The sequence below is a fragment of the Brevibacillus gelatini genome (assembly GCF_050920745.1).
GTDB classification, from domain to species: Bacteria; Bacillota; Bacilli; order Brevibacillales; family Brevibacillaceae; genus Brevibacillus; species Brevibacillus gelatini.
In genome coordinates this window covers 1,002,843-1,233,528 of sequence record NZ_CP154342.1, presented here as the reverse complement: position 1 = coordinate 1,233,528, position 230,686 = coordinate 1,002,843, and the positions used below count along the sequence as shown (strand labels likewise).

The window sequence follows — 230,686 nt, the reverse complement described above, 5'->3', positions numbered from 1 at the left end:
TCAGATTATTACGCTTGCTTTTCTCGGGTTTCCAGGCAGCACAGAAACCGAGCTGGAGCTGATTCACGGCTACAACGACGCGCTGCCGGAGGAAGGCAAGGTGCATCATCTCGCGTTTGCGGTAGATAACCTCGAAGCCGAGATCGAGCGGCTGAAACAGCTTGACGTCTCCTTCATCGACGAAGCGATCACGACGCTGCCCAACGGCTCCCGCTACATGTTTTTCCGCGGTCCGGACGGCGAATGGCTGGAACTGTTTGAGAGTACGCGCTAAAGCAAAACGAAGACCATCCGGCTGATTTTCGGCCCGGATGGTCTTCGTTGCTGTCGTTACTGGTTTCCGACGTTGATGAACGGAGTCGCGCCGCCTGTAACGTTCGGCAGCTTGCCGTCCCACTTGCGAATCGCTTCCAGTTGCGCTTCGATCTGTCTGAGCTGAATCAGCTCCGGTGTGACCTCCTGCTTTTGCAGGCGCAGCGCTTCGGCCTGTGCCTGTGCGCGCGTGATCTCCTGTTCCTTTTCGATCTTGATCCGCTCCAGGTCGAGCTTCGATTTGAGCGCCTGCTGCTCCGCTATTTGCTTCGACTCGATTGCGCGGTTAAACTCATCGCTGAACGTAAACTCGCGAATGTTGATCTCATCGAGAATGATGTGGTAGGCAGACAGCTTTTGCCGCAGCGCTTCCTTGACTTTGCTGCTCACCTCGGAGCGCTTGGAGATCAATTCTTCTGCCGTGTACTGCGCCGTGACCGCTTTCAGCGCTTCGGCGATCGCCGGGTCGACAATGCGGCTGTTGTATTCAAGCCCTACCTGCTGGTACAGCTTGTTGACGTTTTCGCTGTCCAGATGGTGGTTGACCGCGATAGTCGTCGAGACGGTTTGCAGGTCACGCGAAGCAGACGTTTGACTCGACTCGGATTTTTGTACCCGTACCTCCATCGGAATGACGGTTTGGATAAAAGGAATTTTAAAGTGCATGCCTTCCTGCAATACTTTTGGCTGTACCGCACCCAACTGCAGCACAACACCGCTATGCCCCGCAGATATGATCGTGAACGATTGGGTCCCGAGCAAGACCAATACGGCAAGGACGAGAATGGTTGTGAGCAGCTTTCCCCCGGCTTGGAACGGATTCATTTTCACTACGTTGTTGTCGTTCATGTTCCGCCTCCCCTTTTTATCTGTTCGTTTATACATACGGGTCAGCAGACGCCAAGTTTCAACTACTTTCTGTCTTTGCTGCCGCAAGCAGCACCTTCCCCATGCGCTCAGCCTCGATTTTGCACAGTTCAAACTCGACCTCGCCGGATACGTGGGAAATCAGTTGGATGACTTCCTCGCAGCCGTGGCTGCAGATGAGAAACTGCTCCCACTTCACTTCCGAGCGCGGCACTTTTCTGGCCGAAAAGCCGCTTTGAAAACCGCCAATGGTCATCGAATCATCTCTACTCCTTTCGTTCCTTGCACATACATGAGGCTGAACGAGAGCGTGGCCGTACAACGCGGGGGCTGAATCAGGATGATGCGGCGTACAAGTTTTTGAACTGGTTGTAAAACAACTGGTAGTACACTCCTTTTTGCGCGAGCAGATCGTCGTGGCTGCCTTTTTCCACGATCTCCCCGCGATCCACGACCATGATCGTATCGGCGTCGCGGATCGTGCTGAGCCTGTGTGCGATCACAAAGCTCGTGCGTCCTTCCATGATCTTTGCAAGCGCATCCTGGATCATCAGCTCTGTCCGCGTGTCGATGCTGCTCGTCGCCTCGTCGAGAATCAGCATCGCCGGGCGGGCGAGAATCACGCGGGCAATCGCTAAAAGCTGACGCTGCCCCTGGCTCAAATTGCCGCCGTTTTCCGTCAGCTGCGTATCGTAGCCCTTGGGCAGCCGATGGATGAACACATCGGCATGCGCCATTTTCGCCGCAGCCTCGACCTCGGCGTCTGTCGCGTCAGGCTTGCCGTACATGATATTTTCCTTGATCGTCCCGGAAAACAGATACGTGTCCTGCAAAACGAAGCCAAAGCTCCTGCGCAGGCTGTCCCGCGTGTATTCGCGGATGTCTTTGCCGTCGAGGTAGATCGTTCCTTCTGTCACATCGTAAAAACGCGTCAGCAAATTGACGATGGTCGTTTTGCCCGCACCCGTCGGACCGACCAGAGCCGTCATGCTTCCCGCCTGCGCCTCGAAGCTGACGTTTTGCAAAATCGGCTGGTCGGGGCGATAGCCGAAGCTCACCCGGTCGAATACGACGTGTCCCTTTGGCTGCGCGAGCACAGCGGCGTCAGGGGCATCGAGCGTTTCCTCCCGCTCATCCAGCACCTCGAACACCCGCTCCGCGCCCGCAACGCCGGATTGCAGCACGTTGAAAATGTTGGCAAGATCGTTCAGTGGGCGGACAAACTGCCGAGAATAGCTGAGAAAGCTGGCGATCACCCCGACGGTAATCATCCCTTTGACTGCCAGTATCCCTCCGACAATCGCCACGACTGCAAAGCCAAGGTTGTTAATCACGTTCATAATCGGCATCAAAAAGCCCGACCAGATTTGCGCCTTCATTCCGACCTTGCACAGCCTGTCGTTGATCGCGGCAAAGTCGGCAATCGCCTTTTCCTCGTGGTTGAACGCCTTGACGACCTGAATCCCGGAAATCGTCTCTTCAATGTGACCGTTCAGCTTGCCCAGCTCGCTTTGCTGATGTTTGAACAGCACACTGGTTCGCTTCGCAATCGTACGGGTGAGCAAAAAGACGAGCGGCACCGTAATCAGGCAGGCGAGCGTGAGGATCGGTGATAGCACGAGCATCATCACCAGTGATCCGGCGATTGCGATGACCCCGGACATCAACTGTGTCGTCGACTGCGAGATCGAGTTGCTGACGTTGTCAATATCGTTGGTCAGGCGGCTCATCAGCTCGCCGTGCGTGCGCGAGTCGAAAAAGGCAATCGGCAGCTTTTGCAGCTTTTCAAACAAAGCTTGCCGCATGTTGGTCACGATCCGCTGCGTGATGCCCGCGATCAGCCAGCCCTGCAAAAACGTCAAGGCTCCGTCTGCGATGTACGAGCCGAGCAACGCGAGAATGATGATCGACAAAAAGCTGAACGACTGTTCTATGCCTGTCATTGCGTCGATTGCCTTTCCGATCAGGTACGGGGCCGAAAGCATCAGCAAACCGTCTACGCAGACGATGGCGAACACGAGCGGCAGCCATCTTTTTTCCCGTCCGAACGCTTGCCAGAGTCTTTTTAACGTAGCGGAAAAGTTTTTCGGCTTGCTCACCGGCCCCCGCGCTCCGCCATGTCTGAAGCCGCGGCCCGGACCGGGAGCAAAAACCGGAAGTTCTTTTTGCTGCTTGCTCATCCTAGCTCACCTCCTTGCCGATTTGCGACGTAAAGATTTCCTGGTAAACCCTGCACGTCGCGAGCAGCGTTTCATGCGTGCCAATTCCGGCGACCTCTCCGTCGTCGAGCACGATGATCTTGTCGGCATCCATCACTGAGGTGATCCGCTGCGCGATCAGGATGCAGGTCAGGTCTTTTGCATAGGTTTGCAACGCTTCCTTGATCTTGCTTTCCGTCGCGACGTCGACCGCGCTCGTGCTGTCGTCGAGAATGAGAATCTCCGGCTTTTTCACCAACGCCCTGGCGATGGAGATGCGCTGTTTCTGCCCGCCGGAAAAATTGACCCCGCCTTGGCCGACACGCGTCTGGTAGCCTTCCGGTGTCGCTGCAATAAACTCATGGGCTTGCGCCATCCGGGCCGCTGCTTCCACTTCCTCCTCCGTGGCATCCTCCTTGCCCCAGCGAATGTTTTCCAGCACGGTTCCCGTAAACAGCGTCGTCTTTTGCGGAACGATCGCTATTTTTTCCCGCAGCCTGGCCGGATCAACCTCGCGGACATCCCGGCCGTTTACGCGAACCGTCCCTGCCGTCACATCGTAGAAGCGCGGAATCAGGTTGACCAGGCTGCTTTTCCCCGATCCGGTCGAGCCGATGATTCCCACTGTCTCTTTCGGCAGGCACGAAAACGAAATACGCTTCAACACAGGCTGTCCATCCTCGCCCTCGTACGAAAAGCTGACCTCATCGAAGTCGATCCGGCCTTTTTCTTCCCCCGGCTCCTGGCCAAGTGCTGCGTCCTCTTTCCAGTTCATCCGGTTTTCCTCGGCAAAAACTTCGGCGATCCGCCCTGCCGACGCTCTGGCCCGCACGAACATGTTGAATACCATGGAGATCATCATCAGGGAAAACAAGATTTGTGTCATGTAGTTGATGAACGCGATAATGTGGCCGACCTGGATATTTCCTTGCTCCACGCCAAGGCCGCCCAGCCAGAGCACGGCGACAATCCCCAGGTTGACCACAAGCATGATCGCCGGACTGAACACGGACATGACGCGGGTTGCAGACAGCGACTTCATTTGCAGCTCTTCGTTGGCCCGCGTGAACTTGCCAACCTCGAAATCAAAGCGGTTGAACGCCTTGACGACCCGCACCCCCGCCAAATATTCGCGCATCGCTCCGTTTACCCGGTCCAATGCTTGCTGCACCTTGAGAAACAGCGGAAAGCCGATTTTCAGATTCAAAAAGATCAGCAAGCCGACAATCGGCACGACGACAGCGAGCACGACCGCCAAATCCGGGTTCAGCTGCGTCGCCATGAACAGTCCCCCGATGCACACCAGCGGCGCCTTGACGAAAATGCGCATCATCCCGTTGGCAAACATCTGGATCTGATTGACGTCATTGGTCAGGCGGGTGACAAGCGATGCCCGGTCGAACTTGTTGAGACTGTCAAACGACAAGGACTGCACCTTGGCAAACAAATCAAACCGCAACTGCGACCCGAAGTTTTGCGACACATAACTGGCAAACACGTTGCGCATGGAGGCGGCGACAGCGCCAACGGCCGTAATCAGGAGCATCAGTCCCCCGGTTTTCAGCACGTAATCCATGTCGCGCTGCGCCACGCCGATGTCGATAATCCGCGACATGATCGTCGGCATAAACAGATCGCACAGCGCCTCCACCATCAAAAAGATAATGGTGATGCTCGCCAGCACGCCGTATTTCTTTATGTATTTTCGATAAAACCGCATGTGTTCACCTCACCTCTACGTTCCACGATACCTGCTGGCATGAAAAAAGTCACGCGGGGAGTTGCGGCAAAAAGCAGTCGCCGTCTTGTTGCCTCTTGCTTTTTTCTTCCAATCCGTTATATTAGGTATTAGCTAAAAATGTTAGGCAGTGCCTAATTTTCTTGCCGACTGGCAAAAGGAGAGGGGGAACGGGAAGGCATGCTTGTCTGGATGTTACGGAAAGTAATGGCTGACAGAGGCATCTGGTCCGGGGCAGCGCTCGCACGTCTCTTGAAGGAGAAGGCGGGCTATGAGATTTCGGCTCCGTCGATCAGCGCGCTGCTCAACGGCCAGCCGAAGCAAATGAAGGCCGACACGCTGGATGCGCTATGCACGGCGTTGGAATGCACGCCGAACGATCTGTGGGTGCACACCCCACCCTCACAAAAGAAAGAGACGTAACTTGCATACTTTGGAGGTAGAAAGCAGATGGCAGTAAAAACAATCCTCCCTTTTGGAGATCCGATTTTACGCAAAACGGCAAAGCCCGTCACCGAGTTTAATGACAGGCTGGGCAAGCTGTTGGATGATATGGCGGAGACACTCTACGCCAAGGAAGGGCGGGCAGGGCTGGCCGCGCCGCAAGTCGGCTTTTTGAAGCGCGTGATCGTCATGGATTGCGGAGACGGGCTAATCGAACTGGTTAACCCGGAAATTTTGGAGATGGACGGGGAGCAGATCGGGCCGGAAGCATGCCTGTCTTTTCCCGGGTACTCGGGCATTGTGAAACGCGCCCAGTACGTGAAAATCCAGAGCGCAAACCGTGCGGGCGAAACGTTCACGCTGGAGGGCGAAGGCTTTTTGGCCCGCTGTATCCAGCATGAGATCGACCATTTGAACGGCGTGCTGTTCGTGGACCGGATCGAGGGGGACAAGCTGTACAACGACCAGACGAAGCGCAAAGTGAATCTCATGGACGTTTGGCAGTTGACGAAAAAGCAATTGTAAACGGCACGAAGGAGCAAAACGCCAAAAAATCCACCTGACGATGCAAGGTGGATTTTTTGGCGTCTTTCGGCGTGTGAAAGCTACGCAAACACAATCGTCTTGTTCCCGTACACAATCACTTTGTCCTCGACGTGCCAGGAGATCGCCTGGGCCAGGACGTTGCGCTCGACGTGGCGGCCGGCCACTTTCAAATCTTCCTCGGTATAGCGATGGTTGACGCGAATGACGTCCTGCTCGATAATCGGCCCTTCGTCCAGATCGTTGGTGACGTAGTGGGCAGTCGCCCCGATCAGCTTTACGCCGCGCATGAAGGCGCGTTTGTACGGATTGGCCCCGATGAACGCGGGCAAAAACGAATGATGGATGTTGATAATCTGGTTCGGGTAATGCGCGATGAAGCGCGGGGACAAAATTTGCATGTACCTGGCCAGGACGATGAAGTCGACGTTGCCCTGCAACAGCTCCAGCGCCTTGCGCTCCGCCTCTTCCTTGCTCTGGGTAGTGAGCGGAATGTGGTAAAAAGGAATTCCGTACGCTTCCACCGTCTCTTTTGCGTCCGGATGATTGCTGATGACCATGGGTATATCCACGCGGATTTCCTGCGACTTGACGCGCCAGAGCAATTCGACGAGACAGTGGTCCATTTTCGAGACGAAAATCGCCATGCGCTTTTTCTGGCTTTCTTTGCTGAGCCGCCAGTCCATCGGGTAATCCTTGGCCATTTTCGCCAGGTCCTGCTCAAGTTGTCCGAACGATTCGGACAGCGTCTCCAGATCAAACAAAATGCGCATGAAAAACATGCCGTCGCGCGGGTCTGTCGTATGCTGGTCGAACTGCACAATGTTCGCTTTGTAGCTGAATAGCAGGTTGGAGACGGCCGAGATGATGCCCAGCCGCTCCGGGCACGAAATGAGCAGGATCGCCCGATTTTCGTTTTTTGCAGGCTCTTGGTTCATATAGGTTCCTCCCGTTTTGGATGCTTTTCCCTTTCCCATAGACTGCCCAATCCGTCGGGAGCATTTACGCTCATTCCTCCAAGGCAAATTCGGCGTACTGTTCGGCAGTAAGCAGTTCGGACAGCTCACTCGGGTCGCTGATTTCCACGACAATCATCCAGCCTTTTTGGTACGCATCCGTGTTGATGATCTCCGGGCTGTCTTCCAGCTCGCTGTTTACTTCCACGACTTTGCCGCTGACTGGCGAAAACAGGTCCGATACGGCCTTGACCGACTCTACCGTGCCCATGGTTTGATTGGCGACCACTTCGGTACCCACCTGCGGAAGCTCGACAAACACGAGGTCCCCCAGTTGACTTTGGGCAAAATCGGTAATCCCTACGCGCACGCGCGTCTCGCTGAGCACCTCTACCCACTCGTGCTCCTTGCTGTACAGCCAGTTTTCTACAACTTTACTCATGTCTACTCTCCTCCGTATCGTTTTATTTCATGATTCTCTCTTTGACGGCTGAGCCTGTCGGCGTGACGGCCAGGCCGCCCAGCGCGGTTTCGCGGTAAGCACGCGGCATTTTTTTCCCAATCTCGTACATCGCCCCGATCACTTCATCGCACGGAATCTGGCTCTCGATCCCGGCCAGGGCAATATCGGCGGCGGAAAAGGCGAGCGAGGAACCGAGCACATTGCGCTTGATGCACGGAACCTCTACCAGTCCGGCAACCGGGTCACAGACGAGGCCGAGCATGGACTTCAAGGCGATGGCCGCAGCATGCACGGCCTGGCGCGGCGTTCCCTGCTTTGTCTCGACGATGGCCGCAGCAGCCATGGCCGTCGCCGAGCCGACTTCCGCCTGGCATCCCCCTGCCGCTCCCGAGATAAAGGCGCGGTTGGCGATCACATAGCCGATGGCGCTCGCCGTGAACAGCGCCATCACCAGATGCTCGAACGTGTACTTTTGATTTTCATGCAACGAAAACAGGCAGCCGGGCAAAATCCCTGCCGAGCCTGCTGTCGGCGTCGCAACGATGATTCCCATTCGCGCGTTCATTTCCGAGGTGGCGAAGGCAAACTTCATCGCGTCCCCGACAATCTGCCCCGTGAGTTGCTCGCCTTTTTCCAGATAGCGCTCCAGTTTGTAGGCATCCCCGCCAGATATGCCGCTTGGCGCCAGCGTGCGATCCGCTACCCCCTGGTCAATCGCCTCTTTCATCCTGACCAGCCGCTGCTTCATCCCTTCGACAATCTCCTGCTCCGGCCGGCCGCTTTTTGCGCTCTCGCGGGCCACCATCACTTCCGCTATGCTTTTGTTCGTCGCTTCACAAAGAGCCAACAGCTCTTCCATGGAGGCAAAGTCCATCTTATGCACCTCCTGCCACAGCTTCACAGCGTGTTTTTTGCCAAAGCTTGTTTCGCAGCTCATTCAGGTCGTACGGCGCGTTCAGCGGGATGTCGACGGCGAACTCGTTGACGTAAAAAATTTTCGAGATGCCCCCGCCAAGCGAAACACCGCCGATGACCGCCGTAACGCGGGCTGTTTTCGCCCGGACCAGCAGCGTGTTGGGATGGTCGTAATACGGGCACTCGCCCCGGCATTCGAACGCGAGGCGAACACCTCTTTTTGCCGCCAGCTCAAGCGCCACGCGGATGCGGCTGTCATCCGTGTCCAGCCCGAGCAGTCCGCCGACGATCGCTTTGTCTGTCCCGTGCCCCTTGTGCGTTTCCGAAAAGGAGTCGTAAAACACGATCTCGGCTGACTCGATGCCGCCGCCGAGAAAGTCGTGGACGAACTTCCCAATCGTCACGACCCCCGCCGTATGCGAACTGGACGGGCCAACCATGATCGGCCCGATAATGTCAAAGCAGCTGTTGTATACCATCGTCGCCCCTCCTGACTGCTTCACTGCGAGCTTCTGGTCCAGCAGACTGGTTGCGCTCCTGCAAGCTCATGACATCGCCCCCTGGAAACGTGTGGAAAAACATCGACCGCTACCTTTCCATCCTTTTGCACAGAAAAAAAGGACAGGGGAAAGATAGAGTGACGATACCCTACCTTTCCTCTGTCCTTTTTACCTGAGAGTTTAACTCCTGAAGCGATCCAGGAGTATTCCCCTTGGGTGGCTTTGTCAGCGCTCTCCAGAGGTGCGTCCGCTTGTAGTATCTGGTACCTGAGAGATTGATCCCAAGGCTTTTATGGGACTTGCTCCTTCGGTGCTAAACCGTTCGTTTAGTCTCTCCTACAACCATCATCCGCTACTATTCACTTCTTGCATATCATTGATTTTAGTAAAGCATACTCACTCTGCCAATGTCAATTCTGAAAAAAACCATTATTCAGTCTGTTATACCTGCTGACGCCGCCCCCTTTTCCATTCATGTATTTATAAGGAGGCCCGACATCATAATGTCTGAAAAAGTTCAGGAATGAAGGAGTCCCTCCCGATCCGGGTACCCTATAATTTACTGGGAAGACCTCTCATGCCACTAACAGACCAAGGTACGATCGGAGTGACGAAGGATGTATAAAAAGCTACTGGCCATCCCTGTAACGGCTGTTTTATTGTTGCTTTCAGCATGCGGTGCGAACGGGCCAGGAGGACAAGCCGCAGGCGATCCTGCCGCAAAGCCGACACGTTCTATCCAGTATTTGGGCAACACCTATACAATCCCCGCACGAACCAAACAAATCGCCTTTATTGAATCGCGCAGCAGCTTTGAAGATGCGCTTTTGACAGGCATCCCGCCGTTTGCCGCCACGGTCGAAAAAAACGGGGCGTTTCCGCAGGAATACGCGGCGATTACGCAAAATACGCAGAAGCTCCCTGCGGACATTATCGACCACGTCGGCGATCTTGCCGCCTTGGGGCCGGACACCATCCTGACTTCCGACAAGACGTCCGCAGAAAAACGCAGCAAGCTGGAAACAGCGGCAACGGTGATCCCTGTCTCCTCGAACGGGGCGCACTGGGAAGACAATCTGCGGCTGCTTGCCGAGGTGCGCGGCAAAGACGCCAACGTCGATGCGATTGTGAGCAAGGTGCGGACGAATATAGAAAAGACGCGTGAAAAGCTGGCTTCGCTCAAGGACAAAATCGTTTTGACCGCATGGTTTCACGAAGGCGCTTTTCTCGTCTATCCGAAAAACGAGCGGTACAACTACTTGCTGTACACCGATCTCGGACTGGCGACACCAGGCGTCGTCGAGCAAGCAAAAGAGCCCGTACCGCTTTCCCTTGCAGAGCTGGCACAGGCAGACCCGGATTATTTGTTTGTCATGGTCGACAAAAGCAGCGATCCCGCCGCCGCCAAAGCTTTCGAGCAGTTGAAACAGCAAAGCGAATGGAGCAATCTGCGCGCGGTTCAAAACCGCCAGGTCTACGAAAATGCAGTCAACCCGGGATTGGCGGGAGGCACCGCCTACAGCAACCAGTCGTTTTTGAACGCGCTGTCCGCGCGGTTGTTGAAATAAGCATCTTGCTCTTTACAGTTGAAGCATTTCGCGTGTATAAAAGCGGTCAATCAGATCATACTATACTCATCGAGCTCGGTGGTGTGTTTTCAAACAAGGCTGTAGTCTTCTACGGAGGCGATGCGCCATGGATGATTTACACGATCACCTAGTGAACAGAGGAAAACCGCAACAGTGCTAACAGCTTCTAACTTCATACTGGAGGTAGATGCGTCGCACGCAGTGATCGGTAACACCTCAAAGCTAGCGAGCTCGATGTATGCCGTCTCCTTTTCGGAGGCGGTTTTCTTTTTGCCATTTTGCCATAGGAAAAAGACCTTCGCCACCGAAGCAGCAAAGGTCTTGCAACACTGAATTATTCTCCAAGATCGACGTTGTGGTACACCTGCTGCACATCATCCAGGTCTTCGAGAGCGTCGATCATTTTTTCAAACTGGGCTTGCGCTTCTGCGGAAAGCGTCACTTCGTTTTGCGGGAGCATGGTCAGCTCGGCGACAGTAAATTCGCTGATGCCCGCTTTTTTCAGCGCTTCCTGCACGGCATGGAACTGCTCCGGCTCAGCGTAGACGATGACGGCCCCGTCTTCTTCCAAAATGTCGCGGACGTCTACGTCGGCTTCCATCAAAATTTCGAGCACTTCCTCGGCTGTTTTGCCTTCGAGGCCAAATACTGCCGTCGGGTCGAACATGTAGGCTACAGAGCCAGTCACACCCATGTTGCCGCCGTTTTTGTTGAAGGCGGCGCGCACTTCAGACGCCGTGCGGTTTACGTTGTTGGTCAAGGCGTCCACGATGACCATGGAGCCGTTTGGTCCGAAGCCTTCGTAGCGCAGCTCGCTGTAGTTTTCTTCAAATCCGCCCTTGGCTTTTTCGATTGCGCGGTCGATGATCGCCTTCGGTACGCTGTATGTTTTGGCGCGCTCCAGGACGACTTTCAGCGCACGGTTCGACTCTGGATCAGGCTCGCCCTGCTTGGCCGCTACATAAATTTCCTTGCCGAACTTGGCATATATACGACTGATGCTGGCATCTTTCGAAGCTTTTTTCTCCTTGATATTGTTCCACTTACGACCCATAAATTCCCACTCTCTTTCAACGTCACAGATTGAATGCTAACAAGACTCCGCAGTCCAAAATTACACGCAACTATTATACCTCAATCTTGGGTTTTTTTACGAGAAAATCCTTGTGAAAAACGTATAGCTTTCTTTTTGTGCTTAATCGGTACTGTCGTTGTTTGGCAGTTGCGTTTGGTGTTGCTCGATTCTCTTGTTCTTGGCTTCATCGCGGCTTTTGCGGAGGCGAGGAAAGAGGAGAAATCGCGGGAGCTTCTTGGAATTCCTGCTGGGAGATTCACTGCCCGGCTGGAATTCCAAAGAGCTGTCGCGGATTTCTCCTCTTTCCTCGTCAGCGGCTTGCGGTGGTCTATCGAAAAAAATTTTTTGATTGTGTTCTCACACGTAGCTTTCACCTCGACAAAGAGGACAACAGTTATGTTCACTCTACTTATCTGTATTGACGGAATAATGGAATGAAAATCTATCGCAAAAGGTGTCTCCTCTTGTTTGTCCCTGAATCACTGTTTCTACTTGTATGAAAAATGGGCGGCTAGACATACATTCTGCCTATCCGCCCCATTTCCTTGCTTGCTCAGCCAATCTCCAACAGGAGAACCGTCCAAGCTTGTCATCTATTTTTTCGTCAACCCTTCATAAATCGTCTTGATGTTCCACTCCATCATCTTGATGTACGAATCGCCGTCTTCGCCTGGTTTGCCGAGCGAGTCGGTGAACACTTTGCCGACGATTGGCACGCCGGTTTCGGCCGAGACCATTTCCATGCTGCGCGGGTCGATGCTTGTTTCGACGAACAGCGCCGGGATTTTTTTCTCACGGATCAGGTCGACTACCTGGCTGACCTGCTCAGGCGTTCCCTGGTTTTCCGAGTTGATTTCCCAGATGTAGGCGGCGTCGAAATCGTACGCTTCGCAAAAATATTTAAACGCTCCTTCGCTCGTTACGAGGACGCGCTGCTCGCGCGGGATTTGGCTGAACTGCTTGACGGCTTCGTCGTGCAGGGCGCGCAGCTTTTCGATGTACGCCGCTGCGTTTTGCTCGTACGTTTCCTTGTGCGCCGGGTCGATTTTGCCGAGGGCGTCGCGGGCGTTTTCTGCGTACTTGATGCCGTTGCGCACGTCCAGCCAGGCGTGCGGGTCTTCTTCGCTTTCCTTGCCTTTGCTGGTCAAATGCTTGGCGGCTACGCCTTCGCTCAGGCGGAACACGGGTGCATCCGGGCCGGACTTGCCTGCTGTGTGCATCAGCTTTTCAAACCACGCGTTTCCTGCTTCCAGATTCAGGCCGTTGTAGAACACGGCATCAGCATCCGTTGTTTTCTGGACGTCTGCTGGCAGCGGATCGTATTCGTGCGGGTTGGAGCCGACGGGAGCCAGGCTGTGAATCTCGACGCGATCTCCCCCTACGTTTTTCACGATGTCGTACAAAATCGAGTACGTCGTCACGACTTGCAGCTTGTCGCTTCCCGATTTTCCGGGCTCGGCCGATTTGTCTTGCGGAGTACCGCACGCAGCGAGCAAGACAGTTGCGATGAGAAAGACGAGAAACGAATTCCATTTGTTCATGCGAATCCTCCTTCACTTTGAAAGCTCGACTCTTTTTTGCCGGGCGCGAGTGGACTTCCAGACAACCCCGTGCTTGCGGGAGAACAGAAAGGCTAGCAAAAACAGCGCCGTTGCCACGAGCACAATCGTCGCGCCCGATGCCAGATTGTAGGTAAAGCTGAAGTACAAGCCGATGATGGCAGAGATGACCCCGAAGCCGGCAGCGAGAAAAATCATCACCGACAGGCGATCCGTCAGCAAATACGCCGTAGCGGCCGGAGTAATCAGCATGGCGACTACGAGCACGATGCCGACCGTTTGCAGAGACGCCACTGTCACCATCGTCAGCAAGGTCATCAGCAGATAGTGGATGAGATTGTTGCGCAGACCGTAGGCGGCGGCAATCGTCGGGTCGAACGATGTCAGCAGCAGTTCCTTGAAAAAGGCGTAGACGGCCACGAGTACAATCACGCCAATGCCGACAGTGACCCACATGTCAGACGGCCGGACGGCCAGCACGTTCCCGAACAGGATATGGTACAGGTCTGTACTGCTTTTTTGCAGTGTAATCAAAATGATCCCCAGGGCAAAAGCCGAGGTGAACAAAATCCCGATGGCCGTATCATTCTTGATCCGGCTGTTCTGGCTGACGTAGCCGATTCCGATCGCCGTCAGGACGCCAGTGGCGACTGCTCCCAGAAAAAAATTGATTCCGAACGCATAAGAGAGAGCAACCCCCGGCAAAACCGCGTGCGAGATCGCATCCCCCATCAGCGACATGCCGCGCAAAATAATGAAGCTGCCGATGACCCCGCAGATGATGCCGACTACAACCGATGTAAACAAAGCTTTTTGCAAAAATCCGTACTGTCCGATTGCTTGTAAAAAATCCATTACGCCGTTACCTCTACCTTCTCCAGAAATTGAAGCTGATGGGCGTACGCTTTCGCCATGACCTCGCGATTCAGGACTTCATCGACAGCACCGAACTTGATAAGCTCCTTGTTCAAAAGCAGCAGCTGATCGAAGTAAGCATTCGCCTTGCTCAAATCGTGATGGACGACCGCAATTGTTTTGCCCTGAAACTGCAGCTCCTTCAAAATCCGGATGATCGTCTCCTCGCTGGCGACGTCAATCCCGACAAACGGCTCGTCCAGAAGGAGCATCTCCGGTTTTTGCGCCAGTGCCCGCGCCAAAAAAACGCGCTGCTGCTGCCCACCGGACAACTCGCCAATCTGCCGCTTCGCGAAGTCCGCAAGCCCGACTTCCTGCAGGCATTCCATCGCCCACGCCTTTTCCTTCTTTTTCGGAAATCGGAACAAGCCGACGCTCGGGTACGTTCCAATGAGAACGGTATCGAGCACGGTGATCGGAAACGTCCAGTCGATCTGGCTGCGCTGCGGCACGTAGGCGACCTGCTTTCTGACTTCCTTCACGTCCTTGCCGTAAAACAGGACGTCTCCCCGGTCTTTTCCGATCAATCCGAGCATGGCCTTAATCATGGTCGACTTTCCCGCGCCATTGGGCCCAATGATGCCCACCATGCTTCCCTGCTCGATGTCAAACGTCACATCCCGCACTGCCTCGACTCCAAAGTAGGAGACGAAAAGCTCCCTGACTGACACCGCATGATTCATGAGATTCCCTCCAAATTCACCAGTCGTTGGTGCTCGTTCTTGCTGCTAGCAGACCGTTGCGTTCACGGGACAATCGCTCTGACCGGCTCATATATGCTTATACACAAAATTGTAGTTGTTGCCCAATAATATTCACCTTAGCAAAATAATATGCTTGTGTATAAAAATGTTTCCTTGATGCAAAATTTAAAGGATATTTATCCTGCTGTCAATGCTCATTTTCATTCTTCGCCCGGGAAACCGGACTTCGCACCGCCGTTTTCCCGCAGCGGAGCCGCTACAAAAACCGCGCGCGCCATCATCCAAAAACAGAAAAAACACAGCCCATATTTATCGAGCTGTGCTTCTTATTATTCACTTCGCTTTTGCTACACCAGTTGCAGCGAAATATACTTCACTTCCAAATACTCCTCGATGCCGTGGTGACTGCCTTCCCGGCCAAGCCCGCTTTCCTTCATGCCGCCAAACGGCGCTTGCGCGACAGATGGCGCCCCGTCGTTTACCCCGACGATGCCGTACTCCAGCTTTTCCGAAAATGTGAACGCCCGCGCCAGCGACTGTGTGAAAACGTATGCTGCCAAGCCGTACGGCGTCGCATTCGCCCGCCGGATGACTTCCTCATCGTCGGAAAACGTGCTGACAGGCGCGATCGGCCCAAACGTCTCTTCCTGCATGCACACCATCTCATCGGTTACATCCGAAAGCACGACTGGTTTCATGAAGTAGCCAGTGGCTCCCGCGAGAACCGGATTGCCGTGGAGCTTCGCCCCTTTGCTGACCGCGTCGTCAATTTGCTGCCGGACTTTTTGCACGGCGCGCTCGTCAATCAACGGCCCGATCTCGACGTTGTCATCAGTTCCCTGACCTACGCGCAGTGCGGACACCGCCGCCGTCAGCTTTTGCAAAAACGGCTCCTTCACCGCTTCGTGCACGTAGATGCGGTTTGCGCAGATGCACGTTTGCCCGGCGTTGCGGAATTTGGACTGCATCAGCCCTTTGACCGCTGCGTCGAGATTCGCGTCCTCTGCCACGATAAACGGCGCCAGGCCGCCAAGCTCCAGAGAAAGCTTTTTCACGGTATCGGCCGCTTTGCGCATCAGCAGCTTGCCTACCGGGGTCGATCCGGTAAACGTGAGCTTTTTCACGCGCGTATCATCCATCCAGACATCGACGACTTCCGCTGCCTGTGAGGTGGTGACGATGTTGATGACGCCCGGCGGAATCCCGGCCTCGTGGGCACACTCCGCCAAAAGCAAGGCGGTCAGCGGCGTCTGTTCGGCTGGCTTTGCCACTGTCGTACAGCCTGCCGCAAGCGCCGGGGCGATTTTTCGCGCGATCATCGCCGCAGGAAAATTCCACGGAGTAACAGCCGCCACGACACCGACTGGTTGCTTCTGCACGAGAATCCGTTTGGAAATGGCGGATGCCGGAATCGTCTCGCCGTAAATCCGCTTTGCTTCCTCGGCGTACCATTTGATATAGCTGTTCGCGTACTGGACCTCGCCTCTTGCTTCTGCGAGCGGCTTGCCCTGCTCCAGCGTCATGACGTAGGCGATCTCGTCCAGACGAGCTTCGATTGCCTGGTGCCAGCGCTCCAGAAGAGCCGCGCGCTCATAGGCAGTCGTGTTCGACCAGCTATGAAAAGCGGCTTGCGCGGCATCTACCGCCTGTCTCGCTTCTTTCGTCGAAGCGTCCGGCACGCTGCCGATGATAGCCAAGGTCGCCGGGTTTTGCACCGGGATGCGTGCGGCAAGCGTCACCCACTCTCCATTTATATACATGCCTTTGTTCCATGCCTGTTGTTTCACGCCGCCTTTTCCTCCTTCTCGTTTTCATTGGCCGTGAACAATTTCTCCTTTTCACCGCTTAGCCATTCTTTTCCGTACAGCAGGACGCACAGCAAAATTCCTGCACCAAACGCCATGGCTGCTCCTTTGATAACGAGAATCGCCCCTACGACACCGGCGATGCCCAGATCGCGCTGGCTGCGCGCCTGCATCACGCCAATCCGCACGCTGACGTAGCCTTGGACGAGCAAGGTCAGGGCGACGGCGACACCGAGAATCGGCTGGACCAGGCTGACGATTGGCAAAAGCAATAAGCCTGTATTTGTGCCCCAGCGAAACGATCCTGCTCCTCCGAAGAACGAATCCATTGCTTTTTTCCCTTTTTTGAACCGCTCCACCACCACGACCTGCATCGCTGCCCACATCGGCCCGCACATCGTAATGTCTGGCCCGATCAGGCTCATCAGCATGTTCCGTCCGCCAAAAATCATGTGCGCGCGATCCGGATTGTAGTCGACTTTTTCATCGAGCCGCACTTGGTCTGACTCGGACAAAAGCGCTTTCGTCTTCAACACGTCGCCAAAGACGACGAGATACGTGGCGAACACAGCCGGAATCGCTGTAATGAAAAAGGACAGCGACGGCAAGCCCAGACCGAAGACGGTGTACTGTGACCAGAGCGTGGCGAAGTCCGGCTGGCTAAAGCCCCATTGAATGTCCGGCCACTTCGCCTCCCCGAAAATCGGCGCGACGAACACCGCCAGCAAGATCGCAGGCAAAATCCCCAGGTTGCCGAGTAAGGCCCACCCTTTTCCTTTTTGTTTTAATCCTTCAAAATGTTTGGAAAAAACGAGATAAAAGCAAAAACCGATACAAATCGCAATCGTGTACGGGAACAAGTCGAACTTCCCGCCCGTTTCAAAGATCGAGGTAATCGCGCCAATCCCCGCGCCGAGAATAATCCCCGACTTGATCGCATTCGGCACAAAGTTGACGACCCGCTTCGCCAGTCCCGTAATCCCGAGCAAAATCGATAACAGCCCAAGCGTCAACTGGAAGGCAATCAGCGCGTGCACCCGGTCCGGACCTTCCGGGAACTGCTCGACGAACAGCACAATCAGCGGAATCGCCGGGGTAATCCAGCCGGGAATGACCGGATCGCCCAGAAGATGGTGCAGCAAATACAAGAAGCCATTCAAAATAACAACCGCAAGCCCCACCTCAAACGGCATGCCCAGATGGTCGGCAAGCAGCGTGATCGCGCCAAGGTCGACGGCACACATCAACAGCCCTTGCAAATAATCGGGCCATTCAAAGCGATAGTGTACAAATGGCAGCCGGATCTTGAACGGTCCGGCCGGAATATACGGGCTTTCTTCACCCGCTTTGCGTTGCTTCCACTTCATACCGATTTCCCCCTTTTAGTAAGCTGCTCGTTTTAGTAAGCTGCTCGATAGATGTCTTCAATATCTTTTTTCCGCAAAGTGCGTGGATTGTTTTTCAACAGGCGGGTTTGCTTCATCGCCTCTTCGGCCATCTCCGCAATCGCCGATTCCGGAATGTTGAACTCGCGCAGCGACTGCGGAATTTCCACGTAACGGCACAGGCGCGTCATCGCAGCAATCGCTTTTTCCGCCGCTTCGTCCAGGTTCAGTCCGTCGACGTTTTCCCCGAGCGCCTGCGCGATCTCCCCGAGCTTTTCCAGGCAGGCGATCTTGTTCGCCCGCATGACGTACGGCAGCAACAGCGAATTGCTGACGCCATGCGCCATGTGGAACCGTCCGCCGAGCGGGTAGGCCAACGCATGAACAGCGCCTACGCCTGCGTTGCCAAAAGCAAGTCCGGCCATCAGCGACGCGGTAATCATCGCTTCTCGCGCCTCGATGTTGTCCGGGCAAGCGTATGCTTTCGGCAAGTGAACGGCAATCAGCTTCATCGCACCAATCGCCAGCGCATCCGTCACCGGGGAGGCAAACTTGGAAATGTAGGCTTCCACCGCATGCACCAATGCGTCCACGCCGCTCGCAGCAGTCACACTCGGCGGGCAAGTAAGCGTCATGACAGGCGAGACAATCGCGACGTCCGGCAGCAGGTAAGGGCTTACAATTCCCTTTTTCACCTGTTCTTTTGTATCCGACAAAATCGAGATGTTCGTCACTTCTGAACCTGTCCCCGCCGTGGTCGGAATCGCGATCAGCGGCAAGCCCGGCTTTTTCAGCAGGTTCGTGCCAAAATACTGCTCGATGCTGCCTTCATTCGTCACCATGACGGAAGCAGCCTTGGCGATGTCGATTGCACTGCCGCCGCCGACTGCGATCAAGCCGTCGTGGCCCCTTTCGCGAATCATCTGCACACACAAGTCGACGATCTCGATTTCCGGCTCGGGATTTACATCAGAGAAGACACCCGCCTCCATCGGCAAAAGTGCTTCCACCTGGGCAACTACCCCGGCCTGGGTAAGAATTTTGTCCGTCACAATCAGCGGACGCGTCACTTTCAGACGGACAACTTCCTCTGGCAAAAGTGCCAGCGAATCCCGGCCTGTGACCAGTTTGTTCGCAGCAGCAAATGTAGAAATGTTCATGTTCTCATTCTCTCCTTTCTCTATGCCGCCAGCTAAGTAGCAACTCCTGTGCCAAGCGAGCAAAATCAGGCGCCATTTGCGCCGGGTGCCTCCCCGCAAAAACGAATATCCCCCAACTGCCGCAAGCGTTTGCTCACTTTTTGGACACATTTTCAGAATCGCGGTTTGTTTCAGTCAAAAGGAACCGTTTCCATTTTCGCCGTGATTACAAAACGAATCAAAAAGCATCGTTTGATTCGTTTTGTAATCACCCTTCTCCCGCTCCCCCATATCCTTCCATCAATCAAAAATGTTTTATGATTAAAATAATCTGTTTATTAGGAATTTTTGTTTGACAAACTTTTCAGATTAAATTACTATCAGAAACGTGCTTGCGAATATGTAACGCCATTAATAGTGCGGGAGAGAGTAAACTCGTCGTCTGGCACCACAGGAATCAGCTTCTCAGAGAAAAGGATAGAGAAAAATAGGAACCCGCCTGTTTTTCCCGTTCCTTTTTTTGTTGCTTTCAACGGGAATGACGCCAGGCGCCCGTGCATTCGCAGTTGACAAGCCGTTCACATTCGCGCCGAAAAAGGAGGAAACACTGCCGACAAATACGCAAAATTTCTGCTTAACGTAAAAATGTAAGCGTTTTTTTCGTTGGAAGTAACTTTGTGATTTATTTAGGCAAGTCCACTATGTTAAGATAAGAAATATAAAGTTTCATAAACTTTTCAAATTGTCGGCTGTTGGCTTTTTGCCATCATTCGCAAACGAATCAAACGCATGAGAAATGAGGGAGATCACATGCAACAGCAAAAATTGGCGAGGGGCCTGAAAAACAGGCACGTTCAGCTCATCGCGATCGGCGGGGCCATCGGGACAGGACTGTTCCTTGGTGCCGGGAAATCCATTCACCTTGCCGGCCCGTCCATCCTGTTTGCGTACTTGATAACGGGGGTTATTTGCTTCCTGATTATGCGCTCGCTCGGCGAACTTCTCCTTAGCAACCTGAACTATCATTCTTTTGTGGACTTTGTAAAAGACTACCTTGGCAACATGGCAGCGTTCATCACAGGCTGGACGTACTGGTTTTGCTGGATCTCGATTGCCATGGCAGACTTGACGGCTGTCGGACTGTATACGCAATACTGGTTCCCTGAAATTCCGCAATGGATGCCGGGACTGATTGCGCTCGTGGTTCTGCTCATCATGAACCTGGCAACAGTCAAGCTTTTCGGGGAAATGGAATTCTGGTTCGCGCTCATCAAAGTCATCGCGATTCTCGCTCTGATCTTCGTCGGAATCTTCATGATTATCAAAGGGTTCTCGACAAACGCCGGCGCATCCAGCTTCGCTAATATTTGGAGCCACGGCGGCATGTTCCCGAACGGCATCAACGGCTTTTTGCTTTCCTTCCAGATGGTCGTGTTCGCCTTTGTCGGAATTGAGCTTGTCGGGCTGACCGCCGGTGAGACGGCAGACCCTGAGCGCGTCATTCCAAAAGCGATCAACAACATCCCGATTCGCGTGCTGCTCTTCTACGTCGGCGCTCTCATCGTCATCATGAGCATCTACCCATGGAACGCCATCATCCCGACCGAGAGCCCATTTGTTCAAGTGTTTGCCGCGATCGGTATCGCAACAGCCGCAGGTATTGTCAACTTCGTCGTGCTGACCTCCGCTGCGTCGGCATGTAACAGCGCGATTTTCAGTACAAGCCGGATGCTCTACTCGCTCGGCAAGGAAAAAAATGCGCCTGAGTCCATGACAAAGCTCACCCAACGCAAGGTGCCTGCCAATGCCCTGTTCTTCTCGACGGTTGTCATTCTCATTGCCGTTGTCCTGAACTACGTCATGCCAGAAGGTGTCTTCACCCTGATTACGAGTGTCTCGACCGTTTGCTTCCTGTTCATCTGGGGCATTACCGTCATCTGCCACTTGAAGTACCGCAAGACAAGACCTGATCTGGCACAGGCAAGCAAGTTCAAGATGCCGCTGTTTCCGTTCGCCAATTACCTGATTCTCGCTTTTTTGGCGTTCATTCTCGTCGTGCTTGCGCTTGCCGAAGATACGCGTGTTGCCCTGTTCATCACTCCAGTCTGGTTCATCATGCTCGTCGTGATTTACAAGCTGCGCAAAGCCAAAGTCGAACAGGTCAAGGCAGTGGAAAACTAACAGGCGACCAAACCAAAAAACACATCCGGCTTCCGATGTGTTTCATGACAAGGACAAGCATCCCGCGACTGCATCAGGCGTTCGCGGGATGCTTTTTATTTGCTCGCTTCCGGCTCGTTCTCTACGCGAAGCTGCAGCTTCTTCATTTTTTGCACGAGCGCGCTTTGGCTGATTCCCAGCGCTTCTGCCGCCGCTCTGGTCGTCTGGTGCGTCCGGATGGCTTTGCCGATCATGTTCCGCTCCAGACGGGCAACCGCTTCGCGCAAGGACGTCGGCTCTGACTGGGGAAACACCTGCTGCAGAAAGCCCGGCAAATCACCGACGTCAATCGTGTCGTGAAAAGTCGTGACCACCAGCCGCTCTACGAGATTGGCCAGCTCCCTGATATTTCCCGGCCAACTGTAGTTGGTGAGCCACTCGAAGCATTCCAGTGTCATCGTCTTTTCTTCGTTGTATTTCTCGTTGAATTTTTCCAGATACCTCTCCAAAAGCGGGACGATCTCTTCCCTGCGCTCCCGCAGCGGAGGGACCTCGAAGGTGACGATGTTCAGCCGATAGTACAAATCCTCGCGGAACAGGCCCTCGCGCACGAGTGTAGCCAGATCGCGATGAGTAGCCGCAATGATCCGTACGTCCACATGGCGTACTTCGGTAGAGCCGACGCGCATGAATTTGTTTTCCTCTACCACCTTTAAAAGCTTCACCTGCAGCTCCAACGGCAAATCGCCGATCTCGTCCAAAAACAGCGTGCCGCGATGAGCGCTCTCCAGAATGCCGATTTTCCCCTGCCTGAGCGCTCCTGTAAACGATCCCGGCTCGTAGCCGAACAGTTCGGCCTCTACCAGATGTCCCGGAATCGCTGCACAATTCAGCTCCATGAAAATCTCGTTTGCGCGGTTGCTGCGTGCGTGGATGTACTTGGCGATCATGCTCTTGCCCACACCGGTCTCGCCTTGCAGCAAAATTTTCGCGTCTGTTTTGGCGACCTTGTCGGCCAGCCGGAACAGCGAGCGGGTAGCAGGGCCGAGCACAACATCCTCCAGCCCTATCTGGTCCGGGTGCGGCAGATCACTGTGCAGAAGCTTCTGGCTGTCCAGCTCGTGCTTCATGCGAATCAGTTCGGTAATATCCCGGACGCTACTGATGACGTACAAAACTTCGCCTGCGGGCGACATCACAGGGGTAGCCGAGACGATGATCTTGCGGCTGTTGCGGATCGTCTGGATCAGCGTCACCGGCCTTCGCGTGCGTATCGTTTCCAACGAGGCGGACACCGAAATCATGCCTTGCTTGATGAGATAGCCCATGTGCTTGCCGATGACCTCTTCCTCGCGAATGCCCGTAATGCGCTGATACGCCTGGTTGACAAACATCGTGATCCCCGCCCCGTCCGTAATATAGACGCCGTCGTACAGGGCATTGAAAACAATCTGGCAGACCGGGCTTTCAAAAAAAGAGCGAAGCTGCGCCTGCGAGCTGGCCTGCCTCTGGCGGTCCGGCAGGTTCACCTTGGGCACGAGGTACTCGGCAATCGGGCGGGTCAGCTCTCCGCGATGAATCGCGTGGGCGATTGCTTCCACCGTCAAATAGCCGAGAAACTCTCCCTCTTCGCTGTACACTTCCTGTACTTCATTTTGATCTGGCGAAAAAAACGCAACTGCTTCCTCAACCGTCATTGTCGGACGCAATGAATACATGGGCGATTCTCTCCTGAATGTTATGACCTGCTTAAATGAACGAAACGCTTTTTTTCTATTTTACACGCTCCGTCCCTGAATCAAAGATCCCTTCAATCGCGATGCCATTTTTACGTTTGAGCAGAAACATAAACGGAAAATAAGAAATAAGGCTAAAAAACAACGCCCCTAACGTGTATGCTGAAACTGTTCCCACGAGTCGAAGCAGACTGCCCAGGATACTTGTCGCTTCCGCTGTTCCGGTATGATCCACTGCACGCATCAAAAGCAGGACAACCAGTTGGAAAAGCCCGATCAGCAGGCCGAGAGAAAAGCCTGCTCCTACACAGAGCTTGATATAAGAAGAAATTTTCAAATATTTCACAGTCAACGACGTGTACATGCACGCAGCCCCTCCTTTGCCATCATCCAATATTTTACACAAAAATCCGAATGGAGTATCGTCTTTTCCCGATTCCATCCAAATAGCGAGGTCGTACATGAAAATTTTTCACGTCAGCCATGCCCGAAAATTGACCATCCTCATTCTGTTAATCATCGTCGTCGCCTTCTCTCTGTCCAGCTACATCGTGCGCTCTCAAACCAATCGGATCATGATAAACGAGATCGAGACGAAGCTGACATTACAAAGCCAGGCGCTTGCGGAACGAATGAACGCTTTTTTCTCCCAGAAAAGCTTTCTCCTCAAGCAAATGAGCACCAACCCGGCAGTTCGTCGCTACCTGCAAACCGTGCAAACGCGGGACGATGCGTTTTCCAATCCTGATTACCCGGATCTTGTAGCCGCATTGTCCGGCGTTCAGAAGCTGGATCAAAGTCTGCAACTTGTCTGGGTTTCCAGTCAAGCGGGCAACTTCATGCTTGGCAACGCAAACGAGTTTACGAGTGAGGACCTATCCATCCAGCAACGGCCTTGGTACCATGACGCCATTCGCTCGGACGGAGTGGTTTTTTCTGAGCCGTACGAAGATTTCCTGACCAAAAAAATGGTCACCAGCGGCACCATGAAGCTGAAAGAGAACGGAAAGCTGTTGGGCTTCGTCGCCATTGATATTTTACTCGATGACATCCCGCAGATGCTCGGCAGCTATCCCATTGGCAAATCCGGCTATGCCATTCTGCTCTCCAGGGACGGGACGATCATGTATCACCCCGATTCCGAGCTTGTCAGTCGGCAAAAGCTGACCGAGTTTTCTGGAGACATGGGACAAATCGCCCAGAACATGATCGCTGGTCGAAAAGGGCTGCAGCTCGCCTCCATCGACGGCAGCAGCTACTACATCGGCTATGCGCCTGTCGCATCTACAGGCTGGTCCATCGCGGCCGTTTTGCCCACGAGTGAAGCTCTCGACCAGTTGAACTCCGTGCAGCGGCTGTCCAGCGTGATTACCGGGCTGTCGATTTGTATTCTGGTCGGTCTGCTCGCCCATCTGCTGCACATCATGCTCAAAGAGCAGCAACGCATCCAGGCGGAGTTGTTGACTGCAAAGGAAGAAGCGGAAGAAGCGAGCAAGGCCAAAACCGATTTTCTGGCACGGATGAGCCACGAAATCCGTACTCCGCTAAACGGAATCATCGGCCTGTCACAGCTGATGCAAAAAACCGTCATGACCGTGATGCAAAAAGATTACCTGGACAAAATTCTTTCTTCCTCCCAGGTTCTGCTGCGGCTCATCAACGAGATTCTCGACTTTTCCAAGATCGAAGCCGGCAAGCTGGTGCTGGAAAAAGCCAGCTTTGACCTCGACGACTTTGTCCGGCGGCTCTCGCACATGCTGAGCATTTACCTTGGGAGGAAGCAAATCGAGATCATCGTCGAAATGCCGCCGAAATTGCTGCCCAAGCTGATCGGGGACCAGCATCGGCTGGAGCAGATTTTGCTCAATTTGTGCCACAACGCGATCAAGTTTACGGAGCACGGACACGTCGCCTTGCGCATCTCGCTCGTGCAGGAAAACGAAAAGAGCCTGAAGTTGCACTTTGCTGTGGAAGATACGGGCATTGGCATGACAGCGGAGCAGTTGAGCAAGCTGTTTGAGCCGTTTACCCAAGCGGACGGCACGACGAGCAGAAAATACGGCGGTACTGGACTGGGCCTCGTCATCTCGCGCAGTCTCGTGGAAATGATGGGCGGGACCCTCGAAGTTACGAGCGCGATTGGCTCGGGAAGCCGCTTCGCTTTTACCCTTTCGTTCGAGCATGCGCCATGGCAGGACAGCGAAAGCCCCGGCTCCCTGCTTCCGGCAGGCTACGCAAACCAGCGCGTCCTGATCGTGGAGGATCATGACCAAATGCGCAGCAGTCTGGCGGAGATGCTGTCCGGCTTGCACTTTGTCCCAATCTGCACAGCCTCGTGGAAAGAGGCGTTTGCGCTGCTGGAGCAGGCTGACGAATCCGCTCCGATTCGCTTTGTTTTCGTCGACATGGAGGCGGAAGACATGTACGGAGTCGAGTCGCTCTGGCGCCTGCACACGCTCGCCAAAGCCTGCAACGCGGCGACCATCGCCATGACGACCGAGTACGGACGCGACGAGCTTGCCTCACTGGAAGAAGCTGTCCAGCCCGACGCCGTGCTCATCAAGCCGATTACGCGCATGGATGTGGCGCGTGCCCTGCGGGGAGCGCAGGAGCACAAGGACATGCACAGCGCCCACATCCCGGCTTCCGCGCAGAACGCTCCTGCCGAGAACGTCCTGTTTCCCGGGCATCGCGGCAAAATCATGCTGGCGGAAGACAACGAGATCAACCGGCTGGTCTCTATTGACTTTCTGCGTCGGGAAGGCTATGCCGTTACGGTCGCCAAAAACGGGCGGGAAGTGCTGGAGCTTCTTCCTACGAAAAAATGGGATCTGATTCTGATGGACGTCCACATGCCGGAGGTGGACGGCTGTGAAGCGACGCAGCGCATTCGACAGCACAAGCAATACGCGAGCCTGCCGATCATCGCCATGACGGCGAGCGTCATCCAGGCTGAGCACGACAATTGCTACCGCTCGGGCATGAACGGCGTCATCACCAAGCCGATTCATCTGGGCGAGATGAAGGAAACGTTAAAGCAGCTCATCCCTGTGCCTTGTCTGGATGTGTCTCTCGCACTAGATCGTCTGGACGGAAAAATACCGATCTACACGCAAATTCTCCGGACGTTTACCCGCGAGTATGCAGATTTTTTCCAGCGGCTGCAAAAGACGCTCCGCGAGGGCAATACACAGGAAGCGCAGCGCATGGTCCACACCTTAAGCGGCGTGGCGGGCAATTTGTCAGCCCAACGATTGCTGCTCGTATCAAGAAAGGTGGAGGACCTGCTTTCTCAGGGGGCAAGCCTAAGCGATTGTGAAGAATGTATGAGCGAGCTGGAATGGCAGTTGAACGAAGTGTTAGCACTGACCAGCGAATGGCTGGAAACTCTAGCATTATCCTAATAAGTTTTTCGCATTTTTCGTGAAAGCAGGTCCATTTTCCCCGTTTTTTTGCTAAAATATGAGAAAAGTATTAGGAAAATATGAATCATATACTAGCTCTTTCCCATCTTTATGTATAACTTTCTCGCAGAAAGAGTGAAGAATCTGATGTACAAACTATTAATAATCGAAGACGATCAGATTATGGGCGAAATGCTGGCCATGTATTTAACCGAGGAAGGCTATTCTGTGAAAATAGCAGATCATGGACAAAAAGGTCTGGAACTGGCGAAGTCTTTTTCTCCGGATGTCTTCCTTGTGGACATGATTTTGCCGGATATGAACGGTACCCGGTTGTGCAGCGAACTGCGCAGTTTTTCGTTCGCGCCTATCCTGATCGTCTCGATGAAAACAGACGTATCAGATCGTGTAGAAGCCTTGCAAGCAGGAGCGGACGATTACATTTGCAAGCCCTTTTCACTCAGAGAAATTTCAGCAAAAATTGGAGCCATGATTCGCCGAACTCACCAATACCAGCAGCCCACCTCGATAGAAAATACAGAGCAGACTGATACGACAATCCCTTGCTCGGAAAACACCTTTCTGATTGACCTGGAGCGCAGGGCGATCTACGTCAACCAGTTTCACGTCGAGACGACGTTTTCCGAATTTGAGATCATGCGCCTGTTCATTACAAACGAAGGCAAGGTGTTCAGTCGAGAGGAACTGCTCTATGAGCTTCGCGGGTTCGATTCCTTTGTCACAGACCGGGCGATTGACGTCCATATCGCCAACCTGCGCAAAAAAATCGAGGACAATCCGAAAGAGCCGAAATACATTCGAACCGTCTGGGGTGTCGGGTATAAATTCATTTCCGGAAACTAGCAGACAAACAGCATCATCTCGCATGGGATGGTGCTGTTTTTTTGAGATTATTTCACACTCTCCTAATACCTAGCCAGAAACTTATCTAATATTTCAGGTGCATAATCAATCCCAGAAGGCATGGACTGTATATGGAGGGTAAAAAATGGAGTATACATCGCTCGCAACAGACGAGGACATGGAGCACAAGCTGAGACTGGCCAATGATTTGCAGGAGGCGTTGCGACAGCAGCAGCTTTCCTTGCACTACCAGCCCCTATTTGAGACCGTCTCCGGCAACGTGCGCGGCTTCGAGGCATTGCTCAGATGGCATCATCCGATCTACGGACCGATTTCCCCCGGAGAATTTATCCCGCTCGCCGAGGAAACAGGCCTGATTTATTCCATCGGAGACTGGGTAATCCAGACTGCTTGTGAACAGAACAAGCACATTCAGGAAAAGTACATGCCCAATTCCGTCATGTCTGTCAATTTGTCGGGCCTGCAATTGCAAGACTCCCTTTTTTTCGATCGCGTGTGCCGCATATTGCGTAAAACCGCGCTCTCTCCCCAATCGCTGGAGCTGGAGCTGACGGAACGGGACCGCATCTCGCTCAAGGACAGACGGATCGACTCCCTGAAAAAATTTGCCCACCACGGCATCAAAATTGTTCTGGATGATTTCGGGACGGAATACTCCACGCTTGAATACATCACGACACTCCCCCTCTCCACGATCAAAATCGACCGCTCGTTTGTGTCACACATCAACAATCATTTCGAAGGGACCGTGCTCGTCGAATGGATCATTTCTCTGGCGCGAAAGCTGGGGTTCACGGTCGTCGCAGAAGGCATCGAAACGTACGAGCAACTCCATACCTTGCAAAAATGGAAGTGCGATTTTGTCCAAGGCTATTTGCTGAGCAAGCCACTGCATGAACAGGAGCTGCCGCTGTTTTTTCGCAAGTTAAAATGGAAGCAGGAAAACATATTTTAGCATCCCGGTTGCCAGACTTCGTCTGCCCAGGAATCTCCCCCCTTATTCAACCAGCTTCAGCACACGACACAGGTCGTACAGCGCATGGACGCCGCTCATTTGCCAGCAATTGACCTGATGCAAATAATGCAAGGTTTCCATGGCAATTTTTCGCGCCTCCTGCACATCTTCTTCCTTCATCTCGGCAATGGCGTTTTTCAGCTCTACGACGGAGAGCGAGTACACCTGCGCACGCAACGTTCGCAGCAGCATGATTTTGTGAATGTGCGAACGGTTGAACAGCCGATAGCCGTTTTTCGGATCGCGCACGGTCGTAATCAGCCCGGTTTTTTCCCAATGGCGAATCGTAGAGCTGGGAAGTCCTGTCACGCTGGCGGCATCCTTGATCGTCAGCCACTTCCCGGCCACGCCATGTTCCGCTTGTTTCCCTGCTGCTTCTTCGAGCATTTGCACATTGCGCTCTGCCAGCTTTTTGTCCTGCTGCAATTGTGCTTGCACCTCATTCACCCGCCAAAACGCCGCATCGAGCTGTCCGGCCTGTACGTGCCGCAGCACTTCGGCGGTCACTTCCATCCCGAACCCCGGCGACATCGCCTTAATACAGGCAAAATAGGCCGCATGCACGTCCGTATACAGACGATAGCCGCTTTCAGACCGCTCCGCCGGAGGAACGAGTCCTTGCGCTTCGTAGTTTCGCAGGGCGCTTGTGCTCAGTTTCAGCTTTCTGGCTATGTCAATCGGCCGCATCTGTCAGCGACTCCCCTCTGCTATTTCCTTTTCCCAAGATTAAAGCATACTTATAAAGTTTTTGCGAGAGACTGCATGTTTTTCAGAAGCAAATTCATTCTAACATTGGAATTAGCGCCAATGTTGTAAGCTTAGAAAGGATAGAGCAACTACCCTTTTGCTCAAAGTTGAAGGAGGAGATTCGCTGCATGTTTGAAACGGAGTTCGATCGTCAAGTTGCTACCCTCGTGGCAAAAGGCTATCCTGACATGCTCAATCTGACAGAGACAGACTTCCGGAAGTACGTGGAGCCGCTAAAGGAAAAGGCTGCCGCTCTTGCAACGGGCGGGCGGGAAGCGACAGAAGGCTACGCCCCGTTTGTTCTCGTCGTGAAAAGCGAATGGGTCGACTGCGGCCGCGCCATTCAGCTCGTTGAACGGCAACAAAAGGCGGGCTTTAGCGTCATGGATGACGAAGATTTGCGCCGCTTCCAGCCGATTGCCGGCATCGAACTGCCTGCCGGAATGGTCTATCTGCTGTTCGACATTGATACAGGGCGACAGACGCTCAATGTTACGCCGAACGACGCCCTGCCCCGGCTGCTGGAGCAAGGACGCTCGCCGCTGACCGTGGAGGAAGGGATTGCCCTGATTACCCATTTTCCCGACCTGCTGCGAAAAAACAACGGCTTTTCGCTGCTCGGCTCCCGCTGTGGCGATCGCCGCGTAACCGCCCTGTGGATCAGCCAGGGCAAGCCGAAGCTCGGCTGGTGCTGGGCGGGCAATCCGCATACGTGGCTTGGCTCTGCCTCCTGCCAGGGACGCATCGGGATCGGCTAGGCACGCAAATGAAAAGGGATGCTGCTTGTGCATCCCTTTTCGTGCGTGCTTTCCGCGCATGATCTGTTGCTCGCTTGCGCGGTTACACCATAATTTTGCAAATGTCGTTTGTAAACTGGACCGGGTCTTCAATCGGCAAGCCTTCGATCAGCAATGCCTGATTGTAGAGCAGGGCGGTGTACAGGTTTACTTTTTCCTTGTCCTCGGCAAAAGCAGTCTTGAGCGACTGGAACACGTTGTGGTTGACGTTGATTTCCAGCACCTTCTGCGCTTTGACGCCCTGGCTGTTCGGCATGGCGTTCAGCACTTTTTCCATCTCAATGGTGACATCGCCTTCGCTGGACAGGCAAACCGGATGGGATTTCAGCCGCTTGGACGCTTTTACGCTGGTGACTTTTCCTTCGAGCAGGCTTTTCATGTACGCGAACAGTTCCTGGTTCTCCGCGTTTTCTGCGTCTGCCGACTTGTCCGAATCGTCCGCTTCGATACCCAAATCCGCACTGGAGACGGAACGGAACTCTTTTTCTTTGTAGGTGCGCATCATTTTGATCGCAAACTCGTCAATGTCTTCCGTGAAGTACAAAATTTCGTAGCCTTTGTCGGCAACAAGCTCGGTCTGCGGCAGCTTTTCGATGCGCTCGTTGGATTCTCCGGTTGCGTAGTAAATGTATTTTTGGTCATCCGGCATTCTCTCCACGTACTCGGCGAGCGTCACCAGCTTTTTCTCCTTCGAGGAGTAGAACATCAACAGGTCTTGCAGCGTCTCCTTATGCGTGCCGAAGTCGCTGTACACACCGTACTTGAGCTGGCGGCCAAACGCCTGATAAAACTTCTCGTACTTCTCCCGCTCGTTCTTTTGCATGCTTTGCAGTTGGCCCTTGATTTTGCTGGCGATGTTTTTTGCGATCAGCTTCAACTGGCGGTCGTGCTGCAGCATCTCGCGGGAAATGTTGAGGGACAGGCTCTCCGAATCGACCATCCCTTTGACGAAGCTGAAGTAGTCTGGCAGCAGGTCTGCGCATTTGTTCATGATGAGGACACCATTGGCATACAGCTCCAGCCCTTTTTCGTACTCTTTGGTGTAGTAGTCAAACGGAATGCTCTCCGGGATGTACAAAATCGCCTGATAGACGACGGCTCCGTCTGCGCTGACGTGGATGTGCGAAAGCGGCTTGTCAAAGCCGTAGTGCTTGCTTGCGTAAAACTGCTCGTAATCTTCATCCGTCAGCTCGCTTTTGTTTTTGCGCCAGATCGGTACCATGCTGTTGATGACCTGTTCTTCGCGCACTTCCTCAAATTCTTTGTCGCTACCCTCTTTTGGCTTGTGGGTGGTGACGTCCATTTTGATCGGGTAGCGGATGAAGTCCGAGTATTTTTTGATGATCGCTCTTAAGCGATACTCTTCCAGAAACTCATCGTAGCGCTCTTCTTCGGTGTTTTCCTTGATTTTGAGAATGATCGTGGTACCGACCGTCTCTTTGTCATACGGCTCGATGGTATAGCCGTCTGCGCCGCTGGACTGCCATTTGTAGCCTTGCTCTGCCCCGAGAGCCTTGCTGATAACGGTCACGACATCGGCGACCATGAAAGCGGAGTAGAAGCCCACCCCGAATTGCCCGATGATGTTGTAGCCATCCTGCGCTTCGATTTCTTTTTTGAAGGCGAGCGAGCCGCTTTTCGCGATCACGCCCAGATTGGTTTCCAGCTCTTCGGCGGTCATACCGATCCCTGTATCGGTAATCGTCAGCTCGCGGGCATCTTTGTCGATGGTAATTTTAATGAAGTAATTGTCTTTATCGAAAACGAGCTGAGGATCGGTCAGCGATTTGTAGTAGATTTTATCAATCGCGTCGCTCGCATTGGAAATCAGCTCACGCAGAAAAATTTCTTTTTGCGTGTAAATGGAATGGATCATCATTTCCAACAGTCGCGTGGATTCTGCCTGGAACTGCTTTTTTTCCATCGAACATTCTCCCTTCTTGTTTTGCACGGTCCACTTGTTAGCACTCTAGCAAGGTGAGTGCTATCCACTATTTTTTATAGCAGTCCTAGATTTTTCTGTCAATATAACGTCCTTGTTTTTCCAGATTCAACCGAATGTTGGAAGCTTTTTTTCGATAAAACAAGATTTGTTGCAGGCGCTCCAGCTCTTTTGTGCCGTACAGCCGATAACCCGCTTCGCTGATCTCGCACGGCGCAAGCAAGCCGATCTTGTGGTAATGGTGCAACGTTTTGATCGTCACCCCGGAAAGCTCCGATACTTCCTTGAGCGTGTACAGCACGTGTCAGCCCTCCTTTCCCCTTTAGTGTAAAGACTCCCCCAAGCGGAGAGTCCAGCGTTTTTGCAAAAAAAATCCCTCGCTGGCATGGGCGAGGGTTGAAAAAGATGGTTAACAGTGTATGAAACTCAGTGTGTCCTGCTTTTCTACTTTTATACCTTTTTTGCCAATGACGCCAAGGTCGGGTTGTGCCGCGCCCTGCTGCGGTTTTAGCGCGGGAATGCGTCCGTGCCGTCTGCAAACAGCCATTTCAGCGCATTCATGAAGCGAGCCGCGAAGAAAAAGGAATCGTGCGTCCCGAGCGGGTCTGTCTCGAATTTCAGCTGTTCCTGTGGAAAGCCTTTGGCGAGCAGGATGCGGTGCGCTTCTTTTGTTCGCGCGACCATCCCCGACTGAATCGTCTGTTTGTAGATGCCTTCCAGCTCTCCCACGTACATGTAGAGGCGGTGCTTCTCAGCAGGCAAAGGCGTCTCCTGCATGTAGGCGATGAAGCCTTCGTACCAGAACGAAGCGGAAATCCAGGCGCTTTTGCCAAACGTCTCCGGGCGGTTGAAGTACGCGTAGGCACTGACCAGTCCGCCGAGCGAGCAGCCGGCAATCGCGGTGTTTTCCCGCTCCGGCATGGTCAAATAGTGGCGGTCGATGTACGGTTTGATCTCGTCTGCAAGTAGTTGCACATAGCGGCCCGCTCCGCCGCCAAATGACGAACTGCCCGTCACAAGCGCCCCTGCAGGCCACGGCGTGTAATCGTGATTGCGGTCGTGCGGCTTGACCCCGACGAGAATCAGCTCGGGAAGCTGCTTGCTGTTGAACAAATGCTGGAGGTAATTGAACGCATCCATGGCGACGTTGCCTGCGTCCTGCAAGTAGATGACGGGATAGCGTTTGTTTTCTTCTTGATAACTGCTTGGCAAATGGATGGACAGTTCAAAGCCCGCCACAAATTCTGTAATGAATCTCATGCTTGGCCTCTTTTCCTCGGGTTTGATGAAGTCTCTCAAAAATTATAAGGAGAGTTTGCACGAGGAGCCATGCACAAAATCCAGATTTGCCGATGAAGCTTTTCCTTCTGTGTCTTTTCCCGGAATTCTCGTCACGAAAGAGAAACGAACACGTTCATGGGCACTCGGCAGCTGCCTTTACGCAAAGCAGGTCGCCACTGTTAACGTTTTCGGATAACGTTTTCGCCTCGAAGCCGCCCGCTACACTGCGCCGCCGCCCTCCTGCGTATGCTGCACGATTGCGCCGATAATCACATCCCAGTCGCCTTGCGGAAGCTCATGTCCGGTTCCTTCCAGCGTCACCAGCGCGGCGCCGGGAATCGTCCGCGCCAGCGCGACACCGTGCGGATACGGAATGATCGGGTCTTCTGTGCCGTGAATGACCAGGGCAGGGACCGCGATTTCTGCCGTCCGGGCCAGGTACGGTTCGCTGCCGGGAATCAGCGCGTGATTGTTGATGTTTGCCATCTTGCGGCTGCGTTTTACTTCCGCTGTCGCCAGCTCACGCATCCGCTGCTCGTCAACCGGGTACCGGGAGCCTGCGAGCACTTTCCACTTCGCGACGGAAAAGTCGATCACAGCCTGCTCATCTTCCCAATCGATGTCTCCTGCACTGGTGAAAAATTGCACGATCTTTTCTTCCATCGGCGGCAAATCCGGGGCGAAATTGGACGTTGCCAGCAAGCTGATCGTCCGCACTCTTTCCGGATGCCGCAAAGCGATGATCTGCGTGATGATCCCGTCCATCGATATGCCGACGATGTGCGCCCGCTCGATGTCGTAGGCATCGAGTATGTGAATGGCGTCGTCTGCCATGTCCTCAAACGTATAGCCCGGATTGCCCAGCTCAAAAATGGTAGAGCGGCCGACATCTCGATTGTCGTAGCGAATGACGAAGCGGCCCGCGTCCGCCAGTCGCTGGCAAAATGGTTCTTCCCACCAGACGAGCGACGCCTGCGCCCCCATAATCAATAAAACAGCCGGATCGGCCGGATTGCCGAAGCTTTCCGTGCAAAACTCCACGCCATTTCGATTCACCATGCGTTCTTTCATTTGTTTCTCCTCCTTCATGCTGTCTTTTCATCAACAGCCGGACTTTTGCCAGGCCGTTTGCGCGACGGGCAGTCTTAGGCTGCTCGCGTGTTTCCGCACCTGCGTCAAGCTATGGGTGCAACCTTCGTTGCTCTTGTACGGATAAAAAAACACAGGCTGGCTGCCTGTGCTGGTGTAATCGAAAAAGCAAAGAGAATGAACCGCGCCAAACACTGCAAACTTGCTGCGTGAAAAGCACGCCGCTTATAAAAGCAGAGCCGCTTTTGCAACGCGCGGAATCGTGATAAGAACCGTTCCGTTCGCTTCCTTCTCTTCTTTTGTTTTTTCAGGGCAAGCGGGGGCGTCGCTTGACAAACTCCCCACCTGTCCTGCAAACCGGTTACCTTGCAGGCAAACCATTCTTCGATTACCGTCCGCACACGACCTAGCCTTTTTCGTGCTATTTCCAATCATTGTGCTAAAAATGAAACCGAAAAATTAGTTTGCCACACGTAATCCTCCGTTCCTCTCAATTTCGTCCATCCTACCACGAGCCGCTATCAACTGTAAATGAATGGATAATCATCCAGCACGCGCGCCCGTTTTCACTCATGGCACTCAGATAGCGGCTGGGCCGTAATTTTCCACCCGCTCGTCCTGCGCTGTAGCTCCCACAGCCGGGCGTACAGCCCGCCTTTTTCCAACAGCTCCTGGTGCCTGCCCTGCTCCACAACCTTGCCTTTTTCCAGCACGATGATGTTGTCTGCGGTCACAACGGTTTTCAGCCGATGGGCGATCATGATGACCGTCCGGCCTCTGACCAGCCGCCCGATCGCTTGCTGCATGTCGGCTTCATTTTCCGGGTCGAGCGAGGAAGTCGCTTCGTCCAGGAGCAGCACCGGAGCGTTTTTCAAAATCGCCCTCGCGATGGAAATGCGCTGCTTTTCGCCGCCGGACAAAGTGGAGCCGCCCTCGCCGACCATCGTGTCGTAGCCGTTCGGCAGCTTCATGATGAAGTCGTGGCAACGCGCTTCTTTGGCTGCGGCCTCAATCTCTTCCTGTGTCGCATCCTCCCGCCCGTAGCGAATATTGTTGCGAATCGTATCCTGGAACAAGTACACATCCTGGAATACCATCGAAATTTTTTGCATGAGCTTTTCCGGGTCGATCTCGCGTTCATCTTTTCCACCGAACAGCACCCGTCCTCCGACCGGATCGTAAAAACGTGCGATCAGCCGCAGCAACGTGCTTTTTCCGCTGCCGGACGGCCCGACGATCGCGGTCAGCGTGCCTTTTTTCATCTCGACAGACACGCCGTCCAGTACGAGCGTATCATCGTGATAGCCAAAGCTGACCTCCTCGAAGCGGATGTCGTGTTCCTCCGGCGCTTCCTGTTCGCCTTGCATGCTCGGCTGGGCCAGCAGATTGACGATGCGCTCCCCCGCCATCGCATCGTACTTGAACGCGGGCAGGCGCATGATTGCCACAGACAGCGGATCGAAAATACGCGCCCCGACCAGCACAAACATCGCAAACAGCGGAACGGTCAACTCGCCGCCGAGTACAAGATAAACGCCAACTATCGTCAACAGCGAGACGCCCATTTGCATAAATGCCATGGCGACGAGAAAAAACGGGCCGAGCACGCCCTCCAGCCTGATGCTCTCCTGCATGTAGCGGTAAAACGACTGTTTCAGCCTTTGAAAGTTGTCGATGCGCAAATTGTACGCCTTGATGACCTTCATGCCGTACAAATATTCCTGCAGACAGTTTGCGAGGGCGACTTTGGCCCGGGAATGACTCGTGCCAAGCCTGCGCTCCAGTCGGGAGACGCCCCACAAAATGAGGATCGTGACCGGAAATCCGGCCAGCATCGCCACAGCCATGCGCCAGTCCCAGAACAACAGGCCGAAAAACGCAAGAAACGGAATCAGCACACCGCTCACTAACTGCGGCAAAATCGACGTACCAGCATTTTCAATCTGGGTAAAATCGTTCATGATCGCGTGGCCCAGTTCGCCTGCGTCCTTGCGCATGAGAAAACCAAGCGGCAGCTTGCGCAAGTGCTCGGCCAGATTCGTCCGGCCCTCGGCAGACGCTTCGTACGCTCCGCGATAGATTGCGCGATACGCTTTGCGCTCACAGTAGAACACGACGAGCAGAAATACAGCCATGCCGCCCCACGCCAGCCATAAGCTTTGCGTATCGAGGGTGGCCTGCTCTTTGGCATAGTAGGCGTATATCAGGCTTACCGCCCAGGCCAGGCAAGCAAACGGCAGCATGTTGGCGAGATTCGCAAGTACAGCCCAGAAGATCGGCTTCCCCATTTTCCTGGGGTTGCCGGCTGTAATGTCATACAGCAGCTTGCGCATCAGCCGTGCACCTCCTTTTCCTGCCTGAGATCAATCGTCCAGTCGGCCGAATTCGTATAGGCGGCCCACATGTTTTTGTACAGTCCGCCGCGCGCGAGCAGTTCGCGATGCGTACCCCTGTCCTTGATTTTGCCGTCTTTCAGTACGATGATCTGATCGGCGTCGCAAATCGTCGTCAGCCGATGGGCGATCATCAGCACGGTCTTGCCGCGAACCAACTCTCCCAAGGCGAGCTGCATCTCGTATTCGTTTTCCGGGTCGGCGTACGCCGTCGCCTCGTCGAGAATCAATATCGGCGCGTTTTTCAAAATCGCGCGAGCAATCGACACTCGCTGCTGCTCCCCGCCCGACAGGTGCACGCCGCCTTCGCCGATCAGCGTGTCGTAGCCATTGGGCAAGCGCTCAATGAATCCGTGACATTGCGCCGCCCTTGCCGCAGCGTACACTTCCTCTCTCGTCGCGCTCGGACGCCCGGATAAAATATTGTTGTAGAGCGTATCCGTAAACAAAAAGCTGTCCTGAAAGACGAAGGACATCGCGTCCATCAGCTCCGTCGTCTTCATCTTGCGGATGTCTACACCGCCAATGGTAATCGCCCCTTTTTGCACATCCCAAAAGCGGGGAATCAGTTGCGCAATGGTCGATTTGCCCGAGCCTGACGGGCCGACGAGCGCCGTAATTTTGCCTTGCGGCGCCACAAAGCTGATTCCCTGGAGCACCTCCTTGCCGCCCTCGCCCTCGTAGGAAAAGGAAACGTCACGAAACATGATGTCATAGCCCGTTGGCTTCGCCCCTTGCTCCGGCTCGGGGATCGCCTTTTCTTGCAGCATCTCGTCAATACGATTGACCCCCTCCGCAATCGTCGTCATTGCCGAGGCGAAATTGTTCAACTTGAAAATCGGCGTAGCGATACCTGGGGCGAGTACGAGAAACAGCATCAGCGTTGCGGCAAAAGCGACGTGATCCGGGTCCTGGCTGATGAAAAACAGGCCGACCGGAAAGAAAAACGTCGCCAGCGAGACCATAACCACCTTGAAAGACACGTAGCCCCGCTCGAAGTTGTCCGTGTAGCGCAGGCTAAAATCGCGGTAGTGCAGGATGTCCTGGTAAAACTTGCGGAACGAATGCACCGTCTGACCGAAAATTTTAATGGCAGGCATCCCGCGCACATATTGAACCGAGGACGAACTGATTGCCTCCAGCGCGTCAAAATACTCCTTGAGTCCGGCCTTCGCTTTTTTGCCGGCCATCATCGAGTATTGGGCAAAGAAGCCGAGCACCATCGGGATGATGCAGGCCAGAGCGAGCCACATATCAAGCGAAAACATCGCGACCACGATGACAACAAGCATCACCGCCGTATTAATCAGGTCAGGCAGCTGGTGGGCGATGAACAGCTCGATTCGCTCCACGTCCAGCTCCACGACTTTTTTGATCCTGCCTGTGGCATTTTTGCTGAAATAGCCGAGTGGCAGTGAACCGATGTGGTCCGCAAGCCGCACGCGGATGCCGTACAAAATGCGAAAGGCGGCAATGTGCGAGCACATCCCGCCGACGTACATAAACAAATAGCCGAGCAGAAGCCCTGCCACGCCCCAAACCGCCCACTCAATGACATAGCCCGCATCAACGGCCGAAATATCGGCGGCGTGCCGCAAAAGCTCAGCCAGAACATAGTAAATCGACAAGTACGGGACAAGCAGCAAAAAAACGCTTACGGTAGACAAAACTGCCGAAAAGACCATCAGCGTCTTTTTTTCGCCAGCCAGCTCCAGCAATCGCGCCATTCCTGTTTTTGCCTTAGGTTTCAACCGTTCTCACTCCTTGTTCTGTGAAAATCGTCTCCACATCGTGTACCGCTTTCAATTCCACAATCTGATCGCTGGCCAGCGCGGACAAAATCTGGTCGTGTGTAATGATGACGACCGTTTTGCCTGCCTGGGCGAGCTTTCTCACCCATACTGCCACCTTGAGCACACCATCCCCATCCAGCCCGCTCGTCGGTTCGTCGAGAATGATCCACTCTGCATCCGAGCAGTAGGCGGCCGCCATCGTGACCCGCTGTTTTTCTCCCCCCGACAAGGACGCCGGATGCCTGTCGCGCAAATGCTCGATGCCAAACGCCTCCATCGCCGCATAGGCGCGCTGGCGCAGCTTTTCGTCCACCCGTCTGCCCAGCACAATCTCGTTGCCCACGCTGTCGGCGTAGAGCTGATAATCGGCGTCCTGCATGACCAGGTAGCTCACAGCGCGCCTTTTGCTCGCGGAATAGCGTGTGGAGCCGTAGTGGACCGTGCCCTTTTGTTCGCGCAGCAGCCCGCATAAAATTTTGCTGAGAGTCGACTTTCCGGCCCCGTTTTCACCTGTTAGCGCTGTAACCGTTCCTTTTGGCAGCGTAATGTCGATCTCCGAGACTCCGTCGCCTTTTCTGCGGTAAAAATACGAAAGCCCTCGCGCTTCCAGTGCGATTTCGCACGGTTGAGTCTTACTTGCCTGCTCCTCCGCGGTGCTTGCACGAGCCATGTCCGGGTGCCGCAGTCCGTATGGCCGCACCGCTTCCAGCGGCAATTGGGCGAATTCATCTCTCGTCCACGTCTGCGCGATTTTGCCGTTTTCCATGCACACATACCGATCTGCAACAGGCAAAAACGGCGTCAACCGATGCTCGCAAATGAGCAGTGTCGTGCCGTTTTGCTTGAGCCTGTGCATAATCTCGATCAGATTTCGCGTTGAGGACTGGTCCAGATTGGCCGTAGGCTCGTCTAGCAACAAAAGCGGCGGGTTCAGGACCGATGCAGCCGCAATCGCTACGCGCTGCTTCTGGCCGCTGGACAGCCTGTGCAGCGAACGATCGAGCAGATGGTACACACCAAGCTGCTTCGCTACTTTGTCGATCCGCTCCCTGATTTCTTGCGGGTCCATCCCGATGTTTTCCGCAGAAAAAGCCAGCTCGTCGCGGACGTTTTCCATAAAGAACTGGCTTCGGGGGTCTTGAAACACGACGCCCATCAGCCGCGTTCTCTCCTGCGGCAAAAGCTCCGAGGGACTTTTCCCGCCGACTCTGACCGTGCCGCTGAGCTTGCCTGCGTAAAAGCCGGGGGCAAGACCGTTGACAAGCCGCATCATCGTGCTTTTGCCGCTGCCCGAACGCCCGCACAGCACGACACACTGTCCGGCTTTTACCGACAGGTTGATCTGGTTGACCCCCGTGTCGCTGCCAAGCGTGCCGTCTTCACTCTCATAATGGAAGGTGACATCTTTCAGCTCGATCATGCTATCATCCCTCCCGCTCCGTAAATTGCTGCCGCCGCTACGATGTAGATGACCAGCGCCACTGCGTCCGCTGTCCGGAAATGAAACGCATGGATCGACGTCCGCGCGCAGTCGCTCTCGATCCCGCGCAGTTCAGCCGACGAAGCGAGTTCTGCGGAGAGCTTCAGACAGCGCACGACCAGCGGCATGAAAAAGCATTCGTAAGCCATGGCCGGATGAAGCAGCGCGCTGTACCAGTGCGGAAAAATCCCCCTCGCCCGAATGCCGTCGCGAATCGCCTTCATCTCCAGGAGCACCACCGGGAAAAAGCGGATCAGAATGCAAATCATCACGGTAATCGGCCGCGGGACTGACATCCGCTCCAGAACGCACATGATGCTGCCTGGGGGCGAGTACATCAGCGTCGCCCCGATCATGACCAGCGGCATCATTCTGGCAAACGAATAAAAGACAAGCTTCATCGTCCCGAGCGTCTCTGGCATGGCAAAGGAAACAGCCAGAGACAGCACATAGACGAGAAGAAAGGGAAGCACTTTTCTGGACAGCCGATTTAAGACCAAGTACACTACACTTAAAGCAAGCATCATATGTACCTGCAGGTCGTCCTTGATGAGTATGGTCAGGATGCTCGCCAGAAGGAGCACCAGCAGGTGTGTCTTTGGACCTGGCTGTCTCATGCCAGCTTGGCCTTTTTCACATGCTTTTTGAACAGCATGTTTCCGATCATGACACCGACAAGTCCGCCCGCTGCCGAGATCAGGCACATCGTGATCGCCATGCTCGGAGTCCCGTAGTAGTACAGCATTTCATCCAGAGCCACTTTGGAGTAGCTTTTGGACAGAATCGCAATGTACTCGTCGCGGAAGAACATGAGCGGAACCATCCCGCACATCGAGTAGCCGACATAGAACAGCGCATAGGCGATGGCACTGCGCAAAGTGCTTTTATAGCCTTCCTGCCCCCACAAAACCAGCTCGCAAATGATGCCCATAACGCCGAGCACCAGCAGGAAATACGCGTATCCGTAAGCAACAAAATACAGGCCCGTAATGATAGAGGATAAGAACAGTACGCCCCGTTTGTTGATTTTGTTCGCCATGACCACATAGAGCGGGCCGTTGAGCAGAGCGGTAATCCCGCCGACAATCAGGTAAGAGGCGAAGGTAAACATCGGGCAAAACGTAATGATGATGAGCATGACCACATTGAAGATGGCAAGTGTGATGAAGTCCCGCAACGTCCATCTGTTTTGCAGGGGTGAGAGTTGAGCTTCCATGATCGTTCCTCCTTATGTCCAATGGGAAACATGTTGAGAACTGCAAATGAGATTAATTTTCATTCGCAGTGACATGCTTTCATTTTATTTTTATCCAACCGGGAGGGTCAATGAGTTGGACGCAGGTGCGTCTTTTCGTGGCATGTTTTCGTCCGATCACGGTATTGGGAGGTGAAAGCAGATGAAGGATCTTGTGAGAGAACTGCATGTGCCTTGCTTGATGCAATGCGGTTTTTTCCGGGATGACAGCAAGACGCCCTACAGTCAGGCAGGTACGTGCTTTTCCGTCTCGCCCGACAAAGGCTCCGGGCATTACTGGACGTATTCCAGAGAAAACCTGTTTGCCATCTCGATTCTCGATTTCGTCTTCTATGAAGATTTGTTCCTGGAATTCCAGCAGCCGAAATATTTGAGCCTGAACTACTACGATTCCGTCTCGGGCGAAGAACTGCACCCGTACAAGCGCTTGTCCTCGGGGTGCATCCGGGTGCATTTTGGCTGCAACAATGTGTATCGGGCGCGCTACCATAAAAATATCCCGATCCGCTCGACGGGGATCGAGATTACACCGGAATACTACGAGGATTATTTGAAAGCAAAGTACCCGGACGAGTATACGGACCCGCGCTCGTCTTTTCTCAGCGTGGACGGACTGACGAATTTTCCCGAGCTCGTCTTCTTGTTCCGGCAGATCAGACAGTTTCGCGGCACCGGCATCGCAGCCAGGCTGTACTACGAGGGCAAGGTTGCAGAGGCTGTCTCGCTCATCGTCGAAAAAGCCCGGCAGCAAAAAAAGACCTATCCGAGCAAATACGTATCTAAGGCGGATTTGGACAGTCTGCAAGCTGTGACTGCCTATATCGACGACCACTTTGCCGAGGAAATCCACCTGGAGACCCTGGCCCGGATTGCCTGCATGGGGACGACCAAGCTCAAAGGCACGTTCAAGCTCGTCTACAAATGCACGATTACCGAATATATTCAGAACAAGCGGATGAGCCGGGCGGAGCAGTTGCTCAGCAGCACGGACATGCCGATCAACCAGATCGCGCAGCTTGTCGGCTATCACAACCCCAGTCGGTTCTCCGAGCTGTTTCGCAAAATTACCGGGATGCTGCCGAACGAATACCGGAGATACAGCCATACGCTCTTGTAAGCCAGCGTTTTGGGATACTCCATGCCGACAGGGACAAAAAAGCTGTAGCCGCTCACACGTCGACTACAGCTTTTTTTGTTTAATTCAGGCGCTGAATGTCGTAGCCTTTTTCTTTCAACTGGTCGAGAACCATGCCTTCGAGCGCATAATGGGCAGAGCCAATCACGATAAAAGAAGTGTGCTCTCCTTCCTGCTCCAGAAGCTGGACCAGCTTGCTTGCCATGTTGCGGTCCCGTTCTCCTAGCAGGCGCTGGTTCACTTCGCCGGCCCCGAACTGACCGTAGGCTGTCAAGGTGTTGGTCAGCCCTTCCAGATCGCCTTCCACCCAGTCGCGCTGCATGTCTCGCAAAATTTTTCCCTGGTCCGCCAGCGGTTGTTCGCCGGAGAGGATGCTGTCCAGCATCGTGTTCAGTTCTTTTTCCTGCTGCTCAGCTGGTACGTTGGAAAGCAAGTCCGTTTGCAGCTTGATGCCTTCCAGTTCATGGATTGGCTTGTCTATCAGCATCGCTTTGGTCAGGAAGTAGCTGTCAATGCCCGTAATCAGACTAACCTCCCTGTCTTCGGCTGAATCGGAGACGTAGCCGAATGTCGGCAGCGACAGCGTAACGGCAAACGGCTTCATCGTATCAAAGGAATTCTCCGGCAGCCCCAGGCTTGCCAGCACCTTTTGCAGCTTGCTGTACGTCTCGGCAGATACGTGGTCCTTCAATGACGTTCCGTCGCTGTACATCATTTTTTCAGTCATGTAGTCCATGTCGCCGCCAACGATGTCCGCCTCGACCCACAGGTCGTCCGATGCCTCGAAGGCGTCGCGGATGCTTTTTTTCAGCGGGTACATGTCCGTAGTCCCGATGTGAACGGAGCCGAGCAAGTACAGCGTGTTTTTGCCGTTCGTCACCTTCCACATCAGACCTGCAGCACCACTGCCCGCTGTATCGTAGGCAAACTCGACAACCCGGCTTGCGAGCACCACAGCCTGTTCAACCGTCGCGGGCTGCTGCAGGGCCAGACCTGCACCCGTTCCTTGCACCAAACCTTTTTTCTGCAAGTAGGTCAAAGGGTCTTGTCCCGTCAGTTCAAATGCGGCAGGCAGCTCGTACTGGGCCAAAAGCTTGTACAAAGTGGTCATGACCGTTTCACGGGTAATGACTTTCTCTTGAGGAATCGACACAGCCGCTGCTTTTTTTTGCAAGCCAAGCGAGTCGAGCTTTTTTTCCGTCGCCTTCATCAACTCGGCAAACCGATCAGCAGAGATCGGCTGCAAAAACGCTTCGTCCTGGTACCATTTCAACGGGAAAATCCCGTATTTCTCGCCTTCGTTCAAGGTCGACACAGCCCATGGGCTGACGCTTGGAGTGGACAGAGGCGTATTGGCATAAACCGGATAGACTTGTCCCAACAAAATGGACAAGCTCAACACTCCTGCTCCGGCCCAACGGAAAAACTTGCTCCATCGCTTCTTTTTGTTCATCAAAAGGACTCCTCTCATGCTGCCAAGCAGACTCGCTCGTTATTTTCTACCAATGGTAGATTATACCACAACGAAAAATGGCAAGTAACCAAATGTTAGATTCGGTTGACTTCATTTGCGTAATCCTTTCCCTTTTGCCTAGCGATTGCGGTTTCGGTAAAGCAAGTAGATGAAAAAAGGGGCGCCTACGCCCGCTGTAAAGACACCTGCCGGAATGTCGAGCGGTTGAAAAGGGTCCCGCTTCCTTATCCGCCTTGCAATGCGCATAAAAAAACACAGCCTTTGCAATAGCTGTGCGGTGGAGCCAAAACTTATTTGCTCTCGACAAACGTAATTTTGTTCATCAGCCGGCGAATTGCTTTTGGCAGCAAGTAAGCGGCGGGAAACGCCAGCGAAAAAGCCATCGGCCATGCCTTGAGCCAGCGTTCAAGCAACATGGAGTTGAAGCCGAAATTAATCAGCATCATGAAGAACGACAAAATACAGGACATGCCCAATGCCATCAAAAATGTAAAGAGAATGGCTTCGTATTTTTTCGGGATTTTCACACACAACACCTCGTTGAAATTTCTTGTTCTGCACAATGATTGCCCAGCTAATTATCGTAGCTTAAAGCAAAATAACGAAGCCGTCAACGCTGCAAGTGTCGAAATGGACAAGAAAAAACCTTTGCTGTGTCGCAAAGGCTTTTCCATAGCACTGCGCTTGTCATTCTCTCATTCGGCTGGCGACAGCTTCCGCCAAATCTGTCGTCAATTGCGGGACATGTGACTTCAGGATCGAGTTCACCATAGGGGCCTTCAAACCTTTTGCCGTAATGTCGAGAAACCCGGTCATTTTCGTGCGCGCTTCCCCCAACGCCTCGGCCTGGAAGTAGCCTTCTCCCGAAAAATTCTCGTTGATTCCGGTCAGGGTAAACTTCACTTCCGTCGGCTCGTTCCACTCGGTAATGTCCACCTGCAGGTTGATTTCTTTTTTCATAATCCCGATGTCTCCGGTAAACGTCCAGGTCACGCGCCGCTCATCGATCACTTCGTGGCTGATGTAGCCTGGCACGAGAGGAACCCAGTTCTCCAGTACGCTGACAAATTTCCAGACCGTCCCGATCGGCAGCGGCAGCTCAATATCGTGGATGCCTTGAGGCATGGTTGCTCATTCCTTTCCCCTGGTTGTTTCGGATGTCTCGTAATATGTATGGCTTTTGGGGGCAGGATATTTCGGGAAAATGTGTCGTTGTTTTTACACAAGCTGCTTCCGGTCGGGCTTGCCAAGGTCGGTGGTGTCGGTGATGCTGTTAATGAAATCTGGCGAGTTGCGGATGCAGTCATGTGGGGATCATTTGTGTTTGTATTGGTATCCTTCGGGTTTGAGCGATGCATGTACAGGCACAATTTTTCCGTCTATATCGGCATAAAAGTATCTGACATCAGGTTCGTCAGCAAAAATAACTTCTACACTAAAATTCGGAAGCTTTCCAAAAACGCCATTTAGACTAACGATTGCTTTCTCATCGATGTTTTCCTCCGTAATGAGGTAGTGGCGTACTTGATTTTCCAATCTTAACAATGTTCCTTGAACATATATGACTGGAGCAGAAATAAGGAGTAAGACCAGGAAAAGCATAATCATCGTTTTTTTGTTCATTTTCGTTATCACCCGTTGTAAAATGAAGCTTTTTTCCGAAACCGTTGCTCATTCCTTTCCCCTGCTTGTTTCGAAAATGTGTCGTCGTCTTAACACACGCTGCTTCCGATCGGGCTTGCCAAGGTCGGTAAGGTCGGTGTAGGCGATTCTGTTAATGAAATCTGGCGGAGGCTTGGGGGCGCAGCCATTTGGGGACTCATTTGTGTTTGTATTGGTATCCTTCGGGTTTAAGCGATACACCAATTGGTACTATTTTTCCGTTATTTTCGGTATAAAAGTATCTGACATCCGGCTCGTCAGCAAAAACAACTTCTACACTGAAATTCGGAAGCTTTCCAAAAACGCCATCTATACTCGCTATTGTTTGCTCATCGATGTTTTTCTCCGTAATGAGATAGTGGCGTACTTGATTTTCCAAGTTTAACAAAGTCACTTGAACATATATCACTGGAGCAGAAATAAGGAGTAAGCCCAGGAAAAGCATAATCATCGTTTTTTTGTTCATTTTCGTTATCCCCCAAGACGGTGCACCGCGAGCTGCCGAATTTGGTTGTAAAATGATGCTTCTAATCTCCTTAAAGAGTGAAGGCGATAATGGGCGCCCTACTATCGCTAGTCAACTTTATAGGAGGAATTTTTTATGGCATCTGATCGACCAAAATATCCTGGTACTAACACAGATATGAAGCCAGGAGACGTTTTGTACTCGAAAAAAAGCATTTCAACTTTTTTTGTTGGACACGTGGCAATTGTCGGACCAGACTACGATGTTATTCACGTTCATCCAAAAGGACCTGGGTTCATCGACAATATCGATTACTATGTAAGTCGGTTTGATGACGGTGATAAGATCCAAGTTCTTCGCCCTGGGAGAGGAGCTTCTAAAGCTGCTAATTGGGCAAAAAACCATATTCGTGATGTGAAGAAATATTACTTCAATATGGACTTGGATAATATCGAGCTTAGTTATTGTTCTAAGTTCATCTGGCACGCTTTTTACTATGGTTATGAGCTCGATATAACCGGTATGGGTCTTACCGATGGAAGTCGGGCAACCCATATTTATCCAAGTGATGTAAGAGATTCTGAGGAATTTGTATCAGTAGAAACTATTAAAGTTAATAAGTAATAAAGTCGAATAAAACCTCGCATTTGCGGGGTTTTTCCTCACTTTCAGCTTATCCAACTCAGTTATTTAGACAGACTATATCCGGTTCAGCCGTAATATAACTCTATATTTAAATTATACTCCAGACAAAGAAAAAATCCTCTTTTTACCACATAACACAAAAATATATTGATTTGTTAAAATGAGTTGCTTTTTCCCCCGAACATTTACCTAGAAGGTAGGATGGTGAGAAGAATGAATGACGAACTGCGAAAAGAAGAGTGCAGGAGACTAATAAAAAGGATTGCCTGGCGGTTGCAGTATCAAACAAAGAAGATTTCCACCCGAGAGCTTCCCATCATAGAAAATATATGTGGGCAAAATCAAATCTCATCTGTAGATTCTAAACTGTATGTAGAAGAAATGCTGATTTCCCTTCCAGCGAAAGCAAGATTCATTATCGAACAAGTCGTTATCAACGGGGTTCCCGAAAAAATCGTAGCGAATCATTTAGGAATATCCCAGCAAGGCGTAAACAAATACAAACGCAAATATTTAGGGCTGCTTCGGCGAAAATGGGAATCTACCTCGTAAGATTGCAGACCTCTTCCGAAATGGAGGCAGCCAGGCAAACACAAAACAAAAAGAAAACGCTTGGAGTGGAACGGTTCCCCAAGCGTTTTCGTATTTTCAGCACGCCTCTTTTAGCCTGCCTGTATGTTTTAGAAGCGGCTATTGCTTCCCAAGAAAGCCTTCCTTGAAAATGTTGAGCAAATAGTCCAGCGTAATCGGATCACTGTAGGTAGCAGCTTCTGTGTCAATGACGATCACATGGTTGTTTTTCACAGCCGGGATATTTTTCCACGTCTCTGAGTTCAGGAACGCATTTTCAGCACCCTTTCGCTGGCTGAGTACGATGTAGTCTCCGGCATACTCCGGGATCACTTCCAGGGAAAGCATGTAGTAGCCGGGGCCGAGTGCGTCTTTCTTCACTTTTTCCGGCATGGCGAGGCCCATTGCCTGGTACAGAATCTCGGTTCCGCGCGCCCAGTTGTTTCCGAATACGTAGAAGTCTTTGGCGTCGTGCTCGAAGACGGAGACGGTCTTCTCCTTGCCGATTTTTGCCTTGATCTCTTCTCCGGCAGCTTGCGCCCGCTTCGTGAAATCGTCGATCCACGCTTGCGCTTCCGCTTCCTTGTTCAGCAGCTTGCCGATCTCGCGCTGCTGCGCCAAATAGTCCAGCTTGCCCCACGTGTAGACAACGGTTGGCGCGATCTCCTTCAATTTATCCAGGTTTTTCATCCAGGACCCGGCAATAATCAGGTCGGGCTGGAGCGCAAGAATTTTTTCCAGCGTCTCATCGGATACCGTCTCTACATCTTTTACTTTGTCGGTGAAAAGCGGGTTCTTTTTCGTCCACTCATCGACTCCGACCAGTGTTCCGCCCAACGAAAGAACGTTCGGCGCATTTGTCAAACCGACGATTCGCTTCGGATTGGCCGGAGCCTCGACAGGTCCGTTTTCAGACTGGTATGTAATCGTTTCAGGCTTTGCTTCCTGCGTTGCACCGTTGTTCCCGGCAGCGTTCTCCGTTGGCACTGTAGCATTGCCACAGGCGCTCAGCAGCAGCACGAGTGACATCATAATGGAAGGGAGCCACTTTTTCATATTGCATTCTCCTTTTGACAGAGTGAAAAACAACAAGTGATAATGATAATCATTTCTAAACAATTACATACTATAAACCGTTCTCTATTTCCTGTCAATACGGGCAAGACAACAAGCGGATCGCCTTCCTCGATTTTGTGTTCCCCCGTGGCTGAGCAAGCTGGAAATAGCAAAAAGCTTCCCACGCATCAGGAGGGAAGCTTTTTTGCCACGCTATTGTTTTACGACAGCTTTACAAGGCTGTAGTTTTTCTTGCCTTTGCGGATAATGATGAAACGTCCGCCAATCGCCAGATCAGGCGTTACTACCAGATCCAGCTCGCTCACACGCTCGCCGTTCATGGAAATCGCGCCTTTGGTAATGTCCTCGCGCGCCTGGCGCTTGGACGGCTCGATGCCCAGCTCGACGAGCCAGTCCACGATGTTTTTCGCTTCTTTTGTCGCTTCGTAGGTCGGCATTTCCTTGAAGCCTTGCTCGATCTCATCGGCGGTAAGCGATTTGATGTCGCCCGTGAAGAGAGCGGCTGTGATGCGCTTGGCCTGCTCCAGCAGCTCTTCGCCGTGCACGAATCGGGTCATTTCCTCTGCGAGCGTTTTTTGCGCTTCACGTTTATGCGGCTCCGTCTCGACTTTTACCGCGAGCTCGTCGATTTGCTCTTTGGTCAGGAACGTAAAGTATTTCAAGTATTTAATGACGTCGCGGTCGTCGGTGTTCGCCCAGAACTGGTAAAATTCGAACGGCGTCGTTTTGTTCGGATCGAGCCAGACGGCACCGCCTGCTGTTTTCCCAAACTTCGTTCCGTCTGCCTTCAGCATGAGCGGAATCGTCAGGCCAAACGCTTTTGCCTCGGGACCCTCTTTTTTGCGAATCAGATCAAGACCGCTTGTAATGTTGCCCCATTGGTCGGAGCCGCCAATTTGCAGCTGGACGTCCTCGTGTCTGTACAGATGCAGGAAGTCGAGCGCCTGCAGGATTTGGTAGGAAAACTCGGTGAAGGAAATGCCGCTCTCCAGTCTGCTTGCCACGACATCCTTGGCGAGCATCGCGTTGATGCTGAAGTTTTTCCCGTAATCGCGCAAAAATTCGATCACGTTGATTTTATGTGTCCAGTCGTAGTTGTTGACCAATCGGATCTGGTTGTCGCCTTCTGTGATGAACAGCTTTTTCATTTGCGCGGTGAGAGCCTCTACGTTGGCCTGCACCTGCTCCAGGGATTGCAGCGAACGCTCGGACTGACGGCCGCTCGGATCGCCAATCGTCCCTGTCGCGCCCCCGATCAAAATAACCGGACGATGCCCCGCAAGCTGGAAGCGTTTCAGCACGATAAAAGGGATCAGGTGCCCGATGTGCATGCTGTCTCCCGTCGGGTCGACGCCACAGTACAACGAGATCGATTTTTGCTCCGTCAATTCACGGAGCCCTTCGGCGTCTGTTTGTTGGTTAATGGCCCCGCGCCATTCGAGTTCGTCAATAATGTTCACAGCCAATTCACTCCCTTAGGTTCGTCAATCTCTCCTATACCGAATCAACGTTGCGTGTGACAACAAAAAATCGCCCCTTGTCTATTGTAGACACAGGGACGATTGTATAACCGCGTTACCACCCAGATTGCACCAATGGTCGCTCCATCTTCCGGACGCCATTCATGCCACTCTCGGCGAGATATCGTTCGCCATTCCGCTCAGCATTACCCGAGATACTCCAGAGTTGTAATTCGCGGGCTTGGTGTGTACCGGGTTCCATCCACCCCCGGCTTTCTGGGACAGGGACCAAGCTGCTACTGGGCTCTTTCAACGTATGTCGCGTATAAGATTACAGACAGTATAGTGAATTGGAGAGGCGGTGTCAACTGGCAGTTTGCCCTCGCAGCCCCTGCTGTTCTGTCGGCAGGAAAAAAATGTGGTTGCGGTTGTTTGACTCATAGATGAAATCTTTCAAGCTTTTGCTTGTGTACACGGAAAAATCGCCCGCGATAGCAAGCTTTGCCTTGTACGTGACGAACTTTTGCAGAATTTCTCCTTCGACTACCATCGCAAAATACGGCCCGGATCGTCTTGCGGCAAACAAAAAATCGCTCTCTCGCAATATTCGCAGAACGACCAAGTAATTTCCGTTCCCACTTGCAACTCTCCCCCAATAAATCGCCGGAAGCATATTTATTTCATCTTTATTTACGGGTATGATAATAGAAAAAAAGAAAGAGGCTGTTTTATGGATTCAACCTATTCATCCAGATCTGCATCCAAAACAAAAATGCTCATCATTCATGCTCTTTTTATCGCTTTTACCCTTGCAGCCACCATGTTCATCAACATCCGTCTCCCGTTCATGGGCAACGGTGGCCTGATTCACCTTGGTAACGTGCCTCTGTTCATTGCCGCTTTCGTGTACGGCAGAAAAGCAGGAGCGATTGCAGGTGCCTTCGGGATGGGCCTGTTCGATCTGATTTCCGGCTGGACGGTATGGGCACCGTTTACCTTCGTCATTGTCGGGGCCATGGGCTATGTCGCTGGTCTCATCGCGGAAAGAATGCCGGGCAAACGCGTCCTTGCCTATTCTCTCGCTATCGCTTGCGCCCTGCTGATTAAAATCGTGGGCTACTACTTCGCGGAAGTGATTCTGTACAGCAACTGGATTCTGCCGTTTGGCTCGATTCCGGGGAACTTCCTCCAGGTCGTCGTTGCTGGAATCATCGTGCTGCCGCTGGTAGGACGCCTGAAAAAAATTGTCGGGCAAGGATAAGGGAGAACCATGCTTTTTTGCACAGTTTGCGCAGAAGTGCTACGTATGACGCACTTCGGCAGGCTGTAACGATCAAAATCGCTCAGGAGATGCTGATTCCTGGGCGATTTTTTTCGCTTGCACTTTATATAGAAAAGTGTGCTATACAAGGCAGATTACAGCTGCCAGGTGGGTCAATTCCAAACTGGCGAGGGTGCGACAAAAATAAAGTCGGCGTTGACACAACTTTAGACATTTTCTCGAAGGAAAATATCCACTTGTTTAACAAATTCCGCAAGTGTATTCGCTCCCGAATCATAACTCGAATTGGAAACGAGTATACAGCTGACACTATAACCGAATTTTTCAAAACTATAATGATATGCGTTAATGGGCGGGTATATGTCTGCGTAATAAGCTTTTAGATCATTATCAGGTGAATTATATCTGGCATTACTATAATAAATACTGTGTTGCCATTGTTCATGTTGGACACCGAGTCTTTTACTTACACTCATGAGAATGATTGTTCCGTTTGATTTATTTTTATAGATATAGTTTTTCTGTCTTCCAAATATGGAGGTATCTGCATCTTCCTGCTGATCTCCTAAAATACTGTCTGGAGCAGTTAATATGTTCTCATTACCTTGTAACAACTCTTCAAATCCTATTGGCTTAAATTTTTCATCGAACTTATTAGTAATAGTAACCAAATCTTTTCTCTCATCATCTGAAAGATAAGCGCCATGTACATTCTCAGCATAAGAAAATACATTTTGAGAAAATCCACCGATCAAAAAAGCTAATAGATAACTACCGAATAGGAGTACTATTTTAGACTTCCTCATTCAAATAACCACCTCTTTGTCGTGATAAGACCCTCTGACTAAATACGCATAAAGAGAAAATATTAAGTAAATCTAATTCAAAAATCTGTTTTATACCATTAAATACATATTATTACATAGTTGGTTGAAAAATAACACACTTTCCTGTTCGATCAATAATCTAGTTGTCGCAATAGTGTTAAAAATATTCGTTACTCTGTGGTGATATACTTCCCAACTGCTTAGTAATCCGTCGACACGTCCACTTTTCCTCAACCCGCAAACGAAGTGCTTCGATTTTCACGAATTCTTGTTATGATTAAAGCTTCTGTCCTTTGGTTGCCATAAAAATGCCCCCCTAGAAGTCATCGGATTTCCCTATGGATTTCCAATCTCTATTCTAAAGGGTGCACTCAGCAGTCGAACTGGAGTTTTCGGAATACAAAAACACAAAAAACCCTTGGGAACCAAGGGTTTAAATTCTTTCATATGGTGGAGCATAGCGGGATCGAACCGCTGACCTCTACACTGCCAGTGTAGCGCTCTCCCAGCTGAGCTAATGCCCCATTATGTACTCGATAGCAAGTTACCGCCTCAGTGACTTAAGTATAGCACACCTTTCTTTTACAATGCAAGCGAAAAAAACGGAAAAAGTTTGGCTGTACTGTCCCACATTCGGCGGTGAGTGGAGTCGCCCCAGACATCCCTCCTTCATCAAAAAAGGTGCCTCCTGATCGAATAATCGACCATGGAGGCACCTTTCCTTCTATCATCGGAATAAGATGCTAGAAAATCTATTCCGTTCTTGCTTATCGCACCGTCACCACAATCGGCGTTTTCTTGCCGCCGTAGCTGACGTAAATCGTCGCTTTACCCGACCCTGTCGCCTTGATGACACCGTCTTTCACGTCTGCAACCAAGAGGCGCGAAGTGGTCCACAGGGCTGGCTTCGTGACGTCTGCCTCAGAGCCGTCTGTGTAGGTTGCGATGGCCTTGACTTGCTTCGTTTCGCCCTTGTTCATGACGATCTGGACGACATCTGTTTTCAAATACTTCAACGTATCGACATCGACAGGGATGGAGACGCTCTTGTCGTTGTATTTGGCTGTGATCGTGGACTTTCCGTAGGCAAGCCCTTTGACCAAGCCCTTGGAAACGTCCGCTACCTTGTAGTTGCTCGTCTTCCAGTCAGCAAGGCTGGTGACGTCCATGGTGCGTCCGTCTGACAAAGTGGCGGTCAGCTTGATTTGCACACTGCTGCCATTCGATTTCAGGCTGACAAAGCGCTTGTCCGCCTCCAGCTTGGTGACGATTCCCACTTCCACCGGAAGGGTCACAGACTTGCCGCCGTATTTGAAGGTGATGGTGGCGCGGCCGTTGGCAATACCTCGTACTTTGCCGTTTTCCACATCGGCTACCTTCAGGTTGGACGAGGTCCATTCGGCGGTTTGGGACACGTCAACGGTTGCGCCCGAGCTGTCTGTCGCCTTCAACTCAACGGCCACGGTATCATTGACGTTCATAATCACCAGGCGCGGATTGACGGTCAAAGTTTGCGCCTGATCGACCTCGACAGAGATCGTCACGCTTTTGCCTTCAAACGTACCTGTAATTGTGGCTTTTCCGGAACCGACAGCGGTAATTTTACCCGCGTTCACTTCGGCTACCGCACCGGAGGAAGTGGTCCATGTCGCCTGGTCATTGATGTTGTTCTTGACTGTCCCGTCCGCGTAGGTGGCGGTCAGCTTGACTTCCTGGCTGGCGCCTTTGCTCAGGACCAGCGACTTTTTGTCCACGGTCAGCGATTGCAGTACGCCGATGGATACCGGAATGTTGATCGTGCGTGTTCCATAAGTCGCTGTGATGGTTGCAGACCCGGTAGATACGCCTGTTACCAATCCCTGACGCACAGTGGCAACTGCCGGAGCGCTGGACGTCCAGGTCACTTTTTGCGTCACATCTTCGCTTGTACCGTCAGGGAAAGCAGCCGTTACGGTTACTTGCTTGACATCTCCTGCCTGGATCGCGACTTTGGCCGGGTTGGCGGTCAAGCTTTGCGGCACATCCACGTCCACGACCAGCGTAGCTGTCTTCCCGCCGTATTTGGCCGTCAAGGTCGCTGTCCCTGCTTTGTAGGCGGTAATGGTTTTCCCGCTGGCAAACACGATATCCGGGTGATCTGAGGACCATTCCAGCTTGTCGGTCAGATTCTCGCTCTGTCCGTCGGCAAAAAAGGCTTTCACAATGACGTTGTTGCCGTTTGGCGCACTTCCGATTTCCACGCTTTTGCCGCTTGCCATCGTCAGGTAGGACGGGATGATGTCCAGCGAGCGCGGCACTTCTACATCCACCAGAATTTGTACCGTCTTGTTGCTGTATTTGGCGGTGATGATGGCTTCGCCTGAAGCAACAGCATGAATTTTTCCGTTGCTGTAGTACGCAACGTCTTCGCGGTTCGAAGACCACTCTGCCTTGTCATTGACTTCTACAGGCGTAGTCGAGTTGACATAGGTGGCTTCCAGCTTCACCGGCTTGTCTTCTCCCACCTTCAAAAATACGCTCTGGGGAGTCGCTACCAGTCGTTGCGTATTGTCGACATCAACCTTGATCGTTGCCGTCTTGGTGCCGTATTTGGCGGTGATGGTAGCCGAGCCCGGACTGTATGCCGTGATCGTCCCTTTCAGCGCATCGGCTACGGCCGGATTGTCCGAAGACCATTCGGCTTTTGCTGCTACATCGTTATCCTCTGGAGTGTCATCCGGGAAGATCGCTAGCAGTTTGATTGTTTCCGAGCTTGTCGCAGCGTTTCCGAGAAGCAGGGACACTTGTGTCTTGCTCGGAATGAGACGGTGAGCGATTTCCACGCTGACCTGTACGCTCGTCGTCTGGCTGCCGTACTTGGCCGTAACGGTTGCCGTACCGGAGCTCAAGCCTCTGATCTTGCCGTTGATGACGGTCGCAACTGCCGGGTTGTCGATGGACCAGTCGGCTTTTTCTGTGACGTTTTCAGGTCCGCCTTCGCTGTAGTAAGCAGTCAATTCAACTGTTTTCTCTTCCCCGATCCGGGTGTTGACGGACTGCTGATTCAGCGACAGCGCCTTTACCTTTTTGGTGACGGTTACATTGACGATTGCGGTCTTGCCCATGTATTCCGCAGTAACTACGGCGTTTCCGACCGCCTTGGCTGTGATTTGTCCCGAGTAGACGTTAATCACCTTGCCCTGATCCGGGCTTTGCCAATTCGTCTTCACCGTAACATCTTCCGTTTTCCCGCTCTCATAGATGGCCGTCGCCCCCAGGGAGACAGTATCGCCCAACTCTAGCGTTACCTCGTTTTTGGTCAGTACCAGGCGATTGATGACTTCTGCAGCCAGTCCAATTCCTGCGCTCCCGGTTCCCACAAATAGCAGGATGGCCAGAAACAAGAGCATCGTTTTTTTCCAGAACATTGCCAGCCTCCCTCGCAAGTATGAAATTTGCTGTTTTTCGAAACCATCTCACCCTTACTATATCGGCATTTTTCAGAGATAATTTACCAGTTTTTTATGTCGGTCATGTGTCGAGACGTGTAACTTGCCACCTGCTGCAACGTCAAAATAAAGAGAATGATCGAGTATTAACTCGAAAAAGCAAGACGAGGGAGCACGGAGAGAATGAATAAGAGAAGAAAACGGATGCGGAATTTTTTTCCGCGAAAAGGGCTGCAAGCGCTCGCCGTCGTCGTTCTGCTCGGCGGACTCTGGGTGGGCTATCATTGGCAGCGAATTGAGCAAACCGCCGGACAGGCTGTCCCCCGCCACGCCGATGTCGGCATCGTGCTGGGTGCTGCCGTCTGGGGAGAAAGTCCGGGTCCCGCGCTGCGCGAGCGACTGGAGCAAGCTGTCCGGCTCTATCAGGATGGCTATGTGTCTACCTTGCTTGTTACAGGCGGGCTGGGCGAAGGAAAAACGAAAACAGAAGCAGAGGTCAGCCGGGACTATCTGGTTGCCCACGGCATCCCGGCAGAGCACATTCTCCTGGAGGACAAATCCACCAGTACATACGAAAACCTGCTGTACGGCCAGCAGGCTTTCGACGACTATCGTATGCACCATGTGTTGATTATCAGCCACGACTACCATTTGGCCCGCGCGATGACCATGGCCGAATCGCTTGGGTGGAACGCCTCTGCCGTCGGCGTCCGGTCGCAGGTCCTGTTCGGGCCGTACCACCGGGGCAGGGAGGTACTCGCGCTCACCTACTGGGAAGTCTCGCAGTTTCTCTCGCTAGCTGCCCGCTCGCTGATTCTGGCGGCGGATTTCGTAGACGTCCACGAAGTGGCGAATCCGCTCCATGATCCGCGCCGCCTTGGTCTGCTCAATCCGGTTGCCATTTGAGATGGACAGATGCTCCTGCAGTTCCTCCAGCGAGTAGTTCGAGGTAAACAGCGTCGGCAAATGGTTGTTCGCCCGCTGGTTCAAAATAACGCCCAAAATCTCGTCCCGAACCCACGGCGTCAGGTTTTCCGCCCCGATGTCGTCGAGGATGAGGACAGGGACTTCCTTGAGCAGCTCCAGCTTCCCTGCGTACGATTGGTCCGAGATCGAATCTTTCATCTCGCGGATAAAATCGGGAACATAGACTAGCAGGGAAGCGACATTGCGCTCGGACAGCTCGCGGCCGATCGCTCCCATGATGTAGCTTTTCCCGACGCCAAACGGGCCGTGAAAATACAGCCCCTTGACCCGCTCGCCCGTACCTACCTTTTCACAAAAACGGATCGCCGCCTCCACCGAGGCCATATTGTCCGCGTCGATGACCATCCGTTCAAAGCTCGCGTTCATCGTCTCTTCGGATACATAGTAGCTGCGCATCAGGCGGCGGCGACGCACCTCTTCCTCATGCGCAAGCTGCTTGGAACAGGGCGTAATCGAGCTGACGATGTTGCCGTGAGCCACCTCAAGCCGGGTGCTGTGCCCCTTGACCAGGTTCGGACACTCTGCAAGGCCGGGACAGCGCTCGCACCAATACTGCTCCTTGACTGCCGTATAAATGCTGGAGAGCGAGCGAAGGTAATCGTCTCGGGTCAATGCCGGGTGCTCCGCCTGAAAAGCTTTCAAATACGCGGACGAACGGAACATTTTATCCAGTTGCTGATCGGGTGTCAGCAGGTTGCGCGGGGTTCGCTTGGCAAGCTCCTGCATGAACGCGCTGATAGATTCCATATTTCCTCACTCCCCTTACTTCCGTTTTCGCAGTGCTTCCAGCCGCTTGTGCAATTCCGGAAAATCGTGAATGGACTGTCCCTTGGAAACGCCCGTCGCAGACTTTTCCTGCGACAACTGCCATTCCACCGAAGCAGGCAGCTTGTCCTGCAAAATCGCCCGGCCGTTTCGTCTTGCCGGAGTCGCTTCCTTCTTCGCTGTTTTTGCTTTTTCAGCCGATGGCGCCCGCTGCTCGGAACGCTCCACAATTTGCTTCACGGCTTCATCCACGGTGGCAATCCGCTTCGCCTTCCAACTGTCGCGAATTGTCTCCATGTACGCTTTCGGCAGCTCCATCTGCTTGCTCGCGAGCGTGTGCAAAAGCAGCGCATTCACGACTTCCGGCGGCAAGCCGTCTGCAAACACCAATGTCTCCGCACGCTCCAGATACACCTTGCTCACGCGGCCGCCCACGACCTTTTCCAATAGCGCCAGTGGAGAAAGCAATCGGCAGGCGCGCACAAACGCTTCGCTGCCCGGTTCAGGCAGTCTGCCCGGTCCCCAGTCGTCATCCAGCGCGGTTGGAGCAGAATCGCTTCGATACAGCTTCCCTTCCGTGTAGCGCTGCATGAGCCGTTTGCGAAGCACCTCTCCGTCCAGACTGCGGTCCGCCTTGTACAGTGTCCAGTCGCGCAGTTCCTGGCCCATCCCCCAGCTGTCCAACTGATAAAAATGGCAGAGCGAAAACAACAGCTCCATGCTTTTGCCTTCCAGCACTTTGGCGGCATCCGCGTTGTCCGGCAAGTACAGCCGCAAAGACGACACGCTCAGCGAGTGAGTCACCTGTGCTTCGAAGCTGGACTTCAGCGCGGCCTGCGGCAAGCTTGTCTCCATCTCGCTCAAAAAGCGCTCGCGCTCCGAGCCTTTTTTCACTTCCAGCTCGGACGGTTTCAACGATTGGAAAACTTCATGAAAATCTTTGGTGATATTTTCCACCACCGAATATTCCTCTGCCAGCTTGCTGCCCAGGACATCTGCATACTGCTGCCGCAGTTGGGCGTAGCGAACGTTTTCGATTTTGTTGAGCAGCATCAGCGAGAGGACGTAGTCAGCAAAAAACTCTCCGGGCGCAAGCGGAGGTTTCAGCAAATACTCGTAGTAGTAATCGCGCTGCTGGTTTTCCCGACGGCGCACTTCGACAAGTCCGATGGCCTCCAGACGTTCACGCGCATCCAGCAAACGATCCAGGGACAGCGAAGACGCGAGCATAAGACTGCGATGGGTTCCTTCCGCTGAGGCTCCGCTCGCTTCCTGCACGCTGTGGACAAGCATTTGGTAGAGGGCGTACGATTCGACGCCAATGATCGGCAAGTACAACTGCGTGACAAAGCCCATTTCCGAAAAGCTGAGAGGTCTTGCCAGCCGCACCAGATAGCGATCTTTTGGCAACAATTCGTTCCAGACTAAACGGCGCATCAGACTCTTTCCTTCCTGACAAAATTCGATTCTATTATTATAGCATGGCAAACGGATGGGCGTAGAAAAATAACTGGAAAGCAAAATAGCCCCGGCGAAATTCGCAAGAGCGTGAGGAAAGTCCCTATGTAATTTTTCTCTTACTCGTTTGACACCGAAGACTGGCTGCCCCTCGCTTGCGCCAGAAGCTCCTCCAGCTCTTTCATGAATACATTAATATCTTTGAATTGGCGATAAACGGAGGCAAAACGGACATAAGCGACTTCATCGACGTGATACAAACGCTCCATGACCTTTTCTCCAACATCGTTGCTCTGAATCTCCGCCTGGCCGCAGCTGCGCAGCTCTTTTTCAATGTCGTTCACCACGTTTTCCAGCACTTCCAAAGGAACAGGCCGCTTCTCACAGGCGCGCACCAGACCGCGCATCACCTTTTCCCGGCTGAACTCCTCGCGGGTGCCGTCTTTTTTCACGATCAAAAGCGGCGTTTCCTCGACCACTTCAAATGTAGTAAAACGTCGTTCGCACGATTCGCATTCCCGGCGGCGACGGATCGATTTATTATTGTTAAACGGACGCGAATCCAGGACTTTAGTCCCATTATATTCACAAAATGGACAGCGCATTTCAGCTTCAACTCCAATATTGACAATACATGTCTACAGTGTCCCTCATATTCCGGTCAGAAGTCAAGTCAATCCTTGTACCTATTTAAAGCATCCGTCGATTGGAGTACAATATGGATACTGTTGGAGGGATTGTAATGCGCTTAGTTTCTTTACGACAAGTCCAGCCGGGAATGAAGCTCGGCCGTACCGTTTTCACTGAAGACGGCAAAGTGCTGCTTGGCACCGGTATGCAACTGACCGAGCGTTTGATTTCCGGTCTTCAACGATCCGGTATCGACGCCATTTATATTGACGATCCGCGTACGGAAGACATTGTGGTGGAGGACGTCATTCGCCCGCAGACCAGACAGGTTGCCGTGGAAGTCATTGAAAAGACGATCAAACAGATCACCAATTCGAACAAGCTCGCCCGCAAAATCTCCTTGAAAGAAATGGGCCTGCATTTTCAGCAAGCTTTCAGCTCCATTTTGGATGACCTGATGCAAAACGAGCAGATGGTCGGGCACCTGACTACGATCTCTTCCCACTCCCCATCCCTGTACCATCATTCAGTCAACGTGTCGGTACTCGCAACGGCAGTCGGCATGTCGCTCGGCTACAACCGAACCCAACTGATGAACCTTGGCATCGGGGCGATGCTGCACGATATTGGCAAGGTCAGTTTGCCGGAAGAGCTTTTGCAGAAAAAAGAGCGCTGGAATGCCGAAGAGCAAGAGCTGGCAAAACAGCATACAACGCTTGGTTTCAACCTGCTTCGCAAGCAGCCGGACATTTCCCTGTTGTCTGCACACATCTGTCTGCAGCACCACGAACGGCTGAACGGGAGCGGCTATCCACAGGGCCTGGTCGGGAAGCAGATTCATGAGTTCGCCCAGATCGTCGGCCTTTGCGATATTTATGACTCATTGACCTCTCCGCGTCCGTGGCGCAAGCGCTACATGCCACAGGATGCTGTCGAATACTTGCTCGGTTCCGGGGGCCACCTCTTCGAACTGCATCTGGTGAACGCCTTTATCAAGCACATCGCGATTTTTCCAATCGGAAGCAGCGTTGTCCTCAATACGGGCGAGACAGGGGTAGTCAGTCGCGTTGACCCGGACTATACCCATCGGCCGACGGTTCGCATCTTGAAGGACGGTCGTGGCAACGATGTCGTCACTCCGTACGATCTCAACCTGAAGGAAAACATCAAGCTGTTTATCGTCGGCTTTGAAGACGATCAATTGTTCAACTTAAATACCTTGTCTGAAGCTTCTTCCTGAATGAACAAGACAGTGTGAAAAATCCGGCTTCGCCTTTTCGACGGCGAAGCTTTTTTTTGCGGAAAGAAGGTCAACACGACAAAAACCCCTTTGCCTTTTGGAGCGGGCAAAGGGGTTTGATTCATCCGGTTTAGTTGACGCCAGCCGCAGTTGCTTCTTTTGCCTTTGGCTGGTTGTACATTTCCGATACGTGGCGAACCAGGTCGACGACGCGGCAGGAGTAGCCCCACTCGTTGTCGTACCAAGCGATGACTTTCACCTGGTTGGTTCCCATGACCATCGTGGACAGACCGTCGACGATGGAGGAGTTGTCGTTGCCGTTGAAGTCGCTGGATACGAGCGGCTCATCGCAAAATTCGAGGTAGCCTTTCATGCTGCCTTCGCTCGCTTCGCGCAGCACGCGGTTTACTTCTTCGACGGTTACAGGCTTTTTCGTGTTGATAACGAGGTCCACAACCGATACATTCGGTGTCGGAACACGTAGCGAAAAGCCGTTCAGCTTGCCGTTCAGCTCAGGCAATACTTTGCCTACCGCACGGGCAGCACCAGTAGTAGTCGGGATGATGGACTCACCAGCGGCACGCGCGCGACGCAGGTCTTTGTGCGGGTTGTCGATGTTTACCTGATCGTTCGTGATCGAGTGAATGGTTGTCATCAAGCCTTGCTCGATGCCGAACGCATCGTTGAGCACTTTTGCCACCGGAGCCAGGCAGTTCGTGGTGCAGGAAGCGTTGGACACGATATGGTGATTCGCATGGTCGTAGATGGAATCGTTTACACCCATGACGATGGTAACATCTTCTTCCTTGGCTGGAGCCGTGATGACCACTTTTTTCGCTCCGCTTTGCAGGTGCTTGCCAGCGCCTTCGCGATCCTTGAATTTGCCAGTCGCTTCCACGACGATTTCCACACCCAATTCGCCCCAAGGCAGCTTGAGCGGGTCACGGTCGGAAAGGACAACCGTCGCTTTGCCGTCTACGATGATTTTGTTGTCTTGCACTTCCACTTTATTTGGCAGGCGTCCATGAATCGTATCGTATTTCAGCAAGTGCGCAAGCGTCTCCGGAGGATAGCTGGCATTGATCGCTACGATTTCAATGTTGGGGTCCTGAATAGCGCGGCGGAATACCATGCGCCCAATACGGCCGAAACCATTAATACCAATTTTGATTGTCATAATTAGAAACCCCTTTCGTAATTGAGTTACGCTCATTCGTTACTTTCATTATAATAAGTATAACACAATTATCAATGTGTTTTACTAAAAAATAAATATTTGGACGATTCTCCCCTCCTATTGATTGTTCGGCTTTTTCATTAGTGTGCCCCAATCCATGACAAAAGCCGCTCTCCCTGCATGGAAAGCGGCTTTTACCTCAATTGGAAGTCATATATGCGCTTGTAACGGTCATGATAATAGAGGACTCGCTGCACGTATTGGCGCGTCTCTCCGAACGGAATGTCTGCAATCGTCTCGCGGTGCCCGCTCCATTGTTCGTTTTTTAGCCAGTCATTCACTTTTCCGGGACCGGCGTTGTAGGCGGCGATGGTTTTGATAAGATCGCCCTCGTAGCGGTTCAGCAAAAAGTTCAGGTACCACGTCCCGATCTCGATATTCATGACCGGATCGTACAGGTATTGCTCATTTTGCGGACGGAATTTCGCCTGTTGGACGATCCACTCCGCCGTATCCGGCATGATCTGCATCAAGCCGACCGCTCCCTTTTTCGAGACGCGGTCTTTGTGAAAGCCGCTCTCGGAACGGATGACGGCCAAAATCAGATAAGGGTCTACATTGTATTTGATCGCTGCTGTCACGATTTCCTGCTGATACTTGATGGGGTACATCCATTTCCACACCATAGGCGTGCCTTGCAGCAAAAAAACGCTCAGCAATACGAGCAGAATGAATGCTGCGCGTTTGCCTGGTCTCATGATCGCTGCTCCGACCTGATTGCAGCAAGAAGCGCATCCACCTGTCGCTCCGTCTCTTCCCGGGAAAAGGAGTTGTCGATCAAAAAGTCAGCCTGCAGCTTCTTCTGTTCGATGGGAAACTGGGCGCGCAACCGCTTTTTCGCCTGCTCTTCTTCCAGTTCGTCCCGCTCGATCATCCGCGCAAGCTGCATGTCGTACGGCGCGTAGACCACGACAATTTTATCGACCATATGCTGCAGCTTGCTTTCAAACAACAGCGGAATGTCCATGAACACGATCTCAGCTCCGTTTGCCTTGGCTGCTTCCGCCTCTTCCCGCATCACGCGTCGCACCTCGGGATGGACGATGGCGTTCAGCTTTTGACGCTCGGACTCGTCTGAAAACACGATTTCCCCAAGCCCTTTTCGGTCAATGTGACCGTCTTCCAACAGGATGTCTCTTCCAAAATGACGCACAATCGCTTCATACGCCGGCTTGCCCGGCTCCACGACCTCTCTGGCAATCTGATCCGCGTCAATGACCGGAATCCCGCGCTCCCGCAGCATGCCGGTCACTGTGCTCTTGCCAGTGGCAATCCCGCCCGTCAATCCTAAGATCATGCCCAGCCTCCTCCCTTGGAAAACATTTACTTTTTCTGACATACCGGGCAAATGTGCGTTCCTCTGCCTCCCACCACAAAGCGGACAATCTCCGTTCCGCAGCGGACGCAAGGCTCATTTTTTCGCCCGTAGACCAAAAGCGATTGCTGGAACATCCCCATTTCGCCCTGCCCGTTCACATAAGACTTGATGGAGCTGCCCCCTTGCTCGACTGCCTCGGACAAGGTAGCGACAATGCTCTCATGCAGCCGGTCGACCTCTTTGCGGGTCAATTTGCCTGCCGGCTTCTCGGGGTGAATCCCTGCCTTGAACAGTGACTCGTCCACATAAATATTCCCCAGCCCTACGATACATTCCTGGTTCAACAGAAGCGGTTTGATTTTTGTTTGCCTGCCTGTAAGCAGCTTGCGCAGGACGTCAGGGGTAAAGCTGTCCTCAAGCGGCTCTACCCCCAGCTTGGCAAGTGGTCCGGCAGCGGTCTCCTGGCCTTTTGGCAAAAGATCCATCGTCCCGAACTGGCGCACGTCCCGATAGCGCAGCTCGGTCTGATCGGTGAAGTGAAACACGACATGCGTATGCTTCTCGACAGGCTCGTCTGCCTGGTACAGCCCGTATCTTCCTTCCATTCGCAGATGGGAAATCAGCACGTCCTGGTCCATGAAAAACTGGATGAACTTGGCCCGCCGCGCAATCTCCCGGATCGTCTGGCCCGCAAGCTGGGCCTTGAACGCTTCCACGTCATCCGGCTGGCGAACGATCCGCGGCAGATGGACACTGACCCGTTCGATCGTTTTTCCCAGCACCAGTTTGCGCAATGTGCGGACGACGGTTTCCACCTCTGGCAACTCCGGCATATGCCTCCTCCTCTCGCTGACTGTCGTCTCTCTTTTTCGTGTTCGGCGGCCTGCCTACTTGGCGTCGTACCAGCTTCGTCCGTCGCTCACGTCCACTTTGAGCGGAACGTCGAGGGCAAGCGCCCCTTCCATGACTTCCGGCACGAGCTGACGCATGATCGCAAGCTCGTTTTCCGGCACTTCAAACACAAGCTCATCGTGCACCTGCAAAAGCATCCGGCTGGACAGCCCTTTTTGCTCCAGGCTCTCCTGCATGCGAATCATCGCCAGCTTGATGACATCGGCAGCCGTTCCTTGAATCGGCGTGTTCATGGCCGTGCGCTCCGCAAAGGACCGCAAGTTGAAGTTGCTGCTGCGAATATCAGGCAAATAGCGGCGGCGGTGCAACAGTGTCGTCACATAGCCGTCCTGCTTCGCCTGCTGGACAATCTCGTCCATCCAGCGCTTCACGCCGGAGAAGACAGAGAAGTAGCGCTCGATAAACTCGGCGGCTTCCTTGCGGGTGATGTTCAGGTTTTGCGACAAGCCGTAGTCGCTGATGCCGTAGACGATTCCGAAGTTGACCGCTTTGGCCTGGCGGCGCATCAAGGAAGTCACTTCGTCCTCGCTCACTCCGAATACGTCCATCGCGGTGCGCGTATGAATGTCCATCCCTTTGCGGAAGGCGTCGATCAAGTTTTCGTCTCCGGAAATGTGGGCCAAAATCCGCAGCTCGATCTGCGAGTAGTCTGCTGCCAGCATGTACCAGCCGTCCTCGGACGGGATGAACGCCTCACGAATTTTGCGGCCTTCCTCCATGCGGATCGGGATGTTTTGCAGGTTTGGCTCCGTGCTGGACAGACGGCCTGTGGCAGTCGTCGCCTGATTGTACAACGTGTGCACCTTGCCCGTCTTCGAATGAATTTCTTTGGTCAGCCCTTCGATGTACGTCGAGCGCAGCTTCCCGAGCTGACGGAAGTTGAGGATCGCTTCAATAATCGGGTGGTACGGGGCCAGCTTCTCCAGCACGTCTGCACTGGTGGAAGGTCCCGTCTTCGTCTTTTTGATGACAGGCAAGGACAGCTTGTCGAACAAAATTTCCCCCAGTTGCTTAGGCGAGTTGATGTTGAACGGCGCGCCTGCCAGGTCGTAAATTTGCGTCGTCAGGTCAGCCAGCTTTTTGTCCAGCTCCTCGCCCATTTGCACGAGACGCTCGCTGTTGACCTTGACCCCTTGCTTTTCCATGCGCGCCAGCACCATGCTGAGCGGCGCTTCCAGGTCGCGCAGCAGCTCCACCATTTCGTTTTCCGCCAACTGCTCGCGAATCACCGGGACGCTCTGCCAAATCGCCGCAGCCTTGTGCGCCACATGTTCGCTGAGCACGTCCATTTCCGGCACGAGACGCTTGGCCCCTTTTCCGTAAACCTCTTCATCAGACAGCACCCGCACCTGGGCGTACTGGGAGGCGATGCTGTCGAGCGTCGGATTGCTTTCCGAAGCGTTGAGCAGGTAGGAGGCGAGATAGACGTCGAAGGTGATCCCTTGTACCTCCAGTCCATGCCATGCCAGCCCTACCGTGTCGCGTTTTCCGTCAAATGCCCACTTCTCCTTGGCAGGGTCGGCCATCCACGCACAGAACGCTTTCCACTCCCGCGCTACGTCCCACGGAACGAACAGCACCGTCTCTTCTGCTGCCAGTCCAAAGCCGAGAATCGGAGCGTGGTGGTAGTTCTCGCCGTCCATCTCAATGTACAACGCCATCGGGGAGGTCAGCTTGTCTGCGTACTTGTCCGCGTTTTCCTCTGTGACCACTTCGAATTCAAAAGGCTTCGCCGAAGTCGCCTGTCCGCTTCCTTCTGCTGGCTGCGTCACCTTGATTTTGGAGAGAAGCGACTTGAACTCCATCTTTTTGAAAAATTCGCTGACAACAGCTCCGTCGTAGCCGTTATAGGCTGTCTCATGCACGTCCAGCTCGACCGGAGCTTCGCGCAAAATCGTCGCCAGCGCCTTGCTCATGTTGGCCTTGTCCACATTTGCGCGCAAGTTTTCCTGCAGCTTCTTGCCGGAGATGCGGTCGATGTTTTCCAGCACCTTTTCCACGGAACCGTATTCGTGCAACAGCTTCAGGGCCGTCTTCTCGCCGACGCCGGGCACGCCGGGGATGTTGTCGGACGAGTCGCCCATCAAGCCTTTCAAGTCAATGATTTGCAGCGGCGCAAGGCCGTATTTTTCCTGAATTTCCTGCGGGGTGTACAGCTCGATTTCACTGACACCTTTGCGGGTCAGCGCGACCGATACGTGATCGGACACGAGCTGGAGCATATCCTTGTCCCCGGTAATGACGGTTGTTTTCCAGGCCTGTGCATCTGCCTGCCTGGTCAACGTGCCAATGATGTCGTCCGCCTCGTAGCCTTCCAGTTCAAAATGCTTGATGGAAAAGGCGTCAAGCAGCTCCCGGATGAGCGGAAACTGTTCGGACAGCTCCGGCGGCGTTTTGCTGCGCCCGCCTTTGTACTCGGCGTACTCGCTGTGGCGGAAGACGACTTTTCCCGCGTCAAACGCAACCATCATATGCGTTGGCTTCATTTCCTCCAGCACGCGAAGCAGCATCGTGGTAAACCCAAGGACTGCATTCGTGTGCAGTCCGGCTGACGTGGACAACAAAGGGAGCGCATAAAACGCCCGGTTGGCTACGCTGTTTCCGTCAATCAACACAAAATGACTCAAGGAATCCGACCCCTCTCGTGGCAAAACTACTATCTTTTATCGTAACATAGGGCGATCGCCTAAGCCAAGCCGCAGATGATGCGGGTAAACACCGATGCGGTTGAACAGACTATGACAAAAATGGACAAGGAGGCGATCCTGTGTATTTGCTGAAAAGACTTCCGCTCGTGCTTGCCGCCCTGATTTTGTGCTTCCCTGCTTCGTGGACAGCCGCTGCAGGCGACACCGCTCCCCCTGCACAGCCAAAACCGAAAAATCTGGTGGCCTTTGTCATCGACGATTTTGGCAACAACATGGCAGGAACGGAGGAGATGCTGAATTTGCCCGTGCCGCTGACTGTCGCGGTCATGCCGTTTATGCCGAGCACGAAGCAAGACGCGGAGCTTGCCCACAAAAAAGGGCACGACGTGTTCGTCCACATGCCGATGGAGCCAGTCAAGGGCAAACGCTCGTGGCTCGGGCCAGGCGCCATTACGACTGATCTGTCCGATGAAGAAATTCGCCAGCGGGTCGAAAAAGCGATCGACGACGTGCCACACGCCATCGGGATAAACAACCATATGGGCTCCAAGGTGACGGCTGACGAGCACATGATGCGAATCATCATGAGTGTGGTCAAAAAGCGCGGTCTCATATACCTGGACAGCAAGACGACAGACAAAAGCGTGGCAGGCAAAATCGCTGCGGAGATGGGCGTGCCGTACGTCGAAAATCGGGTTTTTCTCGATGACGAATACTCGGTCCCGCACATCACCAGGCAGATGGAAAAAATATGCAAGCTGATCGGCAGCCACCCGGTCTGCATCGCAATCGGGCACGTCGGGCCGCCGGGCAAAAAAACAGCCTCCGTTCTGCGCCAGTACATCCCGCGGATTCAGAAGGAGGCCGAATTTGTGACCATTTCCCAGCTTATTCGTCAAGTCGGCCATTGATCTGTTGAATCAATGGCTCTTGCCACCAGCTTTCATCTGTTGGCGTGTCCATTTTCAGATTGCCTGTCAGGATCACGTACGCGCTCACGGCCTCTTTGATGGCCTGAGCGATTTTTTCTTGTGACGCAGGATTGGTCAGCATTGCACGGTCAGAAGCGTTGCTGATAAACCCCATCTCCACGATGACCGACGGACAGTAGCTGTGACGCAGCATATAGTATGTCTTGCCCTTCACCGGCTTGGCGTTTGTATTGGCCAATCGATTCAGCGAGCTTTGCAGCAGATCGGCCAGCATAAAGCTCTGGTCATTGCTCTGGTAAATCACGACAGGTCCGCGCTGCCTTGCGTCACTCGCCCAGTTCACATGCAGGCTCAGCATCATTTGCGGCACGATTTCTTTCGCCAGATTTTTGCGCTGGGCCAGATCGCGGATATGCCGGGAGCGAATGCCCAGCCAGCGGTTGTCGTCGCTAAGCGCGATGTCTTCGTACCGATTCAGCGCTACGCTGAACCCTGCCCTGGTCAGTTGCTCGTACAGGCGCTTGGCGATTTGCAGATTGATGTCTTTTTCATACAGGTTGCCGTAAGAGGTGCCGGAGTCCACCCCGCCGTGACCGACGTCGATCAGAATGTGGATGGGGACAAGCGGGATCGCTTCTGTTCGGGCAGGCATGCACACGAGCAAGAGCAACAAAACGACGATGCGAAAAAAAGAGTGTAAGTATCTCATGCCTGTAGGATTGCCTGATCGAAAAAAAACCTTTCAGGCAGTTTGGTAAGCATAAGATTGTGAATTTTTCGGACGAACGGTACAATAGAACAAATCGTGACTTTTAGCCGACATTTTTAAGAAGGTGCTCACATGAATCAACCATTGGAAAAGCCGTTGTTTCCCCCGTATCTGGCTCTTGTCATCGGGGTAATCGCCGTCTCTACATCCGCGATTTTCGTCAAGCTGTCCAGCGCACCTGCGCCGATTGTTGCCACGTATCGGCTGATTTTTTCCGTCGTCCTGACGCTGCCGTTTTTGCTCTGGAATCGCGGCGCTCTGGCGGAGATCGGAAGCATGGGCAAAAAAGTGTGGCTACTCTGTCTATTGTCCGGGGCATTTTTGGCCAGCCATTTTCTGTTGTGGTTCGAGTCGCTGAACTACACGTCTGTCGCCAGCTCAACCGTGCTGGTAACGTTGCAGCCCTTATTTGCCTTTATCGGCGGTTACTTCTTTTTCGGGGAGCGCGTGCGGCTGCTTGCACTCACAGGCGGATTGCTCGCCATTGCAGGCAGCTTTGTCATTGGCTGGGGAGATTTTCAGGTCGGCGGCATGGCTCTGCTGGGCGACGCGCTCGCCTTGCTCGGCGCGATGACCGTCACCGGCTACTGGCTGGTCGGCCAATACATTCGCCAACACATGTCTTCCTTTACCTACACACTGGTCGTCTACACGGCGACGAGCGTGATCCTGGTCGCGTACGACCTCGTCTTGGGCTACCCGCTCGTCGGCTACCCTGCCCAGGACTGGGGCTGGTTTTTCTGCCTCGCGCTGTTTCCGACCCTGCTCGGCCACTCCATTTTTAACTGGGTCATCAAATGGTTGAATACGACCACGATTTCCATGGGTATCCTGGGAGAACCGATTGGAACGGCGATATTGGCTTACTTCATCCTGGGGGAAGTCGTAACCGTACCGCAATGGATCGGGGGACTGATAATCATTGCCGGAATTTATGTATTTATTCGCTATAACCAACCAGCAAAAGGAGTGTCTCAAGGTGAACAAGCACCCCCAACCCCGAAAAAGCTTGCGTGAATTTGTAAAAGGCTTGAACGTCTGGGCAAAGATCGGCTGGACGATTTTGCTTGGTTATATTGTTGGAAGAATTGTGTACTGGCTGTGGAAGGTTTTGTCTTAGCGGATTATCATCGGTCGAAGGTACAAGAAAATCCTCCAAACAAAACGGTTGCGGGCCTTGCTCTATGCTTTTGATGCTATCTGCTGGCCTGAACTACAAACGAAAAAGAAAGCGCGAACGCCAGAACCAGCTTCGTGGAGGAAACAGGAGAAACAAGCGAAAGGTCTTTGGGACTCCCACCACTGCAGCCACGATCCACCCATCTTTTAACCAGTCAGCACCCAAAAAAGGAAGGGTCCCTCCCGCAACCCAACACGAGGCTTGCAGAAGTGACCCTTTCCCTTTGCCGTCTAGGCAGCCGCCTTTTGCTGCTCAGGCGCCTGCGGCTTTTGCTTAGGCTTTTGATGCAAAAAGTACAAAAGCGGAATCGAAAGCGCAATCGGAATGACAGAGACGAGGAACGTATCCCCAATCCCTTGCACCAGCGCTTCCTTCGCCATCATCCCGTACAGGACTGTACTCGCCCCTCCCGAAGCGCTCGCCGCATCTACCCCCACCTGCGTATACATACCGGAAATGCCGCTGATAAACTGCGTCGCCAAATCCGTATTGAGATTGTCGGCAATGGACGCCATGTGAAAATTTTGCCGAGCCTGCATGATGACCGTCAAAATCGCAATCGCAAACGAGCTCATCACCTGACGCAGCACGTTGGAGAGAGGGGAAGCATCCCCGACACTCGTGCGCGGCACGGCGTTCATCCCGACAGTGGACAGCGTCATCATGCACAGCCCAATCCCGATCCCGCGGATGGTCAAAATCATGTTCATCCAGGAGTGCATGCTGTCTGCGGCGAGATTGTGCAGCTCATAGGTCGTAACCGTCATGATCGTCAGCCCGACCAGACCGATCGGCCCGATGCCGTACTTGTCCATCAGCTTGCCGCTGATCGGCATCATCAATGCCATCGCAATCGATTGCGGCATCAGCAAAATTCCCGACTCCATCGCCGTCATTCCCTGGATGTTTTGCAAAAAGATCGGCATCAGGAAAATCCCGCCCATCATCCCCATCATGACAAAGCCGGAAGTCACGATGCTGATGGAAAATACAGGAATTTTCAACAACCGCAAATCAAGCAGCGGCTGTTCTTTTCCCAGCTCCACCCAAACGAACAGCGCCAGGCACATGATCGCCACGAAAAACAGACTGACGATGTAAAACGACGTCCATCCCTCTGCCTGCCCTTTGCTGAAAGCGAGCAGGAGCGCACCAAAGCCGGCAATCGCCAGGATGGCCCCGGGGTAGTCGAACTTCAGCTCCGGCTTTTTCGGCGTTTCCTTGAGCAGAACCATACTCATGATTACGGCAAAAATCCCGAACGGAACCCCGATCAAAAACAAAAACTGCCAGCTCAAAAATTCGATGAGGTACCCGCCCAGAGTCGGCCCCAGCGCGGGCGCCGTCATCGAGGCAATCCCGAAAATCCCGAGCGCCATCCCGATCTTTTCGCGCGGGACGATCATGTAAATCATCGACATCCCGATCGGCATAATCATCCCGCCACTCACCCCCTGCACGACGCGGAAGGCGATCAGGGAAGCATCGCTCCAGGCGAGCGCACAGAGGACGGAAGAAATCGTAAATGCCGCAAGCGACAGAACGAATATTTTTTTCGACCCGAATTTGGCTGACAACGAGCCGCTCATCGGGATCATGACGGCATTTGCCAGCATGTAGCCCGTCAAAACCCATTGCATGGTCTCTGTCGTGGAGCCAAATATGCTGACCATGGTGGGCAGGGCAACGTTAATCAAACTGTTATTCAAAATCGCAACGAAGGTTCCCGAGAGGATCGCCATCAGGGACAGCCACATGCTGCCGCCTTTATCCTCCCGCTGTGCCACCGCTTCCGCCATGCCATCACCCCCGTTAGTTTGCGATTACCTTGGTGCCCTCGGACAATTGATCTGTCGGATTCAGCACAATCTGATCGTTGTCTTTGACACCTTGCGTGACGGTTGTCCATTCACCGCTCGCGTTGTCTACCGAAACCTCCACCTGATGGACGACATCGTTGTCCACGATGTAGATGTAATGCTTGTTATCTTTTGCGAGAACAGCCGAGCTTGGTACTTTCAGCCCTTGGCTGGCCTGACCTTGCAGCACGACCTCTGCTACCATCCCGGCGCGCAGCAGCCCTTCCTGGTTGCTCACTTTGACCTTGATCGGGAACGAACTGCTGTTGGCGTCAGAAACCGGGGAGACGAACTCCACTGTTCCTTGCAAAACCTTGCCGCCCAGACTGCCTACTTTTACGTCAACCGTAGAGCCTACTTTGACATTGTTGATCTGATCTTGCGGGACACTCGCCTCTACCTTCACGTCCGCCATATTCACCAAAACGAGAAGCGGCGCGCCTGCTGTCGCCATCTCGCCCGGATCTATCGAGCGCTTTGCGACAATCCCGCTGATGGGCGCGCGGATGATGGTGTTCTCGTAGCTGCTTTTTGCCATTTCCAGGCTGGAATTGAGACGGCTTACTTCCGCTTGCAGGGCAGCGACGGTATCTGCAGTCGGGCCCGCTTTCGCCAGATCGTACTGCGCCTGCGCCTGCTCCAGACCCGTGCGCGCCTTTTCCAATTCGAGCGAAACTTTTTCCAATTCCGCCTGGGACAGCGCTCCTGCGTCAAACAACGCTTTCATCCGGTTGTAGTTGCTCTCTGCCACTTTCAAAGCTGCCTGTGCTTGCGTCACGACACTTGCCAACTGGGTGAGCTGCTCGTCGCGCGCTCCTGCTTTTGTATCGCGCAGCTTGGCGTTTGCTCCGGCAATCGCTGCTTGCGCCTGGTTGATTTGCTGCTGGTAGTCTGCCGCTTCCAGCGTCACCAGAACATCGCCTGCCTTGACGACAGAGCCTTCCTGCGCATTGACGCTCGCTACCTTGCCAGATACTTTGGAGACGACCTGAATCTCATCCGCAGCGATAATTTTCCCGCTGGCAATGAGGCCGGATTGCGCGGTCGCGACTTTCCACGTCTTCACAACCGGGACGCTTTCTTCTTTGGACGAGGCAGAAGATGTATCACTGCAGCCTGCCGTCATGAGCGAGAGCGCCATCATTACGGCCGCAATCGATTTCCATTGTGCTGTCTTTTTCATGCCAGATTACATCTCCTTCACTCGCACTTTGATCTCGGCGTTCAAACCGGCAGCCAAATGCACACCTGCTGTGTCGTCAATGGCAATTTTAATCGGAATTCGCTGGGTGACTTTGGTGAAGTTCCCGCTTGTGTTTACGGCTGGCATCAGCGAAAAAGTGGAGTTGGTTGCTTTTCCGATCTCTGTCAGATGGCCCGTCAGCTTTTTGCCAGGGTAGGCATCCAGCGTAAATTCGACCTTTTGTCCCAGTTTCAAGCGCTGGATCTCCGTTTCTTCCATGTTGGCGGAGATGTACAGTTTGCTCTCGTCAATCACCAGCGCGACAGATTGTCCCGTAGAAACAATCTCGCCTTCCTTCGCTTGCGTTTTGATGACGGTACCGGTGATCGGGGAACGCAGCACACTGTTTTCCAATTGATTTGTCGCGACGTTGGTCGTGTCCTGCTGCCCAATGATCTGATCGGCTACGACTGTGTCGCCTTCTTTGACCGTAAGCGCAATCAGCTTGCCTGTCATTTTGGGCATGACCCGATAAATATCCCCTGCCACTCTGGCATCCTGCGTCGTCACGTAATGTTCCCCCTGATACCAGTAGTAGTAACCGATGCCCCCGCCCCCTGCGACAAACAGAAGCAGGATGACATACAATACCAGTTTTCGCTTCATGATTTCTCCTCAGCTTTCTCTCTCTTCTAGTTTCGCAATCAGCGTTTCCATGGAGTAAATAATGCCGTCCAGGTCTTCTTCCGAAAAACCGTCGAAAATACGCTTGTAAAATTCCTCTGAAAATAAGTCCACCTTGGCAAACAGTTCGGTAATCTTCTCCGTCTTTCGAATCCAGACGACGCGGCGATCCTTGTCATCGCGCACACGCTCGACCAGCTGCTCCCGCTCCAGCCGATCAATAATGCCGGAAACGGTGCTGTACGACAGATCGACAGCCTTGCTGATCTGGCCGATTGTCTTCGGATCGCAGTGGATTTGCCGGATGACCATCAGCTGGGGAACCGTCAAGCCGTACTTGCTCAGCTCCTTCGTCGCCATCGTCGTAAACGTCTTGTTCAGACGCTTCAGCAAATCCCGAATATGCAGAGGCTTGTTCATGATACACTCCTTTCCTACCTAATATTTCGGGCACGAAATTTTTATCACAGGAAACACTATACGACTTTTTTGTTTTCGTGGCAACTATTTCTTCTGCTTAAATTTTAACTAGGTAATTAGATGAACGATCACGTTAAAAAACCAACATGCCCGCTCCCTTCAAGGCAATGTTGGTTCTGTAATCGTCTCTGGACTTGCCGGCCCTTCCTCCGGCGTTTTTTGGCTCACGCTCGGCACATGGCGCGGCTCGTATTCGATCTCGGGAAAAGAGTTCACTGTCACGTACATCGTCCCGTTTCCGGCAATGGCGCGGATCATGACCGGGTACGCGTATTTGTTCTGGAAAACAAAGTCCGGTCCGTACCAGCTCACGGTCGCATCCCGGCCCGGGGGCACATAGGCGACGTTTCTGCTGTGGGAATAACGCTGCACGATATGCAGTCCCGCCTTGTCCACCGCATTAAACAAAGTCGAGGATACCTGGCAAATTCCGCCGCCGATCCCTTCGGAAAGCTCGCCCCTGACGATGATGGGCGCTGGCAAATAGCCTTTTTCCTTCGTCCTCTTGCCGACTACCTTGTTGAAAGAAAAAGTTTCCCCGGGAAATAAGACGTAGTTGTTGATCGCCTGGGCAGCGAGCTTGATATTGTGAGAGCGGTTTTTGTTTTGCGAGTTGAAATAAGTGGCGTACTGCCCGATTACTTTTTTCCGCACCTGGCTGAGCAGAGCCTTGTCCACCTTTGGATACACTTCTTTGCAGGTGACTTGCATGGTCGCTGCACCCTGGCCGTAGTAATACTGGTAAAACTGTTCCAAAAATGCAGCTTCGTCCAGCTTGCGGCCTTTTTTCTCGGGGACGATGGCTCCATGCGCATTAATGGTCGCGTTGATCGGCTCTATGTACGCCTCCTTGGCTACTTTGTCCAACAGTTGTTGCAAACGGTAGTCATCCGCGACAGGGACACCGCCAACAGGCAAGGTATAATCCGCCCGGTCCAGGATAGCTACCGTTTTGTCTCCCATCTCAACGTGCAAGAAGTTGGTTGGATCAAGTGGATTGACTAGCAAAAGCAAAGCCAGAGTCAAAGCATACCCCATCCGGCCGCTCACCTCCTTCCTGTAGTATGAACAGCCGAACGGGTTTCATGCGGTCATGCACAGTATCTTTATCTCGTCCGCGCCAGTCTGCTCATGATCGCCTGGGCGACGGCGTTTAGTCGTGTCTGGTCCGCGACTTCGGCATATATGCTGTTCAGTTGATCGCGCAGTTCCTTGGCTGCGAGCAAAGACGCCGTAGCTTCCTTGATTTTTTGCGTGTAGCGAGCCTTGATGTCGGCAAGCTCCTCCTCATACTTCTCGTCGGTGCCAGGAGCGATGGCCCGCGTGTACATGTCGATAATCTCGTCTGTCTCCTTGCTGGGGAAGTATTCGTGCGGCGCGGTGCTGTCGAAAATAGCCAGCCCTTTTTCCGGCACGATCACCATGTCGAGACTGTTCGGGTCCAGTCCGCAGTGGTACACCTCGACATCGAAGCCGCGGCTTTCCGCTTCGGCCACCAGCTTTTTCAGCATGGTCGACTTGCCTGAGCCCGGCCGCCCTTTGATGAAGTAGCGCTTCTGCATCGAGTCCGTCAGCTTCATGATGTGATCGACAGGCCCATGCGGCGTGGCGGCTCCCAGGTACATTCTGCGCACCTGCGCCTTTTTTTCACGCTTTTCCTTGCCAAAAAACAGTGCGATCACTTCTTCCGTAACGCGGTTGGCTTCTTCCCGGTTCAGGTTTTCAATGTACAGCGCTTCCCATTCATCGTGAATGCGCAGCGCGTCTCCGAACGCCTGGTAGGCTGTTTCGCTCCAGAAAAAAATATCCTCATACCACGCCGCGATCTGTTTTTTGTAACGCGCCAGTTGATCCATGGCCACCGCCGATTGCAGGTTGACCTGGATTTCCGTAACGCCCGGCGCAGCGGGTCGCCACGTACGGGGATAGCTGCCGTCCATAATGGCGACCTTCCACTCGTGAAAAACAACCCCGTCGTATTGTCCGTTTACAAAAGGAGAATGAATCCACTCCACCTGGTCCGTCTTGCCGGACATTTCCTTGCCAATCGATTCGATGAGCGGAGACGTGACTCCCTCCACTACTCCGGACAAAATGTAGACGCGCTCCATCCCTTGCAGGACCGAATCGTAAAACGTTTTGTATCCTCGCGCCGTATTGCCTGCGGCGTATATGTGGCGTACTTGTTTTGTCATGCCATTCCCTCCCGTACTTCTTTTGCTGAAATTGGAGTTGAATCGTTGTATTGTATGCAGCGAGGAAGAAATAGGCGTCTGTCATGACAGGAAAAAGCCGCTGCAGGCATCAGACGGCTCGCAGCGGCTTTTTTCGCTTATTAGCTTTGCGCCCAGGCAAACGTGTTTGCCGGGGCTTATTTGTTCAGGTCGGTCATTTTGCCCGTGGACATGTAGATGATCCACTCGCAAATGTTGGTGACGTGATCGGCAATCCGCTCCAAATATTGCGCCACCAGCAAGAGATGAGTCCCCTGGGAAATCGCGTTGCCATTTTTGGTCATGATTTCGATCAGGTCACGGAAAATCGTTGCAAACAGTTTGTCGACGATGTCGTCGCGAGCGGCAATCTCTTCTGCCGCTTCCTTGTTGCGGGCGATATAGGCGTTCAGGCAGTCTCGCACCATCGCTTTGACGTGATCCGCCATCAACGGGAGGTCAATCAGCGGTTTGATGTACGGCTCAGCCATCAGGCGGCGCGTCGTCTTGGAGATCGACACCGCGTGGTCGCCCATCCGTTCCAGGTCCGTCACCAGCTTGAGCATCGTTCCCAGCCGGCGCAGGTCGCTTCCGACCGGCTGCTGCAAGGCGATCAGGCGGAAGCAGTCGCTTTGAATCTCCTGCTCCAGCTCGTTGATGACCGGATCGCCGGCAATGACTTCTTCTGCCAACTGAACATCCCGCTCCACCAAGCTTTTGATCGATTTATGAATGGCTTCTTCCACAAACGTGCCCATGGACATGAGCTTGCGATGCAATACATCCAGCTGCTCTTCGAAAGCGTACCGCGACATGTTCCTCGTCCCCCTTCATTTGTCTGACACGACAAATCGTACAAGAGGAATGTATGGCACGGGTAAAGCTACTATTTTGTTTGTGTAAATATTTCAACTGAGCGGCAAAGTGACGGTAAACGCAGTGCCTTTTCCTTCCACACTCTCCACCCCGATCTGGCCGTGCAGGTTTTCGACGAGGTGCTTGACAATTGCAAGGCCAAGCCCTGTTCCCCCGGAGTCGCGGCTGCGCGCTTTGTCGACACGGTAAAAGCGCTCGAAAATGCGCGTGAGGTCTTTTTCCGGGATACCGATGCCCGTATCGGCTACCTGAATCGTCACGTGCTCGTCGTCTGCTTCTGCCCGGATCGTGATCTCGCCGCCTTCCGGGGTGTAGGCAATCGCGTTCGTCATCAGGTTCAGGACGATTTGCTGGAGACAATCTTTGTCCGTCATCAGCCAAATGTCCGGCTGGCTGTCCGGCAGCGTTACCTTCAGATGCTTTTTCAGCGCCTGGTCGTGCATGATCGCCGCAGCCGAGCGAATCAGCTCTTGCACATGCACGCGGCTTACTTGCAGGGGAATCCGTTTCTGCTCGATTTTGGACAAGTCCAAAATGTCACGGATCATCCGGTACAGCCGTTCGCTCTCATCCGAAATAATTTGCAGGAAATTGCGGCACGTTTCCTCGTCGTGCATCGCTCCTTCCAAAAGCGTTTCCGTAAACCCTTTGATCGAGGTGATCGGCGTCCGCAGCTCGTGCGAAACGTTGGCCACAAAGTCGCTGCGCATCTTTTCCAGACGGCGGATGTCCGTGATGTCGTGCAGGACGACGACGACGCCTCGCGATTCCCCCTTGAAATTGATGTACGGGGCAAAATTGACGTCGAGGATGCGCTCCTGCGGATAGTAAATGTGGATCTCCTGCCGGAACTTCTCGCTTTTGTCCAGGCATCTGTCAATGTATTGGGAAAGGCCGAAGCTTTTGCCCGCCTCGATGTGCAGCCTGCCTACCAGCTCGTGTCCTGCGGTTCCGAGCAGCTTTTCCACTGCGGGATTGACGAGCATGATTCTGCGCTGTTCCGAGATAAAAATGACACCGCTTGTCATATTGGTCAGCACCCCGGCAAGCCGCTGCTGATTCTCGGAGATTTCGTACATTTGCTGTTCCAGGCTGGACGCCATGAAATTGATCGCTCCGGCGAGCTGGCCGATCTCGTCCTTGGCCTTGATCCGCACCCGGCTCTCGTACTGGCGCTGCGTAATGTTGCGGGCGACGCGCGTAATTTCCTCGATGGGACGAATGATGGAAAAGGAAATGCGCGACACGACAATCGAGCCGACCACCAGTGTCACGAGCAAGCCTGTCAGCAGGCTGTACCACATGTTATGGACTGTATCTGTAATGTCTTTCATCGACATGGCCGAGCGGACGGCACCGACAATGTTCGTCCCCTGCTCGACCGGCACTGCTACGTACATCATGTCGTAGCCCAGCGTCTCGCTGAAACGGCGGGAGATGCCGATTTCCCCCTTGAGCGCCGCTTGCATTTCCGGCCTGTCGTGATGGTTTTCCATCTCATCGGCATGGGTGGAGTTGTCGTACAGCACCTGGCCTTCGCGGTTGATGATCGTCAGGCGTACTTCATCGGATGGCGCCACCTGCAGAACGCGATCTGCAAGCGACTCCTGATTGTCAAAAACGGTCGGGAAGCGGACCGCCTGGGCAACCAGCTTGGACTCGCGGGACAAAAGCTCATGCAGCGATTGCAAGTAGGAATTTTCCAGAACCTTTGCAAAGTACATCCCCATCAACAGGAGGACTAATGAGATTAATCCCAGTATGGTGAAGGTGAGTTTGATCCGAAAGCGAGTCAAGGTTGTGCCCCCCGTTTGTTATCCTTCCAGCTTGTATCCCAAGCCGCGAACGGTTTTAATGTAGCGCGGGTTTTTCGTGTCTTCTTCCAGTTTTTCCCGCAGGTGGCTCACATGTACGTCCACAATGCGGGAATCCCCGATAAAATCGTAGTTCCAGACGGCGTTCAGCAGCTGGTCGCGGGTGAGCACACGCCCCTGGTGGCTGGCGAGGTAGTTGAGCAGTTCAAATTCCTTTGGGGTCAGCTCTACTTTTGTATCCTGGCAAAAGACTTCGTACTTTTCCGGATAGATGCGGATGTCGCCAAACCGGATCACGACCTCTTCCGGCGCAACCGCAGCTTCCGGCGTGGCCTGAAAGCGCCGGAGAATGGCTTTTACGCGGGCGACTACTTCGCGCGGGCTGAACGGCTTGGTCAAGTAGTCGTCAGCACCCAGCTCCAGACCCAAAATTTTATCGAGCTCGTCATCCTTTGCCGTCAGCATGAGGATCGGCGTGTTAATGCGTTCCTGGCGCAATGTTTTACAGACGTCCATGCCGTCCATTTTCGGCAGCATCAAGTCGAGAATGATGAAATCGGGCTGCTCGCTTTTCACCATATCGAGCGCCTGTCTGCCATCAAAGGCGGTCACTACCTGGAAACCCGCCTTTTCCAGATTGAATTGCAGCAGCTTCACGATGGAAGCTTCGTCATCCACTACCAAAACTTTAATCATTTTGTCCGTTTCCCCCTACCAATGCGATGCTGCAGATTATGGTTTACAGACCTTCGTCCTCTGGTTGTTTTTTCTCTCTACACCTCTCAGTCTGCCAATGCTGAAACCGGAAGACAAGTAATTTTTTTGTAAAGGTGTTTGGAGGCTGGCTGTGGTGGGTGTGGCTTGGGCGTTCCGTTGGTTCTTTGGAGTGGTATGCCTCGAATGAGGGGTGGGCATCAGGGAGGGGATGTTAGGCTTCGGGGGGTGTTTTGAAAGGCCCCTTGGTCGTAGGGCCTTTTGCTCGTAGCTTTGGCTTCGGCTCGTCCCGGTAATTTTGAAAGCCCTTGATCGCAGCTTTAGCTTCGGTTCGTCCCGGTAAGCCCCTTGATCGTAGCTTTCGTGGCGGCGTGGAAAGAGGAGAAATCGCTGGAGCTTCTTGGGATCCCCGCTGGAAGCACTACTGCCCGGTTCCAGGGAAAAAATGAAACCACGTCCAAAGTGGTTTATTCAGGATGTGTCTCAGAGTCGACTCTTAAAAGCGTGTTTCGTTTTTTCCCTTCCACCTCGGTCGGGATCCCAAAGAGCTTTCGCGTATTCCTCCTCTTTCCTCGTCAGGGGCTAATGATGTTGATGGGGGTTTTAAAAATCTTACAAGCCTTTCGGGGCAACCCATAGAGGTAGTTGCAGAGCCCGGGCTTAAAAGATTATAACAGCCAAATGTTTGTACACCCCTAATAATGAAGATTTGACCATATAAGAAAATTATGGTATTATATGTAAAATTCAAAGGCCGGGGAGTTGATTAATTGAGAAGTATATTTTTACATATCATTTTAGCCTGCCTGTTGCTTACTGCCGGATGTGTAAATGATAACTCCTTTGCAGGCAATAACGAGCAGAATCTAAAAATTGGAGTGATCGGGCAGCCTCCTGTGGTCAACGAAAATATTGATTTCATCGAAACAACTCTTGAATCACTAATTAATGCATCGGATACAGAGTTTCACGCATTATTTATCATGCCAGAGTGCCTAGAGGAAGCTTCCAAACCTCAATTTGCCAGGCTTTATAAAAGTCTGAAATACCCTGTTTTCTTTATCGGATCAACCAAATCATATTACCCGTTCATAGAAGAAAGTCTAACATATTCTACTGCTCCCTCAACGAGCTCCGGTATGTTTGCAACTGGATTTATCAATGAAGACGGGCAATATAAAATATTTGAATATGGCCTGGAAAATGATGAAAAGACAGAAAAAAATCTCAAACTAATGTACACCAATATTTTTAAGACAATTTCAAACGAATTCATCTCAAAGAAAACGAACTAAACAATTTCTCCGAACAGCAAAAAGGGGCTCTCTGGTCATTCTCTTGACTTGAAGATTGCCCCTTTGAATGTATGCAGTTATTTAATTCCCAGTAACAGAGAGATACTGATATCCGCTATAGAAGTATCGGTAATGATTTGATGCATTTGCAACACTAAAAGTAGCTTTAAATACCGGGGTGTCTATGCCGGTTTGAAAATTTAGAGTAGTTGATCCATTATCATAAAAATCACCGTTTACAAGATACTCAATACCTTGTTGATTATTTTTTACCCACGCTTGTACATCACCTGAAAATTGCTTGCTCACCCCGTGATACCTATCTAATCCGGCATATCTAATGTCAGAAACCCAACCGAAACTACCGTCTCTGCACTTATTTACAATAGCAATAAATCTTGGTTTATATGTTCCTGAAACTGATAATCGCTGAGACACTTCACTGTATGAGCATGTTGCACTTAAAGCTTTTAAGCTCTTTTGTGTTTTAGGTTGTTCTTTTTTTACTTCCTCTAACGACCTACCGCTATATTTTGCAATACGTTGCATTGCTTCCTCGTAGGAAAGGTCTTCAACAACAACCTCCCCTGTTTCTACTGTTGCATTGTTGCCTTTGGCAGAAGCAACAAAATTACCAAGGCTCAATACGACTAAAAACATCGTTAATACAACAAGAAATGGCTTTTTCATGTTTCCTCCTTAATTTATTTAATTTCATCAAGTACATTATTCTGCAAATTATTGCAAAATCCTTCCATATTTGTAATAAAATTATTATTAAATCGACTTGTTCAAAAAAAATTCAACATTTTCCCTATATAAGTTTATTACCTCTTTGAAAATACCCCCCTCAAAAGAGTCGTATAGGTGCAACTCCTTTTGGTCCTGATAATAAGCAATATAGATGATTCATTAAAATCAGGCCTTCTTTGCTAAAAACATGATTCCACTCCGTATTGCCCGTAGCCGTCTTCGCTCCCTCTTCTTGAGTGGCATACATCAATTCAATATAAACTCCAGCTCCCCTCCTCACTACGCTATGAGCACCTTGTCATTTCCGAATGAACGCCTGACCGCCCGCCGCCGGACAAAGACGTCATTTGCTTCACCTCCACTGGACGTTCCCGCAAAAAAAGACGCCTTTCGCGAAGAAAGGCGTCTTTCGTTATTCATCTCAATCCAGCTATTTCAAAACAGCCAACACATTGCGCACGGAATCAGCCGATTTGTCGAGCGCTGCTTTTTCCTCTGCGGTGAGCTCCAGCTCGATCACTTTCTCGATCCCGTTAGCCCCAAGAAGGGTCGGTACGCCAAGGTAGAGATCGTGGTAGCCGTACTCGCCTTGCAAAAGCGCAATGGCAGGCAGGATACGTCGTTTGTCCTTGATGATCGCTTCCGCCATCTGCACCAGCGAGGCAGCCGGGGCGTAATAGGCGGAACCGTTACCGAGCAGGTTGACGATTTCGCCGCCGCCTTTGCGGGTGCGTTCGACGATGGCATCGAGGCGATCTTTCGGGATCAAGGTTTCCAGTGGGATGCCGCCCGCGTACGAGTAGCGCACCAAAGGAACCATGTCGTCGCCGTGTCCGCCGAGCACGAAGCCTGTCACATCTTCAACCGAGATGTTCAGTTCCATCGCCACGAAGGTACGGAAACGCGCCGTATCCAGCACGCCGGATTGCCCGATTACGCGCTCTTTCGGGAAGCCGGACGTTTTGTAGAAGGTATAAGTCATCGCATCAACAGGGTTGGAAAGAACGAGCACAATCGAGTTTGGCGCATACGTTTTCACTTGCTCCGCCACCGATTTCATGATGGCTGCGTTTGTGTTCACGAGGTCGTCGCGGGACATGCCGGGCTTGCGGGCAATCCCTGCAGTGATGATGACCAGATCGGAACCTTTGATGTCCGCGTAGTTCGCTGTCCCCGTAATGTTGGCATCAAAGCCAAGCACAGGGGAAGACTCCATCATATCCAACGCTTTTCCTTTTGTCGGGTTTTCCAGTTGCGGAATGTCAACCAGTACGACGTCACCCAGTTCTTTTTGCCCCAAAATAAATGCTGTGGTTGCACCAGTGAAGCCACTGCCGATAACAGCAATTTTTTTACGGTTGAATGCCATGACTTAACTCCCCTCCAAAATGTAAGGTAATAGTTTCCAAACTATCTCTATCTTACATGTTTTGAATCAGCGCGTCAGCAAACTCGGAGCATTTCAGTTCGGTTGCGCCTTCCATCAGGCGAGCGAAATCGTATGTGACGGTTTTCGCGGAGATGGTTTTTTCCATGGAGTTGATAATCAGGTCAGCCGCTTCGTTCCAGCCCAGGTGACGCAGCATCATTTCTCCGGACAGGATCACGGAGGATGGGTTCACTTTGTCCAGACCAGCGTATTTTGGAGCTGTACCGTGAGTTGCTTCGAAGATCGCATGGCCAGTCAGGTAGTTGATGTTTGCACCTGGAGCGATACCGATACCGCCAACTTGTGCAGCCAGCGCGTCGGAGATGTAGTCACCGTTCAGGTTGAGGGTTGCCACTACATCGTACTCGGCTGGACGAGTCAGGATTTGTTGCAGGAACGCGTCTGCGATCACGTCTTTTACGATGATTTTGCCCGCTGCTTCTGCTTCTTTTTGCGCTTTGTCAGCGTCGCCGCCTTCAGCCTTGATGCGGTCGTATTGTGCCCAGGTGAACACTTTGTCGCCAAATTCCGCTTCTGCCACTGCATAACCCCAGTTTTTGAACGCGCCTTCGGTGAACTTCATGATGTTGCCTTTGTGTACGAGGGTAACGGATTTGCGTTTGTTGTCGATCGCGTAGTTGATCGCTGCGCGAACCAGACGCTCTGTACCTTCTTTGGAAACAGGCTTGATACCGATACCAGAAGTCTCTGGGAAGCGGATTTTCTTCACGCCCATTTCGTTTTGCAGGAAGTCGATCACTTTTTTCACTTCTGGAGTACCTTCTGCCCACTCAACACCAGCGTAGATGTCTTCTGTGTTCTCGCGGAAGATAACCATGTCTGTCAATTCAGGATGTTTCACTGGGGATGGCACGCCGTCGAAGTATTGAACAGGACGCACGCAAGCGTACAGATCCAGCTCTTGGCGCAGCGCCACGTTGATGGAACGGATACCGCCGCCTACTGGTGTAGTCAGAGGACCTTTGATGGCGATCAGGTATTCGCGAATAGCGGTCAGTGTATCTTCTGGCAGCCACTCGTTGTATTTGTTAAACGCTTTTTCCCCTGCGAATACTTCGAACCAGGCGATTTTTTTCTCGCCTTTGTATGCTTTTTCTACTGCTGCATCCAGAACGCGAACGGAAGCTCTCCAGATGTCAGGGCCGGTACCGTCACCCTCGATGAAAGGAATGATCGGGTTGTTAGGAACTACCAGTTTGCCGTTGTCCACGGTGATTTTTTCGCCAGCAGTTGGTTGTGCAAGGTCTTTGAACACAAGAATCCCTCCAGTGTTGAGATAGTTAGGTGAATATGAATATTTCCAGACGTAGGAGAACTACCACTGCTTGTGGTAGTTCTCAAGCTTGCGCTTAGGGACCGGTCAGCAAAAGCTGGACCAGCTTGCCCTCCACGCTCGAAAATAGCAGGTGTTTAGCGGCGGTCAATTGGCACGTAGTGTTGGTTGACCGGACCGGTGTAATCCGCGCGTGGACGGATCAGACGATTGTTTTCGTACTGTTCCATGATGTGGGCCGTCCAGCCGGACATGCGGCTGATGGCGAAGATCGGTGTGAACAGGTCTGTCTCCAGGCCGAGAGAGATGTACACGGATGCGGAGTAGAAGTCAACATTTGGCTTCAGTCCTTTTTCCTTGGAGATCATGTCGTCGATTTTCACGGACATTTCAAACAGCTCTGGACGGCCGATTTGCGCGGTCAGCTTTTGGGACATTTGCTTCAGCCATTTCGCGCGTGGGTCACCATCTTTGTACACACGGTGTCCGAAGCCCATGACTTTCTCTTTGTTGTCCAGTTTTGAGCGGATGTAGGATTCCACGTTGTCGATGCTGCCGATTTCCACCAGCATTTTCGCAACGGCTTCATTGGCGCCACCGTGCAGAGGGCCTTTGAGCGTGCCGATTGCAGAGACGATACCGGAGTAAATATCAGTCAAGGTTGCAACGGTTACGCGAGCGGCAAAGGTAGATGCATTGAACTCATGGTCAGCATGCAGAACCAGCGCTACGTCAAACGCTTTCACAGCTGTTTCTGTTGGCTCTTCGCCAGTCAGCATGTAGAGGAAGTTTTGCGCGATGGTAAAATCTGCACGAGGAGCAACCGGTTCCAAGCCTTTGCGCATGCGCTCATAAGCAGCAATCAGAGTAGGAGTTTGGGCCACCAGACGGATGGATTTGCGATAGTTGGCTTCAGGAGACATATCTTGCGCTTCCGGGTCGTAGAGCGCTAACGAAGAGACAGCTGTGCGCAACGCCGCCATTGGGTGTACGCCTTTTGGATAGTGGCGAATGCTCTCCAGCACTTCTTTTGGCACTGCGGCATTTTCGCCCAGTTGTTTTTTCAAAGTCTCCAGCTGATCTCGCTTCGGTAACGCTCCATGCCAGAGCAAATATACAACCTCTTCAAAAGTTGCATGTTCTGCCAGCTCATCGATGTTGATCCCGCCATAGCAAAGAACACCATCGACGATCGAACAGATTGATGATTGAGCGGCAACGACGCCTTCTAGTCCACGTGTTGTTGTCATTGAACTCCCTCTCCTTTTCCACTCAAAGTAGTAGCGCTTATCCAGTCTCGCTTGTCCTTGCGACTGATAAACGACTTGATCCACAGCAAATATGAAGTTGATAGTAGCGGTTTCTTTCATCCACCACTCTTTTGTCAGGAAATAGATCCACGCAAATCCTCAGAACATGCCAAGGGGAGAGGCAGGAGAAAAGAATCCACTATAAGTCGACCCAATTATAAAAGATTATAGCGATTTTGTGAATAAGATTGGCGAAAAAATGTTTCAAAGGATGAAACGCAGTTTTGTTTTTTGCGCGAACTTGCTCCATTTATACGGCTTGCTGCATAATAGTTCCATAAGCATTTGCGCGCTGTTTTATGGCAGAAAGGAGACATTTGTTGAATCAGGAAAACTGGGTGGAGCGCCTCTTCCAAATCATTCGCTTTTTATGGGTTTGCCTGCTTGTGTATGTAGGAATTTGGCTGTTTCAGTTTGCAACACCATTACTTTACCCATTTATCATTGCTTTACTCATTGCGCTCTTGATCCACAAGCCTGTCACGTACATCACGAAAAAGTTCAAGATTCCGCGCTGGCTGTCGGTGACGCTCGCCTTGCTCGTTTTGATGCTGCTCGCCATCGGGCTTGTGACATTGGTCGTCACGGAAACCGTCGTGGAGATCGGTGAGCTGGCCAAACGTCTGCCGGGCTTTGCCCAGGAACTGTCCGATTATTTGCAGCGGACGATCTCGCAGGACTTTTTGCTCGGCATTTACAACCAGGTGCAATGGATTTACGACCAGCTTGATCCGAACTACAAGGACAAAATCAGCAACACAGTCGGCAGCGGCATCACTTCCATCACCCATGCCGGCCAAAACCTGGTTGTCAGCTTCCTGGACAGCTTGAAAAACGTGCTCGTCTCGTTGCCGAACATGGCTACCGTATCGGTGATTTCCATCATGGGGGCATTCTTTATTTCCAAAGACTTTTTCCTCTGGGAAGCGCGCTTCCGCCGACTTTTGCCAAGCGGCGTCAACAATCGGCTGGACCAGATTTTCCGCGACCTGCGCGGCGCTTTGCTCGGCTTTCTCAAGGCACAGCTGACGCTCATCTCGTTGACTGCCGCCATCGTGATCGTCGGACTCCTTATCATGCGCGTCGAATACGCCGTTACAATCGGGCTGATTACCGGCCTGGTCGATCTTTTGCCGTATCTCGGAACGGGGACCGTCTTCGTGCCCTGGATCATCTACCTGTTTTTCAAGGGCAACTACACGATGGTCATCGGACTGTCCATCCTGTACGCTGTCGTCCTTATCTTCCGCCAGATCATCGAGCCAAAGGTCGTAGCGGAAAGCGTCGGTCTCGACCCGCTGCTCACACTGGTCGCGCTGTTCGTCGGCCTGCAGTTGTTCGGCTTTCTGGGACTGATTATCGGCCCTGTTTCGCTCGTGCTGATTAACGCGCTGGTCAAGGCCAACGTGTTCGTGGACATCTGGAGCTACATTCGCGGAAAACGCACCTAACAAAAGAACCGCTTTCGGGCCGGCCGTGTGAAGGGAGGCCATCGCCCGAAGCGGTTCTTTTTGCCATCTGCTCTTTTATCTGCGGAAAAAGAAGCGGATGCGCCCCGACGAGATCAAATACCACAGCCATTGTTTCAGCAGGTGGCGCAAAATCATGCGGGTGTACGGAATGAGAAAAATCAGGCCGATCACGTCAGAGACGAAGCCCGGCAACAAGAGCAAAATGCCGCCGATCAGGATCAGCACGCCGTCGATGATCGCCTCTGTCGGCATTTGTCCACGCGCCAACTGGAATTGCAGCAAGCGAAACACCTGGACGCCTTGCTGCTTCGCCAGCCATGCCCCGAGCAGTCCGGTCAGGATGACCAAAAAAACTGTGTTCCAGCCGCCGATCAGCGAACCGACCGTAATCAGTCCCCACAATTCCAGGCCAAATCCGACGACAAACAGGATGATGAGAAAACGCAGCACGCTACTCCCCTCCTTTATACTGGGCCTCCAACCAGGCGTAAACCTCCGGCTCTGTTCTGGCCAGGCGAATCGGCTTCAGCTCTGCGTTCGTAAACACATGCATCGTCTCGCCTGACACGAGCAGCTCCTGGTCCGACACGCGGATAATATCGTAAGCAAACGCCAGCCGAACGGCGCTCAGCTCTTTGACCCGCGTCTGAATTTCCACCACATCGTCGTAGCGGGCCGGCTTTTTGTAAGAGATCGCAGCGTCTGTAACCGGCAATAGCACGCCTCTTTCCTCCAGCTCGCGGTAGGTAAGCCCCGCATTGCGAATCAATTCGGTTCGTCCCACCTCAAACCAGTTCAAGTAATTCGTATGGTACACCACGCCCATCTGATCCGTCTCGCCGTAGCGTACACGCAGCCGATGGGCATGAATAATCGGACTCACTCTCATCATCGCCCCTTTCTCGATACGTTTATTTTACCATAGACAATCTGATCTTGCGGCCTGACCGGAAGAACAATAGACTTTGGCAAAATACAAAGGGGGAGAGACGCGTGGTGACTGTCTCTCCCTCTTCTCTTTTTCTATCTGGCGCGCTTTGATTAACGAATCGGGCAAGCTCCGCCCTCGCAAGCTTCTGCGGTGGACAAATCCGAGTCGCCGCCCGTTTCGAATTGCTGCAAAATCGCCGGGTCGAACGGCTTCATCGATTGTTTCAGCGCCTCGTATTGCTCTTTGGTGCACTCTTCATACGGCGCGAGCTGGTAGTTTCCGCCATCCAGTTGCAGGAAGGACACGCCGACGAAATTGTCCCAGTTGGCATAGACGATTTCTTCCACTTCGTCCCATTCTTCCTTGCGAACCGTAATCGTGTTGGAAGAGTTGTGCTCGGTGTACTCCTTTTGGAAGCGGAAGTACGTCTCGAACTGGCGTCTTGCGCTCACTTCGTTTTTCGTTTCTTTGGCACCGGACGCTACCGGGAAGTCGATCACGAGCGTCCGCGCGTTTGCCATGCGCTCTTCATGCGTTTCTCCCGGTGTGCCCACCTCGGGATGAACGGTCCAGCCGAGAGCTTGTACAGCTTTTGCCAGAGGGTCCTGGGAGTTGATCCGAATGCGGCGGATGTAGTAAGGCGAATGCGACCAGTGCAAGCCGCTGGATACGCCGCCAGCCACCTGCGACAATGTTCCCTCCGGCTTGACGGTCGTAACGAGCAGCGGCGAGTTCACGCGCAGCTCATACGCATAGCGATCCGCCTCACTGCGGGCAGCCTCGCCCAGTTGACGCAGCAACTCCAGCTCCTGCTCTTCGGTGTAGCCAAGCGAAGCGAGCGCATCCTTCACGCCTGTCAGCGACGTTCCAAGCAGACGGTCGCGCTGCTGCACCGTATCCCAATGCGGCAGTTCCAAAGTAACGAGCGTCATCCGCAAGCCTGCACGGGCAGATTTGCGCTGTGCGTCCAGCAGTCCGTCCAGGTCCAAATATTTGGAGCCGTCCTCGCGCTCGCGGACAAACTGCACCAGGTTCACTGTCGTCAGGTTGCAGACGCCGTACGAATCGAGCAAAATTTCCGCACAAGGGTTGAGCCCTTCCGCATTCGGGCGGCGGCGATTCGCTTCTTCCAGGTTGATAAAGCCCGGCTCGCCCTCCAGTTGCATCAGCGTGAAGACCAGGTGCAAAAACTCTCTGGTCGGCTGCTTGGTGAACGCAATCGAGTTGTTGGACATGCGGCGGTGGTCAAGGCCGAAGCGTCCGTCTCCCACTTTTTGAATGCTGTCAAACCAGGCTGGCTTGTGCTCTCCCAAAAGCTCTCCGACGCGGCGGTGGTGAGCAAGCTGCTCCTCCGTCCAGAAGCCGTTGATGCCGTATTTTGCCAGCATGCACTCGTAGTCATCCTGGTCAAACAGGAAAATTTCCGCAGTGCGGCGTACGCCCCCGACCACAACGTTTGCTCCGATGAGGTTGCCGATGTCGAGAATATGTACGGGGCGAATTTTGCCATACCCTTTTTCGTCGCTTTCGATTGGTGCCAGATGCTGGTCGATCTGGTTTTTCAGCACCTTGTCGATTCCTTCAAACATTTCGCGCAGCGGCTCGTGTCCGCTTGCTGTACCGCCAAAGCGTTTCAGCCGCTCGCCTTTTGGCCGCACGCTGTTGTAGGAGATTTTGACCGTATGAATATGCTCGTAGGCCGGATCGGTGAGGATTTGCAGGTACAGGCGCAGCGACTCTACCCAGCCTTCCTTGCTGTCTCCTACGTAAATTTTCGCAAAGCCGTTGTCCAGCACATTCATCTCGGAACGTTCCAGACGCTGGTGCTTCGGAAGCGGTCTGTACTCGGAAGAAAGCAGGGTGACGTTGGTGCGGATCGGCCCAAGTCCGGCTGCCATTTCCTTCGTGCATTTAAAACCTACGCCCGTTCCTACGAGCAACAGGTAGAACAAATCGCCCAGATCGTCCCAGGATCGGATGTTCAAGAACGAGCAGTTGAAGTTGGCCAGCGGGTACAAATCGGCAACGCCGTTCTCCGCGCCGCCTACCCACAGCGTCCGGCCGGACAGAAACTGGCGAAGGTTGAACATGTTGTCAAACAGCCCTTCCGCTTCTGCCTCCATCGCCTGCTCATTTGGCTGCAGGCCGATTTTTTTCATATGTTGGTACGCAAGCTTCATATTGTAATCCACCGAACGGCGGCATGTCTCTTTCCACGTTTCCCGTCTGCCTTTCTCCGGGAGAAAGCGGGAATAAGTCCGGTAGTAAACAAATTGTCCCAGAGGATTCATATGAGCAGGAAAATCAGGATATTGTGCTAAAAATTCATCCCTCAAAAAAACGGTGCGGGATACAGTTTCGGTCGCCAGCATGAATGTTCCTCCTTCGATTCTTTCCTCTCTAGTTAACTATCTTTACGAGAAAAACTCAATAGTTTAACCTATATATTGTGCGGAATAAAATTCGACAACACTACATATTGTGTTTCGCTGAAAAAAGTGCTTGACATCGACAACCCGCGAAGAGAGTGGTTTTTCGCCTTTTCGCAAGACAGATGGGATCGTTTTTTCCTGAAAAAAGCACAGGCAAACTGTAAAAAGCTGCGGGCGATCAAGACGAACACCTGATCGATTTTATCAGATTCTGCCTTGGTTTGCATCACCAAAAAAGTACCGTTATCTGGAAGGCATTAGCAAAAAATTTTTGGCTGCCAGTCGGGACAACAGAAAAAAGGGTGACGAATTGCCACCCTAAACCGATTCAATCATCATCATGGATACGAATGCGATCAGAATGCCTGTAAACACCAGGGAAATGAGAAACGTATGGATGAGTGTTTTCTTCCGATTATCATCTGCGCCCTTATATTGAATGATTGCCCTGACAGCAAAGATCAGGGTGATCGCAGAAGAAAAGATGAAAAGGATATTTGCCAACTGTTGCATAGAATTAGCCTCCTTTTCGCAGTGGTTACAAAAGAAAACCCCGTTGATTTCCATCACGGGGTGCGGCTTAAAAAAGCCCTGTCAGACAAGACGATTCTTCTTACAAAACTCGCGCATGACCCGAATAAATATGCCCGCGCTCCGAGTCTACCGTGACAACTTGCCCATCTTTCAACAAGTCTGTGGCAAACGGCACGCCTACGATCACAGGCACGCCCAGGTTCAAGCCTACGATGGCAGCGTGAGACGTCAGTCCGCCTTCCTCGCAAATGACGGCACCAGCCTGGCTGAAAGCTTCGATCATGTCCGAATCCGTTCCGATCGTCACCAAAATGACGCCTTCCTCCACTTTTTGCAGCGCTTCCTCTGCGGAACGGGCAATCACAACCCGGCCTGTCACGACTTTGCGGCCGATGCCTTGACCTTTTGCCAACACATCGCCAATCACGTGAATTTTCATCAGGTTGGTTGTCCCGACTTCGCGCACAGGCACGCCCGCAGTAATCACCACGAGATCGCCATGACGCACATAGCCGGCATCGAGCGCTTCCTGCACAGACATCTCCAGCATCTCATCGGTTGTATTCGCCAGTACGCCTTTGACCGGATAGACGCCGTTTACGAGTGCCAGGCGGCGGATGACCGCTTCATGCGGAGTGACCGCGACAATGGGCGCCTTCGGACGGAATTTGGACACCATGCGCGCCGTATGACCGCTTTCCGTTGCCGTAATGATCGCAGCAGCATCCAGATCCAACGCTGCATTGGAGACAGCCTGGCTGATCGCATCGGTAATCGTCACCTGCTTGAGCTGGGCCTGTGCGTACAAAATCTCGCGGTAATTCAACTCTTGCTCCGCTCTTACGGCAATGCGGTCCATCGTTTCCACGGATTCCACCGGGTATTTGCCCGCAGCCGTCTCGCCGGACAGCATGATCGCATCGGTGCCGTCGAAAATCGCATTGGCGACGTCGCTTGCCTCGGCACGGGTCGGACGCGGGTTGCGCTGCATGGAATCGAGCATTTGCGTAGCCGTAATGACAGGCTTGGCCAGCTCGTTACATTTTTTAATCAGCTTTTTCTGGACGAGCGGCACTTCTTCGGCCGGAATTTCCACGCCCAGGTCGCCGCGTGCCACCATAAGGCCGTCTGTTACCGCGAGAATTTCATCGACGTTGTCGACGCCCTCCTGGTTTTCGATTTTGGCGATGATGTCAATGTGTACGTTGTGCCGCTCCAAAATTTGCCGAATTTCCAAAATGTCAGAAGCCTTGCGGACGAAAGAAGCCGCGATGAAATCAACCTGCTGCTGGATGCCGAACTCGATGTCCTGCGCATCTTTTTCCGTAATGCCGGGCAGGTTGATTTTGACGCCAGGTACGTTGACGCCTTTTTTGCTTTTCAGCGTCCCGCCGTTTTTAATGAGGCAAACGATCTCGTTTCCCTGCACTTCCTGAACCGTCAATCCGATCAAGCCGTCGTCAATCAGGATTGTGTCGCCCGGCTGGACGTCTTGCGGCAAATCCGGGTACGTAATGGAAACGCGCTCGGCAGTTCCGGCCACTTCCTCTGTCGTCAGGATCAGTGTTTTGCCTTCTTCCAGTTCGACTGCATCGACGGCGAGCGTGCCTGTGCGGATTTCCGGCCCTTTTGTGTCCAGCAGGATCGCTACCGGCTTGCCCGTCTCCTCAGATGCACGGCGAATGTTGGCGATTCTCGCCGCATGCTCTTCATGACTCCCATGGGAAAAATTCAAACGAGCCACGTTCATTCCCGCGTGTATCAGCTTTTTCAACGTCTCGACAGACTCGCTTGCCGGTCCGATGGTACACACGATTTTTGCTTTCCTTAACATAGGAATTACGCCTCCCCTATCACACTGCTCTTCCAGCGCTGCTCGGCTAGATAGACAGTGTTCGCGCCAGTTGATATACGGATAAATCCAATTGATGCTTCTGTGACAAAGCTTCGTTGAAATCAACGTCAACGATCCGGTTGTTTTGGATGCCGACCATCCGATCTTTTTTGCCTTCCAACAGCAAGTCGACTGCGGCTGCCCCCATCCGGCTCGCCAGCATGCGGTCCATCGCGGTCGGTGAGCCGCCGCGCTGAATGTGGCCGAGTACGGTCACGCGCGTCTCCCAGCCAGTTTCCCTGGTGATCGCTTCGGCGTATGAAGCCGCACTGCCCACGCCTTCTGCCACGATGATGATGGAGTGCTTTTTGCCGCGGCGCTGTCCGGCGTGCAGACGTTCGATAATATCGTTCATGTCGTGGGATTCTTCCGGGATGATAATCGATTCCGCCCCTGCAGCAAGTCCGGCCCACAAAGCCAGGTCGCCCGCATCCCGTCCCATTACTTCAATAATGTAGGTACGCTCATGGGAAGTTGCCGTATCACGAATTTTGTCAATTGCTTCCACAATCGTATTGAGCGCGGTATCGAACCCGATTGTAAAGTCGGTGCATGGGATGTCGTTGTCAATCGTGCCCGGCACGCCGATTGTCGGAAAACCTTTTTCCGTCAGCTTTTGCGCCCCGCGGAACGAGCCGTCCCCGCCGATGACGATCAGCCCTTCGATCCCGAACTTGTGCAGTTGCTCCACCGCTTTTTGCTGTCCGGCTTCTGTCTTGAAGGCTTCGCTGCGGGCAGAGTAGAGGATGGTTCCTCCTCGATGGATAATGTCTCCAACGGAGCCGAGTGTCATTTCCTGGATATCGCCTTTCATCAAACCTTCGTATCCGTGATATACCCCGAACATTTGCACTCCGTGGTATGCGGCGCGGCGAACGGCCGCACGAATCGCTGCATTCATGCCTGGCGAATCTCCGCCGCTGGTCAGAACCGCAAGTTTTTGCATGGAATCCACCTCTCCAATCCATTCGTCTTTAGCATGTCATGAAACGGAAACAGTATGTACCATAACCTGTATGAAACATGCTGTATTACTCCGTCTCGTATATCTGTTATACACACAACAGAAATGTGCCATACTTTTTGAAAGCTCTGATAACTTGCTTATTCGAACTCGATTGTAGCAGATTTTCCATGCAGAAAAAAGACAAAAAACGCCCCCTGCCGCTTACAGGGAGGCGTACTCGCCGATTCGTTTGAACTTCTCGTATCTGTCCTGTACCAGTTCATCCGGGCTTAAACGGCTCAACTGTTCCAGTTGCTCGGAGATGACTGCCTTGACCGAAGCTGCCTGTGCAATCAGGTCGCGGTGCGCTCCGCCAAACGGCTCGTCGATGATCCCGTCAATCACGCCCAGTTCGAGCAGATCGGGAGCCGTAATTTTCATCGTCTCCGCTGCGCGCATGCCCAGGCTGGAATCTCTCCAGAGGATCGCAGCCGCACTCTCCGGTGCAATTACGGAGTAATAGGAATTCTCCAGCATGAAGATGCGGTTGCCTACGCTGATTGCCAGCGCGCCGCCACTGCCGCCTTCGCCGATGACGATGCAAATGATCGGCACGCGAAAAGTAGCCATCTCCCGCAGGTTGCGAGCGATCGCTTCACTCTGGCCGCGCTCTTCCGCCGCTTTTCCCGGATAAGCTCCGGATGTATTGATGAAGCAGATGATCGGCCGTCCGAATTTGTCGGCCTGCTGCATGATGCGCAATGCTTTGCGGTACCCTTCCGGATGCGCCATCCCGAAGTTGCGCTTGATGTTGTCTTTCGTGTCTTTCCCTTTTTGATGACCGATAACCGTCACCGGGCGCCCGTCAAACTTGGCAATCCCGCCCACGATCGAATGGTCGTCCCCGTACAGCCTGTCCCCGTGTACTTCCAAAAAATCAGTAAAAAGAAGTTGAATGTAGTCCAGAGTCGTTGGTCGTTCCGGATGACGGGCCAGTTGGACGCGCTGCCATGGCGTCAGGTTGCCGTAAATTTGTTCAGAAAGCTCTTTCGCTTTTTGCTCCAGACGCTTTACTTCGTCGGAAAAATCAATGCCTTTTTCTTCCGTGAATCGGCGCAATTCCTTGATTTTGTCTTGCAACTCTACTAATGGCTTTTCAAAGGGGAGTTCGCCTGCCATACTTCCACTCCTTCCCGTGACGTGTGCATCTCTACCAGCTTGGACAGTGTTTGCCGCATGTCTTTACGGTGCACGACCATGTCGAGCTGACCGTTTTTCAGCAAAAACTCCGCTGTCTGGAAATCTTTTGGCAGCTCCTGACGAATGGTTTGCTCAATGACGCGGCGTCCCGCAAAGCCGATCATGGCACCCGGTTCTGCGATGTTGTAGTCTCCAAGCGAAGAAAAGCTCGCCGACACGCCGCCGTATGTAGGATTCGTCATGACCGAAATGAACAGCAAACGCTCGCGGTCAAGTCTGGACAAGGCTGCGCTCGTTTTTGCCATTTGCATCAGGCTCAGTACGCCTTCCTGCATGCGCGCCCCGCCGGATGCGGAGAACAGGATGAAAGGCAGTCGCCGTTCGATCGCTTGCTCAATTGCACGCGTAATTTTTTCCCCGACAACCGAGCCCATGCTGGCCATGCGGAAGCGGGAATCCATGACGCCGATCACGATACGGTTGCCGCCCAGAAGTCCCTCGCCGGTGATGATCGCTTCGTTCAGATTGGTGTTGGCCATGTCCTGCTCCAGCTTTTCCAGATAGCCTGGAAACCCGAGCGGATTGGCGGTAATCAGATTCGCGTCAAACTCCTCCGTCAAAACCCCGTCATCCAAGATGGATTGCAACCGCTCCGGTGCGGACATGGAGTAATGGTACTGGCAGCCCTTGCATACGCGCAAATTTTTTTCCAAATCCTTCGAGTAGTGGATCGTCCCACAATGTGGGCATTTATTCATCAATCCCTCAGGGACTTCCTTCTCCTTCGTACCCGCTTCCTTGCCAACGTTGGTGGAAGCAGGGACACGTGCCAGTGTTTCAGAAGGGACCGTGGCAAATTTGCGCTTTTTCCCAAAAAGATCTTTTAGCACAGGTACACCCTACCTTTCTCATCAGTGAAGGATCGAGCCGAGTACATCCCGGACCTCATTCAGTTCGCCCTCGGGTACGAGAATCTCGTATTGCTTCGAGACCTTCGCCTCGCGAACCTTGACCAAAAACCCTTCATCTGTCAAACGTTGCTGTATCCGTTCTGCTATTTTAGCGCTAGGAGCGATGTAGATGACCGTCCACATGCTGGCTTCCTCCTTCATCGTCCAATACAGGTCTGCATCATCATATCACAGCGCCTGCGCCCCTCGCAAATAGGAGAAAAATCTAAAGTTTGCTGTTCTCCAGATGGTGCCTCATTCTCTCAACCGCGACATTGACATCGCCTGCGCGGATTGCCTCCATGATTCCGCGGTGCTCTTCCAGCGCCATGCGCGCCCTGCCTTCCCGCGACAGCGACTCCGTCCGCACGCTGTTGCTGTACTCTACCAGCGGCGTCCAGATGCGGTGTAGGATGGAATTGCGGCTGGAGCGGCAGATCACGCGATGAAACTGATAGTCTTCCTCTGTCGGAACCTCGCCTCTATCTACCCTCTCTTGGGCAATGGCGAGAATCCGTTCCATCTCTTCAAAATGCTTCGCGGTTGCCCGTCTACAGGCGAGGCGAACAGCGTCGATCTCCAGCATTTTGCGCATTTCGATCAAGTCCTTCTTGGTTTTTGTATCCCGTAGGATAAAAAAGCCAAGAATATCGATCAGACGGTTGTGCCGATAATGCCTGAGAAAGGTACCTTCCCCACGGCGTGTCTCGATGAGGCCGAGCAGTTCCAGGGCGCGGAGAGCTTCGCGCACAGAGGATCGTCCTGCTCCCAACTTCTCGGAGAGCTCTCTCTCTGACGGGAGCTTGTCACCAGGCCGCAAGTTTTGCTCCTGAATGATTTCGTGAAGTTGCAGGAGAATGCCTTCGTAAACCTTTCGATCTTGAGTGGAGTCGAGCACAATGACCCTCCTTATTGCTGCTACTGGTGAAGTGAAGCACCCTCCACATATTCACGTCCGATACAGGTGCTCGTGGAGGGTGTTTGACTGCACTTCCCTTACACTTTTTGGTAGGAAATAGCTGCCAGACTGGCTGTTTTCTCTTTTACTTCTTCCGGATCGACGGTGATGCGGGCTACGCCGCTTTCCATCGCCGCTTTGGCTACGGCTGCTGCCACGTTTGGAGCAACACGCGGATCGAACGGAGCAGGGATTACTTTTTCAGCAGAAAGTTCTTCCGGCGAGATCAGGTCCGCAATGGCATAGACGGCTGCCAGCTTCATCTCTTCGTTGATCTCGGTCGCGCGCGTATCGAGCGCTCCGCGGAAAATGCCCGGGAAGGCGAGGACGTTGTTCACCTGGTTCGGGAAGTCGGAACGGCCTGTACCGACAACCGCTGCGCCCGCCGCTTTTGCCTCTTCCGGCATGATCTCCGGAGTCGGGTTCGCCATGGCGAAGATGATCGGATCGCGGTTCATGGAGCGAACCATTTCCGGAGTGACGGCACCTGCGACAGACACGCCGATAAATACGTCTGCCCCTTTCATCGCATCTGCCAGATCACCTTGCAGCTTGCTGCGGTTTGTGATTTTCGCCATTTCTTCTTTTACCGGGTTCATTCCGTAGGTGCGGCCTTCGTACACGATGCCTTTTGTATCGACCATGATGACTTCTTTTACGCCCATGGAAATCAAAAGTTTCATGATTGCGATACCTGCCGCACCCGCACCGTTCGCTACCACGCGGATGTCCTCCAGCTTTTTGCCCACCACGCGCAGGGCGTTAATCAGACCTGCTGCCGTCACGATGGCCGTACCGTGCTGGTCGTCATGGAAGATTGGGATGTTCGTCTCACGCTTCAGGCGCTCTTCCACCTCGAAGCATGCAGGAGCTGCGATGTCTTCGAGGTTCACGCCGCCAAAAGTCGGCTCAAGCAGCTTCACTGTCTCCACGATTTTGTCCACGTCGGTTGTGTTCAGGCAGATCGGGAATGCATCCACACCTGCGAACGATTTGAACAGCACCGCTTTCCCTTCCATAACCGGCATGGCGGCTTCCGGACCGATGTTGCCGAGGCCGAGCACGGCAGTACCGTCGCTCACGACCGCAACAAGGTTGCCTTTCATCGTGTAATCGTAAACTTTGGACTTGTCGTCGAAAATGTCTTTGCAAGGTTCAGCTACGCCAGGAGAATAAGCCAAGCTCAGGTCGTGCGCATTGCGAACAGGAACCTTTGTCACCGCCTCCAGCTTCCCTTTATTTTTTCGATGAAGTTCCAGTGCTTCCTCTCTCAGATTAGACATCTTAACCCACTCCATTTCACGATAATCTTTCTATGATTGCTTGTACAGCCTCTTTAATACTTAAAAGCCCTAAGTGGTCTGACCACTTATTGAGTTATGAGTTCACTATATAGCAAAAACTATTATCCTGTAAACCTGCCGAAAACGGCGAAAAAGGGAGGACATTCCTCATCCTCCCCTGTTTATTGGCAATTCTTTCGGAATTACGCTGTCACGTCCCACAATATCTCGCGCTTGCTCCAAAAATGACTCGTCCACCTCTACCCGAATGTCGTCGGGAAGGCGAATTGTCTGTCTTTTTCCTTCGTAGAACAAAATCACAGGAATCGTTCCTTTTTTTTCGACAAACAGCCGTTGCAGGCGCGTAAGTGTCGAATCGTGCTCCTGCCGGGCCGTTATTTTGACAAACAGAACCGTTTCTGTCGTCGGTGCAGGCAGCGTCTCGGCATCCCAAAAACGCGAAGCGATCAGCTTCACCGTATCCTCCTGATGGTCTACCCGCGCTTCGACCACGACGATGCGCTCCTTGCCCAGAAGCGGTCCGTACTTCGCAAACACCTGCGGAAACACGACCAGCTCGACGGGCATCGTTTTGTCCTCCAGCGTGAGGAATGCCATCGGGTCGCCTTTTTTCGTCTGGATGCGCTTTTCCTCGGTAATCATGCCGAACACCTTGACCGTTTTGTCGCGGGCTACCTCGCCGAGAGCGGAGATGGCCGTCACTTCCGGGCGGGCAGCCACATGGGCGTACTGGTCGAGCGGATGCCCCGAGATGTAGACGCCGATCAACTCGCGCTCTTCTTTCAACTGCTGGGCGCGTGAAAGCGGCGGCACCTCCGGGTATTCCGCAGGGTCCCGTGGCGGGGCAGACTGCTCCTCTCCGGCAAACAGGTTGAGCTGGTTGGCGTCCCGCTCCACACGTTTTGCGTTGGCCTTGCCCACGGCTTCATCAAGCAAAAGCAGCAACTGGCTGCGATGGCCAGGCAGCGAGTCCAGGGCTCCGCACAAAGTCAACGACTCGACCACCCGTCTGTTCACGAGCCGCGCATCCACTCTGGCGCAAAAATCGAACACGTCCCGATACGGCCGGACGGCGCGCTCCTTGACGATGGACTCGATCGCACCGTAGCCGACGTTTTTCACGGCGGCAAGCCCAAAGCGGATCGCATCGTCTTCTACCGTAAAGTACGCGGCGCTCTTGTTGACGTCCGGGCCAAGCACGCGCAGGCCAAGACGGCGCGCTTCCTCCGTGTACTCGGCGATCCTCGTCTGCGAGCCGATGGACAGCGACAAAAGCGCGGCCATGAAGGCGAGCGGATAGGTCGCTTTCAAGTACGCCATCTGGTAGGCGATGATCGCGTAGGCGACGGAGTGGGCCTTGTTGAAGCCGTAATCGGCGAAGCGCACGATCAGGTCGTACACCTGGTTGCCCAGTTCTTCCCCGTAGCCTTGGCGGACGCAGCCTTCCACGAATTTTTCCCGCTGCTCGGCCAATAGCTCGCGTTTTTTCTTGCCGACTGCCCGGCGCAAAATATCGGCCTCGCCCAGGCTGAAGCCAGCGAGCGTGGACGAAATCTGCATGATCTGCTCCTGGTAGATCATAAAGCCGTGCGTCTCGCGCAAAATCGGTTCCAGAACCGGATGGGCGTACCGGACTTTGCTCTGGCCGTGCTTGGCGGCAATGTACTGCGGAATGATCTCCATCGGCCCCGGACGGTACAGGGCGAGCACGGCGATGATGTCATCCAGGCTGGTCGGCTTCAAGTCGCGAAGCACTTGACGCATCCCGCCCGACTCCAACTGAAATACGCCTGTCGTCTCGCCGCGCGACAGCATGCGGAACGTTTTCGTATCGTCTGTCGGAATGGTTTCCAGATCAAGCTCAATCCCTTGCTCCGCGAGGTGGCGGAGTGTCTCCTGAATGATCGTCAGGTTGCGCAGCCCGAGAAAATCCATTTTCAACAGGCCGACTTCCTCCAAAATCTCCATCGGATACTGGGTGAGCGCCAGCCCTTCGCTGCCAGTTTGCAGCGGCACGTAGCTGGTCAACGGCTCACGCGAGATGACGACTCCCGCCGCATGGGTGGAAGCGTGGCGGGGCAAGCCTTCCACGCCTTTTGCGGTCGCGATCAGAAGGTCGGCTTGCTTGTTCTCGGCACACAGCTTGCCGATTTCCGGATTGAGCTGCATGGCACGGTCAATCGTCATCCCCGGCGATTGCGGAATCATTTTGGCCACGCGGTCGACAAGCCCAAGCGACAGCCCGAGTGCCCGGCCAACGTCGCGCACCGCCGCGCGAGCCGCCATCGTCCCGAATGTGATAATCTGAGCGACGCGGTCGTGACCGTACTTTTTCGCCACGTAATGGATCACTTCATCGCGCCGCTCCACGGAAAAGTCAATATCAATGTCCGGCATCGTCACCCGCTCGGGATTGAGAAACCGTTCAAAGAGCAGGTTGAAGCGGAGCGGATCGACGTTCGTAATTTTCAGCGCGTAGGCGACAAGGCTGCCCGCAGCAGAGCCCCGGCCCGGCCCGGTCGGAATGCCGTGCTCGTGGGCGTAGCGCATGAAGTCCCACACGATCAGGAAGTAGTCGGTAAAGCCCGTTCCGGTAATGATCGACAGCTCGTGGTCGAGCCGCTCCCGGATTTGCGGCGTTATTTCCCCGTAGCGCTCGCGGCAGCCTTGCTCGCAGAGCGAACGCAAATATTGCGCCGAATCCTGTCCGGCAGGCAGGGGAAATTTCGGCAAAATGTGCGCGCCAAACGACAGCTCCACGCTGCATCTGTCGGCGATCCTGACCGTATTTTCCAGCGCCTCGGGCACGTAGGCGAAGGCTGCTGCCATCTCCTCGCCGCTTTTCAAATAGTATTGGTCCGTTTCATAGCGAAAACGGTTTTCCTCATCAATCGTTTTGCCTTCCTTGATCGCGAGCAGAATGTCGTGCTGACGATGCTCGTTTTGCATCACGTAGTGCACGTTGTTCGTCGCAACGAGCGGAATGCCTGTCTCCTGGCTGAGCTTGACCAGACGGGCATTGAGTCTGCGCTCGCTCTCCAGGCCGTGGTCGGCCAGCTCCAAAAAGTAATTCGCTTCGCCGAACACGCGCCGATGCCACAGGGCCGCTTCCCGCGCCGCCTGCGCTTCGCCCGCGAGCAAAAGCTGCGCGACTTCGCCGTGCTGACAGCCGCTTAGCGCTATCAGCCCTGCGGCGTGACGGGCGAGCACTTCTTTGTTCACGCGCGGGATGATGTAGTTTCCTTCCGTATTGGCGACTGTCGCCAGCTTGAGCAGGTTGCGGTAGCCCGTTTCGTTTTCGGCCAGTACGATCAAATGGTGCGGGGCAGGCGCATTGCGCACGCGATCCTGCAAGTTGCCTTCGATCACGTACAGCTCCATCCCGATGATCGGCTTGATCTGCGCTTCCCGGCAAGCTTTATAAAAAGGGACAGCCCCGTACAGGTTGGCGTGATCGGTAATCGCCAGCGCGCGCATGCCCAGCTCCTGCGCACGCGCCACCAGGGCCTCGATCCTCGCCGCTCCGTCCAGCAGGCTGTACTCTGTATGAACGTGCAAATGGACAAAGGAGGTCATCTGCTTCCTTCCTCTCCTGTTTTCCGATTCGATTCGTTTTCGTCGCTTTCTCTATCATTATACCGAAAGTAAGGGGAATGCGGGGAAACAAGAACAAATGTTCTTTCTTGAATTTGACCTTTCTTGCTTTGATTTGGTAGGATAATACCAGATTTGTTCGAAAGGATGAAGCCATCTATGTGGTCGGCCTTTTATTTGACCGGCGTTCTCGCTTCACTCGTAGCCAGCGTCTATTTCAGCATCCACGCGCGCAGACGCGGCATCCATCCGCTGGAATCGCGAATGACGCTTGGCAAAATGAATATTGCCCTCGGCATTCTCGTATCTCTGTTCGGCCTCAACCAGTTTACGTTTGATACGCTCGATACCATCCGCATCGTGGTCGCCATCGTCATGCTGATCGTCGGCGCGATCAACCTGTTTTTGGGAACCCGCAACTTTTTGCACTATCGCAGCGCCTGGCGGGCAGAATTGAAAAAAGGCATTTGAGCGCTAAAAAAGCATGGGAACAAACGGATTGTTCGGCATGCTTTTTTTTGCGGGAAAAGAAAAAGCAGGTGTAAAAGAGCGGCTCTTTCAACCTGCTGGAAATCGCTTTCCTGAATTGCCAATGGTTTGCCATGGCTAAATACAATCTGTTCTCGTTATAATCAGCTTGTGTGACATTCTATTGTTTCAGACAACCTGAGCGAAGTGCCGACGGTTGTCCTTTTTTATGCCCTTTTTGCATGGAAATGGTTTCCGGCTAACGCAAATCTTCTGCCTTGGCCCACATTTCCTCGGGGTTCAGCTCGTAGATGCCGTTTTCCCGATACATGTAGTGGTTCATGACAAATTCCCGGCGGATCGTCGCGTAATCTTCGTGGAACTGGCGGATGTAGTCGTTGATCTCCTGCTCCTTGTATTTGCGACCGTGCTTCAATCCCCGGACCATGTATTCGAACACGATCAGCTTTTTCTTGCGCTGGGACGGGATTTGCTTCAGCTTGCCATCCGGAGTGAAGAAGCTTTTGATTACGTGCAAATGTTCTGCTGCCATTTGGGCCCTCCTCTGATCGTTGTTTTCCTCCACTTGCGCAAACAGCGCTTCTTCGCTGCCGACCTTCGCCCGTTCGAGCACGTTCAATATGGCTTGGCTCTGCCGCTTCATGTTGGCTTCGTGCAGGTAAAAGTAGATCGTATTTTTGTCCCGCCGCTCGTAAACGATCCCTGCCTCCCGCAGCTTCGCCATATGATGCGTAATCGTGGGCGGCGTCACGCCGAGCTTGCCAGCCAACGCCTGCCCGTGCAAAGGTCCGTTCGCCAAAATCGCAAGAATGCGCACCCGCGTCGGATCGCCCAACGCTTTGTAAAAGGTGACGAGTTTATCCAGTTGCATCGGGATGCTCCTTTCTTTTTGGGACAGATATGCGCATTTAATTAGACTGTTTTCTAATTAGATGGTAATGAAATATTTTTGGTTTGTCAATGTGGGAAGACGTTCTTCGGGTTCCTCTCAGAAGCTGTTCGGGTGAACGGGGCTTTTTCCAAGTGTGAAAAAGTGCTCAGTACAGTTCTGTAGCAGTAGTCGGAAAAACGAACTAGTTTGTCTACGCCAGAACTTTTAACGACCAGGCTCTCTACCTGTCCGTGTAGCTGCTACAAAGTATTTAACCCCGGCCACACAGAGAAGAATATTTCCGGACGCCGCGACTCGCGAAGTCCCACCCAGCGGAGCAGGGATTCGCGGGAATTAGAAACGCAACCCTGCCTCAACTTCGAAGCGACACCACTTTTGCGTTTCCCCGCGAATCCCTGCGGAGCGGACAGTCCCCGCTTCCCTGCAGGACGTAGACCGGAGCATAGTCCGGAAATATTCTTCTCTCCCCCGACGGCCCCGATTTAAAAACATAAAAAGGACAGCCCCATACATAAAGGGACTGCCCCCAAAAACTCAACAGTTATCAGTTATCAGCTATCACCGATCAACAATCTGCGCCGTAATCATCGCCTGCCCAACAAGCTGCTCGCCATGGTAAACCGAAACATCCACCTTCCCGAAACGACGACTAATATCCAACAGCCGCGGCTGCACCCGAATGCTGCTCTCCATCTGCACCGGCTTCAAAAAGTAAACCGTAATATTCTCCGGCACCATATCCCCCCGACGATGCTGACGCAGCAAATTACAAGCCGCTTCCACCATCACCGTCGTCATGATTCCGCTCGCAATCGTCCCCAGATGATTTGTCATCTGCGGAGTAACGTCGCCCACATAGGCCAGCTCGTCAGCCTGACGCTCTTCGCGGAAATGAGACATAATCAGGTTTGGGAATGTTTCGCTCATTTGCGGCTGCTTCGCCGTAAACTGGAGCGCTTTCAACACGTCGTTGCGGCTCAGCACGCCCACCAGCTTACGATGATTGTCCACGACCGGCAACAGCTCGATCCCTTCCCACACCATCATGTGCGCCGAAGAGGCGACAGACACGCGCGGAGAAGTCGTGATCGGATTTTTCGTCATCACCTTGTCAATCGTCGCCGTCTGATCGTGGCCGATAATATCCTTCGAAGTCACAATCCCGATCAGCCGCATTTGCTCATCGACGACCGGAAAGCGCGTGTCCTGGTAAAGCTCCGTGTACTGATGCCATTTGGCGACCGTATCGCTCGGCAAAAGCACCGGCGTCTCTGCCAGCGGCTTCAGCACATCCTCCACCATGACGATTTCTTTTTTAATCAAGCGATCGTAAATCGCCCGGTTAATCATCGAGGCGACCGTAAACGAATCGTAGCTGGACGAAATAATCGGCAAAGCCAGCCGATCCGCGAGCTGCTTGACTTCCTCGCTCGTATCGAAGCCGCCTGTAATCAGTACGGCTGCGCCCTGCTGCAAGGCAATTTTGTGCGCCTGATAGCGGTTCCCGACGATCAGCAGGCTGCCCGCATCAATGTAGCGCATCATCGCTTCCAACTGCATCGCGCCGATCACGAATTTGTTCAAAGTCTTGTGCAGCCCTTCCCGTCCGCCCAGCACATGGCCGTCGACGATGTTGACCACCTCGGCAAACGTCAGCCGCTCTATGTTTTCCTTTTGCTTCTTCTCGATTCTCACTGTGCCGACACGTTCGATGGTGCTTACGTATCCTTGTGTTTCCGCTTCCTTGATTGCGCGGTAGGCCGTACCTTCACTCACATCCAGGTCTTTGGCGATCTGCCGCACAGAAATCTTTGAACCGATCGGAAGGCGATCAATATGCTGCAAGATTTGTTCATGCTTCGTTGCCATATTGCAACTCCCCCTCCCTGGTCTTCATCCGTTCCAATGTACGCACGCTCCTTCGACCAATATACCCGAAGGCGCGGCAAAAAAAAAGGGTAGCTTTTTTCAAGCTACCGTTCAGAAAGTATATCATTAAGGGGGTTTTCATCGTGCTTTTATCATACCCAAGGAATATTACAGGATTATTACAAGGCGGTTACAGTTTCTTTTCAGTTTTCCTATCCCAGCCAGCCTGCCAAAAGCCCCTGGACAAGCCCGATGATCCCGCCTAACACAAAGCCAAGTATCGTAATCATGCGAAACTCTTTTCCCGAGATGCCTACGACCATTTCTTCGATTCTTTCAATCGGGAAGCTCTCAACCTGTCTCGTCACAATATCGCGGATCGCCAGGCGGGAAAAAATGCGTTCCACGTTTTGCTGCAGCGATTCTACCATCCATTTTGCCAGGCGTGGGATCAGATTCACTTGCACCGTCTCCTGAATGGGCGCGGTCAGGCGCGACAGCGGCTCATCGACCAGCCGCAGGCTATGTTCCTCGATTTTGGCAAAAAGCGCCCGCGACCAGCCGTCGATCTGCTCGCGGCCAAGCCAGGCCACCAGTTCCCCGACGTTTTTGTCCAGCAGCCGCTCCGCTTCCTTGCGCAAAAACTGCTGCAAGCGTCCGGCGAGCTCCGGGCTTTGCAAAAGGTCGTCGAGTGCCGGGAGAATTTTGCCGATGATTTTGTCGTCGCCGAGAAACATGCCGACCAGCCCGCCAAACATGCCCCCGCCGCCACCGAGCATGCTCCTGACCATGCCTTGCAAGGTCTGCTGCCCTTCCGGCGAGTGCAGATAGCCGCGCAAACGGTCCATGAGCAGTTGGCTGACCGTTGCAAACGCGGCATCCAGGCGTTCTTGTCCGGCATGCGGGAGCAGTTCGCGCAGCTTTGTTTCTTCATATTGACGAAGCAGTTGTTGGACAAAAGCTTCCCATTTCTCCTGCACCGGAGCGCGCACGCCCTCCTTCCAGCCCCCGTCCTCCGTGAACAGATCGGGAACAACGGCAAGCAAAGCCTGACGCAAGGTACGCTCGTCCGCCATCCAGTTCATCGCCAGATTGTTCATCCAGCCTGCCAGCGTGTTCTCCAGGTTGCCCTGGACGAGCGCGCGCCTGACGCCCTCTGTCGTCAGCAAATGCTCTTCCACCAACCTGCCCATTTGTATCGCGATGTCATCCCGTCTTCTCGGGATCAAACCAGGGGTAAACGGCACCTTCCAACGGCCGATATACCAAGGTTTGAGCGGGCGGAAAAGCATGCGGATGGCCAGTTCATTCGTAACGCCGCCAATGACAGAACCGACGGCAATATTCACTAATACTATCCACGAATTCATAATTCCTTACAACCTTTCTTCTGTGCATGGCACCAATCGATTTGGCTGCTCATACCATAGACTAACTTTATGCCTGATGGGAAGGGGATAGCCATGTCTTACGTTCCAACCATCGTCGTCGGATACGAGCCAAAGACGGAAGTAGACCTTTACCTGCCCCAGGCGCAGATGCGCAAATGGAATCTTTCTTCACCCACAGCTACTGTCCAATTCGGAAACAAAACGGTTCGCGCCCACATCAGCGGCATAGATCGCAGCGGCCAGACACTCATCCGTCCCTCCGTAGCCGGGTCGCTTCTCCTGCCTACAGGTGTTCCTCTGCTGCTCCGCTACGACGCGGACCAACAAACGCTTGTTTTCGGGCCGTATGTAGGGATTCTCGTATCCTCTTACCATGCCCAGTTTACGCAATCCCCGTTTGGACCGCTGTCTCCTTTTTTCAACGAGGTAGCCGATATTTGCCGCAAACGCGGAGGAATCATCTGCGCATTCCGGCTTCAGGATGTCAACTGGGATGCCGGCATCGTGCGCGGTCTTGTTCGGCGAGGAGGAGTATGGCGCCAAAAAGTGCTGCCGCTGCCCCAATGTATCTACAACCGCCTCGTCTCCCGCCAGCGGGAGCGCAGCGAGCAGATGGCGAATTGGCTGCAGCGCTGCAAGGAAGCCAACATTCCCTTCTTCAACGAACGTTTTCTGAACAAGTGGCACGTGCATTCCGCTCTGCAAAATCAGGCAGGCGCCGCGGAGCATCTTCCGGCCATGGTTCGCTTTTCGGGCATGGAAGACTTGCGGATGATGCTGTCTACGTATCGCACTGTTTATGCAAAACCGGCGAATGGAAGCATGGGGCGAGGGATTATCCGGCTGCGCCGAACGCAGGAGGGGTACCATCTCGCCCGCCCAGGCGGGTTTGGCAAAACGTTTTCCAGCATAACCGGCTTGCACCAGTATTTGCACAAACAGACAAAAGGCAAACCTTATTTGCTGCAGCAAGGTTTACCGTTGATCGGCTTGCACGGCCGTCCGACTGATTTTCGCGTGCTGGTGCAAAAAAATCGCGCAGGCGAGTGGGCCGTCACGTCCATGGTTGCCCGTTTGGGATTGAATCGCATCGTTTCGAATATATCCAGAGGCGGCCAGATGATGACGCCCCTCCAGGCTCTGCGTGTATGTGGACCTTGGGCCAGTTCCGTTCGCCCTTCTCCAGCCAGGTTAAGGGAAGTGGCCCTGAAGCTGTCCGTCCTGCTTGAAGAAGCACTGCCCGGCCATTACGCAGAATTCGGCGTCGATCTCGGCGTGGATGTCCGCGGACAGGTGTGGCTTTTGGAGGTGAACAGCAAGCCTTCCAAAACGACCAATACCATTCCTTTGCCTGAAGGTGTGGAAGTCCCGCCCCGCCGCGCCCGTCCTTCCGTCGTACGCTTGCTGGAATACTCATCGTACCTCAGTGGCTTTCCCCGGACAGCCAGAGCGAAACCAAGGGCGACAGCAGGAAGATCCAAAAGCAAGAAATACAGGCGAAGGTGACCCACATGAGAGCAGGTGCGAGAAGTCTTGGCATCATGACCCGTTGCCAAGGCTCCCATTTTGTAGACAAAGGGTATTACAAAAAGCTGACGCTGTACGGACGCAAGCGCGGCATTCGCGTCTTTGTGTTCTCGCCGCGTCAGGTTGACTTTTCCTCACGAACGGTCAAAGGCTTCGAATACCGCAACGGATCCTGGCAAGCAGATGTGTTCCCGCTCCCCGCCCTGATCTATGACCGGTGTTTCGTAGGCCCGTCTTACCGCCACTATAAACCATTTGTGGAAAAGTTGCAAAACGATCGCCACATTACCTTTTTGGGGCACGGCCTGTCCGGGAAGTGGCAAGTTCACCAAATGCTGTCCAAGTCGCCGCTCCTGTCTTCCTTTTTGCCGCCGACCGAAATTCTTTCGTTTCCCACTTTTCACGACATGCTGCAAAAGTACGGAGCTGTCGTCATCAAGCCCATGGCGGGAACGCACGGAATCGGTGTCGTGCGCATCAGGGAGACGAAGAGCGGCTATGAGGCGACCGGACGGAACCGGGAAAATCGGCCGTTTCGCAAACAGATACGGGATACCGCCGGGCTGAAAACGTTTGTCGCCTCGTTCACCTCCGGGCGCAAATTCCTTGTACAGCCCTATCTCAAGCTGCATACTCCGGATGGCACCCCTTTTGACGTCAGGGTGCTCGTGCAAAAAAATGGGCAAGGTGACTGGGAGACGACAGGCAAGGCTGTTCGCCTTGGCGACAGGCGAAGCATCACCTCCAACCTGCACGGGGGAGGCAAGGCAGAGCCGCTCTCCGCGTTTTTGGCCCGGCATTTCAGACCTGCCGCCAAGTTGCGAATCGAGCAGACGATCAACCAGGTCGCACAGGAATTGCCGCGCTTTTTGGAGGAATGCCACGGCAGACTTGTCGAGCTGGGAATCGACGTCGGCATCGACACGGCAGGAAATGTCTGGATTATCGAGGTCAACAGCAGGCCAGGACGGACTGTTTTTCGCTTGATTGACGACCCGGTCGCCAAGCACCACTCCATAACCCAGCCCGTTCGATACGCCCACTATCTCATGAAAGAGCGCGTAGGAGGTTACTAAGCATGGAAACGTTCAGAATGCGGCTTCGCTTCCTTTCCAATCCCCATGTCAGCGGGATCATCCTGCCGGCTCATCTCTTCACCAAGCTGCAGCTGCGCCATCGCCAAAAAATTACAGTCATGCTGGGCAAAAAGGAAGTCGTCGCAACCGTACTGCAAGACAAGCGAAATCCTGATTCCAATATTATCAAAGTGACCACACTGCTTCAGTCCGAGCTGGGCATCCCGCACGGCGGTTTGATCCAGCTCAAGAAGGAAGATTCGGCGCTCCGAATCGGTCCGGCGATCGGCATCGTCACCACAGGCATTCGCAAGGACCCGCGGCAGCCGATTGGCCAGCGCACTTCTTTTTTCTACAAGCTGCTGCAGGCACAGGAAGGCAAAGGCGTCTTTTACTTTATTTTCTCCCCGCACGACGTGGACTGGAGCACCAATACGGTCAACGCCTGGTTTTTGCGCAAGAGCAAGGCAGGCGGCTACTTCTGGAAAAAAATCGTCACCGCCATGCCGGATGTCGTCTACGACCGGATTCCTTCCCGCTCGGCAGAAAAGCACGAAGCAGTGCGGGAATTCAAATACAGGCTCGCCAGCTATCCGAACTTGCCGATGTTCAACCAGGGCTTTTTCAACAAGTGGGGAGTCCACCAGCTTCTCTATCCGAATCCGGAGGTCAACGAGCACATCCCGGAAACGTACACGTCCCCAACGCTTGTGACTGTGCGGAATCTGCTGCGCAAATACCCGATTGTTTATTTGAAGCCGAAAAACGGCAGCCTTGGCTACGGCATCGTGAAAGTCACCAAACAGCCAGGCGGCGGCTATACCGCCTCGTATCACAACGGCAGCGGCAACGTGAAGCGGCAGTTTTCCAAGCTGTCCAGCCTGTACCAGCACGTGTTCCGCAGCCGAAGGGTAAGCAACTACCTGGCGCAGCAAGGCATCCCGCTCAAAACGTTCCACGGACGCCCGTTTGATTTCCGCGTTCATTTGCACAAAAACCAGCAAAACGAATGGGTAGTGTCCTGCACGGCCGCCAAAGTAGCCGGCTCCGGCAGTGTGACAACGCACGTCCGCACGGGCGGTACCGTCATTCCCGGAGACGAACTGCTCCTCCAGCTGTACGGAAGGCAAAAAGCGCTGATGGCTGAGCGAATCAGCGAGGCCTCCATCCGCATTGCCAAAGCAATCGAGCAGGCAAAAGGCATCGACCTTGGCGAATTGGGACTGGACATGGGCATCGACATCCACGGCCACGTCTGGATGTTCGAGGCAAACTCCAAGCCAGGCCGCTCCATCTTCAAGCACGCCCGGCTCAAGCAGGCCGATCAGGAGTCCCGCAAGCTTCTCGTCGACTACAGTTGTTATTTGGCCAATTTCTAGGCGAAAGACAGACAGCACCATTTTTCAGGAAGGAGGAACACCCATGCTTCAGCAGCGCTCCGGGTGGCTGACCATCCTCCCCAGCGGCAAATGGTTCATCCAGCTACCACGGCAAGCTCTCGGCAAACGGTCGCCAAAGAAACTGTTCGCAAGCCTTGGTCCGTTTTCGCATCACAAAAGAGTGTATGCGGGCTTGCCCACGATGCAGCCAGGGCGGTTTCGAACGCGGATTAACTGGAAAATGATGAACGACTCGCTAAAGCTTGGCCCTCTGATTGGCATCCTGACCGTTGGCGAGGGCGCAGCGTTTTTGGGAAATCGCGAGAACTTCAAGGACATCTCGCAATCCGGCAGGCGTTGGGGGGCACTTGTGTACGTCTTCACGCCCCAGGGCATCAACTGGGAGAAAAAGAAGGTTCGCGGCTATTTGTACAATCAGAAGCAAAATCTGTGGCAGGAAGTCGTTCTTCCCTTCCCGCACGTCGTCTACAACCGCATCCCCACCCGCAGGGCCGAGCAGCGTCCCGAAGTCAAAAGAACGTTGGCCCGCATCCACGAAATGCCCAACGTCACCTTGTTCAATCGCTGCTTTTTTGACAAGCAGGAGCTTTTTTCCATGCTGAAAAAGTACCCCGAGGTGCAAATGTATTTGCCGGAGACGAAAAAGCTCGATACGCTCGCCCGCTTCAAATGCTTTTGCACCGAGCATCGCTTCGTCTACCTCAAGCCGGTGCGCGGCAAAGCCGGAGAAGGGATCATGCGGGTCGAATACAAAAACAACGGCTGGCGGCTTCAACGGCTCAAGGAACAAAAGGCCGTCACGCGGCGCTTTTCCAATCTGGACGATCTGTGGAAGCACGTGAAAAGCCACATCCGGCAGCAGCAGTACATCATGCAGCAGGGGATACGCAGGGCGCGCTTCAACGGCAAGCCTTTTGACGTGCGGGTACTCGTGCAGAAAAACGGCCGCGGCGAATGGAGCGTAACCGGCGTCGGCATCAGGCGCTCCGGCTCGCAAAGCATTACCACGCACGTCCCGCGCGGCGGTTCCATCCACTCCCTGTCTTCTGTTCTCCAGACTTTGTTCAAGGCTGATCCGGAAAGGATGGAACAAAAGATTCACCAGGCAGCGCTTGCCATCGCCAGAACCTTGAACGAGGAGATCGAAGACCTGGCCGAAATGTCGATGGATCTCGGCCTTACGGAAGACGGCAGTCTGTGGTTCTTTGAAGCGAACGCCAAGCCGGAGAAGTTCGATGAGCCTTCGATCAGGCGCTTGTCTTTGTCCAATCTCATCCACTACGCCCAGTACGTGTCCAGACTGCAAAACGGGCGTGAAGCTGCAGCAGGGTAATATCCATGAAATAAACGTTGAAATACGTGATCTTGCCTCCGCAGGCATTAGCTGAATCTTTGGCCACTTTGGTGAGGTTTGCCCGTCAGGAAGGAGATCGGCGCATCACCAGACACGCGATTGACTGGTTTTCGCGTCTGACCCCTGAGCTGCTTTCCAAAAAAGATTCCAGTGTCGCTCTGGCCATGAACGGGAAACGCGTCGTTGGCTTGTTCGCCGTTTCTCGTTGTGGACTGGGTCAGTCCTTCCTGGTTGTAGATAAACGCTACCGCAACCGGGGAATCGGCAAAGCGCTGACGACCCTCATCTGTCAGCGCCTGCCCAAACTGTACGTGCGCGTAGCTCTCGATAATGAGGCAAGTCTTGCCCTTTTTCGAACCATGGGCTTTACGCCTGTCAAAGCGAGTATCGGGCCAACGGGAAAACCTACGCTCTGGCTCGCTTTCGGCCATTGGAATCCCGCCGATTTGCAGGAACATGTCGGATAATGTCCGGCATGTTTTTTGCCATATTCCCTTCGTTTTCTTTACTAATGCGAATTCTCTGGCTTCATCCAAACCGTGCATGAGTTCCCCTTCCTTGGTAAAAATACTCTGCAGGAGGTGGTCTTACCCATGACCAATACAAACAACAACAACAACAACAACAGCAACAACCAAATGCAATCCCAACCACAATTCCTTGGAGCGATGACCCCTGCCAGCGCAATGCTTCAGCCAGGCTTCGCCGGAACAAACGTTCAGGAGGTGCAGTACTGGAACCATGGCGGACATGCCCAATCCGTCGGGACTCCTACATACGGCATGACTTCCGGCGGCGGAATGAGCGGCGCCCAATCGATCTTCTCGCCGGGCTTTGCAGGCACCAACGCCCAGGAAGTGCGCCAGCAAAACCATAGCTATCAGACTGCGCAGCAGCAAGGCTACGGCCAGCAACAAGCGTATGGCCAACAGCAGCAACAACAAGCGTATATGCCAAACCAGGCGTTCAACGCGATCATGCATCAATCCAGCGGTTATGCACAGCAGCAGCCTTCCTCCACTCAAGGCTACGGAGTGGGCATAGGCTCGATCTTCTCTCCTGGCTTCGCGGGCACAAACGCGCAGGAAGTGCGTCAGCAAAATCAGCCTGGTTCCGGGGGCTATCAAGGTTTTGCAGGCCAAATGCAGCCGTATGCGCAAGCCACTTATCCGCCAGCGCTGACAGGCAGCATTTTCTCTCCTGGCTTTGCCCATACAAACGTCCAGGAAGTGCGCCAGCATAACCAAAACAGCGGCTTCGGCTCTTCGCTCCCGCAAGGCGGCTACGGCATCCCGGCGCAATATGGCCAGCAGCAACAACAGGTTCAGCAATATCAACAACCGCTCGGCCAGGGGGTCAACTCGATCTTTTCACCTGGCTTTGCGGGCACAAACGTTCAGGAAGTACGCCAACTGAACACACCAGGCCAGACAACTCCGCACACTGGCTCCATCTTCCCTGGCAGCTACTGACAAGTCGCCGGGCAACGGCTTCGCCATGCCTTTTGACTTGACTGCAGGCAAAAAAAGCGTGACCATCTGCTGACGGTCACGCTTTTTCACTTGCAGACAACTGACGCTGTTCCTCGATCGCGGCAAACAAGGCATGCAGCTCGGCCAGACTCGACTCGTCCACTGTAAAAGTGAAGCCGTCGAACGCGTAGGCATCCTGTTCGACTCCTGGACAAGACCAGCCGGAGCCGACAGCGGCAAACTGGGCAGCGACACACGCCTCTGTCTGCTCCAGCTGCCCGCGTACGGCTACATGTCGTTCCAGCTCGGCCCGAAATTTTTCCATCACGAGTGCCAGCCGCTCATCCTGCCGGGCCAGCCGATAGAGAGCCAGCTCGATTTGCAGCCAGCACGTCACGTAAAAATGAAATTCCAAAAACAACGTTGTCAGCGCTGCTCGCAGCGGTCGGTCATCCCCGCTGGCCTGCATCTGCTCCCAGCAAGCGTACGCCTCCCGCTTTTTTTCCTGGATCAGGTCGTAGTGGCTGACAGCCCCGCGGTAAAACTTGCGAACCACATTGTACAGCATCTCAGGCGTGCGAGACGGAAGACCTCTGTATCTGTTTGGCACATCGCGCATGTATCGTTCCCCTCTTTCCAAACGACCTTCGTCTTCCTATTGTACAACATTCGCGTTCCCGCGCCGGGCTTCCTTGCTGTCTTTCTAATCCTTGCCGTTTTTCCAGTAATCGTAGGCGTGAATGGCATGGCCCATGAACGAAGTGTACGGATCCAGCGCTTTTGTCACCTGTTGCAGTTGCCGATGCATCTCGCCCATTCCTTCCTCGTAAAACGTAATTTCGTCTCCTTCATGGCTCTCCTTCGTCTCGACGGCAACGACGATCTTTTTTCCGATGCTCTGCGCGTATTTCACCTGACTTTCTACCAGGCCGACGATGCGATCCGCCCGATCGCGAAAAGCCATTAGCGTCGTATGATCCAACTGCTCGATCATCCAGTGGGAAAACGGTATGTCCGGCTTGCCCGGCACAGGCGTACGGTCCAGCCAGGCGGCGAGATCGACGCTCGCTTCCAGCTGTCCGTCCTGCTTCGTCGCTTCGACAAATGCCTGGATGTTTGCCATCCACTGGCGCAATACGCTGTCTTTATTCTTGCGCCAGACCGGCATCACATACGGCTCAATATCGAGATGGATGCCCTGAAACTGTTCGCCTGTCTCCACCGCCTGATTGTACGCCTTCACCCAGTTGACGAGCTTCATGATTTTCCCTCTGCTCTCTGCCAGTGCCCAGACCGGATGGCCGCCCATGGCGTGCACCTCGATGCCTGCCGCTCTCGCCTCGCGGACAAAATCGCGGTAATAGGCGTAGGGCTGCTCCAGGTCCAGACGAACGTAGAGCAAATTGACGCTGTTTTTTTTCGCAAAGGCGAGAATTTCCTTCTTTTCCGTGCCGATCAGCTCAGCCCGCCAAATATAGGTGCCTTTGTAGCGCTCTTTTTTGACCGGATCCACGGGGGCAGCCTCCTTCCAATAGCGGTAGTCATGGATCGCGATACCGGAAAAGGACGGGTGGTCGCCCAATTTTTCGGACAAAAGCGCAAGCTGACGGTTCATCTCCTCTGCGCCTTCCTCGGCAAAGGAAGCGTGGTCATCGCTGAGCTTTTTTATGTTGACGGCAATCATGACCCGCGTTTTTAGCTTGTCCGCTTCCTTCAGTTCCTCTTCCACCAGCGCGAGGATGCCGTTTTTCCCGGACAGCGTATCGCGATAGGCCATGATGCACACCGTATCAAACTGCTCGATCATCCATTGTGACACCGATACAGACTGCTCGCCCGGAACGGGAATATCATCGAGCCAAAAGGCGAGTGCCACGCTTGCCACAAGCCCGGGCTGTTTTTTCACTTCGCTCGTAAACGCCTGCACATTGGCTTGCCACTCCCGGATCAGCCGCTCGCGATCCGTCTCCCAGAACGGCAGCAGGTATGGCTGGATGTCCAGCTGAATGCCGCGGATGCGTTCGTCTTCGGCCGCTTCGAGGTTGTAGTTTTTTACCCACTTGACGATGTTCATCAGCCGCTTCTCGTTGCTTTTAAGCGCCCAGGCAGGATGACCGGCCACGGCGTGAACCTCCACGCCCATTGCATTCGCTTCGCGGATAAAGGCGCGGTAGTAGTCAAACGGCTTGTTCATTTCGATTCGCAAGTAAATCAGGTTGATCCCGTTGTTTTTGCAAAATTCAAGAATTTCCTGTTTTTCATCTCCGACGATTTCGGATTGCCATATCCACGTGGCTTTACTCTTTTTTTCCGCCGGGGAAAAGCCGAACAGAAAGCCGAGCGTCAGACAGAGAACACTAAGGTAGATAGGCGCGGCTTTCATTGAACTAGCTACTCCTCTCGTTGGCTTCTATGCTGCGTTTCCAGCTTTCGTAGTCGTGAATGGCGCTGCCTGCGAACGCCGGGTTGCCGGACAGTTCCTCTTCCAAAATGGCCAGCTGGTTCTTCATCTCCGCCGGACCGTCAGCGAAAAAGCTCACATGCGCCCCTTCCGCCGATTCCATCATGTTGACCCCGACGATCACCGAGCCTTTTTTTTGCGAGTTGGCGTCGGCTACGATCTTTTTCACAATCTCGACAATGCCGTTGTCCCCCCTGGCGCGGTTGCGGTACGCCATCAGCGTGATGCTGTCGAGGCGCTGCACCATCCAGCTGCTGACTTTTTCCGGGCTGTCCGGGACGGGGACGGAATCAATCCAGAACGGCAAGTCTGCGCCTACCGCCAGATCGGTGTCCTTCTTCGTCTCGGCGACGAGGTACGCGACATTTTTCAGCCATTGGCGAACGACTTCCTGCTGCGACTCCTTCCAGGCGGGCAGCAAGTACGGCTCAATGTCGACGTGGATGCCCGCAAAGCGCTCGTTCGCTCTCACGCTCCTGTTGTACGCCTTCACCCAGGAGATCAGTTCGTCGATGCTTTGGCGATTCTTCGTCAGCGCCCAGTTCGGATCACCGCCGAGCGCCTCCACCTGGATGCTGGCCTGTCCCGCTTTGCGGATGAACGTCCGGTACGCCTCTGGCGACACAGCAGTCGGCTCTACGTGGAGGTAGATCAGGTTGACGCCGTTTTTTTCGGCAAACGCGATCATTTCGTCCGTCTGCGTCTCGATCTGTTTCGCGTCCCAGATCCAGGTGGCTGTCGTCAGGGCAGAACGGGAATGGTTCGAGAGCACGAGCATGAAGAGAGAGGCTGCTGCCAAAAGCGCAATCCCGGCCCACAGCGGCCCGTATTTTCGCAGCACCCGCATCAGTTTCGGCCGTAATCCTGTCCGTCTCTCGTCGCAGCCACCTCAGCTTGTCCCCTGTCTGAGTACGTGCTCCCGTCAAACGAGGAAAACGGCGGAACTCGCGTGTAATCCTCGACGACCATGTCTTTTACGTGCGCATGCGGCCCCACCTGGCAGCCTTCCCCGATCTGCGTTGTGCCAAGCAAAAACGTCCCTGGGTACAGCACCGTATCGCGCCCGATCGTCACAGTCGAATCGATATACGTAGCGGCCGGGTCGATCATGGTCACACCGCTTCTCATGTGGCGCTCGTTGATGCGCTTGCGCATGAGCCGCTCCAGATGGGCGAGCTGCACGCGGTCGTTTACGCCTGAGCCTTCCTCCGGGTCTTCGGTAACGTGCGCAGCCACCCGCTCTCCCTGCTCCTGCAAAAGCGCCAGGACGTCCGGCAAGTAATACTCGCCCTGCGCGTTTTGATTGGAAACGTTGGGAAGGGTCGCAAACAGCTTTCGATTATCGAAGCAAAAGATGCCCGTGCTGATTTCGTTCACCTTTTTTTGTCCAAGGGTCGCATCCTTTTCCTCGACGATTTTGCGGACATCGCCGTTCTCGTCGCGAATGATTCTTCCGTAGCCGGTCGGGTCTTCCACGATGGAAGTCAAAACCGTCGCTGCCGCCTGCTTCGACTGGTGGTAGTCGAGCAGCCGCCGCAGCGTTTCGCTTTGCACGAGCGGCGTGTCGCCATTGAGCACTAGCGTTACGCCGTCTTGCCCTGCGAGGATGTCTTTGCTCATCCATACGGCGTGTGCCGTGCCGAGCTGCTCCTTCTGCTGTGCGTATTGCACGCGGCTTCCCAGCTGCTGCTTCACGGCTTCGGCCCCGTGACCGACAACGACAACCAGGTTATGCAGAGACAAAGGCTCCAGTGCCCCGACGACATGCTCGATCATCGGCTTGCCGCACAGCGGATGCATGACTTTGTACAAGGTAGAGTTCATTCTCGTTCCTTTTCCGGCTGCGAGAACGACTGCGTGTATGTTCATCCTGTCGCCTCCACTCCGGCCAGTCTGCTTGCCGCAAACTGGCCTTGCTGGATTTGCTGTTCAAAGTATGGCTTCAATTCATCTGTCAACGTGTGGATCATCATGTTCAAATCTACGTCTTTCCTCTGCACGCCCAGTTGATAGGCCTGGAGCATGATCTTTAGCAAAATCTCCTGGTTCAACTCCCGCTTCGAGGTACTCATTTGCTCGTTCCTCCCCGTGATCCCGTATTGTGGTTCATAGCAAAGGACGAATCCGCTTACTCTACCGTTACACTTTTTGCCAGGTTGCGCGGGCGGTCGACATCGTTGCCCAGAGCGACAGACGTATAATAGGCGATGAGTTGCAGCGGAATGACGCCGAGCACCGGGGTAAACAGCGCGTCTGTCTTCGGAATCAGGCAGACGTCATCCACCGAGCGATGCAGGTCGATGTGCTCATCGTGGGTGATGCCGAGCACGTTGGCCCCGCGCGCCTTCACTTCTGTAATATTGCTAATCATTTTTTCGTGCAAAGCGTCCTGCGTGGACAGGGCAATCACCCTTGTCCCTTCCTCGATCAGCGCCAGCGTGCCGTGCTTCAGCTCGCCTGCGGCATACGCCTCCGAATGAATGTAGGAAATTTCCTTGAGCTTGAGCGAGCCTTCCATGGAGACGGCGTAGTCGATCCCCCGGCCGATGAAAAACAGCTGGCGCTCGTCCTTGATCGTTTCGGCAAACTGGCGAAGCTGGCTGGCATGCGCGAGAATCTCCTCCACCTGTCCAGGCAATTGCTGCAAGCTCTGAATCAGCGAAGCAATCTCGGCTTGGGCAAGTGTCTCTTTTTCCTGTGCCAGATACATGCCCCACAAGTAGAAAGCAATAAGCTGCGAGGTGTACGCTTTCGTAGAGGCGACGGCGATTTCCGGTCCGGCATTGGTCGTGATGACCTCATCCGCCTCGCGGGCAATCGAGCTGCCGACGACGTTGGTAATGGCGAGCACGACAGAGCCGTTGCGCTTCGCTTCCCGCATCGCCGCGAGCGTATCTGCCGTCTCACCGGACTGGCTGACGGCAATCGTCAATGTGTTTGGCCCAAACAGCGGGCGGCGGTAACGAAACTCGGAAGCTACGTCGACCTCGACCGGGATGCGTGCAAGACTTTCGATGACATGCTTGCCGATCAGGCCCGCATGGTAAGCTGTGCCGCAGGCGACGATGTAAATTTTCTCGATGCTGCGAATCGTATCGGTCGACAAGTGCAGATCGGGAAAAACAATCTTCTGTCCGGCTTCGTCGATCCGGCCCGTCATCGTGTTGCGGAGGGCGCGCGGCTGCTCGTGGATTTCTTTTTCCATATAATGCGCGTAGCCGTCTTTTTCCGCCTGCTCCTTGTCCCATTCAATCCGGACGAGATCGCGCTGTACCGGCTCGTCTGTCCCCAGACTCATGACCTGCACCGAATCTCTGGTCAGGACAGCCAGGTCGCCGTCCTCCAGCACATAGACGTCGCGGGTGTGCTCCAGAATGGCAGGAATATCAGAGCCGATAAAGTTCTCGTTTTTGCCAACCCCGATAATCAACGGACTTGCCACGCGGACTGCGATCAGCTTGTCCGGCTCATACTCCGACATGACGCCAAGGGCAAAGGCGCCGCGAATTTTGCCAGCCACCTTGCGCACCGCAGCGAGCAGGTCGCCGTCGTATTCGCGGGACAAAAGGTGGACGATCACCTCTGTATCGGTCTCCGAGCTGAACACGTAGCCTTGCTCGATCAGCTCCTGCTTGATCTCCAGGTAGTTTTCGATAATGCCGTTGTGCACGATGGAAAATTTTTGCGTCTGGTCCACGTGAGGGTGAGAGTTCTCATCCGACGGCCGTCCGTGTGTCGCCCAGCGCGTATGGCCGATGCCGATGGAGCCGGAAAGCCCGGACTGTTCGGTCTTCTCCACGAGGACGTCGATTCTGCCTTTTGCCTTGCGCACCGCGATTGACTCGCCGTCGCAGACCGCGATGCCAGCCGAGTCGTAGCCTCTGTATTCCAGCTTTCGCAGGCCGTTAATCAAAATGGGTTGTGCCTGTCTATACCCGATGTATCCCATAATTCCGCACATGTTTGTCCTTCCTCCTTCGGTCTTGGTTGCTTGTGTGTGACGCTCGCCCGCCGATCAGGCGAGCAAGCTCACAACTTCCTTTTCCTCCTGAATGGCAACGGACGTGCCGATGCGATAGACGTTCGGGTTGGTAATGCCGTCAAAAGCGTTGCGCGTATCAATAATCGCGACACCCAGATCGGCAAGCTCCTGGTAGCGGAAGCAAGTATGGTTGGTGATGAGCACCATGCAATCGTATGTTTTGAACAGCTCGTAGTCGTTTTCAATCGAGGTGACGACCTGTCCCTTTTTATTCACGAAGCTTTGCGCATACGGGTCGTAGTAGTCGACCTGCGCCCCGCTCTTTTTGAACAGCTCGTAGATTTCCAGTCCGGGCGATTCGCGCAAGTCGTCGACATCCGGCTTGTAGGCCATGCCCAAAATGAGAATGCGCGAGCTGTTGATCGCTTTCGCGTAAATATTGAGCACCTGTGCCGTCTTGTTCAGCACGTAATCCGGCATGTTGTCATTGATCGACTGGGCAATTTCGATGAACTGGCTGTGGAAACGGTAGCCTTTTGCTTTCCACGACAGATACATCGGATCGAGAGGTATGCAATGCCCACCGATTCCGGGTCCCGGATAAAACGGCATGAACCCGAACGGCTTGGTCGATGCGGCCTTGATTACCTCCCAAACGTTGATGCCCATTCTGTCGCACATCATCGCCATTTCGTTCATGAACGCGATGTTGACGCTGCGGAACGTATTTTCCAAAAGCTTGGACATCTCCGCCACTTTTGGCGAGGAAACCGGGACGACTGTTTTGACCAGGCTGCCGTAGAGCAGTGTCCCAAGCTCCATGCAACGCTCCGTCGTACCACCGATGATTTTCGGGGTGTTGTAGGTGTTGAACTTGCGATTGCCCGGATCGACGCGCTCAGGAGAGTAGCAGAGGAAAAAGTCGACACCCGTGGTGTAGCCGAGCTTTTCCAGCTCGCGCCCGATCAGCTCTTCGGTCGTTCCCGGATAGGTCGTGCTCTCCAGTGTGATGAGCAGCCCTTTGCGCATATGTTTTTTGATTTGCTCCACTACATTCGTGATGTAGGACGTATCCGGGTCCTGATTCGGGCTGAGCGGTGTGGGAACGCATATGCTGATCGCATCCAGCTCTTCGATGGCGCGATAGTCCGTCGTCGGGAAAAAGCGCCCCGTCGCCAGGCATTCCTGCAAGGTCTCGTTGGAGATGTCTTGTACGTAGGACTCTCCTTTTTTCAAGCTCTCAATTTTACCGGCGTGCAGGTCGATCCCGACCACGGTGTACCCGCTCTTGACCGTCTCTATCGCGAGCGGCAGCCCGACATAGCCAAGACCAATCACCCCGATTTTCGCTGTCTTATTGCCAATCAGTTGCTGGAGTTCCTCGTATCTTTTCATCCTCGTTTGTCTCCCTTTCCCTATCTGAACTTTTTATGAAATCAAGCGTTTGACTCTGGCTTCCAGCTCAACTGGCGAAAATGGCTTCGTAATGTAATCAGAGGCGCCCAGGGCGAACGATTTTTGCACATCTTCCTCCAGCCGTTTGTCTGTCAGCACCATGATTTTGCTCATCGCATGCTGACCGAGATGCCTGATTTTTTCGATCAACTGATAACCGCTGATGACAGGCAGGTTCAGGTCGGTAATCACCAGGTCGTAGGCGGCTTCGCGAAACTTTTCCATGCCGTCCATGCCGTCGTGGGCAACCGTTACCTGGTAGCCTTTGCGCTGCAAATAGATGCGCAAAAACTCGTTGACCGTCTCATCCTGATTGACGAGCAGAATGCTGGCTGGCTCCTGCTGGCGGTTCGCAGCGTGCTGCTCGTACACCTTGATGCTTCCAGGCTCGCTTACGTCCTTCATCTCCTGAATCATCCGCATCAGCATTTGCGCCGAGGAACGGGAGCTTTCCGGGAAGCTGGCGATCAGCATTCCGCCTGTCAAAAGCTTGCGGCCGAGCAAGTAGTCTTTGACTTGCAGCGCGTAAAAATGGGTATCCGCAAGCTTTTTTTGTTCCAGCAAAATGCCGAGGATATGTTTGCTTTTGTCATGCGCTGCATGTATCGTCATGGTGTCTGTCAGCTGTGCTTCCATATCCCTTTTGACCAATTCCAGCGACTCTGCGGAAAAGTTTTTGCAAGCTGCCAGGATCACCCCGCACGCCATGCGGTTCTCTTCCATCTTGCTTAGCAGCTCATAGAAAGCAGGTACGAGATTACTCATCATCATGCCTCCAGACTGGAAATGTTTTTGCTGTTTTTGGGCTGCCAGCTCGTCCGCGTCATCGTTCCCCACGAGTTGTTGTTGCGCAAATATTCAATGTGTCCCAGGAATCGCCAAATGACGCCGATTTGCCGATAGCCAAAAAACATGAGTATGGTATAGAAAAGCATTTTGACGATGTCCCGGAAGCGCGGGTATCGCCGAAACGCGATTTCCTCCAGCAAGATCGAGCCAATCCCCAACAGCACGCCATACAGCACGTTGAGCAGGCCGTAGATCAAAAGAATGTGACTGTTCGTCATGTCCAGCAACGTATATCCGATAAGCGCGAGCAGACCCGTGATGCGAAAGTACGGATTCAACGTTTCAAACAAAATGTTGAAGGGCAGTGTCAGCATCCCAAACACCTTGTATTTCGGGCGTAATACCATGTTTTTTCCGTATTCGATCATGTTTTTCAGGTTGCCGCGCCCCCATCTGCGGCGCTGGCTGCCGAGAATCTTCCATGTGTCAGGCGCTTGCGTCCAGCAGACGGCATCTGGGCAAAACGCCACCCGGTACGGCAAGTTGTTTTCCAGCATGTATTTGTGCAGCTTGATAATGATGTTCATGTCCTCGCCGGGATACCCGCCGCGATAGCCGCCGACCTTGACCACGTAGTCTTTGCGGAACACGCCGAACGCACCCGAGACGATAATCAGGCCGTTGATCGCGCTCCAGCCGATCCGTCCTCCGAGAAACGCCTTCAAGTATTCGACCGATTGCATCATCGGCAAAAACTTGTCCGGCAAACGAATGTCTTTGACGACGCCGTTTTCGATCTTGCAGCCGTTGGCAATCCGGATGTCGCCGCCGATCGCCACGGTTTCCTCCGGGTTTTCCATGTATACCTTGGCGATGCGGATGAGCGCGTCTTTTTCCAGCAAGGAATCGGCGTCTATGGAAGCGATCAGCGGGTAATGCGACAGATTGATGCCTGCATTGAGCGAATCGGCTTTTCCCCCGTTTTCTTTGTCGATCAAATACAGATTGGGGAACGCCGGATTGTGGTAAACTCCCCGCACGCGCGAAGTTTGCAGCAGCGGCTGGACAGGCATGTGCCGGGAGAGCGTAAGCGAAAATTCCTCGATCAGCACTTGCAGCGTATCGTCCTTCGATCCATCGTTGACGACGATCACTTCGTAGCGCGGATAGTTCAAGGCGAGCAGTGACCGGACATTTTCGATGATCGTCAGCTCTTCGTTGTACGCCGGCACCAGAATCGAGATCGGCGGTACGTGCTCGGAGCCGGACAATGCCTGGAACCGGGAGTAAAGGGAGTTTTTCAGAATCCCCATGATGCTCTTGAATGAAAACATCATGATGACGAAGTACAGGGAATTGATCGCGATGACGTAGTACATCGCAAACATTCCGTAATAGAGCAGAAACTCTCTCATGCTGGCCTCCTTTCTATTAGCCTTCCATCACCTGAACCGTGGAAATGTTTTTTTGGCAAGACTTGCGGTACAGATGCAGCTTTTCGTTGTACGCCAGCTTCTCTTCCGTGCTTGCCCCTTGCTCCAGGCGAAGCTTTTCTTTTTCCAGATCGTCCAGAATGATTTGGTGCGCCATGTCGACTTTGTCGCCGAAGCGCTCTTCCCGCAAAATCTCGCACAGCGCTGCAAAGCCTGCTGTGTGCAACTGGGCCAGACTGCGCGCACTGTGATAGCGCACCCACCAGTGACTGTCCCCGACCGCTTTTTTCAGCGCGGGAATGTAGTCGACGAGCTGCAAGGTTCCAATCGCTTTGGCGATCAGGGCGCGTATTTCCCAGTCTTTGTGGGACAGGAAATCCTTGACTGTCTGTTCGCTCAAATACCTGACGTCGCGGCACATGAGCTTCACAGCCTTGATGCGCACTTCCTTGTCCGGCGACATGACCAGCTTGGGCAAGGTCGGCTCCAGCCCGGTTTGCGCGTGGACGGAGTAGCCGATCAGCCCGATTTTGACGAGTTCAGGGTCGTTGTCGCGGATCAGCTCGGTGTACAGCGAATTCGTATCCAACTGCGAGTCGCTGATGATGTCGACGATCAGCTGGTGGACGTTCTTCTTCGCCCGGACGACGAACTCTGCCATCTGCCGCAGATCGCTGTTGTCCCGTGCGCATTTGGCAATCGCCCGGGCAACGATGAACAGGCTCGGATCATTGGCGCTATTCTTTTGCAAAAGCGCGAGCAAATCCGCTGCGGCCTGCCGGGAGCGCATGACGCCCAGATTGTACGCGGCGTCGACTCGCGTCCATTTCCAGCCGCTTTTCAGCCGTTCGAGATCGAGGGCGACCAGCCCCATATCCTCGCACAGCCGGATCAGCTTTTCCCGATGGACGCCCGTAAAGCGCTCCATCAGCTCAAACAGCTGTTTCTGGATCAGTTGCTTTTCTTTTTGCGTCGGTTCGCCGTAGGGGAGCTTCAGGCGCTCTTCCTCTTCGCTGTAGGCCTGCAGGTAGACGAAGTAGTCCCGGTATTTTTCCTGGCAGCGCCGCGCCTGTTTTTCTGCCGATATATTCCGCAGCTTCAGTGCGAACAACGCAAGCAACCCCAGCATGATTAATCCGCATAGTGCGTACACGAAGCCAATTGCTGTCGCCAATGGTGTCTGCACGTTTGCCACACTCCTATCCAACCTTTTACGGTTGCGATTTGTCTTTGTCTGCCACTGGGGCATCTATCTCTTTGAATGCTTGCTGGATGATGGCATAGCTCTGTTTTTTCCGCTCGTGATAGCCGACCTGCTCCCACGCTGGCCACGAATAGAGGGGGAGCTGTGTCAGCGGATAAGGAGAAGGCCACTGGCTTTTGCCGACGATGCTCTTCGTCGCGCGGTCTGTGAGAACCGGCAACAGACGAATCCCTTTTGTCGTGGTTGTCGCAAAGCGCTTGCCTTCATCCTGGTAGCTCATCACCGTAAGCGAGCTCGGGTCGGTAAAGCCAAGCAGCATCCACGGCACTCGCAGCTCGATCACATCGCCTTTTGCCTGCCAGGCTGTGCGCGAGTCGTACTGCGGGTCTGCGGCATCCGTCGTTCCTCTTAGCAGCCTGCCGACCACGACCTCTTCCAGCGGGTAGTATTTTTTGCTGTCCGGCGGCTCCATTTCCAGTCCAACCGCAAGCTTCCACGGCTTGAAAATGCCGGAGTCGTCCTGCTGCTCCTCTGCTTTCACTTCAAGCATCCCGTACCGTTTGCCGTAGAGGCGCGTGTGAAAATCGTAGTTGGCGGCAATCTGGATTTGGCTTTCCTCCGGTTTTCCCAGCTCGATCAGCGTCTCCAGCCCTTCGTCGAGCGTAAGGCCGGGGAGCTGTGCCGCGTGTTTGTTTCCGCCCGGAGTCGTGTCCACGCCCAGGTACAGCTTTTCTTTTTCCGGGTCAAACGCATGCGCCAGCTTGACGAGCACGTACACGTAGCCTTCGTCGTGCGTCATCCAGACTTCGTCAATGCCGGGAACGCGGATGTCGAGGCGCTGCTTTTCCTCCGGCTTGAGCTGATCCCAGTCGGTGCGGTCGCCGTCAATCGTGAGCACGCCTTCCTTGCCCGGATACATCCCCAACACCCCAAACAGCGACTCGTTCGTCAGCATGTTGAGCCAGAAGGAGCGGCGGTCTTCCGGAAGCTCGAAGCGCATCGTGTTCCACGTTTTTTTGAACCATTCGTCCTGCCAGACGAACAGGATGCCGCCCGCGTAGCCCTCCTGGTGAATCTCGCGCAACAGCGCTGCGTCAATCTCTCCCTGCTGCCGCTCGGAATGCCCGCCCTGATGGCGGCCGAGATTGCCGAGGTGGGCGACACCGATGGATGCCGGAACACCAAACTCCGTCACCATGATCGGCATGTTTTTGTGGTGCTCCTTCAAAAGCCGCAGGTACGCTTTGTACGAATCGACCTGTCCGGCGTCGTTTTTCACCTGCTGCAAGGCCGGATCGTAGCGGAACAAATCCGGGTAGTACGGATACACGTGGTAGGAAGCGAAGTAGCCTGCCTCCCAGTTTTTCGGCTGGATATGGGTCGGATCGACGCTGACGAGATCCTCGTGATACAGCGGTTCGCCCGGATGGGAGAGCGGATCGGTAGTCACCCAGTTGGTGAACGTCATCGGGTGCTGCCAGCCGTACTTGCTCTCTTCTGCTGCAACAGTGTCGACCATTTCCGCAAGCCACGTCTCAAAGGCGGTCGCCTCTGCCGTCGCCTGGAAATACGTGCCCTGATACGGCGGCAGCTTTTCGTGCAGGCGGTTGGTGTTTTGCACCATGACAGGGTCCCATTCTGTGCCTGTATGCCAGCCGATCAGGTACTTGCCCGCATTGGCGCGGTATGTACCGCTCGCTTTTCCTGATTTTTCAGGGAGCGTGACTTCTCCGTACACAGCGCCGACTGCATCTTTGATCTCTGCCCGAAACTGTTCGCGAATTTCGGGCAAGTAGGCATCTTTCTTTTCGATCAAAAGTTCCTCCGGGCTCCAGATGCCTTGCATCAAGTAGAGCGGGTCTCCCGGTTTTTTGCGGTTGTACTCCACAAGCGCCTCGTAAAAGACCGGAGGATGGATGGTATAAACGCGGATGACGTTCGCTCCCATCTCGTCGATCATGGCGAACCAGCGCAAGTAATCGTCTTTGGCAATGGGCAGCTCGCCAGGATAATGCCCCGGCAGGGACGCCCCCAGATTGACGCCTTTGGCAAAGAACGGCTGCCATCGCTCATTCTGGAACACTTCGATCTGCTCGCCTGACGTACGAAATTTCAGTTGCACGCCCGCCGTCGTCTCCATGCTCTCGACCCGGTCCGCGTCCCAATACCACCAGAGGACGCTTGCTCCTGCCAGCATCAAGGCAGTGAGACTCGCCCAACGCCAGCGCCATTTCTTTTTGGATTCCACTTCTCGTCAACCTCCGCTATGTTGCCGCAAGCCATCTGCCCAACACAGTCATGACCGTTTTGGCGATAGCAGGCGGTGAACGGATTTCTCTCGCCCAAACGTCATTGTCATTGTAAACATAGGGGACAATCGTTCCCATAGACGGAATTCACTAATGTCCATTTGGCGATTTTGTAAAGAAACTGTAATGGAATGGCAGATTCGCCCCCATCGTCCTACATTTTTTGGTGCGAAGTCCTGCAACCCGCTCGTCCATCCGGCCCATATTTTTCTAACCATTAGGTATATGTACTTGACGCTTGAATTTTTTTCTTCCATGGAAAAATGGTAGGTTGCTACTATTTGGAAATTGTTGAAAAATGCTACTATCCTTTTTTCTTTACACCAAAAATACAGGAGGATGGTTGGAAAGGCGGCTTCGGGACAGAAAATGGCCCACAAGCTGCGTGCAGGAGGGACTGTAGCTCTATCACGAGCGTCCGGGTTTTCGCCGCCACACGCGGGACCACAAAAAAAGACAATCCCCCGCCTCCATGAGACGGTGAGATTGCCTTTTCCCCTCTTGCTCGCTTATGCCATTTTGTTCAAGAAAATTACAAAGTTTTCATTCCTGGCTTCCAGTTTGCAGGGCACAGGCCGCCTGCCTGGAGAGCTTGCAGGACACGGAGTGTTTCGTCTACGCTTCGGCCCACGTTCATGTCTGTTACGACCTGGTAGCGCAGGATGCCGTCCGGGTCAATGATAAACAGGCCGCGATGGGCTGCGCCGGTTGCCTCGTCGAGAACACCGTAAGCGCGGGCGGTTTCTTTGGTGAAGTCGCTTGCCAGCGGGAAATTGATTTCGCCGATTCCGTTCTGGTCGCGCGGCGTTTTGATCCAGGCGCGGTGTGTGTGCACGCTGTCGGTAGACACACCCAGCACTTCGCAATCGAGGTCTGCGAATTCTTCCATATTGTCGCTGAAGGAAGTCACCTCAGTCGGGCAAACAAAGGTGAAGTCGAACGGCCAGAAGAACAGGATCAGCCATTTGCCCCTGTAGTCAGCGAGCGTCACGCGCTCATCCAACGTCTCCATGTTTTTGGTAGTGAGCATGTGAAAGTCTGGTGCCGGTTTTCCTACTTGCAGTTGTACAGTTGTTTGGGTAGTCATGATAAATCGCTCCTTTTTCACGGTTGTATGTGGTCTGTCACAAAAAATTGGCTGGGTAGCGCGACAGGCTGGTTACTGCGCCGTTTCCTCCAGGGCAGCCAGCACTTTTTTGATGCGGTTCGGGTTGAAGCCCAAAATTTTCTTTTCGCCGATGACCGTCAACGGTACAGACATCACCCCGAGACGGCTTAGCTCTTGCGCGTATTCTTCCTTTTCGTCGATGTTGCGCTCTTCAAAAGAAATGTTTTGCTCAGCCAGATACGTTTTCAGTTGCTTGCAGAAGCCGCAGTTCGTGCTGGAATAGACGATTGCTTGTACCATGTCAAACTCTCCTTTTTTTGTCGGGGATTATTTGTATTGGGGAACCAGTTTGGAACGTTTGTTGATGTACTTGTCCACAGCCATTGCCGCAATCGCGCCGTCTGCCGCAGCCACGACCGCTTGCTTGACCGGAGTTTTGCGCACCTCTCCTGCTCCGAACACGCCTGGAACAGAAGACTGCATGTATTCATCGAGTATCATGAAGCCTTCGTCATCGAGCGGAACCTGTCCGTCGAGAAAATCCGTCCCCGGCTTGCTGCCGGACAGAAAGACGAACACGCCGTCTACCAAAAGCACTTCCTCGTCGCCTGCCGCATTGCGGATGCGCAAACCTTCTACTGTATTGGCGCCGACGATCTCCAGCGGGCGGGTGCGGTACAGGAAGTCTGTTTTCGGCAACTCCGGCACTTCATCCACGCCTTGCAGATCGGCGCGCGGCACCACAAATGTAATCTTGTCCGCAAACCTGGTTAGCGCATGGGCTTCCTCCAGCGCTTCCTCCGTATCGCCGATCACGGCTACATGCTTGCCTTCATAAAAGGCTCCGTCACACGTCGCGCAAGTGCTGACACCGCGTCCGAGCAGAGCTTCCTCTCCCGGCAGCATGCGGTTGCGCCCTTTTGAGCCAGTCGCCACGATGACGGCTTTTGCTTCAAACGTGCCATGCGCGGTAAAAATGCTTTTTACCTCATCTTCTACATCGACCGCGGAAATCGTCGTCTGGATGAATTCGGCACCAAAGCCCTCCGCTTGCCTGCGCATTTTTTCGAGCAGTTCTTTTCCTGTCCATTCGCCTTCCACTCCGGGGTAGTTGGCGATTTTATGCGTCAGGGCCAGCGCCCCTGTCCCTGGTGCTTTATCGATCACAAGCGTCTTCAGATTCCCTCTGGCTGTATAAATCGCAGCGGATGTACCAGCCGGACCGCCGCCGATGATGATGACATCGTACATGAACGGCTCCCCCTTTCTCTCAGCTAAATTAAAATTATTATCATCTAGGAACGATTATCATTTTACTAGATACAAAATAAAAATCAATATCTTTTTATAATAATTTTAAATAAGTATTTTCCATGGGCTGATCTTCCACCCATTCATATGCCTCATCTGCCGGACGAAAATGTACAACTACTCCCTATTATTTTGCAATTCCGAATACAATCGGACGCGTTGACGAATCAAGCCATTCAGGATAAAGTACGCCTATCACTGGAACGCACAAAAGCAAAAAAGCCAAAAAGCGCAAAAGTGCGAAAGCGCACGTGTCTTTGCTTGCTGCACGCTTGCGTTAGCCTGATTTTGCAAGGAGTTGCCACCATGAACAAATCCATTTCTTTTTCGCAAAGCATCTGGGTTCTCTTGGCCATCTTCGGCATCCTGTTTCCTGCCTTGTTTTGGGGGAAGGTAGAGCCGCACATGCCTCTTTTTGCCGCCACGATTGCGGCAGCCACGCTCTTGCGTCTGTTCGGAGTGCCGTGGAAGCAGATGGAGGAAGGGCTGGTCAAAGGCATCCAGACCGCGATTGCGCCCATGCTGATCCTCTGTCTGATCGGGATGTTGATCGGGGTGTGGATGATGAGCGGGACCGTCCCGATGATTTTGCACCTTGGCATCTCGCTGATCTCGCCGGAGTATTTTACGATCAGCGCCCTCTTTTTGACCGTGGTCGTCTCAAGTGTCACCGGCAGCACGTTTACGACGATCAGTACAATCGGCGTCGCGATGATGGGCGTCTCGACCGCCCTGGGACTCGATCCGTTGATGACAGCCGGAGCCATTATTTGCGGGGCCTGCTTCGGGGATAAAATGTCCCCGCTGTCAGACACGACCAACTTTGCGGCAGCGATTGCCGACGTCTCGCTGATGAATCACATCAAATTCATGTCGCACACCGCGATTCCCGGCCTGCTGATTACGGCGATTTTCTTCGCCATTCAGGGACAGTCCGCCGACGTCAGCCTGGAGGCGATCCAGGAAATCCAGACAGTGCTTGAGCAGCATTTTTCCCTGGGAATCATGACGCTTTTGCCTGCTGCTGTCGTGCTCATCTGCTCTGCCCTGCGCAAGCCGATTTTGCCGACTCTCGTCTTCGGGATCTTGAGCGGGATCGCAACCGCCGCTCTTGTGCAAGGCGTTCACTCCCCCGTCGTATGGATGAACGTCATGCAAAACGGCTTCGCCAGCGAAATCGCCAACGAAGCCGTTGCTTCCATCGTCAATCGGGGCGGACTGTTGTCCATGACCTGGTCTCTCGCCCTGATTCTTATTGCCTTGTCTCTCGGTGGAATCCTGCAGTACAGCGGTGTGTTTGAAGCCCTGTTTGCAGGCTTGATCCAGCGCATCAAAAAAGCGGCAGGCATGGTCGGTCTGGCCGGTTCGTCCTCCATCCTCGTCAATCTTTTGACAGGGGAGCAATACTTGTCGATCCTGCTTCCGGGACAAATGTTCCACGATGCCTTTGTCAAGCAAGGGATCGAAGGCAGACGGCTTTCCCGCACACTCGAAGACTGCGGGACGCTCGTCAACCCGCTCATTCCCTGGGGCGTCAGCGGGGCCTTTTTCACCTCTGCCTTGCACGTGGCGACAATCGACTACTTGCCCTATGTGATCTACCTGTGGATCTCGCCGCTTTTGACCTTCCTGTTTGCGCTGCGGCAGCCAAAAGCGAAAGCACAAGCCTAGCCTGTCGCATACACGGTCGTACAATTTTTCCCTCTGCGCTTGGAGCGGTACAGCGCCTCATCTGCTGCCCGCTTCAAGCCGTCTGCCGTGTCGCTGTGGTCAGGAAAACGCGCGATGCCGACACTGACCGCAATCGGGATGCAGCAATTATCCTGCAATAACGGGTGCATCCGCAAAAAGTCGCGGATCGCCCGCACCTTTTCTTCCGCTTCCTTCATTGTGGCCTTTGGACAAAGCAGCATGAATTCGTCCCCCGCATAGCGGTAGGCTGTATTTTCCCGCCCTGCCACGACCTTCATCGCCTCGGCGATTCTTCTAATCAGCTCATCTCCTGCGTGGTGCCCGTAATGATCGTTCACCGCTTTCAAGCTGTCCGAATCCAGCATAATCAACGCCAGCGGGGAGCTTTCTTTTCCCAGCCACTTTTCCAGATCGCGATGGAACGCCCGATAGTTGGCCAGTCCCGTCAGTTCATCCTGAAACGACATCTGGTACATGCGCTTGTACAGACGCGCCGTCTCGATTGCGCTCGCCACCTGGAAGCCGATGATCTTCAACAGTTCCTCGTGCTCCTTTTTGTAGGCAAACTCGCGATAGGACTGTGCCGAAATGACGCCCTTGATCTGATTCCCCAGCATCAGCGGCACGAAAATACAAGTGTTCGTGTCGATCTCCGGGCAGCCCCAGCGAATCATTTCCGGCTCGCACGGCTCGTTCTTCAAAGTTCGGATATGGATCGTTTGCCGTGTCTCAATCACCCTGGAGACCATCGCCTGGCCGTACGGAATCGTCATCGGACCGTAATTGACGCCGTTGTCGATGCTGATCGGGATTCTGATCTCGCTGTCGCCCTCGTCATAAAAGGCGATGAAAAAGGCATCGGTGCTCATCACGCGGGAAACGAGCTCGAACGCCTTCCACAAAATCTTGTCTTCCTCAAACGTCTTCGCAAAAATATGGCTCAGGTCGTGCAAAATTTTCATGTGCTCCGCTATCCACATCATCTCGGACACCTTGTCCCGCAGTTCACTGATTTTTTTCAACAGTTCCTTGTGCCGTATCCCATCTTCTGCTGACAACACCGTGTCAATCTCGCTGGCTACCGCTTCGATCTCCCTCTGGTCCACGGCGTCAACTCGACTGAGCCAGCCGCTGTAACGCTCCAGCAGCTGTCTTGCGTACGCTTCTCTTACAGCGTTGTTATCATGCATGTACAACCCTCCGGTTATTGGGTACGCTTACACTTTTTTCTCATGATAGCGATCTACTGCTGCGCGAATGGCCTGCAAAACCGCGCCCTGGCCAGGGGCGAGAAAACGCTCCTGGATCGTCTGCGTAATCTCCTGCATCCCGCCTGCCACTGACTTGCCCACGAGCAGATTGACCAAAAACTCGCTCGTCTTGTCCATGACAAACGTAAAGCTGGCGTCGCATATGACACCGTCATCGGCGTCTATGATGAGCACACAGCCAACCATTGTGGACACCTCGTACAACGTCGTCCCTTTTGGGATTTGCGCAAATCCCGCTGTCAGCACCGTGTTTCTGTTTTTCCAATCAGCCACCTGCTTGTCCTCCCCTTTGTCCTTTGTCCCTCTCTAGCTGATGACAGGCAAACATACCTCCACTGTCGTTCCGATTCCTGGCGTGCTCATCAGTTGCAATGTTCCGCGATGGTTTTCGATGATTCGGCGGCTGACCATCAATCCGAGCCCGGTGCCCGTCTCCTTCGTGGTGAAGAAAGCCTCTCCCAGCCGGGACAACTGCTCCGCCGGTATGCCTACCCCATTGTCCTCGAAGCGAATGACGACTTTGTCCCCCTCGCACCAGAGACGGATGACGATTTCCCCGCCGCCTGATGTCGCCTCGATACCGTTTTTCAAAAAGTTGATAAACGCCTGCTTCAACTGATTTTCATCACAATGAATCTTGGGCAACGGCGACTCCAATGCGACCTGAATGGTTACTTTTTGCAAAATCGCTTCTGTCTCCAATAACGTGACAACATGGGTAATCAGGTTGGTCAGGTCGTGCACTTCAAACGCCGATGCGTGCGGCTTCGCCAGCACCAACAGCTCGCTGACGATCAGCTCGATTCGCGCCAGTTCCGAGCTCATGATGGAAAAATACTCCTGCTTTCGCATGCCGTCCTTTTCCATCAGCTGGACAAAGCCTTTCAAGGAAGTCAGCGGATTGCGTATCTCGTGGGCAATCCCCGCCGCCAGCTGCCCCACCAAGGCGAGTTTTTCCGAGTTTTGAAAATATTCATGCGTTATTTTGCGCACTGTCACATCACGTATCAATATGTAATGGCACAGCTTGTCCTGAATGAGCACAGATGTCCCGCAAACCTCCACATCCGTACGTGTTCCGTCCAGACGAATCAGCTCCGCCTCAATCGGCGAAGTTGTCTCTCCCCGCTCCAGCCGCTTTTGCATTTCTTCAATCAAAGACATGTCGCGCGGGTGGAAAAAGGAAGTGAACGGATAGTGCAAAAGCTCCTTGTACCCTCGTGCGCCCACGAGCTTGATCCCGGACTGGTTGACGTACTTCAGTTTTCCCCCTTCGTATACAAAGGCCGCTTCCAGCGAGAGATCCAGCATCTTGCACATTTTCGCCTCCCTGCTGCCGGCCACGGCTTGCGACAGCTTCTGCACCATCGCGTAGTAGCCAATCGCGGCCCCTTCCGACAGGATCGCGCCATAGGTTATTTCGACAGGGATCGGCGGACCTGCCTTGTGAGCGAAAACGGTGCAAAAGGACATTGGCTCCCCGTTTCCTGCGCTTTGTGTCTGACGGCGTACCGCCTCCTGCTCCTCTTCAATGGCCAGCTTCCAAAACGGATAGCCCTCCCACTCTTCTGCTGAATAGCCTGTCAGCGCTTCACAGGCAGCGTTGCCCCTGCAAACGCTTCCTGATCGATCCAGCAAAAAGGCGGCTTGTACCATTTGCTCGAAAAAGGAGCGATAGAGAAGGCTGCTCCTGCATTCATGATCCAACAAGTCTTTCATTTGTGCCCCTCCCCTCCTGGGACGAGAAAACGGCTACTCCGCATGGCGGAAATAGCCTTAACCGTTCTCAAATGCTATTCATACCCAATTTTACCCTATTCCGCGGGCTGTTTCCATCCCTTGGGAATGCGAAATTTATAGATAATTCTTGTTCGATGACGAAAGTCCCTTGCTCAAGCGCACCATCCGTCCAATCAGCCTGCTTGGCTTTTCCCTCTTGACTCTGCCGCCGCGTCAAGCTTTACGCTTGCAACCGAACAAAAATCCAGGGAGGATGATTTCATGAAAACGTTACTGATTAAAGGGTGCCATATTTTGACGATGGTGGAAAAAGAAAAGCCGTGGATCGGGGACATTTTGATTGAAAACGGGCGGATTGCGCAACTCGCACCGGCGATTGAAGCGTCTGCTGACAAGGTCATTTCCGCAAAAGAAATGGTCGCCATGCCCGGACTTGTCAACGCCCACAATCATGCCAGCATGTCGCTGCTGCGGGCTTTTTCCGACGACCTGAAGCTGATGGACTGGCTGGACAAAAAAATGCTGCCTGCAGAAGCGCGGATGACGCAAGAGGACATATACTGGGGAACGATGCTCGGGATCGCAGAAATGATCGCCTCCGGCACGACGGCTTTTGCCGACATGTACGTGCACATGGACGCCGTAGCGGAAGCCGTGCGCGACAGCGGAATCAGAGCTTCCCTGACGCGCGGGCTCGTCTTTTTGCAGGATGACGGCGGCCGCCGCATGACAGAAGCGCTGGATCTGGTCGACAGATGGTCTGGTGCGGCAGACGGCAGAATCACCACCATGCTCGGCCCGCACGCCCCTTATACATGCCCGCCCCAGCCGCTGAAAGAAGTCGTCGATCTCGCCAGAAGCCGCCGGATTCCGCTGCACATCCATCTGGCGGAAACCCGCGAGGAAGTGGAAAAAATTCGCGAGACGTACAACCAGACACCTGCCGAGTATTTGCATGAACTGGGAACGTTTCACGAAAATCACGTCCTGCTCGCCCACGCTGTCCACTTGAGCCGGGAGGACATCGGACGGTTGCGCGGCATGAGAGGCGGCGTCGCGCACAATCCCGTCAGCAATCTGAAGCTCGGCTGCGGCATCGCTCCTGTAACGGAGCTGCTCGCCCAAGACGTCACTGTCGGCATAGGCACCGATGGCGCAGGCAGCGCCACGACGCTTGACATGTTTGCGGAAATCAAGGCGGCATCCTGGCTGCAAAAGCTGCACTACGGCGATCCGACGGTGCTGCCTGCCGAGCAGGTGCTGCGCATGGCGACGATCGAGAGCGCGAAGCTGCTCGGGATCGAACACGAAGTAGGGACATTGGAACCAGGCAAACGAGCCGACCTCATCCTGCTCGACCTGAAAAAACCGCACCTCGCCCCGCTGCACGACCTGCATTCGCTCATCGCCTACAGTGCGACAGGCGCAGATGTCGATACCACTATCGTCAACGGCAACATTTTGATGCAAAACCGCACGCTGCAAACGATCTCCTGGGAGGACGTATATCGCCAAGCCACAGAGCGGGCAAAGCGGCTCGTCGCAGGGCTGTAGTCTGAACCCGCTCACAGGTTCAGCACACAGAACGAAACGGCAAGATAGATGGCAAAAACGCTCCACTGCAAATACGGGATCAACAGGGACGAGGCAATCTTGTCCAGCGGACGAATGACCCGGATCAGCACCCAGGTCGAGTACAAAATGAGGATCGTGTCGACGGCAGCCAAAAACGGAACGTGCAGCTTGTAGAACAACAGCGTAAACAGCTGATGAAAACTCCAGTTTATCCCGTACAGGAGCAAAAGCTCCCCATTCATTTGCTTGCGGCGAACAGCGATGACGACAGATGCGGCAATGAGCACATACAAAATAAGCCAGACGACGGCGAGCACATGGTCGGGCGGCGTGCCTTCGGGCTTGGTCAGCGAATCGTACCAGGCCCCGCCCCCCGGAAAGGCGAGGCTCGCCAATGAATACAGGACGATCACCGCAAAAAACAGCAGCGTATGGTACAAAAAGCTCATCGAGACATTCCTCTCCTTTTTGCCAGGCTCTCTTTCTTCTATTTCCATGTCTATGAGCGACGCTACCATTTTCATGCCATTTTTTCAGAGATTGCCCTGCTGCCTTCTTAGATCGAATCTGGAAAAAGGAAAACCGCTTGTCTCGTTTTTTTCGGACAAGCGGTTTTTTGGCAAAAGACTGTGCTCTTGCAGAATTTCCAGCCTACAGACGTGCGCTCTAGCAGATTCGCGCTCTTGCAGGCTACGGCAGGCGCAAAATCTCGCCCGGCTTGAGAGCCTTGCCTCGAATATCTTTTTCCGCCAGAGTCGCAACAAACGCCTCTCCATCCTGTTTGATCGGCGGGAACGTATCGTAATGAATCGGCACGACGTAGTCGGCGCCGAGCCACTCGGCGGCAATCGCAGCATCCTCCGGCCCCATTGTAAATACATCTCCAATTGGCAAAAACGCCAGGTCGATATTGTGGCGCTCTCCAATCAGCTTCATGTCGCCAAACAGCCCTGTATCCCCCGCGTGGTAGATCGTCTTGCCGCCCAACTCGATCACAAAGCCGCCTGGCATCCCCATGTAGACGATCTGCTGCTGGTCATCCAGCACGACGCCGGAGCTGTGGAAAGCCTGTGTCATTTTCACTTTGCCAAATGGCAGTGTCACGGAGCCGCCCAGGTTCATCGAAACGGTTTTTACACCTTGCCAGCCAAGGTATGTAGCCAGCTCGTGCGTCGCAACGATGGTGGCATCGTTCGCCTTTGCCAGCTCGACTGCGTCGAGAATATGGTCCTGGTGTCCGTGCGTCAGCAGGATGTACTGGACGCGGATGTCCGCAAGCGTCGTTTTTGCCAGCGGATTTCCCGAAATAAACGGGTCAATCATGATCGAATGACCTTCACTGGTCAACTGTACGGATGAATGTCCGTGAAACCGGATTTCCAACATGGTATCCCCTGCCCTCTCATCATTGGTTTGTTCCTCTACCATGTTACCATGTGCGGGGGCGGGAATAAAATCCATCTGTGCACACCGGGAAAACAAAGGAAGAGGCCGTCGATCGCTCGACAGCCTGAGGAACAACTCCTAAACTTAGCAGTTGTGGTCGTGTTCTGTAACGGCAATAATTTGCGAATCACGAATGATCGTGCGACGATTGTTATCATGCTCACGCAGAATAATGGTGCTGGATTTTACTTCGATCAGCTTGCCGAAAAAGTTGCCATTTACAGTCTCAACCTTTACGTTTTTCCCTTCAAAGCGTTTCACCTGATCTCTGAATGCCATGGTCAATCCCTCCTTCTGTAAGCATCCTATGTACATTTGGCATAGCCCTACTGAGCAAATACACAGACAAACTGAAAATGTACTTGTACCCGTCCGTCATTTGTCCAACTCGCGCGTACAACTGGGAAAAAGACGAGTTCACCAGCACATCATTCGAACGGTGCAGGAATTTGTCGCACGATTCCAAAAGGAAATTGTTGTTACGCACAGAAAGGGTAAAACAGGAAATTCATGTACGGCAGGAGGGATAAGCATGGGAGAAGTCATTGAACTTGTAGCCAGAGAGCGTACCTATAGCGGCAGGGAAGTTGCCGAGATGCTCGGGATCGGTGCGAGCACACTCCGCAAGTGGAGTATGCTGCTGGAGCAGCACGGCTATTGGTTCGTGCGGGACAATCAAAATCGGCGCGAATACCGCCAGATGGATGTGTCCTGCCTGACCCGCTTTTACGAACTGACCAAGGATCAGCTCATCCCTCAGGAAGAAGCGGCGCAAATGATCGTCAGCCAGAACGGCACAGAAGCAGCGCAACGCGAAACGGCTGTTGCTCTGGCCCCTGCTTCTCATCCCGCCGCAGTTGAAGATGCGCTGGAAGCATTGGACGTCATCGACGAAAAGCTGCACGCGCTGGCGCTGCATGTGAAGCAACAGGATGAAACCCAGCAGGCGCTGCTCGCGCGTCTGGAAAAGCAGGAGGCGTACATCCGCAGCAGCCTCAAGGAACGCGACCGCCGCCTGACCAAAGCGATGAACGACATCCTGGACGCCAAAGTGCAGTTGGCCAAGCTCAAGGACGCCGAGCGGAAGACGTCTATTTGGCATAAGTTGTTTCGGTTGAGTTAGGTGTAGCGGCAGGAAGCGGTTTCTGCGGTTTTGTTTGCTTGTTCGTGAGGTCCATGCAAAACCATGACACTCTGACTTGCCTTGGTGCGTGAGGGCGGGAGAGTGTTTTTTGTTTTGGTTCTCAGGTCAGAGCTTGTGTAGCTTCTTGCCATTGGTTTTGAAACTCATAAAAAAATAGATGGACGTTACCTGGAGGGAAACAAACATGTTAGGAAAAATTGTAATGGCTTTCACAACTTCGCTTGTAGCTGGATACGTTTACCTGGACAATCAGGTAGAAGTGAGAAACTCTCACGCTTCCGTTACTGTGTATGAGAGCGTAAAGGATTTGGAGAAAGATGCCGACCTGATTATTATTGGAGAAGCAACGAATAAGACTGAAAACTATATCAGGTATCATGAAAATGGCGAAATTGATGATTATTCCACAAAAAGAATGGTGAAGGTTCAAAAAATATTTAAAAATAATTTGGATGAAAAGCTCGCTGTCGGCGATGAAGTCGAGGTCTGGGAGCCTAGTATCATCATAAAAGACGGTGTCATCGGAAAACAGCAGCGGACGATTGAAGGTTATCGCCTGATGCAAAATGAAAAGAAGTATGTTTTATTCCTGAAGAAAAACACCTATTTTAACAACCTGGCCCCCTTGGGCGTGATCCAGGGCAAGTTTCCTCTCGATGAAGCAAGTAAAAGTCTGAATTACGCGTACAAGGACGAATTTAAACATTATAACTTTCCTCAGTTTGACAAGTTGAATGAAGAAGTTTCCATTAAGTACAAAATGGAATAGGAGTCTTTCAAGATTTTTGTGTAAACGTGAAAACGATGCTTCATATGTCGGGCTTGACATGGAGCCACTGGCGGGCATGAGTTCTTGCGATTGGGCGATGGAGAAGATCACACCATCGCAAGGCAAAGTAGCCTATCATGCCCGCCCCCTCCATGTAAAGCCCTTCATCGAATCTGTACCCGTTCTGGGAAATGTACAGTCAACTGGAGAAGGATTTGCCCCCAATTTTGGACCCGCCCTGTCCACTTCCGAATGACATCCATCGTCGCCAAATATAGCATTTTGAGTAGCGATTCATCCGTCGGAAAGATACTTTTTCCCTTTGTCACCTTCCTAAGTTGTCGATGGTAGCTTTCGATCATATTCGTTGTATAGATGAGCTTGCGCAACTCAGGGGAGTACTTGAAAAAGGTCGCCAGTTCATCCCAGTTACTCCGCCACGACCGGACAATCAGGGGATACTGTTTTCCCCAGGTCTCCTCAAATTGATCCAATTCCAGGAGAGCCGCCTCTTCCGTTGGGGCCGTATAGATCGGACGCAAGGCCGTAGTAATCTTCTTCAAATCCTTGTACGACACATATTTGATGGAATTGCGGATCTGGTGGATGATACATTTTTGAACCTCCGTTTGCGGATAGCTGGCTGCAATGGCTTCGCTGAAGCCTTTTAAATTGTCTACACAGATAATCAAAATGTCCTGAACGCCACGATTTCTCAGATCCGTCAACACATGTAGCCAGAACTTGGCTGACTCGTTTTCTCCGATCCAGATGCCAAGAACGTCCTTATAGCCTTCCAAATCAATGCCAATGACCATATAGGCGGCTTTGCTGATAATTTGCCCGTCCTGTTTTACCTTAAAATGAATGGCATCCATGAAAACAACGGAATACACACTTTGCAGCGGGCGATTTTGCCATTCCTTGATAAGAGGTAACAGTTTAGCTGTTACGTTGGAGATAAGGGTCGGGGATACCTCAAGTCCATACAGATTGTGCAAATGATCCTGAATATCCCGTGTGCTCATGCCTTTGGCGTACATAGAGACGATTTGATCTTCAATACCCGTTACATGTCTCTGGTGTTTCTTGACAATCGCAGGTTCAAATTCTCCAAGACGATCACGGGGAATCGTGAGATCCAACTCCCCATACTCAGACGTAACCGTTTTTTTGCTATAGCCGTTCCGACTGTTTTTCGTCTGCTTCTGCTTGCTGTCATGCTTGGCATAGCCCAATTCGGTATCCAATTCGGCCTCCAACATTTCTTGCAGTGTTTCTGCAAAAATGTCCTTCAGGGCTTTTTGAACATCCTCCATGGTTTGCAAGTTGTGTTCTTTGATAAGTTGGCGCAGCTGGTCTTTTGGAATGAGTCCCATGTGTTCTCTCAACCTCACTTTGTTTCATTGTAATGGAATGTGGAATGAGAGTTTACACAAAATATTTTACAGTCCCTGGAATAGCCCCAAAAGAGAGTCTGTCTGTCAAGATTTTTATGTACACGGAAGGACATCCATCGTCGCGAACCCCCTTACTGGATCGGCTACACTAAGTTGGACAGAAAAAAGGAGCGGATCTCTACAATGCCTAAAAAACAACGTCGCACGTTCACAACCGAGTTTAAAACTCAAATGGTGAAGCTGTATGAAAACGGAAAAACAAGAGCGGCAATTGTGGAGGAATATGACCTCACAGCTTCTGCCCTGGACCGCTGGATCAAGCAAGCACAGACAACCGGTTCTTTCAAGGAAAAGGACAATCGTTCATCAGAAGAAGAGGAATGGATTGCTTTGCGAAAAGAGAACCAACGTCTGAAAATGGAGGTAGATATTTTAAAGCAAGCCGCGCTGATCATGGGACGAAAGTAGCTATCATAAAGAATAATCGTGATAAATACTCGGTATCAGCAATGTGCGACGTCCTGCAAATCGCAAGAAGTACGTTCTACTATGAAGCGAAAGAACGAGCAAAGGAAGAGAAAATAACCGAAGCGATTGTGGAGATTTTCCAGAAGAATCGTAAGGCCTACGGGACACGAAAGATCAAAGTTAAGCTTCAGGAACGCGGACTCGTCGTCTCCAGACGACGGATTGGTCGGATCATGAAAGAGCAAGGACTCGTTTCCCCCTATACCGTGGCTCAATATAAGCCCCATAAAACCGCTTGTAATGAAGCAACGACGGGAAATGTTCTGGATCGAGAATTCGATCAGAAGGAGGCAAAACGCTTCGTCGTCAGCGATCTAACGTATGTGAAGGTCCAGAACCGATGGCATTACATTTGTGTGTTGGTCGATTTATTCAATCGAGAGATTATTGGGCATAGTGCAGGTCCGAACAAGGACGCTGCACTGATTTCCCGCGCTTTTGCGACGGTACAAGGTGATTTACGCCAAATTCAGTGGTTTCATACTGACCGTGGTAGCGAGTTCAACAATCAAAAGATGGATGAGCTTTTGGAGACGTTTGGAATCGGCCGATCACTAAGTATGAAGGGCTGTCCGTACGACAACGCTGTGGCAGAAGCCACCTACAAGATCATGAAAACAGAGTTTGTGAATCAGATGAACTTCCAGAGTCTTCGTCATCTGGAGCTGGAATTATCCGATTACGTGAACTGGTTTAACAAGCATCGTATTCATGGCACCTTAGGCTATATGACGCCTGTTCAGTATCACCAAGAAGCCCTTATAAAAATTGTCTGATTTAGTGTTGACAATCCAGACGCCCGCTTCAATCGGCACAGGGGGAGGATAAAAAATAGACCTTGAGGAATGTGCACTCAAGGTCAAAAAGTAAGTATGGCTAATCAAAATTAAACAAGCTTTTGTTTACAGGCTTAAGATGATTAAAATACCCATCTTCATAAAGTTGTGAAATAATTTTCAAAATATTATCTGTTGTCACTTCTGTGACTAATACTAAGTTAGGTTCAACAGAATAATAACCATAATCTTCCATTTCGCTTTCGAAATCTTGTTTTAATCGTACGATATCATAAACTCTCAAATTGTAGTAGTCCTCATCAATCTTAACAAAGACATCATTACGATAACCTTTATTTAATGCTTCAAATTCGGCTAATTCCGTATTATTAGTAAAGATAACTGTATAACCGCTCACATTTACCTCCTATTTTACCCGTGAAACAGTAATTTGATTTAATAACTTTTGAAATTGCTCTAAAGGCATTTCGTATGCAGGAACTATCTCAAAGTGTTCAGCCCTGCTTCCCCTTTGAATTATTCTTAATCCTTCAGGCAATGATTCAATACGATAAGCACCACCAAATTTTGAAACAGTGTCAGGGTTTACATCCAAAGAGACACCATGAGTTGTCTTTACCAATCCAGTTTTCGAGTCTATTTTTACTTCACCTGGCTTAATAGTAAAATCATTACCTCCTCGATAAACCGCTACTTCAGCACCTTTATAATTTACTGTTACGCCACATTTATTATGTGTCCAAATACCAAGGTTGGAAACAAAGTACGTATGGAAGTCCTTAACCTTAAAGTTGTAAACTGTAACATGTTCCTGCTTAACCTCAATCTTTTCAATTGCTAATTCTTTACCATCTGAGGTTGTAAGAACATCACCCACCGCAAGATGCTGTGCTTCCACCCATCCTATGCCGACAATCCAGAACGGATGCCCATCAGTAGTCGTGATGACTTCACCGTCAACAGTTATATTATACGTTTCCTCAACATCACGTTGAAAGAGCCATTCAACTTCCTTGTAAGCCATCTCGCCTGTTTCATCGTCTTTGGCTAGAACTTTGTCACCTACCTTGATTTCCTCAATAGGTTTCTCCCCTTCGTCAGTTAACACCTTTGTACCCGCTGTAAAGCAATTACATTCAAATAGATCATCAATCGTCTTACCAGCTTTCTTGACGATCTTTCCACCAATCTTAGTCAAACGAAGCAAAGGAACCGTAGCTGCACCAGTCTCATAGATAATAATATCTCCATTAAATAGAACCTCGGCAAACTTTCCATACTTATCCCGACCAGTCGCTCTTCCTGCGTGAATGTAATAAACTAACTGATTCGTTAGTTCCCCTTTTTCTTCAAGTACTTTTCCCCCTCCAACGTTTACGTTGAGAGAAACGTGCACACTTCTGTTCAGAATCGTTTCAAAAGCAATGACAGACAGTAAAAAGTCTTCATTGTACGAGCCTGTGATCGGGCCATTATAGAACATCATTGTCTTTAGATCTTCTTGTGCTTGACGGATCGTAGTGCTTGGAATGGTACTGTTGTAGCGAGAGATTAAATACTGAATATCCAGCTCTTCATTCAGTTTTGTATTAACGACACTTATTGGCACCTGAATTTGAAATTGTTTGGCATCGGAAGCTACAATTTTAACCATGTAGACGTCAGTTTCAGCCCGCTGTCCGGGATTGACTTTCGTGTAGATGCCATTCCAACTGAACGTATGGTATCCAGCTGATAGATTCGTTCTGACCTCTTCATAGACTGGTGTTCCTTGCTTGAGTACTTGAATCTTTACGCTCGGATGGGGATTTGAAAATCTCCATTGTATCGTTACTGATTTTTCGTAGCCTGGTGTAGTATCTACAGCAAAATTACTGGAAATTCGTTTTGGACCATGAAAACCTGCTTGATAGCTATTACCGATTTCAGAGGACCTTAGTGAAATGCCAGACCTTAATTGGGCTGTAGCCTGACTTGGCTTCCAAACTACCTTTGCATAGTAGATCCCAGCCGCTTCTGTAACAAACAGCGTGTCTTCCTCATTCGCATGGAAAGTTTTAAGCGCTGTTCCTTGCGAGTCCTCCAGAATGAGCATGTTATTTGTCACATAGAGGTTCATGTATGCCATTTCTTCAGCCGTAAGCACAAAGTAGTCAATATCATAGGGAGAGGACAATTTGTCCGTATAAATATTATCCCATTCGGCCGGAATGGCTGTTTCTCTCGTGCTGTCCAAGTCTTCTTCAAATGTAAGTCGAGACTGCAAAGAAGGGGCTGCTGCTTCAAGCTTAACGTAGTATGTTGTATTCGCTGTTGCGTCCCATTCGACTTTTGAAAATTTGGTGCCAAACGGACCATCATGATCGTCGTTGCTTGTTACTTCATTCTGCATAGTTGCATCCGAATAAATATGCAGTCTTGTGTCTTGTTCAACTCCATTATTCAAATATGGAGATGAAAAAATCCGGTGCTTACCAGAATGGACTGGCGTCACTGTGAAGAAAGCTGTTGTGGTATTATTTTTATTTACATCTACAAAGGAATTGACACCCAGATTCTCAATCTGCTGTTCATTTCCGCTGTCATTTGCGATTTGAAAATGATCGGCATAACCAAAAAAAGTGATCGGAGCCGCTGAAGTTACTTTTACTTTAATCGTTCCACCCGCTGGGACTTTAAGGGAATGATCCGTTGAGTTGAACTCGCTGGAAACCAACGAACCTACGCTATTGTAGATTTCGTAGTCATATCTTTCGACCACATTGAACGCATCGTATCTCAGCAGTTGGCTCTCAAACAAAGAGTTGTTCTTAAATGTAACTGTATGGCCTTGAACAACGGTTTCTCTGCTAATGACAGGATGTGTTCTTTCCAAGCCAGCAAAATCCGAGGTGAAAGCCTCTAGCATGAGTGGATCATTGGATTGATTTGTAAGGATGATTTTCCCACGTGGTGGAACATGCATGATAGAAGCAGTCGCATCAATATCTTGTGAACCGATAGACCCGTCCTGATTCAAAGTCACAAAATCAAACGACTTTGAACCATTGGAACGAATATCAACACTTTGTTGCTGATCGGTTCGATTCACAAACTCATATGATTGAGAGTTCTCCAAAGTCTTTTGAATAATAGAGGAAGCACTCTCTAATTTCGGTTGAAATATTTGTTCGTATCCGCTAAAGGTGACAGGCTCCTCCGATGTTACAGTAGCAAGGATAGTTGTATTCGCAGGGATGTTTCGATAGGAAACGCTGGCATTATGATGGGCAGATGTAACTGTTCCGTTTGTTATCAACTGGTAGCTAAACCTGCCTCCACTGCTAATAGTGAGCAAGTCTGCATTCGCCTTGCCGATATTCGTTACCGAGATACTACTCCCTTTACTGAGCGTCTGCGTAAATAGAGCAGGTCTCGATGTATCTTGCCCGATAAAATAAGATTTAAATGCTCGGAAGGTAACAGGCAACTCCGATGTTACAGTAACGACAATTGTTCCGCCTGCTGGGACAATTTTGGAAGATGCGCCTGAATTTACATCCTGGTATAACGGATCCCCGCTACCGCTATAGATGGCGTAGTTAAAAGTTCTTTTACCGAAAGAATTTAAAGTACCATCTGTATCTATGCTTTGGTTCGAACCTGACGTATTTACGAAAATATAAGATTGACCATTTTCCAACGTTTTCGTAATGATCGAATCCGCCGATGTAAGGTCTTGCAAGAGATCATAATAGCTTGTAAAAGTAACAGGTGTATCACTGATTGCTGTTGCAATCAGTTTACCGCCAGCAGGAATGTAAAGAGAGGTATTTCCAGAGTCATAGGACTGTTGATAAGTAGACCCATCACTTTTAAACAACTGGTAACTGTAACGTCTACTGCTGGAACCATTTACCAAAACGGGTGTGCTCTCCGTTGCCGTATTGAATAATTGAATGGTTTCCTCTTTTTTGAGAGTTTTTTTGATTAGTGCTGGATTATCGATTCTTTTACCATTGAAATAGGTTGTAAAAGCCTTGAATGTAACAGGAGTGGCTGACGTGGCAGTAACGACCATTTTCCCGCCAGCAGGGACCGTTTTGGAAGTAGCAATTGCATCGGCATCCTGGGCATGAGCGCGACCATCTGCTTTATAAATGGCTAAATCGTATGTCTTCTTTTCACGAGACGAATTTGAAGCATCTGTTTTAATGGCGTGAGTATCCGTATCATCGAGATTTTCAAAAAGATAGGATTCCCCAGCTTCCAAGGTTACAAAAATTAATGCATCGCTTACAGGTTCTTCGTCGTTAAAATCATAGTATCCAGCAAACGTAACTGGATTGTTGGCTGTCACTGTACCGATGATTTTCCCACCTGCGGGTATCGTTACGGTACTGGAAACGTAATCATAGGCTTCAGTTGATAAAGTACCATCTTCTTTATACGTTTGATAACTAAACTGTTTTGTTATACCCTCCACCTTGATGGAGTTTTTATCCGTCCCGGTATTTACAAACGAGAAGCTCTCTCCTGGCGACACTTCTTTTTTTAATAATGCTGGAGTAGTGCTTGCTTCGGAGATGACCTCACTAGTAGTAAAAGTGAAAGTAACAGGGTTTGACGAAGTAACAGTAACGACCATGTGCCCACCGGAACGAATGGACCTAGATGTAGACTTTGAATCGGTATCATAATCGTAGCCGGAGCCGTCTGGCAGGTAGATGGCGTAATCGTACGTTTTTGTACTCGTCGCGTTAGATTTTATGTACGTAGCATTCGTATGAATGTTCGTGAATTTATAAGATTCACCCTTTGATAAGGTGACGGATCCATCGTAAGCTGCCGCTAGCGCAAACTTCCCTTTTGCCGGAACCTTTTCTTCGAGAACAGCATGCTTTGCTTCGTTTGTTTTTTCTGATGCCGTGACATCAACACTCTGTTCTTCTGTCTCAGTCTGAACAGATTCTTCCGAAGGAGCGGTCACGGTTATGTGGATAGGAAGAACCTCCTTCCCGTATTTTGCCACAAGAGTTGTGGTTCCTACGCTTTTGGCATATATCTTACCCCGAGAAACGGAAACAATATGGAGATCTGCTACTTCCCACTCTATTTCTTTGGATACATCTGTTTTACTACCATCACTATAAATGGCGTTGATTTCGACTTTTTGAGAGTCTCCCATTTGCAACGTCATTTCTTTTATAGATGAATCAATAGATACCAGCTTGGTGTCCGTACTCGAATTGCTTTCATCGACGGTTGAAACAGCTTCCTGAGCAAAAACCATGTTGCTAAAAATGAGTGGCTGGCTAAAAAAATGGATGGGTTCTAACAATAGGCAAAACATTACAAAGCAGCACAAAAGTCGTTTTAAGTGAATCAATCCTTACAAACTCCTTCCTCTATTCCCAATTAATTGATATGCAAAGTCGATTATACACTGATATGTTCTGAGTGCAAGGTAATTCATACATAAACTAATTTTTTGCTGATACAAAATCCCCATCTTTATTAACAACGTATACGAATATCAAGTATTACTTGGCCAACTTGTCGTCTAGGTTTTCACACTAGGTGCTGATCCAAACTTGTATAAATGATGGGAGAGCCACCATTACTGTAGGCCGTCCGTTCAACGCAAGATAATCTTGTAAAAGTATTACTAAATGCTGGAGCGAACCTGAACATTAATCGCTCTTAAAGAAAATGAAGCAAATAAATTGTTTACTTTATTAAAGTCTCGGGAATATGACAAGGGGAACATAAACCTGCTAGCAGATGTTATGGGGAGAAGCAGTACGGAAGCATGCAAAGCAAACATACAATCCAAGAGGTGAAGAGTGCATGTTAAACAAAATATTGAGTCTGTGAATGCTAATCAAAAAGTTGACCATTTTTGGAGCAAACGCTCATCTTCGAGTTGACCACCTACGATGCTTTTTTTCACACAAAGTAGCATTTTATTTCCTGCACCAAGGATCGTCAAGGATAAAGGGTAAACCCCTTGCTACGCAAGCCCTTGACGATCCTTGGCTCAGTAAAAACATTTGCAATTAGGTGTGAAAATGATGACGTGTGCTCAAACTGTCAGGTGGGTAACTTTATGATGAGCAAAGTGGTCAACATTTTGGTGAGCGTTCACATTATCGCTCGATAGTGATATTGACTCCCACTACATGATGAAATTGATCGTACAGGAATTGCCTGATTTGATCGAAGGCTCCGCCGTTATCCGGGGGCGCGGCAACGGCGTTCTTGCGTCGAAAACACTGACGAATGACATCAAACTGCAGTTACTTCTCGAATCAACCAAAAGCAAGGAAGCGCTAGCCAACCTCAACAAGTCCCTTACCAAAATTGCGGGCTTAAACAGCTCTGCCTATGGGGAACTGCTTAAAAAAGGAGAGCAAGCTTCACAAGACATTCAGCACTTCCTTGGTTTACTCGATCAGGAAATCTTAAACAAGCAAGAGATAAGCATGGAGCCTGACGCCTTTTTTACCGAAGGAACGGCAGCGATCGAATCGGCAGCAGAGGTATTCCAGCTTGCCACCGTACAATTGGATCAAGTGCTTCAGGAGCGGCTCAATGAAGCGATTGCAACGCGTAATATAACCTTAGGGATTACAGCTGCCGTCTTGATTCTAGTCGCCATTTTTTATGTAGCCTTTTATAGAAATGTCATGGAGACGGTAAACGTGTTAAAAGAACGCGCAGAAGCTATGGCAAAGGGCGACTTCTCGCAGGATATCGTGTTGCATACGAAAGATGAGCTACAGCTTGTAGGGATAGCCTTTAATGAAATGCAAAAATCAATGAATCGCGTGCTAAGCAACAATCAAAAAATTGCGGCAACCACCTTCCAAGCCTCCCGGCAACTATCGGATATTGCCCATGAATCTACAATGACCATGCAGCAAGTTGCCGCCTCTGTACAGGGAGTATCGGAAGGGACAAATTCCCAAAAACGCGCTACATCTGAAACGGCAACGACAATGAATGAAATGTCGGTAGGCGTATTGCGAATTGCGGAAGCGGCGTCTGAAGTTGCCAATCTCGCCTTGCGCGCGAATGAGCATGCGGAACATGGGAATCAGCAACTGGTAGAAACAGTAAATCAAATGGCAAGCATTAAGAAGACACAGGTTGAGTCTTCCCAGATTGTAGCGAAGCTCGACGAACATTCAGTCAACATTGGTCGAATTATTGACGCCATTATGGAAGTTGCGAATCAGACAAAGCTGCTTGCCCTGAATGCGAATATCGAAGCAGCGCGTGCAGGAGAGCATGGCCGTGGATTTGCTGTCGTTGCCCAAGAGGTCGGAAAACTTGCCGAAGAAACATCAAAGTCTGGGGAGTCCATTTCGGAGCTGTTGAATGTTATCCGCTCCCTGATTGGAGAAACGGTATCCGCTATGGATTCGATGCAAACCGAGACGAATTTGGGTATGGAATCCATTGAGCGCTCGAAAGTTGCCATTAATCGCATTCTCCATGATATTAAACTGGTAAGTGAACAGATTCAGGAAGTATCCGCAACCTCAGAAGAAATGTCGGCTGAAATGGAGGAAATAACAGCTTCGATCGAAGAAGTATCCAACATTTCCCACAACACCTCGGATGAAGCTGAGACCATGGCTGCAGCCGCAGAAGAACAACTGGCGTCCATGGAGCAAATCCAAAGTTCTGCCAATGAGCTAAAGAATATGTCCCAGGAATTGTCGGATGACCTGAGCAAGTTTATCTTGCGCGATCTGACTTGATGGAAGTAAGCAAAAGGCTGCTGGAGGCAAACCCGATTCACCGGGTTTGCCTCCAGTTTATTGCTAATCTCAAGATGCTTCTTGCATGGCTTTTTTCCGAACAGGCCTTACGATAATAGCCAATAACACAACCATAGCTGCAATCACGACTGTTGAATAAAATAATCCTCCATAGCCCTCTTGTGCAGCCATCCATGTAATTTGATCGACACTTGATTGGATGACCTCTTTTAACGTCGGATCATGAATTTGCTCTATTAACTGAGCGTAATCCGTTTCCGACGACGGTGTGCCAGCAGTAGGCATCGCGCTGACTACCTGTTGGAATTCTTGCATCGCCTCCGGACTTAAATCAGCAGTCTTCATCTTCTCTTGCAAAATACGGCCGAAGTCACTTTGAAAAAGACTTGGAATCTGGTTAAACCCTCGGACAATAAATCCCGCATAAAGGGTGGGAGCAATTGTCATCCCGATTTGTCGGGCAAGGGAAAGCCCGGCCAGTGCCGATCCTTTATCCTTTTCCAGGTGCTCTGTCGCTAAAATATTCAACGGTGCTCCCAGAAGAATGCCCATCCCAAGACCAGCGATACAGGAAGAAATGACAAATTGCATTTTACCTTCGATCCATGCAGGGAATAATACAAAGCCAATCGCCGTGATGAAGCCAGATAAAAACACGGCAAGAATGGGTCCCTTTTTATCAACAAGCACACCGCCAAGTGCAGCGCCGAGCCCTGACGCCAATGCCAATGGTGTCATCCAATAGCCTGAGTATTCAGCAGCTACGCCTAACACCTGCTCTGTAAAAGAAGGAATGTAAATCATTCCGGCCAGTAATGCACCTGATAACGCACCAATGAGTAACGTCAGCAAGTAAACAGGGCGAACCAGCAAGCTCACCGGCAAGATCGGATCCCCATTTCGCTTTTCCAATGAGCGGTTATAGAAAAGCAAACCTGCAAACAAGACGATCCCCGCAAATAGGAATCCATAAACATCAGCGGTCGCGAGACTTTCGAGCAAAGTGGTCCCTTCAATATTTGTCAGGCCATACATGATACTGAGAACGGCTACGGATAAAAGGATCGTTCCTGCTACATCCAGTTTCCCGACTGCCGGTTCTTTTGTTTCCTGTATGTTCAGCCATCCGAAAATCATTAAAAGGACTGCGATTGGCACATTAATAAGGAAGAGGAAATGCCAATTACCTGTTACATCCAAAATCATACTGCCAAGGTTCGGACCTAAAATCGCCCCTACACCGTTCATGGCGCCCAATATTCCAAGCGCTTTCCCTTGTTTTTCAACCGGAAACGTACTCAACACATGGGAGCTGCCAATGATAAAGATTCCGCCCCCACCCATTGCCTGGATGAACCGGGCAACCAAATAAAACCAAAAGGTTGGACTTAGCGCTACCAGTAATGAGCCTAGCCCAAATAAAGCAACTTCAACGATAAACAGCTTTTTTCGGCCATATCGATCGGAAATTTTACCTACAATCGGGATACTGATTGCGAGACCCAGCGTATAAACGGTTACACCCCAAGCGCCCCAGTTCGCAGAGACGTCGAACGAACTGTTAATCGTTGTCAGTGCAGCACTAATAATTCCGTTATCAAGAGCCGCCATGAATACCCCGATGCAGAACAATGTGATCGCCCAGCTTGAACTCGACGATTTACGCCCCATTCCTCCATCTCCTTTTCCATGCTCCAATATTATAATGAGCTTCTTAGCCAATTATTATTTAAAAAATGAAAAGCCAACCACATAAGGGTTGGCAAAACAGCAGATCCAATTGGATGAACGAAAGTGAGCTTTCCGGACGTTGGCGATGCACATCATTTCATGTTTTTATTCAGGGATGGCTTTTGCTGCACGCACTGGTTTAAAAATGGATAGCAGGTATGTGACAAAGCCTGCTATACCAATTCCGAGGATCGTGTTGAAGGATTGGCCAGTGTAGAAGCCACTGCCGAAGTAGAAAATTTCGCGCAAACCATCAGCAGCAAAGCGAATCGGAATCCAGGGGCGAATGAATGTGACGAAGAAATCGGGAAGCATTTCTTTTGGCATCATGAGAACACCCATCCCCAACAGCATCACAACCATGAATAACGTAATGGCTGGTTTGCCAATCCACGCTGTAACGGCGGATACTAACAGGAAGAAACAGAATGCTGCAAACGATACAAACGAACCAACCAAGAAGTAGCCCGGAATATTGATGCCAGCAACGACACATAATGTGGCAACAGTAAAGCCGGAGAACAGGGCAATGATAACCCCAAATAAGATTTGGCTACCCATGAGGCTTGCTGTTTGTTTGCGTGTCAACGATTCTCTTTTCGAAATGTTCGACGTCGACAGGAATAATAGGAAACCGCCAATTAATGCACCTACCCAGGCAGGCACCGCCAATAAGGTCGGGGCGCTACCGTTTGCCGTAGCGGGAGTAACGGCGTTGAATACCTTCTCTTCGGCAACAATCGGATTTACCAGTACAGCTGCCTGGTCTGCATGGATTTGTTGACCATTCATTTGCGCAAGAAAGCTTGCCGAATACTGTTGGCTCAACTGTGCGACCAGGGCGTTTAGGGCCGTTTTTGCATAGTTTGCACCTGTCACGTTATAGCCTTGGTTCACATAAAGCTGCAAAGTTGCTGGCGTATGATTCGTCAGCGCGTTTTGTACGCTCTCGTTAAAGCCTTCAGGAATGACCAATGCGGCATAATACTTTTTCTCACGGAAGGCAGCTTCCATATTTTCTTCCTTTTCCTCTGTAAAAGCCAGCATCGGTTCTGCGCCATCGGTGCCTTTACTCATTTGCTCAACGGCTGCGTGTACAGCGTCTACATGCGTTCCTTCGTCACTTACTACAAGGGCAACTGGCAAATTTCTTGCTTGAGGATCTCCTTGCGCAAACAAGTTCACCGAAAAAAGAGCAATGATAAGGATAACAGCAATAGGAGCAGCCCATGCCAATTTTTCTTTAAATAATTTCAAACAAACTCACCCTTCCTCAATAATCAACATGTTGTTCAGTGGTGTATGTCTATCTTATAATTTTGCCGAGACGATAAGCAATGAACAAAATGAACAGGTTGTTCATTTTTGAAAGGAAGTTTGTTCGTGGGCATTTATGCAGATAAAAATCGAAAAACAAAACAGCTCATTCAGCGCTCCTTTATGCAAATGTTGGAGAGCAAGCCGTTTGAATCGATTACGGTAGGGGAAATTGCCAAAACAGCGCAAATGAATCGCGGGACCTTTTATTTGCACTATACGGATAAATTCGATTTGCTGGAGCAAATGGAGCAGCAGTTGTTTGAGGATCTGGGAAGTCATATTGATGAATTGCAGTCTCGCTATTCGGTGATGCATACGTTTGGAGAAGGACAAGAGGAATTAGCTGCTGCCTTATTTCGCTCTATTCAATTCCATGTGCCAGCATTGAAGATTTTTTTAGGCGATCACGGCAGAGCGGGTTTTCACATTCGCTTTCGAGATGCCCTGGCAGAAAAAGTACGTTCCCATTTGGAAAAGGACGAAAACTTCCATGCAAAAGGAAAAGTCCCGATGGACTACTTGTTATCGTTTATCACGTCTGCCTTTTTGGGATTAATTGAACAATGGGTGCGAAATGGTTTAGAGAAAACCCCGGAAGAAATGGCAGCATTGTACATGAATATCATTTCCTTTATTCAAAAAAGATAACGAGCCTTTGGAGTCGCATCCAAGGCTCGTTTCGCGTCGTTCCTTATGACATGACGATTTTTCTTGCCGCGTTGACGAACATTTTCACGCCTACCTCAAGCGCATCCTCGTCGATGGTAAAGCGCGGGTGGTGGTGGGGATACGTTATGCCCTTTTCCTTGTTGCCCGCAGCGACGAAGAAAAAGCAGCCCGGCGCTTTTTGCTGGAACGCGGAGAAATCCTCGCCGCCCATGGTCGGACGCATATGCTCCACCCACTCAGGTCCGAGCGATTCCACGACGACCTCTTCCATCAGGCGGGTCACTTCCTCGTCGTTGATGACGGGTCGGTAGCCGAATTGGTACTTGAAGTCGTAACTGGCACCATGTGCTTCCGTGATCCCTTTGATGACGCGTTCCATCAGGCCGGGAACGGATTCGCGCAGCGTTTTGTCAAAGCTGCGCACCGTCCCGCAAATTTCCACCGTGCCCGGAATGACGTTGTGTGTCGTACCGCCCACAAATTGCGTGATGGACAAGACGAGGCTATGCAGCGGGTCGGTATTGCGCGAGACGATGTGCTGCAGGTTGGTCACGACTTGCGCCGCAATGGCAATACTGTCGATCGTCTCGTGCGGAAGCGCCGCGTGTCCGCCTTTTCCAAGCACGGTAATCCAGAACGTATCCGGCGCTGCCATCATCGGACCAGGACAAATGCCCACCGTGCCGAATTCCATCGTCGACCACAAATGGGTGCCGATGACCATGTCCACACCGTCCATGACACCCGCCTGCACCATTTCCTCCGCCCCGCCCGGATAGTCCTCTTCCGCGTGCTGGAACAAAAAGCGCACCTCGCCTTTGATCTGCTCCTTCATCCCGGACAAAATTTTGGCGGCTCCAAGCAGCATGGATGTATGTCCGTCGTGTCCGCACGCGTGCATCACGCCCGGATTTTTCGAGACGAATTCAAACGTATTTTCTTCCGTAATCGCTAAAGCGTCCATGTCGGCGCGCATCGCCAGCACCTTTCCCGGCTGCGAACCGATCAGGCGGGCCATCACACTTGTTTTCGTCGGCCGGCTCACTTCCAGATTGCCAAAAGACTGAAGTGTTTCGTACACGAACTGCGCTGTTTTCTCTTCGTGAAACGACAGTTCGGGATGCTCGTGCAAATAGCGTCTCCACGCGATTACTTGCTCTTTGACCGCCTCTGCTGCCTGATTCATGGTGACTGCTGTCGCTGTCATACGGTTCTCCTCCTCGTTCGGTGTGCTTTTGGCCGTCGTCGCCAAGCTGCCGAATCCTCGTCTCTTTATGTTGTCAGTCTCTCTAAACTTGCTTCGCCAAAGCCAGCACGGTGCGGTACAGCACGTTGGCTCCGTCCGCGCAATCCTCCTTCGTCGAATACTCGGCCGGATTGTGGCTGATGCCGTCTTTGGAGCGAATGAAAATCATGCCGACCGGACAAAGGTCAACCAGTTGCATGCAGTCGTGGCCTGCGCCGCTCGGGAGCCGGAACGCTTCCAGCCCTTCCTGCGTACAAGCCTCTGCCGCCGCCTGCTGGATGCTCTCGGAGCATACGGCAGGCGCGATCCGCTGCAGCAATTCCACTTGCATCGTCACGTTTCGCTCGGCACAAATCGCTTTTGCCCGCTCGAAAATGCGCTGCTCGACCTGATCGCGAACCGCCTCGTCCACATCGCGCAAGTCGAGCGTAAACTCAACCCGGCCCGGAATGACGTTGACTCCGCCAGGGAACACCTGCACCTGTCCGACCGTCCCCACACTTGTGCCCGTCCGCGCTGCCTCTTCCTCGATGGCAAGCATTACGAGCGCTGCCGCAGCAAGTGGATCGCGGCGCAAGTTCATCGGTGTAGCTCCAGCGTGACCCGCCTCGCCCTCCAGCATGAACTTCATCCAGAGCGGTCCAGCGACACCCGTCACGATCCCCACGGACAAATTGCGGCTCTCCAGCACCTTGCCCTGCTCGATGTGCAGCTCCACGTACGCCTTGACGCTGCCGGGCGTGCGCGCCGCCTGGCCTGTCTGATCCGGGTCGAGCCCGACCTGGCGCATCGCTTCGGCAATCGTGATGCCGTCCTTATCCGCCTGCTCCAGATCGCTGCGCTGAATCCGCCCGGCGATCCCGCGGCTGCCGATCATGCCGTAACCGAAGCGCGTGCCCTCTTCATCCGTGAAAGCGACCACCTCAATCGGATGCTCTGTCTCTATTCCTTGCTCCTGCATCGTCTGCAAAATTTCTACGCCTGCCAAAACGCCGAGAGGCCCGTCAAAATCTCCCCCGTTCGGCACGGAGTCGATGTGCGAGCCTACAAGAACAACAGGTGCCGAAGGATTTTTCCCCTCTTTTCGCCCAATCAGATTGCCTACCGCATCTTCGCGAACAGTCAGTCCCGCTTCCTTCATGAAGCTGGCGACGAGGTCTTTTGCTGCCCGCTCCTCAGGAGTAAACGACAGCCTCGTCACCCCTCCGGCCTCCTGGGCGCCAATCATCCCCATTTGCCCCAGCCGCTCCCACAATCGGTCCGCATGAATCATGACGAGAGACTCCCCCTTCGTAGCACCGCCTATTAACGGTTGATTTACGGCTATGTCCCTAATTGTATAGTAGTCTGTCTATTTTGAAAAGGAAAAAAGGTTCCTGCTGATCTGCCAGTGCAAAGTCACTCACAAACGAATCCGGTACACCTTGCGCGGACGCCCCCGCGGATGCGGGTTTTCCTCCCCGACCACCTCGGCAATGCCCTTCGCTTCCAGCTCGATCAAAATGCGGCGGGCGCTGCGCGGGAGAATCTGCATGTGCGAAGCCAGCTCGTGCGCATTGATTTCCTGCTTTCCCCGCTTTTTTAAAATCGACTCCAGCTTCGACAGCGTCATGACGCTCAGCGAAGTAAGCTGGCTTAACTCCTGCAGCTTCTTCGAATCGTACCGATAGGCAATCTGCTCGTCGCGTCCGAGCGGTCCCACGACGCTTTTGTCGTCGAGAAAAACCATCCAGTTGCCTGCTCCCCGCTCTTTTGCGTGCAAGAGCGCCATCCCCCCGTGAATTTCCGCTTCGTAGGCGGTCTTGCCGATCCCGATTCCACACGTCACCAGGTCGGCGCGAATCCCGAACAGCCCCTCTACGTCCGGCACCGTCACATAGTCGCGAGTGACCTCCTGCACTTTGCCGCGCGTCGTGAAAATGACGTAGCGCCCCGGTCCTGCCGTCTTCAGCGAGCCTTGCAAATACCTGGCGTAGCGCAAAAGCTTTTCCATCGTCTTGATCTCGGCGTTTTGCCATTCGTCCGTGGAAAAATTTCCGCCTGCCAGCTCCCGGAACGGATCGATCTCCATCATCTGCACGGCGATTTGCGTATCCTTGAAATGCAGCATCTCATGCGTGCGCAAAAGCATGTGAACGACCGACAGCACACCCGCGCGCGTCGGCAGGACGCGATGCACGGGAACGCCCCTGCGCACAAGCGCAAGCTCCGCCGTCCGCAGACACGTCACCGCCGCCTTTGTCTTGCCTTCCTTCCACAATGCCTCATGAAAATCCGCCAGCTCATCGGCAGAGATCGCCCCTTCGTAATGCTTGAGCCATTTGTAGCCTTCCGCAATTCCCGCTTCCGTGAGAAATTGCCCCAGTTCCTCGCCTGAAAACGTATCGAAGCTCACCTCATCCACGCGAATCCCGAGCTGATGGGACAAATGCAGCAAGGTTCGGTACAGGCTCGCGCCAATATGCGGCACATAAGCCATCGGCACCTGGATTTTTCCCGTCTCGCATGCCATGGCATAAGGAACCTGCCCGGAGAAAAGCCACATGTCCACCTCATCCAGATGCGCCATGAGCAGATCGACGACTTCCTCTTCTCTCCAATATACGATCGGCAGGCATTCAATCTCGGGAAACTCCTGCATGACCGACTGGATAATGACAAGCGAATCATCCGCTCCGATCACGCCTAGTCGCAGCTTCAATACACGCCCACCTTTCCCAACGTTTTTTCTAAAGAAAGAATAGCAAAAATACGTCCGCACTTACAGCTACGCTCGCCTCATCAGCGACTGACCAGCCCTCCTGCCGCCTGTCCAAGCCAGTGGGCAACATACAGGATCGGCACGGCCAACAAGCAGAACGGCAGCGTACTCCAGACAAGCGACCACGTAATCACTCCGGCTTCAAACAGGCGAACGTAGGTGTAGACGCTGTACGGCAAAACAAGGATGACTGCCGTCACGACACCCGGTGTATACGCGCGCATGGCAATCGTGTGTCCGATGTGCGTGAAAACGTGCAGAAACATCACGTGCAGACAGACGAGGAAAAACGGCAGGTACGTCCCGAGCGGCAGCGTGACAGCCGCAAGCACGACGGCTGCCACGAGGACAGCGAAGATGCACGTGACGGCTACGGCAAACTGCGCGGTGTTCATCGCAAGCGACGGCTCCATCAGCTTTTGCAGCCGCCCCGGCAGCGCGTGCAAAACCTGCGCTCGCTTCTGCCCAAGCCAGCGCTCGACGGTGATGATTTCCTCCAGATCGTGAAACACAAACACGACCAGCAACAGCCAGATCAGATTCACAAACTCACTCATGCTTTGCCCCCTCCTTGTCTTTTTTCGCCAGGATCCCGTGCGCCAAAAAAGACACCGCCTCGTCAGCGAGCTGCTCGGCCGTCTTTTCCCCCGTAAGCAAAAAGCGGGACGTCAGACGATAGCAGACGGCGACCATCGCTTCTGCCGCCACCTCAGGCAACAAATCAGCGCGGACGTGTCCTGCGGCCTGGTTTTTCCGCAGGTTGGCGCAGACCATGGCGGCCAGCCTGCAGTGCAGCTCCTCTCCCGCTTCCGCCTGGTAGAGCACAATCTGCGTCAGCTCAGGACGCTCCTTAAAAAAGCGGAACAGCGCCACGAGATTTTCCCGCACCTGCCCGTACACATCCGCCTCGTCCAGCGCTGTCACCTTGCTTCCTCCGTCAGTCAGCTCCCACAGCTTGGCGAAAAACTCGTCCATAAGCTGCTGATACAGCCCTTCCTTGCTCTCGAAATATTGGTAAAAAGACGCTTGCGTCAGCCCGGCCGCCTTCACGATGTCGCTCACCCTGGCACGGTGAAAGCCTTTGGCCGCAAACTCGGAAACCGCTGCGGCCAGCAAGCGTCCACGACTTTGCTCTCCTTTGGAAACTTTGTGAGCCATTCGGTTTACCTCCCAAAAAAGTAACTCGACAGTTATATAACTCTTGAGTTACTTTTACAATCTTTGGATGAAATTGTCAATCCCCTCTTGCTTTTTCTTCCTGGACTGCGTAAAATGATTGTTCAAAGAGTATCTTTCGATGGCAATGAGGGAGAAGAGTAGTCATTTTTCGCGACGGCAGAGAGCTGATGGTTGGTGCGAATCAGTGTCAAGGAAATGGTGAATGGGCTCCCGAGCTCCAGACCGAACCCGTTTTTTAAAAGCGGCAGTAGGCTCTGGCGTGACGTCCGCACGTTACAAAGGACACCGTATCAAAACGGTACGGAGCAAAGCGATTTTGCGCATGGTTTTTTCCGTGTGCAAAATAACAAGGGTGGCACCACGGTTCATTCGTCCCTGTCCAGGACGGATGGACCTTTTTATTTTCTCAAAAACAGATTTCCCCCTATGGAAAGGAGCAGCACTCTCATGAAAACGATTTTTTCCGGTATTCAGCCGAGCGGGATTATGACCCTTGGCAACTACCTTGGTGCGATGAAGCACTTCGTTCCGCTGCAGGACGAGTACAACTGCTTCTACTGCATCGTCGACCAGCACGCGATCACCGTGCCGCAGGAGCCAGCCGTCTTGCGCGAAAACATCCGCCGTCTGGCAGCGCTCTACCTGGCAGTCGGGCTTGACCCGAACAAAATGACTTTGTTCGTCCAATCAGAAGTGCCAGCACATGCCAAGCTCGGCTGGATCATGCTGTGCACCTCGTACCTTGGCGAGCTGGAGCGCATGACCCAGTTCAAGGACAAATCGGACGGACGCGGCGAATCGATTCCGGCCGGCTTGCTGGCGTATCCGCCGCTGATGGCCGCAGACATTTTGCTCTACGGCACAGACTACGTTCCGGTCGGCGAGGACCAGAAGCAGCACCTGGAGCTGACCCGCGACCTGGCACAGCGCTTCAACAACCGTTACGGCGACATTTTCACCATTCCGGAAGTACGCCTGCCGGAAGCGGGCGCACGCATCATGTCGTTGACCGATGGCACGAAAAAGATGAGCAAGTCCGACCCGAACCAGGGCTCCTTCATCTCTATGCTCGACGATCCGGCGACGATCACGAAAAAAATCAAGCGCGCGCAGACCGACTCCGACAGCAGCGTGCGCTATGACAAGGCAGAAAAGCCTGCCGTATCGAACCTCATGACGATCTATTCGCTTTGCTCCGGCAAGTCGCTGCAAGAGATCGAAGCGATGTATGAGGGCAAAGGCTACGGCGCATTCAAAACCGACCTGGCGGAAGTCGTCGTGGAGACATTGCGTCCGATCCAGGAGCGCTACGAGCAGTTGTTCCATTCCTCCGAGCTGGACGACATCCTCTCGGCGGGCGCCAAAAAGGCAAATGCCGTAGCGAACGAAATGCTGCACAAAGTAGAAAAAGCAATGGGAATGGCACGCTAGGAAAATCGCGACGCAAAACGGGCCGGGAAGCTTCTCCCGACCCGTTTTTTTCATTGATGAGCGAGACCCGGTTCGTGGCTCGTGTCAGTAAACCGATGCCGCCCGCGATCCTCCGTGACGCCCCTTACTTTTCAGCGCTTCTCACAAAAACGTATACCTTCGCCCTTTTTCCGCCATAGTTGATGGTAATCGTCGCGCGCGTGCGCGCTTCCGCATCGTCCAGAACGACCACTCGGCCTTCCTCGTCTACCTCGACCTGCTCGGGACGATTGGACTCGTACGTGATTGATTCCGCCTTCGTCACGTCCTCCGAGCTTTTGTCGCTGAAGATCGCCAGCACCTCTAGCTGCGCTTTTTCTCCAGGCGCGAGCTTCAACGACTGCGGTTTGACTTCGAGTGCCTCCACCACAGCGTCTCCCACGACATAGGAAGCAGCTGATTTGACCGTAAAGACGCCCATTCCATCCTCTTCTGACACTTTCGGCGGCTTGCCCTTTTCTCCTGTTACAGCTCGCCACTGCTTGTTGCGGTACGTGTAAGCCTGCAGCTTTTCGCCAGCGTCAAACGCCAGCGGCAGAGCGAGGGTAAAGCCCCGCTCCCCAAAGCTGCCCATCTCTTTTCCGTTGCTCCACGCTTCCAGCGAGTATGCTTTTCCGGGATTGGAAACGCCCTTCCAGCCGTTTGCTTTTGCCTCTGCCTCTGTCAGATGGAGGGAAAATTCTCCCGCGCGTTCCCTGGCAAAATAAGCGCCCGGAACTTCCACCCATGCTCCTGCCGGAACCGTCAATCTGACGCCAACTTCTTTTTTCTTCAGCAGCTCGACCAGCTTCTTCTCCAAAGTAATCGCCTGTTCTTCGCTTCCTGCTTTTTTACTGCGGAGATGATCGTCTGTATCGGTATCTGGCTCGTATGCCCCTTCGTCGCCTTCCATGCGAATGAACAGCACCGGGGAAAAGCCGATTTTTTCCTGCACGCCCTCGATGGCCTCCATGAAATCCGTTAGCGTATCCAGCACCACTTCTATTTGCTCGTCAGATGCTTTGATCTCGTCTCCAGGCTCGACGGCAATCGTGCCGGAACGTTTCAGCAGCGTTTCTGCCAGCAGGCGAACACGCTTGGCTACGTCCTTGGAAATACCGTCTGAATCGAACGGCTCCAGTGCAGTTTTCGCAAAATTCGTCAAGGCAGTAAGTCCCAGTCGGGCCAGTTCTGTGTCCACCTTTTCCCATTTTGCGAGAGGAACAAACGCTTCGTCCAAAAAGCTTTCACTCAGCTCGTGCAGTGTCTTTTCCCGAATGATTCCACGCTCTGCCTGCTCCACGACAGCGGCCAGCACGGTTGAAACGAAATGCGAAACAGCGTCCCACTTCTCGGCTTGCGTGACCTGCTTGGCGTCGAACAGTTGTTGCAGGCTGGCAAGCACCCGCTGCACCTGTTCCTCGATGCTCTGTTCATCTGCGGCAGACAAAATGGCCTGTTCTGCCTGCCTGTGCAAGTCTTTCTGCCTGTCAGGCATCGGGGTCGTGTCTGGCGGATTGACAGGGGGCGGGGTTGTCGGTCTGGCTGGCACATGAACCGTCAGCTTTTCAGTCGTGGCAGTCGTACCGTCCGACTCCCGCGTTACCTGCAAAATCAGCTCCACGTCAGTCTGGCGGCTCGGGGGTGTGATCGTGCCATCCAGCGCGATGACGCCCGTGTTGCTGGAATGCTTGATCGCAACCGTAAAGCCTGCAGGCACTTCTGGCAACCGCAGTCTTGTCGCTCCTGCTGCCGGCTGGGCGAGACTGGTAATGCCATCTGCCACTTCCTGCGCCGTCGTCTCGTGTTCGTCCTGGGCTTGCAAACGAATCTGCACAAGCACCGGATCGTGGTCGCTCACCCGGCCTTCGTTTTCCGTGAATCCGGCATTGATATGCACAATGTCCACTTTGGTACGTTTTTCCAGATGGGGGCTGACCAAAATCTGATCGAGCACCTGTGAATTGCCCTGGTACACGTAGGTGTACTGCCTGCCCGGCGGCAGCTTTTCAACCATATTGACCAGAGCGCCATCTGCCAGTGCTTTTACCGGATTGGAAAACGGGAAATCGTTCAGGTCGCCCAATACGACCACATTGGCCTGTGGATCTTGTGCGTGGATTTGTTTCACAAAGCTGTTCACCACGCGGGCAATTTTCATCCGTTGCGCCTCACTCACCAGCTTCGGCGGCTGGTCTTTTCCAAACAGCGCTCCATCCCCGCCCTTGGAATTGAAATGGTTGGCGATGACAAACACAGGCTTGCCCTGGAAGACGAACTGCGCCGCGAGCGGCTTGCGGCTGGACGCGAACGCTTCGTTGGTCGGATCGATCCGGCCGGGATTGCGCGAGAGGTGCACGGCTCCATCGCGCGTCTCCACCTGTACGGCCTCTGTCGCCGTTCCCGCTACGCCTTCTGCCAGCTGCACGCGATCCGGGTTGTAGAAAAATCCGACGCGGATGTTGCCGCCGGGCTGGCCGCCGTCCTTGTTGTTCTCTGGAGCGATGTCGATGTAGCGGTAGGCAGGGCCGTTTGCTTGCCGGATTGCCTTTATCAGCGCTTCTGCGGATTTTGCGGCATCTGTCTCGCCGTTGTCCGTCGGTCCGTTGTTATCCTGCATTTCCACTACACCGATAATATCCGGCGATTTCATGTTCTCGACAATCGTTTCCGCGATTCGCGAAATTTTTTGGGACTCGGTTTTGGCTGAAAAATTTTCGATGTTGTAGGAAGCAATTGTCAGCTCATCGTCTTTCGGGTCGAGTGTTGTCACCGTCGGTTGGCTGCCGCCGGGCTGGACGGAAAACGTCTCGATAGGATACAGCTTGTAATTGGCAAAGCTGTAATCAATGATTCCTACAAGCGGCTCGGAAATCTTGTCGCCGACCTTTGGATGCTGCAAAATCGGCACGAGTTTGTCTGCCACCGTGATGCGCTCCGGGTGAAAATCATCGGCTGCAAGCACCACTCCGCCTGCGGGAGTACGCGGCTGTCCGCGATGCGCCTGGTCGTCAATGACCACGAACTCTACGCTCGCCGGGTTTGTAAACACTTTTGTTTCTCCGACCACGATTGGATTTTTGACTTGCACCAGCATCCCTTCGAGGCTCTCCCAGAAGTCGATGCCATCCTCTTCGGGGTCAAACGTGCCCAGGCTGTCGTTGTCAATGATCCCTTTTGGATAACGGTAGTTTCCTTCGCCCAGAACAACCGGGTCCGGGAGCGGCTGCGCATTTCTTATCACAGTGATTTTTGCCGCGTCAATCTGCGTCTGGGTGAGATCGGTTGCCGCTCTGTTTTGCGGCACGTACTCCTTCACCGTGCCGTCTACGCTCACTTCATCGCCAACTTTTACCGCCGCTTTCGGTTCGTACACGTAGATGCCCTCGGACGTGCGCGGATCGCTGTCCGGGAGCGGGTCTTGCATGTAGAAGCCATGTACCGATCCGCCATTTTTAACGACTGCCGTGACAATTCCCGTGACGCCCTTGACTGTGCCGTTCGCAAGCGGGGACTGGTGCGAGGCCCCTTGAATATCGTGGATGCGCACGGTATCTTTTTGGATGGTGTAGCGGAAGATGGCGACTTTGCTGTCCGTGTAGCCTTCCTTGACAGCAAACGCCTGAATCGTCGTATCCGCATCAAGCTGGATCGGCTCCGTATAAACCGAACTGTTTCTGGTCGGTTCCGAACCATCCGTTGTATAGTAAATTTTGGCATCCGCCATCGTCGTGGACAAGGTCACTTTGGTGCCTGCTGCCACCAGCGGGCCTTGGGGATACGCCGTCACTGCGGGAACTCTCGTCTCGTCCTCTACCAAATCTGCCAGCGTCCGAGGCACCAGCTTGTATTCGTTAAAATCGTGGTTGACCACGCCGGTGATGCTGGCGTAAGTCGTGCCCAGCTCCAGCGGGAGCGTGGCTGGAGGGCGGGAGAGGAAATTCCCCTGATCGTCTTGCAACGTATAATTGCCGCTTTGCACAGACTGGACAGTCACATTGCGGACAGTCACCAGTTGGCCTTCAATCGCTTCGCCTGCATTGGCTGCAAAATTTGCCGATGTCACCGTCTGCGGCGTGGGCACACCTGCCTGCTTCTCCAGGACGGTCACGTCGTCTGTTGCGACTTCGAGCTGTGCCAAGCCGTAGTAGTCGTTCATTTTTCCGGTCGCCTGGATTTTGTCTCCGACCGCGATGTTGGCGGCAAGCCCTGGACCGCGTACGACGAGCCCTGCCGTTTCGTCCTGCATGTAGACGTTGTTTTGGCCCCCCGCTTCAAAGATGGCCGTCACCGTTCCGGCAACACTCGCCGTGGTTCCTTTTGCCAGCGCCCTTGCCTCGGCAACTGGCAGAGTCGAACGTACCGACTTGGCAATCGGTACAGGCTCGCTCTCGAACATCTTGCCGTGTTCGGTTGCGAGCTGCTGCGTCACGTAGATGGTGTCCAACGGCTCGACTCCTTGCAGCGAATAGGAAAACGCGCCGTTCTCCCCTGCGCTGCCTGTCGGATTGCCGCCGAGCAGCAGGCTGTTGCCATTTGGCGCATCATAGGCGCGCAAAATCGCCTTGCCCGCTGCTGCCCCCGCCTGGCCTTTCAGCTCTGCTGTGCTTCCGACTTGCTGCAAGCTGATTTTTTCAGCCGCCAAGACAGGGCTTTCCGCGGCTGGCAGCAGCTCGATGCTCTCGCTCTCCTGTTTGCCGCTCTCTGTCGCGCTGAGATAGACCGCTGCCGAGGTTGGATGGGCAAAAGTCAGTTCGATCTGGCCAAAATCGTCCGACACCTGCTCGGCCAACGGCGTTTCGCTGCCGACAGGGGGGGCTGCGTACACCTTGATGGTGACATGCGGACGGACTTGACCGAAAATGACGGCTTCCGCCGGATTCGTCACGTCAAACAGCAACTCACGTCCGTTCGGCTTCTCGCTGACGTCGCTGTCTGTCGGCGGCTCTGCCGGACTTTGCGTATTTTTCGGAGTTGGCTCTCCCACCACTAAGTCGGCGCTGTTGTCGTCCGTGTCCCAGCCGTTTCCGCCGTTTGGCACGATGCCATCCGCGTTGCTTTTGCGGGAAGCGCTGGTGGAGTTCGTTGTGGCAGGAGCAGGACCCGCCCCTTCATATCCGTTGGCGGCTCCGAAGCCGACCAGATCGACGACATCAGGATGGGCAGTGACATCCGCTCCCGTAAGTTCCGTTCCGCTGCTGACGAGGGCCACTTTTCCCTGTGTTCCTGACATGGCAAGCTTGCCTTCATCATCCGGGTCAGGCAGCTCAGCCGTTCCCCCCGTCCCCGCCGCCTGTTTAATCAGGTAATACCCGTATGGTGCGATACTTCCCGTCAAATCTGTCTTGCTCCATGTCGATCCACTTGCAGAAGCGTACTGCACAGACCAGCCTGCCAGCGAAACGGTCGTGCCAGTCGGGTTGTACAGCTCGATAAAGTCGTTTTTGTAGAAGGCCCCGCTGTTTCCTCCCCCTCCGTACACCTCGCTGATGACGACATGACCTGCTTGCTGTGCCTTTGCCTGCGGCCCCCACCCGCTCGGCAAAACGGCGCTGACAACAACCACCGCAATCAGCGCCAGCTTGGAAAAACAGCGCAGTCTTCCCTTTTTGTTTTGCATTTTCTTTTTTTACCTCCTCCCAAACATACGGAATCATTGCTAGGAACATCGTAAAACATATAATCCAAACTTTATGTAAATTTGATGTAAAGAATGTATATTCCTTCCATATTCACCGAACAAAAAACGCCAAAGCTCAGACGCTTTGGCGTTTTTTGTGTCATTTTGTCGATTCATCTTCCGGCACCTTCATATTGCGTGCGATATAGAGAAACGGCGTCGAGGCAGCCGAGACGACGAACTTGATGAGATACGTGGTCAATAAAATTTGCCACCACACATCCAGCGGGTAGACGCCCCAAAAAGCAATCGTGCAAAATGTCAAGGTATCGAGCAACTGGCTGAACAGCGTGCTGCCGTTGTTGCGAATCCACAGTTGGTTGCGTCCGGGGCACTTTATCTTCAGCCAGGAATAGATTTTTACGTCCACGAACTGGCTCAGCAAGTACGCGCACAGGCTGCCCAAAGCGAGCCTTGGCATCAGGCCGAACAAATTCTCCAGCGATTCCTGGGCGATGTCTTCCGCCTGCGGCTCAAACAGCAGCACAAGCTGCATGATGATCGTCGTCGCGATCAAGGTGAAAAAGCCGAACCAGACCGCCTTTTTCGCCGCCCGCTCGCCGTACTTTTCATTCAGCAGGTCTGACACCAGGTAGATGGATGCGTAAATCGTATTGCCGAGCGTCATGACCAGCCCGAACATCTCGATGGTTTTGACCACCTGAATGTTCGCCAGCACCGTAGCCATTCCGATCCAGGCGTACAGTCCCATTTTGCCGAACAGGCGGTAGCAGAGCAGAAACAGCCCGAAATTCACCAGAGTAAAACATACTCCGAGGGCAAAATTAAACATATGATAGCCTCCTAGTTTTGATAACGCGGGAGTTTTGCGAACCGCGGCCCTTTTGGGCATTTCATCATTCTACTTGGAATCGGTTGTTTTCGCAATGCTCGCGGGAAGATGACGAGAAAGCAGGAGCTTGGTGACAACAAGCAAAGACACCTTTTCTCTTGACGGAGTAAAAGGTGTCCTTTTTTTTGCATATTCCGGCTTACCTGGCGCTTTCCCTCTTTTGCCTTACGCCAACACAGGCAGCATCAAATTCAGCAAAAACAGCCCGGCGATGACGTACAGCAAGGCAGGCACTTCCCGGCGCTTGCCCAGCGCGAGCTTCATCAGCGGGTACGCCACGAAGCCAAAAGCGATGCCGTCCACGATGCTGTAGGACAGCGGAATGATGGCGATAATCAAAAAGGCGGGGAAGCCCTCCGAAAAGTCCTTCAAATTGATGTTTTGCACATTTTGCAGCATCAACGCCCCGATAATGATGAGCACAGGGGCAACCGCGCTGTCCGGGATCATTTTCACCACCGGAATCAGGCCGAGCGAGCACAATAGAAGCGTCCCGGTGACGAGCGTGGTCAGTCCGGTCCTTCCTCCCGCAGCAATTCCCGCTGCCGTCTCTACCGTTGCCACGGTCGGGCTCGTTCCCATGATGCCGGAGATGGCCGCCGACAAGGCGTTTGCCTGCAGCGAGCGGCGGAACTTTTGCGGTTGGCCGATCATCGCCGTATGCCCGTGCAGCAGGCCGATGTTTTCAAACACGATTACCATCGCCAGCGAAAAAGTCGCAATCCAGAACGGCAAGGTCCAGATGGCGGAAAACGACATGCCGCCCAATACTTGTCCGTACTGCGCAAACGAAAACGTCTCCCCGGTAGCCGACCCGCCGATCCCGAACAAAAAGCCAAGTCCCGTACCAGCGGCAATTCCGATGAGGAAGTTGCCAGGGATATTGCGCACAAACAAGATCAGTGTGAGGACGAGCGTCACCAGCGTCACGATGACATGCGGGCTGGACAAATCGCCCAGCGCGACGAAGGTGGACGGATTGGTGACGATCAGGCCGCCTTTTTGCAGTCCGATAAAGGTCAAAAACAGGCCGATGCCCACCGTGATCGCTTCCTTGAGCGAGGCGGGAATCGCGTTGGACAAAATGACCGCCGCGCGGGTAAAGGCGATGGCGGTAAAGATCAGGCCGGATACGAATACGGCCGCCAGCGCTTCCTGCCAGGTCAGGCCCATCGACTGGCAGAGCGTATAGGTAAACAGCGCATTAATCCCCATGCCGGGGACGAGGATGATCGGAGCATTCGCCCAGAAGGCCATTACCAATGATCCGATAAAAGCGGTCAGAACAGTCGCCAAAATCCCTGCCTCCATCGGGATTCCGGCATCCTGCAATATCGAAGCGTTTACGGCAACAATGTAGACAATGGTGACAAAGCCGATCAATCCGGCGATAAGCTCCCGTTGGAACGTCGTGTCGCAAGCGCGTAAGTGAAAAAGCTTTTCCAGCCACGTACGCACGTCTATTTCCCTTCTTTCTTTCGTTGTCTTCTCCGTGTTTGCTGAAAAATATGCTATCATAGCGGCATTAATATGAAAAATATCGAGTAAATCTGATATGCATATCGAAATCATATAGTTGAACAAACGAAAGAAGGATGACACGTGGATATACGGCAATTGCGCTACTTTATCGCCATCGCGGAAGAAGGGCAGATTACGGGGGCGGCAAAACGGCTGAACATGGCCCAGCCCCCTTTGAGCCAGCAGCTCAAGCAAATGGAGGAGGAGTTGGGCGTCACACTCGTGGAGCGCTCAGGGAAGCGGATGGAGCTGACCGAAGCCGGGCTGACCCTGTACCGCCAGGCGCTCAATATCGTCCACCAGATGGAAGAAGCGCTCTCGGAAGTAAAAGAAACCGGCGAAGGCATTCGCGGCACGCTGTCCATCGGGGTGAGCGCCTTGTCCGCTTACCGTCTGCCGGAGCAGATTCGCCTGTTTCAGCAAAAATATCCGCTCATTACCTACAAAGTATGGAAGGGCGATACCCAACTGCTCAACCAGTGGCTGGAGCGGCGCACCATCGAGGTCGCAATCGTGCGCTTGCCGCACTCGCTCAGCAACTGTACGATGATTCCGCTGGAAGAAGAAGCGTTCGTCCTGATCGTCCCGGCAAGCTCGCCTTATGCTGAACGCACAGAGATTCACATGCGGGAAATCGCCCAGCTTCCGCTCATCATGCCCAGCCTGCCCGGCCTTGGCATTTACGACCTGATCCTCAAGGAGTTTTCACGCCTTGGCGTTGCGCCGCGCGTCATCTGCGAATGCCCGGACATCTCGCTGATCGTCAGCATGGTCGCCGCTTCCGTCGGCTCGTCCATCGTCCCGGTCTCCGCATGGGAGACGCACAAGAGCGAGCAAATCCACGGAATCAGGCTTGCCGGGACGTCCATTTACTCGTCTGCAGCCGTCGTCTGGCAGTCGGGTCGCCACTTGTCCAAGGCCGCCAAGCGGTTTATCGAGACGTTTTCGTGATCGCGCGGTTGGCCTGTTTTCCGGCAACGCCCATGTACACAAAAACCCGTGCGCATCGCCACGGGTTTTTGGTATAATTTGTAAAAAACTCAAAAGGCATGATCGAATTTGCAAAACACACCCATCGTACGCATACAGCCAAAAGCATACTGGCAATTGGCGGTGGTGATCGCACTCTTTTTCAGTTGGTTCATCATCTGGGAAAACGTAAAGGCACACCACCACTTTGCCACGGATGAACTGGTTTACACAAAATCGCTCTTCTCCGACGTCACGTACCAGAACGACTATGAACGGGAGCCGTCAGGAAATAAGGTCGCGTACCATACCATTTCCACCCCTGACCGCCTGCTGGAGCGGGTAATCCCTGACGAGAGCAACCATTCCACGTGGTCTATGCTGCAAAGCGAGGTTCAGCGCTTGCTTCAACAGGAACAGCAGCTGGTCTTTTTCCTCGCCCAAATCGTCTATTTCCTGCTTTGCGCTCTCATTTGCCGTCGCTACCGCTCGCTGCTTCGCTTCCGAAAAACAGCGTTTATGCTCTGCGGTGGTCTCTTTCTTTTCTTCTGTTTTTCGGCTGGGAATGCGTGGCTGAACATGGGCGAGGCGCGAGAAAACATCAGCCTGTATGTACAAATGCTGTAAGGGCGGGTTAGCACTCCCGCTCTTTTTTGTGCAGATCAGAAAGCTTTTTATCCGCTTCAAGTAAAGCTAGCTTTGCTCCGATTTCACCTCTATGCCGTGTCTGCGAAACAGCGCCGCCGTCACACCTGCCCCCGGCACCTTTTTCCCGGTAAATTGACCGTCGTACACAAACGAACTGCCGCAGGACGGGCTGTTTTCTTTCAGGATGGCAGAGGTAGCCCCGACCGTTTTTGCCAGCCTCAATGCCTGATAAGCACCCGCCAAAAATTCGGCCGTCACGTCACGGCCTGTCCGGTCGATTACTTTCGCCCGCCCGTCCAGCACGTCGTTACCGTCTCCCCCGACAATCTCCGCCGGCGGACGGGGCGTAGGCAAGCCGCCCAGCTGCTCCGGACAGACAGGAATGACCTTGCCGTCGCGCAGCAGCTGTTCAAGCCCTTCGTCCAGACAAGACCTTTGGTCATAACGACATTCGCAGCCGATCAGGCAAGCGCTAATCACTTTCACAGGCTATCCCCTCCGCCAATGTGCTTACAGCTTGCGCAGCTTGACGCTCTGCACCAGATGATCCTGGCCTTTGTTGAGAATCAACTGCGCCCGGACACGCGTCGGCAAAATATTTTGCACCAGGTTGGCTCCGTTGATTTCCGTCCAGATGCTTGTCGCTACTTCTGTCGCTTCCTCGTCAGACAGGTCTGCATAGCGCCGGAAGTACGAGTTCGGATTGGAAAAAGCCGTCTTGCGCAGCAGCTTGAAACGCTCCACGTACCATTGCAAAATATCTTTTTCCTCGGCGTGCACGTAAATCGAAAAATCGAAGAAGTCGGAGACGATCACCTCGGAGATGCGCGGCTCGTCGCCTTTTGGCGGCTGGAGCACGTTCAAGCCTTCCACGATCAGGATGTCTGGCTGGCGGACGGTCTGCCATTCCCCTGGCACGATGTCGTAGACAAGGTGGGAGTAGACCGGAGCCTTGACCTCCGGGATGCCGGACTTCACATCGGCCAAAAAGTTGATGAAGCGGCGCAGGTCGTAGCTTTCCGGAAAGCCCTTGCGCTTCATGATCCCCCGCTCCTCCAGCACGCGGTTCGGATACAAAAAGCCGTCCGTCGTCACCAGATCGACCTTGGGATGGTTCGGCCAGCGCGACAAAAGCGTCTGCAAAATGCGCGCCGTCGTGCTTTTTCCGACCGCCACGCTTCCCGCAATCCCGATGATAAACGGCACCTTGCCGTCCTGATTGCCCAAAAACGTATGCGTCGCCTGATACAACTCCTGCGTGCCGCCAACGTACAAATTCAGCAGTCGGGAAAGCGGCAAATAAATATCGGCTACCTCCGTCATGGATATATTTTCGTTCAATCCCTGCAAACAGGCGAGCTCTTCGTCTGATATGGTAAGCGGCGTGGAGGCTCGCAGCGCTCTCCACTGCTCGCGATTAAACGTAACGTATGGTGATGCCATGGGAATGTACATCCTTTCCATCATGAAAGTGCTTTCTTTGTTTCATCACAAGGTAAGTTTACACTAGCATGCTGCTCTTGGGAACAAGAGGGATGTACCAAATACAGTCTTGACACCTTCTTTTTCAGAAAAACAGAGGCGTACCAAGAATATCCCTGCCGAAGCAGACGCCGACCGCACTATAATGAAAGTAAGATTTTTCCAAATCATATTTTTTGCAAAAAAACAAGCTGACACCGACGGCATCAGCTTGCTCGTTTGCTCGTGCTTATTTTCCCAAATACGCCTGCAGCATCCACACATGCTTTTGCAGGCTTTCCATCATGCCCAAAAACATGTCGCCAGTCGCTGCGTCGTCGGCTGCCTCTGCAGCGGCGATTCCTTCCTTCAATTCGCCGATCAAGGTCGAAAAGTCGTTCACGACCGCCTGCACCATCTGCTCGGCTGTCTCGCCAGAAGCCGCTTCCTGAATGGAAGCCTGCTCCATACAGGCCTTCATGGTCGAGACAGGCTTGCCGCCGATGGCAAGCAGCCGCTCCGCCAGGTCATCCACGTACTTCGCTGCCTCGTTGTACAACTCTTCGAACTTGGCGTGGAGCGTGAAGAAGTGGGGGCCTTTTACATACCAGTGGAAATGATGCAGCTTTACATACAGCACAGACCAGTTGGCAACCTGTTTATTCAAGACATCGGTGACGGTCCGACTCATCGTAATACTCACGCAGACGCTCCTTTCTCTGATGAAAAATACAGCGTCTGTAGTGTTCCGCTGCCGCCTTGATCCTATACCCCTGTCTGGAAAAATGCTGCGCAAGAAGTTACTTTATCTGCAAGCTTGCCGCTTTTCCAGAGAAGAAGCCGCTCCTGCTGCATGATATTTCTTAACCGAAAAAATTCAGACGGTCAGACTCTCCTCCAGTGCCAGCACTCCGGCAGTCGCGTCAAGCGTAGCCTCGACGCCAAAGGGCAGCGCCATATTGCAGGAGCCGTGTCCGATCTGCACGTTCCAGATCGTTGGCTTTCCGTAAGGCACGATGATGTTTTGGCAGACGTCCCACACCGAAAAGCCTTCGCGCTTTTTCGGCTCGCAACTGGTCCACGTGCCGATGACGATGCCTGCGCAATCGTCGAACAGGCCGCCGAGCGCGAGCTGTGTCAGCATGCGATCAATACGGTACGGCTCTTCGTCAATGTCCTCCAGAAACAGGATTTTCCCGCGGGTGTCCAGTTGGTACGGCGTACCCATCAGAGCGGCGACGAGGGAGAGATTTCCGCCGACAATTGGGCCGTATGCCTGCCCTTCCACGAGACAGAGAATGTCCTCTCCCGGCGGGTTGACAATCGGTCCGAGCGGTTCCGGCCGGGTCATCGCCCGCAGCAAATACTGCCTGGACCAGTCGTCCAGTCCTTGCGCAATATCTGACGTCGCCATCGGTCCGTGCAAAGTCGCGAGCTGCGCCAGTTGTCCGAAAGCGGTATGCAGCGCGGTAATGTCGCTGTACCCGACAAACAGCTTCGGATTTTGCGCGATCAGATCGTAATCGAGCAGCGGCAAAATTTGCGGGGACCCGTAACCGCCGCGCATGCACATGATGCCGTCCACTTCGTCGTCTGCAAACATCGCGTTCAGTTCGCTTGCCCGCTGTCCCGGCGTGCCGGCCAAATACCCGCCGTACGTCTCATAGCACGCCGCTCCAACCTTGACCTTGAAGCCCATCTCCATGATGGCGTCCACTGCCTTGACCAGCACCTCTTCCGTCGCGGGACTGGAAGTAGCCACCAGCCCAATCGTATCTCCTGCCCGCAATGCTTTTCCTTTTTTCATCCGACACGTCTCCCTTTATCGTTTCTCATGCACACACGTATGCTGCCTGTGCTCCAGCCATGACTTTTCCAATATTTCAAAAACAATTCCGGCAAGCCGCTGGCTCATTGTATGTACAGCCGTTATTCACGGACGGAACATGTTTTCGCTCACTCGCACAGGAGCTGCGGTCGATTGACGTATTTTCGCCGATCACGACCGCCTGCCACCCCCTGCTTTTGGCTCGTCGACGCGCACGTAGCGGTTTGTCGGTCGGCCTACTCCGCCATAGCTGACGTCGATTCTCACCACGCCTGTCTTCTCCAAATAGTCCAGATAGCGTCTCGCCGTCACCCTGGCGATCCCTACCCGCTCCGCGACATCTTCTGCGGACAGGGCCTGTTCCTCGCCGTCCAGCTGGCGAATGATCTGCTCCAGTGTCACGGCATGCAGACCTTTTGGCAAAGGACCAGGCTTGTTGCTTGCCGGAGTTGGCCGCTCCTGCTCTTCGTCGCGCTCTGACGCCCCGCGAAACACCAACTGGTCTACCTCATCCTGTGAAGCCGTCCCGGCCTGTTCGAGCTTATGGAGAAACTCCCGGTAGTTTTCGAGCGACTTTTTCATGCGGTCAAACGCAAATGGTTTGATGATGTAGTCCATGGCTCCGCCGCGCAGCATCGCCTGAATCGTCGCCTTGTCCTTGGCTGCCGTCACGACGATGACATCGACGTCCTGGCCGGCCGCGCGCAGCTCCGTCAGCGCTTTTACCCCGTCCTGAATCGGCATGAAAATGTCCATGATGACCAAATCCGGCGCCAACTCCTGCACCATCCGGACGCCATCTGCACCGTTCGCCGCCATCCCGACGACGCAAAAGCCCGGCACGCGCTCAATGAACTGCTTGTTGATCTCCTGCACCATCGGATCGTCTTCCACTACCAGTACGCGAATGCTTTCCTCCCCCACTATTCATCCACCTCCTTCATCGGAAATGTAATCATGAAGCTCGCTCCTTCGCCCGGCCGGGAATGGCAAACCAGTTCGCCTCGTCCTTTTCGCACCAGCTGATGCACCAGATGCAGACCAAGGCCGCGGTCTGTCCGGCTTTTGGTGGAAAAACCTCTCTCCAGCATCTTCGCGCGCGTCGCTTCGTCCATGCCGATCCCGTTGTCCTCCACGAGAATCGAGCACACCTCTTCATCCTGCTCGATGCTGATCGTAATCTCCTTGTCCGCGCGCTCGCACTGCTCCAGCGAGTCAAAGGCATTTTCGATCAGGTTGCCCAAAATGAGCACGAAATCATGGTGGTCCATGTAGGGTGGAAATTTTTCCAGGTGGCTCATCCGGTCGATGACCACGCGAATGCCCAGCTCCCTGCCCCGGCTGACCTTGCCGATGAGCAGCCCGGACAAGTTTTCATCCATGATTCGCGTCGTCAGAAAAGACGTCAGTTCCTCCTGCTCCTCGTTAATCTCGAACAGGTAGGCGAGCGCCTTGTCGTATTGGTTGAGCTGCAGCAAGCCAGCGATTGTGTGCAGCTTGTTCATGTGCTCGTGGTTTTGCACGCGGAGGGCGCCGACAAACTCCTTGACCCCTGTCAGTTCCTCCGCCATCCGCGCAACCTCTGTCCTGTCCTGGAAGATGGCGAGAGCGCCGACGATTTTGTCCTCCACTTTAATCAAAAAACGGTTGGACCAGAGCAACGCATTGCCTACGTGCAGCTCGGTGTTCGTAAAATTTTGCCGCAGCTCCAGTACTTCGGGCAAGCGCGTGTCAGGCAGAACCGAGCGGATGGGTTTTCCCAGCACCTCTCCCTCAATGCCGAAAATTTGCTTGGCCCGATCGTTGAAAATCGTGATCCGCTCCTGATTGTCGATGGCAATAACCCCTTCATGCATGGCGTGAAAAGTAGCCGTCCGCTCGACCAGAATGCGCGCAATCTGCTCCGGCTCCAGATCGAGCATCTGCTTTTTGATGTGACGCGCCAGCAGGTAGCTGCCCCAGACGCCCACCAGGAGCGAGAGAAACAGGGTCAACGCGATATTGCCGCGCTCGTTTTTCATCATCTCCCACGTGCCGGGCATCACCCGGCCCACCAGCACCACCCCGACCTGCTGGTGCTGCCCGTCTACGATTGGCACGTAAGCGCGGAGCGCCGTGCCCATGTCGCCTTTTACCTTTTGCAAATAGGAGTGCTCGGAATACGCCTCTTCGACTGCCGGGTCGGCAAATACCGTGCCGATCCGCTCGTCCAGCGGGTCGGAGTAACGCACCCGCTCCATATTCAAGACGACGATGTAGGTCACGTCGTTGACGACTCTCAGCTTGTGCGCCGTCGGGTTGATCTGCCGCCAGCCGTCCGGCTCCTGAATGCTTTCCTGCACCAGCGGAATCTGGGCGACTGTGCGTGCAATCGTCATCAGCCGTTGCCCCAGCTGATTTTCCGTCACACGAATCATGCCTCCCACAATAATCAGCATGCCGATTATCAGGGAAAACAGCACGATGCCCACTGAGAGCAGCATAATCTTCCATTTGATCGTTAACCGTTTGAACAGACTAGTTCTTCCTTTCACGTGGGGATTGCTTGCTTTTCTATATTTTGGTACAGTACATCCAGCAAATCAACTGTTCGCAGGCAGGTGAAAGAAAAGATGAGATCGTTTCTGAGCATCGCGCTGTTTGGATTGATCGGACTTGTGAGCGCTGTCATCATCGGCTTCGGAACAGACCTGTCGCTGGAAAAGCTCGGCTATGACGAGGTACAGGAAGGACTGTCCGAGCGCATCATCATCAAATTCAGCCACGTAGTCGCAGAAAACACGCCAAAAGGCTTGACGGTGGAACGCTTTGCCCAACTGGTCAAAGACAAGACAAACGGGCGCGTGGAAGTGCAGGTGTTCCCCAACAGTGTGCTGCACTCCGAAAAAACCGAGATGTCTGCCTTGCAAAATGGCGATGTGCAAATGATCGCCCCCGCCTTCTCGCATCTGTCCAGCACGATCCCCCAATGGGCTGTGCTCGAATTGCCCTACCTGTTCCGGACGCAGGAGGATGTGGAAAAAGTGTTCAATGGCGAAATCGGACAGATGCTGTTTTCCACCCTGGAACAATCCAACATGAAGGGGCTTGCCTTCTGGTCCAGCGGTTTCAAGCAAATGACAGGCAACCGCCCGCTGATTGCGCCGGACGATTTTGTCGGCCAGCGTTTCCGCATCATCCCGAGCGCCGTACTGGAAGCGCAGTTTCGCTCTTTTCAGGCGATTCCGATCGGCTCGTACTTCGGCGATCTGTACAGCATGCTGGCGAACGGAGAAGTGGACGGCGAAGAAAATACGATTTCCAACGTGTACACGAAGCGGCTGTACCAGGTGCAGAAGTATATGACCATCAGCAACCACGGCTTTCTCGGCTACACGGTTATCATTAATCAATCGTTCTGGGACAAGCTGCCCCCGGATATTCAGCGAGCGATCACGGAGGCGATGCAAGAAGCAACCGCGTACAACAATCAATTGGCTGTTTCCATGAATGCGAGCCAACTGCGCCTGCTCCAGCAGCAGAATAACATCCAGATTCACGTGCAGACAGCAGAAGAGCGGGCAGCCTGGATTCAGGCTGTGCAGCCCGTTTACGACAAGTTCGCGGAAAGCATCGGCGCTGACCTGATGGAAAAAATCAGAGAGCTTCACCAGAGACAGTGAAGCTCTCACCCGTTTTCAGAAGTCTCAACCCCGCTTTGGCAGAATGAGTGTAAAGACGGAGCCTCGTTCACTGCTATGCCGCAGCATGAGGTCGCCCCCCAGCGCTTTGGCCATCATCCGCGAGTAGGACAGCCCAAGGCCGAGTCCCCGCACCTTGTCTTTTTTGTTGCTTCCGCGGAAGAACCGCTCAAAGACAAGCGGCTGCTCCTCTGCTGGAATCCCGTGGCCGTTGTCTTTTACGTCCATGCGCACGTCGCTTTCGGTTTCATACAGCACCAGTTCAATGCTGCCGTCGGCTTGCGCTTTTCCAATCGCCTGTCTCGCGTTGTTCAGCAGATTGGTCAAAATTTGCTGCACACGGACAGGGTCAACAAAAACGGTCACAGACTTCTCCGGGATGACGACCGCAAACGAGATTTCCTCCAGGTCTTGCACGATCCGCCACTGCGAGGCGATTTCCCTGACCAGCTTGCTGATGTCCTGCTCCTCCTTGTGGACGGTAATCGCCCCCACGGCAAACGAGTTGAAATCGAGCAAGTCCTCCACCATTTTTTGCAACCGCTTGGTTTCGCGCAGGCATATCTCCAGAAATTCCTTCTGCTCTGCCCCCGATACGACTTCATCGTTAATCGCCTGGACCAGTCCGCTGATTGAGGTCACTGGTGTTTTCAGCTCGTGCGTCACTCCGGCCAGAAGCTCTGTCCGCATGCTTTCCAGTTGGCGAAGACGGTCAGCCATCTCCTTGAACGTGTAGACCAGCTCGTGAATTTCCCGCTCCTGGATCGGCTGCGTAATCGCCACATCGTAGTTGCCTTCCACGATTTTGCGCGCCGACAGCACGACTTGCTGAATCGGCTCGGACAACCGCCGGGAGTGAAAGTAAATGACGGCCCAGCCGAGTATGCCAAGGCTGACGAGCATGATGACCAAATACTGCAGTTGCTCCCTGCCGATCTTGATGTCGGTTTCCGGAAACAGCAGGATGACCTTCCCGATCCGATTGTCATTATATTCCAAATTTTCCCTGATTACGTAAAGCGTGTCGCCTGATGCTTGCCTGATCGTGTCGTCCGTATCCGCCCGCTCAAGCAAACTGGGAAGCGTCTTTTCAAGCACGGGCGGCAGTATCCCCGGGCGTCTGTAGATGACCTCTCCCTCACTGTTTTTGATGAACAGAACAAGGTTGCGATCCACTCCCATGAACCTGCGCCGATTGTCCAGCACCTGATGCAGCTTGTCTCCGACCAAAATGTTGCCTTCGTCGTCTACGACCCGATCCGCCACTTCCTCGGCAAACAGCCGCGTCACCTCGATTTGCTTTTCAACCGCAGCATATTTGATCCAATAGGCAGACACCGCCCCGACGATGAGCAAGCCTACGGCAAGAGTCAGCAGGTAACGGGTCGTCCAGTAGCGCAGGAGCGAAACGGGCTCCTTTTTCTTAGTAAACACAGAACTGATAACCCACCCCTCGCAGCGTTTTAATCTCGCCTTCATGGGCGGGCCAATTTTCCAATGTTTTTCTCACGCGCTTGATGGCCAGGTCCACAGCACGGTCACTGCCTCCGTAGTCCATTCCCCACACCTGCTCAATCAACTGCTCGCGGGTAAATGTCTGGTTCGGATTTTGCGCGAGAAAAAGCAGCAGGGACAGATCGCGCGGATGAAACACCAGTTCCAGCCCGTGCAGCGTGACGTTATGGGACTGGAAATTGATTTTCAGACTGCCGAAAAAACGCGTCTCCTGATCCTTCACCAAAATAACCGACCGACGCAGCACGGCATTGACCCTCGCCACCACTTCCTCGGCGACAAACGGCTTTGTTATGTAATCGTCGGCTCCCTGATTCAGCCCTTTCAGCTTTTGATCGGTTTGCCCCAGCGCTGTCATGATAATGACCGGACAGGCGCTTTTTTCCCGAATATACTGCAGAATCTCCCAACCGCTCCGCTCGGGGAGCATGAGATCCAATAGAACGAGAGCCGGCTTTTTTTCGTCAAACAGGCGGATCGCTTCTACTCCGTCTTCAGCCTGCCAGACCTGATAGCCCGCTTTTTGCAGGTACGCTTTCAGTACACGCGAGATCACCAGTTCGTCTTCTACCAACAAAATGCTTTTCATAAGCTCCCTATTCTCCCATTTGCGATTGCTCGCATGGTTCTCTCCTTCTAGTAGGTACTACTATACTATCAGTTTACCTCGTTCTTTTTATATTTGGATTTGCGGATTATGGAAAATAGGAAAAAAGCCTTGCCCCTGTATAAGAGGCAAGGCCTTATTTGAATGCGATTAGTTGATAATGTCGTCCTCGAAGTAGATGTCGCCATCTCTTGCATCGCCTTCAAAATCGTATTTTGTCTTGTCGTTGTTGCTGCTGTCGACGATCTCGCCGACTACGTCTGCATCGTCGAATTCATCCCAGATGTCTTCGATGACGTTAATCACGAGGTCTTCAAAGTCGGAATCGTCCAATTCGTCCTCATACTCGTCGAAGTCGAGAGCGATTTCCACCTCGATCTCATCCTCGTCGCCGCTCAGGGAAATATCCCACTCAGCGCCGCGGAAATCTTCGTAGTCGTCGTTCAGTTGATCTTCCAAGTCATCCAGTTCATCGTCGAAATCGTCGTCTTTTTTCTTCTTCGCATCTTCCAGATCGTCTTCCAGGTCAGCGATTTGTTTGTTCAGCGAGTCGATCTTGCTTTGCAGGCTGCGGATTTGCGCATCGCGCGCCGCCAGTTCAGCCGCGTGCTGGGCATCAGCCTGATCTTTTACCGTGATGGTGTACGTATTGCCATCCCAGACGACTTCCTTGTTGAACACGCCAGCCATCATGCGCAGCGGAATGTAGGTGGTTCCGTTGACGATAAATGGTTCGATGGTAGTCGGAACGGCTACGCCGTTATACAAAACCTTGATATTGTTGTACTTTGCCTGCAAGTTTTTTGTTCCAGTCGCTGCCTGAGAGCCTGTCGGCAGCAAGCTTGTCGCAAGAACCACCGCTGAGAAAACTGCCAGATACTGCTTTTTGAACATCGAAAATCCTCCTTCTCCCGGTTGTCTTTTTCAAGTCATGTTGCTATGTACAACATTTACTTTACCTATTGATCGTGTCGAGAATATGTCAACGTTGCATTTTTCCCATTCCAGTTTCAGGGAACTCCATGACCAAAACGACCAAAACAACCAATATGACCGTATCATTCTCAATTTTTTGTCCATTCTATACAATGCGAAATAGACAGTTGAAGCGCTTACAAAGACATTTAGTGAAAAGGGGTCGGTTCGATGCGGATCAACTTTAAAAACCTGACCGTCCAGGTCGTGATTGCCATTATTCTCGGTATTATCGTCGGGCATTTTGCTCCCAAATTCGGCGCGGAACTGAAAGTGTTGGCGGATATTTTTGTCAAGCTGATTAAGATGGTCATTCCGCCGATTGTGTTCTTCACCGTCGTAAACGGAATCGCGAGCATGGGCGACATGAAAAAGGTCGGCAAGATCGGCGGCAAGGCGCTGATTTATTTTGAAATCGTTACCACTATTGCCCTTGCCATCGGACTGCTCGTCGTCAACATTATCAAACCGGGCGAAGGCTTCGACAAAACGGGCCTGACGAGCGGAGACGTGAGCAAGTACACAGAGGCTGCCGCGCAATCGAGCCACGGCTTCGTTGATTTTATCGTCAGCATCATCCCGGATAACGTCGTCGGTGCCATGGCAAAAGGCGAACTGCTGCCAATCCTGTTCTTCGCTGTGCTGTTCGGGCTGTCGCTCGCGGCGATGGGGCAAGCCTCCCAGCCAGTCATCAAGCTGTTTGACAAGCTGACACACGGATTTTTCGGCGTCGTCAACATGATTATGAAAGTGTCCCCGCTGGCGGCATTCGGTGCCATGGCCTACACGATCGGCAAATTCGGCATCGGCTCTCTCTCCCGTCTGGGCCTGTTGATGACAGCGGTGTACGTCACCATGTTTTTGTTCATCGTCCTGGTGCTGGGCAGTATCGCCCGCTACTACAAATTCAGCATCTTTTCGTTTATCAAATACATTCGGGAAGAAATTTTGCTCGTACTCGGCACCTCCTCTTCCGAATCCGCTCTCCCGCGGATGATGGACCGTCTGGAGAAGTACGGCTGCTCCAAATCGGTCGTCGGTCTCGTCGTTCCTACAGGCTATTCGTTCAACCTGGACGGAACCTCGATCTACCTGTCGATGGCCGCCATGTTTATCGCCCAGGCATACGGCGTCGATCTCAGCATCTGGCAGCAGGTGACGCTGCTCGGCATTTTGATGATTACGTCCAAGGGCGCGGCAGGCGTGACAGGCTCCGGCTTCATTACGCTGGCGGCTACACTGGCAGCCTTCCCGATGATTCCGGTCGAAGGTATTGCCCTGCTGCTCGGGGTTGACCGCTTCATGTCCGAGGCGCGTGCCATTACGAACCTGATCGGAAACGGCGTAGCAGCGGTTGTCATTGCCAAACAGGAGGACGAATTCCACCCTGGACGCGTCCAGCAAGCGAGTGAGGCAACAGAACCAGGCTCGGAACAGGAAGCAGAGGGCAAAGCGATATTGGCCTGACATCATGATCTCCACGGCTGATTTTGGCTAGTGCTTTCCGCTTCCAATACAAAAGGGAACCTGCTGTCGGTAGGTTCCCTTTCTTGCGTGCAAGGCTCTTTTTTTGCAAAAGGCGTTGGTTTTTGCTCAATCATGTGGCCATGTCTTGCGCAAATCCTGCTCGAACTGGCGCAAATGTTTGATTCGCTTCTGCGCAGCCTGGTATTCCTCCAGCCAGTTCTCCTTCTCCCGCTCCCGGATAATCTCTGCTTTTTTCTCCAGCTCCCGCACTTCATTGCGCAAGGCAATCACGATGTCCAATAGCTCATCCATCTCCATTGAGCGCATATCCTGAATAAAATGCCATTCGGCTTCGGTTAAACGATATTGCTTGTTGGCCACGCTTTCATCACCCTTAAAAAATGTGTCAATTCTGTCGGAGTTTGTTGCATCTATATCATTTTCTATTCCGTCCAAAAAGCAGATGCCGCTTCGTGTATAATAATGGATAATAGGTACGTATGTCGACAGTACACTCGTGCAAGCAGCGGGATGATGACTGCAGTAACTTCGGCGCAGTTATCATTCCAATAAAGGATCGGCGGCATGCAGAGTGCTCTTTCTCGTTAAAGAGTGATTACCTATACAAGCACATTGGATTTATGAAGGAGGCTGTTGCATGTTCTCTATTCGGGAAACAGATTTGCCGGGCATCGGCAGAAAATATCAGGTAGATACAAAAAGCGGCGATAAACTGGTTATCGTCATTCACGATGACGGACGCCGGGAAATGTACCATTTTGACCGCGAAGATCCGGATGACAACATCTCGATGGTCACACTCGACGATGACGAAGCAAGGCAGGTTGCCGCAATCGTCGGCGGGCTGACCTACAAGCCAACCGCTTTGGAGACAGTCGAGATCGCATTGGACAAGCTCATGATCGAGTGGTACAAGATCGAGCCGGACGCACGCGCAATCGGCAAGACCATCGGCGAGCTTGATGTGCGTCAGGAGACCGGAGCCACGATTATCGCTGTCATTGAAAAAGATCACAAGCAAACCATCAACCCTGGTCCCGAGTATGTGCTCTGTGCAGGCTCCACGCTGGTTGTAGCGGGAGAGCGAAAGCAGGTGAAGGCACTCAAGGCCATTCTCAGCAACGGAAGTAATTGAGCATGGGAGGCAGTTCGCCTCCGCAAATGGCAGCCTGGGGAAAAAGCGGACAAGCGGCACCTCGGGCCTGCACGCTATTTACTGCACTCTCCCCAGCGTTTTCTCCATCCATTCGTAGCTCATCGGGCCAATGAACTTTTCCCGGATCACGCCTTGGCTGTCAATGATGAAGCTGGTCGGAATAGAAATAGCCTTGTACACGTCAGAGACCTGTTTCTCGCCATCCAGCAGCACGGGAAAGGTCATGCCGTACGCCTGGACAAATTTCTCCACATCTTCCGGCTTCGTCTCCGTTGCCGTCAGGTTGACGCCCAAAATGACGACGCCGTTCGCCTTGTTTGCTTCGTAAAACCGCTGCATGTCCGGGATTTCCGCCCGGCACGGCGGACACCAGGTCGCCCATAAATTGACGATGACTTTTTTCCCGCGAAAATCGGACAGCTTCACTTTGTCGCCACCAAGCTGCCGCAGTTCAAAATCCGGGGCCAGATTGCCTTTTTCCAGCCCGATTGGCACGCTGCTGTTCGCTCCGTTTGTCGCCGCGTTTCCCGCTCCTTTGTCGAGCACGTATGCATCCACGACTCCCCACGCCAACAAGGCGATCAGCACGACCACAGCCGCTATCTGATTACGTTTCATCCAGCCCCTCTCCTTTCACTTGGCTTGCGCGCCTGGATAAAAAGAGCAGCAGCAGGGCACAGCCGTAACAGATGAGCTGCTCGGCGGACAGTCCAAGCAATACCGCTTGGCGCGGCTCGAAATAAAACAGCACGTAGACCTGCCCGATTGCATACCACATGAGCGGCGCAAGCCAGGCAGTCAGTTCGCTGAGTGCTTCGCGCATTCGTTGCAGCCAGACGATGAACAACAGACAGAGCATGAGCTGCTGGCCGTGGTACCACACGCCGCCTTTTTCCAGCAAAGCCGTCAGCAGATGATGTACGCCAGCCGCAGCCAAAAAGCCTGTCGCCACTGCCCAGGCCACAAGCTGGATCGGCAAAGCTTTTTTGCGCACCGTCACCACGAGATAGACCACAACCCCCACGACTGCGAGCCACGCTCCGTTTTCACCCCCGGAGAAATAGAGAATCGACGAAGGATTTTGCAACAGTTGCTCCAGATGAAACAGCGCATAGCTGAGCTTCCAGACGAAAAAAGCGAGAATAAGCGCGTTGCTCAGCAGCTCTGTGATGGCCACTCTTGTCGCTCTCTCTTTTGGAAACAGAAACGTAATCGCAAGAAAGCCGCTGGCAATGGAGACGATCACAGCCAGCGTGCTCATTTTCAACAAAAAGGGACCGATCTGAAAGGCGTCCGACAAAGCTGCTTCCTCCTTGGAAAAGATAGCTTGTACCACCTATCAACATATCAGGAAAAGGGGGATAATGGAATGCTCCGGGCAAAATAGTGTTGCAAGCGTGATGGGGCGTGTGCCTGCTGTACGAGCGCAAAAAGGAAGCTTTCCCCTATCTTCTGTTAGATACCTTTTTCACAAAAAAACAACCCAAGCCCATCTTCCAAACAGGCTCAGGTTGCTTGTGCTTACGTTTCTTCCTGTTTTCCCAGCCATCCTGCCACCAGCGCCTCTGCCTCCCGGTCCCTGCGCGCGATCTCCCCGCTTCGGGTCCAGTGCAAAAAACGGTCGTCCAGCAGCTCTGCCAAAATGGCGCGTTTGTCTGCCAGACCTAGCTCGTCCAGCGCGAGTACGCGGCGGCGCATTTTGCCCAAAAAGAGCGTGTAGTCCTCGTACTCCGGCCCGATCCACGCTTCCAGCTGACGGCGCAGTTTTTTGGCCAGACCGGGGTTGTTTCCTCCGGTGGAAATGGCGACGGTCAGATCGCCGCGTTCGACTACGGACGGAACCGTAAACGAGCACAGATCGGGACGGTCGACCACGTTGACCCATTGCTGCGGATCGCACGCCTCGTACACCGCCAGGTTGACAGCCGGATCGCTGGTCGCCGCGATGACGAGCACGGCGCCCGCGACGTCTGCGGGAGCAAACGGGCGCTGCCAGAGCGTCAGCCTGCCAGCTTGTTCCCATTCGCGAATCGCCGCTGTACAGGCCGGACTCACGACGCTGACGGCTGCACCTGCGGCAAGGAGACTGGCGATTTTCCGTTCTGCGACTTGCCCGCCGCCGACGACCACACAGCGCTTGTTTTCCAGGTTGACCATCATGGCATAAGGCCGCATCCGGCATCCCACCTCCCACAATATTTCGGACAAACAACCGGATGGCTCATCCGACCGCCTCACCCGGCCCTCGCCTCGCATGCTCTGGCTTAACCGGGAATCCCCTCGCCTGGCCCGAGCGAAGCCTCGAACCAGTTGATCTTCTCCCGCATCTTCACGACGTCCCCGACGAGAATGATCGCCGGATTGGTGATATGGCTATTTTCTGCCAAACGGTCCTCAATATCCGTGAGCGTGCCTGTCACGACTGCCTGCTGAGGCAGCGTCCCCCAGGAGATGACGGCGACGGGCGTCTGTGGATCGCGGCCGTACTTCATCAGCTGCGTGCGGATGAGCGGCAGATTGGCGACGCCCATGTAAAAGGCAACCGTATCGATCCCGCCTGCCAGCGCCCGCCACTTGTCCACCGCCAGCTCCGGTTTGTCCTCGCGCAGATGCCCTGTCACCACGGCGAACGACGAACCGTGGTCGCGATGCGTCACCGGGATGCCCGCGTACGCCGAAGCGGCGATGCCTGCCGTTACGCCCGGCACGATTTCAAACGCGACGCCGCGCGCAGCCAAATACTCCGCTTCTTCTCCCGCTCGGCCAAAGACGCACGGGTCGCCGCCTTTCAGCCGCACGACCACCTTGCCTGCCAGCGCCTTTTCGGCCAGCACCTCATTGATCGACTCCTGCCGCATCGTGTGATGATCGGGCAGCTTGCCGCAGTAGATGCGCTCCGCCGTTTCCGGGGCGAGCGCAAGCAAAGCCGGATTCGCCAGCCGGTCGTAGACGACTACGTCTGCCTTTTGCAGACATTCCTGACCTTTTACGGTAATCAGCTTCGGATCACCGGGGCCAGCGCCGACGAGATACACTTTGCCTGCACCGCTCATCGGTCACTGACTCCCGCCTGTGCAAATGTCGCCATCTCCCGAACCATCCGCGACGACGCTTCGACGATGGAAAACGCGACTGCCGCTCCGCTGCCTTCGCCAAGCCGCAGGTTCAGGTCGAGAAGCGGCTGTTTGCCGAGTACGTTCAGCACATAGGTGTGCCCCGGCTCCTGGGAGCGGTGACCGGCAATCAAATAGTCCGCTACTCCTGGCGCAAGCCGCACGGCGAGCAGTGCCGCCACAGTGGCAATAAAGCCGTCCAAAAGCACCGGAACGCGCCTTGCAGCCGCACCGATCATCGCGCCTGCCATCGCGCCGATTTCCAGTCCGCCCACTTTTGCCAAAACATCAAGCGGTCGGTCGGCATCCGGGCGATGCAGGGCGAGCGCTTCGCGAACGACCGCTTTTTTGCGCTGCCAGCCCGCGTCGTCCAGTCCTGTGCCGCGGCCGACGATCTCGTCCGGGTCTGCTCCGGTCAAGGCAGCGAGGATCGCGCTGCTCGCCGTCGTGTTGCCGATCCCGACCTCCCCGACAATCAGCACCTTGGCACCTTCGTCGATAATCTGCCCGGCCATCTCGATGCCGATTGCGAGCGCGCGCTGCGCCTCGTCAGCGGACATGGCAGCTTCCTTCAGCATGTTGCCCGAACCTGCCTTGATTCTTCGCTTGATGATACCTGGCGCTTCGACCTCTACGGCCACGCCGACATCGATGAATTTTTGAATCGCGCCGATTTGCCGCGCGAAAACGTTGATGCCTGCGCCGCCGTTCACCAGATTCAGCAGCATTTGCGCCGTCACCTCTTGCGGGTAGGCCGACACTCCTTCTGCGGCTACCCCGTGATCGGCGGCAAAAACAAGTACGCCCGGCGGCGTGACGACAGGAAACGTCTCGCCCGTCATCCCCGCCAGCTCGACAGCCAGCTCCTCCAGACGTCCCAGACTGCCGAGCGGCTTTGTCAGTTGATCCACATGCTGTCTCGTTTGCTCACTTGCTTCCTGGTTTCGCGGCGCAATCGCCGGAAACTGCACTTCCAAGCCTGCCATTATTTACGCACCTCTTTTTCCTGATAAGCTTTCATCTGTTCTTCGATCTGATCCAGCCGCACATGACGGCGTACCGTATCCGCCAAAAGATCGTAACCCTGCTCGCGAAGCGCCACGAACGACGGGCGCTCTGTGATCGGCGCAAGCCCTTTTTTCGCGCGAATCGCGTTCAGCAAAAGGCTGCGGAAGCGGTCATTGTGGAACAGTCCGTGAAAATACGTCCCGATCAGCCGGCGTTCCTCGTGACAATAGCCTTCTGCCCGATCTCCCATCTGAATAAAAGGAAATTCGCTTTTGGCATAAACGGATTGGCCCATGTGAATCTCGTAGCCTTCGAGCGTAAGCTGCTCCCCGGCAAATGCAGCTTCGCCGCGGGACAGCACCGTCGTTTTCTTCTGCTCCATCGTCGTCACCATCGGGATCAGTCCCAGCCCGTCAAGCTGCTGCAGCGGCGACTCCACCCCGGCCGGGTCCAGAATCGACTCGCCCAGCATCTGATAGCCCCCACACAAGCCTACCACGTATGCTCTGCCCTCTGCATGCCGTTTTTTCACAGCCGCCGCCAATCCCGTCTCGCGCAAAAATTGCAAGTCTTCCAACGTATTTTTGCTGCCAGGCAGCACGATCATGTCCGGATCGCCCAGCTCTTCCAGCCGGGTCACAAAGCGCAGGCGACAGTCCGGCTCCACAAAAAACGGGTCGACGTCCGTAAAATTGGAGATGCGCGGATAGCGCAAAACAGCAATATCCAGCTCGCGCGGCGTCTCCCGCTGCCCCTGGTAGCGATGCAAAATGAGCGAATCCTCCGCGTCGATCCACAGATCGGGAATAAACGGCACCACGCCAAGCACTGGCTTGCCTGTGTACTGCGTAAACCAGTCCAGACCTGGCTGTAACAGCGACAGATCGCCGCGAAAACGATTGATGATAACGCCAATCACCCGGTCGCGGTCCTCCGGTTCCAGCAGTTGCAGCGTGCCGACGAGGCTGGCAAACACGCCGCCGCGCTCAATGTCCGCCACCAAAATGACCGGAGCGTTCGTCAGGCGGGCAACCCGCATGTTCACCAGTTCGCGGTCGTTCAGGTTGATCTCCGCCGGACTGCCCGCGCCTTCGATGACAATCCGCTCGTAGTCGCAAGCAAGCCGCTGATACGACTCCTGTATGATTCGCAGTCCCTCGTCGTAAAAATCCGTCCGGTACGCCATCGCTTTCATGTTGGCGTATGGCTCGCCGTTCACCACGATCTGCGACTCCGCATCCCGCGTCGGCTTGATGAGGATCGGATTCATGTCGGTCGTCGCGAGAATCCCTGCCGCCTCCGCCTGAACGCCCTGTGCCCGCCCGATTTCTTTTCCGTCGAGCGTCACATACGAGTTGAGCGCCATGTTTTGCGACTTGAACGGAGCTGTTTTGTAGCCGTCCTGGGCAAAAATGCGGCAAAACGCTGTCGCGATCACACTTTTTCCGGCATCCGAGCTGGTTCCCTGAATCATCAGCGGGAGGGCTTTAGTCACGGGAAGCCACCTCCGCGCACAACCCGAGCCAGCGCTGCACCAGTGCCGGATTGGAACCAAAATGCAAGTGCGTGTAGCCCGCGACCAGGTTGTCTTTGGCAAAGCCCTCCGGCTTGGTGCCGCGCAAGCCTTTTGTCTCGTAGGCCGCAGGAAGCTGCTCATCGGTGGCATAGGTCGAATAGTGGAATTCGTGGCCTTTTGCCTGTTCCTCGGGGCCGATCAGGAAGTTGCCCTCCTTGCCGCGCACCTCGCGATAGCCGAGCGCCGCCAGTTTTTTTTGCATCGTCACCTTGCCGGGGATCAGTCCGACCATCGGGTAGCTCACTCCTTCTGTCGTCACAATCGCCTCCGTCAAAAACATAAATCCGCCGCACTCAGCCAACGTCGGCAAGCCTTTTGCGACTGCCTGGCGAAACGATTCCTTCACTGCCTCGTTTTGCGACAGCTCTGCGGCAAATTCCTCCGGGAAGCCTCCCCCGATGTACAGACCGTCCGCTTCTTCCGGCACGCCCTCTCCCGCAAGCGGCGAGAAAAAGGCCAGCTTCGCGCCGTATGCCTGCAGCAGCTCCAAATTTTCCGGATAGTAAAAATGGAACGCCGGGTCTTTCGCTACGGCAATCGTGACGTCGAAAGCCTCGTCACGCGGTGCGAACAGCTGCGGAGCCACTTGCAGCGGCTCGGCTTTGGCCAGTTCCCAGACCAGCTCCAGGTCTACCGTCTCCTGGATCAGGTCAGCCAGCCTGGAAAAGAGCGGCGCAAGCTCGCCGCGCTCCACTGACGGCACGAGTCCCAGATGGCGTTCCGGAATTTCCAGCTCGTTTTCCCGCTTCAGGTAGCCGGCAACCGGAATCCCGCACTCCTGCTCAATCGCTGCCTTGACGATTTTGTAGTGACCTTCGCTGCCAACCTTGTTTGCGATCACGCCGACGATTTTCGCCTGCGGGTTGAGCATCTGGAAGCCTTTTACAATTGCAGCCGCGCTGCGTGCCATGCTCTGGCAATTGACGACAAGCAATACAGGCGACTTTGTCAGAATACTAATTTCAGCCGTGCTCCCCTTGTCGCTGGTCGCTTCCTTGCCGTCGTACATGCCCATGACGCCTTCGATGATCGAAATATCCGCGCCTGCGCTGCCGCGGACAAAAATCTCCTTCACGACGTCGTGCTCCAGCATGAAGCTGTCCAGATTGCGCGACACTCTGCCCGTCACCGCTGTGTGGTAAGTCGGGTCGATGTAGTCAGGACCGCACTTGAAGCCTTGCACAATATGGCCTTTTTCGATCAAGGCGGCCATCAGCCCGATGGTTACTGTCGTTTTCCCCGCTCCGCTGCCTGTTCCGGCAATGACGATACGGCGGCTGTCCGTCATGGGCGTTCCTCCTTATGATAAGGCATCAGCGCGACGGAAATGGTCACGTTGCCTGACTTTTTCTTGGTCAAAACAAGCTCGTCGACGCCTGCATACAGCTTGGCCGCAGGCTCGCTCACTCCGTACGCTCCCGTAAACTTGAATACCGTCTCGGACGGCTCGCTGATTTCTACCTGATTCAGTTCCTCCGGCGAGTACCAGACGAACGGCCAGCCGTATTTCTCGCATACGGCAATCAATCCGGCCTCGTCTTTTTTCAGCTCAATCGTGGCCAGCGCCTTGACGCTCTTGATCGAAAATTGCAGCTCGTCCAGCGTCTCGCGGATAACCGCCTCGATCTCCTCCGCAGACGTTCCCCGGTTGCAGCCCATCCCCAGCACGATCACCTTCGGACGATACAGGACGCCGTTGTCGAGAATCGTCTGTTCCTTTGGCGTGAGCAGGCGGTGTGATACGACGAGAGCCGCCTGCGGCCTGGCAGCCTGTGCTTCGGCGATGCTCGCATACTCCTTGATGGATGGCGGCATCGGCGTGTCATGCATCCACCAGTCGCGCTCGCCGGATTCATTGACCACGGCTACGTGTTCCTCGTTGACGACCGCAGCGCTCACAGGCGTCAGCTTGTCGGCCGAATCCCACTCCCAGCCAAAACGGCGGCCGAACAAATCGACCGGAATCGTTTTCTGCACGTCAGAAGCGGTCGTGATGATCGGCCGAGCGCCCATGACCGCCGCCACTTCGCGGGCAAGCTCATTGGCCCCGCCCAGATGGCCGGACAGCACGCTGATGACGTTTTCCCCCCGGTCGTCGATGACGACAACGCCCGGATCTTTCTTTTTATCTTCGAGCAGCGGTGCGATCATGCGCACGACCGCCCCGAGCGAAATAATGACAATCAGCCCTTTGTACGCGGGCCACAGCGCAGGAAACAGCATGCGCACGCTGTTGGAAAAAAGCTGGATGCCGCGCGCTTCCTCGTCCCCGCGCGCAAACTTGCTCATGTAGTACAAATCTGTCCCGGGAAATTTTTGCGCCAGATCGCGGGCCATCTCGACCCCGTGCTTCGTGATGGCGACAATTGCGTAATCGCCCCGCTGACGGATGACGGGAATTTCTCCTTCGACCAGTTCGATTATCATTCTTTCACACCTTTTCTGTACCCGTGCGTGAAGGTTTTATCGTACAGCTTGGAACGGTATTGCTCGCTTTTTTCGTGAATGTTCGGGTCCAGAGCCCAGCCGGCCAAAATCATCGCGTGCTTGCGAATGCCGTGTTTGCCCATGTCTTCATCCAGATTTTTCAAGGTCGTGCGCACGATCAACTGATCCGGCCAGCTCGCCCGCTGCACGACGGCGACGGGCGTATCCTCGCTCCAGCCCGCTTCGATCAGCTCGCGCACCACTTTTTTCGTCAAGGTCGCGCTGAGGTACAGAGCCAGCGTGCAATGATGCTCCGCGAGCGAGCGCAGCTTTTCTTTGTCCGGCACAGGCGTGCGTCCTTCCGCGCGGGTAAGAATCAGCGTCTGGGTCAACTCGGGAATCGTCAGCTCTGCACCTACCGCCGCTGCCGCCGCAAACACAGAGCTTACGCCAGGCACGATTTCCACCTCGATGCCTTCTGCCTTCAACAAGGCAATCTGCTCCATGATCGCCCCGTACACAGACGGATCGCCCGTGTGCAGACGTACCACCGTTTTGCCTTTCCTGATCCGGTCTACCATCAGCTCGACCATTTCTTCCAGGGCCATGCCCGAGCTGTGCAGCACCTCCGCGTCAGGGTTGCCGAGCGCCACCAGCTCTTCGTTGACGAGCGAGTCGGTGTACAGGATCACGTCTGCCTTTTGCAGCAGCTTCAAGCCTTTTACCGTAATCAAATCCGGGTCGCCGGGACCCGCTCCCACTATGTACAGTTTCATCCCTTTTTCACCACCATCAGCGTAAGATAGCCAAGCTCTGCCCGCTCCAACTCGCGCATGTCCGTCCAGACCATCTCTTCCGATGAAGTGACCTTTGTCGCAACAGCGGCCTTGTCTGCGAGGCCCATTTCTTTCAGCAAACTGATTATCATCGGCAGCACTTTTGCTACCTTCAAAAACACGACGGTATCGTGGCTTTCCAGCGCTTTTCGCATCGCTTCCCGATCATCTGTCGCCGGAATAATCCCGATCTGCTCGTCGCCGTCTGCAAGCGGCAGGTTGAAGCGTGAAGCTGCTCCGAGAAAAGACGAGACGCCCGGCACGGTCACAATCGGCACTTCCGGGTGCGCCTCCTGCATGCCCCGCATCATGTGGATAAATGTGCTGTAAAACATCGGATCGCCTTCCGTCACGAAAGCAACGTCTTTTCCTTCCGCCAGACGCTCCCAGACGATTTCCACCGTTTGCTTCCATTCACGCTCCAAAATGTCTTTGTCCCGTGTCATCGGGAATACCAGTCCGAGCATTTCTTTTTCTGACTGTTGCACGTACAGCTCCGCGATTTGATGCGCGTAGCTTTTGCTGCCCATCCGCTTTTTCGGGTAGGCGATCACCGGGGATTGCTGCAGCAGGCGGAATGCCTTGACCGTAATCAATTCCGGGTCGCCGGGACCTACGCCCAATCCGTACAATGTTCCGACCTTGCTCACTTGCTGTCTCCCCCTTGTTCTTCTGCCTGCTTCGCCCAGGCTGTAATGATGTAGATCGGATTCAACGCTTCAAACCGCGTCAGAGACAAAATCGGCTTGCTGCGCGATAGCTGCGCCAATGTCACTGCGGTTTCAAAGCCTTCCTCTGCAAAGGCTTGCGTCGCTTCGTACAGTGTCTCGATTGTCGCTGCGTTGACCACGATCCGGCCGCCTGGACGCAAGCGCGTGCAGCAAATATGTAAAAGCTCGCGCAATTCTCCGCCGCTGCCACCGATGAACACCGCATCGGGGTCCGGGAACTCGTCCAGTCCTTGCGGCGCGCGCGCATGCACAACCGTCAAATCCGCGCGGAACTTCGCCATGTTCTGACGGCAGTTTTCCAGATCGTCCGCGTTTTTCTCCACGGCGTACACTGCACCTTCCCGCGCGATCCGCGCCGCTTCAATCGCAACAGAGCCTGTGCACGTGCCGATGTCCCAGACGATGCTTTTGGCGTGCAATTGCAGTTGGGCAATGCTTAAAATGCGCACTTCTTTTTTGGTAATCAGTCCTTTGTCCGGCTTGCGCTGGGAAAACTCCTCGTCTGCAATCCCGAACGGCCAGACCGGGCCTGGACGGCGTTTTTTCAAAATGACGACATTCAGATCGGAAAAGACGCCATCCGCCATTTCCTGCAACGTGTACCAGCCTGTCCGCTCGTCGGCGCTGCCCAGGTTCTCCGCCACGAACGCTTCGTATTCGGTCATCTGAAACGACAGCAAGTAGTTGGCGATCGCTGCGGGCGAGTTTTCCCGGTCGGTGAGCAGTGCGACCTTTTCCTTGCCGTCGATGCGCTGTGCCAGTCCCTTGATGCTGCGGCCGTGCACGCTGACGAGCACCGCGTCCTGCCACGCCTCGCCCATTTTGGCAAAAGCGAGCTGGATGGAGCTTAGGTGCGGGTAAATTTCCACGTTCAACTTTTTCGCCAGCAAGCTGCCGATCCCGTAAAAGAGCGGATCGCCCGAAGCGAGAATGACCGTCTTGCGCGTCTCGGAGCGCAGCTCTTCCACCATTGCGGACAAGCCGCCTTTCAACACCCGCTTTTCCCCTTTGTACTCCGGAAAAAAGCCAAGGTGCCGCTCTCCGCCGACCAGAAGCTCGCTCTCTTCAATCCAGGTCCGGTACAGCGGCAGCAGGCTTTGCTGTCCGTCATCCCCGATCCCGATTACTTTCATCGCTTGTGTCATTGATCGTCACCCTTCCCAACTGGGACCCTTTCATAGTAATGATGATGGTTTCGACCTCCATGCCGCCGCCCACTTCCGCAAGGGCCGCCCGGCAGCAGTTCGCGCACATGATCTCGAAAAAGGCAGGCGTATCTGCCATCAGGTCCCCAACCTGCGAGGCCGTGTTCGCGGTAAGTATCTCGCGGATCAGCTCTTGCGGCGCACCTGCCTCTTCCGCCATCTGGGCGAGAAAGCCGAAATCGACGGGAGCGCTTTTGGAATGGACCATCATGACGCCCTGCGCCACTTTGGAAAATTTACCCATCATCCCAACCAGAGTCACCTTGCGTATGTTTCGCCTCTTGCATTGCTTGAGGGCAAAACCGACAAAGTCTCCCATTTCCACGAACGCTTCCTCGGACAGCTCCGGGTAGGCGGCCATCCCGAACGATTCGCTCTTGCCGCCAGTGGACAGGACGATGTGGTCGCAGCCCGCCTCCCTGGCGACGTTGACCGCCTGCGCTACGCTCGCTTTGTAGGCAGCCGTGGAAAACGGCACCACGACTCCGCGCGTCCCCAAAATCGAGATGCCGCCAAGGATGCCAAGTCGTCCATTTAACGTTTTTTTGGCGATTTCCTCACCTTCCGGCACGGAAATGACAATTTTGATGCCGCGCTTTGTCCCGTACTCATCGAGCACCGCCTGGGCGGTTTCGCGAATCATTTTGCGCGGCACGGGGTTAATGGCGGCTTCACCGATTGGAACAGGCAGTCCCGGCTTGGTCACCCGACCGACACCGACGCCGCCGTCCAGAATAATCCCCGGCTGATCGGACCATTCCACGGTGGAGAGAATGAGCGCACCGTGGGTCGCATCCGGGTCGTCGCCGCCGTCCTTGATCGTGCCCGCGGTCGCTTTTTCCGGCGAAAATTCGCAGCTCTCCATCTGAAAGGTCACATCCTCGCCAATCGGCAGACGAATGGTGGCCTCTGTTTGCCGCTCCTGGGTGATGAGCGCGAGCAAAGCAGCCTTGGTCGTCGCCGTTGCGCATGATCCGGTTGTATAGCCGTGGCGGAGGGGTTTCGCCTCTTTTTCTTCCGACGCTGCTTTCGCTGCCATCTGCTTATCCCAACCGTTCCGCCATGATGGAAATGGCATTCAACGCGGCGACGGTCACCGGGCTTCCGCCTTTGCGTCCGATATTCGTAATGAACGGAATGTCAAGCTTCGCCAGCTCTTCCTTGGACTCTGCCGCAGATACGAAGCCGACTGGCATTCCGATGACAAGCCCTGGCTTCGCTTCGCCTTCCTTCACCAGGCGGATCAGCTCCAGGAGAGCCGTTGGCGCGTTGCCAATGCAGAAAATGCCGCCGTCTGCTTCCTTCACCGCTTTGCGCATGGAAATGATCGCGCGCGTCGTGTTGAGGCGCTTCGCTTCTTCCATGACATCACGGTCGGATATGTACACTTTTACCTGGCCGCCGAACTTTTCGATCCGGTTCTTGCTGATGCCGACCTGCACCATTTGCACGTCGGCAACGACGGTTTTTCCGCTGCGGATCGCCTCGATACCGGATTTCACAGCATCCGGATGGAAAACGAGGCTGCGTCCGAGGTCGAAGTCTGCGGAAGCGTGAATGACGCGCTGCACGACAGGGAATTGCTCGGCGGTAAAAGAATGCTCGCCCAGCTCTTCGGTAATGATTTGAAAACTCTTGTCCTCGATCTCTTGCGGTTGTACTGTCAAAGGCTTGAATTCCGTCTTGAAATCCATGGTTATTCCCTCCAGTCAGTTGTTTGGGTGCGTGCTCCTTCCTCAACCGGTACGGCGCGCTATTGAACAACCGCTTTGAGCTGGTCCAGCACGCTTTGGTAATCGGAAAACTTGGTCCCGTAGTCGATTTTCGGCCGTCCGATGACGATGGTCTCGATGCCCATTTCCAGCGCCGCTTCCACCTTTTCGTCAAAAGCGCCGACCTTGCCGCTCTCCTTCGTAATCATCAAGGTCACGCCGTAGTGGGCGTAGAGCGCCTTGTTCAGCTCCTTGGAAAAAGGCCCCTGCATCGCAATGATGTTTTTTTGCTCCACGCCGAGTTCCTCGCATTTTTGCATGTTGTCTAGGCGCGGCAGCATTCGGGCAACCAACGTCGTATCCGGCAGGCCCAGCAGACGGTCCGTGAACGTTTTCAGCGTCTTGCTGCCCGTCGTCAGCATGATGACCCCGCGCTTTTTCGCGGCAAGCTCAGCGGCCTGCACGTAATCCTCGACGACGATCAGCTTTTCGCTGCCTGGCGCAGCGAGGCTCTCCCGCTCGTAGCGAATGTACGGCACACCTGCGCCCTGTGCGCCCGCCATGGCGTTTTTCGAGGCTTCCTCGGCAAAAGGATGGCTTGCGTCTACTACGCACCGCACGCCCCGCTTTTGGATCAACTGCTGGATGTCGTCTGCGCTCAAGCGTCCGACCTGGACGGGCACGCCTGCTTCTTCCATGCTTTTCGCAGCGTTGTCCGTTACGACGGTAGTCAGCAGGTCGTAGCCGTTTTCCTTGATTAACAGAGCCAGTTCGCGGGCGTCGCTCGTTCCAGCCAGTACCAGAATCATGCTGTGTCTCCTCCTACTTGGTTACGTGGTCGTGCTTGTGGTTGTGAGCATGGTGGTGATGCTCGTGGTCGTGATCGTGGTGATGGCCATGGTGGTGATGATGGTGTCCATGGCTGTGCTCGTCGTCATGATGGTGGTGATGATGGTGCCCAATATGCTCCATCGCCGCCAGCCTGTACTGACATGTATCGCAGTTCAGCTTCACTTCTCCGTGCAGCGCTTCCTCGATCCGGTCTTTTATCACTTTTTTCAGGAGCGGGTGGAAGCCGAAATACTCGGCCAGCTCAAACTGGGCTTCCGGATATTGCTGGCGAAACTTTTCCAGTTGTTCGCTCATCCGCTTAATCAGCACACCTGTAAACAGGAAGTACGGCAAAAGCACGATCCGCTTCGCGCCGAGTTTCAGGCAGCGCTCCACGCCCTCGTCGTAGAGCGGATAGGTCACGCCCATGAAAGCCGTCTCTACCCACCGCGCCCTGTAGCGCTCCCAGAACAGGCGGGACATTTTGTAAATATCGCTGTTCGCGTCCGGGTCGCTGCTGCCGCGCCCGATCACGAGCACTGCCAGATCGTCATGGTCTTCCCCGGAGGCAAAGCCCGCTTCCGCCATGCGTGTAGACAAGATGTTGATAACTTCCTCGTGAATGCCGATTGGCCGGCCGTAGATGAACTGTACGTGCGGATGCAGTTCCTTCGCCTCGTCAATGGCCGCCGGAATGTGGATTTTCGCATGTCCCGCCGAAAACAGGATGATCGGGATGACCGCCACCCGCGTAGCCCCGCGAGCGACGCACGTATTCAAGCCTTGAAGCATGTCTGGTCGCGCAAACTCCAAAAAGCACGTCTCGATAATCGGCACATCGAGCTCTGGCGCAAGCGAAGCGACAAACTGCCGTACCTCTTCGTTGCCCTCCGGGTCCTTGCTGCCGTGTCCTACAAATAGTACCGCGTCCATTTCGTTTCCCCCTCGTATTTGTTCAAACTCACCGATCAGTCGCCGCAAGCGGCGTTCTCGATTTCAGGCATGGCCGGTTCGTACCAGGCGTAGCCTTCCAACTCGCCTACCCGTTGGAAAAACTTGTGGAAGCGCTCATTCGGAAATGCCTCTTTTTTGAAGCGGTTCACGATTCGCTCGACAATGGGCACGATGTCCTCCTTGTCGATGCCTTCCGCGACCGGAATGCCGGAGTGCGCATTGCGCCCGACCGTTTTCGCGCCCAGGAACAGGTCGAACTTGCCTTTGCGAAACACGATTCCAATATCTTCCTGCACCGCTCGGTAGCAAGCCATTCCGCAGCCGTTGAAGCCGATTTTCAGCTCCTTCGGCATTTCTTTTCCGCCCAGTCTCCGGTGCAGTTCTTCCGCATACGGGATGCTGTCTTTTTTCTCGCCGTCGCAAAAATCGCACGCTTTGACCTGCACCACGTCCCCAATCGGACTGAGAAGCAGACCCAGTTCGCGCAGGCGGCCCGTGATGCTGTCAGGATTGGCTGTCGGCACGCGCAAAATCATCTGGTGGTGCGGCGTGTATTCGATCTCGCCTTTTTCTCCCGCTACCTCACCAATCGCCATCATTTGCTGCGGCGTAATTTTTTTGTTGGCGATCCCTGGACTGACGGCAAATTCAAAGATCATTTCCGGCTGAAATGCCGAGGCTTGGCGCACGTTTTTTGCAGCGGCTGGCTTCGTCTCGATGCCTTTGGCTGCATGGAGCGTATCGAGCGCCTGACTCGCCCATTCAAACGGCGTACGTTCTTCCTTTGGCTTCGCTGTCCCCGCCTCTTGTTTCACTGGCGGCGCTTCCAGTACAGCCGTACTGCTCGCCGTGCCGGAAAACGCTGCTTCCGACGTCGCTTGCTCTGCAGCTTTTCCAGCCAGTACAGGGCGCTCGTTCGCAGGCTGCGCTTGCGTGGCCGCTGTTGCGTTCACCGCTTCGCCGCCTGCTTCGAGCGACCACGGCTCGTTTTCCACGCGCAGGCGCTGATGCGGCTTCAACGGCTGCTCATCCGCAGACAGCGTGTACTTGCGCTGATAGCCGCGCGGCGTAATCATTTTGCCATCGTAGACAAACGTCGAAGAGTTCCCGATAATGACCGTCGTCAGCATGCCGATGTCGTGCTCCAGCATTTGCGCAAGCGTCGTCACGACAACCGTCTCGCGCTCGCGATAGGCGCTTTTTACAATACCTACCGGGGTATCTGGAGAGCGGTATTGCAGCAGGATGCGCTGCGCTTCGACGATCTGCCGCGTCCGTCTTCCGCTGCGCGGATTGTACAGGGCAATGACAAAGTCGGCCATCCCGGCTGCGTCAATCCGTTTGGCAATCAGCTCCCACGGCGTCAGGTGGTCGCTCAAGCTGATCGTGCAGGCGTCGTGCATGATCGGTGCGCCGAGAATCGCACCACAGGAGTTGATCGCCGAGATGCCCGGCACGATTTCAACCGGAACGCCAGTCGCTTCCGTCCAGCCTTTTTCCACCAGCACCTCGTAAATCAGTCCCGCCATTCCGTAGACGCCGGAGTCGCCGCTGGAGATAACCGCTACTTTTTTGCCTTCTTCCTCCGCCTGACGCACCGCCTCGCGCGCACGCGTCACTTCCTCCGTCATTCCGGTGCTGACGATCTCCTGGTTCGTCAAAAGTCCGCGGATCAAATCCACGTAGGTCGAATAGCCGATAATCACGTCTGCCTCTTGCAGTGCCTCCCTGGCCCGCTTGGTGATGTGCTCAAAGCTTCCTGGACCAAAACCGATCACAAACAACTTGCCGCTCATACGGCCCCTCCCCTTTCCATTGCCTGCGTGTCGCACGCAGCCGTTTTTTCGTTCGTTCTCATTTCTTCCGTTGCCCTGCGCATCGTAACAGGTACCGCCCTATAGAAAAGCAACGGCAGCCGCAATTGCCAGGCATACGAGCAGGCACAGCACAGAAGTAAGGTACATCAACCGAATCGTCGCCATAATATCTGCGGCAGCCAACGGCCGATGCGCATCGCCCAGCCGCGCCCGGTTGGAAGGCACCCCCTGGTAGTAGTTGAGCCCGCCAAGCTGCACGCCCAGCGCGCCCGCCACTCCCGCTTCCGGCAGCCCGCTGTTCGGGCTTGGGTGCAAATGCGCGTCCCGGCGAATGATCTTCCAGCACTGTCGCCAGTCCAGCCGCTGCAGCCCGCTTGCGATAACCAACAGCAACGCAGTCAGACGGGCGGGTATGTAGTTCATTACGTCATCAAAACGGGCGGATGCCCAGCCGAGATTTTTGTACTTTTCGTTTTTGTAGCCGACCATCGAGTCCAGCGTGTTGGCTGCCCGATACGCCATCGCCAGCGGCGCGCCGCCAATCGCGGCATAGATCAGCGGGGAAACAATCGCATCGACGATGTTTTCCGCCACCGTCTCCACCGCCCCCCGGCAAACTTCCGGTTCGTCCAGTTGCTCCGTATCGCGGCCGACCACCATCGACAGCGAGCGTCTCGCCGCTGTCATATCCCCGGCAAGCAGATGGCGGGCAATCTCCAGTCCTGCGTCCGCGAGTCCTTTTGTGGCAATCGTCGTGGAAATGAGCCACGCGCTCAACACCCACGAAAGCAGCGGGTGAATGAGCGCCGCTCCCCATAAAAGCAGCCAGACGACCGCATAGCTGCCTGTGACGATCGACAGCGGGAACAGGACGCCAGCCAGCTTTAGCTGTGATTCCCGTTTCACTACAGCGCGAATAACCCGTTCCAGCCGCGTAATCCACCAGCCGATGATAACCACCGGATGCGGCAGGCTGCGCGGGTCGCCGACCACCCGGTCAATTGCGTATGCCGCGCACAAAATCCATACTTCCGTCATGTCGTCCCTCTCTTTACGTCTTCCAGCCGTTGTCTACGCCAGCATCGCCCGTCCCATTGCGCCAGCAGGGCCTCGCCATGCCCTACTCCTTCTACATGCCAATACCGCTTGGGGTCGTTTTCGAGCCACATCGCCTGAAACCAGCGAATTACTCCCCCGTGCGCAACACATACGATCAGTTCGTCCGCATCCGCTCGCCGCTGTACAAGAAGCTTTCGCAGCCAGCCGTCCAATCGCTGCCCCAACTCCTGCAAGCTCTCGCCATTTGGCGGACTGCAACGGAACGGGTCGTCATACCAGCGCGAAGCCCGCTCGGCATCCGCGCGCATTAGCTCTTCGTAGGTCAAAAGCTCCCAGTCGCCAAAAGACAGCTCGCGCAAAGCCGGATCGGATATGATCGACAGGCCCCACTCGTCTGCCAGTGGCTGGGCTGTTTGCGTGCAGCGGCGCAAATCGCTTGCGTACAGCCCACAAGGCCGTTCCAGTTGCTGTGACAATTGCCGCGCCAGCCCGCGCGCCTGCCGCTCTCCTTTTTCATTTAAGGGAACGTCGCTATGTCCGAGATATTTGCGCTCGCGATTGCAGTCCGTCTCCCCGTGCCGGATCCAGAGCAGCCTCATGTCCACCAGCTCCCGACCAGTACGAGCAGCATAATCGCCTCGCCGCTTTCGATAACTGCGCCGTAGCAGTCGCCGTTCAGGCCGCCGAGCTTGCGGGCGACAGAACGGGAAAACAACAGCACGAACAACAACGAGACAACCATAGCCGCAACAACCTGCAAACCTCCGACGAACCAGCCAGCCACGGCAAGCACGATGTATCCGGCTGCGATAGCCATATGCGACAGCCCTGCGCTAATGCCCTTGCCGATTCCTTTTTCCTGCGATAAATACGGCCATAGCCGAATCGACAACAGCACATGTGTCCGCGCCACAGCAGGCACAAACACAAGAAGCACTCCCCAGCCGGGATGCGCCAGTTCCGCGACGGCCCCCGCCTTGAGCAACAGCAGCAAAAGCGCAGCCAAAACGCCCATCGCCCCGACACGGCTGTCCTTCATGATCGCGAGCACCTGCTCCTTCGAGCGACTGCTTCCCAATCCGTCGGCCAAATCCATCCAGCCGTCCAGATGCAGTCCACCTGTCACGTACACCCAGCCAGCGAGTGTCAGCACGGCGGACAGCCACGGGCTAAAGAGCAATAGCCCTGCCTGGTGGACGCCCCACAGCACCATACCGATGACCAGACCTGCTGCCGGATACCAGTTGACGCTTTTTTTCCAGGCTTCCTCGGACGGGCGCAGCCAAGGAACCGGGATTCGGGTGAAAAAAGCGATTGCGTGCCAAAATGCGTTCATCCTTTGATCCTCCACGGGATTCCGGCCATAACCGCGTAGACCGTCTCTGCCTGGCACGCGGCACGCTGGTTGACGTCGCCCAGCACGTCTGCGAACCATCTGCCGAGCCGATTCATGGCGACACCGCCCAGCCCGACCTCGCTCGTGACCGCAATCACTTTTTGCGGAGAGCGCCGGACAAGTTCCAGCCACGCCTCCGCCTCTGCATGCAACGCCTCTGTGTGCGCCTCGCTTCGCCACTCTGCTTCCGCGACGCTCATCAGCCGATTGCTCACCCACGTCGACAGACAATCGATCAACACGACGTCGTAAGCAGTGCCAACTGACTCGTAATCACAAAGCCGCTCGCCGACCTCCACGCTGCCCCACTGCTGCGGACGCCGCTCCTTGTGCCGCTCGATCCGCTGCTGCATTTCCTCATCCCACGCCTGACCCGTCGCCACGTACAGAACGCGCTCTCCGGCCTGCCGGGCCAGCTCTTCTGCAAAGCGGCTTTTTCCCGAGCGCACACCGCCTGTCACCAGCACAAGACTCATCGTTGCCCGCTCCTTTCGTTCTGTACCTCGCGCAAGGCCGCGATCAGGCGCGCATTGTCTTCCCGACCGCGAACGGCGATGCGCACATCATGCGCCGTCAATCCGGGGTACATGGCGCAGCTGCGGATCAGCACACCTTTTTTGCCGAGCCGCTCCTGCAATAAGGCCGCTGGCAAGTCCTCCGGCGAGCGAAGCAGCAAAAAGTTTGCCTCCCCCGGCCAGACCTTCCAGCCCAGCTCCCCGCGAATAAACTCGATCAGACCAGCGCGCTCCCTGGCGATCAGACTGCGTGTCCGCCGCTCGTACTCCTGCTCCTGCAAGCACAGCTCCCCCGCCAAAAGGGCAAGCGCATTCACGCTCCAGCTCACCTGCTTCGCACGCATTTTCGCAATCACGTCAGGCTGGGCAATCGCGTATCCGAGCCGCAAGCCGGGGATCGCGTACATTTTCGTCATGGAACGCATCAAAATGACGCGGGGAAAACGGTCAAGCTGGCTTGCCAGCGTAAACTGACGGCTTTCCTCCACAAAATCGAGAAACGCCTCGTCCACGACCAGCCATGTATCGGTCCTGGCCGTCCAGTCCGCCATCTGCAACAGCTCCTGCGGCTCGTACAAGATGCCAGTCGGATTGTTCGGCGAGCCGACAAACACCAGGTCAGCCTGCTCGAACAGACGATACAGCTCTTTTTCGTCGGCCTTGTAGCCGTTCTCTTCTTTTCCATAGCAGCCGATGACGGTTGCCCCAAACTGCTCGGAAAGCTCTGCATATTCCGAAAAGCAAGGATAAACCACACCGACGGTCTGCGGCTTGAGCCCGAGAATTGCAAGCGCCATCGCCTCCGCCGCGCCATTGGCAGGCAAAAGCCATTCCTTTGGCAGATGCAAGCGCTGCGCCAAGGCACGGCGAAACAGCCGATGCCCTGGGTCTGGATAGCGCAACACGGCAGACAGCGAAGCGAGCAGCAACTCGCGTACCCTGTCCGGCATGCCCAGCGGATTAATATTGGCACTGAAATCAACAAACTGGTCTGGCTCCATTCCAAAGCGGTCTGCCACCGTCAGCAAATCACCGCCGTGACCGTACGCTTCCAGTACGCTCATCAAAACTCGACCCCCAGCACCGCTGGTATCCCCTCATCGTAGTAATGCTTGATCGGCTTCATCTCTGTCACCAGATCCGCCATGTCGATCAATTCCTGCTTGGCGCTTCTGCCCGTCACGACCAGATGCACATGGCTCGGCCGATTTTGAATCGTTTGCAAAACGTCCGCCAGCGGCAGCACGTCATCAACGGGAAAACTGTCGATCGCAAGCGCATTGTTCAGCTCGTCCAAAATCACGACATCGTAGGCACCCGACAAAAGCTTTTCCTTGGCAAAAGCCCACGCCTCCTTCAGCGCCGACCGATGCTCCTCCGGCGTCTTCGTCCAGGTAAAGCCTGCGCCTTTTTGCACAATCTCGATGCCCAGCTTGTCGAAGCTGATTTTCTCTCCGTACGTGCGATCAGGCGACTTGATGAACTGGATCATAATGACCTTTTTGCCTCGTCCAGCCGCCCGTACAGCCAATCCCACTGCTGCCGTTGTCTTTCCTTTGCCATCTCCGGTGTAGACCAAAAACAGACCTCGCTTGTTACTCAAGTCGCTCAACCTCCAAAATGAAGTGTAGGCCCCGTTGCCCATCCCTCAACATTTTCGGGGACACAGCGCTCCCCAAATGCAGGTAAGGCTCCGTTGCCTATTGCAAATGTTTTCCACAGCCTCGTTATTTCGCTTTCCGCGCACAAAAAAAACGCTTTGTTTCCCCAAAACTCCAAGGAAAACAAAGCGCGGATAGCCGACTGCAACAATCCTCACCTCTTCCTTTGACCCGAAGGAAATCAGTGGACACATAAAAACAGGCAGGTCTCCTGGCTCAAGGATCGTCACTCTTCTTCTTCCTTCCCGCACGCTGATCGTGCAGTGGACGGCGTCGTTGCCAGGAAGAAGAGCTCCCCTAATACAGTGGCGGGACCGCGTTGGATTTTCACCAAACTTCCCTTTTAACCTCGCATCTCACAGATTATCGCTCGTGAAACACAAGGACCTGTTTTTCTCCCATATTCACATGTCGTTCGTTTTCAGGACAATCGCTTGTTTTAATAATAGCAAATGCTGCCGGGGATTCAAGCAAAAGCTGCAATCCGGCGAGAGTCCATGCCAAAAATACAAGGTAGCGCGAAGTAGCATGAATCCGGGAACTGCCGCTCTCCCGCCATCCGGACCCGCACACTGCAGGCGGACGAGGCTCGACAAGAAAAAGCTGCACTCCAGCAAACGACTGGCAGGGCAGCTCTTTTGGCGAGTATCAGGCTTATCATCATTCGGCCTACAAAAAGTCAGCCATGATTTTTTCAAGATCGTACGGAGTAATCCCTTCGTTCATGGAAAAAATGGTGTCCGCATCCTCTGCCCGCTCAACCAGCGTCCCCCGCGCCTGCGCATGCAGCGAGAACAGCTCGTAGAGAGTCGGCTTCACCAGCGTGGTGAGCGCCCGGCCCATCCACTCCATCCCGCTGCGATTCCCTTCCACGTTGTTGACATAGAGCGGATGCGAACGCAGCGCGACGTCTGTCCAGATCACCTGGCGCTCCGCCAGGTCGAGAATGACGGGAATGCAGATCGTCGAGCGCGAGGCGAGATCGATCTTGTCCTGAACCGTCTGCGGTTCAAAGATTTCCCCGGACTCGGGCTCGCTGCGGATCATCCAGCCGGCATAGCACTCCGGCAAGTCGCAATAAGGCTGGCTGGTGAAGGAGTTGAGCGACATGACCACATAACGTCCGCCGTACTTTAGCACCGATTCGATGTCCACGTCGATGAACTCGCACGCTCCGTTCGGTGCCTGCACAATATCGCCGCTATGGCAGGCGCGGTATTTTGCCGAACGCAAATTCGTGTAGGAAATGTGCTCCATGTACTTCCAGTCCGCGTCGTACAGCACCGCAGACAAATCGACGTCGACGCGCCCGGTGGGGACGTTGTTGACCAAGCCTTCCTTCCACCAGGTGAAAAAGCGGATCGTGCTGCCATCCGGGATCGGAAGCCTGGAACCGCGCACAATCGTCCGCAGCGCCTTGCTCGCCGACCGTTGCGAAAAAGGCACAAGCTGCTCCTGCAAGCGCGGATCGAGGTAGACTTTTCCCAGGGAGGGCAGGGCAGAAAACCGCTCCAGAAGGGTTTCTCGACAGATGCTGGCAGCACTTGCGCGGATGTTTTCGGCCAGCTGTGGCAGCTCGTTTGGAATCGTCTGTACTTTTGCCACCTCTCCTTTCGGGAAAAAGGTGCGCCACTTTCCGTACGCTTCCCTTTTCGCGAAGTGGTTCAGCACTTGCAGCAGCACAGGAGTAGACACCGAAGGCGCGACCTGTGCAAACGAGCGGAGCACCTCACCGCCATCCTCTGCCAACCTGAGCAAGTGGTCGAGGCGACGGGCAAATTCCCCCGGCCGCTGCACGAGCAGGTGTGCAGCCTCGTGTACCTCCCCGCGCGTCAGCGCCAGCTCCACCTTGCTGTTGAACGTTTCCAGCCGGCGGTTGTTGCGCAAAATATCGAACGCTTCCGCCGCCTGTGGATAGCGGTCTTTGTATTCGAACGGATGCAAGATTTCCCCCAGGCGAATCCAGCGGCCTTTGTAGCGCAGCATGTCTTCCGCAAGGTTCGGGCTTGCTTCCAGCAAACGCAGCAGCAGGCGGCGCTCAGCCCGGCTGAACTTGCGGAATTTCGCAGGAGTCGCCAGACTGACATCGCCGTCAGACAAGGCAACGGCCAGACGCAGGACGTCAGTCGCCGTTTTGCAATAGGTCGCAAAAAAGCCGGGCGGCAGCTTGTCGGCACGCAGCAAGATGCTGGCTGCGACCGCTGCGTTTTCCTTGTGCGGAATCTCTTTTGGCAGCGCTTCTGCGATTCCCTCGCACTCGGTGAACAGCACAGCGAGGTCTTCCTTGTCCTGCGCCGAGAGCGAGCTTTTCGCCCGCAGCAGGTTCATGCCTATCTGCAAAAGTTCTTCTTCCGTCCCCAAATGGATTACCTTCAGGCGGGATTCCCGCAACAGCGGCAGCCGTTTTTTCACCTCGTGCACAGGAAGTTGCAACGTCAGATAGTGGATGATCGCCTGCAAATACAATTCTCCCTCGCTTGCCTCCATCACTTGTTTAGGAAAATTCGGATACATCGGCTTGTACTTGCGGGATGCGCCCACCATTTCTTTCAATACTGTCACTACCCTGGAGTAAAGCGGGAAAAACTCCGCTTCAGACAGCGTGCGGATTCGCTCCAATAGCTCCAGGGAAAACGTGTAACCGAGACACTCGATGTTGCGCAAAGCCGCAGCCAAATAAGAGACAGGCAATTCATGCTGTCCCTTTTCAACAACCAGTTTATTTTTCCGGCGAAGGTAGATTTGATTTTTCATCGGCCTCAATAAAAAAAAAATCAGGAAAGCAGTACCCCTAATGTCCATTTAGAAAATAGAAGGAAGGAGTACAATAGCCTGATTTTTTATTCCTTTTGTCATTTTTCACCATTATACGGCTCGTCGCTGACTATGTAAAGCAATTTTTGGAAAAGTAGTTGTTTCTTCACAAATTTTCCCTTCTCCCCTGCAACCTTGTCATCAGGTAAAGACAGACGGTTGTATTGTAAAATAGTACACCACATCCTATAAAAAGACGCGAGGAAAAGCACTTATGAAAAAACTGCAGCAAGTCGGCCTGCTGACCTTTCTGCTCAGCGCCGCTCCCTTCTCTTTTGCCCAGTCTGCTTCGCAAATTCAGGTAGCCGTGAACGGCGAGTACGTCACGTTTCCTGACGCCCAGCCATACGTGGACACAAGCTCCCGGCGCACCATGGTTCCCGCCCGGTTTGTCGCAGAAAAGCTCGGTCTTGCCATGCAGTGGAACCCGCAGACAAGCCAGGTGACGCTGCAAAAAGCGCCGAACACGATTCAGTTGACCATCGGCCATGACTACGCACTGGTCAACGGGAAAAAGGTCCACTTCGACGCTCCGGCCGTGCTCCGCAGCAACCGCACGATGGTGCCGCTGCGCTTTATCAGCGAGCTGTTTGACGCCCGCGTCGAGTGGCTGGCCGAGCGCCATCTGGTCGCGATCACCACGTCCGGCCATGCGGGTGCAGTCCCTCCGGCATCTGTGCCGTCTGCTCCCGACAGTGCCTGGCAGCATCGGCGCAGCACGTGGCTTTGGGATGCCAGTCTGTTGTATACCCAGCAAGAGCAAATTATCCGGTTTGCCAGCGAGCATCAACTGAGCGCGATTTACCTGCAAATCAACCGGGACATCCCGCCGACTGTCTACCAAGCGTTCATCCGCAAGGCGCAGGAGAAGCAAATCGCCGTAGAAGCGCTGGAAGGCCGTCCTCAATGGGCTTTTCCCGCAAACCATGACAATCTCAAGTCGTTTCTCAACTGGGTCCGCACTTACAACGCCTCGGTCGCCGCACACGAGCGGTTCACCGGGCTGCATTTTGACATTGAGCCGTATATTTTGCCGGAATGGAAGTCAAACCGCGACCAAATCGTGCAAAGCTGGATGGATACTGTTCGCCTGATTGAAAAAGAAAGGCGGGAGAGCGGGCTTAGACTTTCGCTAGACATCCCGTTTTGGCTCCATCAGGTCAAAGTCCCAGGCACAGATTACAGCCTGAGCGCCTGGATGCTGGAAAAGGCAGATGCCGTCGTCATCATGGACTACCGCAATGCCGCGCTTGGCAACGACGGGATTGTCGCCAACGCCCAACCGATTTTGCGGGAAGCAGCCACGTTGAAAAAGAAAGTGATCGTTGCCGTAGAGACGGCTCCCAGTGCGGAAGGGCCGCACACGAGCTTTCACGCGCTGCCGCTCCAGTCGCTGAAAACGGAGCTGCAGTTGGCGCAGGAACATCTCGGACAGTATGCGAGCTTTGCCGGCTTTGCGATTCACGACTACAACCATTGGGTCAGGCTAAAGCAGGGCGGCTCCTGATTGCCCCGTCTTCTCAAGGGCCGCTCCCTGGACACTTTGCCCGCTTTCATTTGAATAGTCGACGTGCTCCTGTTCGAAAATCGCCGGGCTCTCCAGCGCGCAGGCTGCTGCCAAACGAGATGAGGTCCATCCTGTATTCACCATGCAGACAAGCCCGAAAAATCATCCTGCGCAAACGGCTGTCCCTCCGTGTCGTTGGAATCCGGATAGCTGGAAGGCATGCTGCACTTTTAGTTTAAAATAATTTTTATTTGATATTGATTTTAAATAAGATTCGTGGTAGTTTGATACCAGAACATACTACTCGCCAAACAGAAAGAGGAGATACATAATGAGCGCACGCATTGGACTTCCCGCACCAGACTTTACGATGGACACCGTAACTTTTGACCACGGATTCCCCGTATCGAAAAGCTTGGCAGATTACCGCGGCAAATGGCTTCTGTTGTTCTTCTATCCGTTTGATTTCTCCAAAGTTTGCCCAACCGAGATTCTCAGCCTGAATCGGCGCATCGATGAGTTTGCCAAGCTGAACGTCGAGGTGCTTGGCGTGAGCGGCGACAGCATTCATACCCATAAAGCCTGGATGAAAGCGAGTGACGGCATCGGCCCGCTGTCCTTCCCGCTCGCTTCCGACTACAGCAAGGAAGCGACGATCAGCTATGGCGTGCTGGACGAAGCGACCAAAGCGCCTCTGCGGGCCAGCTTCATCATTGACCCGGAGGGCATCCTGCAGTATTCGGTCGTCTCCAACTCCAAAGTTGGCAGAAGCGTAGATGAAACTTTGCGCGTCATCGAAGCCCTGCAATCCGGCGGGCTGTGCCCGATGGACTGGAAGCCCGGACAACAAACGATTTCCTAATCCCTTCACCCCCACGAAAAAACCTTGGCCACCTCAAGCAGATGTGTGTTCCTCCATCCGCTCCGGCCAAGGTTTTTTCAAAGCAAGCGAGGGCAGCTTGCCAGAATCGTTTTTGAAACGTTTCCTCCACAGCACTCGTCAAAAAGAATGTAACGATCAATCTTCTTGTTGGGGTGAATGTGATGAACGCAAGACGTACATTCATGGTTCTGTCTGCTCTCGGCGTTTTGGCGCTGTCAATGGCGAATCCGGCTTTTGCCGCGACTGCTTCCTTTACCGACTTGAACCAGGTAACAACCAAAGATAAAATCATCTCCCTGCAGCAAAGAGGGTATTTGCACGGTGTAAATGACAAGCAATTCCAACCCGACGCTACCGTGACCGCTGCCCAAGGAATCCAGATGATCGTCAATGCGCTTTCCCTGAACATCGACCACATCCGCTTTATCCAGCCTCCAAAGGCTACGCACTACTATGCAAAGGCAGACAATGACGCCTGGTACGCTCCGGCGTTGATTATCGCCGCACACAACGGGCTGGAACTGCCAGCCGATTTTGACCCGAACCAGGCGTGGTCGCGCGAACAGTTTCTGTACCATCTCGTCACGGCCATCGAGCAGCATGAACAACTCCCCATGATTAACCTCGCTCCCGTTGCCATCAAGGACGGAGATGCGCTCACTCCGGGTTATCAGGGTGCGATCCAGCGTGCATTGCATTTTGGCATCGTCAAGCTGGATGCCAATGGGAACCTGCATCCGAAAGCCGCCATTACCCGCGAGGAAGCCGCTGAGTTTATTTACAATGCCATTGAATATTTGCAAGCCCATCCGGCCCCTGCGTCAGAGGGCGTTCAGCCGTAATTTTCGGATCGGGTGGGTGACGAACAATCGGGCAGGAGGCTACCATTCGTTTGGTAGCTGACCTTCCGCACCACCACTGCCGTTCCTTCGTTCACACAGTGGCTTTTCTATCATCCATCCTAATCGGAAAAGAACCGCAGCCGCGGCCTTTCATGGGGGCTGTCTCCAAAAGTCGCTATTTCGACTTGGAGACGCCCCTTTTGTCTGTCAGAAACGTTGAGTGCTATTGACGTTCACGCTGGACTTCAGCATCCGTTTTCCCAGGAATATTCCTGTACGGCAGATAGTCTAAAAATCGCTTGACCGCGAGTGATGAAGATTCTTTATTTTTCATGGCAAGGCCGATCCTGCGGTATGCAGGTACCTCAAGCTCTTTTGCTACAATTTGGTAGGGGATGCGCTTCAAAATGAGCTCTGGCAAAATACTGATTCCTAATCCATTTTCCACCATCGACATGATGGCATAGTCATCCCATGTCGTAAACTGTACTTTTGGTGTAACACCATATTGCTCAAATATTTCCGAAATCTCCGCTTTCGCCCCTTTTTCCAGGAGCATGAACGGGTCCTCGCTCAACGCTTTGACAGGAAAGCGTTCGCAATCGGCTCGTGGATGATCTTTCGGCAAGATCACCAGCAGCCTATCTTGATCCAGAAAAACCGTCTCCAGCTTGGGGTGTGTGGGGAGCCTAAGAAATCCGCAATCCACGCGCCCTTCTAAAATCCAGTTTTCAATCTCCGTGTAATCCCCAAGCAAAAGCTCGTAGTCAACATTGGGATAATCTTTTTGAAATGCTTTGATGATATTCGGAAGCCAATGAGTCGCTACACTTGAAAATGTGCCAATCCGAATGAACCCCGATTGCAGCCCGTGCAATTCTTCAATTTGTGTCTGCAATTTTTGATATTCGCTACAAACACTTTTTGCGTACGGAAGTATTTTAAGACCTTCTGAAGTCAGGCGTACGCCAGATCGTCCGCGCTCCAACAGAGAAATCTTCCATTCTACCTCCAAATCGTTAATCATACGGCTAATGCCCGACTGTGAGTAATTTAATGCTTCCGCCGCCTTTGTAAAGCTGCCATACTCTACGGTTTTGACTAATGCCAGGTATTTCTGGATATTCATGTCCATGCGTATATCCCTTTCTTTTTCATCCGGTTTTGTCATCTTTCTTATGATAAACATTCGAATCTGTAATGTTAAAAAGAATGATACACTGAAGCCCAATGAAAAACAATTTGGTCACTCCATCATAAGAAAGCAGGGATATTGCGTGAAAGAAAAACTGTATTTTGTCTTGTCGATGATTATCTTTGGCGCAGTTGGCGTGTTTGCAAAATATATAGACATGTCGTCCAGTACCATCGCGTTGTTCTTGAGTTTGATCGGCGCACTGTTTCTGAGTGTCGTCTTTGTTTGGACGAAACAGAAAATACAATGGGGGAAGTTGCAGAAAAATGCCGTCGCTCTCCTCATTGCAAGCGTTGCTTTGAGCGGAAACTGGATATTTCTGTTTCAGGCATACAAGGAAACAACGATAGCCAACGCGGCACTGAGCTATTATTTTGCGCCTGTTCTCGTTATTATGCTCTCGCCATTCGTTTTGAAAGAAAAGCTGTCAGTTAAAAAGGCGGTATGTGTCGTCGTTGCTTTGCTCGGCTTGTTCTTTATTTTGCAAAACGGCAGCAGGATGGACACTATCGGACATCATCTGCTTGGCATCGGCTACGGACTGGTTGCAGCCGGTTTCTATGCTGTTTTGACATTGGTCAACAAGTTTATCCGGGAACTGGATGGGCTGGAAAATACGCTTCTGCAGCTCGGCATGTCGGTTGTGATGCTGTTCCCATTTGTACTCTTTACCGATGGCTTCCATCCTTTCTCTTCGATCACCGGAAACACGGTTTTGTTGCTTCTCACTTTGGGGATCGTTCATGGCGGGGTTGGCTTTTACCTGTTCTTTGCCGGAATGAAAGGGATAAAAGGCCAGAGCATCGCTGTGTTGAGCTATATCGATCCCTTGACTTCACTGTTTATTTCGGCTTTGGTTTTAGGGGAGGAGATGACTGTGTATCAGTTGGTCGGCGCTGTCATGTTGTTGGGTTCTATATGGATCGGGGGGGCTGAAGGGGAGAAAAGGCGGAGGGAAGAGGCCTAGGGGATGGGTTTCAAGCTCCGGCAGGATAGGTTTGGCTTGGGTTGGTAAGGATTTTGTGCAAGTTTTTTTGGAGCAAGGCTAGTGTGAGTAAGGTTCTATTGGAACGGGAAAGCGGTTCAGTTTCAATAAAGCTGTAAATATAGTTATGTAACGTTAGCTTCGTTCTGCTCCTCACGCTTCATGAGCCGGGCATGCTTTCCATTTGAAATAGGAAAAGGCTTACTCCTTCTCTTGTTCGAGGTGGGATAAGCCTTTGATTGTTTAGGCAATTTTCATCAGCGTCAGCTTTTTATGGCTGGTCAGGGTAATCCCGACGTGATCGTCCAGCGTTATCTTCAACGGTTCCTTGCATCCGCTCACAATCGAAAGGACGGTAGGGGAAAGCTCCAGCTCGCTTCCGTGCTCCGTGCCGAAATACCGGATGTTCGGGTTAGCTGTCTTCGCACAACTGTCCCCGTTTTTGCGGACGCAGCCAAGCACCACCGCCCGCTTTCCTGTGGCATCGGGGAAATACAGGCTAGCGTTCGTATGATTTTGAACATGCCAAAAAAGCTCATCCCCTACTTATGAACCAAAGTAGGAATGAGCTTTTGAAAGTTAATCACGTGTTTCATTTGTTCGTTCTATTGTGCGATGTTGTTAGTTTACACAAAATATTTTACAGACTCTAGCCCCCCCTTACGAAATTACCCCAGATGTCCTCTATATTGTTCAATATTCTGCAAGACTTTCTTAATATCTTCCGCTTCTAACTCATCCTTTAATGGTATTGATGTAATATCACTAATCAAGATGTTTAATTCATCTTTTATATCATCTCTAATGTAGCCTTTGTCGAGACAAAGAAGGGCAATCGTCAGATAGATTACTAACTTTTCAACTTTACTGTTGACAATGCCACGGTGATATTCAACAAGCAATTTCTCCGTTACCTGAGATAATGATAACCCCTCGTCTAAAAATTCTTCAAAATCTTCGACAATATATTGTTCAAGTTCCTTATAACTGCTTAACATTTACTACTATACACCTCTCTAATTTTTAAATTCACCCGAATAGACATTCAATTCGATATTGGGATACTCTAGCCGGAATTTTAATATAATATCAGAACAGCTTCTACAAGCAGGTAACTCCGTAAATAAATCAATTGTACCTTTAACTTGCTTGTTATTCCCTAATTGATTTGCTATATCTTCAAGAATTTTTCGTTCTGTATCATTATCCCTAGGAAAAGCTCCCTCACCGTTAATTTCACCTTTTTGATTTACTGACTTTGCAGGGAATCGTCCCTCAGCTGGTACTATCGAAAATCCCTCAGCATTTTCCTTATGGATTCTACTGTGTGCTTTAAACTCTGTTTTAAGTCCGGGAATTTTCACATCTGCAACAGCAACATTACCGTATTTCTTATATTTATTTGGTAAGGTATCACGGATAGTCTGCGTTCTTTTTTGAAACATCTCGACTTTTTGAGCGTATGTGAAATTACCCGTCCCCTCAATCTTCGAACTCGCCCCTCGCTTCAGCGCCTCCTTAACCCGCTCAGCACCTTTCGCCAACCAGGACGTCCCTACGGAAAAAGCTCCTCCCAGCGCGGCCCCAACCGCAAACGACTCCAGCGCTTGGCCTCCATCCGGCGTCCGCCCGTCCCACAGTTCCCGCAGCGAATAATCAATATATCCCGAGGTTCCCCCCATAAACATGACCGAGCCAAGCCCTACGGTCGTTTGTCCTCCTGTCAGCGGCACAACCGCTCCTCCGCCGATCCCTGCAACGGGGCCGAAAATCGCTCCGCATACCGCGCCGATCACGGCCCCTTGGGCAGCGCTTTTGATATACGCGGACGGACTGCTCGCCTCCCCGTTGATGAGATCGGACGAGGCGGTCATGACTACGCCGCCTATTGCTCCCAAAGCTGCCCCCACTGCCGCCGCTCCAATCACCGCACCCGCACCAAACGTCGCTACCGTCAATGCCACGGCCCCGACAATCGCCACGGCTCCTAACACACAAAGAGCCAGCTTTCCCCAATCAAACGGCGGTTCCGGGGGTGGGGGCGTTCCTTGCTTCGGCTCGTCGTCAAACGCGGGAAACGTCGTCCGGTCCCGTCCTTCCACGTGAACAGCAGTTCCCAGAAAGTGATACTCGCTCTCCAACGAAAAGCCGCTTGGCGCACTCGTTTTCTTGGCGAGAATCTGGCTTTGCGCCTGAATGACGACTCGTTTTGGCGTATAGAGCGAGATTTCTTCCTTCGCGTTCAGCGTCAGCTTTTTATGGCTGGTCAGGGTAATCCCGACGTGATCGTCCAGCGTTATCTTCAACGGTTCCTTGCATCCGCTCACAATCGAAAGGACGGTAGGGGAAAGCTCCAGCTCGCTTCCGTGCTCCGTGCCGAAATACCGGATGTTCGGGTTAGCTGTCTTCGCACAACTGTCCCCGTTTTTGCGGACGCAGCCAAGCACCACCGCCCGCTTTCCTGTGGCATCGGGGAAGTACAGACTGACATTCGTATGATTTGGAGCATGCAAAAAAAGCTCATCCCCCTACTCAAGGATCAAAATAGGAATGAGCTTTAAAAGTTTATCAAGTTTTGGAATTATTTGGTGTTTGGTTTGTTGGTTGTATTGTACGGTCTTAATTCTTAAAATGTAAACTCAAAAATAGTTAGTGGTGTTTAATTCTCTCCCTTACTCAGCATCATCATCCCAAATTGCATCAAATTCTTCATCAGTCATTCCGTTACTTCCTTTTGAATGAGGACAGTAGTAATGTCCATTAGGATCTATAATGTATTCAACTTCTGCCTTTTCATCTGAAATAATTATAGTATACTCATCATCCGCTTCATACACAGTAGGAACTATACTAACTAAAACGAGCCAAGCTACTCCTTTAACGCCATCAAACCCACTGTATGCTTTAATTGTTCTGTCCTGTGTAAAATCAATAGTTCCTGATAGTTTGTATTTCTCTTTATAATCTTGAGCTATTTTAAGTACCTGGTCAGTTGATAATTTAGTTATCATTAGTTCCCCTCTCATTCTTCAAAACCTTTCCAATCTTTTGGTGGCCAGTTTCCATACCTTAATTTATAAATATATCTTTGAGAAAATAATATTTCTGCATCAGAAAATTTATCTTTGTTTCTCATAATCTCATTATAAACATACTCCTCTCTTTCAATTATTGATTGCTTCAAATAATTTTCTTTCCCTATCTGTCTCCACTGTTTCGCATGATAGGACTCATGTAATGCGCTTAAATATGTTGGTTCTCGTCTAAGGACAATTTCCCCTGTCTCAGGGTTAAAACCTGCCGCAGCGTTACTTGGTAAAATTTTATCCTTTTTATCAATAACAACATTTATATTATTTGCAGACATCTCTCTTTTAAATCTTTTTAATTCACGTACACTCATAAGTCTTTGTCCGTTTGATGCTTTTCTGATCTTACCACTTACTGGCATATCTTCCCAAGATTTGAAATCAAATTGTTTAGCTTGCTCCGTCCCCTCAATCTTCGAACTCGCCCCTCGCTTCAGCGCCTCCTTAACCCGCTCAGCACCTTTCGCCAACCAGGACGTCCCTACGGAAAAAGCTCCTCCCAGCGCGGCCCCAACCGCAAACGATTCCAGCGCCTGACCTCCATCCGGCGTCCGCCCGTCCCACAGTTCCCGCAGCGAATAATCAATATATCCCGAGGTTCCCCCCATAAACATGACCGAGCCAAGCCCTACGGTCGTTTGTCTGCCTGTCAGCGGCACAACCGCTCCTCCGCCGATCCCTGCAACGGGGCCGAAAATCGCTCCGCATACCGCGCCGATCACGGCCCCTTGGGCGGCGCTTTTGATATACGCGGACGGACTGCTCGCCTCCCCGTTGATGAGATCGTTCGAGGCGGTCATGACCACGCCGCCTATCGCTCCCAAAGCTGCCCCCACTGCCGCCGCTCCAATCACCGCACCCGCACCAAACGTCTCTACCGTCAATGCCACGGCCCCGACAATCGCCACGGCTCCTAACATACAAAGAGCCAGCTTTCCCCAATCAAACGGCGGTTCCGGGGGTGGGGGCGTTCCTTGCTTCGGCTCGTCGTCAAACGCGGGAAACGTCGTCCGGTCCCGTCCTTCCACGTGAACGGCTGTCCCCAGGAAGTGATACTCGCTCTCCAACGAAAAGCCGCTTGGCGCACTCGTTTTCTTGGCGAGAATCTGACTTTGTGCCTGGATGACAACCCGCTTTGGCGTGTAGAGCGAAATCTCTTCCTTCGCATTCAGAATCAGCTTTTTATGGCTGGTCAGCGTAATCCCCACGTGATCGTCCAGCGTTATCTTCAACGGTTCCTTGCATCCGCTCACAATCGAAAGGACGGTAGGCGCAAGCTCCAGTTCGCTTCCGTGCTCCGTGCCGAAATACCGGATGTTCGGGTTAGCTGTCTTCGCACAACTGTCCCCGTTTTTGCGGACACAGCCAAGCACCACCGCCCGCTTTTCTGTCGCATCAGGGAAATACAGACTGGCGTTTGTGCCCACCTGCGGCATACAGTACATCACATTGCCTGTAGGCGGGGCAAACGGAAACCAATACGCGGTTTCCTTGGGCTGCTGCTCATCTATCTCCAGATGAAGCTTGACCTGCTCGCCCTTGACCGCAAGCACCTTGCCTTCCAGCGAGACGCCGGAGAGCTTCGTGTTGTGGATCGGCTCCTGCCGTATGCCGTCTATCCGGGACAAACGATACGTATAAACAAACAGCCCCCGCTCCATCCGGGCCCTCACTTCGCTGACGACCATCCGCTTGTTGCGGAACCAGATTTCATCTCCGATCGTATACCGCTCGCCGGACTCGATTTCGTAGGTGAAAAAATCGGTATCGTGCAAGCCGGCTGCATCGCCGCCTGCTTTTTGGTACGCCAGCAAGTCCTTGCTCGCCGTATACGCGACATCGTCCGGCAACGTGTAGCTTTTCCCTTGCGGCAATCCAAACCAAAACCGCGGTGTTGCCTCCATAATATCACTGACGAGAACACCGTGAAAATGACTGGCCAGCCGCCTGAGCAGCTCCCAATCCGTCTCGTCGTATTGGATGATCGGTTCACCGATCTGGACGCCTTCCCCAATGCTATGTTCACGTTGTAGCCGGGATACGTCTTGATGATTTCCTGTACCAGCTTAGGATAGGTCATGTCTGCCTGCTGAAAGGAGCGGCGTTTTTTCGTTACATCAAGCTGGAAGCTTCCGGAATGCCCTTCCAGTTCAATCGCGTAAACGCCTTGCCGATGCGCGATCTGAACAGAGGTCACGACTCCCTTGAAAATCGTCGTTTCGCTTTCACCATCCCAGTCATACAAGCGGATTTCATCGTCGGAGGCGGCTTGCAGCACGGCGTTTACCGTTTCGCTGTCGTCCACGATGCCCCGCAGGTAGAGTCGGGCGTGCTCGTTCGGTTTCCACTCCATTTGGACGTCTTCGATTCGTTTGATCCGGTACGGCGCTGTTACCCGGATCCGTTCATAGCCTGTCATCCCTCATTTGCCTCCGTCTGGATCTAGTGGCTTCCCCTAACTGGTCCGGCGTAAATGTTTAGGGGAAAGCGCTCGCCTTTCTTTAGTCATTCAAATACGCCAGTCTTTTCACCCATGTGCCCTATGGTCGGTAACGCCTTCATCCCATTCCATAAATACCTTATAAAGGTATTTGTAGGATAAAAATTCCAAACCTTTCTTTGTATTTATCAGAACTTTCCCCCATCAACTTCACCTATATTTTGAAAACGACATGAAAAGCCTCCAAAAAGAGCACTTTCGCTAACGTTTACTGCCAAACAAAAAGAGGCGTCTCGAAGTCAAAAAATCAACTTTTGAGACACCCCCGCTGAGTTTGCTTGCATAAAGGCACGTTACCACGTATCTACAAAATCCAGAGTAGCGTTTTCAATGCCGAAACTCCCTTCCAATCAACCATTCCCCCCTTGTCCGAATACCAGCGCAGAAAGCGCTTTTTCCCCGCCTCTTCCAGCCATGCCCGCCTGCAGAAAACCATTCCAGTTATTATAAAATCGTTGCGATTTTTGCCACGTTTTATAGCCCGTTTGAGTCATCCGAAAATAAAAAGGGACTGCTATCCTGAATGTAGCTGGCAGCCCTTCCCTCCCAAAAGTTCGAGAGCTCTCATTACAAAGGGGGAATCTACTCTGACTCGCACAAGAAAAAACCAGATCGCGTTCCGCCTGCTGCTGGCATCCTCGTTGGCGCTTGCAGTCGTTCTGCCAACCGCCTTTGCAGCGCAAGCCGAAGAGTCGACTGGCTCCCTGCAAGCACTGATCGACCAAGCCGCACCAGGCGACACTGTCACGATACCGGAAGGCAAGTACGAAGGTCCCATCCGCATCACGAAGCCGCTCAAGCTGCTGGCACAAGGAAAGGTCAGGCTGACCAATCCGAGTGAGGAAGCTGCCCTGACAATCGCCGCAGACGACGTGACCCTGCAAGGCATCACGGTGCTGGACAGCAGAATCAACAGCGAAGATGCCTCCATTATCATAAACGGCAATCGCAACCTGCTGGAAAAAGTCACTGTGGAAACGATGGGAACCGGGATTCAGTTGCGAGGCGCGAATGCCAATACGCTGCGCAACGTTTCGGTCATCGGCAAGGTAAAGGACAGGGGCAGTACAAGTGCCGGCCACGACCATAGCGCGCATTTGTCCAAAAGCGCAAGCAAGCCGAAGGCAACAGTCCAGGCGCAAAAAGGAAACGGCATCGACCTGTACGACTCGCACGACAACCATCTGATTGACAATCTGGTCACAAACGTCTTTGACGGGATTTACCTGGAGAAAAGCACGGGGAACGAGCTCACGCAAAACCGGGTGGAAAAATCGCGCTACGGCTACCACCTGATGGGCACCACGCAAACCTCCCTGAAAAACAATACAGGCAGTGAAAACGTAACAGGTGCCATGCTGATGGAAACAGCCAATGCCACCGTTGTCGGAAACCGTTTTTTGAAACAGCAGCAAAACCCGAACTCCCAAGGCATCCTGCTCTACGACGTGAAAAACTCACTGCTGGCCGACAACCGTATCGAAGGAAACCGCGTCGGGCTATACCTGGAGCGCTCCAGCGGAATTACGGTCACAGGCAACCGCCTTTCGCTCAACTTCGTCGGCATGCAGTTGACCGCCTCCACCGGAAATACGTGGACGAACAACCAGTTCATCTCCAATGTCATTGCCGCCCAGGCCCAGGACAGCGCGACAGACAACCTGAACGGCAACTACTGGGACAATCTGCTCGGCCTGGATGTGGACGGCGATCTTAAAAGCGATCTGCCGTATGAAATGAATCCTTTTTACCTCGGCCTGACAGACGCGATTCCCGCTTATCAGCTGTTTTTCCAATCGCCGGGCTTCGTGTTTCTGGAAAATCTGTTTACGAGCGGCACAGGCAGCCCGATTCGGGACGAAACCCCACTGATGCCGACCGCCGCTGTTGTCTCTGCCGAATCCCAGACAAACAGCAACTGGGGCGCAGCCATCCTTGGCCTGATCCTTTTGGCAGGAAGCTGCACATTCATTTACGTAGGAGTGAAAAAATCATGATGAAATTGCAAAAATGGCTGACTACACTCGGAGCAATTGCAGGCATCAGTCTGCTCATCGTCGGTTGCGGCAAGGAAGAAGCACAGCCAGTCGAGATCGCGGAAGGCGTGGACAAATGCGACATTTGCCACATGCACGTCCCGAACGATCACAACGCAACCGAAATCATTTTGAAGGACGGCAAAGCGCTGAAATTCGACGACATCGGCTGCCTGCACGAATGGACAGAACAGCACGGTACCGATGAAGTCGCCGCGCAGTACGTCCGCGACTACTACACGGCGGAGTGGACAAAAGCCGAGCAGGCGACATTCGCCTATGACAAGGAATTCAAAACCCCGATGAGCTACGGCATCTACTCGTTCAAAGACAAGGCACAAGCTGAAAACTTCGTCGCGGAGCAAAAGAAAGGCGTCATCATGGATGCGGAAGGCCTGAAGACGCATACGTGGGAGCGCAGCATGAGCAAGCATATGAAAAAGGACGGGCATTCCTCGGAAGGACATTCTGAGGGCGAACATCAATCGGGCAGCATGGAAAGCACCCCTGCTCACGGCAACAGCACGACGACAACGACACACCACGAATAGAGGAAGTGGAGAGCCTTGCACATCAATCTGATCGCCAAACGGGAAGTAAAAGTAGGCTTCCGCAATCCGTGGTCCTACTCCTTCATGGCGCTGTTCTCCCTGTTCAGCCTGGGGCTTCTCATCATCCAGTCGCAATCCTACATGGAGGGCTACACGTATACGACAGGCACGATGCTCAATCTCATCCTGTACCTGCTGCCGCTGATGACCATGCTGCTCTCCTCTTTTTCCCTCACCGCAGAAAAAGAGGAAGGAAACTGGCAACTCCTCTCTACCTACGCGATGACAACCTCGTCGTTTCTCGTAGGCAAATACGTGGGACAGGCGCTGGTGCTGATCGCCATTGTCAGCTTCGGCTACGGCATCTCTGGCGTGGCTGGACTGCTGCTCGGAAAAAGCTTTGCCGTTTCTACCCTGCTGTTTTTGCTTGTCTTTTCCATCTGTCTCATCCTGCTGTTTTTGGGGATCGCGATGGTGATCGGCGCGTTGTGCCGCAACCGCTGGCAAGCTTTGACGATGGGCGTCAGCATCTGGTTTTTCTACATTTTGGCCTGGCCGACGCTTTTGATTTCCGTTCTCAGCTTCGTGCCTTATACGTGGATCAAGCCTTTGTTGCAGATTGTTACCTTTTTCAACCCGGCTGAATTTGTGCGGATTTACTCTGTGACCAGGCTGGGCGGCGGTGCGATCTTCGGCCCCGAATACTACAAGTGGATTTACTGGATGGACTCTGCGCTCGGCGACGTGTGCTTCGTCGCGCTCTGTCTGCTCTGGGTTGGCGCGACCTTGTGGATCGCTACCTGGGCATGGGAAAGGAGGTAACACAATGCAAACGTTCGGACTTACGGTCGATCAGGTAAGCAAAACGATCAACGACAAAACGATTGTCCACCCGTTCAGCCTGCGCATCGAGCCTGGCGAGGTCGTCGCCCTGTGCGGCGGAAACGGTGCGGGCAAAAGCACCATCTTGCGCATGCTGGTCGGCATCCTCCGTCCCACGACTGGCACGATCCGGCTCAATGGCCTGAGTTGGGAGGAACAGCGCGTCGAATACTTGCAGCAGATCGGTTATATGCCTGACCACTTCTCTTTCAGCGCTGGCCTGACTGCCCGCGAAACGCTGGAGTTTTACGCCGCCCTGCGCAACCGCACCGCCAAGGACGCCGACAAAATGCTGAAAGCAGTCGGCCTGCACGATGTCCGTAACAAGCGCGTGTCGCACTTTTCCAAAGGTATGCAGCAGCGGTTGCTATTCGCCCAGGCGATCCTCGCGAATCCCGCACTCGTCGTCCTGGACGAACCGACAAACGGCCTCGACCCTTACTGGATGGACGCCTTCGTCGACCTGGTGCGTGAACTGCGGTTGGCGGGACAATCCGTCATCTTCTCGACGCACCAGCTCCAGGTCGCTGATGCCGTGGCGGACCGGGCAATTTTTCTCATGAACGGGCAAATCGTCCGCGACGACAAGATTGAAGCATATCAGGAGCAGTACGGCACAACCGGATTGTACGGCGCGTTTGCTGAGCTGGTATCGCGCGCGCATGCGTAAATGAACCGTAAATCGCAGAAAGGGGCTGTCTCAAACTACCATGGCCTGACAGCCACCACATTGAATGAAAATGTACTTGGCCTGTGAACCTGCTGATTTCATAATAAAATTAGCAGGTCACAGGCCGATACTTTTTTGGTGGCAATAACCCCGAGTCTCAAACCGGCCGACTGCACCTACGAGCACCGCCGATTGTTACCATGAGTACGTGTATAAAAATACTTTGCTTCGGGTGCATGGCCTGCATCATTTTCTACAAAGGAAGTGATGGGAATGGATGCAATATTAGAACGATGTGCTGGACTCGATGTACACCAAGAGACGGTGGTAGCATGTGTTATGTATGGTCCTTTGGACAGAAAACCGAAACAAGAAACCAAGACTTTTTCTACCACTACCAAAGGACTCCTTGAACTTCACGATTGGCTCCATCAATACGAATGTACGCACATTGCAATGGAAAGCACAGGAGTATACTGGAAACCGGTATGGAACGTTCTTGAAGGGAGCTTTACATTGGTACTCGCCAACGCTAAGAGAATCAAGAATGTTCCAGGTCGAAAAACGGATGTAAAAGATGCAGCTTGGATTGCTCAATTACTCCGCTGTGGGCTGATCACTCCCAGCTTTGTTCCGCCCGAAAATATTCGAGATTTACGCGATTACACTCGTTATCGGAGAAAGCTGCTCGGTGATGCTACGGCGGAAAAAAACAGAATCCACAAGATTTTGCAGGATGCCAACATCAAGCTGACAACATATGTGAGTGATGTATTCGGTGTATCCGGAAGAGCCTTACTCGAATCGATTGTGAACGGTGAGGTGCTAAGTCCAGACCAAGTAAAAGATCTAGTCAAAACATCACTGAAAAGAAAAGTTCCGCAACTTATAGAGGCTTTGAATGGTCGAGTTCGAGCTCATCATCGAAAAATAATCGGGATGCACCTCGATCACTTGAGGTATCTCGAAGAACAAATTAGGGAAATCGAAAAAGAAATCGACAGGCTCCTCAGTCCTCATTTGGACATTGTTGAACAACTCATCACCGTTCCGGGGATTCAAAAGGATGCGGCGGCGGTCATCCTAGCAGAAATCGGATACGATATGTCTTGTTTTCCATCGGATGCCCATCTCTCATCATGGGGAGGTTTAAGTCCAGGGAACAACGAAAGTGCGGGCAAGAAAAAAAGCTCCCGAACCACGAAGGGAAACAGGAGCTTGAAAGCCGTACTTTGCCAGGCAGCTTGGGCCGCGAGTAAATCGAAAGGCACTCGGCTCGCTTCGTTTTTTTATCGCATCCAGAAACGAAGAGGCCAGAAAAAAGCTACGATGGCCACGGCTCACCTCATATTACGTATTATATATCACATGTTGAAAAATAACATAACGTATCAAGAGTTTGGATGGGATTACTTACAAGATCAGGATCGAGTTGTTGATTATTGGATCAAGAGAATTGAATCACAAGGGTTCAAGGTAATGATTGAACCAACTGAGGTCGTGTAAGTAAATACCATATTTTGGATATATCTAGCAACCAACTGTAGTCCGTCCCTTTTTTTGCTTTTTAGGGGGGGCATTTTCGTATAAAAAGTCGATATTTCGACTTCGAGATGCCCCTTTTGTCTGTGAGAAACGTTGATACCGCAATGCTTCTGATTATGAAAGCGTTAGCGAAATCACCCTTTTTGTCCAGTCGCTTTTCGCATCAAACATCAATAACCGATAAGAGTTGTGCATAGTCCTCATGAGAATACGTACTCTTATCTCCGTAATGTTTACGTTCTGCCTCCAAAAGTCTCTCTTGGGGATTATGCGCAGTAGCAGCCCAATCCCTGATATACTTCCTCACTCGATCAGAAAATTGCAGTCCTCGTGTCTTATGTATCTTCCACGCTCGGACAACATTGACTTCCGGTGTTGGATTTTTCCATACAACTTCATCATCTAGCAAAATATCCAGTACTCTATTATCTATCGCTTCCAAAAAATACGTACAGTCAAGGCTCTGCCGCTGCAAATGGAAGCTAAGGGCATCAAAATTAAAAAAGACGCCTTTTGATATATTTTCAAAGCATGGGGCTAGCAAGCGTTCGCGAAAAGCCCAGTTCGTTTGTATTCCCCATATATCAAATTCCATTCCATCTACTTTAAGCTTATAGCCCCCAAAACGATTTTGTTTGTAAGACAAGCCTGAAAAAGCTGCTGTAAAATCGGTATGTGAGCTATCGACAATAATATCGTAATCGCGTGGAGTTCTGCACTCAGCCAAGTCCCGCACCGCGCCACCAATAAAAATTAAATCGCCATAGGCACTAAGGTCATTTAGCAAGCGGTCTACTTTTGGGCTGACTGTTCTTAGCTGTTCAATCCTTTTTAGGATGACATGTGTCTGCTTATCGTCATCTTGAGCACATTTCCATGCCCCGCCCATAGATAGCCCCCCTTACAATTTAATGCCCGACAGCTTTTGATACAATTCTAGCGCATAAGTATCCGTCATGCCACAAACCGGTACTTTTCCACGCTAATCCCCAAAGAACGGCCAATGGTAGCTACCTCATGAGAGTGGGTCAGGCGTGTACGCACAAAATCATTGTTGTCAAAGGGAAAAACCTGTGCCTTATCTTGCAGCCTGCGAACAGCCGAACTGATTACCAATCGGGTAAAGTCGTCATCAAAGTCATTACGCAAATCGTATTCGTTATCCTTGGTTCGATCTTTCACCTGTCTGTCTCGCAAACGAACTCCACTCAACAACTGGTTCCATTGCATACGTGTATTTTCCATTTCCTAACCCCCCTTTTTCCATTTTACTACATCTAAGTACCATTCCGGAAATTCTGACACTTCACCCAAACAAACAACAGTACGTTTAGCCGACATAGCAAAAAAGCTGCCGATAAAATCGACAGCCAAAATTTTAATGCTCCCCCACCTCAAATCGCCTTTGCTTCCATATAAAAAACAGATAAAAACTTTTTCACACTGATCCGGCACTTCGTCGTTTTCTCGCCGGCCTCCAGCTCTTGCATTCGCTGGCGAATTTCCTGAAAATCGAACAGACGCGGAGCAAAGTGCTCGAAGGTCGGGTTGGCGTAATCGGTCAGCCCGAGCGAGGACAAATGCGTAAACGCTTGCAGCACCATGCGGCGAATGCGCTGCTCCATCGCTCGCACCTCTTTGGTCAGCGCCTGTTCGTCGAGGGTGCCATGCAGTTTGGTCAAAATTTGCGTGTACAGCTCCTTCAACTGCAAATCGCGCAGCCTGTCCACGCCCCGCTCGTTCTCGGCAAGCCAACCCATGATGGCCAAAAGATCGTGCGCTCCCGCTTCGCTGGCGATGCCAAGCTGGAGCAGCAGCTGTCTCGCTTTTTGCGAGAGGTTATCTTCGTCCAGGGATGGGTTTTTCAGCCCGCTCGTCGGCTGCTCTCTTCCTTTCACATCCAAAATTTGCAGCGACTTGCGGATGGATTGCAGCGAGGCTTCCAGTGTCAGGTAATCGGCTACCCTCCTGAGCACAGAAATGACCTCCAGGCGGTTGATCGGCTTTTGGATAAACGTATCAATCCCCTGCAAATAAGCCTCCCCGATCATCTCCTTGTTTTCCACCTGGGAAACCATGATGAATCGGCCCGTGAATCCTTCCGCTTGCAGCTTTTTGATCGTCTGGATGCCGTCCAGCCCCGGCATGAGCAAGTCGATCAGCACGACGTCCACCCCGTACAGCTGGTCGATGGAGACACGGTTGCCATCGCTGGCCTGACCCACGATCTCACCCAGACCGCTGTCTGCAATGATACGCTCCAGCATGCGGCGCACGACGGCATCATCTTCAATCAAAAAGAACCGTATCATCAGCTATACTCCCTCCCCTCTCAGCAGTTGATCTGTCGGAATCCGCACTTCGAAGTGCGTCCACAGCCCTCTGTCGTGCAAAATTTGCAGTTGTCCCTGCAAGCTCTGCACGATGCCTCTCGCATGTGTCAAGCCGATGCCAGTGGACGCGTTTCCTTTCTCATCATACTTGGTCGTATAGCCCGGTTCAAACACCCATTCCCGTTCCTCCTGCGAAATCCCCGGTCCGCTGTCCAGCACGGAAAAGACAATGTAGCGCCCGTCCAACTGGACATTCAATACAATTTTACCCGATTCGTCAATCGCTTCTACCGCATTGGCCACCACATTGTTCAGCACAGACAATAGCGCGTAAATCTGATTTGTCGACAAGCTGGCATAACAGTGCCAGGTAAACTGAATCTGTTTTCCGAGCATCTCTGCATACTTCCGGTTGGCTCGCATCACCAGATCGCACAGCTCGCTGATCGGCAGTTGGGCAGCGAGTCCTTCCTGGTTAATCAGCTTGGAGATGCCTGCGAGGATGCGCTGCGAATCTTTTTTCACCTCGTGCACATTTTCGGCAATCGCCAGCGCCGCCGGGGATTCCGCAGGATGCGAGGTCAAAAGCCGCCTGTACAGCCGATAGCTCTCACGCGTAATGTCTTCCAGTTGCGTCATCGACTTGCGCAGGTAGAACGCCTCTTCGTACAGTTCTGTGTTAATCATCCGCAGCCGCTCCAGCTCCTGCTGTCGCACCTCCCCGACCGCGCGAATTTGCCGAATCGAGACGCTGTTGTACAACCCGACGGCAAAAAAGCTGCGCAACACCCCGAAGAACAGGAGCATGAAAAAGCTCTGCCACGCAAGCGGCGAAAAGTCGGTAACATACTCGCGCACCCGCAACTCAACCAGGTTGGACAAAAAGTCGACAGACGCGCCGATCAGCCCCAGCTTCAGCGGAAACTCCAGGTAGTCTCGGGCCCGCAGCACCCGGAACAAAATCGCGAAGCTGAAGTAGTAAAAGGCGGACGGCAGGTGGACTGACACACTCTCCAGGAGCGGCCGATATGCCATCAGCAAATCCAGCCCGACGCGAAAGATGAGAATGAATGTCCCGGTCAAAAAGCCGGTCAAGATCACAGGGACAGACGAAAACCAGAGCAGGCCGAAAAAGAAAGCGGCAATCCCCAGCGAGAAACGAAACGATCCCCCGAACGGGTTGACCTTCATCTCTCCGAAAAAGGCGGTTGCCAGCATAATAATCATGAGGACCAGCAGGCGCTCGCGCATAAATGCCCCCTTTCGTACATAAAAAGATCTCCCATTCTTATTTTACAAAGAACCGGAGATCGAAAAAAGTTGCCGTTCCATCAGGCGTGTTTGTTTTCAAGGCGTTTGGAAACAATTGACAAACCGTAGTTGACCACAAAGTACATGACCGCTACCAGCAGGAAGATCGGGATCACGTAGTTGACGTTTCGCCCATTGATGATTTGCGCGTGGTTCATCAGCTCCGGCAGCGCGATCACGACTGCAAGCGAGGTGTCCTTCAAAAGCGAGATAAACTGGCTGACAATTGGCGGAACCATCCGTCTGAGCGCCTGCGGCAGCACGATGTGCCACAGCGTCTGCACGTAGGTCAGACCAGAAGAACGCGCAGCCTCAATCTGCCCTTTTTCCACTGATTTCAAACCGCTGCGCACGATTTCCGACAGCATGGCAGCCTCAAAGATGACCAGCGCCAGCACAGCTGCGTAAAACTTGTCCAGCTTGATGCCGACCTCCGGCAAGGCAAAGTACGTAAAGAAAATAATCAACAAGAGCGGCAAGTTACGAATCAGCTCGACGGCGGTCGCCAGCACCTGGGAGACGACGGGAATTTTCGCGTAGCGCAGAACCCCTACGACGATGGCAATGGCAAAGCTGAACACAATCGATAAAAAGGCAACCTGCAAGGTAATCCAGAAACCTTCTAGCAGGAAGGTCAAATGACTGGGCGCGTATGCTCCGATAAAGTCCATGATGTCCCCTCCCCTTAGCGGCTTCCAGCCAAGCGTCGCTCCAGGTGGCCTACGAGCAAGCTCAACGGAAGTGTCAGAATCAGATAAAAGCATGCGACAAAAATGTAAACGTCAAACGTCACAAACGTCTCGGCGGAAATCAGGTCGCCGAAATACATCAGGTCAAGACCGGCAATGACACCGAGCACCGAGGAGTTTTTCACCAGGTTGATAAACTGGTTGCCCATCGGCGGGATTACGACCTTGATCGCTTGCGGCAAAATGATGTAGCGCATCGCCTGGTTGTAGGTCAGACCCGAGGAGCGTGCTGCTTCCATCTGTCCTTTTGGAATCGCTTGAATCCCGGCACGAATCGTCTCCGCGATAAAAGCAGCCGTATAGACGGTCAGCCCGAGCGTCCCTGCGACAAATGGCGAAAGGACAATCCCGAGTGCCGGCAATCCGACGAAAAACAGGAAGACGACGAGAATCAGCGGGATGTTGCGCACAAACTCAACGTAAGCGGTACCGATCCAGTTGAGCGGGCGAATCGGTGAAATCCGAAAAATCGCGAAAATCGTCCCTAAGGCAAAGCTTCCGACAAGAGCGAGCAAGCTGGCTTGCACGGTGTTCCAGAAGCCTTCGAGAAACATGTCCCCGTGCTCAAACAAGATAGAAAAATCGATCATCTCTGTTGCGATCCCCCTAGTCGTAAGAAAATAAGGGAATGAGCGGCAGAGTGAACCGCTCATCCGTCATGGAGTCGAACCGCTTAATTTTTTGGTTTTTCCCCGATCCATTTTTCATAAATCTTGTCGTACTCACCGTTTTCTTTCATTTCTTTCAGCAAGTCGTTCACCACTTTTACAAACTCAGCGTCGCCTTTGTTGATCGCGATGCCGTATGGCTCTTCGGTGAAGGTTTCTTCGGTTACGCGGAAGTTTGGATCTTGTTTCGCCATACCGTACAGCAGAGCGTTATCGGTCGTCAGCGCGTCACCTTGGCCAGCTTTCAGCGCGGTGAAGGCTTCTGCGTAGTTTTCAAACTCCAGCACTTCTGCTTCCGGTGCGCTCTCGCGAATGTTTTTCGCGGAAGTCGAGCCTTTTGCGGTCAGCACTTTCATGCCTTTTTGCAAGTCTTTTACGCTGTTGATCGGGCTGTCCTTTTTCACCAGCAAGGACTGTCCTGCCATGAAGTACACATCGGAGAAGTCTACTTCTTTTTTGCGTTCCTCGGTGATGGTCATTGTCGCGATAATCGCATCAATCTCACCGTTTTTCAGCATCGGGATACGCGTTTTGGAGGTAACTTCCTTCAATTCGATTTTGTTCTCGTCACCGAGCACTTTTTTCGCAATCGCTTTGGCGATGTCGATGTCGAAGCCTTCTACGTTGCCTGTCGTCGGATCTTTCAGTCCGAACAGGTTCAGGTCGTACTTCACACCCACGACAAACTTGTCTCTTTCTTTGATTTTTGCCAATGTTCCGGCACCAGCGCTCGCACCAGTTGCAGAGCCTTCCGCGCCTCCTTCGGTTTTGCTCCCGCCACAGCCTGCCAGTGCGGTTGCGCTAAGCATCAATACAAGACCCATACCTGCAATTTTTTTCCACAAGCTTTTTTTCATCTGAATTACCCCTCTTCTCTTTTTATTTGTATGTTTAGTGATTCAAAATGCGGCTCAGGAACAGGCGTGCGCGCTCTTCACGCGGATTTTCGAAAAATTCCTTCGGCGTAGCCTCTTCGAGAATCCGGCCCTGGTCCATGAACACGATCCGGTCCGCCACTTCGCGGGCAAAGCCCATTTCGTGAGTGACCACGACCATCGTCATGCCTTCCTTCGCCAGCTTTTTCATAACATCCAATACTTCCCCGATTGTCTCGGGATCGAGCGCTGAGGTCGGTTCGTCAAACAGCATGATTTTCGGCTTCATGGCTAGTCCACGCGCAATCGCTACACGCTGCTGCTGACCGCCTGAGAGTTGGGTCGGAAACTTGTCCACCTTATCCGGAATCCCTACTTTTTCCAGGTAGTAAAGCGCCGTTTCCTCTGCTTCTTTCTGCGATACGCCCAGCACCTTGATCGGCGCCAGCGTAATGTTTTCCAGCACCGTTTTGTGCGGATACAGATTGAAATGCTGGAACACCATGCCGATGTTGCGGCGCAACTTGTTGATGTCGGTGTTTTTGTCGTTTACTTTTACCCCGTCCACCAGCAGTTCACCGCTTGTAACCGTTTCCAATCTGTTGATGCAACGAACCATCGTACTTTTACCCGACCCGGACGGGCCAATGACGACGACTACTTCTCCCTGGTTGATATGCAGGTCGATGTTTTTCAGGACGTGAAAGTTCCCGTAATGTTTGTTTACTTGATGAAAACTAATCAACCAGATCCCCCCTTGCTCTCTGTCTTAGTTGAATAGTAAGGACGAACTACCCGAATCTACTGAAAAATACAAAGTATATTATTTTTCTTTATAATTTTCTAATAATAAAGTCATCGTTTCCGCTTTTTGTCGTGGAAGAAAAACAAAAAACCCAGCCGCTTCCTGCCTGTTTGGCACAGAAAACGACCGGGTTAACTTTGCTGTCTATTGCTCTTTTTTCAATCGCGCATCCAGAACGAAGTTGCCAAATGGCAAGAGCGACGCGACAAACGCGCCAATCACCTTGAGAACAGACCATTTGTCTTTCAAGGTCACATGCGCCAGCGCCAAAATGTAGAGGACAAAAAACAACCCGTGCAGCGATCCGACGATCTTTACAGCCTCGGGAAAATTGAAATAGTACTTCAATGGCATGGCAATCAGGAGCAATACCAGATACGAAATTCCTTCGATAATGCCAATGACGCGAAAACGTCCGAGTGCGGTATTCATCATGTGCAGATACCATCCTTGCCCGTAATTATCACCATTATAAACGAAAAACTATCAAAATGATGGGATTTGCCCATTGTTCATAATAAATTCAAAACTAGCGGCCCCACGCTTCTTCGCGGATGCGCTCCATCCAGCACACTTCTGCGTGCAGATGCTCGATGGCCCCGAGCCGAAAGGTCCCTCGCTCCCCAGTCTCTTCTGCTTACCCGCGTTCAGGATTGGGTTGAGGTGCGTTTTTCGCCTTGGCGAACACTCTCTCGTTGCCCATCAGCGCAATACAGGCGACGGCGAGAATGGCAGGCACGAGTGCCCACATGAACGTCTGCGCAATCGAGGAGGCGAGAATATCCGTGATCGTCTCCAGCACTGGAGCCGGGATCGCCGCCCGCGCTTCCGGTGTCAAAATCGCTCGCGGGTCCGTGATCGCCTCGACAGCCCCTTGTCCCGAAAAAGCCGACGCCATGCCGTTTTCAAACTGGTTGCGCTGCAAAATGCCAAAAACGGTAATTCCCAGCGTCATGCCGAGCGAGCGGGCAAACGAGTTGGTCGAGCTGGCCGAGCCTCTCTGCCGCATGTCAAAGCCGTGCACCGCCGACATTCCCAACACGGAAAAAGAAAATCCGACACCAAAGCCTGTCAAAATCATGTACACTGTTACAGTGGAACGGGCCATTTCAGGCGACAATGTACCGAGCAGGAAGATCCCCGGTACGAAAAAGACAGCGGACAACAGCATGATGCTGCGAAAGCTCATCTTCGTCGTGAGAAATCCGCCCAGTTGGCTGCCGACCACAGAAGCGAGCATCATCGGTGTCAAGAGCAGCCCGGAATTGGTTGCAGACCCGCCGTACACCCCCTGGATGAAGATCGGCAAATAGACAGTCGTAATGATAAAAGCGGCGCCGTACAAGAGTGCGACCGCATTGGTCGTCGCAAACAGCCTCTGCCTGAACATCGCAAACGAAATAATCGGTTCGGACGCTCTCTTTTCCACCAACAAAAAAACAATGAACAGCAGCAAAAAGGCCGTGAACAGTCCCAGGATCTGTACGGAATCCCAGGCGTACTGGTTGCCGCCAAGCTCCAGGGCAAACATCAGGCTGACGACCGCTCCGACAAGCGTAATCGCTCCCCACCAGTCGATGCTCTGTTTGCGATGCTCCAGCGACTCGCGGTAGTACACGCTGATAAACCAGAGCGACAAAGCCCCGATCGGCACGTTGATGTAAAAAATCCAGTGCCAGCTGACATACTCCGTTATGTACGCGCCTAGCAGCGGCCCGAACACGCTGGACGTACCGAAAACCGCCCCGAACAGCCCTGTCATTTTCCCGCGTTTTTCCGGCGGAAACACATCAAAAATGATCGTAAAGGCAATCGGCATCAACGCGCCGCCGCCGATCCCCTGAATCGCGCGATAAATGCTCAGCTCGACAATACTGTTCGCCGTCCCGCACAAAATGGAACCTACCAAAA

The 230,686-nt window shown here is 53.2% G+C and carries 202 protein-coding genes, 1 tRNA gene, 3 pseudogenes, 2 riboswitches and 1 other annotated feature (2 of these 209 only partly in view); of the genes and pseudogenes, 48 read left to right on the top strand and 158 right to left on the bottom strand.

The features are described from left to right. Positions 1–274, top strand: the 3' portion of a protein-coding gene (locus AAFJ72_RS06215; protein WP_122904865.1) for a VOC family protein. The gene continues 116 nt to the left of window position 1, outside the view; only the last 274 of its 390 coding nucleotides appear in the window; its start codon lies off the left edge, out of view; the stop codon is at positions 272–274. A 56-nt stretch (positions 275–330) separates the two neighbouring features. Here the strand turns inward: AAFJ72_RS06215 and AAFJ72_RS06210 are convergent, their stop codons facing one another. The 4 genes from AAFJ72_RS06210 to AAFJ72_RS06195 form a co-directional block, all read right to left on the bottom strand. Further along, a complete protein-coding gene (locus AAFJ72_RS06210) occupies positions 331–1,161 on the bottom strand; it encodes a prohibitin family protein (RefSeq protein ID WP_432776448.1) in 831 nt (276 codons plus the stop codon). 58 nt (positions 1,162–1,219) lie between these two features. Next, positions 1,220–1,435 (bottom strand): hypothetical protein, encoded by a 216-nt coding sequence (locus tag AAFJ72_RS06205; protein WP_432776447.1) that lies wholly within the window; start codon positions 1,433–1,435, stop codon positions 1,220–1,222. A gap of 79 nt (positions 1,436–1,514) precedes the next feature. After that, positions 1,515–3,359, bottom strand: coding sequence for an ABC transporter ATP-binding protein (locus AAFJ72_RS06200; RefSeq protein ID WP_432776446.1), 1,845 nt, complete (start codon positions 3,357–3,359; stop codon positions 1,515–1,517). Between the two features lies 1 nt (position 3,360). Then, positions 3,361–5,097, bottom strand: a complete 1,737-nt coding sequence (locus tag AAFJ72_RS06195) for an ABC transporter ATP-binding protein (protein WP_432776445.1) — start codon at positions 5,095–5,097, stop codon at positions 3,361–3,363. Between the two features lie 198 nt (positions 5,098–5,295). Here AAFJ72_RS06195 and AAFJ72_RS06190 point away from each other — a divergent pair, with 198 nt between their 5' ends. Both AAFJ72_RS06190 and def read left to right on the top strand, forming a co-directional pair. Continuing rightward, the gene (locus tag AAFJ72_RS06190) at positions 5,296–5,538 is read left to right on the top strand and encodes a helix-turn-helix domain-containing protein (protein WP_432776444.1); all 243 of its coding nucleotides are present in this window, start codon (positions 5,296–5,298) and stop codon (positions 5,536–5,538) included. A 27-nt stretch (positions 5,539–5,565) separates the two neighbouring features. Beyond that, a complete protein-coding gene (gene def / locus AAFJ72_RS06185; protein ID WP_122904859.1) occupies positions 5,566–6,084 on the top strand; it encodes a peptide deformylase in 519 nt (172 codons plus the stop codon). Between the two features lie 80 nt (positions 6,085–6,164). Here the strand turns inward: def and purU are convergent, their stop codons facing one another. The 4 genes and pseudogenes from purU to AAFJ72_RS06165 all read right to left on the bottom strand — a co-directional run. Then, positions 6,165–7,040 carry a formyltetrahydrofolate deformylase gene (purU, locus tag AAFJ72_RS06180; protein ID WP_122904858.1) on the bottom strand — a complete coding sequence of 292 codons (876 nt, stop codon included), beginning with the start codon at positions 7,038–7,040 and terminating at the stop codon, positions 6,165–6,167. 70 nt (positions 7,041–7,110) lie between these two features. After that, positions 7,111–7,500 (bottom strand): glycine cleavage system protein GcvH, encoded by a 390-nt coding sequence (gcvH, locus tag AAFJ72_RS06175; RefSeq protein WP_432776443.1) that lies wholly within the window; start codon positions 7,498–7,500, stop codon positions 7,111–7,113. Positions 7,501–7,522: 22 nt separating this feature from the next. Then, positions 7,523–8,395 carry an L-serine ammonia-lyase, iron-sulfur-dependent, subunit alpha gene (gene sdaAA, locus AAFJ72_RS06170; protein WP_432776442.1) on the bottom strand — a complete coding sequence of 291 codons (873 nt, stop codon included), beginning with the start codon at positions 8,393–8,395 and terminating at the stop codon, positions 7,523–7,525. A gap of 1 nt (position 8,396) precedes the next feature. Further along, positions 8,397–8,843: pseudogene (locus AAFJ72_RS06165) on the bottom strand (serine dehydratase beta chain); the annotation flags it as partial. Between the two features lie 337 nt (positions 8,844–9,180). Beyond that, positions 9,181–9,285, bottom strand: a riboswitch (glycine riboswitch). A gap of 268 nt (positions 9,286–9,553) precedes the next feature. Between AAFJ72_RS06165 and AAFJ72_RS06160 the strand changes: the two are divergent. Continuing rightward, positions 9,554–10,504 carry an ABC transporter substrate-binding protein gene (locus AAFJ72_RS06160; RefSeq protein WP_432776441.1) on the top strand — a complete coding sequence of 317 codons (951 nt, stop codon included), beginning with the start codon at positions 9,554–9,556 and terminating at the stop codon, positions 10,502–10,504. Positions 10,505–10,859: 355 nt separating this feature from the next. Here AAFJ72_RS06160 and AAFJ72_RS06155 read toward each other — a convergent pair whose 3' ends face one another. From AAFJ72_RS06155 to AAFJ72_RS06125, 7 genes are all read right to left on the bottom strand, one after another. After that, complete coding sequence (locus AAFJ72_RS06155) at positions 10,860–11,579, bottom strand: YebC/PmpR family DNA-binding transcriptional regulator (protein ID WP_122904852.1); 720 nt, start codon at positions 11,577–11,579, stop codon at positions 10,860–10,862. A gap of 614 nt (positions 11,580–12,193) precedes the next feature. After that, positions 12,194–13,141 (bottom strand): metal ABC transporter substrate-binding protein, encoded by a 948-nt coding sequence (locus AAFJ72_RS06150; RefSeq protein WP_432776440.1) that lies wholly within the window; start codon positions 13,139–13,141, stop codon positions 12,194–12,196. A gap of 12 nt (positions 13,142–13,153) precedes the next feature. Further along, a complete protein-coding gene (locus AAFJ72_RS06145) occupies positions 13,154–14,014 on the bottom strand; it encodes a metal ABC transporter permease (protein WP_432776438.1) in 861 nt (286 codons plus the stop codon). Beyond that, complete coding sequence (locus tag AAFJ72_RS06140) at positions 14,014–14,757, bottom strand: metal ABC transporter ATP-binding protein (RefSeq protein ID WP_432776437.1); 744 nt, start codon at positions 14,755–14,757, stop codon at positions 14,014–14,016. Before AAFJ72_RS06140 ends, AAFJ72_RS06145 begins: the two co-directional genes overlap by 1 nt. A gap of 368 nt (positions 14,758–15,125) precedes the next feature. After that, entirely contained in the window at positions 15,126–16,538 is a 1,413-nt protein-coding gene (locus tag AAFJ72_RS06135) for an NAD-dependent succinate-semialdehyde dehydrogenase (protein ID WP_432777154.1), read from the bottom strand. A gap of 23 nt (positions 16,539–16,561) precedes the next feature. Further along, positions 16,562–17,950: a hypothetical protein gene (locus tag AAFJ72_RS06130; protein ID WP_432776436.1), complete on the bottom strand. Its 1,389-nt coding sequence runs from the start codon at positions 17,948–17,950 to the stop codon at positions 16,562–16,564. 32 nt (positions 17,951–17,982) lie between these two features. Beyond that, entirely contained in the window at positions 17,983–19,128 is a 1,146-nt protein-coding gene (locus tag AAFJ72_RS06125; protein ID WP_432776435.1) for an iron-containing alcohol dehydrogenase, read from the bottom strand. Positions 19,129–19,917: 789 nt separating this feature from the next. On the opposite strand from AAFJ72_RS06125, the gene AAFJ72_RS06120 reads away from it, so the two are divergent. Further along, positions 19,918–21,288, top strand: a complete 1,371-nt coding sequence (locus tag AAFJ72_RS06120; RefSeq protein WP_432776434.1) for an amino acid permease — start codon at positions 19,918–19,920, stop codon at positions 21,286–21,288. Between the two features lie 95 nt (positions 21,289–21,383). Here AAFJ72_RS06120 and AAFJ72_RS06115 read toward each other — a convergent pair whose 3' ends face one another. Further along, entirely contained in the window at positions 21,384–22,985 is a 1,602-nt protein-coding gene (locus AAFJ72_RS06115) for a sigma-54 interaction domain-containing protein (protein ID WP_432776433.1), read from the bottom strand. Between the two features lie 55 nt (positions 22,986–23,040). After that, entirely contained in the window at positions 23,041–23,367 is a 327-nt protein-coding gene (locus tag AAFJ72_RS06110) for a hypothetical protein (protein ID WP_432776432.1), read from the bottom strand. A gap of 97 nt (positions 23,368–23,464) precedes the next feature. On the opposite strand from AAFJ72_RS06110, the gene AAFJ72_RS06105 reads away from it, so the two are divergent. The 3 genes from AAFJ72_RS06105 (at position 23,465) to AAFJ72_RS06095 (ending at position 28,247) form a co-directional block, all read left to right on the top strand. Beyond that, on the top strand, positions 23,465–26,407 hold the full coding sequence (locus tag AAFJ72_RS06105) for a response regulator (protein ID WP_432776431.1): 2,943 nt from the start codon (positions 23,465–23,467) through the stop codon (positions 26,405–26,407). Between the two features lie 147 nt (positions 26,408–26,554). Then, complete coding sequence (locus AAFJ72_RS06100) at positions 26,555–27,271, top strand: response regulator transcription factor (RefSeq protein WP_122904985.1); 717 nt, start codon at positions 26,555–26,557, stop codon at positions 27,269–27,271. Between the two features lie 145 nt (positions 27,272–27,416). Then, a complete protein-coding gene (locus AAFJ72_RS06095) occupies positions 27,417–28,247 on the top strand; it encodes a putative bifunctional diguanylate cyclase/phosphodiesterase (RefSeq protein WP_432776430.1) in 831 nt (276 codons plus the stop codon). 42 nt (positions 28,248–28,289) lie between these two features. Here the strand turns inward: AAFJ72_RS06095 and AAFJ72_RS06090 are convergent, their stop codons facing one another. Then, complete coding sequence (locus AAFJ72_RS06090) at positions 28,290–28,994, bottom strand: MerR family DNA-binding transcriptional regulator (protein ID WP_432776429.1); 705 nt, start codon at positions 28,992–28,994, stop codon at positions 28,290–28,292. Positions 28,995–29,182: 188 nt separating this feature from the next. On the opposite strand from AAFJ72_RS06090, the gene AAFJ72_RS06085 reads away from it, so the two are divergent. Continuing rightward, positions 29,183–29,812, top strand: coding sequence for a DUF5701 family protein (locus tag AAFJ72_RS06085; RefSeq protein WP_432776428.1), 630 nt, complete (start codon positions 29,183–29,185; stop codon positions 29,810–29,812). Between the two features lie 82 nt (positions 29,813–29,894). Here AAFJ72_RS06085 and htpG read toward each other — a convergent pair whose 3' ends face one another. The 9 genes and pseudogenes from htpG to AAFJ72_RS06040 form a co-directional block, all read right to left on the bottom strand. Further along, complete coding sequence (gene htpG, locus AAFJ72_RS06080; protein ID WP_432776427.1) at positions 29,895–31,775, bottom strand: molecular chaperone HtpG; 1,881 nt, start codon at positions 31,773–31,775, stop codon at positions 29,895–29,897. Positions 31,776–31,923: 148 nt separating this feature from the next. Next, positions 31,924–32,094, bottom strand: a pseudogene (locus AAFJ72_RS06075) (MerR family transcriptional regulator); the annotation flags it as partial. A gap of 206 nt (positions 32,095–32,300) precedes the next feature. Then, the gene (locus AAFJ72_RS06070) at positions 32,301–33,053 is read right to left on the bottom strand and encodes an alpha/beta hydrolase (RefSeq protein ID WP_432776426.1); all 753 of its coding nucleotides are present in this window, start codon (positions 33,051–33,053) and stop codon (positions 32,301–32,303) included. Between the two features lie 240 nt (positions 33,054–33,293). Beyond that, the gene (locus AAFJ72_RS06065; RefSeq protein WP_432776425.1) at positions 33,294–34,145 is read right to left on the bottom strand and encodes an alpha/beta fold hydrolase; all 852 of its coding nucleotides are present in this window, start codon (positions 34,143–34,145) and stop codon (positions 33,294–33,296) included. Positions 34,146–34,729: 584 nt separating this feature from the next. Continuing rightward, positions 34,730–36,496 (bottom strand): ABC transporter ATP-binding protein, encoded by a 1,767-nt coding sequence (locus AAFJ72_RS06060; RefSeq protein WP_432776424.1) that lies wholly within the window; start codon positions 36,494–36,496, stop codon positions 34,730–34,732. After that, complete coding sequence (locus AAFJ72_RS06055; protein ID WP_122904837.1) at positions 36,496–38,307, bottom strand: ABC transporter ATP-binding protein; 1,812 nt, start codon at positions 38,305–38,307, stop codon at positions 36,496–36,498. Before AAFJ72_RS06055 ends, AAFJ72_RS06060 begins: the two co-directional genes overlap by 1 nt. Beyond that, positions 38,297–39,769: an ABC transporter ATP-binding protein gene (locus AAFJ72_RS06050; protein ID WP_122904836.1), complete on the bottom strand. Its 1,473-nt coding sequence runs from the start codon at positions 39,767–39,769 to the stop codon at positions 38,297–38,299. Before AAFJ72_RS06050 ends, AAFJ72_RS06055 begins: the two co-directional genes overlap by 11 nt. Next, on the bottom strand, positions 39,766–40,446 hold the full coding sequence (locus AAFJ72_RS06045; protein ID WP_122904835.1) for an energy-coupling factor transporter transmembrane component T: 681 nt from the start codon (positions 40,444–40,446) through the stop codon (positions 39,766–39,768). Before AAFJ72_RS06045 ends, AAFJ72_RS06050 begins: the two co-directional genes overlap by 4 nt. Next, a complete protein-coding gene (locus AAFJ72_RS06040) occupies positions 40,443–41,045 on the bottom strand; it encodes an MptD family putative ECF transporter S component (protein WP_122904834.1) in 603 nt (200 codons plus the stop codon). Before AAFJ72_RS06040 ends, AAFJ72_RS06045 begins: the two co-directional genes overlap by 4 nt. A 181-nt stretch (positions 41,046–41,226) precedes the next feature. Here AAFJ72_RS06040 and AAFJ72_RS06035 point away from each other — a divergent pair, with 181 nt between their 5' ends. Beyond that, the gene (locus AAFJ72_RS06035) at positions 41,227–42,201 is read left to right on the top strand and encodes a helix-turn-helix domain-containing protein (protein ID WP_122904833.1); all 975 of its coding nucleotides are present in this window, start codon (positions 41,227–41,229) and stop codon (positions 42,199–42,201) included. 79 nt (positions 42,202–42,280) lie between these two features. Here the strand turns inward: AAFJ72_RS06035 and AAFJ72_RS06030 are convergent, their stop codons facing one another. From AAFJ72_RS06030 to AAFJ72_RS06010, 5 genes are all read right to left on the bottom strand, one after another. Then, positions 42,281–43,672, bottom strand: a complete 1,392-nt coding sequence (locus AAFJ72_RS06030; protein WP_122904832.1) for a TraB/GumN family protein — start codon at positions 43,670–43,672, stop codon at positions 42,281–42,283. Between the two features lie 311 nt (positions 43,673–43,983). Next, positions 43,984–44,220: a DUF2798 domain-containing protein gene (locus AAFJ72_RS06025; RefSeq protein WP_122904831.1), complete on the bottom strand. Its 237-nt coding sequence runs from the start codon at positions 44,218–44,220 to the stop codon at positions 43,984–43,986. A gap of 160 nt (positions 44,221–44,380) precedes the next feature. Then, positions 44,381–44,818: a CoxG family protein gene (locus tag AAFJ72_RS06020; protein WP_122904830.1), complete on the bottom strand. Its 438-nt coding sequence runs from the start codon at positions 44,816–44,818 to the stop codon at positions 44,381–44,383. A 189-nt stretch (positions 44,819–45,007) separates the two neighbouring features. Continuing rightward, on the bottom strand, positions 45,008–45,316 hold the full coding sequence (locus AAFJ72_RS06015) for a DUF3139 domain-containing protein (RefSeq protein WP_122904829.1): 309 nt from the start codon (positions 45,314–45,316) through the stop codon (positions 45,008–45,010). Positions 45,317–45,512: 196 nt separating this feature from the next. Beyond that, positions 45,513–45,821 carry a DUF3139 domain-containing protein gene (locus AAFJ72_RS06010; protein ID WP_122904828.1) on the bottom strand — a complete coding sequence of 103 codons (309 nt, stop codon included), beginning with the start codon at positions 45,819–45,821 and terminating at the stop codon, positions 45,513–45,515. Between the two features lie 135 nt (positions 45,822–45,956). Between AAFJ72_RS06010 and AAFJ72_RS06005 the strand changes: the two genes are divergently transcribed. Together AAFJ72_RS06005 and AAFJ72_RS06000 are read left to right on the top strand one after the other, a co-directional pair. After that, entirely contained in the window at positions 45,957–46,445 is a 489-nt protein-coding gene (locus tag AAFJ72_RS06005; protein WP_122904827.1) for a hypothetical protein, read from the top strand. A 234-nt stretch (positions 46,446–46,679) separates the two neighbouring features. Continuing rightward, positions 46,680–47,018 carry a sigma-70 family RNA polymerase sigma factor gene (locus tag AAFJ72_RS06000; RefSeq protein WP_432776423.1) on the top strand — a complete coding sequence of 113 codons (339 nt, stop codon included), beginning with the start codon at positions 46,680–46,682 and terminating at the stop codon, positions 47,016–47,018. A 138-nt stretch (positions 47,019–47,156) separates the two neighbouring features. Here the strand turns inward: AAFJ72_RS06000 and AAFJ72_RS05995 are convergent, their stop codons facing one another. The 3 genes and pseudogenes from AAFJ72_RS05995 to AAFJ72_RS05985 all read right to left on the bottom strand — a co-directional run. Continuing rightward, positions 47,157–48,092 carry an iron-hydroxamate ABC transporter substrate-binding protein gene (locus AAFJ72_RS05995; RefSeq protein WP_122904825.1) on the bottom strand — a complete coding sequence of 312 codons (936 nt, stop codon included), beginning with the start codon at positions 48,090–48,092 and terminating at the stop codon, positions 47,157–47,159. 221 nt (positions 48,093–48,313) lie between these two features. Then, entirely contained in the window at positions 48,314–49,573 is a 1,260-nt protein-coding gene (gene tyrS, locus AAFJ72_RS05990) for a tyrosine--tRNA ligase (RefSeq protein WP_122904824.1), read from the bottom strand. A gap of 364 nt (positions 49,574–49,937) precedes the next feature. Next, a pseudogene (locus AAFJ72_RS05985) lies at positions 49,938–50,111 on the bottom strand (DUF4180 domain-containing protein); the annotation flags it as partial. 192 nt (positions 50,112–50,303) lie between these two features. On the opposite strand from AAFJ72_RS05985, the gene AAFJ72_RS05980 reads away from it, so the two are divergent. Continuing rightward, entirely contained in the window at positions 50,304–50,834 is a 531-nt protein-coding gene (locus tag AAFJ72_RS05980; RefSeq protein ID WP_122904822.1) for an ECF transporter S component, read from the top strand. Between the two features lie 227 nt (positions 50,835–51,061). On the opposite strand, the gene AAFJ72_RS05975 is transcribed toward AAFJ72_RS05980, so the two are convergent. From AAFJ72_RS05975 to AAFJ72_RS05965, 3 genes are all read right to left on the bottom strand, one after another. Continuing rightward, entirely contained in the window at positions 51,062–51,661 is a 600-nt protein-coding gene (locus AAFJ72_RS05975) for a hypothetical protein (RefSeq protein ID WP_122904821.1), read from the bottom strand. 469 nt (positions 51,662–52,130) lie between these two features. Continuing rightward, positions 52,131–52,206 (bottom strand) — tRNA-Ala (locus AAFJ72_RS05970). Between the two features lie 243 nt (positions 52,207–52,449). Next, positions 52,450–55,089: an Ig-like domain-containing protein gene (locus tag AAFJ72_RS05965; protein WP_432776422.1), complete on the bottom strand. Its 2,640-nt coding sequence runs from the start codon at positions 55,087–55,089 to the stop codon at positions 52,450–52,452. Between the two features lie 204 nt (positions 55,090–55,293). On the opposite strand from AAFJ72_RS05965, the gene AAFJ72_RS05960 reads away from it, so the two are divergent. Beyond that, positions 55,294–56,016 carry a YdcF family protein gene (locus AAFJ72_RS05960; protein ID WP_122904819.1) on the top strand — a complete coding sequence of 241 codons (723 nt, stop codon included), beginning with the start codon at positions 55,294–55,296 and terminating at the stop codon, positions 56,014–56,016. On the opposite strand, the gene dnaI is transcribed toward AAFJ72_RS05960, so the two are convergent. The 3 genes from dnaI to nrdR form a co-directional block, all read right to left on the bottom strand. Continuing rightward, positions 55,906–56,844 (bottom strand): primosomal protein DnaI, encoded by a 939-nt coding sequence (gene dnaI, locus AAFJ72_RS05955; protein WP_122904818.1) that lies wholly within the window; start codon positions 56,842–56,844, stop codon positions 55,906–55,908. The genes AAFJ72_RS05960 and dnaI overlap by 111 nt on opposite strands. A 15-nt stretch (positions 56,845–56,859) precedes the next feature. Next, entirely contained in the window at positions 56,860–58,299 is a 1,440-nt protein-coding gene (locus tag AAFJ72_RS05950; RefSeq protein WP_432776421.1) for a replication initiation and membrane attachment family protein, read from the bottom strand. 140 nt (positions 58,300–58,439) lie between these two features. After that, positions 58,440–58,925 (bottom strand): transcriptional regulator NrdR, encoded by a 486-nt coding sequence (gene nrdR / locus AAFJ72_RS05945; RefSeq protein WP_432776420.1) that lies wholly within the window; start codon positions 58,923–58,925, stop codon positions 58,440–58,442. 137 nt (positions 58,926–59,062) lie between these two features. On the opposite strand from nrdR, the gene AAFJ72_RS05940 reads away from it, so the two are divergent. Beyond that, positions 59,063–60,190 carry an HD-GYP domain-containing protein gene (locus AAFJ72_RS05940; RefSeq protein WP_432776419.1) on the top strand — a complete coding sequence of 376 codons (1,128 nt, stop codon included), beginning with the start codon at positions 59,063–59,065 and terminating at the stop codon, positions 60,188–60,190. A gap of 130 nt (positions 60,191–60,320) precedes the next feature. Here AAFJ72_RS05940 and AAFJ72_RS05935 read toward each other — a convergent pair whose 3' ends face one another. From AAFJ72_RS05935 to polA, 5 genes are all read right to left on the bottom strand, one after another. After that, positions 60,321–61,367: a glyceraldehyde-3-phosphate dehydrogenase gene (locus tag AAFJ72_RS05935; RefSeq protein ID WP_432776418.1), complete on the bottom strand. Its 1,047-nt coding sequence runs from the start codon at positions 61,365–61,367 to the stop codon at positions 60,321–60,323. A 194-nt stretch (positions 61,368–61,561) separates the two neighbouring features. Then, entirely contained in the window at positions 61,562–62,125 is a 564-nt protein-coding gene (locus AAFJ72_RS05930) for a lytic transglycosylase domain-containing protein (protein ID WP_432776417.1), read from the bottom strand. Then, positions 62,122–62,724, bottom strand: coding sequence for a dephospho-CoA kinase (gene coaE, locus AAFJ72_RS05925; protein ID WP_432776416.1), 603 nt, complete (start codon positions 62,722–62,724; stop codon positions 62,122–62,124). The genes AAFJ72_RS05930 and coaE overlap by 4 nt, the downstream gene beginning before the upstream one ends. Positions 62,725–62,750: 26 nt before the next feature. Then, complete coding sequence (mutM, locus tag AAFJ72_RS05920) at positions 62,751–63,578, bottom strand: DNA-formamidopyrimidine glycosylase (RefSeq protein WP_432776415.1); 828 nt, start codon at positions 63,576–63,578, stop codon at positions 62,751–62,753. A gap of 54 nt (positions 63,579–63,632) precedes the next feature. Then, positions 63,633–66,284, bottom strand: a complete 2,652-nt coding sequence (gene polA, locus AAFJ72_RS05915; protein ID WP_432776414.1) for a DNA polymerase I — start codon at positions 66,282–66,284, stop codon at positions 63,633–63,635. 140 nt (positions 66,285–66,424) lie between these two features. Between polA and AAFJ72_RS05910 the strand changes: the two genes are divergently transcribed. After that, complete coding sequence (locus tag AAFJ72_RS05910) at positions 66,425–67,216, top strand: divergent polysaccharide deacetylase family protein (RefSeq protein ID WP_432776413.1); 792 nt, start codon at positions 66,425–66,427, stop codon at positions 67,214–67,216. Here the strand turns inward: AAFJ72_RS05910 and AAFJ72_RS05905 are convergent. After that, a complete protein-coding gene (locus tag AAFJ72_RS05905) occupies positions 67,194–67,946 on the bottom strand; it encodes an N-acetylmuramoyl-L-alanine amidase family protein (protein ID WP_432776412.1) in 753 nt (250 codons plus the stop codon). The two genes, AAFJ72_RS05910 and AAFJ72_RS05905, sit on opposite strands and share 23 nt — an antisense overlap. Before the next feature lie 132 nt (positions 67,947–68,078). On the opposite strand from AAFJ72_RS05905, the gene AAFJ72_RS05900 reads away from it, so the two are divergent. Next, positions 68,079–69,023: a DMT family transporter gene (locus AAFJ72_RS05900; protein WP_432776411.1), complete on the top strand. Its 945-nt coding sequence runs from the start codon at positions 68,079–68,081 to the stop codon at positions 69,021–69,023. A gap of 393 nt (positions 69,024–69,416) precedes the next feature. Here the strand turns inward: AAFJ72_RS05900 and AAFJ72_RS05895 are convergent, their stop codons facing one another. The 9 genes from AAFJ72_RS05895 to AAFJ72_RS05855 all read right to left on the bottom strand — a co-directional run bounded on the left by AAFJ72_RS05895 (position 69,417) and on the right by AAFJ72_RS05855 (position 78,991). Then, a complete protein-coding gene (locus AAFJ72_RS05895) occupies positions 69,417–70,985 on the bottom strand; it encodes a DHA2 family efflux MFS transporter permease subunit (protein WP_432776410.1) in 1,569 nt (522 codons plus the stop codon). Between the two features lie 13 nt (positions 70,986–70,998). After that, complete coding sequence (locus AAFJ72_RS05890) at positions 70,999–72,228, bottom strand: efflux RND transporter periplasmic adaptor subunit (protein ID WP_432776409.1); 1,230 nt, start codon at positions 72,226–72,228, stop codon at positions 70,999–71,001. Between the two features lie 6 nt (positions 72,229–72,234). Beyond that, the gene (locus tag AAFJ72_RS05885; RefSeq protein ID WP_432776408.1) at positions 72,235–72,894 is read right to left on the bottom strand and encodes an HlyD family secretion protein; all 660 of its coding nucleotides are present in this window, start codon (positions 72,892–72,894) and stop codon (positions 72,235–72,237) included. 9 nt (positions 72,895–72,903) lie between these two features. Next, the gene (locus tag AAFJ72_RS05880) at positions 72,904–73,332 is read right to left on the bottom strand and encodes a MarR family winged helix-turn-helix transcriptional regulator (protein ID WP_122904803.1); all 429 of its coding nucleotides are present in this window, start codon (positions 73,330–73,332) and stop codon (positions 72,904–72,906) included. Positions 73,333–73,491: 159 nt separating this feature from the next. After that, complete coding sequence (locus AAFJ72_RS05875) at positions 73,492–74,430, bottom strand: VanW family protein (protein ID WP_432776407.1); 939 nt, start codon at positions 74,428–74,430, stop codon at positions 73,492–73,494. 68 nt (positions 74,431–74,498) lie between these two features. Then, positions 74,499–75,587 (bottom strand): PRK06851 family protein, encoded by a 1,089-nt coding sequence (locus AAFJ72_RS05870; protein ID WP_432776406.1) that lies wholly within the window; start codon positions 75,585–75,587, stop codon positions 74,499–74,501. A 176-nt stretch (positions 75,588–75,763) separates the two neighbouring features. Continuing rightward, complete coding sequence (gene phoU / locus AAFJ72_RS05865; protein WP_432776405.1) at positions 75,764–76,420, bottom strand: phosphate signaling complex protein PhoU; 657 nt, start codon at positions 76,418–76,420, stop codon at positions 75,764–75,766. A gap of 93 nt (positions 76,421–76,513) precedes the next feature. Further along, on the bottom strand, positions 76,514–78,277 hold the full coding sequence (pnpS, locus tag AAFJ72_RS05860; protein WP_432776404.1) for a two-component system histidine kinase PnpS: 1,764 nt from the start codon (positions 78,275–78,277) through the stop codon (positions 76,514–76,516). A gap of 18 nt (positions 78,278–78,295) precedes the next feature. Beyond that, positions 78,296–78,991, bottom strand: a complete 696-nt coding sequence (locus AAFJ72_RS05855) for a response regulator transcription factor (protein WP_122904798.1) — start codon at positions 78,989–78,991, stop codon at positions 78,296–78,298. Positions 78,992–79,779: 788 nt separating this feature from the next. Between AAFJ72_RS05855 and AAFJ72_RS05850 the strand changes: the two genes are divergently transcribed. Continuing rightward, a complete protein-coding gene (locus AAFJ72_RS05850; RefSeq protein WP_005834754.1) occupies positions 79,780–80,304 on the top strand; it encodes a hypothetical protein in 525 nt (174 codons plus the stop codon). An 81-nt stretch (positions 80,305–80,385) separates the two neighbouring features. Here AAFJ72_RS05850 and AAFJ72_RS05845 read toward each other — a convergent pair whose 3' ends face one another. The 4 genes from AAFJ72_RS05845 to citZ form a co-directional block, all read right to left on the bottom strand. Then, the gene (locus AAFJ72_RS05845; RefSeq protein WP_432776403.1) at positions 80,386–80,994 is read right to left on the bottom strand and encodes a hypothetical protein; all 609 of its coding nucleotides are present in this window, start codon (positions 80,992–80,994) and stop codon (positions 80,386–80,388) included. A gap of 493 nt (positions 80,995–81,487) precedes the next feature. Next, positions 81,488–82,426: a malate dehydrogenase gene (gene mdh, locus AAFJ72_RS05840; RefSeq protein ID WP_122904797.1), complete on the bottom strand. Its 939-nt coding sequence runs from the start codon at positions 82,424–82,426 to the stop codon at positions 81,488–81,490. Between the two features lie 52 nt (positions 82,427–82,478). Continuing rightward, complete coding sequence (gene icd, locus AAFJ72_RS05835; protein ID WP_432776402.1) at positions 82,479–83,762, bottom strand: NADP-dependent isocitrate dehydrogenase; 1,284 nt, start codon at positions 83,760–83,762, stop codon at positions 82,479–82,481. Positions 83,763–83,917: 155 nt separating this feature from the next. Continuing rightward, complete coding sequence (gene citZ, locus AAFJ72_RS05830) at positions 83,918–85,030, bottom strand: citrate synthase (protein ID WP_432776401.1); 1,113 nt, start codon at positions 85,028–85,030, stop codon at positions 83,918–83,920. Between the two features lie 380 nt (positions 85,031–85,410). On the opposite strand from citZ, the gene ytvI reads away from it, so the two are divergent. Further along, entirely contained in the window at positions 85,411–86,541 is a 1,131-nt protein-coding gene (gene ytvI, locus AAFJ72_RS05825) for a sporulation integral membrane protein YtvI (protein ID WP_432776400.1), read from the top strand. Between the two features lie 75 nt (positions 86,542–86,616). On the opposite strand, the gene AAFJ72_RS05820 is transcribed toward ytvI, so the two are convergent. The 12 genes from AAFJ72_RS05820 to AAFJ72_RS05765 all read right to left on the bottom strand — a co-directional run bounded on the left by AAFJ72_RS05820 (position 86,617) and on the right by AAFJ72_RS05765 (position 101,287). After that, positions 86,617–87,012 carry an FxsA family protein gene (locus AAFJ72_RS05820; protein ID WP_122904793.1) on the bottom strand — a complete coding sequence of 132 codons (396 nt, stop codon included), beginning with the start codon at positions 87,010–87,012 and terminating at the stop codon, positions 86,617–86,619. A 1-nt stretch (position 87,013) separates the two neighbouring features. After that, on the bottom strand, positions 87,014–87,445 hold the full coding sequence (locus AAFJ72_RS05815) for an acyl-CoA thioesterase (protein WP_122904984.1): 432 nt from the start codon (positions 87,443–87,445) through the stop codon (positions 87,014–87,016). 158 nt (positions 87,446–87,603) lie between these two features. Then, complete coding sequence (gene nrdJ / locus AAFJ72_RS05810; protein WP_122904792.1) at positions 87,604–89,865, bottom strand: ribonucleoside-triphosphate reductase, adenosylcobalamin-dependent; 2,262 nt, start codon at positions 89,863–89,865, stop codon at positions 87,604–87,606. 378 nt (positions 89,866–90,243) lie between these two features. Beyond that, on the bottom strand, positions 90,244–90,438 hold the full coding sequence (locus AAFJ72_RS05805; protein WP_432776399.1) for a hypothetical protein: 195 nt from the start codon (positions 90,436–90,438) through the stop codon (positions 90,244–90,246). 100 nt (positions 90,439–90,538) lie between these two features. After that, entirely contained in the window at positions 90,539–92,293 is a 1,755-nt protein-coding gene (pyk, locus tag AAFJ72_RS05800) for a pyruvate kinase (RefSeq protein ID WP_432776398.1), read from the bottom strand. A gap of 46 nt (positions 92,294–92,339) precedes the next feature. Further along, on the bottom strand, positions 92,340–93,299 hold the full coding sequence (gene pfkA / locus AAFJ72_RS05795) for a 6-phosphofructokinase (protein WP_122904789.1): 960 nt from the start codon (positions 93,297–93,299) through the stop codon (positions 92,340–92,342). A gap of 222 nt (positions 93,300–93,521) precedes the next feature. After that, entirely contained in the window at positions 93,522–94,478 is a 957-nt protein-coding gene (accA, locus tag AAFJ72_RS05790; protein ID WP_432776397.1) for an acetyl-CoA carboxylase carboxyl transferase subunit alpha, read from the bottom strand. Further along, positions 94,445–95,389, bottom strand: a complete 945-nt coding sequence (accD, locus tag AAFJ72_RS05785) for an acetyl-CoA carboxylase, carboxyltransferase subunit beta (protein WP_122904787.1) — start codon at positions 95,387–95,389, stop codon at positions 94,445–94,447. The genes accA and accD overlap by 34 nt, the downstream gene beginning before the upstream one ends. 21 nt (positions 95,390–95,410) lie before the next feature. Continuing rightward, on the bottom strand, positions 95,411–95,593 hold the full coding sequence (locus AAFJ72_RS05780) for a hypothetical protein (protein WP_005831394.1): 183 nt from the start codon (positions 95,591–95,593) through the stop codon (positions 95,411–95,413). 82 nt (positions 95,594–95,675) lie between these two features. Further along, entirely contained in the window at positions 95,676–96,347 is a 672-nt protein-coding gene (locus AAFJ72_RS05775; protein WP_432776396.1) for a FadR/GntR family transcriptional regulator, read from the bottom strand. A 98-nt stretch (positions 96,348–96,445) separates the two neighbouring features. Then, entirely contained in the window at positions 96,446–97,690 is a 1,245-nt protein-coding gene (locus AAFJ72_RS05770; protein WP_432776395.1) for an NAD(P)-dependent malic enzyme, read from the bottom strand. A gap of 168 nt (positions 97,691–97,858) precedes the next feature. Next, the gene (locus AAFJ72_RS05765) at positions 97,859–101,287 is read right to left on the bottom strand and encodes a DNA polymerase III subunit alpha (RefSeq protein WP_432776394.1); all 3,429 of its coding nucleotides are present in this window, start codon (positions 101,285–101,287) and stop codon (positions 97,859–97,861) included. A 177-nt stretch (positions 101,288–101,464) separates the two neighbouring features. Here AAFJ72_RS05765 and AAFJ72_RS05760 point away from each other — a divergent pair, with 177 nt between their 5' ends. Then, complete coding sequence (locus AAFJ72_RS05760; RefSeq protein ID WP_122904783.1) at positions 101,465–101,776, top strand: YtpI family protein; 312 nt, start codon at positions 101,465–101,467, stop codon at positions 101,774–101,776. Positions 101,777–102,032: 256 nt separating this feature from the next. On the opposite strand, the gene AAFJ72_RS05755 is transcribed toward AAFJ72_RS05760, so the two are convergent. The 3 genes from AAFJ72_RS05755 to AAFJ72_RS05745 all read right to left on the bottom strand — a co-directional run bounded on the left by AAFJ72_RS05755 (position 102,033) and on the right by AAFJ72_RS05745 (position 105,925). After that, positions 102,033–102,665 carry a metalloregulator ArsR/SmtB family transcription factor gene (locus AAFJ72_RS05755; RefSeq protein ID WP_432776393.1) on the bottom strand — a complete coding sequence of 211 codons (633 nt, stop codon included), beginning with the start codon at positions 102,663–102,665 and terminating at the stop codon, positions 102,033–102,035. A gap of 579 nt (positions 102,666–103,244) precedes the next feature. Then, positions 103,245–104,555: a DRTGG domain-containing protein gene (locus AAFJ72_RS05750; protein WP_432776392.1), complete on the bottom strand. Its 1,311-nt coding sequence runs from the start codon at positions 104,553–104,555 to the stop codon at positions 103,245–103,247. A gap of 212 nt (positions 104,556–104,767) precedes the next feature. Then, on the bottom strand, positions 104,768–105,925 hold the full coding sequence (locus AAFJ72_RS05745) for a DUF445 domain-containing protein (protein WP_432776391.1): 1,158 nt from the start codon (positions 105,923–105,925) through the stop codon (positions 104,768–104,770). A 93-nt stretch (positions 105,926–106,018) separates the two neighbouring features. On the opposite strand from AAFJ72_RS05745, the gene AAFJ72_RS05740 reads away from it, so the two are divergent. From AAFJ72_RS05740 to AAFJ72_RS05715, 6 genes are all read left to right on the top strand, one after another. Next, entirely contained in the window at positions 106,019–107,452 is a 1,434-nt protein-coding gene (locus AAFJ72_RS05740; RefSeq protein WP_432776390.1) for a YheC/YheD family protein, read from the top strand. A 5-nt stretch (positions 107,453–107,457) separates the two neighbouring features. Beyond that, entirely contained in the window at positions 107,458–108,549 is a 1,092-nt protein-coding gene (locus AAFJ72_RS05735; protein ID WP_432776389.1) for a YheC/YheD family protein, read from the top strand. A gap of 2 nt (positions 108,550–108,551) precedes the next feature. After that, positions 108,552–109,928 (top strand): YheC/YheD family protein, encoded by a 1,377-nt coding sequence (locus AAFJ72_RS05730; protein ID WP_122904777.1) that lies wholly within the window; start codon positions 108,552–108,554, stop codon positions 109,926–109,928. Between the two features lie 43 nt (positions 109,929–109,971). Next, positions 109,972–111,282 (top strand): YheC/YheD family protein, encoded by a 1,311-nt coding sequence (locus AAFJ72_RS05725; RefSeq protein ID WP_432776388.1) that lies wholly within the window; start codon positions 109,972–109,974, stop codon positions 111,280–111,282. A gap of 26 nt (positions 111,283–111,308) precedes the next feature. After that, positions 111,309–111,770, top strand: a complete 462-nt coding sequence (locus tag AAFJ72_RS05720; RefSeq protein ID WP_432777153.1) for an N-acetyltransferase family protein — start codon at positions 111,309–111,311, stop codon at positions 111,768–111,770. 126 nt (positions 111,771–111,896) lie between these two features. Continuing rightward, positions 111,897–112,775, top strand: coding sequence for a hypothetical protein (locus AAFJ72_RS05715; protein WP_432776387.1), 879 nt, complete (start codon positions 111,897–111,899; stop codon positions 112,773–112,775). A gap of 76 nt (positions 112,776–112,851) precedes the next feature. On the opposite strand, the gene AAFJ72_RS05710 is transcribed toward AAFJ72_RS05715, so the two are convergent. From AAFJ72_RS05710 to AAFJ72_RS05645, 14 genes are all read right to left on the bottom strand, one after another. Further along, entirely contained in the window at positions 112,852–113,394 is a 543-nt protein-coding gene (locus tag AAFJ72_RS05710) for a hypothetical protein (protein WP_432776386.1), read from the bottom strand. Positions 113,395–113,478: 84 nt separating this feature from the next. After that, positions 113,479–115,158, bottom strand: coding sequence for a hypothetical protein (locus AAFJ72_RS05705; protein WP_432776385.1), 1,680 nt, complete (start codon positions 115,156–115,158; stop codon positions 113,479–113,481). A gap of 4 nt (positions 115,159–115,162) precedes the next feature. Continuing rightward, positions 115,163–116,083, bottom strand: coding sequence for a hypothetical protein (locus tag AAFJ72_RS05700; protein ID WP_122904771.1), 921 nt, complete (start codon positions 116,081–116,083; stop codon positions 115,163–115,165). Next, positions 116,083–117,105, bottom strand: a complete 1,023-nt coding sequence (gene glmU / locus AAFJ72_RS05695; RefSeq protein ID WP_122904770.1) for a bifunctional UDP-N-acetylglucosamine diphosphorylase/glucosamine-1-phosphate N-acetyltransferase GlmU — start codon at positions 117,103–117,105, stop codon at positions 116,083–116,085. The genes AAFJ72_RS05700 and glmU overlap by 1 nt, the downstream gene beginning before the upstream one ends. Then, positions 117,102–117,308: a hypothetical protein gene (locus AAFJ72_RS05690; RefSeq protein WP_122904769.1), complete on the bottom strand. Its 207-nt coding sequence runs from the start codon at positions 117,306–117,308 to the stop codon at positions 117,102–117,104. The genes glmU and AAFJ72_RS05690 overlap by 4 nt, the downstream gene beginning before the upstream one ends. A 56-nt stretch (positions 117,309–117,364) precedes the next feature. Continuing rightward, positions 117,365–119,197, bottom strand: coding sequence for a glutamine--fructose-6-phosphate transaminase (isomerizing) (glmS, locus tag AAFJ72_RS05685; RefSeq protein ID WP_432776384.1), 1,833 nt, complete (start codon positions 119,195–119,197; stop codon positions 117,365–117,367). A gap of 54 nt (positions 119,198–119,251) precedes the next feature. Next, the gene (locus tag AAFJ72_RS05680; protein ID WP_432776383.1) at positions 119,252–120,613 is read right to left on the bottom strand and encodes a nucleotide sugar dehydrogenase; all 1,362 of its coding nucleotides are present in this window, start codon (positions 120,611–120,613) and stop codon (positions 119,252–119,254) included. A 33-nt stretch (positions 120,614–120,646) separates the two neighbouring features. Next, positions 120,647–121,438, bottom strand: a complete 792-nt coding sequence (locus AAFJ72_RS05675; RefSeq protein ID WP_432776381.1) for a response regulator transcription factor — start codon at positions 121,436–121,438, stop codon at positions 120,647–120,649. Between the two features lie 2 nt (positions 121,439–121,440). Next, positions 121,441–122,877 carry a glycosyltransferase family 2 protein gene (locus AAFJ72_RS05670; protein ID WP_432776380.1) on the bottom strand — a complete coding sequence of 479 codons (1,437 nt, stop codon included), beginning with the start codon at positions 122,875–122,877 and terminating at the stop codon, positions 121,441–121,443. A gap of 16 nt (positions 122,878–122,893) precedes the next feature. Further along, positions 122,894–124,081: a HEAT repeat domain-containing protein gene (locus AAFJ72_RS05665; protein WP_432776379.1), complete on the bottom strand. Its 1,188-nt coding sequence runs from the start codon at positions 124,079–124,081 to the stop codon at positions 122,894–122,896. Positions 124,082–124,106: 25 nt separating this feature from the next. After that, positions 124,107–126,347 carry a hypothetical protein gene (locus AAFJ72_RS05660; protein ID WP_432776378.1) on the bottom strand — a complete coding sequence of 747 codons (2,241 nt, stop codon included), beginning with the start codon at positions 126,345–126,347 and terminating at the stop codon, positions 124,107–124,109. A gap of 593 nt (positions 126,348–126,940) precedes the next feature. Next, positions 126,941–127,495, bottom strand: coding sequence for a peroxiredoxin (locus tag AAFJ72_RS05655; protein ID WP_122904763.1), 555 nt, complete (start codon positions 127,493–127,495; stop codon positions 126,941–126,943). A gap of 72 nt (positions 127,496–127,567) precedes the next feature. Next, the gene (locus tag AAFJ72_RS05650) at positions 127,568–127,816 is read right to left on the bottom strand and encodes a glutaredoxin family protein (protein WP_122904762.1); all 249 of its coding nucleotides are present in this window, start codon (positions 127,814–127,816) and stop codon (positions 127,568–127,570) included. Between the two features lie 27 nt (positions 127,817–127,843). After that, positions 127,844–128,767: an NAD(P)/FAD-dependent oxidoreductase gene (locus AAFJ72_RS05645; protein ID WP_122904761.1), complete on the bottom strand. Its 924-nt coding sequence runs from the start codon at positions 128,765–128,767 to the stop codon at positions 127,844–127,846. 366 nt (positions 128,768–129,133) lie between these two features. Here AAFJ72_RS05645 and nhaC point away from each other — a divergent pair, with 366 nt between their 5' ends. After that, complete coding sequence (nhaC, locus tag AAFJ72_RS05640; protein WP_432776377.1) at positions 129,134–130,498, top strand: Na+/H+ antiporter NhaC; 1,365 nt, start codon at positions 129,134–129,136, stop codon at positions 130,496–130,498. On the opposite strand, the gene AAFJ72_RS05635 is transcribed toward nhaC, so the two are convergent. From AAFJ72_RS05635 to AAFJ72_RS05625, 3 genes are read right to left on the bottom strand one after another with little or no spacing between them, the layout of a single operon-like run. Further along, a complete protein-coding gene (locus AAFJ72_RS05635; RefSeq protein ID WP_432776376.1) occupies positions 130,495–131,709 on the bottom strand; it encodes a sensor domain-containing diguanylate cyclase in 1,215 nt (404 codons plus the stop codon). The genes nhaC and AAFJ72_RS05635 overlap by 4 nt on opposite strands. A gap of 27 nt (positions 131,710–131,736) precedes the next feature. After that, the gene (locus AAFJ72_RS05630) at positions 131,737–132,063 is read right to left on the bottom strand and encodes a DUF3870 domain-containing protein (protein WP_122904758.1); all 327 of its coding nucleotides are present in this window, start codon (positions 132,061–132,063) and stop codon (positions 131,737–131,739) included. Positions 132,064–132,096: 33 nt separating this feature from the next. Beyond that, a complete protein-coding gene (locus tag AAFJ72_RS05625; protein ID WP_432776375.1) occupies positions 132,097–133,509 on the bottom strand; it encodes an ATP-binding protein in 1,413 nt (470 codons plus the stop codon). Positions 133,510–133,791: 282 nt separating this feature from the next. On the opposite strand from AAFJ72_RS05625, the gene AAFJ72_RS05620 reads away from it, so the two are divergent. After that, entirely contained in the window at positions 133,792–135,084 is a 1,293-nt protein-coding gene (locus AAFJ72_RS05620) for an amidohydrolase (protein WP_432776374.1), read from the top strand. 11 nt (positions 135,085–135,095) lie between these two features. Here AAFJ72_RS05620 and AAFJ72_RS05615 read toward each other — a convergent pair whose 3' ends face one another. From AAFJ72_RS05615 to AAFJ72_RS05605, 3 genes are all read right to left on the bottom strand, one after another. Then, positions 135,096–135,554 (bottom strand): TspO/MBR family protein, encoded by a 459-nt coding sequence (locus tag AAFJ72_RS05615; RefSeq protein WP_432776373.1) that lies wholly within the window; start codon positions 135,552–135,554, stop codon positions 135,096–135,098. A gap of 241 nt (positions 135,555–135,795) precedes the next feature. Continuing rightward, positions 135,796–136,491 carry a metal-dependent hydrolase gene (locus tag AAFJ72_RS05610; RefSeq protein ID WP_122904754.1) on the bottom strand — a complete coding sequence of 232 codons (696 nt, stop codon included), beginning with the start codon at positions 136,489–136,491 and terminating at the stop codon, positions 135,796–135,798. A 144-nt stretch (positions 136,492–136,635) separates the two neighbouring features. Beyond that, positions 136,636–136,830 carry a DUF2642 domain-containing protein gene (locus AAFJ72_RS05605; RefSeq protein ID WP_122904753.1) on the bottom strand — a complete coding sequence of 65 codons (195 nt, stop codon included), beginning with the start codon at positions 136,828–136,830 and terminating at the stop codon, positions 136,636–136,638. A gap of 253 nt (positions 136,831–137,083) precedes the next feature. Here AAFJ72_RS05605 and AAFJ72_RS05600 point away from each other — a divergent pair, with 253 nt between their 5' ends. Together AAFJ72_RS05600 and AAFJ72_RS05595 are read left to right on the top strand one after the other, a co-directional pair. Continuing rightward, a complete protein-coding gene (locus tag AAFJ72_RS05600; protein ID WP_432776372.1) occupies positions 137,084–137,674 on the top strand; it encodes a hypothetical protein in 591 nt (196 codons plus the stop codon). 205 nt (positions 137,675–137,879) lie between these two features. After that, the gene (locus tag AAFJ72_RS05595) at positions 137,880–138,464 is read left to right on the top strand and encodes a hypothetical protein (protein ID WP_122904751.1); all 585 of its coding nucleotides are present in this window, start codon (positions 137,880–137,882) and stop codon (positions 138,462–138,464) included. Positions 138,465–138,628: 164 nt separating this feature from the next. Here the strand turns inward: AAFJ72_RS05595 and AAFJ72_RS05590 are convergent, their stop codons facing one another. Beyond that, positions 138,629–139,843, bottom strand: a complete 1,215-nt coding sequence (locus AAFJ72_RS05590; protein WP_432776371.1) for an IS256 family transposase — start codon at positions 139,841–139,843, stop codon at positions 138,629–138,631. A gap of 204 nt (positions 139,844–140,047) precedes the next feature. On the opposite strand from AAFJ72_RS05590, the gene AAFJ72_RS05585 reads away from it, so the two are divergent. Next, a protein-coding gene (locus AAFJ72_RS05585; protein WP_432776370.1) for an IS3 family transposase occupies positions 140,048–141,168 on the top strand; the annotation gives its coding sequence in 2 pieces (ribosomal slippage) (positions 140,048–140,297 and positions 140,297–141,168; 1,122 coding nt in all). Positions 141,169–141,268: 100 nt separating this feature from the next. On the opposite strand, the gene AAFJ72_RS05580 is transcribed toward AAFJ72_RS05585, so the two are convergent. After that, on the bottom strand, positions 141,269–141,586 hold the full coding sequence (locus AAFJ72_RS05580; protein WP_122906601.1) for a hypothetical protein: 318 nt from the start codon (positions 141,584–141,586) through the stop codon (positions 141,269–141,271). 9 nt (positions 141,587–141,595) lie between these two features. Beyond that, complete coding sequence (locus AAFJ72_RS05575) at positions 141,596–146,557, bottom strand: polymorphic toxin-type HINT domain-containing protein (protein ID WP_122906600.1); 4,962 nt, start codon at positions 146,555–146,557, stop codon at positions 141,596–141,598. A 793-nt stretch (positions 146,558–147,350) separates the two neighbouring features. Here AAFJ72_RS05575 and AAFJ72_RS05570 point away from each other — a divergent pair. Then, positions 147,351–148,937 carry a methyl-accepting chemotaxis protein gene (locus AAFJ72_RS05570; RefSeq protein ID WP_432776369.1) on the top strand — a complete coding sequence of 529 codons (1,587 nt, stop codon included), beginning with the start codon at positions 147,351–147,353 and terminating at the stop codon, positions 148,935–148,937. 69 nt (positions 148,938–149,006) lie between these two features. Here AAFJ72_RS05570 and AAFJ72_RS05565 read toward each other — a convergent pair whose 3' ends face one another. Continuing rightward, the gene (locus AAFJ72_RS05565; RefSeq protein ID WP_122906598.1) at positions 149,007–150,629 is read right to left on the bottom strand and encodes an MFS transporter; all 1,623 of its coding nucleotides are present in this window, start codon (positions 150,627–150,629) and stop codon (positions 149,007–149,009) included. Between the two features lie 165 nt (positions 150,630–150,794). Continuing rightward, entirely contained in the window at positions 150,795–151,946 is a 1,152-nt protein-coding gene (locus tag AAFJ72_RS05560) for a YhgE/Pip domain-containing protein (RefSeq protein ID WP_432776368.1), read from the bottom strand. Between the two features lie 126 nt (positions 151,947–152,072). On the opposite strand from AAFJ72_RS05560, the gene AAFJ72_RS05555 reads away from it, so the two are divergent. Beyond that, the gene (locus AAFJ72_RS05555; protein ID WP_122906596.1) at positions 152,073–152,657 is read left to right on the top strand and encodes a TetR/AcrR family transcriptional regulator; all 585 of its coding nucleotides are present in this window, start codon (positions 152,073–152,075) and stop codon (positions 152,655–152,657) included. A gap of 43 nt (positions 152,658–152,700) precedes the next feature. Here AAFJ72_RS05555 and AAFJ72_RS05550 read toward each other — a convergent pair whose 3' ends face one another. The 5 genes from AAFJ72_RS05550 to AAFJ72_RS05530 form a co-directional block, all read right to left on the bottom strand. Beyond that, positions 152,701–153,885, bottom strand: a complete 1,185-nt coding sequence (locus AAFJ72_RS05550) for a M20 family metallopeptidase (RefSeq protein ID WP_432776367.1) — start codon at positions 153,883–153,885, stop codon at positions 152,701–152,703. 82 nt (positions 153,886–153,967) lie between these two features. Continuing rightward, positions 153,968–155,197, bottom strand: coding sequence for a Zn-dependent hydrolase (locus AAFJ72_RS05545; RefSeq protein ID WP_432776366.1), 1,230 nt, complete (start codon positions 155,195–155,197; stop codon positions 153,968–153,970). A 129-nt stretch (positions 155,198–155,326) separates the two neighbouring features. Beyond that, positions 155,327–156,625 carry an ArsR family transcriptional regulator gene (locus AAFJ72_RS05540; RefSeq protein ID WP_432776365.1) on the bottom strand — a complete coding sequence of 433 codons (1,299 nt, stop codon included), beginning with the start codon at positions 156,623–156,625 and terminating at the stop codon, positions 155,327–155,329. A gap of 80 nt (positions 156,626–156,705) precedes the next feature. Then, positions 156,706–157,242 carry an HXXEE domain-containing protein gene (locus AAFJ72_RS05535; RefSeq protein ID WP_432776364.1) on the bottom strand — a complete coding sequence of 179 codons (537 nt, stop codon included), beginning with the start codon at positions 157,240–157,242 and terminating at the stop codon, positions 156,706–156,708. Further along, positions 157,235–157,843, bottom strand: coding sequence for a TetR/AcrR family transcriptional regulator (locus tag AAFJ72_RS05530; protein WP_432776363.1), 609 nt, complete (start codon positions 157,841–157,843; stop codon positions 157,235–157,237). The genes AAFJ72_RS05535 and AAFJ72_RS05530 overlap by 8 nt, the downstream gene beginning before the upstream one ends. A gap of 136 nt (positions 157,844–157,979) precedes the next feature. After that, positions 157,980–158,244: a binding site (T-box leader), on the top strand. Positions 158,245–158,311: 67 nt separating this feature from the next. On the opposite strand from AAFJ72_RS05530, the gene trpS reads away from it, so the two are divergent. After that, positions 158,312–159,295, top strand: coding sequence for a tryptophan--tRNA ligase (gene trpS / locus AAFJ72_RS05525; RefSeq protein WP_432776362.1), 984 nt, complete (start codon positions 158,312–158,314; stop codon positions 159,293–159,295). Positions 159,296–159,419: 124 nt separating this feature from the next. Here trpS and AAFJ72_RS05520 read toward each other — a convergent pair whose 3' ends face one another. The 3 genes from AAFJ72_RS05520 to AAFJ72_RS05510 form a co-directional block, all read right to left on the bottom strand. Beyond that, complete coding sequence (locus AAFJ72_RS05520) at positions 159,420–164,933, bottom strand: chitobiase/beta-hexosaminidase C-terminal domain-containing protein (protein ID WP_432776361.1); 5,514 nt, start codon at positions 164,931–164,933, stop codon at positions 159,420–159,422. Between the two features lie 160 nt (positions 164,934–165,093). Next, positions 165,094–165,786: a queuosine precursor transporter gene (locus AAFJ72_RS05515; RefSeq protein ID WP_432776360.1), complete on the bottom strand. Its 693-nt coding sequence runs from the start codon at positions 165,784–165,786 to the stop codon at positions 165,094–165,096. A 225-nt stretch (positions 165,787–166,011) separates the two neighbouring features. Then, complete coding sequence (locus AAFJ72_RS05510; RefSeq protein ID WP_432776359.1) at positions 166,012–167,304, bottom strand: NCS2 family permease; 1,293 nt, start codon at positions 167,302–167,304, stop codon at positions 166,012–166,014. Positions 167,305–167,448: 144 nt separating this feature from the next. Between AAFJ72_RS05510 and AAFJ72_RS05505 the strand changes: the two genes are divergently transcribed. Together AAFJ72_RS05505 and AAFJ72_RS05500 are read left to right on the top strand one after the other, a co-directional pair. Next, entirely contained in the window at positions 167,449–168,318 is an 870-nt protein-coding gene (locus tag AAFJ72_RS05505) for a LysR family transcriptional regulator (RefSeq protein ID WP_432776358.1), read from the top strand. A 108-nt stretch (positions 168,319–168,426) separates the two neighbouring features. Continuing rightward, positions 168,427–168,963, top strand: a complete 537-nt coding sequence (locus AAFJ72_RS05500) for a hypothetical protein (protein ID WP_432776357.1) — start codon at positions 168,427–168,429, stop codon at positions 168,961–168,963. A gap of 66 nt (positions 168,964–169,029) precedes the next feature. Here the strand turns inward: AAFJ72_RS05500 and AAFJ72_RS05495 are convergent, their stop codons facing one another. From AAFJ72_RS05495 to AAFJ72_RS05470, 6 genes are all read right to left on the bottom strand, one after another. Further along, the gene (locus tag AAFJ72_RS05495; RefSeq protein ID WP_432776356.1) at positions 169,030–169,470 is read right to left on the bottom strand and encodes a DUF523 domain-containing protein; all 441 of its coding nucleotides are present in this window, start codon (positions 169,468–169,470) and stop codon (positions 169,030–169,032) included. A 24-nt stretch (positions 169,471–169,494) separates the two neighbouring features. After that, positions 169,495–170,427, bottom strand: a complete 933-nt coding sequence (gene coaA / locus AAFJ72_RS05490) for a type I pantothenate kinase (RefSeq protein ID WP_432776355.1) — start codon at positions 170,425–170,427, stop codon at positions 169,495–169,497. Between the two features lie 268 nt (positions 170,428–170,695). Beyond that, positions 170,696–171,136 (bottom strand): Dps family protein, encoded by a 441-nt coding sequence (locus AAFJ72_RS05485; protein WP_432777152.1) that lies wholly within the window; start codon positions 171,134–171,136, stop codon positions 170,696–170,698. Between the two features lie 186 nt (positions 171,137–171,322). Then, positions 171,323–172,252 carry a S66 peptidase family protein gene (locus tag AAFJ72_RS05480; RefSeq protein WP_432776353.1) on the bottom strand — a complete coding sequence of 310 codons (930 nt, stop codon included), beginning with the start codon at positions 172,250–172,252 and terminating at the stop codon, positions 171,323–171,325. 192 nt (positions 172,253–172,444) lie between these two features. Beyond that, a complete protein-coding gene (locus tag AAFJ72_RS05475) occupies positions 172,445–173,197 on the bottom strand; it encodes a response regulator (RefSeq protein ID WP_432776352.1) in 753 nt (250 codons plus the stop codon). Continuing rightward, the gene (locus AAFJ72_RS05470; protein ID WP_122906580.1) at positions 173,197–174,756 is read right to left on the bottom strand and encodes an ATP-binding protein; all 1,560 of its coding nucleotides are present in this window, start codon (positions 174,754–174,756) and stop codon (positions 173,197–173,199) included. The genes AAFJ72_RS05475 and AAFJ72_RS05470 overlap by 1 nt, the downstream gene beginning before the upstream one ends. A 129-nt stretch (positions 174,757–174,885) precedes the next feature. Between AAFJ72_RS05470 and AAFJ72_RS05465 the strand changes: the two genes are divergently transcribed. Continuing rightward, on the top strand, positions 174,886–175,935 hold the full coding sequence (locus AAFJ72_RS05465; RefSeq protein ID WP_122906579.1) for a DctP family TRAP transporter solute-binding subunit: 1,050 nt from the start codon (positions 174,886–174,888) through the stop codon (positions 175,933–175,935). Positions 175,936–175,959: 24 nt separating this feature from the next. On the opposite strand, the gene AAFJ72_RS05460 is transcribed toward AAFJ72_RS05465, so the two are convergent. The 3 genes from AAFJ72_RS05460 to AAFJ72_RS05450 form a co-directional block, all read right to left on the bottom strand. Further along, positions 175,960–177,387 carry an ATP-binding protein gene (locus AAFJ72_RS05460; RefSeq protein WP_432776351.1) on the bottom strand — a complete coding sequence of 476 codons (1,428 nt, stop codon included), beginning with the start codon at positions 177,385–177,387 and terminating at the stop codon, positions 175,960–175,962. Next, positions 177,377–178,057, bottom strand: a complete 681-nt coding sequence (locus AAFJ72_RS05455) for a response regulator transcription factor (RefSeq protein WP_309479449.1) — start codon at positions 178,055–178,057, stop codon at positions 177,377–177,379. Before AAFJ72_RS05455 ends, AAFJ72_RS05460 begins: the two co-directional genes overlap by 11 nt. Before the next feature lie 168 nt (positions 178,058–178,225). Next, complete coding sequence (locus tag AAFJ72_RS05450) at positions 178,226–178,969, bottom strand: stalk domain-containing protein (protein ID WP_432776350.1); 744 nt, start codon at positions 178,967–178,969, stop codon at positions 178,226–178,228. Between the two features lie 252 nt (positions 178,970–179,221). Between AAFJ72_RS05450 and AAFJ72_RS05445 the strand changes: the two genes are divergently transcribed. After that, positions 179,222–180,517 carry a dicarboxylate/amino acid:cation symporter gene (locus AAFJ72_RS05445; RefSeq protein ID WP_432776349.1) on the top strand — a complete coding sequence of 432 codons (1,296 nt, stop codon included), beginning with the start codon at positions 179,222–179,224 and terminating at the stop codon, positions 180,515–180,517. A gap of 126 nt (positions 180,518–180,643) precedes the next feature. Here AAFJ72_RS05445 and AAFJ72_RS05440 read toward each other — a convergent pair whose 3' ends face one another. Further along, positions 180,644–180,898, bottom strand: a complete 255-nt coding sequence (locus AAFJ72_RS05440) for a hypothetical protein (RefSeq protein WP_122906574.1) — start codon at positions 180,896–180,898, stop codon at positions 180,644–180,646. Positions 180,899–181,175: 277 nt separating this feature from the next. On the opposite strand from AAFJ72_RS05440, the gene AAFJ72_RS05435 reads away from it, so the two are divergent. Then, the gene (locus AAFJ72_RS05435; protein WP_432776348.1) at positions 181,176–181,673 is read left to right on the top strand and encodes a cation:proton antiporter regulatory subunit; all 498 of its coding nucleotides are present in this window, start codon (positions 181,176–181,178) and stop codon (positions 181,671–181,673) included. Positions 181,674–181,751: 78 nt separating this feature from the next. Here the strand turns inward: AAFJ72_RS05435 and AAFJ72_RS05430 are convergent, their stop codons facing one another. The 23 genes from AAFJ72_RS05430 to AAFJ72_RS05320 form a co-directional block, all read right to left on the bottom strand. Continuing rightward, on the bottom strand, positions 181,752–182,312 hold the full coding sequence (locus tag AAFJ72_RS05430; protein WP_432776347.1) for a peroxiredoxin family protein: 561 nt from the start codon (positions 182,310–182,312) through the stop codon (positions 181,752–181,754). Then, entirely contained in the window at positions 182,302–182,994 is a 693-nt protein-coding gene (locus tag AAFJ72_RS05425; protein WP_432776346.1) for a hypothetical protein, read from the bottom strand. The genes AAFJ72_RS05430 and AAFJ72_RS05425 overlap by 11 nt, the downstream gene beginning before the upstream one ends. A 221-nt stretch (positions 182,995–183,215) precedes the next feature. Beyond that, complete coding sequence (locus AAFJ72_RS05420; RefSeq protein WP_432776345.1) at positions 183,216–183,869, bottom strand: precorrin-2 dehydrogenase/sirohydrochlorin ferrochelatase family protein; 654 nt, start codon at positions 183,867–183,869, stop codon at positions 183,216–183,218. Positions 183,870–183,958: 89 nt separating this feature from the next. After that, the gene (cobA, locus tag AAFJ72_RS05415; RefSeq protein WP_432776344.1) at positions 183,959–184,747 is read right to left on the bottom strand and encodes a uroporphyrinogen-III C-methyltransferase; all 789 of its coding nucleotides are present in this window, start codon (positions 184,745–184,747) and stop codon (positions 183,959–183,961) included. Next, a complete protein-coding gene (gene cobT, locus AAFJ72_RS05410; RefSeq protein ID WP_432776343.1) occupies positions 184,744–185,793 on the bottom strand; it encodes a nicotinate-nucleotide--dimethylbenzimidazole phosphoribosyltransferase in 1,050 nt (349 codons plus the stop codon). The genes cobA and cobT overlap by 4 nt, the downstream gene beginning before the upstream one ends. Further along, a complete protein-coding gene (locus AAFJ72_RS05405) occupies positions 185,793–187,310 on the bottom strand; it encodes a cobyric acid synthase (protein ID WP_432776342.1) in 1,518 nt (505 codons plus the stop codon). Before AAFJ72_RS05405 ends, cobT begins: the two co-directional genes overlap by 1 nt. After that, positions 187,303–188,679: a cobyrinate a,c-diamide synthase gene (locus tag AAFJ72_RS05400; protein WP_432776341.1), complete on the bottom strand. Its 1,377-nt coding sequence runs from the start codon at positions 188,677–188,679 to the stop codon at positions 187,303–187,305. The genes AAFJ72_RS05405 and AAFJ72_RS05400 overlap by 8 nt, the downstream gene beginning before the upstream one ends. Continuing rightward, positions 188,676–189,818 (bottom strand): cobalt-precorrin 5A hydrolase, encoded by a 1,143-nt coding sequence (locus AAFJ72_RS05395; protein ID WP_432776340.1) that lies wholly within the window; start codon positions 189,816–189,818, stop codon positions 188,676–188,678. The genes AAFJ72_RS05400 and AAFJ72_RS05395 overlap by 4 nt, the downstream gene beginning before the upstream one ends. Continuing rightward, positions 189,815–190,594 carry a precorrin-4 C(11)-methyltransferase gene (gene cobM / locus AAFJ72_RS05390; RefSeq protein ID WP_432776339.1) on the bottom strand — a complete coding sequence of 260 codons (780 nt, stop codon included), beginning with the start codon at positions 190,592–190,594 and terminating at the stop codon, positions 189,815–189,817. Before cobM ends, AAFJ72_RS05395 begins: the two co-directional genes overlap by 4 nt. Beyond that, complete coding sequence (cobI, locus tag AAFJ72_RS05385) at positions 190,591–191,304, bottom strand: precorrin-2 C(20)-methyltransferase (RefSeq protein ID WP_432776338.1); 714 nt, start codon at positions 191,302–191,304, stop codon at positions 190,591–190,593. Before cobI ends, cobM begins: the two co-directional genes overlap by 4 nt. Continuing rightward, positions 191,301–192,530 carry a precorrin-6y C5,15-methyltransferase (decarboxylating) subunit CbiE gene (gene cbiE, locus AAFJ72_RS05380; RefSeq protein WP_122906563.1) on the bottom strand — a complete coding sequence of 410 codons (1,230 nt, stop codon included), beginning with the start codon at positions 192,528–192,530 and terminating at the stop codon, positions 191,301–191,303. Before cbiE ends, cobI begins: the two co-directional genes overlap by 4 nt. Beyond that, positions 192,493–193,629, bottom strand: coding sequence for a cobalt-precorrin-5B (C(1))-methyltransferase (locus tag AAFJ72_RS05375; protein ID WP_432776337.1), 1,137 nt, complete (start codon positions 193,627–193,629; stop codon positions 192,493–192,495). The genes cbiE and AAFJ72_RS05375 overlap by 38 nt, the downstream gene beginning before the upstream one ends. A 4-nt stretch (positions 193,630–193,633) precedes the next feature. Beyond that, entirely contained in the window at positions 193,634–194,284 is a 651-nt protein-coding gene (locus tag AAFJ72_RS05370; RefSeq protein WP_432776336.1) for a precorrin-8X methylmutase, read from the bottom strand. A 59-nt stretch (positions 194,285–194,343) separates the two neighbouring features. Then, positions 194,344–195,111, bottom strand: coding sequence for a precorrin-6A reductase (cobK, locus tag AAFJ72_RS05365; protein WP_432776335.1), 768 nt, complete (start codon positions 195,109–195,111; stop codon positions 194,344–194,346). 13 nt (positions 195,112–195,124) lie between these two features. Then, on the bottom strand, positions 195,125–196,066 hold the full coding sequence (locus tag AAFJ72_RS05360; protein WP_432776334.1) for a sirohydrochlorin chelatase: 942 nt from the start codon (positions 196,064–196,066) through the stop codon (positions 195,125–195,127). A gap of 35 nt (positions 196,067–196,101) precedes the next feature. After that, on the bottom strand, positions 196,102–197,883 hold the full coding sequence (gene cobJ, locus AAFJ72_RS05355) for a precorrin-3B C(17)-methyltransferase (RefSeq protein ID WP_432776333.1): 1,782 nt from the start codon (positions 197,881–197,883) through the stop codon (positions 196,102–196,104). A 99-nt stretch (positions 197,884–197,982) separates the two neighbouring features. Next, the gene (gene cbiB, locus AAFJ72_RS05350) at positions 197,983–198,942 is read right to left on the bottom strand and encodes an adenosylcobinamide-phosphate synthase CbiB (protein ID WP_432776332.1); all 960 of its coding nucleotides are present in this window, start codon (positions 198,940–198,942) and stop codon (positions 197,983–197,985) included. Beyond that, entirely contained in the window at positions 198,939–199,562 is a 624-nt protein-coding gene (locus tag AAFJ72_RS05345; protein WP_122906556.1) for a histidine phosphatase family protein, read from the bottom strand. The genes cbiB and AAFJ72_RS05345 overlap by 4 nt, the downstream gene beginning before the upstream one ends. Beyond that, positions 199,559–200,299, bottom strand: coding sequence for an adenosylcobinamide-GDP ribazoletransferase (gene cobS, locus AAFJ72_RS05340; RefSeq protein ID WP_432776331.1), 741 nt, complete (start codon positions 200,297–200,299; stop codon positions 199,559–199,561). The genes AAFJ72_RS05345 and cobS overlap by 4 nt, the downstream gene beginning before the upstream one ends. Continuing rightward, complete coding sequence (cobU, locus tag AAFJ72_RS05335) at positions 200,296–200,835, bottom strand: bifunctional adenosylcobinamide kinase/adenosylcobinamide-phosphate guanylyltransferase (RefSeq protein WP_432776330.1); 540 nt, start codon at positions 200,833–200,835, stop codon at positions 200,296–200,298. Before cobU ends, cobS begins: the two co-directional genes overlap by 4 nt. Continuing rightward, positions 200,832–201,938 (bottom strand): threonine-phosphate decarboxylase CobD, encoded by a 1,107-nt coding sequence (cobD, locus tag AAFJ72_RS05330; protein ID WP_432776329.1) that lies wholly within the window; start codon positions 201,936–201,938, stop codon positions 200,832–200,834. The genes cobU and cobD overlap by 4 nt, the downstream gene beginning before the upstream one ends. Then, a complete protein-coding gene (cobO, locus tag AAFJ72_RS05325; protein WP_432776328.1) occupies positions 201,938–202,519 on the bottom strand; it encodes a cob(I)yrinic acid a,c-diamide adenosyltransferase in 582 nt (193 codons plus the stop codon). The genes cobD and cobO overlap by 1 nt, the downstream gene beginning before the upstream one ends. Positions 202,520–202,719: 200 nt before the next feature. Continuing rightward, positions 202,720–202,941, bottom strand: a riboswitch (cobalamin riboswitch). A 263-nt stretch (positions 202,942–203,204) separates the two neighbouring features. After that, a complete protein-coding gene (locus AAFJ72_RS05320; protein ID WP_432776327.1) occupies positions 203,205–205,289 on the bottom strand; it encodes a TerD family protein in 2,085 nt (694 codons plus the stop codon). Positions 205,290–205,563: 274 nt separating this feature from the next. Between AAFJ72_RS05320 and AAFJ72_RS05315 the strand changes: the two genes are divergently transcribed. The 3 genes from AAFJ72_RS05315 (at position 205,564) to AAFJ72_RS05305 (ending at position 208,581) form a co-directional block, all read left to right on the top strand. Then, positions 205,564–206,856, top strand: a complete 1,293-nt coding sequence (locus tag AAFJ72_RS05315; RefSeq protein WP_432776326.1) for a copper amine oxidase N-terminal domain-containing protein — start codon at positions 205,564–205,566, stop codon at positions 206,854–206,856. Positions 206,857–207,187: 331 nt separating this feature from the next. After that, positions 207,188–207,718: a peroxiredoxin gene (locus AAFJ72_RS05310; protein WP_432776325.1), complete on the top strand. Its 531-nt coding sequence runs from the start codon at positions 207,188–207,190 to the stop codon at positions 207,716–207,718. A 182-nt stretch (positions 207,719–207,900) separates the two neighbouring features. Continuing rightward, complete coding sequence (locus AAFJ72_RS05305; RefSeq protein ID WP_432776324.1) at positions 207,901–208,581, top strand: S-layer homology domain-containing protein; 681 nt, start codon at positions 207,901–207,903, stop codon at positions 208,579–208,581. A gap of 223 nt (positions 208,582–208,804) precedes the next feature. Here the strand turns inward: AAFJ72_RS05305 and AAFJ72_RS05300 are convergent, their stop codons facing one another. Next, positions 208,805–209,710 (bottom strand): LysR family transcriptional regulator, encoded by a 906-nt coding sequence (locus tag AAFJ72_RS05300; RefSeq protein WP_432777151.1) that lies wholly within the window; start codon positions 209,708–209,710, stop codon positions 208,805–208,807. Positions 209,711–209,858: 148 nt separating this feature from the next. Here AAFJ72_RS05300 and AAFJ72_RS05295 point away from each other — a divergent pair, with 148 nt between their 5' ends. Continuing rightward, positions 209,859–210,743 carry a DMT family transporter gene (locus AAFJ72_RS05295; protein WP_432776322.1) on the top strand — a complete coding sequence of 295 codons (885 nt, stop codon included), beginning with the start codon at positions 209,859–209,861 and terminating at the stop codon, positions 210,741–210,743. 261 nt (positions 210,744–211,004) lie between these two features. Here the strand turns inward: AAFJ72_RS05295 and AAFJ72_RS05290 are convergent, their stop codons facing one another. The 6 genes from AAFJ72_RS05290 to AAFJ72_RS05265 form a co-directional block, all read right to left on the bottom strand. Continuing rightward, on the bottom strand, positions 211,005–211,223 hold the full coding sequence (locus tag AAFJ72_RS05290; RefSeq protein WP_432776321.1) for a hypothetical protein: 219 nt from the start codon (positions 211,221–211,223) through the stop codon (positions 211,005–211,007). 206 nt (positions 211,224–211,429) lie between these two features. Next, the gene (locus tag AAFJ72_RS05285; protein ID WP_432776320.1) at positions 211,430–211,759 is read right to left on the bottom strand and encodes a hypothetical protein; all 330 of its coding nucleotides are present in this window, start codon (positions 211,757–211,759) and stop codon (positions 211,430–211,432) included. 18 nt (positions 211,760–211,777) lie between these two features. Then, the gene (locus tag AAFJ72_RS05280) at positions 211,778–213,067 is read right to left on the bottom strand and encodes a deaminase domain-containing protein (protein ID WP_432776319.1); all 1,290 of its coding nucleotides are present in this window, start codon (positions 213,065–213,067) and stop codon (positions 211,778–211,780) included. Positions 213,068–213,433: 366 nt separating this feature from the next. Further along, positions 213,434–213,772, bottom strand: coding sequence for a hypothetical protein (locus AAFJ72_RS05275; RefSeq protein WP_432776318.1), 339 nt, complete (start codon positions 213,770–213,772; stop codon positions 213,434–213,436). Positions 213,773–213,783: 11 nt separating this feature from the next. After that, complete coding sequence (locus AAFJ72_RS05270; RefSeq protein WP_432777150.1) at positions 213,784–214,212, bottom strand: zincin-like metallopeptidase toxin domain-containing protein; 429 nt, start codon at positions 214,210–214,212, stop codon at positions 213,784–213,786. Positions 214,213–215,519: 1,307 nt separating this feature from the next. Next, complete coding sequence (locus AAFJ72_RS05265) at positions 215,520–216,269, bottom strand: hypothetical protein (protein WP_432776317.1); 750 nt, start codon at positions 216,267–216,269, stop codon at positions 215,520–215,522. Between the two features lie 722 nt (positions 216,270–216,991). On the opposite strand from AAFJ72_RS05265, the gene AAFJ72_RS05260 reads away from it, so the two are divergent. The 5 genes from AAFJ72_RS05260 (at position 216,992) to AAFJ72_RS05240 (ending at position 221,995) form a co-directional block, all read left to right on the top strand. Beyond that, positions 216,992–218,347, top strand: coding sequence for a right-handed parallel beta-helix repeat-containing protein (locus tag AAFJ72_RS05260; RefSeq protein WP_432776316.1), 1,356 nt, complete (start codon positions 216,992–216,994; stop codon positions 218,345–218,347). Further along, positions 218,344–218,937, top strand: a complete 594-nt coding sequence (locus AAFJ72_RS05255; protein ID WP_432776315.1) for a nitrous oxide reductase accessory protein NosL — start codon at positions 218,344–218,346, stop codon at positions 218,935–218,937. The genes AAFJ72_RS05260 and AAFJ72_RS05255 overlap by 4 nt, the downstream gene beginning before the upstream one ends. A 15-nt stretch (positions 218,938–218,952) precedes the next feature. Next, positions 218,953–219,759 (top strand): ABC transporter permease, encoded by an 807-nt coding sequence (locus AAFJ72_RS05250; RefSeq protein WP_432776314.1) that lies wholly within the window; start codon positions 218,953–218,955, stop codon positions 219,757–219,759. A gap of 4 nt (positions 219,760–219,763) precedes the next feature. Beyond that, complete coding sequence (locus tag AAFJ72_RS05245) at positions 219,764–220,489, top strand: ABC transporter ATP-binding protein (RefSeq protein ID WP_432776313.1); 726 nt, start codon at positions 219,764–219,766, stop codon at positions 220,487–220,489. A 273-nt stretch (positions 220,490–220,762) separates the two neighbouring features. Beyond that, positions 220,763–221,995 carry an IS110 family transposase gene (locus AAFJ72_RS05240; protein WP_005833250.1) on the top strand — a complete coding sequence of 411 codons (1,233 nt, stop codon included), beginning with the start codon at positions 220,763–220,765 and terminating at the stop codon, positions 221,993–221,995. A gap of 202 nt (positions 221,996–222,197) precedes the next feature. Here AAFJ72_RS05240 and AAFJ72_RS05235 read toward each other — a convergent pair whose 3' ends face one another. From AAFJ72_RS05235 to AAFJ72_RS05190, 10 genes are all read right to left on the bottom strand, one after another. Beyond that, on the bottom strand, positions 222,198–222,923 hold the full coding sequence (locus tag AAFJ72_RS05235) for a hypothetical protein (protein ID WP_432776312.1): 726 nt from the start codon (positions 222,921–222,923) through the stop codon (positions 222,198–222,200). A 65-nt stretch (positions 222,924–222,988) separates the two neighbouring features. After that, the gene (locus AAFJ72_RS05230) at positions 222,989–223,279 is read right to left on the bottom strand and encodes a hypothetical protein (RefSeq protein ID WP_432776311.1); all 291 of its coding nucleotides are present in this window, start codon (positions 223,277–223,279) and stop codon (positions 222,989–222,991) included. A gap of 149 nt (positions 223,280–223,428) precedes the next feature. After that, a complete protein-coding gene (locus AAFJ72_RS05225) occupies positions 223,429–224,346 on the bottom strand; it encodes a response regulator (protein WP_432776310.1) in 918 nt (305 codons plus the stop codon). Positions 224,347–224,349: 3 nt separating this feature from the next. Next, positions 224,350–225,618: a sensor histidine kinase gene (locus AAFJ72_RS05220; protein ID WP_432776309.1), complete on the bottom strand. Its 1,269-nt coding sequence runs from the start codon at positions 225,616–225,618 to the stop codon at positions 224,350–224,352. A gap of 80 nt (positions 225,619–225,698) precedes the next feature. After that, on the bottom strand, positions 225,699–226,349 hold the full coding sequence (locus AAFJ72_RS05215) for an amino acid ABC transporter permease (RefSeq protein WP_122904356.1): 651 nt from the start codon (positions 226,347–226,349) through the stop codon (positions 225,699–225,701). 14 nt (positions 226,350–226,363) lie between these two features. Next, positions 226,364–227,017: an amino acid ABC transporter permease gene (locus AAFJ72_RS05210; protein ID WP_122904357.1), complete on the bottom strand. Its 654-nt coding sequence runs from the start codon at positions 227,015–227,017 to the stop codon at positions 226,364–226,366. Positions 227,018–227,100: 83 nt separating this feature from the next. Then, on the bottom strand, positions 227,101–227,952 hold the full coding sequence (locus AAFJ72_RS05205; RefSeq protein ID WP_432776308.1) for a transporter substrate-binding domain-containing protein: 852 nt from the start codon (positions 227,950–227,952) through the stop codon (positions 227,101–227,103). A gap of 34 nt (positions 227,953–227,986) precedes the next feature. After that, entirely contained in the window at positions 227,987–228,715 is a 729-nt protein-coding gene (locus tag AAFJ72_RS05200; RefSeq protein WP_432776307.1) for an amino acid ABC transporter ATP-binding protein, read from the bottom strand. Positions 228,716–228,919: 204 nt separating this feature from the next. Further along, on the bottom strand, positions 228,920–229,210 hold the full coding sequence (locus AAFJ72_RS05195) for a DUF3817 domain-containing protein (protein WP_122904360.1): 291 nt from the start codon (positions 229,208–229,210) through the stop codon (positions 228,920–228,922). Positions 229,211–229,412: 202 nt separating this feature from the next. Further along, a protein-coding gene (locus AAFJ72_RS05190; protein WP_432776306.1) for an MDR family MFS transporter crosses the window boundary here: on the bottom strand, positions 229,413–230,686 show its 3' portion. Its footprint extends 250 nt past the window's final position; 1,274 of the gene's 1,524 nt are visible here — the last part of the coding sequence; its start codon lies off the right edge, out of view; it ends in the stop codon at positions 229,413–229,415.

What these genes read in the sequence shown, in the direction of transcription:
- AAFJ72_RS05895 (WP_432776410.1), bottom strand. Translation starts at nt 70,985, where the DNA reads ATGGCGGAAGCGGTGGCACAGCGGGAGGATAAAGGCGGCAGCATGTGG.
- cbiE (WP_122906563.1), bottom strand. Translation starts at nt 192,530, where the DNA reads ATGACACAAGCGATGAAAGTAATCGGGATCGGGGATGACGGACAGCAA.
- coaA (WP_432776355.1), bottom strand. Translation starts at nt 170,427, where the DNA reads ATGGCATCACCATACGTTACGTTTAATCGCGAGCAGTGGAGAGCGCTG.
- AAFJ72_RS05570 (WP_432776369.1), top strand. Translation starts at nt 147,351, where the DNA reads ATGATGAAATTGATCGTACAGGAATTGCCTGATTTGATCGAAGGCTCC.
- AAFJ72_RS05550 (WP_432776367.1), bottom strand. Translation starts at nt 153,885, where the DNA reads ATGACAGCGACAGCAGTCACCATGAATCAGGCAGCAGAGGCGGTCAAA.
- AAFJ72_RS05965 (WP_432776422.1), bottom strand. Translation starts at nt 55,089, where the DNA reads ATGTTCTGGAAAAAAACGATGCTCTTGTTTCTGGCCATCCTGCTATTT.
- AAFJ72_RS05310 (WP_432776325.1), top strand. Translation starts at nt 207,188, where the DNA reads ATGAGCGCACGCATTGGACTTCCCGCACCAGACTTTACGATGGACACC.
- AAFJ72_RS06205 (WP_432776447.1), bottom strand. Translation starts at nt 1,435, where the DNA reads ATGACCATTGGCGGTTTTCAAAGCGGCTTTTCGGCCAGAAAAGTGCCG.
- gcvH (WP_432776443.1), bottom strand. Translation starts at nt 7,500, where the DNA reads ATGAGTAAAGTTGTAGAAAACTGGCTGTACAGCAAGGAGCACGAGTGG.
- AAFJ72_RS05270 (WP_432777150.1), bottom strand. Translation starts at nt 214,212, where the DNA reads ATGCCAGTAAGTGGTAAGATCAGAAAAGCATCAAACGGACAAAGACTT.
- AAFJ72_RS05605 (WP_122904753.1), bottom strand. Translation starts at nt 136,830, where the DNA reads ATGGCATTCAGAGATCAGGTGAAACGCTTTGAAGGGAAAAACGTAAAG.
- AAFJ72_RS05320 (WP_432776327.1), bottom strand. Translation starts at nt 205,289, where the DNA reads ATGAAAAATCAAATCTACCTTCGCCGGAAAAATAAACTGGTTGTTGAA.
- AAFJ72_RS06090 (WP_432776429.1), bottom strand. Translation starts at nt 28,994, where the DNA reads ATGCGGCCGATTGACATAGCCAGAAAGCTGAAACTGAGCACAAGCGCC.
- AAFJ72_RS05235 (WP_432776312.1), bottom strand. Translation starts at nt 222,923, where the DNA reads ATGGGCGGGGCATGGAAATGTGCTCAAGATGACGATAAGCAGACACAT.
- AAFJ72_RS05940 (WP_432776419.1), top strand. Translation starts at nt 59,063, where the DNA reads ATGCGCTTAGTTTCTTTACGACAAGTCCAGCCGGGAATGAAGCTCGGC.
- AAFJ72_RS06120 (WP_432776434.1), top strand. Translation starts at nt 19,918, where the DNA reads ATGCAACAGCAAAAATTGGCGAGGGGCCTGAAAAACAGGCACGTTCAG.
- cbiB (WP_432776332.1), bottom strand. Translation starts at nt 198,942, where the DNA reads ATGACGGAAGTATGGATTTTGTGCGCGGCATACGCAATTGACCGGGTG.
- AAFJ72_RS05765 (WP_432776394.1), bottom strand. Translation starts at nt 101,287, where the DNA reads ATGACCTCCTTTGTCCATTTGCACGTTCATACAGAGTACAGCCTGCTG.
- AAFJ72_RS05690 (WP_122904769.1), bottom strand. Translation starts at nt 117,308, where the DNA reads ATGAGTACCTCGAAGCGGGAGTTGAACCAGGAGATTTTGCTAAAGATC.
- AAFJ72_RS05610 (WP_122904754.1), bottom strand. Translation starts at nt 136,491, where the DNA reads ATGTTGGAAATCCGGTTTCACGGACATTCATCCGTACAGTTGACCAGT.
- coaE (WP_432776416.1), bottom strand. Translation starts at nt 62,724, where the DNA reads ATGATCTTAGGATTGACGGGCGGGATTGCCACTGGCAAGAGCACAGTG.
- AAFJ72_RS05930 (WP_432776417.1), bottom strand. Translation starts at nt 62,125, where the DNA reads ATGAGACCAGGCAAACGCGCAGCATTCATTCTGCTCGTATTGCTGAGC.
- AAFJ72_RS05205 (WP_432776308.1), bottom strand. Translation starts at nt 227,952, where the DNA reads ATGAAAAAAAGCTTGTGGAAAAAAATTGCAGGTATGGGTCTTGTATTG.
- AAFJ72_RS06210 (WP_432776448.1), bottom strand. Translation starts at nt 1,161, where the DNA reads ATGAACGACAACAACGTAGTGAAAATGAATCCGTTCCAAGCCGGGGGA.
- cobM (WP_432776339.1), bottom strand. Translation starts at nt 190,594, where the DNA reads ATGAAACTGTACATAGTGGGAGCGGGTCCCGGCGACCCGGATTTGATT.
- AAFJ72_RS05220 (WP_432776309.1), bottom strand. Translation starts at nt 225,618, where the DNA reads ATGCGCGAGCGCCTGCTGGTCCTCATGATTATTATGCTGGCAACCGCC.
- AAFJ72_RS05885 (WP_432776408.1), bottom strand. Translation starts at nt 72,894, where the DNA reads ATGAAGCGAAAACTGGTATTGTATGTCATCCTGCTTCTGTTTGTCGCA.
- AAFJ72_RS05465 (WP_122906579.1), top strand. Translation starts at nt 174,886, where the DNA reads ATGAGATCGTTTCTGAGCATCGCGCTGTTTGGATTGATCGGACTTGTG.
- AAFJ72_RS05855 (WP_122904798.1), bottom strand. Translation starts at nt 78,991, where the DNA reads ATGATTAAAGTTTTGGTAGTGGATGACGAAGCTTCCATCGTGAAGCTG.
- AAFJ72_RS06160 (WP_432776441.1), top strand. Translation starts at nt 9,554, where the DNA reads ATGTATAAAAAGCTACTGGCCATCCCTGTAACGGCTGTTTTATTGTTG.
- AAFJ72_RS06010 (WP_122904828.1), bottom strand. Translation starts at nt 45,821, where the DNA reads ATGAACAAAAAAACGATGATTATGCTTTTCCTGGGCTTACTCCTTATT.
- AAFJ72_RS05700 (WP_122904771.1), bottom strand. Translation starts at nt 116,083, where the DNA reads ATGCGGGTGCTGCGAAAATACGGGCCGCTGTGGGCCGGGATTGCGCTT.
- AAFJ72_RS06135 (WP_432777154.1), bottom strand. Translation starts at nt 16,538, where the DNA reads ATGTATATAAATGGAGAGTGGGTGACGCTTGCCGCACGCATCCCGGTG.
- AAFJ72_RS05195 (WP_122904360.1), bottom strand. Translation starts at nt 229,210, where the DNA reads ATGATGAATACCGCACTCGGACGTTTTCGCGTCATTGGCATTATCGAA.
- mutM (WP_432776415.1), bottom strand. Translation starts at nt 63,578, where the DNA reads ATGCCGGAGTTGCCAGAGGTGGAAACCGTCGTCCGCACATTGCGCAAA.
- AAFJ72_RS06035 (WP_122904833.1), top strand. Translation starts at nt 41,227, where the DNA reads ATGAAGGATCTTGTGAGAGAACTGCATGTGCCTTGCTTGATGCAATGC.
- AAFJ72_RS05450 (WP_432776350.1), bottom strand. Translation starts at nt 178,969, where the DNA reads ATGTTCAAAAAGCAGTATCTGGCAGTTTTCTCAGCGGTGGTTCTTGCG.
- AAFJ72_RS05980 (WP_122904822.1), top strand. Translation starts at nt 50,304, where the DNA reads ATGGATTCAACCTATTCATCCAGATCTGCATCCAAAACAAAAATGCTC.
- AAFJ72_RS05455 (WP_309479449.1), bottom strand. Translation starts at nt 178,057, where the DNA reads ATGAAAAGCATTTTGTTGGTAGAAGACGAACTGGTGATCTCGCGTGTA.
- purU (WP_122904858.1), bottom strand. Translation starts at nt 7,040, where the DNA reads ATGAACCAAGAGCCTGCAAAAAACGAAAATCGGGCGATCCTGCTCATT.
- AAFJ72_RS05655 (WP_122904763.1), bottom strand. Translation starts at nt 127,495, where the DNA reads ATGACTACCCAAACAACTGTACAACTGCAAGTAGGAAAACCGGCACCA.
- cobO (WP_432776328.1), bottom strand. Translation starts at nt 202,519, where the DNA reads ATGGGCAACGGGGCCTACACTTCATTTTGGAGGTTGAGCGACTTGAGT.
- AAFJ72_RS05345 (WP_122906556.1), bottom strand. Translation starts at nt 199,562, where the DNA reads ATGAGGCTGCTCTGGATCCGGCACGGGGAGACGGACTGCAATCGCGAG.
- pyk (WP_432776398.1), bottom strand. Translation starts at nt 92,293, where the DNA reads ATGTTAAGGAAAGCAAAAATCGTGTGTACCATCGGACCGGCAAGCGAG.
- AAFJ72_RS06115 (WP_432776433.1), bottom strand. Translation starts at nt 22,985, where the DNA reads ATGTATTCATTGCGTCCGACAATGACGGTTGAGGAAGCAGTTGCGTTT.
- AAFJ72_RS05845 (WP_432776403.1), bottom strand. Translation starts at nt 80,994, where the DNA reads ATGAAAAAGCCATTTCTTGTTGTATTAACGATGTTTTTAGTCGTATTG.
- AAFJ72_RS05995 (WP_122904825.1), bottom strand. Translation starts at nt 48,092, where the DNA reads ATGAAAAAGTGGCTCCCTTCCATTATGATGTCACTCGTGCTGCTGCTG.
- AAFJ72_RS05890 (WP_432776409.1), bottom strand. Translation starts at nt 72,228, where the DNA reads ATGAAAAAGACAGCACAATGGAAATCGATTGCGGCCGTAATGATGGCG.
- sdaAA (WP_432776442.1), bottom strand. Translation starts at nt 8,395, where the DNA reads ATGGACTTTGCCTCCATGGAAGAGCTGTTGGCTCTTTGTGAAGCGACG.
- AAFJ72_RS05535 (WP_432776364.1), bottom strand. Translation starts at nt 157,242, where the DNA reads ATGAGTGAGTTTGTGAATCTGATCTGGCTGTTGCTGGTCGTGTTTGTG.
- AAFJ72_RS06085 (WP_432776428.1), top strand. Translation starts at nt 29,183, where the DNA reads ATGTTTGAAACGGAGTTCGATCGTCAAGTTGCTACCCTCGTGGCAAAA.
- AAFJ72_RS06095 (WP_432776430.1), top strand. Translation starts at nt 27,417, where the DNA reads ATGGAGTATACATCGCTCGCAACAGACGAGGACATGGAGCACAAGCTG.
- AAFJ72_RS05445 (WP_432776349.1), top strand. Translation starts at nt 179,222, where the DNA reads ATGCGGATCAACTTTAAAAACCTGACCGTCCAGGTCGTGATTGCCATT.
- AAFJ72_RS06040 (WP_122904834.1), bottom strand. Translation starts at nt 41,045, where the DNA reads ATGGAAGCTCAACTCTCACCCCTGCAAAACAGATGGACGTTGCGGGAC.
- glmU (WP_122904770.1), bottom strand. Translation starts at nt 117,105, where the DNA reads ATGAACATACACGCAGTCGTTCTCGCAGCCGGAAAAGGAACGAGAATG.
- AAFJ72_RS05750 (WP_432776392.1), bottom strand. Translation starts at nt 104,555, where the DNA reads ATGGCAACGAAGCATGAACAAATCTTGCAGCATATTGATCGCCTTCCG.
- AAFJ72_RS06155 (WP_122904852.1), bottom strand. Translation starts at nt 11,579, where the DNA reads ATGGGTCGTAAGTGGAACAATATCAAGGAGAAAAAAGCTTCGAAAGAT.
- AAFJ72_RS05870 (WP_432776406.1), bottom strand. Translation starts at nt 75,587, where the DNA reads ATGACAAAACAAGTACGCCACATATACGCCGCAGGCAATACGGCGCGA.
- citZ (WP_432776401.1), bottom strand. Translation starts at nt 85,030, where the DNA reads ATGACAACAACACGTGGACTAGAAGGCGTCGTTGCCGCTCAATCATCA.
- AAFJ72_RS05240 (WP_005833250.1), top strand. Translation starts at nt 220,763, where the DNA reads ATGGATGCAATATTAGAACGATGTGCTGGACTCGATGTACACCAAGAG.
- trpS (WP_432776362.1), top strand. Translation starts at nt 158,312, where the DNA reads ATGAAAACGATTTTTTCCGGTATTCAGCCGAGCGGGATTATGACCCTT.
- pfkA (WP_122904789.1), bottom strand. Translation starts at nt 93,299, where the DNA reads ATGCAAAAACTTGCGGTTCTGACCAGCGGCGGAGATTCGCCAGGCATG.
- AAFJ72_RS05725 (WP_432776388.1), top strand. Translation starts at nt 109,972, where the DNA reads ATGCTTCAGCAGCGCTCCGGGTGGCTGACCATCCTCCCCAGCGGCAAA.
- AAFJ72_RS06145 (WP_432776438.1), bottom strand. Translation starts at nt 14,014, where the DNA reads ATGGATTTTTTACAAGCAATCGGACAGTACGGATTTTTGCAAAAAGCT.
- AAFJ72_RS06020 (WP_122904830.1), bottom strand. Translation starts at nt 44,818, where the DNA reads ATGCCTCAAGGCATCCACGATATTGAGCTGCCGCTGCCGATCGGGACG.
- AAFJ72_RS06100 (WP_122904985.1), top strand. Translation starts at nt 26,555, where the DNA reads ATGTACAAACTATTAATAATCGAAGACGATCAGATTATGGGCGAAATG.
- AAFJ72_RS05430 (WP_432776347.1), bottom strand. Translation starts at nt 182,312, where the DNA reads ATGAAACGTAATCAGATAGCGGCTGTGGTCGTGCTGATCGCCTTGTTG.
- AAFJ72_RS05305 (WP_432776324.1), top strand. Translation starts at nt 207,901, where the DNA reads ATGAACGCAAGACGTACATTCATGGTTCTGTCTGCTCTCGGCGTTTTG.
- AAFJ72_RS05485 (WP_432777152.1), bottom strand. Translation starts at nt 171,136, where the DNA reads ATGAGTCGGACCGTCACCGATGTCTTGAATAAACAGGTTGCCAACTGG.
- AAFJ72_RS05520 (WP_432776361.1), bottom strand. Translation starts at nt 164,933, where the DNA reads ATGCAAAACAAAAAGGGAAGACTGCGCTGTTTTTCCAAGCTGGCGCTG.
- cobT (WP_432776343.1), bottom strand. Translation starts at nt 185,793, where the DNA reads ATGGCAGGCTTGGAAGTGCAGTTTCCGGCGATTGCGCCGCGAAACCAG.
- AAFJ72_RS05245 (WP_432776313.1), top strand. Translation starts at nt 219,764, where the DNA reads ATGCAAACGTTCGGACTTACGGTCGATCAGGTAAGCAAAACGATCAAC.
- AAFJ72_RS06200 (WP_432776446.1), bottom strand. Translation starts at nt 3,359, where the DNA reads ATGAGCAAGCAGCAAAAAGAACTTCCGGTTTTTGCTCCCGGTCCGGGC.
- AAFJ72_RS05480 (WP_432776353.1), bottom strand. Translation starts at nt 172,252, where the DNA reads ATGAAAAAAGGAAAAGCATTGCGGGCAGGAGATACGATTGGGCTGGTG.
- AAFJ72_RS05210 (WP_122904357.1), bottom strand. Translation starts at nt 227,017, where the DNA reads ATGATCGATTTTTCTATCTTGTTTGAGCACGGGGACATGTTTCTCGAA.
- AAFJ72_RS06065 (WP_432776425.1), bottom strand. Translation starts at nt 34,145, where the DNA reads ATGAAAGAACGCATGGTGAATCGAAATGGCGTGGAGTTTTGCACGGAA.
- AAFJ72_RS06030 (WP_122904832.1), bottom strand. Translation starts at nt 43,672, where the DNA reads ATGAACAAAAAGAAGCGATGGAGCAAGTTTTTCCGTTGGGCCGGAGCA.
- AAFJ72_RS05530 (WP_432776363.1), bottom strand. Translation starts at nt 157,843, where the DNA reads ATGGCTCACAAAGTTTCCAAAGGAGAGCAAAGTCGTGGACGCTTGCTG.
- AAFJ72_RS05975 (WP_122904821.1), bottom strand. Translation starts at nt 51,661, where the DNA reads ATGAGGAAGTCTAAAATAGTACTCCTATTCGGTAGTTATCTATTAGCT.
- AAFJ72_RS05770 (WP_432776395.1), bottom strand. Translation starts at nt 97,690, where the DNA reads ATGTCTAATCTGAGAGAGGAAGCACTGGAACTTCATCGAAAAAATAAA.
- AAFJ72_RS05780 (WP_005831394.1), bottom strand. Translation starts at nt 95,593, where the DNA reads ATGTGGACGGTCATCTACATCGCTCCTAGCGCTAAAATAGCAGAACGG.
- AAFJ72_RS05565 (WP_122906598.1), bottom strand. Translation starts at nt 150,629, where the DNA reads ATGGGGCGTAAATCGTCGAGTTCAAGCTGGGCGATCACATTGTTCTGC.
- AAFJ72_RS05215 (WP_122904356.1), bottom strand. Translation starts at nt 226,349, where the DNA reads ATGGACTTTATCGGAGCATACGCGCCCAGTCATTTGACCTTCCTGCTA.
- AAFJ72_RS05370 (WP_432776336.1), bottom strand. Translation starts at nt 194,284, where the DNA reads ATGGATTTCAAGACGGAATTCAAGCCTTTGACAGTACAACCGCAAGAG.
- AAFJ72_RS06190 (WP_432776444.1), top strand. Translation starts at nt 5,296, where the DNA reads ATGCTTGTCTGGATGTTACGGAAAGTAATGGCTGACAGAGGCATCTGG.
- AAFJ72_RS05675 (WP_432776381.1), bottom strand. Translation starts at nt 121,438, where the DNA reads ATGAGTAATCTCGTACCTGCTTTCTATGAGCTGCTAAGCAAGATGGAA.
- AAFJ72_RS06000 (WP_432776423.1), top strand. Translation starts at nt 46,680, where the DNA reads ATGAATGACGAACTGCGAAAAGAAGAGTGCAGGAGACTAATAAAAAGG.
- AAFJ72_RS05950 (WP_432776421.1), bottom strand. Translation starts at nt 58,299, where the DNA reads ATGCGCCGTTTAGTCTGGAACGAATTGTTGCCAAAAGATCGCTATCTG.
- AAFJ72_RS05650 (WP_122904762.1), bottom strand. Translation starts at nt 127,816, where the DNA reads ATGGTACAAGCAATCGTCTATTCCAGCACGAACTGCGGCTTCTGCAAG.
- AAFJ72_RS05735 (WP_432776389.1), top strand. Translation starts at nt 107,458, where the DNA reads ATGAGAGCAGGTGCGAGAAGTCTTGGCATCATGACCCGTTGCCAAGGC.
- AAFJ72_RS05515 (WP_432776360.1), bottom strand. Translation starts at nt 165,786, where the DNA reads ATGTTTAATTTTGCCCTCGGAGTATGTTTTACTCTGGTGAATTTCGGG.
- AAFJ72_RS05595 (WP_122904751.1), top strand. Translation starts at nt 137,880, where the DNA reads ATGTTAGGAAAAATTGTAATGGCTTTCACAACTTCGCTTGTAGCTGGA.
- cobD (WP_432776329.1), bottom strand. Translation starts at nt 201,938, where the DNA reads ATGAGCGTACTGGAAGCGTACGGTCACGGCGGTGATTTGCTGACGGTG.
- AAFJ72_RS06050 (WP_122904836.1), bottom strand. Translation starts at nt 39,769, where the DNA reads ATGATCGAGCTGAAAGATGTCACCTTCCATTATGAGAGTGAAGACGGC.
- nhaC (WP_432776377.1), top strand. Translation starts at nt 129,134, where the DNA reads ATGAACAAATCCATTTCTTTTTCGCAAAGCATCTGGGTTCTCTTGGCC.
- AAFJ72_RS05715 (WP_432776387.1), top strand. Translation starts at nt 111,897, where the DNA reads ATGACCAATACAAACAACAACAACAACAACAACAGCAACAACCAAATG.
- AAFJ72_RS05230 (WP_432776311.1), bottom strand. Translation starts at nt 223,279, where the DNA reads ATGGAAAATACACGTATGCAATGGAACCAGTTGTTGAGTGGAGTTCGT.
- cobK (WP_432776335.1), bottom strand. Translation starts at nt 195,111, where the DNA reads ATGATTCTGGTACTGGCTGGAACGAGCGACGCCCGCGAACTGGCTCTG.
- accA (WP_432776397.1), bottom strand. Translation starts at nt 94,478, where the DNA reads ATGGCAGGCGAACTCCCCTTTGAAAAGCCATTAGTAGAGTTGCAAGAC.
- AAFJ72_RS05375 (WP_432776337.1), bottom strand. Translation starts at nt 193,629, where the DNA reads ATGGCAGCGAAAGCAGCGTCGGAAGAAAAAGAGGCGAAACCCCTCCGC.
- AAFJ72_RS06045 (WP_122904835.1), bottom strand. Translation starts at nt 40,446, where the DNA reads ATGAGACAGCCAGGTCCAAAGACACACCTGCTGGTGCTCCTTCTGGCG.
- AAFJ72_RS05670 (WP_432776380.1), bottom strand. Translation starts at nt 122,877, where the DNA reads ATGAGAGAGTTTCTGCTCTATTACGGAATGTTTGCGATGTACTACGTC.
- AAFJ72_RS06005 (WP_122904827.1), top strand. Translation starts at nt 45,957, where the DNA reads ATGGCATCTGATCGACCAAAATATCCTGGTACTAACACAGATATGAAG.
- nrdJ (WP_122904792.1), bottom strand. Translation starts at nt 89,865, where the DNA reads ATGCTGGCGACCGAAACTGTATCCCGCACCGTTTTTTTGAGGGATGAA.
- AAFJ72_RS05880 (WP_122904803.1), bottom strand. Translation starts at nt 73,332, where the DNA reads ATGAACAAGCCTCTGCATATTCGGGATTTGCTGAAGCGTCTGAACAAG.
- AAFJ72_RS05705 (WP_432776385.1), bottom strand. Translation starts at nt 115,158, where the DNA reads ATGAAAGCCGCGCCTATCTACCTTAGTGTTCTCTGTCTGACGCTCGGC.
- cobJ (WP_432776333.1), bottom strand. Translation starts at nt 197,883, where the DNA reads ATGAGCGGCAAGTTGTTTGTGATCGGTTTTGGTCCAGGAAGCTTTGAG.
- AAFJ72_RS05645 (WP_122904761.1), bottom strand. Translation starts at nt 128,767, where the DNA reads ATGTACGATGTCATCATCATCGGCGGCGGTCCGGCTGGTACATCCGCT.
- AAFJ72_RS05625 (WP_432776375.1), bottom strand. Translation starts at nt 133,509, where the DNA reads ATGAAAGACTTGTTGGATCATGAATGCAGGAGCAGCCTTCTCTATCGC.
- AAFJ72_RS05755 (WP_432776393.1), bottom strand. Translation starts at nt 102,665, where the DNA reads ATGCAACTGGATAAACTCGTCACCTTTTACAAAGCGTTGGGCGATCCG.
- dnaI (WP_122904818.1), bottom strand. Translation starts at nt 56,844, where the DNA reads ATGGAATCTATCAGCGCGTTCATGCAGGAGCTTGCCAAGCGAACCCCG.
- htpG (WP_432776427.1), bottom strand. Translation starts at nt 31,775, where the DNA reads ATGGAAAAAAAGCAGTTCCAGGCAGAATCCACGCGACTGTTGGAAATG.
- mdh (WP_122904797.1), bottom strand. Translation starts at nt 82,426, where the DNA reads ATGGCATTCAACCGTAAAAAAATTGCTGTTATCGGCAGTGGCTTCACT.
- AAFJ72_RS06060 (WP_432776424.1), bottom strand. Translation starts at nt 36,496, where the DNA reads ATGCGCAAGCTGCTGTATGACATTACAGCCGGCAACCCCAGGAAAATG.
- AAFJ72_RS05395 (WP_432776340.1), bottom strand. Translation starts at nt 189,818, where the DNA reads ATGATAATCGAACTGGTCGAAGGAGAAATTCCCGTCATCCGTCAGCGG.
- AAFJ72_RS06150 (WP_432776440.1), bottom strand. Translation starts at nt 13,141, where the DNA reads ATGAACAAATGGAATTCGTTTCTCGTCTTTCTCATCGCAACTGTCTTG.
- AAFJ72_RS05875 (WP_432776407.1), bottom strand. Translation starts at nt 74,430, where the DNA reads ATGGGGTATGCTTTGACTCTGGCTTTGCTTTTGCTAGTCAATCCACTT.
- def (WP_122904859.1), top strand. Translation starts at nt 5,566, where the DNA reads ATGGCAGTAAAAACAATCCTCCCTTTTGGAGATCCGATTTTACGCAAA.
- AAFJ72_RS06110 (WP_432776432.1), bottom strand. Translation starts at nt 23,367, where the DNA reads ATGTACACGTCGTTGACTGTGAAATATTTGAAAATTTCTTCTTATATC.
- AAFJ72_RS05710 (WP_432776386.1), bottom strand. Translation starts at nt 113,394, where the DNA reads ATGCGCGATGTGCCAAACAGATACAGAGGTCTTCCGTCTCGCACGCCT.
- AAFJ72_RS05285 (WP_432776320.1), bottom strand. Translation starts at nt 211,759, where the DNA reads ATGTTAAGCAGTTATAAGGAACTTGAACAATATATTGTCGAAGATTTT.
- AAFJ72_RS05545 (WP_432776366.1), bottom strand. Translation starts at nt 155,197, where the DNA reads ATGATTCATGCGGACCGATTGTGGGAGCGGCTGGGGCAAATGGGGATG.
- phoU (WP_432776405.1), bottom strand. Translation starts at nt 76,420, where the DNA reads ATGTCGCGGTACGCTTTCGAAGAGCAGCTGGATGTATTGCATCGCAAG.
- AAFJ72_RS05730 (WP_122904777.1), top strand. Translation starts at nt 108,552, where the DNA reads ATGGAAACGTTCAGAATGCGGCTTCGCTTCCTTTCCAATCCCCATGTC.
- AAFJ72_RS05960 (WP_122904819.1), top strand. Translation starts at nt 55,294, where the DNA reads ATGAATAAGAGAAGAAAACGGATGCGGAATTTTTTTCCGCGAAAAGGG.
- AAFJ72_RS05255 (WP_432776315.1), top strand. Translation starts at nt 218,344, where the DNA reads ATGATGAAATTGCAAAAATGGCTGACTACACTCGGAGCAATTGCAGGC.
- AAFJ72_RS05900 (WP_432776411.1), top strand. Translation starts at nt 68,079, where the DNA reads ATGAATCAACCATTGGAAAAGCCGTTGTTTCCCCCGTATCTGGCTCTT.
- AAFJ72_RS05805 (WP_432776399.1), bottom strand. Translation starts at nt 90,438, where the DNA reads ATGCAACAGTTGGCAAATATCCTTTTCATCTTTTCTTCTGCGATCACC.
- AAFJ72_RS05745 (WP_432776391.1), bottom strand. Translation starts at nt 105,925, where the DNA reads ATGAATTCGTGGATAGTATTAGTGAATATTGCCGTCGGTTCTGTCATT.
- AAFJ72_RS06105 (WP_432776431.1), top strand. Translation starts at nt 23,465, where the DNA reads ATGAAAATTTTTCACGTCAGCCATGCCCGAAAATTGACCATCCTCATT.
- cobS (WP_432776331.1), bottom strand. Translation starts at nt 200,299, where the DNA reads ATGAACGCATTTTGGCACGCAATCGCTTTTTTCACCCGAATCCCGGTT.
- AAFJ72_RS05400 (WP_432776341.1), bottom strand. Translation starts at nt 188,679, where the DNA reads ATGACGGACAGCCGCCGTATCGTCATTGCCGGAACAGGCAGCGGAGCG.
- AAFJ72_RS05635 (WP_432776376.1), bottom strand. Translation starts at nt 131,709, where the DNA reads ATGCATGATAACAACGCTGTAAGAGAAGCGTACGCAAGACAGCTGCTG.
- AAFJ72_RS05615 (WP_432776373.1), bottom strand. Translation starts at nt 135,554, where the DNA reads ATGAGCTTTTTGTACCATACGCTGCTGTTTTTTGCGGTGATCGTCCTG.
- AAFJ72_RS05225 (WP_432776310.1), bottom strand. Translation starts at nt 224,346, where the DNA reads ATGATACGGTTCTTTTTGATTGAAGATGATGCCGTCGTGCGCCGCATG.
- AAFJ72_RS05680 (WP_432776383.1), bottom strand. Translation starts at nt 120,613, where the DNA reads ATGAAAAGATACGAGGAACTCCAGCAACTGATTGGCAATAAGACAGCG.
- AAFJ72_RS05275 (WP_432776318.1), bottom strand. Translation starts at nt 213,772, where the DNA reads ATGATAACTAAATTATCAACTGACCAGGTACTTAAAATAGCTCAAGAT.
- AAFJ72_RS05435 (WP_432776348.1), top strand. Translation starts at nt 181,176, where the DNA reads ATGTTCTCTATTCGGGAAACAGATTTGCCGGGCATCGGCAGAAAATAT.
- AAFJ72_RS05620 (WP_432776374.1), top strand. Translation starts at nt 133,792, where the DNA reads ATGAAAACGTTACTGATTAAAGGGTGCCATATTTTGACGATGGTGGAA.
- AAFJ72_RS05470 (WP_122906580.1), bottom strand. Translation starts at nt 174,756, where the DNA reads ATGCTGCTCTCAGTGGGCATCGTGCTGTTTTCCCTGATAATCGGCATG.
- AAFJ72_RS05315 (WP_432776326.1), top strand. Translation starts at nt 205,564, where the DNA reads ATGAAAAAACTGCAGCAAGTCGGCCTGCTGACCTTTCTGCTCAGCGCC.
- cobU (WP_432776330.1), bottom strand. Translation starts at nt 200,835, where the DNA reads ATGAGTCTTGTGCTGGTGACAGGCGGTGTGCGCTCGGGAAAAAGCCGC.
- nrdR (WP_432776420.1), bottom strand. Translation starts at nt 58,925, where the DNA reads ATGCGCTGTCCATTTTGTGAATATAATGGGACTAAAGTCCTGGATTCG.
- AAFJ72_RS06125 (WP_432776435.1), bottom strand. Translation starts at nt 19,128, where the DNA reads ATGAACATTTCTACATTTGCTGCTGCGAACAAACTGGTCACAGGCCGG.
- AAFJ72_RS05760 (WP_122904783.1), top strand. Translation starts at nt 101,465, where the DNA reads ATGTGGTCGGCCTTTTATTTGACCGGCGTTCTCGCTTCACTCGTAGCC.
- AAFJ72_RS05420 (WP_432776345.1), bottom strand. Translation starts at nt 183,869, where the DNA reads ATGCGGCCTTATGCCATGATGGTCAACCTGGAAAACAAGCGCTGTGTG.
- AAFJ72_RS06130 (WP_432776436.1), bottom strand. Translation starts at nt 17,950, where the DNA reads ATGAAGTGGAAGCAACGCAAAGCGGGTGAAGAAAGCCCGTATATTCCG.
- glmS (WP_432776384.1), bottom strand. Translation starts at nt 119,197, where the DNA reads ATGTGCGGAATTATGGGATACATCGGGTATAGACAGGCACAACCCATT.
- AAFJ72_RS05300 (WP_432777151.1), bottom strand. Translation starts at nt 209,710, where the DNA reads ATGAATATCCAGAAATACCTGGCATTAGTCAAAACCGTAGAGTATGGC.
- AAFJ72_RS06140 (WP_432776437.1), bottom strand. Translation starts at nt 14,757, where the DNA reads ATGAATCATGCGGTGTCAGTCAGGGAGCTTTTCGTCTCCTACTTTGGA.
- AAFJ72_RS05905 (WP_432776412.1), bottom strand. Translation starts at nt 67,946, where the DNA reads ATGAGATACTTACACTCTTTTTTTCGCATCGTCGTTTTGTTGCTCTTG.
- AAFJ72_RS06070 (WP_432776426.1), bottom strand. Translation starts at nt 33,053, where the DNA reads ATGAGATTCATTACAGAATTTGTGGCGGGCTTTGAACTGTCCATCCAT.
- AAFJ72_RS05935 (WP_432776418.1), bottom strand. Translation starts at nt 61,367, where the DNA reads ATGACAATCAAAATTGGTATTAATGGTTTCGGCCGTATTGGGCGCATG.
- AAFJ72_RS06195 (WP_432776445.1), bottom strand. Translation starts at nt 5,097, where the DNA reads ATGCGGTTTTATCGAAAATACATAAAGAAATACGGCGTGCTGGCGAGC.
- AAFJ72_RS05740 (WP_432776390.1), top strand. Translation starts at nt 106,019, where the DNA reads ATGTCTTACGTTCCAACCATCGTCGTCGGATACGAGCCAAAGACGGAA.
- AAFJ72_RS05360 (WP_432776334.1), bottom strand. Translation starts at nt 196,066, where the DNA reads ATGGACGCGGTACTATTTGTAGGACACGGCAGCAAGGACCCGGAGGGC.
- AAFJ72_RS05600 (WP_432776372.1), top strand. Translation starts at nt 137,084, where the DNA reads ATGGGAGAAGTCATTGAACTTGTAGCCAGAGAGCGTACCTATAGCGGC.
- cobA (WP_432776344.1), bottom strand. Translation starts at nt 184,747, where the DNA reads ATGAGCGGTGCAGGCAAAGTGTATCTCGTCGGCGCTGGCCCCGGTGAT.
- AAFJ72_RS05590 (WP_432776371.1), bottom strand. Translation starts at nt 139,843, where the DNA reads ATGGGACTCATTCCAAAAGACCAGCTGCGCCAACTTATCAAAGAACAC.
- AAFJ72_RS05265 (WP_432776317.1), bottom strand. Translation starts at nt 216,269, where the DNA reads ATGACAGGCTATGAACGGATCCGGGTAACAGCGCCGTACCGGATCAAA.
- AAFJ72_RS06015 (WP_122904829.1), bottom strand. Translation starts at nt 45,316, where the DNA reads ATGAACAAAAAAACGATGATTATGCTTTTCCTGGTCTTACTCCTTATT.